The organism is Polaribacter sp. WD7, from assembly GCF_003335085.1.
Taxonomy (GTDB): domain Bacteria; phylum Bacteroidota; class Bacteroidia; order Flavobacteriales; family Flavobacteriaceae; genus Polaribacter.
In genome coordinates this window covers 461,369-692,054 of record NZ_QPEJ01000018.1, presented here as the reverse complement: position 1 = coordinate 692,054, position 230,686 = coordinate 461,369, and the positions used below count along the sequence as shown (strand labels likewise).

General features: G+C 30.4%; 220 protein-coding genes and 6 tRNA genes (2 of these 226 cut by a window edge). 94 read left to right on the top strand and 132 right to left on the bottom strand.

Going from position 1 to position 230,686, the window contains the following annotated elements; all coding sequences use genetic code 11:
• The 5 genes from DUT90_RS12400 to DUT90_RS12380 all read left to right on the top strand — a co-directional run.
• Positions 1-1,734, top strand: partial view of a hypothetical protein gene (locus DUT90_RS12400; RefSeq protein ID WP_114427496.1) — the 3' portion only. The gene continues 348 nt to the left of window position 1, outside the view; the window shows 1,734 of its 2,082 coding nt (coding positions 349-2,082); its start codon lies off the left edge, out of view; its stop codon occupies positions 1,732-1,734.
• A 208-nt stretch (positions 1,735-1,942) separates the two neighbouring features.
• Positions 1,943-4,345 (top strand): helix-turn-helix domain-containing protein, encoded by a 2,403-nt coding sequence (locus DUT90_RS12395; protein WP_114427679.1) that lies wholly within the window; start codon positions 1,943-1,945, stop codon positions 4,343-4,345.
• Positions 4,346-4,619: 274 nt separating this feature from the next.
• Complete coding sequence (locus tag DUT90_RS12390; protein ID WP_114427495.1) at positions 4,620-6,248, top strand: phosphatase; 1,629 nt, start codon at positions 4,620-4,622, stop codon at positions 6,246-6,248.
• A 71-nt stretch (positions 6,249-6,319) separates the two neighbouring features.
• Positions 6,320-8,149 carry a cytochrome-c peroxidase gene (locus DUT90_RS12385; protein WP_181858200.1) on the top strand — a complete coding sequence of 610 codons (1,830 nt, stop codon included), beginning with the start codon at positions 6,320-6,322 and terminating at the stop codon, positions 8,147-8,149.
• A 136-nt stretch (positions 8,150-8,285) separates the two neighbouring features.
• Positions 8,286-8,657, top strand: a complete 372-nt coding sequence (locus DUT90_RS12380) for a VOC family protein (RefSeq protein WP_114427493.1) — start codon at positions 8,286-8,288, stop codon at positions 8,655-8,657.
• 1 nt (position 8,658) lies between these two features.
• On the opposite strand, the gene recJ is transcribed toward DUT90_RS12380, so the two are convergent.
• On the bottom strand, positions 8,659-10,344 hold the full coding sequence (gene recJ / locus DUT90_RS12375) for a single-stranded-DNA-specific exonuclease RecJ (protein ID WP_114427492.1): 1,686 nt from the start codon (positions 10,342-10,344) through the stop codon (positions 8,659-8,661).
• Between the two features lie 18 nt (positions 10,345-10,362).
• Positions 10,363-10,788, bottom strand: a complete 426-nt coding sequence (locus DUT90_RS12370) for an OsmC family protein (protein ID WP_114427491.1) — start codon at positions 10,786-10,788, stop codon at positions 10,363-10,365.
• An 85-nt stretch (positions 10,789-10,873) separates the two neighbouring features.
• Here DUT90_RS12370 and DUT90_RS12365 point away from each other — a divergent pair, with 85 nt between their 5' ends.
• A complete protein-coding gene (locus tag DUT90_RS12365) occupies positions 10,874-11,476 on the top strand; it encodes a carboxymuconolactone decarboxylase family protein (RefSeq protein WP_114427490.1) in 603 nt (200 codons plus the stop codon).
• On the opposite strand, the gene DUT90_RS12360 is transcribed toward DUT90_RS12365, so the two are convergent.
• A complete protein-coding gene (locus DUT90_RS12360; protein ID WP_114427489.1) occupies positions 11,473-12,048 on the bottom strand; it encodes a uracil-DNA glycosylase family protein in 576 nt (191 codons plus the stop codon). The two genes, DUT90_RS12365 and DUT90_RS12360, sit on opposite strands and share 4 nt — an antisense overlap.
• Positions 12,049-12,199: 151 nt before the next feature.
• Positions 12,200-12,541, bottom strand: a complete 342-nt coding sequence (locus tag DUT90_RS12355; RefSeq protein WP_114427488.1) for a HopJ type III effector protein — start codon at positions 12,539-12,541, stop codon at positions 12,200-12,202.
• A gap of 115 nt (positions 12,542-12,656) precedes the next feature.
• On the opposite strand from DUT90_RS12355, the gene DUT90_RS12350 reads away from it, so the two are divergent.
• Genes DUT90_RS12350 through DUT90_RS12340 form a run of 3 tightly spaced genes read left to right on the top strand, consistent with a single transcriptional unit; the run spans position 12,657 to position 14,100 of the window.
• Positions 12,657-13,172 carry an RNA polymerase sigma factor gene (locus DUT90_RS12350; RefSeq protein WP_114427487.1) on the top strand — a complete coding sequence of 172 codons (516 nt, stop codon included), beginning with the start codon at positions 12,657-12,659 and terminating at the stop codon, positions 13,170-13,172.
• Positions 13,153-13,584: a hypothetical protein gene (locus DUT90_RS12345; RefSeq protein ID WP_114427486.1), complete on the top strand. Its 432-nt coding sequence runs from the start codon at positions 13,153-13,155 to the stop codon at positions 13,582-13,584. Before DUT90_RS12350 ends, DUT90_RS12345 begins: the two co-directional genes overlap by 20 nt.
• A 21-nt stretch (positions 13,585-13,605) precedes the next feature.
• Complete coding sequence (locus tag DUT90_RS12340; RefSeq protein ID WP_114427485.1) at positions 13,606-14,100, top strand: hypothetical protein; 495 nt, start codon at positions 13,606-13,608, stop codon at positions 14,098-14,100.
• Positions 14,101-14,208: 108 nt separating this feature from the next.
• Here the strand turns inward: DUT90_RS12340 and rsmI are convergent, their stop codons facing one another.
• Complete coding sequence (gene rsmI, locus DUT90_RS12335; RefSeq protein ID WP_114427484.1) at positions 14,209-14,880, bottom strand: 16S rRNA (cytidine(1402)-2'-O)-methyltransferase; 672 nt, start codon at positions 14,878-14,880, stop codon at positions 14,209-14,211.
• Between the two features lie 91 nt (positions 14,881-14,971).
• Complete coding sequence (locus tag DUT90_RS12330; RefSeq protein WP_114427483.1) at positions 14,972-15,331, bottom strand: cupin domain-containing protein; 360 nt, start codon at positions 15,329-15,331, stop codon at positions 14,972-14,974.
• A gap of 156 nt (positions 15,332-15,487) precedes the next feature.
• Here DUT90_RS12330 and aspS point away from each other — a divergent pair, with 156 nt between their 5' ends.
• From aspS to DUT90_RS12300, 6 genes are all read left to right on the top strand, one after another.
• On the top strand, positions 15,488-17,242 hold the full coding sequence (aspS, locus tag DUT90_RS12325) for an aspartate--tRNA ligase (RefSeq protein WP_114427482.1): 1,755 nt from the start codon (positions 15,488-15,490) through the stop codon (positions 17,240-17,242).
• Positions 17,243-17,412: 170 nt separating this feature from the next.
• Positions 17,413-20,496, top strand: a complete 3,084-nt coding sequence (locus DUT90_RS12320) for an N-6 DNA methylase (RefSeq protein ID WP_114427481.1) — start codon at positions 17,413-17,415, stop codon at positions 20,494-20,496.
• On the top strand, positions 20,496-21,107 hold the full coding sequence (locus tag DUT90_RS12315) for a hypothetical protein (protein WP_114427480.1): 612 nt from the start codon (positions 20,496-20,498) through the stop codon (positions 21,105-21,107). Before DUT90_RS12320 ends, DUT90_RS12315 begins: the two co-directional genes overlap by 1 nt.
• A gap of 5 nt (positions 21,108-21,112) precedes the next feature.
• Positions 21,113-21,307 carry a hypothetical protein gene (locus tag DUT90_RS12310; RefSeq protein ID WP_114427479.1) on the top strand — a complete coding sequence of 65 codons (195 nt, stop codon included), beginning with the start codon at positions 21,113-21,115 and terminating at the stop codon, positions 21,305-21,307.
• Between the two features lie 41 nt (positions 21,308-21,348).
• The gene (locus DUT90_RS12305) at positions 21,349-22,068 is read left to right on the top strand and encodes a DUF6503 family protein (RefSeq protein ID WP_114427478.1); all 720 of its coding nucleotides are present in this window, start codon (positions 21,349-21,351) and stop codon (positions 22,066-22,068) included.
• Positions 22,069-22,108: 40 nt separating this feature from the next.
• A complete protein-coding gene (locus tag DUT90_RS12300) occupies positions 22,109-23,884 on the top strand; it encodes a chloride channel protein (protein ID WP_114427477.1) in 1,776 nt (591 codons plus the stop codon).
• A 157-nt stretch (positions 23,885-24,041) separates the two neighbouring features.
• Here the strand turns inward: DUT90_RS12300 and DUT90_RS12295 are convergent, their stop codons facing one another.
• Together DUT90_RS12295 and glpQ are read right to left on the bottom strand one after the other, a co-directional pair.
• Positions 24,042-24,575, bottom strand: a complete 534-nt coding sequence (locus tag DUT90_RS12295) for a hypothetical protein (protein WP_114427476.1) — start codon at positions 24,573-24,575, stop codon at positions 24,042-24,044.
• On the bottom strand, positions 24,568-25,485 hold the full coding sequence (glpQ, locus tag DUT90_RS12290) for a glycerophosphodiester phosphodiesterase (protein WP_114427475.1): 918 nt from the start codon (positions 25,483-25,485) through the stop codon (positions 24,568-24,570). Before glpQ ends, DUT90_RS12295 begins: the two co-directional genes overlap by 8 nt.
• A 119-nt stretch (positions 25,486-25,604) precedes the next feature.
• Here glpQ and DUT90_RS12285 point away from each other — a divergent pair, with 119 nt between their 5' ends.
• Positions 25,605-25,844 carry a hypothetical protein gene (locus DUT90_RS12285; protein WP_114427474.1) on the top strand — a complete coding sequence of 80 codons (240 nt, stop codon included), beginning with the start codon at positions 25,605-25,607 and terminating at the stop codon, positions 25,842-25,844.
• Here DUT90_RS12285 and DUT90_RS12280 read toward each other — a convergent pair.
• Both DUT90_RS12280 and DUT90_RS12275 read right to left on the bottom strand, forming a co-directional pair.
• Positions 25,841-26,803, bottom strand: coding sequence for an endonuclease/exonuclease/phosphatase family protein (locus DUT90_RS12280; protein ID WP_114427473.1), 963 nt, complete (start codon positions 26,801-26,803; stop codon positions 25,841-25,843). The two genes, DUT90_RS12285 and DUT90_RS12280, sit on opposite strands and share 4 nt — an antisense overlap.
• Positions 26,804-26,942: 139 nt before the next feature.
• Positions 26,943-30,401, bottom strand: a complete 3,459-nt coding sequence (locus DUT90_RS12275; protein WP_114427472.1) for a glycosyl hydrolase — start codon at positions 30,399-30,401, stop codon at positions 26,943-26,945.
• A gap of 175 nt (positions 30,402-30,576) precedes the next feature.
• Here DUT90_RS12275 and DUT90_RS12270 point away from each other — a divergent pair, with 175 nt between their 5' ends.
• From DUT90_RS12270 to DUT90_RS12255, 4 genes are all read left to right on the top strand, one after another.
• The gene (locus DUT90_RS12270; protein WP_114427471.1) at positions 30,577-31,266 is read left to right on the top strand and encodes a DUF2490 domain-containing protein; all 690 of its coding nucleotides are present in this window, start codon (positions 30,577-30,579) and stop codon (positions 31,264-31,266) included.
• Positions 31,267-31,291: 25 nt separating this feature from the next.
• The gene (locus DUT90_RS12265) at positions 31,292-32,032 is read left to right on the top strand and encodes a carbonic anhydrase family protein (protein ID WP_114427470.1); all 741 of its coding nucleotides are present in this window, start codon (positions 31,292-31,294) and stop codon (positions 32,030-32,032) included.
• An 87-nt stretch (positions 32,033-32,119) separates the two neighbouring features.
• Positions 32,120-33,331: a GTPase HflX gene (hflX, locus tag DUT90_RS12260; RefSeq protein ID WP_114427469.1), complete on the top strand. Its 1,212-nt coding sequence runs from the start codon at positions 32,120-32,122 to the stop codon at positions 33,329-33,331.
• A 17-nt stretch (positions 33,332-33,348) separates the two neighbouring features.
• A complete protein-coding gene (locus tag DUT90_RS12255) occupies positions 33,349-33,726 on the top strand; it encodes a VOC family protein (RefSeq protein ID WP_114427468.1) in 378 nt (125 codons plus the stop codon).
• Positions 33,727-33,763: 37 nt separating this feature from the next.
• Here DUT90_RS12255 and DUT90_RS12250 read toward each other — a convergent pair whose 3' ends face one another.
• The 6 genes from DUT90_RS12250 to DUT90_RS12225 all read right to left on the bottom strand — a co-directional run bounded on the left by DUT90_RS12250 (position 33,764) and on the right by DUT90_RS12225 (position 38,177).
• On the bottom strand, positions 33,764-34,876 hold the full coding sequence (locus tag DUT90_RS12250; protein WP_114427467.1) for a CNNM domain-containing protein: 1,113 nt from the start codon (positions 34,874-34,876) through the stop codon (positions 33,764-33,766).
• 82 nt (positions 34,877-34,958) lie between these two features.
• A complete protein-coding gene (locus DUT90_RS12245) occupies positions 34,959-35,861 on the bottom strand; it encodes a DUF3078 domain-containing protein (RefSeq protein ID WP_114427466.1) in 903 nt (300 codons plus the stop codon).
• Positions 35,862-35,925: 64 nt separating this feature from the next.
• Positions 35,926-36,798, bottom strand: coding sequence for a DUF3078 domain-containing protein (locus DUT90_RS12240; RefSeq protein WP_114427465.1), 873 nt, complete (start codon positions 36,796-36,798; stop codon positions 35,926-35,928).
• A gap of 51 nt (positions 36,799-36,849) precedes the next feature.
• Positions 36,850-37,359 carry a DUF2480 family protein gene (locus DUT90_RS12235; RefSeq protein WP_114427464.1) on the bottom strand — a complete coding sequence of 170 codons (510 nt, stop codon included), beginning with the start codon at positions 37,357-37,359 and terminating at the stop codon, positions 36,850-36,852.
• 61 nt (positions 37,360-37,420) lie between these two features.
• Entirely contained in the window at positions 37,421-37,741 is a 321-nt protein-coding gene (locus DUT90_RS12230) for a DUF59 domain-containing protein (RefSeq protein ID WP_114427463.1), read from the bottom strand.
• A gap of 16 nt (positions 37,742-37,757) precedes the next feature.
• Positions 37,758-38,177 (bottom strand): SufE family protein, encoded by a 420-nt coding sequence (locus DUT90_RS12225; RefSeq protein ID WP_114427462.1) that lies wholly within the window; start codon positions 38,175-38,177, stop codon positions 37,758-37,760.
• Between the two features lie 132 nt (positions 38,178-38,309).
• On the opposite strand from DUT90_RS12225, the gene DUT90_RS12220 reads away from it, so the two are divergent.
• The 3 genes from DUT90_RS12220 (at position 38,310) to DUT90_RS12210 (ending at position 43,860) form a co-directional block, all read left to right on the top strand.
• A complete protein-coding gene (locus tag DUT90_RS12220) occupies positions 38,310-39,236 on the top strand; it encodes a PfkB family carbohydrate kinase (RefSeq protein WP_114427678.1) in 927 nt (308 codons plus the stop codon).
• A 66-nt stretch (positions 39,237-39,302) separates the two neighbouring features.
• Positions 39,303-41,201: an amidophosphoribosyltransferase gene (locus DUT90_RS12215; RefSeq protein WP_114427461.1), complete on the top strand. Its 1,899-nt coding sequence runs from the start codon at positions 39,303-39,305 to the stop codon at positions 41,199-41,201.
• Between the two features lie 172 nt (positions 41,202-41,373).
• A complete protein-coding gene (locus tag DUT90_RS12210; RefSeq protein ID WP_114427460.1) occupies positions 41,374-43,860 on the top strand; it encodes a zinc-dependent metalloprotease in 2,487 nt (828 codons plus the stop codon).
• Between the two features lie 64 nt (positions 43,861-43,924).
• Here DUT90_RS12210 and DUT90_RS12205 read toward each other — a convergent pair whose 3' ends face one another.
• Complete coding sequence (locus DUT90_RS12205; protein WP_114427459.1) at positions 43,925-45,562, bottom strand: mechanosensitive ion channel family protein; 1,638 nt, start codon at positions 45,560-45,562, stop codon at positions 43,925-43,927.
• 445 nt (positions 45,563-46,007) lie between these two features.
• On the opposite strand from DUT90_RS12205, the gene DUT90_RS12200 reads away from it, so the two are divergent.
• Positions 46,008-46,478 carry a hypothetical protein gene (locus DUT90_RS12200; protein ID WP_114427458.1) on the top strand — a complete coding sequence of 157 codons (471 nt, stop codon included), beginning with the start codon at positions 46,008-46,010 and terminating at the stop codon, positions 46,476-46,478.
• 59 nt (positions 46,479-46,537) lie between these two features.
• On the opposite strand, the gene DUT90_RS12195 is transcribed toward DUT90_RS12200, so the two are convergent.
• Genes DUT90_RS12195 through DUT90_RS12185 form a run of 3 tightly spaced genes read right to left on the bottom strand, consistent with a single transcriptional unit; the run spans position 46,538 to position 50,029 of the window.
• Positions 46,538-47,053, bottom strand: coding sequence for a gamma carbonic anhydrase family protein (locus tag DUT90_RS12195; protein ID WP_114427457.1), 516 nt, complete (start codon positions 47,051-47,053; stop codon positions 46,538-46,540).
• 23 nt (positions 47,054-47,076) lie between these two features.
• Positions 47,077-47,808 carry a LytTR family DNA-binding domain-containing protein gene (locus DUT90_RS12190; protein ID WP_114427456.1) on the bottom strand — a complete coding sequence of 244 codons (732 nt, stop codon included), beginning with the start codon at positions 47,806-47,808 and terminating at the stop codon, positions 47,077-47,079.
• Position 47,809: 1 nt separating this feature from the next.
• On the bottom strand, positions 47,810-50,029 hold the full coding sequence (locus DUT90_RS12185; protein ID WP_258848559.1) for a histidine kinase: 2,220 nt from the start codon (positions 50,027-50,029) through the stop codon (positions 47,810-47,812).
• Between the two features lie 209 nt (positions 50,030-50,238).
• Here DUT90_RS12185 and DUT90_RS12180 point away from each other — a divergent pair, with 209 nt between their 5' ends.
• The gene (locus tag DUT90_RS12180) at positions 50,239-51,354 is read left to right on the top strand and encodes a VWA domain-containing protein (RefSeq protein WP_114427454.1); all 1,116 of its coding nucleotides are present in this window, start codon (positions 50,239-50,241) and stop codon (positions 51,352-51,354) included.
• Between the two features lie 30 nt (positions 51,355-51,384).
• Here the strand turns inward: DUT90_RS12180 and DUT90_RS12175 are convergent, their stop codons facing one another.
• From DUT90_RS12175 to DUT90_RS12165, 3 genes are read right to left on the bottom strand one after another with little or no spacing between them, the layout of a single operon-like run.
• Positions 51,385-51,810 carry a secondary thiamine-phosphate synthase enzyme YjbQ gene (locus tag DUT90_RS12175; RefSeq protein WP_114427453.1) on the bottom strand — a complete coding sequence of 142 codons (426 nt, stop codon included), beginning with the start codon at positions 51,808-51,810 and terminating at the stop codon, positions 51,385-51,387.
• Between the two features lie 6 nt (positions 51,811-51,816).
• Positions 51,817-52,770, bottom strand: a complete 954-nt coding sequence (locus tag DUT90_RS12170; protein ID WP_114427452.1) for a carbon-nitrogen hydrolase family protein — start codon at positions 52,768-52,770, stop codon at positions 51,817-51,819.
• A 52-nt stretch (positions 52,771-52,822) separates the two neighbouring features.
• Complete coding sequence (locus DUT90_RS12165) at positions 52,823-53,614, bottom strand: DUF2797 domain-containing protein (RefSeq protein WP_114427451.1); 792 nt, start codon at positions 53,612-53,614, stop codon at positions 52,823-52,825.
• Between the two features lie 80 nt (positions 53,615-53,694).
• On the opposite strand from DUT90_RS12165, the gene DUT90_RS12160 reads away from it, so the two are divergent.
• From DUT90_RS12160 to DUT90_RS12140, 5 genes are all read left to right on the top strand, one after another.
• On the top strand, positions 53,695-55,203 hold the full coding sequence (locus DUT90_RS12160; protein WP_114427450.1) for a GH3 auxin-responsive promoter family protein: 1,509 nt from the start codon (positions 53,695-53,697) through the stop codon (positions 55,201-55,203).
• Positions 55,204-55,232: 29 nt separating this feature from the next.
• Positions 55,233-57,107, top strand: coding sequence for a mucoidy inhibitor MuiA family protein (locus DUT90_RS12155; protein WP_181858199.1), 1,875 nt, complete (start codon positions 55,233-55,235; stop codon positions 57,105-57,107).
• Positions 57,108-57,137: 30 nt separating this feature from the next.
• Complete coding sequence (locus tag DUT90_RS12150) at positions 57,138-57,695, top strand: Crp/Fnr family transcriptional regulator (RefSeq protein ID WP_114427448.1); 558 nt, start codon at positions 57,138-57,140, stop codon at positions 57,693-57,695.
• A gap of 63 nt (positions 57,696-57,758) precedes the next feature.
• Entirely contained in the window at positions 57,759-58,292 is a 534-nt protein-coding gene (locus DUT90_RS12145; protein WP_114427447.1) for a hypothetical protein, read from the top strand.
• Positions 58,289-58,867, top strand: a complete 579-nt coding sequence (locus DUT90_RS12140; protein WP_114427446.1) for an NAD(P)H-dependent oxidoreductase — start codon at positions 58,289-58,291, stop codon at positions 58,865-58,867. Before DUT90_RS12145 ends, DUT90_RS12140 begins: the two co-directional genes overlap by 4 nt.
• Here DUT90_RS12140 and DUT90_RS12135 read toward each other — a convergent pair whose 3' ends face one another.
• From DUT90_RS12135 to DUT90_RS12120, 4 genes are all read right to left on the bottom strand, one after another.
• Positions 58,868-59,845, bottom strand: coding sequence for a polyprenyl synthetase family protein (locus tag DUT90_RS12135; RefSeq protein WP_114427445.1), 978 nt, complete (start codon positions 59,843-59,845; stop codon positions 58,868-58,870).
• 69 nt (positions 59,846-59,914) lie between these two features.
• Positions 59,915-60,955: a 23S rRNA (adenine(2503)-C(2))-methyltransferase RlmN gene (gene rlmN / locus DUT90_RS12130; protein WP_114427444.1), complete on the bottom strand. Its 1,041-nt coding sequence runs from the start codon at positions 60,953-60,955 to the stop codon at positions 59,915-59,917.
• A 67-nt stretch (positions 60,956-61,022) separates the two neighbouring features.
• Complete coding sequence (gene queA / locus DUT90_RS12125) at positions 61,023-62,072, bottom strand: tRNA preQ1(34) S-adenosylmethionine ribosyltransferase-isomerase QueA (RefSeq protein ID WP_114427443.1); 1,050 nt, start codon at positions 62,070-62,072, stop codon at positions 61,023-61,025.
• 72 nt (positions 62,073-62,144) lie between these two features.
• Positions 62,145-63,374, bottom strand: coding sequence for a 3-phosphoshikimate 1-carboxyvinyltransferase (locus DUT90_RS12120; protein ID WP_114427442.1), 1,230 nt, complete (start codon positions 63,372-63,374; stop codon positions 62,145-62,147).
• A gap of 60 nt (positions 63,375-63,434) precedes the next feature.
• Between DUT90_RS12120 and DUT90_RS12115 the strand changes: the two genes are divergently transcribed.
• On the top strand, positions 63,435-66,542 hold the full coding sequence (locus DUT90_RS12115; protein WP_114427441.1) for a VPS10 domain-containing protein: 3,108 nt from the start codon (positions 63,435-63,437) through the stop codon (positions 66,540-66,542).
• Here the strand turns inward: DUT90_RS12115 and DUT90_RS12110 are convergent.
• From DUT90_RS12110 to DUT90_RS12095, 4 genes are all read right to left on the bottom strand, one after another.
• Positions 66,539-67,240, bottom strand: a complete 702-nt coding sequence (locus DUT90_RS12110; protein ID WP_114427440.1) for a crotonase/enoyl-CoA hydratase family protein — start codon at positions 67,238-67,240, stop codon at positions 66,539-66,541. The two genes, DUT90_RS12115 and DUT90_RS12110, sit on opposite strands and share 4 nt — an antisense overlap.
• A 77-nt stretch (positions 67,241-67,317) precedes the next feature.
• Positions 67,318-67,689, bottom strand: coding sequence for a fluoride efflux transporter CrcB (gene crcB, locus DUT90_RS12105; protein WP_114427439.1), 372 nt, complete (start codon positions 67,687-67,689; stop codon positions 67,318-67,320).
• Positions 67,689-68,651, bottom strand: a complete 963-nt coding sequence (locus DUT90_RS12100) for a BT_3928 family protein (RefSeq protein WP_114427438.1) — start codon at positions 68,649-68,651, stop codon at positions 67,689-67,691. The genes crcB and DUT90_RS12100 overlap by 1 nt, the downstream gene beginning before the upstream one ends.
• A gap of 35 nt (positions 68,652-68,686) precedes the next feature.
• Entirely contained in the window at positions 68,687-69,226 is a 540-nt protein-coding gene (locus DUT90_RS12095) for a DUF1599 domain-containing protein (RefSeq protein WP_114427677.1), read from the bottom strand.
• A 129-nt stretch (positions 69,227-69,355) separates the two neighbouring features.
• On the opposite strand from DUT90_RS12095, the gene DUT90_RS12090 reads away from it, so the two are divergent.
• The 3 genes from DUT90_RS12090 to cdaA all read left to right on the top strand — a co-directional run bounded on the left by DUT90_RS12090 (position 69,356) and on the right by cdaA (position 71,806).
• Positions 69,356-69,937, top strand: a complete 582-nt coding sequence (locus DUT90_RS12090; RefSeq protein ID WP_114427437.1) for a TIGR00730 family Rossman fold protein — start codon at positions 69,356-69,358, stop codon at positions 69,935-69,937.
• On the top strand, positions 69,937-70,761 hold the full coding sequence (gene folP / locus DUT90_RS12085) for a dihydropteroate synthase (protein WP_114427436.1): 825 nt from the start codon (positions 69,937-69,939) through the stop codon (positions 70,759-70,761). Before DUT90_RS12090 ends, folP begins: the two co-directional genes overlap by 1 nt.
• 268 nt (positions 70,762-71,029) lie before the next feature.
• A complete protein-coding gene (gene cdaA / locus DUT90_RS12080; RefSeq protein ID WP_114427435.1) occupies positions 71,030-71,806 on the top strand; it encodes a diadenylate cyclase CdaA in 777 nt (258 codons plus the stop codon).
• Here the strand turns inward: cdaA and DUT90_RS12075 are convergent.
• The gene (locus tag DUT90_RS12075; RefSeq protein WP_114427434.1) at positions 71,803-73,569 is read right to left on the bottom strand and encodes an ABC transporter ATP-binding protein; all 1,767 of its coding nucleotides are present in this window, start codon (positions 73,567-73,569) and stop codon (positions 71,803-71,805) included. The two genes, cdaA and DUT90_RS12075, sit on opposite strands and share 4 nt — an antisense overlap.
• A gap of 3 nt (positions 73,570-73,572) precedes the next feature.
• Positions 73,573-74,298, bottom strand: a complete 726-nt coding sequence (gene truA, locus DUT90_RS12070; RefSeq protein ID WP_114427433.1) for a tRNA pseudouridine(38-40) synthase TruA — start codon at positions 74,296-74,298, stop codon at positions 73,573-73,575.
• A 99-nt stretch (positions 74,299-74,397) separates the two neighbouring features.
• Between truA and DUT90_RS12065 the strand changes: the two genes are divergently transcribed.
• The gene (locus DUT90_RS12065) at positions 74,398-74,895 is read left to right on the top strand and encodes a metallophosphoesterase (protein WP_114427432.1); all 498 of its coding nucleotides are present in this window, start codon (positions 74,398-74,400) and stop codon (positions 74,893-74,895) included.
• Here DUT90_RS12065 and DUT90_RS12060 read toward each other — a convergent pair.
• The 4 genes from DUT90_RS12060 to DUT90_RS12045 all read right to left on the bottom strand — a co-directional run bounded on the left by DUT90_RS12060 (position 74,882) and on the right by DUT90_RS12045 (position 78,950).
• On the bottom strand, positions 74,882-76,696 hold the full coding sequence (locus DUT90_RS12060) for a tetratricopeptide repeat-containing sensor histidine kinase (protein ID WP_114427431.1): 1,815 nt from the start codon (positions 76,694-76,696) through the stop codon (positions 74,882-74,884). The two genes, DUT90_RS12065 and DUT90_RS12060, sit on opposite strands and share 14 nt — an antisense overlap.
• Before the next feature lie 12 nt (positions 76,697-76,708).
• On the bottom strand, positions 76,709-77,386 hold the full coding sequence (locus DUT90_RS12055; RefSeq protein WP_114427430.1) for a hypothetical protein: 678 nt from the start codon (positions 77,384-77,386) through the stop codon (positions 76,709-76,711).
• A 188-nt stretch (positions 77,387-77,574) separates the two neighbouring features.
• Complete coding sequence (locus DUT90_RS12050; protein WP_114427429.1) at positions 77,575-78,240, bottom strand: response regulator transcription factor; 666 nt, start codon at positions 78,238-78,240, stop codon at positions 77,575-77,577.
• A 278-nt stretch (positions 78,241-78,518) separates the two neighbouring features.
• Positions 78,519-78,950: a DUF4293 domain-containing protein gene (locus DUT90_RS12045; protein WP_114427428.1), complete on the bottom strand. Its 432-nt coding sequence runs from the start codon at positions 78,948-78,950 to the stop codon at positions 78,519-78,521.
• A gap of 198 nt (positions 78,951-79,148) precedes the next feature.
• Here DUT90_RS12045 and rho point away from each other — a divergent pair, with 198 nt between their 5' ends.
• Entirely contained in the window at positions 79,149-80,792 is a 1,644-nt protein-coding gene (gene rho, locus DUT90_RS12040; protein WP_114427427.1) for a transcription termination factor Rho, read from the top strand.
• A 74-nt stretch (positions 80,793-80,866) separates the two neighbouring features.
• Here the strand turns inward: rho and DUT90_RS12035 are convergent, their stop codons facing one another.
• The 6 genes from DUT90_RS12035 to DUT90_RS12005 all read right to left on the bottom strand — a co-directional run bounded on the left by DUT90_RS12035 (position 80,867) and on the right by DUT90_RS12005 (position 88,496).
• Positions 80,867-82,957, bottom strand: a complete 2,091-nt coding sequence (locus DUT90_RS12035) for a peptidylprolyl isomerase (protein ID WP_114427426.1) — start codon at positions 82,955-82,957, stop codon at positions 80,867-80,869.
• Positions 82,958-83,078: 121 nt separating this feature from the next.
• Positions 83,079-84,344, bottom strand: coding sequence for a hemolysin family protein (locus tag DUT90_RS12030; RefSeq protein WP_114427425.1), 1,266 nt, complete (start codon positions 84,342-84,344; stop codon positions 83,079-83,081).
• A 216-nt stretch (positions 84,345-84,560) separates the two neighbouring features.
• Positions 84,561-85,121: an LPS export ABC transporter periplasmic protein LptC gene (gene lptC / locus DUT90_RS12020; protein WP_258848558.1), complete on the bottom strand. Its 561-nt coding sequence runs from the start codon at positions 85,119-85,121 to the stop codon at positions 84,561-84,563.
• 4 nt (positions 85,122-85,125) lie between these two features.
• Positions 85,126-86,463 (bottom strand): lipopolysaccharide assembly protein LapB, encoded by a 1,338-nt coding sequence (locus tag DUT90_RS12015; protein WP_114427422.1) that lies wholly within the window; start codon positions 86,461-86,463, stop codon positions 85,126-85,128.
• 15 nt (positions 86,464-86,478) lie between these two features.
• A complete protein-coding gene (locus tag DUT90_RS12010) occupies positions 86,479-87,771 on the bottom strand; it encodes a hypothetical protein (protein ID WP_114427421.1) in 1,293 nt (430 codons plus the stop codon).
• The gene (locus DUT90_RS12005) at positions 87,768-88,496 is read right to left on the bottom strand and encodes a type III pantothenate kinase (RefSeq protein ID WP_114427420.1); all 729 of its coding nucleotides are present in this window, start codon (positions 88,494-88,496) and stop codon (positions 87,768-87,770) included. Before DUT90_RS12005 ends, DUT90_RS12010 begins: the two co-directional genes overlap by 4 nt.
• A 99-nt stretch (positions 88,497-88,595) precedes the next feature.
• Between DUT90_RS12005 and DUT90_RS12000 the strand changes: the two genes are divergently transcribed.
• A tRNA-Phe gene (locus DUT90_RS12000) sits at positions 88,596-88,668 on the top strand.
• Between the two features lie 124 nt (positions 88,669-88,792).
• Here DUT90_RS12000 and DUT90_RS11995 read toward each other — a convergent pair.
• The 16 genes from DUT90_RS11995 to DUT90_RS11925 all read right to left on the bottom strand — a co-directional run bounded on the left by DUT90_RS11995 (position 88,793) and on the right by DUT90_RS11925 (position 104,375).
• Positions 88,793-89,434, bottom strand: a complete 642-nt coding sequence (locus DUT90_RS11995) for a DUF6266 family protein (RefSeq protein WP_114427419.1) — start codon at positions 89,432-89,434, stop codon at positions 88,793-88,795.
• An 862-nt stretch (positions 89,435-90,296) separates the two neighbouring features.
• Positions 90,297-90,902, bottom strand: coding sequence for a hypothetical protein (locus DUT90_RS11990; RefSeq protein ID WP_114427418.1), 606 nt, complete (start codon positions 90,900-90,902; stop codon positions 90,297-90,299).
• Between the two features lie 3 nt (positions 90,903-90,905).
• Entirely contained in the window at positions 90,906-91,079 is a 174-nt protein-coding gene (locus DUT90_RS13410; protein WP_181858198.1) for a hypothetical protein, read from the bottom strand.
• A 175-nt stretch (positions 91,080-91,254) separates the two neighbouring features.
• Entirely contained in the window at positions 91,255-91,905 is a 651-nt protein-coding gene (locus DUT90_RS11985; protein ID WP_114427417.1) for a hypothetical protein, read from the bottom strand.
• Positions 91,902-92,984 (bottom strand): hypothetical protein, encoded by a 1,083-nt coding sequence (locus DUT90_RS11980; protein ID WP_114427416.1) that lies wholly within the window; start codon positions 92,982-92,984, stop codon positions 91,902-91,904. The genes DUT90_RS11985 and DUT90_RS11980 overlap by 4 nt, the downstream gene beginning before the upstream one ends.
• A gap of 2 nt (positions 92,985-92,986) precedes the next feature.
• On the bottom strand, positions 92,987-96,115 hold the full coding sequence (locus DUT90_RS11975) for an Eco57I restriction-modification methylase domain-containing protein (RefSeq protein WP_114427415.1): 3,129 nt from the start codon (positions 96,113-96,115) through the stop codon (positions 92,987-92,989).
• A 140-nt stretch (positions 96,116-96,255) separates the two neighbouring features.
• Positions 96,256-96,966 (bottom strand): hypothetical protein, encoded by a 711-nt coding sequence (locus tag DUT90_RS11970; protein ID WP_181858197.1) that lies wholly within the window; start codon positions 96,964-96,966, stop codon positions 96,256-96,258.
• A gap of 47 nt (positions 96,967-97,013) precedes the next feature.
• Positions 97,014-97,298, bottom strand: a complete 285-nt coding sequence (locus DUT90_RS11965; protein ID WP_114427413.1) for a helix-turn-helix domain-containing protein — start codon at positions 97,296-97,298, stop codon at positions 97,014-97,016.
• 1 nt (position 97,299) lies between these two features.
• Positions 97,300-97,596 (bottom strand): helix-turn-helix domain-containing protein, encoded by a 297-nt coding sequence (locus DUT90_RS11960; protein ID WP_114427412.1) that lies wholly within the window; start codon positions 97,594-97,596, stop codon positions 97,300-97,302.
• A gap of 88 nt (positions 97,597-97,684) precedes the next feature.
• Entirely contained in the window at positions 97,685-98,437 is a 753-nt protein-coding gene (locus DUT90_RS11955; RefSeq protein WP_114427411.1) for a hypothetical protein, read from the bottom strand.
• Between the two features lie 69 nt (positions 98,438-98,506).
• Complete coding sequence (locus DUT90_RS11950) at positions 98,507-99,811, bottom strand: site-specific integrase (RefSeq protein WP_114427410.1); 1,305 nt, start codon at positions 99,809-99,811, stop codon at positions 98,507-98,509.
• 287 nt (positions 99,812-100,098) lie between these two features.
• Positions 100,099-100,932 carry a pseudouridine synthase gene (locus DUT90_RS11945; RefSeq protein WP_114427409.1) on the bottom strand — a complete coding sequence of 278 codons (834 nt, stop codon included), beginning with the start codon at positions 100,930-100,932 and terminating at the stop codon, positions 100,099-100,101.
• 36 nt (positions 100,933-100,968) lie between these two features.
• Positions 100,969-101,886, bottom strand: a complete 918-nt coding sequence (locus tag DUT90_RS11940) for a geranylgeranylglycerol-phosphate geranylgeranyltransferase (RefSeq protein ID WP_114427408.1) — start codon at positions 101,884-101,886, stop codon at positions 100,969-100,971.
• Positions 101,887-101,890: 4 nt separating this feature from the next.
• Positions 101,891-102,817, bottom strand: coding sequence for a mevalonate kinase (locus DUT90_RS11935; protein WP_114427407.1), 927 nt, complete (start codon positions 102,815-102,817; stop codon positions 101,891-101,893).
• Between the two features lie 53 nt (positions 102,818-102,870).
• On the bottom strand, positions 102,871-103,275 hold the full coding sequence (locus DUT90_RS11930) for a toxin-antitoxin system YwqK family antitoxin (protein ID WP_147266218.1): 405 nt from the start codon (positions 103,273-103,275) through the stop codon (positions 102,871-102,873).
• A 20-nt stretch (positions 103,276-103,295) separates the two neighbouring features.
• The gene (locus DUT90_RS11925) at positions 103,296-104,375 is read right to left on the bottom strand and encodes a diphosphomevalonate/mevalonate 3,5-bisphosphate decarboxylase family protein (RefSeq protein WP_114427405.1); all 1,080 of its coding nucleotides are present in this window, start codon (positions 104,373-104,375) and stop codon (positions 103,296-103,298) included.
• A gap of 127 nt (positions 104,376-104,502) precedes the next feature.
• Here DUT90_RS11925 and DUT90_RS11920 point away from each other — a divergent pair, with 127 nt between their 5' ends.
• Complete coding sequence (locus DUT90_RS11920) at positions 104,503-104,736, top strand: hypothetical protein (protein WP_114427676.1); 234 nt, start codon at positions 104,503-104,505, stop codon at positions 104,734-104,736.
• 78 nt (positions 104,737-104,814) lie between these two features.
• Here the strand turns inward: DUT90_RS11920 and DUT90_RS11915 are convergent, their stop codons facing one another.
• The 4 genes from DUT90_RS11915 to DUT90_RS11900 all read right to left on the bottom strand — a co-directional run bounded on the left by DUT90_RS11915 (position 104,815) and on the right by DUT90_RS11900 (position 109,381).
• Positions 104,815-105,369: a thioredoxin family protein gene (locus tag DUT90_RS11915; RefSeq protein WP_114427404.1), complete on the bottom strand. Its 555-nt coding sequence runs from the start codon at positions 105,367-105,369 to the stop codon at positions 104,815-104,817.
• Between the two features lie 78 nt (positions 105,370-105,447).
• Entirely contained in the window at positions 105,448-106,659 is a 1,212-nt protein-coding gene (locus tag DUT90_RS11910) for an NAD(P)/FAD-dependent oxidoreductase (protein WP_114427403.1), read from the bottom strand.
• Between the two features lie 62 nt (positions 106,660-106,721).
• Positions 106,722-107,648 (bottom strand): GYDIA family GHMP kinase, encoded by a 927-nt coding sequence (locus DUT90_RS11905; RefSeq protein ID WP_114427402.1) that lies wholly within the window; start codon positions 107,646-107,648, stop codon positions 106,722-106,724.
• Positions 107,648-109,381: a hydroxymethylglutaryl-CoA reductase, degradative gene (locus tag DUT90_RS11900; RefSeq protein WP_114427401.1), complete on the bottom strand. Its 1,734-nt coding sequence runs from the start codon at positions 109,379-109,381 to the stop codon at positions 107,648-107,650. The genes DUT90_RS11905 and DUT90_RS11900 overlap by 1 nt, the downstream gene beginning before the upstream one ends.
• Positions 109,382-109,926: 545 nt before the next feature.
• On the opposite strand from DUT90_RS11900, the gene DUT90_RS11895 reads away from it, so the two are divergent.
• From DUT90_RS11895 to DUT90_RS11880, 4 genes are all read left to right on the top strand, one after another.
• Positions 109,927-112,110 carry a S9 family peptidase gene (locus DUT90_RS11895; RefSeq protein ID WP_114427400.1) on the top strand — a complete coding sequence of 728 codons (2,184 nt, stop codon included), beginning with the start codon at positions 109,927-109,929 and terminating at the stop codon, positions 112,108-112,110.
• A 30-nt stretch (positions 112,111-112,140) separates the two neighbouring features.
• Positions 112,141-113,652 carry a peptide MFS transporter gene (locus DUT90_RS11890; RefSeq protein WP_114427399.1) on the top strand — a complete coding sequence of 504 codons (1,512 nt, stop codon included), beginning with the start codon at positions 112,141-112,143 and terminating at the stop codon, positions 113,650-113,652.
• Between the two features lie 66 nt (positions 113,653-113,718).
• A complete protein-coding gene (locus DUT90_RS11885) occupies positions 113,719-115,263 on the top strand; it encodes a peptide MFS transporter (protein ID WP_114427398.1) in 1,545 nt (514 codons plus the stop codon).
• A gap of 58 nt (positions 115,264-115,321) precedes the next feature.
• Positions 115,322-115,840 (top strand): DUF255 domain-containing protein, encoded by a 519-nt coding sequence (locus DUT90_RS11880; protein WP_114427397.1) that lies wholly within the window; start codon positions 115,322-115,324, stop codon positions 115,838-115,840.
• Here the strand turns inward: DUT90_RS11880 and DUT90_RS11875 are convergent.
• The 5 genes from DUT90_RS11875 to surE are packed head-to-tail and all read right to left on the bottom strand — an operon-like array spanning position 115,835 to position 120,561.
• Complete coding sequence (locus DUT90_RS11875) at positions 115,835-117,856, bottom strand: ComEC/Rec2 family competence protein (RefSeq protein WP_114427396.1); 2,022 nt, start codon at positions 117,854-117,856, stop codon at positions 115,835-115,837. The genes DUT90_RS11880 and DUT90_RS11875 overlap by 6 nt on opposite strands.
• A 60-nt stretch (positions 117,857-117,916) precedes the next feature.
• Positions 117,917-118,357 (bottom strand): C40 family peptidase, encoded by a 441-nt coding sequence (locus tag DUT90_RS11870; RefSeq protein WP_258848557.1) that lies wholly within the window; start codon positions 118,355-118,357, stop codon positions 117,917-117,919.
• A gap of 47 nt (positions 118,358-118,404) precedes the next feature.
• Positions 118,405-119,514 (bottom strand): lipid-A-disaccharide synthase, encoded by a 1,110-nt coding sequence (lpxB, locus tag DUT90_RS11865; RefSeq protein ID WP_114427394.1) that lies wholly within the window; start codon positions 119,512-119,514, stop codon positions 118,405-118,407.
• Between the two features lies 1 nt (position 119,515).
• The gene (locus tag DUT90_RS11860; RefSeq protein ID WP_114427393.1) at positions 119,516-119,803 is read right to left on the bottom strand and encodes a hypothetical protein; all 288 of its coding nucleotides are present in this window, start codon (positions 119,801-119,803) and stop codon (positions 119,516-119,518) included.
• Positions 119,791-120,561: a 5'/3'-nucleotidase SurE gene (surE, locus tag DUT90_RS11855; protein ID WP_114427392.1), complete on the bottom strand. Its 771-nt coding sequence runs from the start codon at positions 120,559-120,561 to the stop codon at positions 119,791-119,793. Before surE ends, DUT90_RS11860 begins: the two co-directional genes overlap by 13 nt.
• 301 nt (positions 120,562-120,862) lie before the next feature.
• Between surE and DUT90_RS11850 the strand changes: the two genes are divergently transcribed.
• Positions 120,863-122,992: a carboxy terminal-processing peptidase gene (locus DUT90_RS11850; protein WP_114427391.1), complete on the top strand. Its 2,130-nt coding sequence runs from the start codon at positions 120,863-120,865 to the stop codon at positions 122,990-122,992.
• 75 nt (positions 122,993-123,067) lie between these two features.
• Entirely contained in the window at positions 123,068-123,505 is a 438-nt protein-coding gene (locus DUT90_RS11845) for a thioesterase family protein (RefSeq protein ID WP_114427390.1), read from the top strand.
• A gap of 36 nt (positions 123,506-123,541) precedes the next feature.
• Here DUT90_RS11845 and DUT90_RS11840 read toward each other — a convergent pair.
• A tRNA-Leu gene (locus DUT90_RS11840) sits at positions 123,542-123,623 on the bottom strand.
• Positions 123,624-123,727: 104 nt separating this feature from the next.
• On the opposite strand from DUT90_RS11840, the gene DUT90_RS11835 reads away from it, so the two are divergent.
• A complete protein-coding gene (locus tag DUT90_RS11835) occupies positions 123,728-125,119 on the top strand; it encodes a dipeptidase (protein WP_114427389.1) in 1,392 nt (463 codons plus the stop codon).
• Between the two features lie 102 nt (positions 125,120-125,221).
• On the opposite strand, the gene DUT90_RS11830 is transcribed toward DUT90_RS11835, so the two are convergent.
• From DUT90_RS11830 to DUT90_RS11820, 3 genes are read right to left on the bottom strand one after another with little or no spacing between them, the layout of a single operon-like run.
• On the bottom strand, positions 125,222-125,878 hold the full coding sequence (locus DUT90_RS11830) for a DUF2490 domain-containing protein (RefSeq protein WP_258848556.1): 657 nt from the start codon (positions 125,876-125,878) through the stop codon (positions 125,222-125,224).
• Complete coding sequence (locus DUT90_RS11825) at positions 125,875-126,450, bottom strand: hypothetical protein (RefSeq protein ID WP_114427388.1); 576 nt, start codon at positions 126,448-126,450, stop codon at positions 125,875-125,877. Before DUT90_RS11825 ends, DUT90_RS11830 begins: the two co-directional genes overlap by 4 nt.
• On the bottom strand, positions 126,447-127,082 hold the full coding sequence (locus DUT90_RS11820; protein ID WP_114427387.1) for a peptidylprolyl isomerase: 636 nt from the start codon (positions 127,080-127,082) through the stop codon (positions 126,447-126,449). The genes DUT90_RS11825 and DUT90_RS11820 overlap by 4 nt, the downstream gene beginning before the upstream one ends.
• Positions 127,083-127,228: 146 nt before the next feature.
• Between DUT90_RS11820 and DUT90_RS11815 the strand changes: the two genes are divergently transcribed.
• On the top strand, positions 127,229-128,329 hold the full coding sequence (locus DUT90_RS11815; RefSeq protein WP_114427386.1) for a DUF4407 domain-containing protein: 1,101 nt from the start codon (positions 127,229-127,231) through the stop codon (positions 128,327-128,329).
• Between the two features lie 145 nt (positions 128,330-128,474).
• Here the strand turns inward: DUT90_RS11815 and DUT90_RS11810 are convergent, their stop codons facing one another.
• Together DUT90_RS11810 and ade are read right to left on the bottom strand one after the other, a co-directional pair.
• The gene (locus tag DUT90_RS11810) at positions 128,475-129,065 is read right to left on the bottom strand and encodes an alkylphosphonate utilization protein (RefSeq protein ID WP_114427385.1); all 591 of its coding nucleotides are present in this window, start codon (positions 129,063-129,065) and stop codon (positions 128,475-128,477) included.
• A 145-nt stretch (positions 129,066-129,210) separates the two neighbouring features.
• The gene (ade, locus tag DUT90_RS11805) at positions 129,211-130,830 is read right to left on the bottom strand and encodes an adenine deaminase (RefSeq protein WP_114427384.1); all 1,620 of its coding nucleotides are present in this window, start codon (positions 130,828-130,830) and stop codon (positions 129,211-129,213) included.
• 79 nt (positions 130,831-130,909) lie between these two features.
• Between ade and DUT90_RS11800 the strand changes: the two genes are divergently transcribed.
• Positions 130,910-133,936: an aminotransferase class III-fold pyridoxal phosphate-dependent enzyme gene (locus DUT90_RS11800; protein WP_114427383.1), complete on the top strand. Its 3,027-nt coding sequence runs from the start codon at positions 130,910-130,912 to the stop codon at positions 133,934-133,936.
• Between the two features lie 47 nt (positions 133,937-133,983).
• On the top strand, positions 133,984-137,262 hold the full coding sequence (locus DUT90_RS11795) for an amidohydrolase family protein (protein WP_114427382.1): 3,279 nt from the start codon (positions 133,984-133,986) through the stop codon (positions 137,260-137,262).
• Between the two features lies 1 nt (position 137,263).
• Here the strand turns inward: DUT90_RS11795 and DUT90_RS11790 are convergent, their stop codons facing one another.
• Positions 137,264-137,815 (bottom strand): 5-formyltetrahydrofolate cyclo-ligase, encoded by a 552-nt coding sequence (locus tag DUT90_RS11790; protein ID WP_114427381.1) that lies wholly within the window; start codon positions 137,813-137,815, stop codon positions 137,264-137,266.
• 1 nt (position 137,816) lies between these two features.
• Positions 137,817-138,185: an MmcQ/YjbR family DNA-binding protein gene (locus DUT90_RS11785; RefSeq protein ID WP_114427380.1), complete on the bottom strand. Its 369-nt coding sequence runs from the start codon at positions 138,183-138,185 to the stop codon at positions 137,817-137,819.
• Between the two features lie 137 nt (positions 138,186-138,322).
• Between DUT90_RS11785 and DUT90_RS11780 the strand changes: the two genes are divergently transcribed.
• Complete coding sequence (locus DUT90_RS11780; protein WP_114427379.1) at positions 138,323-139,303, top strand: CorA family divalent cation transporter; 981 nt, start codon at positions 138,323-138,325, stop codon at positions 139,301-139,303.
• Between the two features lie 25 nt (positions 139,304-139,328).
• Here the strand turns inward: DUT90_RS11780 and DUT90_RS11775 are convergent, their stop codons facing one another.
• Genes DUT90_RS11775 through ruvC form a run of 3 tightly spaced genes read right to left on the bottom strand, consistent with a single transcriptional unit; the run spans position 139,329 to position 141,833 of the window.
• Complete coding sequence (locus DUT90_RS11775) at positions 139,329-140,078, bottom strand: cyclase family protein (protein WP_114427378.1); 750 nt, start codon at positions 140,076-140,078, stop codon at positions 139,329-139,331.
• A 10-nt stretch (positions 140,079-140,088) separates the two neighbouring features.
• The gene (gene hemW, locus DUT90_RS11770; RefSeq protein WP_258848555.1) at positions 140,089-141,279 is read right to left on the bottom strand and encodes a radical SAM family heme chaperone HemW; all 1,191 of its coding nucleotides are present in this window, start codon (positions 141,277-141,279) and stop codon (positions 140,089-140,091) included.
• A 2-nt stretch (positions 141,280-141,281) separates the two neighbouring features.
• The gene (ruvC, locus tag DUT90_RS11765) at positions 141,282-141,833 is read right to left on the bottom strand and encodes a crossover junction endodeoxyribonuclease RuvC (RefSeq protein WP_114427377.1); all 552 of its coding nucleotides are present in this window, start codon (positions 141,831-141,833) and stop codon (positions 141,282-141,284) included.
• A gap of 195 nt (positions 141,834-142,028) precedes the next feature.
• Here ruvC and DUT90_RS11760 point away from each other — a divergent pair, with 195 nt between their 5' ends.
• Positions 142,029-142,814, top strand: a complete 786-nt coding sequence (locus DUT90_RS11760) for a hypothetical protein (RefSeq protein ID WP_147266217.1) — start codon at positions 142,029-142,031, stop codon at positions 142,812-142,814.
• Positions 142,811-143,944: a glycosyltransferase gene (locus DUT90_RS11755; protein ID WP_114427375.1), complete on the top strand. Its 1,134-nt coding sequence runs from the start codon at positions 142,811-142,813 to the stop codon at positions 143,942-143,944. The genes DUT90_RS11760 and DUT90_RS11755 overlap by 4 nt, the downstream gene beginning before the upstream one ends.
• Before the next feature lies 1 nt (position 143,945).
• Here the strand turns inward: DUT90_RS11755 and DUT90_RS13530 are convergent, their stop codons facing one another.
• A complete protein-coding gene (locus DUT90_RS13530) occupies positions 143,946-144,077 on the bottom strand; it encodes a hypothetical protein (protein WP_258848554.1) in 132 nt (43 codons plus the stop codon).
• A gap of 100 nt (positions 144,078-144,177) precedes the next feature.
• On the opposite strand from DUT90_RS13530, the gene DUT90_RS11750 reads away from it, so the two are divergent.
• Positions 144,178-144,918, top strand: a complete 741-nt coding sequence (locus DUT90_RS11750; protein WP_114427374.1) for a thioredoxin family protein — start codon at positions 144,178-144,180, stop codon at positions 144,916-144,918.
• Between the two features lies 1 nt (position 144,919).
• On the opposite strand, the gene mnmD is transcribed toward DUT90_RS11750, so the two are convergent.
• Positions 144,920-145,573 (bottom strand): tRNA (5-methylaminomethyl-2-thiouridine)(34)-methyltransferase MnmD, encoded by a 654-nt coding sequence (gene mnmD, locus DUT90_RS11745; RefSeq protein WP_114427373.1) that lies wholly within the window; start codon positions 145,571-145,573, stop codon positions 144,920-144,922.
• Between the two features lie 79 nt (positions 145,574-145,652).
• On the bottom strand, positions 145,653-146,153 hold the full coding sequence (locus tag DUT90_RS11740) for a DUF4920 domain-containing protein (protein WP_114427372.1): 501 nt from the start codon (positions 146,151-146,153) through the stop codon (positions 145,653-145,655).
• Positions 146,154-146,273: 120 nt separating this feature from the next.
• On the opposite strand from DUT90_RS11740, the gene DUT90_RS11735 reads away from it, so the two are divergent.
• The 3 genes from DUT90_RS11735 to DUT90_RS11725 all read left to right on the top strand — a co-directional run bounded on the left by DUT90_RS11735 (position 146,274) and on the right by DUT90_RS11725 (position 149,097).
• Positions 146,274-147,326, top strand: coding sequence for a branched-chain amino acid aminotransferase (locus DUT90_RS11735; protein ID WP_114427371.1), 1,053 nt, complete (start codon positions 146,274-146,276; stop codon positions 147,324-147,326).
• Positions 147,327-147,442: 116 nt separating this feature from the next.
• Positions 147,443-148,150 (top strand): hypothetical protein, encoded by a 708-nt coding sequence (locus DUT90_RS11730; protein ID WP_147266216.1) that lies wholly within the window; start codon positions 147,443-147,445, stop codon positions 148,148-148,150.
• The gene (locus DUT90_RS11725; RefSeq protein WP_114427369.1) at positions 148,147-149,097 is read left to right on the top strand and encodes an MBL fold metallo-hydrolase; all 951 of its coding nucleotides are present in this window, start codon (positions 148,147-148,149) and stop codon (positions 149,095-149,097) included. Before DUT90_RS11730 ends, DUT90_RS11725 begins: the two co-directional genes overlap by 4 nt.
• Positions 149,098-149,155: 58 nt before the next feature.
• On the opposite strand, the gene DUT90_RS11720 is transcribed toward DUT90_RS11725, so the two are convergent.
• Together DUT90_RS11720 and DUT90_RS11715 are read right to left on the bottom strand one after the other, a co-directional pair.
• The gene (locus tag DUT90_RS11720; protein WP_114427368.1) at positions 149,156-149,542 is read right to left on the bottom strand and encodes a nucleoside triphosphate pyrophosphohydrolase family protein; all 387 of its coding nucleotides are present in this window, start codon (positions 149,540-149,542) and stop codon (positions 149,156-149,158) included.
• 45 nt (positions 149,543-149,587) lie between these two features.
• Positions 149,588-150,310: an SDR family NAD(P)-dependent oxidoreductase gene (locus DUT90_RS11715; protein WP_114427367.1), complete on the bottom strand. Its 723-nt coding sequence runs from the start codon at positions 150,308-150,310 to the stop codon at positions 149,588-149,590.
• A gap of 122 nt (positions 150,311-150,432) precedes the next feature.
• On the opposite strand from DUT90_RS11715, the gene DUT90_RS11710 reads away from it, so the two are divergent.
• Complete coding sequence (locus DUT90_RS11710) at positions 150,433-150,639, top strand: hypothetical protein (RefSeq protein ID WP_114427366.1); 207 nt, start codon at positions 150,433-150,435, stop codon at positions 150,637-150,639.
• A 1-nt stretch (position 150,640) separates the two neighbouring features.
• Here the strand turns inward: DUT90_RS11710 and DUT90_RS11705 are convergent, their stop codons facing one another.
• The 3 genes from DUT90_RS11705 to DUT90_RS11695 are packed head-to-tail and all read right to left on the bottom strand — an operon-like array spanning position 150,641 to position 152,917.
• A complete protein-coding gene (locus DUT90_RS11705) occupies positions 150,641-151,561 on the bottom strand; it encodes an ion channel (protein ID WP_114427365.1) in 921 nt (306 codons plus the stop codon).
• Between the two features lie 30 nt (positions 151,562-151,591).
• Positions 151,592-152,359: a hypothetical protein gene (locus DUT90_RS11700; RefSeq protein WP_114427364.1), complete on the bottom strand. Its 768-nt coding sequence runs from the start codon at positions 152,357-152,359 to the stop codon at positions 151,592-151,594.
• Positions 152,360-152,917: a DNA-3-methyladenine glycosylase I gene (locus tag DUT90_RS11695; RefSeq protein ID WP_114427363.1), complete on the bottom strand. Its 558-nt coding sequence runs from the start codon at positions 152,915-152,917 to the stop codon at positions 152,360-152,362. It lies immediately after the preceding gene.
• Positions 152,918-153,190: 273 nt separating this feature from the next.
• Here DUT90_RS11695 and DUT90_RS11690 point away from each other — a divergent pair, with 273 nt between their 5' ends.
• Complete coding sequence (locus DUT90_RS11690) at positions 153,191-153,625, top strand: DUF6146 family protein (RefSeq protein ID WP_114427362.1); 435 nt, start codon at positions 153,191-153,193, stop codon at positions 153,623-153,625.
• Here the strand turns inward: DUT90_RS11690 and DUT90_RS11685 are convergent.
• Positions 153,622-154,113 carry a dihydrofolate reductase gene (locus DUT90_RS11685; RefSeq protein WP_114427361.1) on the bottom strand — a complete coding sequence of 164 codons (492 nt, stop codon included), beginning with the start codon at positions 154,111-154,113 and terminating at the stop codon, positions 153,622-153,624. The two genes, DUT90_RS11690 and DUT90_RS11685, sit on opposite strands and share 4 nt — an antisense overlap.
• 298 nt (positions 154,114-154,411) lie before the next feature.
• Here DUT90_RS11685 and DUT90_RS11680 point away from each other — a divergent pair, with 298 nt between their 5' ends.
• A complete protein-coding gene (locus DUT90_RS11680) occupies positions 154,412-154,708 on the top strand; it encodes an isoamylase early set domain-containing protein (RefSeq protein WP_114427360.1) in 297 nt (98 codons plus the stop codon).
• 69 nt (positions 154,709-154,777) lie between these two features.
• Here the strand turns inward: DUT90_RS11680 and DUT90_RS11675 are convergent, their stop codons facing one another.
• The 5 genes from DUT90_RS11675 to DUT90_RS11655 all read right to left on the bottom strand — a co-directional run bounded on the left by DUT90_RS11675 (position 154,778) and on the right by DUT90_RS11655 (position 159,715).
• Positions 154,778-155,602 (bottom strand): thymidylate synthase, encoded by an 825-nt coding sequence (locus DUT90_RS11675; RefSeq protein WP_114427359.1) that lies wholly within the window; start codon positions 155,600-155,602, stop codon positions 154,778-154,780.
• Between the two features lie 115 nt (positions 155,603-155,717).
• Complete coding sequence (locus DUT90_RS11670; RefSeq protein WP_114427673.1) at positions 155,718-157,100, bottom strand: NupC/NupG family nucleoside CNT transporter; 1,383 nt, start codon at positions 157,098-157,100, stop codon at positions 155,718-155,720.
• A gap of 16 nt (positions 157,101-157,116) precedes the next feature.
• Complete coding sequence (locus DUT90_RS11665; protein WP_114427358.1) at positions 157,117-157,719, bottom strand: bifunctional nuclease family protein; 603 nt, start codon at positions 157,717-157,719, stop codon at positions 157,117-157,119.
• Between the two features lie 148 nt (positions 157,720-157,867).
• The gene (locus DUT90_RS11660) at positions 157,868-158,824 is read right to left on the bottom strand and encodes an electron transfer flavoprotein subunit alpha/FixB family protein (RefSeq protein ID WP_114427357.1); all 957 of its coding nucleotides are present in this window, start codon (positions 158,822-158,824) and stop codon (positions 157,868-157,870) included.
• Positions 158,825-158,968: 144 nt separating this feature from the next.
• Complete coding sequence (locus tag DUT90_RS11655) at positions 158,969-159,715, bottom strand: electron transfer flavoprotein subunit beta/FixA family protein (RefSeq protein WP_114427356.1); 747 nt, start codon at positions 159,713-159,715, stop codon at positions 158,969-158,971.
• Between the two features lie 834 nt (positions 159,716-160,549).
• Between DUT90_RS11655 and DUT90_RS11650 the strand changes: the two genes are divergently transcribed.
• The 4 genes from DUT90_RS11650 to DUT90_RS11635 all read left to right on the top strand — a co-directional run bounded on the left by DUT90_RS11650 (position 160,550) and on the right by DUT90_RS11635 (position 165,879).
• The gene (locus tag DUT90_RS11650; protein ID WP_114427355.1) at positions 160,550-161,530 is read left to right on the top strand and encodes a pyruvate dehydrogenase complex E1 component subunit beta; all 981 of its coding nucleotides are present in this window, start codon (positions 160,550-160,552) and stop codon (positions 161,528-161,530) included.
• 80 nt (positions 161,531-161,610) lie between these two features.
• Entirely contained in the window at positions 161,611-162,147 is a 537-nt protein-coding gene (locus tag DUT90_RS11645; RefSeq protein ID WP_114427354.1) for an inorganic diphosphatase, read from the top strand.
• Between the two features lie 265 nt (positions 162,148-162,412).
• The gene (locus DUT90_RS11640; protein ID WP_114427353.1) at positions 162,413-164,806 is read left to right on the top strand and encodes a sodium-translocating pyrophosphatase; all 2,394 of its coding nucleotides are present in this window, start codon (positions 162,413-162,415) and stop codon (positions 164,804-164,806) included.
• A 74-nt stretch (positions 164,807-164,880) separates the two neighbouring features.
• Positions 164,881-165,879: an App1 family protein gene (locus tag DUT90_RS11635; RefSeq protein ID WP_114427672.1), complete on the top strand. Its 999-nt coding sequence runs from the start codon at positions 164,881-164,883 to the stop codon at positions 165,877-165,879.
• 59 nt (positions 165,880-165,938) lie between these two features.
• Here the strand turns inward: DUT90_RS11635 and DUT90_RS11630 are convergent, their stop codons facing one another.
• From DUT90_RS11630 to DUT90_RS11620, 3 genes are all read right to left on the bottom strand, one after another.
• A complete protein-coding gene (locus tag DUT90_RS11630) occupies positions 165,939-166,100 on the bottom strand; it encodes a DUF1328 family protein (protein WP_114427352.1) in 162 nt (53 codons plus the stop codon).
• A gap of 170 nt (positions 166,101-166,270) precedes the next feature.
• Complete coding sequence (locus DUT90_RS11625; protein ID WP_114427351.1) at positions 166,271-166,720, bottom strand: PA2169 family four-helix-bundle protein; 450 nt, start codon at positions 166,718-166,720, stop codon at positions 166,271-166,273.
• Positions 166,721-166,863: 143 nt separating this feature from the next.
• The gene (locus DUT90_RS11620; protein ID WP_114427350.1) at positions 166,864-167,949 is read right to left on the bottom strand and encodes a DNA topoisomerase IB; all 1,086 of its coding nucleotides are present in this window, start codon (positions 167,947-167,949) and stop codon (positions 166,864-166,866) included.
• A 299-nt stretch (positions 167,950-168,248) separates the two neighbouring features.
• Between DUT90_RS11620 and DUT90_RS11615 the strand changes: the two genes are divergently transcribed.
• A complete protein-coding gene (locus tag DUT90_RS11615) occupies positions 168,249-169,301 on the top strand; it encodes a helix-turn-helix transcriptional regulator (protein WP_114427349.1) in 1,053 nt (350 codons plus the stop codon).
• 81 nt (positions 169,302-169,382) lie between these two features.
• Here DUT90_RS11615 and DUT90_RS11610 read toward each other — a convergent pair whose 3' ends face one another.
• The 11 genes from DUT90_RS11610 to DUT90_RS11560 all read right to left on the bottom strand — a co-directional run bounded on the left by DUT90_RS11610 (position 169,383) and on the right by DUT90_RS11560 (position 177,456).
• Complete coding sequence (locus DUT90_RS11610; protein ID WP_114427348.1) at positions 169,383-169,973, bottom strand: hypothetical protein; 591 nt, start codon at positions 169,971-169,973, stop codon at positions 169,383-169,385.
• 27 nt (positions 169,974-170,000) lie between these two features.
• Entirely contained in the window at positions 170,001-170,201 is a 201-nt protein-coding gene (locus tag DUT90_RS11605; protein WP_114427347.1) for a hypothetical protein, read from the bottom strand.
• A 12-nt stretch (positions 170,202-170,213) separates the two neighbouring features.
• Positions 170,214-170,561 carry a hypothetical protein gene (locus DUT90_RS11600; protein WP_114427346.1) on the bottom strand — a complete coding sequence of 116 codons (348 nt, stop codon included), beginning with the start codon at positions 170,559-170,561 and terminating at the stop codon, positions 170,214-170,216.
• A 3-nt stretch (positions 170,562-170,564) separates the two neighbouring features.
• Positions 170,565-170,918: a YtxH domain-containing protein gene (locus DUT90_RS11595; RefSeq protein WP_114427345.1), complete on the bottom strand. Its 354-nt coding sequence runs from the start codon at positions 170,916-170,918 to the stop codon at positions 170,565-170,567.
• 100 nt (positions 170,919-171,018) lie between these two features.
• Positions 171,019-171,876: a biotin-dependent carboxyltransferase family protein gene (locus tag DUT90_RS11590; protein ID WP_114427344.1), complete on the bottom strand. Its 858-nt coding sequence runs from the start codon at positions 171,874-171,876 to the stop codon at positions 171,019-171,021.
• Positions 171,873-172,601, bottom strand: a complete 729-nt coding sequence (gene pxpB, locus DUT90_RS11585) for a 5-oxoprolinase subunit PxpB (RefSeq protein ID WP_114427343.1) — start codon at positions 172,599-172,601, stop codon at positions 171,873-171,875. Before pxpB ends, DUT90_RS11590 begins: the two co-directional genes overlap by 4 nt.
• Positions 172,594-173,325, bottom strand: coding sequence for a 5-oxoprolinase subunit PxpA (pxpA, locus tag DUT90_RS11580; protein WP_114427342.1), 732 nt, complete (start codon positions 173,323-173,325; stop codon positions 172,594-172,596). Before pxpA ends, pxpB begins: the two co-directional genes overlap by 8 nt.
• Complete coding sequence (locus DUT90_RS11575) at positions 173,326-174,552, bottom strand: Nramp family divalent metal transporter (protein ID WP_114427341.1); 1,227 nt, start codon at positions 174,550-174,552, stop codon at positions 173,326-173,328.
• A gap of 89 nt (positions 174,553-174,641) precedes the next feature.
• Entirely contained in the window at positions 174,642-176,252 is a 1,611-nt protein-coding gene (pckA, locus tag DUT90_RS11570; protein ID WP_114427340.1) for a phosphoenolpyruvate carboxykinase (ATP), read from the bottom strand.
• An 85-nt stretch (positions 176,253-176,337) separates the two neighbouring features.
• A complete protein-coding gene (locus DUT90_RS11565) occupies positions 176,338-176,718 on the bottom strand; it encodes a DUF423 domain-containing protein (protein WP_114427339.1) in 381 nt (126 codons plus the stop codon).
• Positions 176,719-176,733: 15 nt separating this feature from the next.
• The gene (locus DUT90_RS11560) at positions 176,734-177,456 is read right to left on the bottom strand and encodes a tRNA1(Val) (adenine(37)-N6)-methyltransferase (RefSeq protein ID WP_114427338.1); all 723 of its coding nucleotides are present in this window, start codon (positions 177,454-177,456) and stop codon (positions 176,734-176,736) included.
• Between the two features lie 179 nt (positions 177,457-177,635).
• Between DUT90_RS11560 and DUT90_RS11555 the strand changes: the two genes are divergently transcribed.
• The gene (locus DUT90_RS11555) at positions 177,636-179,183 is read left to right on the top strand and encodes a family 16 glycosylhydrolase (protein ID WP_114427671.1); all 1,548 of its coding nucleotides are present in this window, start codon (positions 177,636-177,638) and stop codon (positions 179,181-179,183) included.
• 33 nt (positions 179,184-179,216) lie between these two features.
• Positions 179,217-180,176 carry an L-threonylcarbamoyladenylate synthase gene (locus tag DUT90_RS11550; RefSeq protein WP_114427337.1) on the top strand — a complete coding sequence of 320 codons (960 nt, stop codon included), beginning with the start codon at positions 179,217-179,219 and terminating at the stop codon, positions 180,174-180,176.
• Positions 180,177-180,243: 67 nt separating this feature from the next.
• Here the strand turns inward: DUT90_RS11550 and DUT90_RS11545 are convergent, their stop codons facing one another.
• On the bottom strand, positions 180,244-180,645 hold the full coding sequence (locus DUT90_RS11545; protein WP_114427336.1) for a DUF1842 domain-containing protein: 402 nt from the start codon (positions 180,643-180,645) through the stop codon (positions 180,244-180,246).
• Between the two features lie 246 nt (positions 180,646-180,891).
• On the opposite strand from DUT90_RS11545, the gene DUT90_RS11540 reads away from it, so the two are divergent.
• Complete coding sequence (locus DUT90_RS11540; RefSeq protein WP_258848553.1) at positions 180,892-182,568, top strand: RluA family pseudouridine synthase; 1,677 nt, start codon at positions 180,892-180,894, stop codon at positions 182,566-182,568.
• Here the strand turns inward: DUT90_RS11540 and DUT90_RS13405 are convergent.
• From DUT90_RS13405 to DUT90_RS11525, 4 genes are all read right to left on the bottom strand, one after another.
• Positions 182,546-182,707 (bottom strand): hypothetical protein, encoded by a 162-nt coding sequence (locus DUT90_RS13405; protein ID WP_181858196.1) that lies wholly within the window; start codon positions 182,705-182,707, stop codon positions 182,546-182,548. The two genes, DUT90_RS11540 and DUT90_RS13405, sit on opposite strands and share 23 nt — an antisense overlap.
• Before the next feature lie 180 nt (positions 182,708-182,887).
• The gene (locus DUT90_RS11535; RefSeq protein WP_114427334.1) at positions 182,888-184,702 is read right to left on the bottom strand and encodes a lysophospholipid acyltransferase family protein; all 1,815 of its coding nucleotides are present in this window, start codon (positions 184,700-184,702) and stop codon (positions 182,888-182,890) included.
• A gap of 56 nt (positions 184,703-184,758) precedes the next feature.
• Positions 184,759-186,012: an aspartate kinase gene (locus tag DUT90_RS11530; protein WP_114427670.1), complete on the bottom strand. Its 1,254-nt coding sequence runs from the start codon at positions 186,010-186,012 to the stop codon at positions 184,759-184,761.
• Between the two features lie 77 nt (positions 186,013-186,089).
• Positions 186,090-186,569: a GNAT family N-acetyltransferase gene (locus DUT90_RS11525; protein WP_114427333.1), complete on the bottom strand. Its 480-nt coding sequence runs from the start codon at positions 186,567-186,569 to the stop codon at positions 186,090-186,092.
• Positions 186,570-186,750: 181 nt separating this feature from the next.
• Here DUT90_RS11525 and fbp point away from each other — a divergent pair, with 181 nt between their 5' ends.
• The 4 genes from fbp to DUT90_RS11505 all read left to right on the top strand — a co-directional run bounded on the left by fbp (position 186,751) and on the right by DUT90_RS11505 (position 188,922).
• Complete coding sequence (gene fbp / locus DUT90_RS11520) at positions 186,751-187,761, top strand: class 1 fructose-bisphosphatase (RefSeq protein WP_114427332.1); 1,011 nt, start codon at positions 186,751-186,753, stop codon at positions 187,759-187,761.
• A 108-nt stretch (positions 187,762-187,869) separates the two neighbouring features.
• Positions 187,870-188,478 (top strand): superoxide dismutase, encoded by a 609-nt coding sequence (locus DUT90_RS11515; RefSeq protein ID WP_114427331.1) that lies wholly within the window; start codon positions 187,870-187,872, stop codon positions 188,476-188,478.
• A 265-nt stretch (positions 188,479-188,743) separates the two neighbouring features.
• Positions 188,744-188,815, top strand: a tRNA-Gly gene (locus DUT90_RS11510).
• Between the two features lie 21 nt (positions 188,816-188,836).
• Positions 188,837-188,922: transfer RNA gene (locus tag DUT90_RS11505), tRNA-Leu, on the top strand.
• A gap of 271 nt (positions 188,923-189,193) precedes the next feature.
• On the opposite strand, the gene DUT90_RS11500 is transcribed toward DUT90_RS11505, so the two are convergent.
• From DUT90_RS11500 to pdxA, 10 genes are all read right to left on the bottom strand, one after another.
• Positions 189,194-189,895 carry a LytTR family DNA-binding domain-containing protein gene (locus DUT90_RS11500; RefSeq protein ID WP_114427330.1) on the bottom strand — a complete coding sequence of 234 codons (702 nt, stop codon included), beginning with the start codon at positions 189,893-189,895 and terminating at the stop codon, positions 189,194-189,196.
• A gap of 20 nt (positions 189,896-189,915) precedes the next feature.
• On the bottom strand, positions 189,916-190,227 hold the full coding sequence (locus DUT90_RS11495; RefSeq protein ID WP_258848552.1) for an Hpt domain-containing protein: 312 nt from the start codon (positions 190,225-190,227) through the stop codon (positions 189,916-189,918).
• Between the two features lie 21 nt (positions 190,228-190,248).
• Positions 190,249-190,656, bottom strand: coding sequence for a response regulator (locus tag DUT90_RS11490; protein WP_114427328.1), 408 nt, complete (start codon positions 190,654-190,656; stop codon positions 190,249-190,251).
• A gap of 122 nt (positions 190,657-190,778) precedes the next feature.
• Positions 190,779-191,228 (bottom strand): Lrp/AsnC family transcriptional regulator, encoded by a 450-nt coding sequence (locus DUT90_RS11485; RefSeq protein WP_114427327.1) that lies wholly within the window; start codon positions 191,226-191,228, stop codon positions 190,779-190,781.
• A gap of 88 nt (positions 191,229-191,316) precedes the next feature.
• A complete protein-coding gene (gene accC, locus DUT90_RS11480; protein ID WP_114427326.1) occupies positions 191,317-192,657 on the bottom strand; it encodes an acetyl-CoA carboxylase biotin carboxylase subunit in 1,341 nt (446 codons plus the stop codon).
• 82 nt (positions 192,658-192,739) lie between these two features.
• On the bottom strand, positions 192,740-193,222 hold the full coding sequence (accB, locus tag DUT90_RS11475) for an acetyl-CoA carboxylase biotin carboxyl carrier protein (protein ID WP_114427325.1): 483 nt from the start codon (positions 193,220-193,222) through the stop codon (positions 192,740-192,742).
• 27 nt (positions 193,223-193,249) lie between these two features.
• Positions 193,250-194,245, bottom strand: coding sequence for a beta-ketoacyl-ACP synthase III (locus DUT90_RS11470; protein WP_114427324.1), 996 nt, complete (start codon positions 194,243-194,245; stop codon positions 193,250-193,252).
• A 152-nt stretch (positions 194,246-194,397) separates the two neighbouring features.
• Complete coding sequence (rpmF, locus tag DUT90_RS11465; protein WP_114427323.1) at positions 194,398-194,592, bottom strand: 50S ribosomal protein L32; 195 nt, start codon at positions 194,590-194,592, stop codon at positions 194,398-194,400.
• A gap of 1 nt (position 194,593) precedes the next feature.
• Positions 194,594-195,130, bottom strand: a complete 537-nt coding sequence (locus DUT90_RS11460) for a DUF177 domain-containing protein (RefSeq protein ID WP_114427322.1) — start codon at positions 195,128-195,130, stop codon at positions 194,594-194,596.
• A 72-nt stretch (positions 195,131-195,202) separates the two neighbouring features.
• The gene (gene pdxA / locus DUT90_RS11455; protein ID WP_114427321.1) at positions 195,203-196,237 is read right to left on the bottom strand and encodes a 4-hydroxythreonine-4-phosphate dehydrogenase PdxA; all 1,035 of its coding nucleotides are present in this window, start codon (positions 196,235-196,237) and stop codon (positions 195,203-195,205) included.
• A 58-nt stretch (positions 196,238-196,295) separates the two neighbouring features.
• Between pdxA and DUT90_RS11450 the strand changes: the two genes are divergently transcribed.
• On the top strand, positions 196,296-196,880 hold the full coding sequence (locus DUT90_RS11450; RefSeq protein WP_114427320.1) for a riboflavin synthase: 585 nt from the start codon (positions 196,296-196,298) through the stop codon (positions 196,878-196,880).
• Here DUT90_RS11450 and DUT90_RS11445 read toward each other — a convergent pair.
• The 3 genes from DUT90_RS11445 to DUT90_RS11435 form a co-directional block, all read right to left on the bottom strand.
• A complete protein-coding gene (locus tag DUT90_RS11445; protein WP_114427319.1) occupies positions 196,870-197,052 on the bottom strand; it encodes a PID-CTERM protein-sorting domain-containing protein in 183 nt (60 codons plus the stop codon). The two genes, DUT90_RS11450 and DUT90_RS11445, sit on opposite strands and share 11 nt — an antisense overlap.
• A gap of 301 nt (positions 197,053-197,353) precedes the next feature.
• Positions 197,354-197,427: transfer RNA gene (locus tag DUT90_RS11440), tRNA-Ile, on the bottom strand.
• Positions 197,428-197,525: 98 nt separating this feature from the next.
• Positions 197,526-198,497 carry a polyprenyl synthetase family protein gene (locus DUT90_RS11435; RefSeq protein WP_114427669.1) on the bottom strand — a complete coding sequence of 324 codons (972 nt, stop codon included), beginning with the start codon at positions 198,495-198,497 and terminating at the stop codon, positions 197,526-197,528.
• 127 nt (positions 198,498-198,624) lie between these two features.
• Between DUT90_RS11435 and DUT90_RS11430 the strand changes: the two genes are divergently transcribed.
• The 5 genes from DUT90_RS11430 to DUT90_RS11410 all read left to right on the top strand — a co-directional run bounded on the left by DUT90_RS11430 (position 198,625) and on the right by DUT90_RS11410 (position 205,883).
• On the top strand, positions 198,625-199,221 hold the full coding sequence (locus DUT90_RS11430; protein WP_114427318.1) for a TetR/AcrR family transcriptional regulator: 597 nt from the start codon (positions 198,625-198,627) through the stop codon (positions 199,219-199,221).
• Positions 199,222-200,544, top strand: coding sequence for a TolC family protein (locus tag DUT90_RS11425; RefSeq protein ID WP_114427317.1), 1,323 nt, complete (start codon positions 199,222-199,224; stop codon positions 200,542-200,544).
• Positions 200,545-200,554: 10 nt separating this feature from the next.
• A complete protein-coding gene (locus DUT90_RS11420) occupies positions 200,555-201,721 on the top strand; it encodes an efflux RND transporter periplasmic adaptor subunit (RefSeq protein WP_114427316.1) in 1,167 nt (388 codons plus the stop codon).
• 105 nt (positions 201,722-201,826) lie between these two features.
• A complete protein-coding gene (locus DUT90_RS11415; protein ID WP_114427315.1) occupies positions 201,827-205,333 on the top strand; it encodes an efflux RND transporter permease subunit in 3,507 nt (1,168 codons plus the stop codon).
• A 76-nt stretch (positions 205,334-205,409) separates the two neighbouring features.
• Complete coding sequence (locus DUT90_RS11410; RefSeq protein ID WP_258848551.1) at positions 205,410-205,883, top strand: regulatory protein RecX; 474 nt, start codon at positions 205,410-205,412, stop codon at positions 205,881-205,883.
• Between the two features lie 9 nt (positions 205,884-205,892).
• Here DUT90_RS11410 and DUT90_RS11405 read toward each other — a convergent pair whose 3' ends face one another.
• Together DUT90_RS11405 and DUT90_RS11400 are read right to left on the bottom strand one after the other, a co-directional pair.
• Entirely contained in the window at positions 205,893-206,414 is a 522-nt protein-coding gene (locus tag DUT90_RS11405; protein ID WP_114427313.1) for a nuclear transport factor 2 family protein, read from the bottom strand.
• 9 nt (positions 206,415-206,423) lie between these two features.
• Positions 206,424-207,023: a hypothetical protein gene (locus tag DUT90_RS11400; protein ID WP_147266215.1), complete on the bottom strand. Its 600-nt coding sequence runs from the start codon at positions 207,021-207,023 to the stop codon at positions 206,424-206,426.
• 183 nt (positions 207,024-207,206) lie between these two features.
• On the opposite strand from DUT90_RS11400, the gene DUT90_RS11395 reads away from it, so the two are divergent.
• The 3 genes from DUT90_RS11395 to DUT90_RS11385 all read left to right on the top strand — a co-directional run bounded on the left by DUT90_RS11395 (position 207,207) and on the right by DUT90_RS11385 (position 209,454).
• Positions 207,207-208,169, top strand: a complete 963-nt coding sequence (locus DUT90_RS11395; RefSeq protein ID WP_114427311.1) for an NAD-dependent epimerase/dehydratase family protein — start codon at positions 207,207-207,209, stop codon at positions 208,167-208,169.
• Between the two features lie 99 nt (positions 208,170-208,268).
• Positions 208,269-208,880: a thioredoxin family protein gene (locus DUT90_RS11390; RefSeq protein ID WP_114427310.1), complete on the top strand. Its 612-nt coding sequence runs from the start codon at positions 208,269-208,271 to the stop codon at positions 208,878-208,880.
• Positions 208,881-208,971: 91 nt separating this feature from the next.
• Positions 208,972-209,454 (top strand): ABC transporter ATPase, encoded by a 483-nt coding sequence (locus DUT90_RS11385; RefSeq protein ID WP_114427309.1) that lies wholly within the window; start codon positions 208,972-208,974, stop codon positions 209,452-209,454.
• A gap of 1 nt (position 209,455) precedes the next feature.
• Here the strand turns inward: DUT90_RS11385 and DUT90_RS11380 are convergent, their stop codons facing one another.
• Positions 209,456-211,483 carry a thioredoxin family protein gene (locus tag DUT90_RS11380; protein ID WP_114427308.1) on the bottom strand — a complete coding sequence of 676 codons (2,028 nt, stop codon included), beginning with the start codon at positions 211,481-211,483 and terminating at the stop codon, positions 209,456-209,458.
• A gap of 373 nt (positions 211,484-211,856) precedes the next feature.
• Between DUT90_RS11380 and DUT90_RS11375 the strand changes: the two genes are divergently transcribed.
• From DUT90_RS11375 to DUT90_RS11365, 3 genes are all read left to right on the top strand, one after another.
• On the top strand, positions 211,857-214,541 hold the full coding sequence (locus DUT90_RS11375) for a PAS domain S-box protein (protein ID WP_114427307.1): 2,685 nt from the start codon (positions 211,857-211,859) through the stop codon (positions 214,539-214,541).
• Positions 214,538-215,191: a response regulator transcription factor gene (locus DUT90_RS11370; protein ID WP_114427306.1), complete on the top strand. Its 654-nt coding sequence runs from the start codon at positions 214,538-214,540 to the stop codon at positions 215,189-215,191. Before DUT90_RS11375 ends, DUT90_RS11370 begins: the two co-directional genes overlap by 4 nt.
• Before the next feature lie 103 nt (positions 215,192-215,294).
• Complete coding sequence (locus tag DUT90_RS11365; RefSeq protein WP_181858195.1) at positions 215,295-215,657, top strand: response regulator; 363 nt, start codon at positions 215,295-215,297, stop codon at positions 215,655-215,657.
• A gap of 881 nt (positions 215,658-216,538) precedes the next feature.
• On the opposite strand, the gene DUT90_RS11360 is transcribed toward DUT90_RS11365, so the two are convergent.
• Positions 216,539-217,045, bottom strand: coding sequence for a hypothetical protein (locus DUT90_RS11360; protein WP_114427304.1), 507 nt, complete (start codon positions 217,043-217,045; stop codon positions 216,539-216,541).
• A gap of 107 nt (positions 217,046-217,152) precedes the next feature.
• Positions 217,153-217,578 carry a hypothetical protein gene (locus DUT90_RS11355; RefSeq protein ID WP_147266214.1) on the bottom strand — a complete coding sequence of 142 codons (426 nt, stop codon included), beginning with the start codon at positions 217,576-217,578 and terminating at the stop codon, positions 217,153-217,155.
• Between the two features lie 305 nt (positions 217,579-217,883).
• Here DUT90_RS11355 and DUT90_RS11350 point away from each other — a divergent pair, with 305 nt between their 5' ends.
• The 4 genes from DUT90_RS11350 (at position 217,884) to DUT90_RS11335 (ending at position 220,559) form a co-directional block, all read left to right on the top strand.
• Entirely contained in the window at positions 217,884-218,951 is a 1,068-nt protein-coding gene (locus DUT90_RS11350) for an AraC family transcriptional regulator (protein WP_258848550.1), read from the top strand.
• 159 nt (positions 218,952-219,110) lie between these two features.
• Positions 219,111-219,584: a nucleoside deaminase gene (locus DUT90_RS11345; protein WP_114427302.1), complete on the top strand. Its 474-nt coding sequence runs from the start codon at positions 219,111-219,113 to the stop codon at positions 219,582-219,584.
• Between the two features lie 107 nt (positions 219,585-219,691).
• Positions 219,692-220,165 carry a YHS domain-containing (seleno)protein gene (locus DUT90_RS11340; protein ID WP_114427301.1) on the top strand — a complete coding sequence of 158 codons (474 nt, stop codon included), beginning with the start codon at positions 219,692-219,694 and terminating at the stop codon, positions 220,163-220,165.
• 40 nt (positions 220,166-220,205) lie between these two features.
• Entirely contained in the window at positions 220,206-220,559 is a 354-nt protein-coding gene (locus tag DUT90_RS11335; RefSeq protein ID WP_114427300.1) for a hypothetical protein, read from the top strand.
• Between the two features lie 185 nt (positions 220,560-220,744).
• On the opposite strand, the gene DUT90_RS11330 is transcribed toward DUT90_RS11335, so the two are convergent.
• Positions 220,745-220,817: transfer RNA gene (locus tag DUT90_RS11330), tRNA-Met, on the bottom strand.
• A 111-nt stretch (positions 220,818-220,928) separates the two neighbouring features.
• Here DUT90_RS11330 and era point away from each other — a divergent pair.
• The 3 genes from era (at position 220,929) to DUT90_RS11315 (ending at position 226,119) form a co-directional block, all read left to right on the top strand.
• Positions 220,929-221,813, top strand: coding sequence for a GTPase Era (era, locus tag DUT90_RS11325; protein WP_114427299.1), 885 nt, complete (start codon positions 220,929-220,931; stop codon positions 221,811-221,813).
• A 528-nt stretch (positions 221,814-222,341) separates the two neighbouring features.
• Positions 222,342-223,652 carry a ribosome biogenesis GTPase Der gene (gene der / locus DUT90_RS11320; protein WP_114427298.1) on the top strand — a complete coding sequence of 437 codons (1,311 nt, stop codon included), beginning with the start codon at positions 222,342-222,344 and terminating at the stop codon, positions 223,650-223,652.
• A 76-nt stretch (positions 223,653-223,728) separates the two neighbouring features.
• Positions 223,729-226,119 carry a GAF domain-containing protein gene (locus DUT90_RS11315; RefSeq protein WP_114427297.1) on the top strand — a complete coding sequence of 797 codons (2,391 nt, stop codon included), beginning with the start codon at positions 223,729-223,731 and terminating at the stop codon, positions 226,117-226,119.
• A gap of 87 nt (positions 226,120-226,206) precedes the next feature.
• Here DUT90_RS11315 and DUT90_RS11310 read toward each other — a convergent pair whose 3' ends face one another.
• Positions 226,207-227,415, bottom strand: coding sequence for a Pycsar system effector family protein (locus DUT90_RS11310; RefSeq protein WP_114427296.1), 1,209 nt, complete (start codon positions 227,413-227,415; stop codon positions 226,207-226,209).
• Positions 227,416-227,602: 187 nt separating this feature from the next.
• Here DUT90_RS11310 and msrB point away from each other — a divergent pair, with 187 nt between their 5' ends.
• From msrB to DUT90_RS11285, 5 genes are all read left to right on the top strand, one after another.
• A complete protein-coding gene (msrB, locus tag DUT90_RS11305; RefSeq protein ID WP_114427295.1) occupies positions 227,603-228,049 on the top strand; it encodes a peptide-methionine (R)-S-oxide reductase MsrB in 447 nt (148 codons plus the stop codon).
• A 23-nt stretch (positions 228,050-228,072) separates the two neighbouring features.
• Positions 228,073-228,609, top strand: a complete 537-nt coding sequence (gene msrA, locus DUT90_RS11300) for a peptide-methionine (S)-S-oxide reductase MsrA (RefSeq protein WP_114427294.1) — start codon at positions 228,073-228,075, stop codon at positions 228,607-228,609.
• Between the two features lie 30 nt (positions 228,610-228,639).
• The gene (locus DUT90_RS11295) at positions 228,640-228,909 is read left to right on the top strand and encodes a GNAT family N-acetyltransferase (protein ID WP_114427293.1); all 270 of its coding nucleotides are present in this window, start codon (positions 228,640-228,642) and stop codon (positions 228,907-228,909) included.
• A 15-nt stretch (positions 228,910-228,924) separates the two neighbouring features.
• A complete protein-coding gene (locus DUT90_RS11290) occupies positions 228,925-230,481 on the top strand; it encodes a YdiU family protein (RefSeq protein WP_114427292.1) in 1,557 nt (518 codons plus the stop codon).
• Between the two features lie 148 nt (positions 230,482-230,629).
• Positions 230,630-230,686: the start of a hypothetical protein gene (locus DUT90_RS11285; protein ID WP_114427291.1), read on the top strand. Its footprint extends 552 nt past the window's final position; only the first 57 of its 609 coding nucleotides appear in the window; its start codon is at positions 230,630-230,632; its stop codon lies beyond the right edge, outside the window.

Genomic DNA, 230,686 nt, shown 5'->3' with positions numbered 1-230,686 from the left:
TCTAACGAAATTGAAACGGTAAATTATATTTGTAACGGCACAAATGGTAGTGACGGACTTAGTAGTTTAATAGATATATCAGAAGAACCTAAAGGTGAGAATTGTGAAAATGGAGGATATAAAATTGAAACAGGTGTAGATAATAATATTAACGGAATATTAGATTCTGACGAAATTGAAGCGGTAAATTATGTTTGCAACGGCACAAATGGTAATGACGGACTAAATAGTTTAATAAATATATCAGAAGAACCTAAAGGTGAGAATTGTGAAAATGGAGGATATAAAATTGAAATAGGTATAGATAATGATGTTAACGGAATATTAGATTCTAACGAAATCATAACAGTAAACTATATTTGTAAGACAACGAATGGTAATGATGGTCTAAATAGTTTAATAAATATATCAGAAGAACCTAAAGGTGAGAATTGTGAAAATGGAGGTTATAAAGTTGAAACAGGTATAGATAATAATATTAACGGAATATTAGATTCTGACGAAATTGAAGCGGTAAATTATATATGTAATCAAAAAATTATAATTCCAACTAACTTTAATTTAGAAACAAAATACAACATAGAAGGTATCTTAACTTATGGACAATCACTAGCTGTTGGTGGAGGTGCATCAAACAGTAACTCTGATTTTAAAAATACATTATCTTTTGTAGGAGGTAATTCTGTAATAAGAACAATAGATTTATCTTCTTTTGTTAAGGTAGAAGAATCTTCAAAAGTAAGTTATACTCCCGTAATGGCTTCGACTTTAGCTGCTTTAAATTTAATCGAAAAAGAGAATAACCTTGATATAGAAACGTATGGATATCAATTTTTATCGTTAACTGGGGGTAGAGCTGGTTTACCAGTTAGTAGCATGAATAAAGGAACTTGGGCATATCAAAATGTTATTGATGCGATTAATAGTGCAAAAACATTGGCAGACCAAGAAGGTAAAACATTGGCATGGAGAGTTATTAATTGGGTTCAAGGTGAAGCAAATAGATTTGATACCAAAGAAGATTATTATAATCAAGTTGAAAAACTATTCAATGACTTCAACTCAGATATAAAAGCAATAACAGGACAAATAGAAGATGTTATCTTTATTATTCATCAAACCAGTCCTTGGCTTGGTCGTGATTTAGGTGGCGCAGTGCCTCATCCTCATATTAATGTTCAGGAGGCTCAACTACAACTTGCTAATGACAAAGCAAATGTATATATGGATGGCGGTAGTTATCAATTTAAATATTCTGATTCTTTTCATCCATCTGACAGAGCTGTTGTTGGTTTGAAACAAGGAGTTGTTTTAAAAAGAATTCTTAATGATAATATAGAATGGAAAACATTTCAACCTATATCACACAACATAGTTTCTGATGGTGATAAATTTTTCATACACCTGAAGTTTGATGTACCTGTAAAACCAATCAGATTTGATATTAGCGGAGATATATGGCATAACCCAAATGGCAAGCAGCCAAATTTTGGATTTGAAGTTTTGGATAACGGAGTTGAACAACAAATAACAGAACCTTATATAACCCTTGGCAACACCGTAGTTTTGACAACTGATACAAATCCCGTAGGCATGACTATAAGATATGCAGTAAATGGTCATGAAGGTGGTGGTAATTTATGTGATTCACAAAACATAGTTGTTGAAAATAAAGGAATCAATTATGTTATAGATAATTTTGCAGTATCTTTTAGTGAATACGTAATTGATTAAAAAAAATTACATGCCTCCAATGTAGGTTATTGTTAAGCCTTAGTTTAGTTACCAAGTTCTTATAGACTGCCTATCTGCGAATCACCAACTAACCCTAACACTTTGATACGCAATCAATCATAACTAGAATAGGTCAACAAATCTTTAAAACAATTACTTTTTTTTAGTAAATAATTTTTAATTATTTACCTTGCATCAAAAAGCTGTAATGCCTAAAAATCCTGAACTAGAACTTGCTTTAAACTTTATCAATAAAACAGATAGAAATCTGTTTGTTACTGGTAAAGCAGGTACTGGTAAAACTACTTTTTTACATCAGCTTAAAAACGAATCTTTAAAAAGAATGGTTATTGTAGCACCTACAGGTGTAGCTGCCATTAACGCAAAGGGTGTCACCATCCATTCGTTTTTTCAAATGCCTTTTGGGCCTATTTTGCCCAATCAAATTGAAAATACCAACCAACAACGTAAATTTTCTAAAACCAAAATAGACATTATCAAATCTTTAGATTTGGTAATTATTGATGAAATTTCTATGGTACGTGCAGATTTATTAGACGGTATAGATCAGGTAATGCGACGTTATAAAAACAGAAACAAAGTTTTTGGTGGTGCACAAGTACTAATGATTGGAGATTTACAACAATTGGCTCCTGTTGTAAAACCAAGTGAATGGAGTTTACTGCGCAATCATTATGAAACCATGTATTTTTTTAGTAGCAAATCTTTTCAAGAAGCTGATGTCGTTTCCATAGAACTCAAACATATTTACCGTCAAAAAAATGAAGATTTTATTACGATTTTAAATGAAATTAGAAACGACAATCTATCAGAAAAATCTACAAAAATTTTAAATAAACGCTATAACCCAGATTTCTCACCTACTAAAGAAGAAGGGTATATTACATTAACAACACACAATAGAAGAGCTAATACCATAAATGAATCTGAACTAAACAAACTTAAAAATAGTAGTTATTTTTTTAACGCAGAAGTTTCTGGAAAGTTTAATGAAAACTCATTTCCGAATGACGAAAAATTAGAACTTAAAATAGGTGCTCAGGTAATGTTTATCAAAAATGATTCATCACCAGAAAAAAGATATTTTAATGGTAAAATTGGAATTATAACAGACATTACTTCAGAAAATGTAACCGTACAATGTGGTAATGAAGTAGATGAAATTGTTACAGAAAGAGAACAATGGGACAATGTAAATTACACTATAAACGATGAAACCAAAGAAATAAAAGAAGACGTTATTGGTTCTTTTTTACAAATTCCACTACGTTTGGCTTGGGCAATTACTATACATAAAAGCCAGGGATTAACCTTTGAAAAAGCAATTATAGACGCAGAGGCTTCTTTTGCACACGGGCAAACCTACGTAGCTTTAAGTAGATGTACATCTTTAAAAGGCTTAGTCTTAAAAACACCAATTTCTAGCAATGCCATTATTAATGATAGTACTGTAAGTGTATTTAATGAAAGTGTAGAAGAAAATCATCCAAATGAAAAAGAGTTGCAGGTTTCAGAAAAAAACTTTCAGCTCAATTTAATTCGAGAATTATTTGATTACCAACCATTCTTATACCCTACCACACGATTGATTGATATTTTTTATAAAAATCAAACATCTATTAAGGGTGATGTCATCAACCATTTGCAAACGATAAAAGATGATGGTGTGGTTGCATTAATGAAAGTAGCTAACGGATTTAAAAACCAGCTAGAAAAAATAGTTCAACACTATGTTTTACCAGAAAATAGTTCGCAAATACAAGAACGATTTACAAAAGGTGTAGCGTACTTTTTATCAGAAACAATTCATAAAATTGTACAACCTTTATCTAAAATTGAATTTTCATCAGACAATAAGGGGGTTAAAAAAGATTTTACCAATCAGTTGGACAACCTTCAAGAAAAGTTATCAGAAAAAGTTTTTGCTTTAAATAAAATGACTGATGGTTTTAAAGTAGAAAAATACTTACAAGTAAGAGCAGATGCTGTACTTCAAAAGACAGCACCCAAAAAGAAGCAGAAATTATCAACTAGAAAAGACCCATTATTGGCTTTAAAACTACGTGAATTACGTGATGAAATTAGAATAGCAGAAAATATTCCTGCATTTCAAATTTTTACTCAAGAAACGTTATATGCAATTTGCGATGCTTTACCGAGATCTGAAAAAGAATTACTTAAGGTAAAAGGGATGGGAAAAATCCGTTTTAAAAAATACGGAGAAGAGATTTTAGAAGTTATAGAAAATTACTGTAAAGAAAACGGTATTAATAAATTTAACGAGCAAAAAAAGGAGGATAAAAAATCTACAAAGCAAATTACTTTAGAGCTATTTAAATCGGGTTTATCTCAAAAAGAAATTGCAAAACAACGTAGTTTAACTATTAATACTATTCAAAGTCATTTAATGACATTTATCCCCTCTGGAGATGTTGATATTTTAGAGTTAATTCCTCTTAAAAAGTATAAAAAACTCATTACAGAAATAGAAGCTGTAGAGTTTAAAAGCCTTACTGAACTTAAAGAAAAAGTAGATGATTCTTTCTCTTTTATGGAGTTAAGAATGGCACTTTTGTCTATAGAAAACTAATGTTGGCATCTTAACTAATTGTAAAGTACTCTCTACTACCTCATCATCACACCTTTCCAATAATAATTAAACAACTAACTGTAAAACAGTTTTTTAAGTATTAAAAACCGTGTTTTCAAGCTATTTAGACTCATTATAAACATTAAAGTTCATGTAAAATAGCTAACATTTAATCAACAAAATTGTAACCTTATCATTTTAATTATTTAACAGGATCTCGTTTTTTCAAAGATACTTTTGAAGCACTAATTAAAAACCTTTCAAATAATTAAAAATGAAAAATTTATTCAAAATTACTTTTTTATCTCTTTCAATCTTAACAAGCCAATTGGCGTTTATAGGTTGTGCGGAAGATGGTATTGACGGTATCAATGGAGTTGATGGCGTAGACGGAACAAATGGAAAAGACGGTGTTAATGGAGAGGATGGTCAAGATTTGACTGTCGCAGAAATGAAGCCACTAACAAAGTCAGTTGTTCCAGATAATGTATTTGCGCTTAAAGGATCTTTTGCATCATCAGCAAATTTAAAAATGATTATGACTTCTCAAGACATTTTACCAACCGATTCTACTTTCGTTTATGGTGCTTTTATGGATGGTGCTGCTTTATATCCTTATGGAGACGGTACTTATGCTTTTATTAACAATTTAGAGTCAGATTACTCTATTGCAAGAATTCGTATGAATGCAGATTTACAACCTTTAGAAGGAGATTATATTGTAAATGCAACAGCTACTGCTTTTACTGCAATGTGTTCTGGTTCTTCTATAACTGTAGAAGAGCATGGTTTTGGTCCTTTATACCTTTCTGGTGGAGAATGGGGTGGTAATGCAAAAGGAGTTTATAAAGTAAATCCATTTCGTTCTACTGATGATAGAGTAGAAGCGGATAGATTACCTGCTTTAGGAGAGTGGTCTACAGAAAATGCAGTAGTTATTGGTAAAGACGCTTTTCCTAGTAAAACTGTAGTTTTTATGGGTGATGATGATAGTGATAATAGTTATCCAGAAGCACATTTTGCTATGTATGTAGGTGGTAGAGGAGATTTAAACTCTGGAGACTTATACGTATTAAGAGGTAAAAATGCTGTTGAGTCTGAACCAGGACAAGGAGGTTTACTTTTTGAAATGGGTATGGCCGAAGGAACTGAATACGAAGTTGAATGGGTTAAAGTTGAAGAACGAACTATTAACGAATTAAATCAAGAAGCTATTGATTCTTTAGCTATTGGCTTTCAAAGAATTGAAGATATCGATTGGCAAAAAGGATCTGCTGAAGCAAATAGAAATGTATTTTTCAATGCAACAGGAAGATATAGATCTGAAAATCCAGATTTAGCAAAAAGAGGAACTACTTTCGGTAGAGTGTACAAAGTGGTATTACCTTCAGATATGTTAGATGAAAATTCAGAAAACTATATGAAATCTAAACTAGTTTGTGTTATAGATGGTGATAAAGAAGGTGGAATTGGTGATGGAATGCACTCTCCAGATAACATTTTAGTTACAGAAAACTATGCATATATTCAAGAAGATCCAAATGGATATGCTGCTTTAAATACAGATATTCAAGGATATGCAAAATTGTGGCAATATGATATTAACACTAAGACCATGAAAGAGGTTATGGAGTGTAACCAAACTGTTGCCGCAGGTTTAGATATTGGAAATACTACAAGTATGTGGGAAATTACAGGTTTAATCGATGTTACAGATGTAATCGGTGCTACTGAGCCTACTTTTATGGGAGGTGCGCAAGTACATGGTTGGAGACCTAGTGATAATCCTAACAATACAAAGAGAGCTGATGGAAAAGAGTTTTTTGATCCTACAGCAATTAATGAATCATCTGCAAGAAAAGAAGGTTCTTTCTTATTTAAAATTACTGGTTTACCAAGATAGTTTTTCAAAATAACTTACAAAGAAAAGGTTCCTTTTAAGGAACCTTTTCCTAGTTAAATTTAATGATACAAATGAAGTTCTGTAAAATATTTCCCGTTTTAATTTTCGCCATTATTATATGTTTTTCTTGTAAAAAATCAAAGGAAACCTATACCAAAAAAGTTACACAAACAGAAACATCTGAATTTACAGATGATATAAAAACTTACTATTTTCAAGTGTTAGATAGTGCTGCCTTTTTTATTAAAAAGCTAGATACCTTAAATACTTTAAAAATTAATCAAAACTACTTTTTAGAAAGTAGAAAATGGTACAAAAAAGCAGAGCCATTGTTAATTGCTTATGATTATGAAAATTACTTATCTCTAAATGCTCCGAATTTACTAAAGGTAGAGATGGAAGATTATACAGAGATAAAAAAAATAAAACCAAAAAGCTATCAAGTTTTAGAAGAATACCTATTTGGAGAAGATACAATTGATGCAAAAGAATTACATCGAGTATACAGTTATTTGCAAGCCCGAATTCCATACATTAGAAAAAATCATATTTTAATCAGACAAAAAGATCGTCATCATTTAAAAATGATGAGAGATGCTATAGTTAATGTCGCTACTAAAGGTATCACAGGGTTTGATTCTCCAATGTTAGCCAATTCCCTAAATGAGGCTATCTATAATTATGAAACGCTTGAAAGAATAATTGAAATTTACGAAGAAGCCTTTACAGATGCATCTTTATATAGCAAGTGGAAAGAAGAATTTAAAAACATAATAGCATATTTAAAAGCAGGATATTTTGATACGTTTGATAGGTATCAATTCATTAAAAAGCATACCAACAAACAATTAGAATTAGTAAATAAAACCGCTTTAGACTGGAATATAGCTCTAAATAATTCTAGAGCTTTAAACCCAAAGGCAAATAATTTTTTTGCTACCGATTTTTTTAATAAAAAAATGTTTGCACCACCTCACGCTCCAGAAATTACAGCAGAAAATATTGCTTTAGGAAAAGAATTATTCAATGATAAATTACTTTCAAAAACAGGAACAGTTAGTTGTGCAACTTGCCATATTAAAGAAAAAGCCTTTACAGATGGATTTGCCAAGGCTATTGGCTCTAATGGAAAAAAACTAGAAAGAAATACACAGACACTAACATATGCTTTGTACCAAAAGACTTTTTTCTATGATGGACGATCAAGTGACTTAGAAGCTCAAATCGTAAATGTAACCAACAACAAAAATGAGTTTCATATCGATTTAGGTGAGATGGAAAAAAAAGTAAAAAACAATATTGCTTACAAAGGGAAATTTGACAAAATTTACGGAGGAAAATTAACAGATTTTACCATTAGAAATGCTATTGCGAATTACATTAGAAGTTTGGCACCATTTAACAGCAAGTTTGATAAAAATATGCAAGGGTTAGAAAATACGTTAACTATAGAAGAGAAAAACGGTTTTAATTTATTTATGGGAAAAGCTGCCTGCGCAACTTGTCATTTTCCACCAACATTTAGTGGAACTGTACCTCCAAAATTTAATGAAACAGAATTTGAAAATTTAGGAATTACAAAAACAGCAGATTTTAATCATCCTATTTTAGATGAAGATCCAGGTTTGTTTTATCCATTTAAAGTTGAAGAAAGGAGAGGTTTTTTTAAAACAGCTACTGTAAGAAACATCGAGTTAACAGCACCTTACATGCATAATGGGGCATTTACTACTTTAGAGGAGGTAGTAAGTTTTTACAATTTTGGAGGAGGAGCAGGTATGAGATTAGACGTGCCTTACCAAACATTACCAGCAGATTCTTTACATCTTACCAAGAAAGAAAGTAATGCAATCGTTGCTTTTATGAAAACGCTTACAGACGAAACATATCTTGAAAAATAGTTTGTTGATACTTTTAATAATTGTTTGAAATGAAAATCTCGATAGGAATGTCGAGATTTTCTTTTTTTAAGTTTTAATTGTTAAATCTTTTAATTTTTTATATAACTTTAAAACATCAATCTAAAAACTATAAATTATGAAGTTAGGTGCTTTCTCTGTGAGTTTGTCTGTAAAAGATTTACTTGTTTCTAAATCGTTTTATGAAAAATTAGGTTTTACTGTTTTTGCAGGACAACAAGATAAAGGGTATTTAATCATGAAAAATGGCAATGCTTTAATCGGTTTGTTTCAGGGGATGTTTGAAGGTAATATTTTAACTTTTAATCCAGGTTGGGATGAAAATGCCAACAAGTTGGATGAATTTGACGATGTAAGAGACATTCAAAAACACTTAAAAGCAAATCATATCCAATTACAAAAAGAGGTAGACGAAACTACTTCTGGACCAGGACGCGTTGTCTTTTTTGACCCAGATGGAAATACTATTTTATTAGATCAGCATATTTAGGTTACTTCAAATCCTTCAATACTAGTTGTATCGATTTATAACCATTCCAATCGTTTTCTTCCAAAGAATAGACAATATCAAAATCGTTTTGAACAATTTCTATTTTATCACCTAAATTAAAACCAATAGCCCCAAAGGTTTGTTTATTATCGCCCTGAAAAACGTTAAGTTTTACATGTGTTTTGTCTGCTCCTACTTGTTTGCCATAACCATTATCTCTTACGCATACACTTTTAAAAACAGGTTTCATATTTTGTGGACCAAAAGGAGCCATTTGTTTGATAATTCTAAAAAACTTTGGTGTAATTTCAGAAAGTTCTATCTCTATATCAATAGCAATTTCTGGGGTTAAGAGTTCTTTATCAATGGTTTTTGATACTATTTCTTCAAATTTATTTTTAAAATTTTCAAAATTCTCTGGCAATAAGGTTAAGCCTGCTGCATATTTATGTCCTCCAAATTGTTCTATAAATTCCTCACATGCTAACAAAGCGTTATATACATCAAACCCTTTTACAGAACGTGCAGAAGCTGCTAATTTATTTCCACTTTTGGTAAAAACCAAAGTAGGTCTGTAATACGTTTCTATCAATCTAGAGGCAACAATACCAATAACTCCTTTGTGCCAATTCTCATGATAAACCACCGTTGTATATTTGTCTTGCTCTTTATTATCAATAATCTGAATTAAAGCTTCGTTTGTTATTTGTTTGTCTAAATCTTTTCTATCTGCGTTAAAAATTTCAATAGCAGCAGCAAATTCAACGGCAGCATCAAAATCCATTTCTGTTAAAAGTTCAACGGCATAGTTTCCGTGCTTCATTCTACCAGCTGCATTTATTCTTGGAGCAATGATAAAAACCACATCAGTAATGGTGAGTTCCTTTTTTTTAATTTGATGAATAATGGCTTTAATTCCGTTTCTAGGATCTTTATTAATCACCTGTAAACCATAATAAGCAAAAGTTCTATTTTCTCCGTTCATAGGTACAATATCTGCAGCAATAGCAGTAGCTACCAAATCTAAATACGGTAAAAAATCTTTAATAGTTTGATTTCGTTTTGAGCCTAAAGCCTGAATCAATTTAAATCCTACTCCACAACCACACAATTCATCAAAAGGATAAGAACAATCTACTCTTTTCGGGTTTAAGACAGCTACAGCGTCTGGTATTTTATCTCCGGGTTTGTGATGGTCGCAAATGATAAAATCGATATTTTTCTCATTTGCATAAGTAACTTTTTCAATCGCTTTGATACCACAATCTAAGGCAATAATTAAAGAGAAATTATTGTCTTGGGCAAAATCAATTCCTGCATAAGAAACACCATATCCCTCCGCATATCTGTCAGGTATATATGTTGCAATGTTAGGGCTAATGGTTTTTAAATAAGAAGATACTAAAGATACAGCAGTTGTACCATCTACGTCATAATCGCCATATACTAAAATATTTTCTCCATTTTCAATTGCTTTTTCAACACGTTGTACTGCAACATCCATGTCTTTCATCAAAAAAGGATCATGAATATCTTTTAAACTTGGACGAAAGAATTTTTTTGCTTTTTTATATGTATCTATCTCTCGCTGACACAAAATAGAAGCTATGGTGTTGTCTACCTGTAAATCTCTTGCTAATTGGGTTACTTTTTCTTTTTCAGGTTGTAGTTTTAGCGTCCATCTCATCACAATTTTTTAATTTGATTATAGCTCATGTAAGTGAATTTCTGTTTGAACATCTGCAAACTGACGAAACATTTCCATCACACCGCAATATTTGGTTACAGATAAGTTTACAGCCTTTTGAATTTTCTTTGGCTGCAGTTCTGCGTCTGTAAAATGATAATCTACTTTTACTTTATTGTAAAATTTTGGATGTTCGTCTGTTAATTCTGCTGTTACTTCAATTTTAAACTCTGCTACTTCTGCATGCATTTTTTTTAATAAAGAAACTACATCTAAACCAGAACATCCTGCTAAAGAAGATAACATTAACGCTTTAGGCCTATACCCTTCTCCTTTTCCTCCGTTTTCTTCACCTGCGTCTATAAAAAGATTCAATCCGCTAGGATTATCAGATTCAAACTGCATATTTTCTTTCCAAACTGTTGTTACTAAATTTTTAACCATATTTTATATTTTTTTAAACTTCGAAATCTTAAATTGTCTTTTTTTACAAAAGTAAGCACAATATTAAACTTAAAGATATAAAAATATGCCACTAGTAACACCTTTAGCTGCCGAACACGATTTAGAAACTAAAAAACTTGCTGAATTTTTTAATGAAACTTTAGGGTTTTGCCCTAATTCTGTTTTAACTATGCAACGCAGACCTGCTATTTCTAAAGCTTTTATAAACTTAAATAAAGCAGTTATGGCTAATGAAGGACATGTAACCTCTGCCTTAAAAAGAATGATTGCTTGGGTATCTAGTAACGCTACAGGATGTAGATACTGTCAAGCACATGCTATTAGGGCTGCCGAACGTTATGGAGCAGAACAAGAACAATTAGATAATATTTGGGAATACAAAACCCACCCGGCTTTTTCTGATGCAGAAAGGGCTGCATTAGATTTTTCTTTAGCTGCTTCTATGATACCAAATGCAGTTAATGCAGAAATTAAAAAAGAGTTATATAAACATTGGAATGAAGGAGAAATTGTTGAAATGCTAGGAGTAATATCACTTTTTGGATATTTAAATAGATGGAACGACTCTATGGGAACTACTATGGAAGAAGATGCCATTGATTCTGGAAATCAATATTTAGGAAAACACGGTTTTGAAGTAGGCAAACACGACGGTTCTAAATATTAATTTATTAAAATATGAGCAACTCTTTGCTGCAATTCTGGAATAACGTTAACCTCAAACCAAGGATTTTTAGTCAACCAAAAACGATTTCTAGGTGATGGATGGGGAAGCGTAAAATAGGTAGGCAAATATTCTGGATAATTATCTACAGTTTCAGTAAGTGTTCTTTTAGCCTTGTCTTTTAGATAGTAATTCTGAGCATACATCCCTATTAAAATAACTAACTTTAAATTTGGCATCAGCTCAAATAATTGTTGATGCCATTTTGGAGCGCATTCTTTTCTTGGAGGTTTATCACCACTTTTTCCTTTTCCCGGATAACAAAAACCCATAGGTACAATGGCAAATTTTTCTACATTATAAAAATCTTCATCAGAAACATTGAGCCACTTACGTAGTTGTTTACCACTAGCATCATCCCAAGGAATACCAGATTTATGTACTTTGGCTCCTGGCGCTTGACCAATTATTGCAATTTTAGAGTTTTGATGACCTGTAACTACAGGGTTGGCCCCTAAGTCTAAATACGATTCACAGATCGTGCAATTTTTTATTTGAGATAATAGGTTTTGCATTTTTAAAAATACAGATTTGGTATTAACTTCTAAACATAATTTTTATTCATCTTCTAAAAATATAATAGAAATAACAAAATATAATATTCCTTTTAACAAAGACAAAGTAGTGTGCAAATTCTATTTTAAAGAATTATCTATTGAAATCTTTTTATTTTAGAACTAAGGCTTTATCGTCAACAAGTAAACCATCAAATCCTGTTTTCATAAAATTTCTAATATTTTGATGTGATGTCCCTTTTTTGTCTTCTAAAACAGCTATATAATGTTCTCCAAAACAAAGTAAAGCTTCTTGTTTTGTTAAATTTTGATCTTTGGCAAAGGCAAATAACTTGCACGAACCTGAGTTTTCTCCTGCTTTATTTTGTACTTCTCCATTTGTAAATGCAGTGGGTATAAAATTGTAATTGTATTCAATTACTTGCATAGTTTCTGCAAATGTAATTTCTGTTGGATTTTCTTTTAGTTTGGTTTTGAATTCTTGGATTGTCATTTTTATCTGTTTATGATTTACAAATTTAACTTAAAAGTAGTTGAATAGTATTTTATTTTAAAAAAAGTAACCCAATTTGTTATGACTATGTGAGTTTTAACGTTATAGTAGTAGAATGAACAAAGAGAATTTTAAACTTAACGTTTTTTCATTATCTGAAAGAATTTATCCTATGGTTGCAAGAATGCTAGGAACCATAGATGCAGAAGATGCCATTCAAGAAATAATGTTTAAACTATGGCAAAGAAGAAAGCAGGTTGCAAAACATCCAAATATAAAAGGTTTAGTATTTTTAACTGCTAGAAATTATTGTATTGATGTATTGAGGAAAAAAAATCCTATTGTAAATGATTCTTCTATTCATCTTACTGTTTTAGAATCACCTTCAATAGAAAATTCTGATTTACATTGGGGAGAACTTCATACAATTATCATTCAAATTTTAAAGAAGCTCCCAAAACAACAAAAAGAAGTGTTTGTTATGCGAGATATTGATGGGTATGAATTTTCAGAAATCGCATCGGCATTAAGAATAAAAATAGACCATACAAGAGTTTTAGTTTCTAGAGCTAGAAAATTTATTGGTACCGAACTAGAAAAAAAATACAATTATGAGCGAGGAAAGTATTAAAAAAATAATCAAAAAATATAAATCTGGCACTTCTACAATAGCTGACGAGAATTTTCTATTTGAAAACGTTACCAATACAGATAAAACTACACATTATATAGCTGCTTTTATTAAAGAATCTAAGTTACAAACACCTCGTAATTTAAACAACACTCTTTGGGATTCCTTTGAAAAGAAGACCAAAAAGAAAAAGGAATTTAAATTAGCGCTTTTAGCACTTGCAGCCTCCGTAGTCCTAATTATTAGTGTATATATCAATAATAAGCGTTCTGACACATTAGATATTCAAAGAAAAGAAGCACTGCTTAATGAAGCAAAGAGTATGTTTAAGAATTCTGAAGATCCCCAAATTATACACCACATTATCATAGAAAGTGATTTACTTGTAGTATACACAAAAACAGAAAAGTAATACAAACTAAATTTTTATAGCATGAAAAAAATAGTATTTGCAATTGTAATAGTTTTATCAGGCATTTTATCAATAAACGCTCAACAAAAAGAGGTAAAAAAAGAAAACATCCATGTCAAATTAAAAGATGGGGTTCATCCTGATATTTATGTAGATGGTAAGAAATTTGATTTTCCAATAGAGTTGATTGATCAAAGTAAAATAGCTTCAGTTTTTGTAGTTAAAGGAAATGAGGCTATAAAAAAATACAATGCTCCTAATGGTGTTGTTTTGATTAAAACCAAAGCTTCAAAAAAAATAGACATTCTTGAGCTTAAAGGAAATGCAAGTCAAAAATTAGACGCTAAAAAAGATCCCATGATTATTATTGACGGTAAAGTTTCTGACAAAAAAACTCTAGACAAATTAACACCAAATTCTATTGAGAAAATGGAAGTTTTTAAGGGCCAAAAAGCTCTAGAAAAATACAATTCGCCAAACGGAGTAATTGTGATTACTACCAAACAAAAGAATTAAGTATTTATTTATATTCTTAAAAAGAACTAAGTAGATTTGATAGAAATTTTATTTAGTTCTTTTTTTAGTTATAGAACAATTTAATTTTAAACCCTTATCAAAAAAGCGCTACTTCTTACCCTCTACTACAACAACAATTTCTCCTTTTGGTGGTTTGTTTGTGTAATAAGCCAATACTTCAGTAACTGTTCCTCTAACAGTTTCTTCAAAGATTTTTGTGAGTTCTCTAGAAACAGAAACTTTTCTTTCTTCCCCAAAATATTCAACAAAATGCCCTAAAGTTTTTACCAATTTATGTGGACTTTCATAAAAAATCATAGTTCTTGTTTCCTCTGCTAAAAGTAAAAAACGAGTTTGTCTTCCTTTTTTAATGGGTAAAAACCCTTCAAACACAAACTTATCATTGGGCAAGCCAGAATTTACCAAAGCAGGCACAAATGCAGTTGCACCTGGTAAACACGCTACTTCTATATTATTTTCTACGCATGCTCTTGTAAGTAAAAACCCTGGATCTGAAATTGCTGGAGTTCCAGCATCAGAAATTAACGCACAACTTTCTCCATTTTGTATTCTTTGTACCACACCTTTTACAGATTTATGCTCATTATGCATATGATGACTGTGCATTTGTGTGGAAATTTCAAAATGTTTTAATAACTTTCCGCTTGTACGTGTATCTTCTGCCAAAATAAAATCGACCTCTTTTAAAATACGAATAGCTCTAAAAGTAATGTCCTCTAAGTTGCCTATTGGGGTGGGTACTAAATATAGTTTACTCATTAATAATGGTTTTTGGTTTTTGATTGATGGTTTTTAGTTGATTTGGTTTAAGCTAGACCAACAACTATAAACCAAAAACTAACAACCATTTTTATATTTCTTCATAAGTTTCTACAGTAATATCAGCAACAACATCACCTGTGTGTTTGGTTGATAATGGCTCAAATAATAAAATGTGAACCTCTTCTTTGGCAACAGGTTTGTGCTCTACTCCTTTTGGTACAATGTAAAACTCGCCCTCATTAATGGTGATGATTTTATCTCTAAGATGCATTTCTAAAACCCCTTTTTTTACCATGAAAAGTTCATCTTCATCATCATGTTTATGAAAAACAAATTCACCTTTAATTTTTGCTAATAAAATTTGTTGACCATTTAACTCTCCTATTTTTTTGGGAGACCACTGATCTTGAAACAAATTGAATTTTTCTTGAATATTAATTACGCTCATAAGACAAATTTACAAAGATTTTACGGGAATAAATCAATCTTAAAAACAATCTATTTTTCTTTAAAATTGATTAATTTTGCAGGGTAAAAATCCCGAAATGAATTTGGGAAAACGGTTTTAAGATTTCCGCTTTGCGGAAGCAAATTTTCATAGAAAATGTATAGAAGTCATTCTTGTGGTGAGTTAAGAGCATCACACATAAACACAGAAGTAACACTGGCAGGTTGGGTTCAAAAATCTAGAGATAAAGGATTTATGATTTGGGTAGATTTACGCGATCGTTACGGTATTACGCAATTGATCTTTGATGAAGAGCGTACTCCTAAAGAAATGATGGAAAAAGCAAAATCTTTAGGAAGAGAGTTTGTGATTCAAATTACAGGAACTGTAATTGAACGTGAGTCTAAGAATGACAAAATGCCAACTGGAGCAATTGAGGTTTTGGTTTCTAATCTAGAAATTTTAAACGATGCAAAATTGCCGCCTTTTACCATAGAAGATCAAACTGATGGTGGCGAGGATATCAGAATGAAATACAGATATTTAGATATTCGTAGAAACCCAGTAAAAGACAGTTTAATTTTTAGGCATAAGGTAACAATGGAAGTTAGAAAGTATCTTTCTGACCAAGAATTTATTGAAGTAGAAACACCTTATTTGATAAAATCTACCCCAGAGGGGGCTCGAGATTTTGTGGTGCCTTCCCGTATGAATGAAGGGCAATTCTACGCGCTTCCTCAAAGTCCGCAAACCTTTAAACAACTCTTAATGGTTGGTGGAATGGATAAATATTTTCAGATTGTAAAATGTTTTAGAGATGAAGATTTACGTGCAGACAGACAACCCGAATTTACTCAAATAGACTGTGAAATGGCGTTTGTTGAGCAAGAAGATATTTTAAACATTTTTGAAGGATTGACGCGTCATTTACTAAAGGAAATTAATGGTGTAGAAGTAGATAAATTTCCAAGAATGTTGTTTGATGATGCAATGCGTCTGTATGGTAATGACAAACCAGATATTCGTTTTGGAATGGAATTTGGCGAGTTAAACGATGTAACGCAACACAAAGATTTTGGTGTTTTTAACAACTCAGAATTGGTTGTAGGTATTGCGGTTCCTGGTGGAAATGCATACACCAGAAAACAAATTGACAACTTAATTAAGTGGGTAAAACGCCCTCAAGTAGGTGCTTTAGGTATGGTATATTGTCGCGTAAACGAAGATGGTACTTTTAAAAGCTCTGTAGATAAGTTTTACGACCAAACAGATTTAGCAAAATGGGCTGAAATTACTAGAGCAAAAGCAGGCGATTTAATTTGTATTTTGTCTGGTGAAACCAATAAAGTTAGAGCACAATTATCTGCTTTACGCATGCACTTAGCTGAAGAATTAGGTTTGCGTAAACCTGATGAATTTGCGCCACTTTGGGTTGTAGATTTTCCATTGTTAGAATTAGACGAAGAAACTGGGCATTATCATGCAATGCACCACCCATTTACATCTCCAAAACCAGGACAGTTAGCCTTGTTAGATTCTAAACCAGGAGAAGTAAAAGCTAACGCTTATGATTTGGTGTTGAATGGAAATGAAATTGGAGGAGGCTCTATCAGAATTCATGATAAGGCAACGCAAGCCACAATGTTAAAACATTTAGGTTTTTCTGACGAAGAAGCCAAGGCGCAATTTGGTTTTTTAATGGATGCTTTTGAGTATGGTGCACCACCTCATGGTGGTTTAGCTTTTGGCTTGGATAGATTGGTGGCTATTTTAGGCGGACAAGAAACCATACGTGATTTTATTGCTTTTCCTAAAAACAATTCTGGTAGAGATGTTATGATTGATGCTCCTGCATTTATAGATGATGAGCAATTAAAAGAGTTAAGTTTAAAGTTAGATATTCAAAAATAAATATCAAACATCTTAGACATTAATAATTTATAAGCCTCAAAGATTTTTAAAATTTTTGAGGTTCGTAGCAAAAAAAGAATAAAAACATATAAAGTTTCATTCTTTTTTGTACTTTTATAAATACTTGAAGTTAAATTAAAAACCTGTTAATCAGTTATTTGTGTTTTTAAATGAAAGAATCAATTGTTGAAAGTTTAGATATTATTCAATTTGCTAAAAAAAGCAATGAGTTTGATATTGATATTTTCGATGGTAAACAATATGGCTTGGTTGAAGTTTATGGAAATGATAACCAGCCTGCTTTATTTTTAAAAGAGGTTGAGAATTTTGATAAAGAAACCTTAAAGACGATTTCAGAAATTCACCACACTTCTTGGAACTTTCAAAAAGTATTGTTTTTATATGTTTATTCTAAAACAGAAATTAGAATTTACAATTGTTCTGAAAAGCCAGTTATTTATAATGAAAGTCGCAAAAGTTTTTATTCAGATTTTAAAAAGTTAGAGCTTTTATCCTGTAAAGAAACTGATACATCAAAATTAGAAACACTTAATACACTATTCTCAAGGATTTCTGTTGATACAGGTTTTATATGGTCTGCTTCTGAAGCAAAGGAGATAAGAGATAAAATAAAGCTACAAAACAGAGTTGATAAATATCTTATTTCAAGTTTAAAAAATGTATCAAGAAAACTAGAAGAAGAAGGTTTAAAGGATAAAGATATCATTCATAAATTAGTGATGCGTTCTTTATTTTTACTGTATTTAGAAGATAAAGAAGCTACAACTAAAGAGTTTTACAAGCAATTTTCTGAAAATGCAGCAACGTATTTTGATATTCTTGATGATACCAAAGCTACTTATAGTTTATATAAAAGATTGGCAGATGATTTTAACGGAAGTTTATTTACAATCGACGAGAAAGAAAAAAACGTAGTAAAATCAAACCATTTAGAATTAATAAAAAAATGTTTTATAGCTGGATATGAAGATAATAGTCAAATAGAATTATATCCAAACTGGAGTTTGTTCGATTTTAAAATTATTAGAATTGAATTATTAAGCGAAATTTATGAGAATTTCTTATCAGAATTAGACAAAAAGGATTCAGGGACTTATTATACCCCACCATCTTTGGTAGAGCTGATTTTAAATGAAAAATTACCAATAAATAATAAAGATTTAAACTATAATATAAAAACATTGGATCCAAGTTGTGGTTCAGGAATTTTTTTAGTGCAAACTTTTAAAAGATTGGTAAAGCGTTATGAAAAGCAACATCATATAAAACTTACAGATTTTAATATTTTAACTGATATTTTAAAGAAGAATATTTTTGGAATTGAGATTGATAAAAAATCGATAAAAGTTGCAGCATTTAGTTTGTACTTGGCGTTATTAGATAATTTAGACCCAAAAACAAGTTGGTGGAATGGAAATGTAAGGTTTCCTAATTTGATAAATGATTCAGAAGATGGAACCATCGAAAAACAAGGGAATAATCTTTTTAGATTAGATACTATTTCTAATTTTAAAATAGAAGTATTACAAGATTTTCAATTGATTGTTGGCAATCCTCCATTTGGAACAAAAAAGCTTTCTAAAACAATAAAAACATATTGTGAAGACAACAATTTTGCAAAAGAAATGGTTTTACCATTCCTGCACAAATCAACTTTTTTGGCACCAAAAGGTGAGATTGCATTGATATTTAACACTAAGGTATTAACCAATACAGGAGGCACTTACCAAAACTTTAGACAATGGCTTTTTAATGATAACTATGTAGAGAAAGTTTACAATTTTTCAATTTTAAGAAAAGCTCCAAAAAATTCTGGTGGGCAACTTTTTGGTTCTGCTGTTGGCCCAATTAGTATTGTTTTTTATCGAAAAGAAGTTCCTTTATATTCAAAAGAAACAATTATTTACTATGCACCTAAAACATATATTAAAAATTCTATTTTAGAGGGTATTGTTATTGATGCTTCAGATGTAAAATATTTACCAAGAACAGAATGTGAAAAGAAAGATTCTAAAATTTGGAAAATTGCAATGTGGGGAAGTTACTTTGATTTTGAATTAATAGAAAAGCTATTTAAGAAAAACTCTTTAAAAAATGATTTAACGAAAAATAACATAAAAAATGGTGTTGGATTTCAATTATTAACAAATACAATAGATAAACCTAAAAAAAGCAAATTTATTTCTGAAAATAAATATTTAGATGCTGATTTTATTGAAAGGTTTACTTCTTATACTTCTAATTTAAAAGGGATTAATTCTTCAATAAAAACAAAAAAAGCTAGATCATTCTATGAGTTAGATTATTCTTTGCCTAAAAATATTGAAGTTTTTAGAAGACTAGGAGATTTAAACGCATATTATGAACCCCATTTACTATTAAAAAAGGGATTAATTAATAATAAAATTTGTGCATCGTATTTAAATGAAGATTGTACATTTAGAGACGGTGTTTATGGTTTTTATTCTACTGACAAAAAAAGTGATTACCTAAAAGCATTAACAACATTATTTAACTCAAAAATAAGTTCTTATCTACTTTTTTTAACGATATCCTCTTATGGTATTGAGAGAGAGCAAATAATGAAAAATGAGTTTTTAACCTTACCCTACACTTTAAGTGAAAGAGTAAAGAAAGACTTAAATTCAATATTTGATAATATATATAAGTCTATAAAAAAAGATGAGGAAAATGGAACAAAGACAGATACTTTTAATTTAGAAAATGAAATAGACCAAATAATTTATAATGACATTTTAGAACTGTCAAAAGAAGACCAAATCATCATAAATGACACTTTAAATTATAGTTTAGATTTATTTGAGAACAAAGAAAACTCCAAAGCTTTAAAACCAGTTCTTAAGAGTAATCATTATTTTAATAGAATAACAAAAGAATTAAATGATTGGCTAGATGATGTTTCTTTAAGAGCATCAGTGACCCTCTATAAAATTCTACCTAATTGTCCTTTGTATTTAATAAAACTTTCATTTGGTTCAGAACATAAAAAACCTACACTTTCAAAAGAAAATATTTATGACAAATTAAAATATTTAGATAAAAAATTATGGAAAGAAGAAGCACAAAACTTATACTTTAGAAAGAATTTAAATTATTATGATGGTAATGATGTGTATATCATAAAACCAAACCAAAGACGTTTTTGGAGCGAGACTGCAGCAATAGAAGATAGTCAAACGTTGTTAACAGAAATTCTTAATATGAGAGAATAATGGCAGGAACTTTATCTTCTTCTATTTTTCTATATGTTCAAAATAAATTTGAGAATAGGTGTATTACTTTATTTACGGAAGCGTATCATACATCAATTAACAATCAATCTATTGCATTAGATTTTGATGAAAATGATATAACTGCCATTCTTCATAATTATGTTGATGAAAATAAGAAAAGAAAACATTGGCGAATTTCGACAAATGTTGAAAATTTCAATTTTGATAAAACTATTACTCCTCATAAAGGGTTTGCAGCAAAGCTTTCAAGAATAGATTTACGTTTCACAAATATATCTTGGCGTAAAATTGAATATATCTATTACGTTGAAGCCAAAAATTTAAAAACAAATGACTCGGCTCTAAAAAGAAGGTATATAGATACTGGAATTGATAATTTTTTGAGAGGTGGAAAATATGAGCAATGTAATGGAATTTTAGTTGGTTATATTCTAGAGGGTAAAACAGAAGATTGTAAAGATGGTATTAATAAACTTTTAAAAAAAGATTATAGAGAAGCTGAATTTATATTTCAAGATTTCAGTATCAATTATCAATCAAACCATTCAGAAAGAACTTTAAAACATCTGTTTTTCGAGTTCACAAATTAATTGTTATGAATATAATAGAAGCTAAAGTTTTAAAAGCCATTGAAAACAATAAACTAAACCCTGAAATTTTAGGAGAAAGAAATTGGTGTAAATATTTTATTAGAACTACAGAGTTAGTTTGGAGTAGAAATTTTTTTGATGGATATTTAATAGAGGTTTACACTCAGGATAAACAACATTTATGTACACTTAAAGTATAATCCAAAAATCTCGTAACTACGAGATTTTTCAATTCAAAATAATGAAAATACTAATCAAACTTTTATTTCCTCTCTCTTCAATAATTTCATTTTCTCAAGAAATTACTGGTAATGAATTGTTAGCAAAAACAATCCAATTTCATGATCCAGAAAATAATTGGTCAACTTTTGCAGGAACTTTTTTGGTAACCATGAAAACTCCAAATCAATCTCCGCGTATAAGCAAAATCACCGTCAACCTACCCAACGAATATTTTAGAGTTAGAGCTACAAGAGATTCTATTTCAAATATCTATGAATTAGATAAAAAAAAATGTTCCACTTCAACGATAGGATTACAATTTAAGAAGGAATTGACTGAAGAAGAATGGAAAAAGAAAATAGAAGAAGACTGTAAAAAAGCCAACGTATATAAAAATTACTATACCTACTTATATGGCTTACCTATGAAATTAAAAGATGACGGAACCATTATTCATCAAAAAGTAGAAAAAAGAAAATTTAAAGAAAAAGAATACTTGGTTTTAAAAGCCACGTATAACAAAGAAGTTGGTAAAGATATTTGGTACTTTTATTTTAACCCTAAAACCTACGCTATGGAAGTATATCAGTTTTTTAAAAAAACCAAAGATAGCGGAGAATATATTGTATTGTCTGGTTTAGAAACCATAAACAACATAAAAATGCCCAAAGTAAGAACTTGGTACTATAACAAAGACAACAAATATTTAGGAACAGATACGTTATCAATAACAAAATAACACGATTTCTCAAAAAGGTCTAAATGACAAAAGAGCAATAATGTCAACAACAAAAAACATATTCAAAAAAATACTTATTTGGAGGTATAAACACATCTCTGAACGTCAATTTGTATATATTTTGAGTATTTTGGTTGGTTTTTTAGCTGGTTTAGGCACCGTAATTCTAAAAAACTTAACGCACTACATTCAGCTTTTACTTACCATAGATTTGCTCAAAGGCTATCAAAATTCGATGTATTTTATTTTTCCTATTATAGGGTTGTGCATCGTTGCAATAATTAAAAAAACATGGTTAAAAAAACACATTGGCCATGGCATTTCTACCACTTTGCATGCCATTTCAAAACGTAAGGGAATCATACCAAAATATAACATTTATGCATCATTAATTACAGCTCCGTTAACCGTTGGTTTTGGAGGTTCTGTGGGTTTACAAGGGCCTGCTGTTAGTGCTGGTACAGCCTTGGCGTCTTATACCTCAAAGTTGTTTCATATGAACACCAAAACAAGAATGTTGTTAATTGGTTGTGCAACAGCTGGTGCTATGTCTTCTATGTTTAAAGCTCCTATTGCTGGTATTGTTTTTGCTTTAGAGGTGTTTAGCTTAGATATTGCTTTTGTGTCTCTTGTACCTTTGTTGTTAGCTTCTGTTGCTGCTATTGTAACATCCTATCTTTTTTTAGGGGCAGATGTATTGTTAGGTTTTGAATTGAACGATACATTTCAAATCAGAGATATTGGGTTTTATGCTATTTTTGGTATCATAACGGGTATTGTTTCTGTATATTTTTCTGTGGTGTATTTTGCCATCAGAAAATTTTTCTATCAGTTTGAAAAACGATTTGTACGTTTGTCTATTGGCAGTGTTATTATTGGCTTTATTTTATATGCAATGCCGGCATTATATGGTGAGGGTTATGGTTTAATTAACAACCTTTTAAAAGGCAATCATATAGCTGCAATAGGAAACACTCCTTTTTCTTTTGACCATAATAATGTTTGGATTGTTATTGTGTTACTGTTATTAATTACCGCTTTTAAAGCTATAGCCATGAGTACTACATTTGCCGCTGGTGGTGTTGGCGGTATTTTTATTCCTACTCTAGTTATGGGTAGCGCCTTAGGCAATGCTTCTGCAAAAATCATCAATACTTTAGGTTTTCATGTTTCAGAAGCAAACTTTACTTTAATTGGTATGACAGGTTTAATGGCAGGTGTATTACATGCCCCCTTAACTGCTATATTTTTAATTGCAGAAATTACTGGCGGTTATGATTTATTTGTACCCCTAATGTTAGTAGCAGCAATATCATTTTCTATAACAAAATACTTTGTATCTAACTCTATATACACCTATAAATTAGCTCAAAGAGGAGAACTCATTACACATAATAAAGACAAAAATGTGATGATGATGATGCAAATTAATGATCTTATTGAAACCAATTTTAAACCCGTACAACCTCAAATGCTACTGGGTGAAATGTTAAAAAAAGCCGTGGCAACTTCTGCCAGAAATATTTTTCCTGTCGTAAATAATGACAAACAATTTTTGGGTATTGTTTTATTAGATGACATACGTCCCATTATGTTTGATACAGAAATGTACAATAGTATTACTGTAGAAGCCATTATGAAATCTGCTCCAGAAATTATTCAAGAATCAGAATCTGTAGCCGCTGTTATGAATAAATTTAAAAGCAGTGGTGCCTGGAATTTACCTGTACTAAGAGAAGGGAAATATATAGGCTTTATTTCTAAATCTAAATTACTAACAGCGTACAGAAACAAATTGGTAGAAGTTACGGTTTAGTTTTATCAGAAGCTGTTTCCTGCTTTCCACTGTATCTTTTTCAAATTTTTATTAAATTTTAAAAAAGGATGCCGTTTCAATCAGGGCTAAACTGGTTTGCCAACTTAAGTCCTAAAAAGCATCAGAAATTATTTATCGTTTTATAGCAAAACAGCAGTTAACTCCATGGTTCTTGGTTTGTTTCCAATTGTTTTTGGCTAGTTAACATTGCTTTTTTATGCTCGTTAGTTTCTCCAATTTTTAAACAACTGTAAAGTAAAAACACAATTTCTAAATCGTTTTTATCTAAAAGAAATAATTTTATATTTTCAGTATCTTTTTTGTCAGAAAAAGATTCGTCAAATTCAGCAATTTTTAAATTATTTTTAAAAATAGAAATTCTTTTTTTAAAATGTATATGCAACTCGTATGCTATTTCATCCATCAAAATACTATAAATTGTTTTTCTATTATTTTTAGAGGTAAACGTATATGTTTTTCCAAAATTATTTGTAATGGTATGTACCATTTTCCATTTCCAAAACTGAAATTTCTTCACAATACCATATAATTTTTGGTCTTCTGCACCTACAACATCAGCACCAAATTTTCCAAAATCCATAAACCATTCAGAACTATATAGATTTTTTGCCTCAAAAAACAACGTTATTTTGTTATTGCTATGTGTTAAAGAATATACTAGTTTACTCATGTTTGTTTTTATGTTTTAAAAAATTAACTACCAGATCAGGAAAATCTGTAAAAGCCCCATCTGCATTAGCATCGATTAATATGACTTCCATCATTTCTTCAAAGGTAGAAAATTCATCTAGAGCATCGGCTCTAAATGTGTAGGGATGTACTTTTAAACCGAGCTGATGTGCAGTTGTAACCAAATCTGTAATTTTAAATTTACCAGAAGCTGTTTTTGTTACAATTTGTTTATACCATGGCCCAATGCCATCTGCAAATTTTGCATAAGCTGCTAACTTTTTGGTTTCTTCAAAAAACTCAATCAATTGTACTAAAAATAATTCTGATTGCAGTTCTACACGTATTCTTTTTAACTCTTCAGCATCAAAACACTGTAAAATACAATTGTCTTTTTTGGTGACATATCCATAATCAGAAAGTGTTTTTAAAACAATCTCTGTCAGTTGTTTTCCTTCTTTTTTATGAAATTTAGGTTCTTTAATTTCTGGATAAATTCCTATGTTTTTTCCTGTAGCACTATTTAATCCTTGAATCATTTCTATCTCTTCTTGTAAAGAGTGTAATGTAAAATTACCTTTCCCTTTTGGGTACCGATTTTTATACACCTGTTCTTCTGTTTCAGGGTTAAATCGTTCAGAAACCTGCAACGTTTTTAACTCATCAAACGTAAAATCTATAACGTAAAATCTACCATCACTTCTTTTTCTATCAGGAAAAATTTTTGCAGCATTAGTTACATCATCCAAATAAATATCATGAATTACAATAGGAACATCATCTTTACTCAAAACAAGATCTTGTTCAATAAAATCAACATCCATGGCATAAGCCATTGCTTTAGCTTCTATAGTATGCTCTGGCAAATACCCAGAAGCACCTCTATGGGCAATAACTATTTTTTTATTCATTTTTAACGGGTTCAAGTTATTTGATACCAAAATAACAACTCAGATAATCAAAAATACTGAAATTGACTTCAACTGATGATTTTTTCTTTTTAAAGATATAACTTTTGTAATTTTGCAATATGAAGTTAGCCTTAAAAATAATGTTTGTTGTTTTTGTAGTTTGGATGGTTCTTGGAGCTTATCTTATACAAACAGAACATGAAAAAGCAGAAGTAGTAATGGGTCTTGGTGTTTTGTATTTGTCTTTTCTATTTATGCCTATTTTTATTTACTATAGGTATAAAGATGGCAAATATAAAAAGTACATTATTAATGATGAAAAGTTAAGAAAGGCTTTTAAAAACGTTGGTAAAGATTAGTTTTTCTTTTTCAAAAAGGCATATACCGGAAAATGATCTGAAAAACCACCTTGATACCATTTGCCAATATAGGTTCTAAACGGGCTATCTTTAAATTTTCCTTTAAACACCCGCATCCACTTTTTTTGAAAGACTTCTGCATACACAAAATACAATTGATTGTCTTTTTTATCTAAAAAATTGTTGCTAAATATAATTTGATCAAAGAGATTCCATTTGCCATTATAAGTCAACGTTCCTTTACCCTTCTCTAATAAACCTTTCATTGGATTAAAAAAATCATCTTGTACCAAGTATTCTTTAATGCTTTTACTTGTAGGGTCATCATTAAAATCTCCCATAATAATAATTTTCGGATCCATTTCTTTGTCTCTAATATGAGTCACAATACTTCTTGCTGTTTGTGCAGCTGTAATTCTTTTAGGCTCGGTTTCATCTGCTCCTTCTCTTCTAGAAGACCAGTGGTTTACTAAAATATGAACCAACTCTCCATTTAAATTACCGCTAACTTTTAAAATGTCTCTTGTGTAATCTCTTTCTCCTTCATCATCCTCTAAAAAAACAGGAAAAGTTTCTGAAGCAACGAATTCAAAAACTTGTTTGTTGTATAGTAAGGCAACATCAATACCACGTTCGTCAGGAGAATCATAATGTACAAAACCATAATGGTGTTTTTTTAAGTAAGACGAATTTACCAAATCTGCAACCACTTTGGCATTTTCTACTTCTACCAAACCAACTATTGCAGGCGGAATTTTAGAACGATAAACCCCTAGTTGAGAAATTACAGAACTTATTTTTTTCAGCTTCTGTGTATATCGTTTGTTATCCCATCTTTTTTTTCCATCTTCTGTAAAATCATCATCTAATGTTTTAGGATTGTCTTTGGTATCAAACAAATTTTCAACATTATAAAATGCAACAGTACATACACTTTCTTCTTTTTTTGATAAAAACATAAGTTATCTTTTCTTATAAAACGAACACAAAAATATAGGATTCTTAACTCGTAAATGTAGTAAAATTTAATATTTGTCTTTGTTACTGGAGTTGTATGTTTTACCTACTAATTAAAGCGAATTCAATAAAATTTAAAACCTATTTCATTGTCATTTTTAATGCTACAGGTCCTAATAAACCAGAAGTTTCAAGTTCGGTTTCATTTTTTCTAGGTGCTGCTGTGGTCCAAGTTTTTTTTGCATTTTTTGGTCTTTGATTATCAAAAATCAACTGGTTTCTCCACGTGTTGGTTATTTTAACTTCCAATTCATTTTTTCCAAGTTGGATTTCTTTTGTAATATCAAACTGAAAAGGTGGCGCCCATTTTGTACCTACTTTTTTTCCATTACACCACAATTCTGCAATATTGGCAACTTCCCCTAAATTTATAATTGTAGATTTTCCTGTTTCTTTTACATCAAAAGTTTTGGTGTAAGTTGTTGTACCTGAATAATGTTTTACAGCATTGTTTTCTAACTCCGTTAACGATTTTAATTCATCAATCTCAATAGTTTCTGGAGTACCCCATCCTTTCTCAAAAGCTAACTTCCAGTCTTTTTGTAATGATAGTTCTTTTAGAAGCACTGTTTTTTTAATTTTTTTTCCATTTTGATGAAAGATATAATCTCCAGAAATAGACGCTATACATTCATCTTTAGTCCAAGATAATGTTGGATAATTATTGGTCTCATGAATTTGATACCAGCCTGTTTTAGCATCTAAAATTGTGTTATCATTTAAGGTAACTTTTTCTGCAAATGGTTTTGCATCACTTTTAGAAAACACAATTATTTTACTTCCATTTTTAGGTAAAGAAATTGCAATATTCGTTCTATTATTTTCGTTTTTCCAGATTTTCGCTTCCTGTTGATTTCCAGTAAAAGCGTCCCAAATTTGTGGAGATGTATTCTCAATTCTAAAACTTAAAGCTACATCTACTGGGTCATCATCTTTAGAAGCCACAAAATAAATGTGAGCGTCTTTGGTTTCTCTATGAATCCAATTGATATTTAAATTTTCGGGTACAATTACATCTTTTGTAATTTTTTCTTCTATTAAAACCTCATCAAGAGTTTTACCCCAATATACTTTTCCTTTTCCAACTTGTTTTATGCCTTTTTTAGTGTTTCCCCATAATTCATTAGAAATGTATTTTAATTCTTCTAAATCAGTTGTATCATCCATTAAACTTGGAGAATCTTTAGGTTTATCGCCTAAAACAACAGCACCATTTACTACTAATTCTTTTACCTTTTTTAATGTTGATAATAGTATATTTTCTGAATCTCTTAAGGTAATGATTCTATAATCGCCACTATTTTCAACGTGAATTTCACCATCTTTAACACTTAGTTTTTCTTGGAGAATTTCTTCGTTTAAATAATCAAATTTGTATCCTTTTGGAAACGCATCTAAATCAAAAGGTGGTCTATCAAAATCGTCTCCATAATAGCGCAACACATCAGCAACGTATTCTCCCTGTTGCAAAACGTATTGGTTCCTAGCTAAATATTCAATCCATTCAGGCATATATTTCCACCAAGTTTGCTCGCGAACTAAAGGAAAACCAATATTACCTCCAAAACTAGATCCTGGAAAAACATCTGTTTGTGGTGTGTGCGAAAACGTATGAAACACCAAATGATTTACTCCTTTCGCAAAATTGTAATCGATTAAATATTTCACAGAAAAAGGATGTTCATTCCATTTTACACCCACTTGTGTACAAGCTTCTGCAGCCAGTTTTGGTTTATTATATAAATGCACTGCAGACGCAGCATTGTAAATTGGTTTGGCATATTCGTTTTGTGCAGATGGCGCTTTTGGATACCAAAACTCTGTCATTGGAATATCGCTAACACCATAATAACGCATTGGATCTATAGGCAACACTTCTCCTCCTGCACCTTCTGTATATACATCAGCACCCATTTCGTGTGCAACTGTAGCAAAATGTTTGAAAAAGTTATCGATAAAAACATCGTCCATAGTTTGACGCAGATCTCTTAAAAACTTAGTCGTAGTTTGTTTATTTTCTACAATATACCCCATTGTAGCTGGCAAATAGGATTTCATAGAATAACCTCTTCTCGTTTCAAATTCTTTAAACAAATCATCTGAATTCATCGTCCAAGTAGGTACGTGGCTTTCCCAACTATCAATTAACAAACCGTGTAATTTTCCATCTCCAATAGGGCCACCATCTTTAATCAAATTACCAATCATTCCATTTTTTAAATGATTTTCTATGGCTATTTTATCCAATTTACTAGATTCCCAACCTGTAGCTTCAGGAACAGCAGGCTTGTTTGTCAATCGCATATTAATATGTCCAAAACGAACGATTGTCCAATTTCCTTTAGGTGCATTCCACATCAATTTTCCATCAGAATTCATTTTATCTGTTAGATTTAAAATTGTGTTGGATTTAATCATCGTGTTTTCAGCATACTCATAATCTACCTCTTTTTCTAAACGGCGTAACACTTTTGCTGCTTTTGCTTCATGATTATGCAATTTTGGTTTAGCACTTAATCTGATAAATTCTGGTGCGATAGAATGTGCTCCTTGAAACGTAAATTTGAATGTTTTTGCACTCGTTTCTGGAATGGCAAGTGTTAAGTGTTTTCTTCTGTCATTCCAATTGGCATCAGGGAAATTTACAGTAGTAATTTCTGTGAATTTTCCATTTACCAACGCTTCTACTTTTATAGCAACATCTATTTTTGGATATTGCGTGTTTAATATCATATGACGTACTTGTGGAAAAACAATTGTACGTATGGTTGTCTCTTTATCAAACGAAGTTTTTACCCAAGTTTCTTTTTTTTCTTGAGAAATTCCTTGTTTTCTATATTCTTTTAAATCTTTGTCTAAACGTGTGGTTTTTCGAGTGACAATTAGTTTTGATTCGGGATTAAAAATGGCTACCCAAGGAACTAAAGGATTATTTGTTTCAATTTTTGAAGGATTGTGAGGTTCTGAATCATCACCTTCTACAGTTGGAAAAGCTAAAACCTGGACATTTTTATAATTGTAATCTTTGGTAAAGTACAAAGAATCAATTTCTAGTACTTTTTCAACATTTTTTCCTCCAGAAATATGATACACAGTTTCTACCAATTCTCTTTGCGCTTCTTCTGCAGGCACCCAAGGGCCACCAGTCATAGACCAACCAGGGCAATTTTGCATCGTAAATTTTAATCCTAATCGTTTGCATTCATCCGCAGCAAAACGAATCAATTCTTCCCATTCTGGAGATAAAATTTTAATAGGTTTTACATTTGGAAAAGCACGACCAGATTTATTAAATAAATGAATACCTTGTAAACCTGCATCTTTTATAGCTTGTAAATCTAGTTTTAAACCTTCTTTACTAATATTATTTCCATTTAAATGAAACCAAGTTTCTGGATGATATTCTTTTGAAGGTGACTTGAAGTTTTGAGATAATTCTTGTAGTGATACTGAAGTCTCTTCAATTATAATATTTTTTTCGTTTGTGTTGCAAGCAAGTATTAGAAGCGTTACAAAAAACAAACTTAACTTATATTTCATCTGGTTGATTTTAAGGGGATAAGAAACCGCTATTTTTAGCGATTTGCATCCTGTTGCATCATGACATAACACATAAAATTTAAAGCACATACGATAGTTAAAAAATAGTTAATACAATAGTTTTACTACCATAAATAATAGTAAAGCTATTATATTTGCAATAAATGATTATAATATGAAAAAAATTATACTTTTAAACATTTGCTTTTTTGTAAGTGTAAAAGCCTTTTCTCAAGTTAACGAAAATCAAACAGGAGCTTGGTATATGTACTTTTTTAATCATCAATTTAAAAATTCTCAATTTGGTATTCAAGGAGATATACAATACAGAGATTGGGAAATTCTGGGAGATAAAGAACAACTTTTGTTACGTTCTGGCGTTACCTATAAACCTAAAAGCAACGATATTATGTTCACCTTTGGATTAGCTAATATTACAAATGGAGAATTTGGAGATTCTGATGTTACATCTAACGAAAATAGAATATATCAAGAAGCATTAATACCACAAAAAATAGCTCATAAATTTTTGGTCACTCATCGTTTTCGATACGAACAACGCTTTGTAGAAAACCAAGACTTTAGAACAAGATATCGTTATAATTTATTTATAAATATCCCTTTTAAGGGTAATGAACTTACTGTTAAAACGTTTTACGCAGCGTTTTATAATGAGTTATTTATAAACGGAGAAAGAACGATTGGAAATAACGAAACGGTTGAGTTATTTGATCGAAATAGAACCTATATTGGTTTAGGTTATGTACTTAAACCTACCATTCGATTTCAGTTTGGTTACATGCAACAAACCACAAATACATTTAGTAAAGGTCAATTACAATTTAGTATGCACCACAATTTTTAATATAAGCACTTAAAATATTTTATTTATGAAAAACATCATCAAACATCTTGGAATTATAATAGTATCACTATCAGTTTTATCTTGTGCTAAAGATAAATCTACCGAAGTAGAACTTATTAAACAAACACCAGTAAAAAGTATATTAACCGCTAAGGAACAAGAAAAAATGACTCCTGAAGAAATTATAGGTAGACTCAAAAAAGGGAATGAAAATTTTGTGAGTAACAACTTAACCCAAAGAGATAATTCTTCTCAAAGAAGATTAGCAATGATAGGGCAATACCCAAAGGCTATTGTGCTCTCTTGTGTAGATAGTAGAGTTCCTGTAGAGGATGTTTTTGATTTGGGTATTGGAGATATTTTTGTTGCTAGAGTTGCAGGTAATATAGAAAACAAAGACATTGTAGGCTCTATGGAGTTTGCTACGGCTGTAGCGGGTTCTAAAGTGGTTATTGTTATGGGGCATACTTCATGTGGTGCAGTAAAGCACGCCATAGATAATACAGATGCCGCTTCTATGCAAATGAATGCCTTACAAAGCTTATTAAATGAAATTAAGCCTTCTATGAAAGAGGTAAAAGTGACTGGAGAAATTTCTTCTAAAAATATTGAATTTACAAATAATGTAATTCATAACAATGCCTTAAAAACCGTAGAAGATATTAGAATAGCATCTCCTAAAATGGCAAGTTTAGAAAAAGATGGTAAAATAAAAATAGTTGCAGCAGTTTACAATATGGAAACTGGTAAAGTAGCATTTTTATAAAATTGTTTTAATTTAGTTTTGATTTGAGAAAAGTTGGTGTCAAAAAAATAGTTTTGATGCCAACTTTCTTTTTTACCTTTGTGTTATATGATAGATCAAAAAGAAGCAAAATCTGAAAAAGTTGTTTTAATAGGAATAATAACTCAACAACAAGATGAAGCAAAGTCTGAAGAATATTTAGACGAGTTAGATTTTTTAACACAAACTGCAGGAGGTGTTCCTGTAAAACGTTTTGTACAAAAATTAGACAGACCCAACCCTAAAACCTTTTTAGGAACAGGAAAACTAGATGAAGTAAGCGGATACATCAAAACACATGATATTGGTACTGCTATTTTTGATGACGAGTTATCTCCCGCTCAATTAAGAAATATTGAAAAAATTCTTGACTGCAAAATCTTAGACAGAACCAATTTAATCTTAGATATTTTTGCACAAAGAGCACAAACAAGTTCTGCCAAAACTCAGGTAGAGTTGGCTCAAAGCGAATATTTATTACCACGTTTAACTAGATTATGGACACACCTAGATAAACAAAAAGGAGGTATTGGTATGCGTGGACCCGGAGAAACAGAGATAGAAACAGACAGACGTATTATTAGAGATAAAATTGCGCTATTAAAAAATCGATTAAAAACAATTGATAAACAAATGGCGGTCCAACGCAAAAACCGTGGTAAAATGGTACGCGTTGCTTTGGTAGGTTATACCAACGTTGGTAAGTCTACGTTGATGAATGTAATCAGTAAAAGTGATGTATTTGCAGAAAATAAGCTATTTGCTACGCTCGATACCACCGTGCGTAAAGTAGTGATTAAAAATATTCCGTTTCTAATGACAGATACCGTTGGTTTTATTAGAAAACTACCAACACAATTGGTAGAATCTTTTAAATCTACCTTAGACGAGGTTCGAGAAGCTGATTTATTATTACATGTTGTAGATATTTCTCATCCTAATTTTGAAGATCATATTGCCTCTGTAAATACGATTTTAACTGATATTAAATGTGATGACAAACCTACCTTAATGGTTTTTAATAAAATTGATGCTTATCAGCATGAAACAATAGACGATGATGATTTGACTACCGAAAAAGGAAAAGAACATTACACTTTACAAGACTGGAAAAAAACTTGGATGAATGACTACGATGTAGCTTCTATTTTTATTTCTGCACTTAACAAAGAAAACTTAGAGGATTTTAAAGAAAAAACTTACGAAGAAGTCAAAAAAATACATATTCAGCGTTTTCCGTATAATGACTTTCTGTATTATGAATATAAAGAAGAAGAATAAATAACTTGTAAAAATTAATGAACCTAAACCAGATAACAGTTCCTGTATTAGATATATCAAAATCAATTCTTTTTTATGAAAATTTAGGTCTTAGGTTAATTGTTAAAGCACTACCTCATTATGCTAGATTTGAGTGTCCTGACGGAAACTCCACGTTTTCCATTCATCTCACAAAAGAATTACCAGCAGGAGAAGGAATTTACGTATACTTTGAATGCGAGAATCTTGATGAACAAGTTGAAAAAATCAAAAGTAAAGGAATCGTTTTTGATCAAGAACCTACAGATAAAAGTTGGCTATGGAGAGAGGCAAGACTCAAAGATCTTGATGGAAATCAACTGATATTGTTTTACGCAGGAAAAAATAGACTAAATCCGCCTTGGCGGATCACATAAGTTGTAAAAATATTTGATTTAAAATAATCAAAAACACCTACTCTTTACCATCTTCAATAATTCCCATTTTTTTTGCCCGAGATTCCCATGATTTTCTGGCATACAATTGCAAATCAGCTATAGTATCAGATTCGTCCATAATTTCTAAACCTAATAAAGTTTCTATAACATCTTCTTGAGAAACAAGACCACTAACAGAGCCATACTCGTCTACTACTAATGCAATATGTTCTCTTTCTTTTATCAATTTATCAAACAAATCTGGTATAGAAAGATCTTTATTGGTAACTAAAATTGTTCTTTTAATGGTTTCTAATTTACTTTCACCTTTACCATCTATAATCGCCTTATACAAATCGTCTTTTAAAAAGTAGCCTGTTATAGCATCTGGATTTTCAGAAAAAACAGGTATCCTAGAAAAACGCAAGGTTTTGTGTGCATTATAAAAATCTTGAATAGTTTCGCTTTCATCTGCTAACTTTAATACAGACCTTGGCGTCATTACGTCATTAACTTGAATTTCTTTAAAACCAATTAAATTGCGAATAACTTTACTTTCATTTTCTTTAAAAACACCTTCTTTTTCTGCCATATCTGCCATCACTAAAAAACTCTCTCTACTCAACACACTACCATGCCCTTTACCTCCTATTAACTTAGTGGTTAATTGTAAAAGCCATAAAATACCTGTAAATTTTAGCGGAAAAATCATTACCTGTAACGCTTTTGAAGTAAAATTTGCTAAGCTTTTCCAGTACGTAGCACCTATTGTTTTAGGAATAATTTCTGAAGCTACTAAAATTAAAATGGTCATAATTGTAGAGACTACACCAACCATAACATCTTCCGTAAATTTTATTCCAAAAATAGTTCTTGATGCACTTCCGTACATTTCTGCATAGGCAACTTTGGCTTGTACACCAACTAGAATTGCACCAACAGTATGTGCTACCGTATTAATTGTTAATATGGCTATTAAAGGCTTATCTACATCTTTTTTTAACGTTTCTAATTGAGTTGCATATTCCAATCCTTCGCTCTTTTTTAAATTGATAAAAGTTGGGGTTATGCTTAATAAAACAGCTTCTAAAATAGAGCACAAAAAAGAGAAGAAAATAGAAATTGTTGCGTAAACGATTAACAGCGTCATTTATATGGTTTTAAAACAAAAATACGCAAAATAAAAAACCCTAAGAATTTCTTCTTAGGGTTTATTCTATAAAATATCTTTATTAGAAACCGTAGCTTAAACCAAGTAACCAAAAAGATTGTAATTTATTATCAGCATCAATCAAAGCAACTCCTTGAGAATTTGCTGCTTCTTGTTGATTATCTCTTAATCCAACTTCTAAACCTAACCCAATACCTTTCCACAATTTATATCCAAAGGAGTTTGTCCAAGTCCAGTTAGATAAATTACTATCTCTATAACTTGCAAACAAAGAAAAATTAGATTTTACAGTAATTTTATAATGTGTTGCTGTATAATCTGCAACTAGCTTTCCTCCTGGAGAAGAAGTAAATACAGTATCTCCTTTACTAAAAATAGTATTGTAGTTTGCAGGATGCATTACCACAACTAATCTACTTGTTGGCGTCCATGTAAAACCAACACCAAAATCTAAAAATCCAGGATTGTTAAAGTTATCTATAATTGTTGTTCTGTATTCTGCTAAAGCAGAAAGTGCCCATTTTTTATTTAAACGTTTACCATACAAAGATGTAAGTGTAAAAACATCTGTAGCTGTTTCAAAACCTTCATCTCCAGAAATTGATTTATCATCTAACTTAACCCAACCTAAATTAATATTTCCTGAATTTCTCCAAAAGAATTTATCTTCTATCAAATTAGCGTATGCATTTACCGTAATTCCTATATTACCTGCATTTGCATCTGGTGCATTTCTAGAAAACCAGTTGTTAAAACCAGAAAAGCTAGCACCAATAGTACCAAAAGCTCCTTTTTTCCAACCTGGAAGAGCGTCAATTTTATTTTGTAAAGCCTTAACTTCTCCTTGTAATTTTGCAATTTCAGCTTTTTTAGGAGCAATTTCTTTTTTCAATTCTTCAGCTGTTTGAGCATTTGCTGAATAGCTGACACATACCAATAGTATTAAGATTGATAGTTTTTTCATTTTGTAATAATTTTTAATTTTTAGCGTGCAAATGTACACTTTTCTTCTTTAGACCTAAAAATTACTAATAAGTCACTTTTTCATGAAAACTATAATTTACGCCAAGACCAAATAGTTGTCTAAATTGAATTTTACTAGAGGCATCATCATCAATAATAGCATGAAAAGTCATGTGCATTTTAATACTTTTATTGACTTTAAAACGGATGTTTGTTTGATAATCTACATCTACATTACCTATTTTGGCAAGATAATCTGTATACATTAATAAAATATTTTCCATTTCTATGTTTTCCATCAAAAGAAACTTGTAATAACCAGATAAATTAAAACCTAAGCCAAAAGCAAGTCGCTCTCCTTCTTCCACTCCAAATTGCCCTGAAAAAAAATCGTTTACAAAAGTGTATCTTGCTGTAGCCGGTGCTATGTTGAGGCTTAAATTATCTGACTTTTTCCATAACATTCCTGGTCCAAAAGTTAAATAAGCTGGCGAGAAAAAGTCTGAAACTAAAACTTTAGGTTCTTTTTTGTAATTAAAACCTTCTGTATATTGAGTTCTAAAATTGGCAATAAAAGAAAAGAACCAGTATTTACCTGTTTTTATTCCTAATAGCGAATTAAATTCGAAACGATCATCAGTTTTTCGGTAACCTTTATCACTTATATGACTCAAACCGTAACCTGTATTAATTCTACTATCCCAGTTTAAATTATTTTTTTTGTAATTAAAGTCGTAATTAACATTTAAGTTACCTGCAACGGTATCTTCTCCTCCAGAAGCCCAGTTAGAAAATGAAGATTGATTGAATATAAAAGCAAATCTTCCATGAATTTTCCATTTTGGTGCTGGTTTTTTGGGTTCCTTTTCTTTTTTTTCTTGTGAAAAAAGAAATGCAGTACTAAGAAAAAGGAAAAAGAGAACTAAAAACCGTCTCATGAAATCTGATTTAATATGCCAAAGTTATCTATATTTATGATACCCTTAAAGTTATTTTTTTGCTTTGTATAAAGGTACTGTAGAGCATGCCTCTCCAAACATAATCGATTTTGCAATCGGTTGTAATTTGGCTATCAGAAAAGCGTAAGCAGAATTTGGTATGGGTTTCTCTGCACATCCTTTTATAATAACAGGCGCATTTGCAAACTGTTTGTAATCTAAAAAACCTAGAAGTTCTTGATAGATGGCTGTTTCTAAAGTTTCTAAATTCCCTATAACCACTTTATTTGCATAAGGAGTTAATTCTGCCGCAACTAACATAAACGCCCAAGAAGGAATAATTGCATCTGCAGAACACGTAACCGCTACAAAAGTATTTTTGTATTGGCTCCAATCATGATTTTTAACAAAAGCCCTAAAATCTCTCTCTTTTAAGATAAGCTCTTGAAACAACCAATCTTTCAAATCAAAAAGAACTCTTTTTCCTTCAGGATAAATCTCTTCTAAATCAAAAGTTTTTAGTGCGCTGTTTGCTACTCTATTTATAATTTCTTCTGCCATTTTTTTAGTTTTCAGAATATTAAAATCATAAAATATTTATGCTTTAACCTAAAATATTAATCTATAACATTCCTAACTCTAACTTTGCTTCTTCACTCATCATTTCTTGCGTCCAGGTAGGATCAAACGTAATTTCTACTTCACATTCGTTAATTTCTTTCAACGTTTTTACCTTATCTTCTACCTCTACAGGCAAGGTTTCTGCTACAGGGCAATTAGGTGACGTTAAAGTCATTAATATTTTTGCATTATTTTCTTCGGATACAAAAACGTCATAAATTAAACCCAACTCATAAATATCTACAGGTATTTCTGGGTCGTAAATGGTTTTTAAAACACGAACTATTTTATCTCCTATCTCTTCTAATTCTTTATCTGTCATTGCTAAAATCTTAGTTTTACAATTTGGTTTGTTGTGCTATTGCATACATTTTAATATGCTTTATCATAGAAACTAATCCGTTTGCTCTTGTAGGAGACAAATGTTCTTTCAATCCAATTTCATCTATAAAATTAGTATTAGCTGCTAAAATATCTGCAGGTTTTTGATTTGAATATACGCGCAACAATAATGCCACAATTCCTTTGGTTAAAATAGCATCACTATCTGCAGAAAACGTAACAACATCATCCTTTAATTCTGAATACAACCATACTTTAGATTGACATCCTTTGATTAAGTTCTCATCAAGCTTATATTGAGTATCTATAATAGGTAAAGATTTACCTAATTCTATGATATATTCGTAACGCTCCATCCAATCATCAAACATAGAAAACTCATCAATAATTTCTTCTTGTATTTCTTTGATAGTCATTTTTTAAACTTATTTTTGCAAAATTACTGATAAAAATTAAGATAAACGTCATTAAGAACAACTTGAAGCAACCTAATTTTATGAAAAAGTAGCTTCTATTTTCTTTTTAAAATGACAAATAGAACACAACATATGAGTAAATTATTAGCAGTAGGTACTGTAGCTTTTGATGCAATTGAAACTCCTTTTGGTAAAACCGATAAAATTCTTGGGGGTTCTGGTACGTTTGTAGGTCTTGCAGCTTCTCAGTTTGGAATAGAAACAGGAGTCGTTTCTGTAGTTGGTGGAGATTTTCCGCAGTCTTATTTAGAGATGATGAATGCTAAAGGGATTAATACCGATGGTATTGAAATCGTAAAAGAAGGAAAAACGTTTTTTTGGAGTGGTAAATATCATAACGATATGAACTCTAGAGACACCTTAATAACTGAATTAAATGTATTAGAAACTTTTGAACCTATAGTTCCTGAAAGTTTTAAAGACGCTGGTATTGTAATGTTAGGTAATTTACACCCGTTAACACAAGCTTCTGTTTTAGATCAAATGAAAGAAGCACCTAAATTAGTAGTTTTAGATACTATGAATTTTTGGATGGATATAGCGCTAAATGATTTACATACCGTTTTGAAAAGAGTTGATGTCATTACAATTAATGATGAGGAGGCTAGACAACTTTCTGGGGAATATTCTTTGGTAAATGCAGCTAAGAAAATTCATGAAATGGGTCCAAAATATGTAGTCATTAAAAAAGGAGAACATGGCGCTTTATTGTTTAATGAAGGTAACATGTTTTTTGCACCAGCTTTACCTTTAGCGGAAGTTTTTGACCCAACAGGTGCAGGAGATACTTTTGCAGGTGGTTTTTGTGGATATTTGGCAAAAACAGAAGATATTTCTTTTGAAAATATGAAAAACGCCATTATTTATGGCTCTAATTTAGCATCTTTCTGTGTAGAAAAATTTGGAACAGAACGCATGCAAGAATTGACAAAACAAGAAGTAAAAAGCAGATTACAAGCTTTTAAAGAATTAACACAATTTGACATAAAAATGTCTTAATTTTAATCCGCAGTTTTTTGCTGCGGATTTTTTATTATAACAACATAACAAAAACTACAAATACCAATGAGTGACGCTATTAAACACGAATGTGGAATTGCACTTGTTCGATTAAAAAAACCGCTACAATTTTATAAAGATAAATACGGTACTGCATTTTATGGTATCAATAAAATGTATTTATTGATGGAAAAACAGCACAATCGTGGTCAAGATGGTGCAGGTTTTGCAAGTGTAAAATTTAATGTAGAACCTGGCACAAGATATGTAAGTAGAGTACGATCTAACAAACCTCAGCCCATACAAGATATTTTTGGGCAAATTAATGAGCGTTTAAATGGTGTTTTAGAACAAAACCCAGATAAAAAAGATGATGTAAAATGGCAAGAAGAAAATATGCCTTACATTGGCAACCTGTTTTTAGGACATGTTAGATACGGTACTTTTGGTAAAAATAGTATAGAGAGTGTACATCCTTTTTTACGTCAAAGTAACTGGAAACATAAAAATTTAATTGTTGCTGGTAATTTTAACATGACCAATTCTAATGAAATTTTACAAGAATTAATTGAGTTAGGGCAGCATCCAAAAGAGTTTACAGATACTGTAACTGTGATGGAAAAAATAGGTCATTTTTTAGAAGACGAGGTTTCTAAATTGTATCAACAGGCAAAGAAAAAAGGGTTTAATAAAAAAGACGCATCACCCTTTATAGAAGAAAATTTAAAACTAAAAAAAGTTTTAAAACGCTCTTCTAAAAGTTGGGACGGTGGGTACGCAATGGCCGGTTTGGTTGGTCATGGAGATGCTTTTGTACTAAGAGATCCTAACGGAATAAGACCTACTTATTTTTATGAAAATGATGAAGTTGTCGTGGTTGCCTCAGAAAGACCTGTGATTCAAACCGTTTTTAATGTTCCTATTAATGAAGTACAAGAACTAGAAAGAGGACATGCGCTTATTATTAAGAAAAGCGGAAAAACATCTATAAAATTAGTAAACGAACCTAGAGAGAAATTATCGTGTTCTTTTGAGCGTATTTACTTTTCTAGAGGAAGTGATGCCGCTATTTATGAAGAACGTAAAAATTTAGGGAAATATGTATTTCCTCAAATTTTGAAGTCAATCGATTCCGATATTTCTAATACTGTTTTTTCCTACATCCCTAATACGGCAGAAACTTCTTTCTATGGAATGACAGAAGCCGCAGAAGATTTGTTAAATGAACAAAAAACCTCTAAAATTCTTGATGGTGGCAAGCAACTTTCTGCTCAAAAAGTAACAGAAATTCTATCAGAAAGACCTCGTTTTGAAAAAATTGCCATTAAAGATGCTAAACTAAGAACATTTATTGCTGATGATAATAGTAGAGACGACCTTGTAGAGCATGTTTATGATGTAACTTACGGTGTTGTAAAACCTACAGACAACCTTGTTATTATTGATGATAGTATTGTACGCGGAACAACATTAAAGAAAAGTATTATTAAAATTTTAGACAGACTAAACCCTAAGAAAATTGTAGTTGTTTCTTCTGCTCCTCAAATTCGTTATCCAGATTGTTACGGAATTGATATGGCAAGAATAGACGCTTTTATTGCTTTTAAAGCGGCTTTAGAATTATTGAAAGAAACCAATCAATATCATATCATTGATGATGTATACAAAAAATGTAAGGCACAAGAATCTAAATCTGATACAGAAATTGTAAACTACGTAAAAGAAGTTTATAGCCCATTTACAGCTGAGGCAATTTCTGATAAAATAGCACAAATGCTAAAGACTGAAGATATCAAAGCAGATGTTGAAGTTATTTATCAATCTATAGAAGGCCTACACAAAGCTTGTCCTGATAACTTAGGAGACTGGTATTTTACAGGTAATTATCCAACACCTGGTGGTATGCGAGTAGTTAACAAAGCCTTTATTAACTTTTATGAAGGAAATGATAAAAGAGCTTATTAAAGTTATACTATTCTAACACTTTTATCTTATAAATTTTATATTTAATTCATTAGTTTTCTCTTAATATGTTAACATTAAGAGAAAACTAAAAGTGCTCTTTAACATATAATTAGGAGCGTCATTTTTTTGGTTTCTGTATTTTCGATGTCTTATATTCAAATTAATTTTAATCATGACAAGAAAATTACTCCCGCAACTTTTAGCAGTTGCTCTAATTGTAGGGTTTTCTTCTGAAGGAAATGCTCAATTCTGGAAGAAAAAAAAGAAAGCTCCTGTACAAACCGCACCTAAACCTAAGCCTAAAAAAGGCGCAATGCAACCTTACAGTAAAGTAGTTACTAAAGACCACACAACTGACAAAGGTTTGTTTAAAGTTCACAAGAAAGACAATAGTTATCTTTTTGAAATTCCAGACTCTCTGTTAAAAAGAGAAATGCTAATGGTTACTAGAATTGCCAAAACTGCAAGTGGTATTGGCTTTGGGGGAGGTAAAACCAATACTCAAGTTTTACGCTGGGAAAAGAAAAATAAACAAATTTTATTAAGAGTAGTATCTCATGATGTTGTTGCAGATACTGTTTTACCAGTTCATGAAGCTGTAGTAAACTCTAATTTAGAACCTATTTTATTTGCGTTTCCTATTAAAGCAATTAGTAAAGATTCTACAGCAACTGTTATAGATGCTACTACTTTATTTACAACAGATGTAAAACCTTTAGGTTTTCCTGGGAGATTGAGAAAGTCTTATCAAGTAACTAGGATGGATAATAGTCGCTCTTATATTGATAGAGTAAGTAGTTATCCTCAAAATATTGAAATTAGGCATGTAAAAACCTATTTCTCTAACAAACCACCATCTAATGCGTCTGTAGGTTCTATTACAGTAGAGATGAGTAATTCAATGGTTTTATTACCAAAAGAACCTATGAAACGTCGTTATTTTGACGAGCGTGTGGGTTGGTTTGCAAGAAGTCAGACAGATTATGGTTTAAAAGCTCAAAAAAGCAAATCTGTTACTTTTTTAGATAGATGGAGATTAGAGGTTAAAGATGAAGATGTTGAAAAATTTAAAAGAGGAGAGTTGGTAGAACCAAAAAAACAAATTGTATACTATATAGATAGAGCTACACCAAAAGAATGGATACCATTTATAAAACAAGGTATTAATGACTGGCAAGTTGCTTTTGAAGCTGCAGGATTTAAAAATGCAATTATCGCTAAAGATCCTCCTTCTAAAGAAGAAGACCCAGATTGGAGTCCAGAAGACGTTCGTTATTCTGTGGTTCGTTATTTAGCTTCTCCAATACCAAATGCAAATGGACCGCATGTTAGCGATCCTAGGTCTGGTGAGATTTTAGAATCAGACATCAACTGGTATCACAACGTAATGACCTTGTTAAAGAACTGGTTTTTTATTCAAACATCAGCTATAAATCCTGATGCCAGAGGTAATGAATTTAAAACTGAAGTTATGGGACGCTTAATTCGTTTTGTATCTTCTCATGAAGTTGGTCATACTTTAGGCTTACCTCACAATATGGGAAGTTCTGTTGCCTATGCTGTAGACTCTTTACGTTCTGCATCATTTACTCAAAAATACGGAACCGCACCTTCTATAATGGATTATGCGCGCTTTAATTATATTGCACAACCAGAAGACAAAGGTGTAGCCTTGATGCCAAACATTGGACCTTATGACAAGTATGCTATCGCTTGGGGGTACAAACCTATTTTAGACAAAAGTGCTAAAGAAGAGAAACCTATTTTAGACCAATGGATTTTAGAAAAAGCAGGCGATCCTATGTATCGTTTTGGACATCAACAAGCAGGTGGTGTTGTAGACCCAAGTTCTCAAACAGAAGATTTAGGTGATGATGCCATGAAAGCTTCTATGTATGGAATTAAAAACTTAAAAAGAATCTTACCAAATTTAGAGAGTTGGACATCTGAGAAAGGCGAGAATTATGATGAGTTAGGGACAATGTACGGACAATTGTTAAGTCAATTTAACAGGTACATGGGACATGTAACTGCTAATATTGGTGGAGTTTATGAATATTACAAAACTTCTGACCAAGAAGGTGCAGTCTATATTCATGTTAATAAAGCAAAACAAAAAGAAGCACTTCAATTTTTGATAGACGAGTTGTTTGAAACTCCAAGCTGGATGCTAGATAAAAACATTTTTAGTAAAATAGAGTTTTCTGGTTCTGTAGAAAGAGTTCGTGGCTTACAAGCGAGAACACTTAATAACATCTTAAATCCAGGAAGAATGGCTCGTATGATAGAAAATCAAACTTTAAACGGTTCTGCTTCTTATTCTTTGGTTAATATGATGAGTGACTTGCGTAAAGGGGTTTGGACTGAAGTTTATAACGGACGTTCTGTAGACACATATAGAAGAAATTTACAAAGAGCGTATTTAGATAGAATGCACTTTTTACTAAATGAAGCATCTGATCAAAGAGGGTTTAATAATGGATACTTTAAAAGAAGTGGAATAACCATAAACCAATCTGATGTTAAATCTGTAGTAAGAGGCGAATTAAAGCGTTTGCAACGAGATGCTAGAAATGCATCAATATCAGGAAACACTTTAAGAAGGTATCACTTACAAGATGTTGTAGATAGAATAGATATGATTTTGGATCCTAAATAATTAGAAATCATTCAATTTAATACTTAAAAAAACCTCATCAATCCTGATGAGGTTTTTTTTATTTTTATTCTTTTAAATTTTCACTTTTAAACTCTTCTACAACGTTGGTTATTGCTTTTGTTATTGCATCTGAATCTGTATTGTATTTTGGTAAGAACCCCTTCTTTTCAGGAAATTGCTCTATAGTAACTGTTGTAGACGGAAAAGCAAAATCTACACCTAAAGCTGCGGCTAACTTTACAATGGCCAAATGCAATCTATGTTTAGAGGCTTGTTCTACATCCCAAGCTAAACTCATAAAAAATACATTTACCATAATTAATAAGGAAGAATCTCCAAATCCTGTAAATTGCACAACAAAAGCATCTTGTCGTATTCCTGGATGCGATTTTATAATTTCTCGAATACCTTTTACAAAGGCTTCTATTAATTCTGGTGGTGTATCATAGCGTAATCCTAAATTAGTATTGTATCGTCTAAACAAACGAACACCACTATTGTTAATTACCATCTCCGAAAGTTTACTATTTGGTATTTGAAATACAGTAGTATCTGCTGCTCTAATTCTTGTTGATCTAAAACCTACCTCTTCTACTGTGCCAACCACTTCTCCTGCAGTAATCCAATCTCCAATATGAAAAGGTTTGTCTAAAAAAATTGCAACTGTACCTATAAAGTTCTTTACCGTGTCTTGAGATGCCAATGCAAAAGCTAATCCTCCTATTGTGGCACCTGCTAAAATAGTTGTAGTGTCTACACCAAATAGATGAAGCATTTTAAAAAATCCTAAAACAACAACAATTCCGGTAAGGAGATTGTTTAAAATAGGTACTAACTGATCATCTAACTTATTGTGGGTTTTAGCTGTAATTTCTGCATAAATTTGCATAACAACCTTTACTAACTTTAAGAAAACATAAATCCAAAAAATAGTTTCAGTAATATTTATACCTAAAAAAACCCATTTATTTATTGCTAAAGAGAATTGTAGTGAAGGAAAAATAACATCTACAAACTTTAAAGAAACCAATAAACTTATAGGATGTGCTAACTTTTTTAAAACTTTATCTACTTCTATATTTGAGTTACTTTTAGTAATGTAATGTTGAATTTTCTGTAAAATTTTAAATGCTATTTTCTTAAAAAGAAAGAAAATAATAACTGATAGCATTAACAAAAGAACAACTGCTAAAAGTTGCCAAATCTCTATTCCAAAAATTTGATTATGACCGTAATCTGGAATGATATTTTGTATTCTTTGCACATACCAAGGAAAAACATCTTTATATATAGCATCTATACTAGCAAGAGTTTCTGAAGAGTAATACCACTTGTTTGCTATTTTTTCTACGTAAATCTGCGGCATTCTTTGCGGAAACAAAACATACCTGTGGTAAGATGAATATCCTATAGTGTCTTTATAATTTGCATTACTAGGTATTTTATTAAAATCTACAAAAAGTCCTTTTCCGTCTAAAACCCGCTTTATTTTTATCACTTTTTCAACGGCTTTATCTTCAGAAAGACCTAACACCGTTTTTGATGCTTTTTTAGGTTGATACGAGTCTTTCTGTAAAAAAAACAAATGTGTATAAACAGTAGCATGTGGGTTAGACAAATCTACTCGAATACTATCTTTTTCATTTACCTGAGCAAAGGTTAACAATGGTAAACAAAGGAAAAGCCACAAATTTTTTTTCATATCAAAAAAGTTATACTGTATTAACAAGTCTTACAAAGTTAAACTATTTCTTTTTTTGAGTGTCTAAGAAATGTAGTTGATAACTACTAAAATTAATTTGGGTTGATTAGTTTGCAAAAAACCCGATTTCTTCAATTGATATCGGGTTTTTATTTACCTAAAAATAAACGTTCATTATAATCTAATTTAATGTGAGTTAGTACTAAGAAAATTTATATCAGTCAGATTGATTTTTGATAGAGAATAGTATAGAAGGCAGCTAAATTTTTAGACAAAGGGTAATTTAGATACAATTTTTTACAAGTTTCATTTCTAAAACCACTCAATTAGACAGCTTTTATAGCATTGCATTTTAAATTGAACTCAGATTATTTTAAAACTCATTAAACCTTTTTATTTTTTGAAGGTCTTAGTATTGAAAATAAATAAAAACAAATTTATACATATGAAAAATTTAGTAAGCATTTTAGTTTTAGTATTTGCTGTAACATTTACCGCAAAAGCACAAAAAAAAGGAAAATACAAAAAACCAGAATTTTCTATTGAACAAAAAGCTGATTTGGCTGTAAAGAAAATGACATTGTCTTTAGACCTATCAGAAAAACAGCAAAACCAAATTAAGCCTCTTATAATGGCTCAAATTACTGGAAGAAAAGCTGCAATGGAAAAAAGAAAAGAGGCTAGAAAAAACGCACAAAAGCCAACTGCTGATGAAATTTATGCAATGAAAAATAAGCATTTAGATAAACAAATTATGATGAAGAATAAGATGAGAGATATCTTAAACAAAGATCAGTTTATAAAGTTTGAAAAAATGCAAGCAAGAAGAAAAATGGCAGGTATGAAAAAGAAGAAAGAAATGATGGCAAAAAAGAAAAAAATGAAAAAGCGTAAAAAAATTGAGGAAGGTAAATAATTATTTAATTTAGTTTTGATAGTAAGCCCAATTTTGAAGTTAGAAATTGGGCTTTATTTTTATTCTTTAAACCAACTAGCATAATTTACATAGTTATTTGCTATTCTATCAATTTCTCCAGAAATGAGTTCTTTAGAAATATCTTTTACTTTTTTTGCTGGTATACCCGCATAAATACTTCCGCTTTCTACCCGTGTATTTTTTGTAACTACTGCGCCTGCTGCAATAATTGTGTTAGATTCTACAATACAATCATCCATAATAATACTGCCCATTCCTACTAAAACGTTATCATGAATTGTACAACCATGAACAATAGCGTTATGCCCAATAGAAACGTTATTACCTATTGTTGTAGGTGATTTTTGATAGGTAGCATGTATTATAGCTCCGTCTTGAATATTTACCTTATTGCCAATTTTAATGTAATGTACGTCTCCACGAATTACAGCATTAAACCAAACACTACATTCTTTACCTAAAGAAACATTACCAACTATGGTTGCGTTTTCTGCAATATAACAATCTTGAGGTATTTCTGGATGTTTACCTTTAACGGCTTTAATTATTTTCATTTCAATATTTTTTAACGTTAGTTTTATTTAAAATAAGACAGTAAATTACTTTTTTGAGATGCAGAAACCAAAATTTCTTTTCCGTTAGAAACTACTACACTTCCTCCTTTACCTTTTTTGTATTTCACAATTGCATTTACATTTACCAAGTACGATTTATGAATTCTAGCAAATGTATATTCACTCAATACTTTTTCAAAGTACTTTAATGTTTTACTCACCAACTTTTTTGAATTGGCTAAATGAATTTCTGTATAATTATCATCTGCTTTACAAAAAACAATATCACTTATAGCTATTACTTCAAAACCGTTTTGTTTTGGTATGGTTATTTTACCTTCTGCAGATTTTACTTTTGGAGTTATAATTTGGTCTTGTAATTTAAATTCTTTTTCTTTTACTTGCGTAACAAAATGTACTGCCTTTATCAATTGGTCAATAGAAATAGGTTTTAGCAAATAATAACTTGCATGATTGTTTAAGGCTTCTATCGCATAATGATCATAAGCGGTAACAAACACAGTTTCAAAGGTTCTATTTTCTACTTTTTCTAGCAAATCAAAAGCATTTCCAAAAGGCATTTCTACATCTAAAAACACCAAATCTAACGTATGTTTTTGAATTAACTTATAAGCATCCTCTATATTGTCTGCTTCGGCAACCAAGTTAACATTTAGGCAATATTTACCAATATAATTGCGTAAAATATCTCTACTAATTTTTTCGTCTTCTACTATAATTGCATTTAATTTCATACTAGTTCTTTTTCAGTAATAATGCTACTTTTGTACCTTCTTCGTTTTCAAAAAGATTAGAAACATTTACAGTAATGCGCTCTTTGTACATGTTGTTTAAAATGGCTATTCTGTTTTGTATGGTACTCATTCCTTTTGACTTTTGTTTTAACTGATTTTTGGTTTTTATTTCTTGAGACTTTTTTCTTCCGATACCGTCATCTTCAATCAGAATTGACAAGGTTTCTTTATCTTTTTGAAAAATAGAAATATTTAATCGTCCTTTTTCTTTCTTGTATCTTAATCCATGCCAAATTGCATTTTCTATATAAGGCTGCAATAACATTGGAGGAATGGAAAATTCTTCTAGTTGTATGGTTCTATCTACTATAATTGAGTATTCAAACTTATCTTTAAAACGATTGTGCTCTAGCTTTACGTACAATTCAATCAACTCAACTTCTTTTGTAAGCGGTATAAAATCTTCATCAGAGTTCTCTAAAACAGAACGCATTAACAGAGAAAATTCAGAGAGGTATCTGTTTGCACTCCGTTCATCATTTTCTGCTATAAAACTATTTACAGAATTTAACGCGTTGAAAATAAAATGAGGATTCATCTGAGATCGCATAGACTTTAGTGCTAATAAGTTATTTGCAATTTTTTGTTGTTTTATGTTTTTAAACATAAAATAAACCAGTAAAGACATCAATACAAAACCACCGAATAAAGAATAAATGATAGTTAATTGCTTTTGGCTACTTTGTTCTGATAGTTTTTGGTTTGTATAGGCTAAGTTAATTCTACTTTCTGCCAACTCTTTATCTTTTTCTAAACTTGCTATCCTATTTTGATTGTTTGCAATAGTTTTAGATAACCTTGTAGCTTGATAAATTTCTTGTTCTTTTTTTATGTAAGATTTGTCTACTAATTTTACGTAATCTTGATAACTTTTTAAAGCACTATCATAATCTCCTACTGCTGCATATACCTCAGATAATTTTCTAGTGGCTACTTTTTCTACAATAATATCTTCTTTTTCATCTGCATCTTTAATACTTTGTTTTAAGTAAGGGATAGCCTCTTTATAGGCTTCTTTAGAAATATAAGCGTTTCCTATTTTATAGTTTATTTTTTGAGAGGTGATAGAATCTTTATGAACCGATACATTTTTGCTACTTTTTTGAGTTGCTGCTTTTTTTAAACTTTCTTTTCTAAGTTTTATCTCATCATCATAACGTTGGTTTTGATTCAAAAAATCTGCTACTTTTTCTTCTTCTTTTAAAACACGATTTACACTTTCTTTGGCAGCAAAGTTTAATGCACTTTTAAAGGTAGCTTTGGCTTTAGCTACATTACCTTCTGCAACAAAAACATCTGCAGTTTTAGAATTTAAGTCTGTAATTTTAGAAGTTATTCCATTTTTTTTTGCAATCTTTAGAGCTTCTCTATAATAGTTTTTTGATTTTACATATTTTTTTGTTTTTAAATTTACATCACCTAAACCTTCTAAAACATCTATTTTTTCAAAATCGGTAAGCTTATCGTTTACTATGTTTTCTAAAATTTGTTGGCTATATTCTAAATTATTTGCTAAAAATGCTGCTTGAGCTAACAAAATTTTAGTTGTAGCACTAGGTTGTATTTGGTTAGATAATTTGTAATTGTAAATTGCCAGATCATATTGTTTCCAAAACAAATAAATATCTGCTAAGGTTTTGTAGGTCTTGGCATTTTTAGAAGTTGATGGTTTTGTTCTTAAAATTTTTTCTATAAAAGTTAGACTTTTATCAATATCTTTCTTCTTATAAAATTTTGCAGAATCTAAAAATTGATGGTACAAATCTGAGGTTTCAACTCTTTTTCTTTTTGAAGAATAAAGTTCTTCATTTTCATCATTTAAGGGCGTATAATCTTCAACTAAGATTTTGATCTCTTCATCAGATTGTATTCTATAATAAACGGTTTCGAAATCTGAATGAGAGATACGTAACTCATCTCCAACCTTAGCCTTTACCAAATAATGGTTATCAATTAACCTGTACCTATAATATCTCCCTTCTACAAATACTTCTGCATCTTTTATACGTTTTCCTGTATTTTTTGCCTCTACAACTACCTTAACATCAAAATATTGTAATGATGCATTTGTCGTGTTTTCTTGTGCTGAAACAAGTAATACACAGAAAAAACAAAAATATATTATGCTTTTTTTTAGATTCATAATAGTGTAAACATACATACTTAAATGCTTTTAAAAAAACATGTTTTTACAGAAAGCTAAGGTTATACTCATAAAAAAGACCTATTAACTAACTCAAAAACCTTTTTACGCACCGTAAAGTGCGTTTTACTCATTGCTCTTTTTTTATTAAGAATATTGGCATTACTATTGAATCTCTTTTTAACAAACAAATTACTTATTATTTGTATACTCTAAAAAACATCATTATGAAAACATTAGCATTAAAAGTAATTACCATTTTCTTTATAAGTATAACTTCACAAAATATTGCTGCAGAAAATTTTAAAAAACAGACCATTAAGGTTGCTTTGTTACTAGATACCAGCAATAGTATGGATGGTTTAATTAACCAAGCTAAAGCCCAACTTTGGGAAATAGTAAACGAACTTTCTTATGCCAAATATGGTATTCAAAAACCAAATTTAGAAATTGCTTTATATGAGTACGGAAATTCAACTTTACCTAGTCAAGAAGGATTTATAAGACAAGTTTTGCAATTTAGTAGTAATTTAGATGAAATTTCAGAAAAATTATTCTCCCTAAAAACTAATGGAGGAAACGAATTTTGTGGACAAGTAATACAAACTTCTTTACAAGAATTGTCTTGGGGGAATCATAAAAATGATTTACGCCTCATTTTTATTGCTGGAAATGAACCTTTTACACAAGGAAAAATCAACTATAAAGAAGCAGTTAGTGAGGCAAACGAAAAAGGTATTTTAATCAATACTATTTTCTGTGGAAATTACAACAACGGAATTTCTGGGATGTGGAAAGATGGTGCAGATTTAGGTGGTGGAGATTATATGACTATTAATAAAGATAAAAAAATAATACATATTATTACACCTTATGACGATGAAATTATCATTTTAAATAAAAAACTAAACGCTACATATATTCATTACGGGGTTAGAGGATATACGAGTTACTATAACCAACAAGCTCAAGACAACAACGCACTATCTTTAAGTAAAGAAGTTGAAGTTAAACGAGCGATCACCAAAAGCTCTAGATTGTATGAAAATTCATCTTGGGATTTGGTAGATGCAGATAAAAAACAAAAAATAGATTATTCTAAAATTGAAAAATCTAAACTACCTGCTGAATTGAAAAACAAATCAGAATCGGAAATTAAAGCATACGTTAAGGTAAAAGCAAAAGAGCGTACGAAAATTCAAGAAAAAATTAAAGCTTTAGATAAAAAAAGGAGACTATATATTGCAGGTAAACAAAAAGAAGGCAATCAAAAAGACCAGCTAGACAATGTTATGATTAAAGCAATAAAACGTCAAGCTAAATTAAAAAATTATATTTGGTAAATAATTTATTTTTAGATGTAGTAGAAAGTTTTAGGCAACTCCGTAAGCAGTTACTACCAACTTTCTACTTCCTCCGTAATTTCTATGTTCACACAAATAAATCCCTTGCCAAATCCCTAGGTTTAGACTTCCATTTGTAATAGGTATTTCTACTGAGCTACCCAATAGTGAAGCCTTTATATGCGCAGGCATATCATCACTACCTTCGTAAGTATGTATGTAATATGGAGCGTTTTCTGGAATCATTACATTTAGATGTTTTTCAAAATCTAAGCGTACAGTTGGGTCTGCATTTTCATTAATGGTTAAACTTGCAGAAGTATGTTTTACAAACACTTTTAAAAATCCTTTTGCAATGGTTTTTACTTCTGGAAATTGATTTACTATATCTTCAGTAACCAAATGCATCCCTCTAGAAAAGGGACGTAACTGTATTTCTTTTTGCTCAAAAATCATAGCAACTTATTCGTCAAAAGAAACAGTGCTTTGTCGTTCTCTATTTACGTGTAATTTGGTAACATCTGGTCTAGAATAATGTCCTACACAGTCAAAATTTTGACGTTCTTCTAAAACGCTATTAAAATCTAATGTTTCTATAATTAGCCCTTCTTTGTGCAGCACAGGTGGTACCAACCATTCGCCATCTGGTGATGCAATACAAGAACCTCCGTTAGCTAAAACATCTGGAGCATCTTTTACAATCTTATCATAATGAGGTACATCTTTTGGAAAATCTGATTTTTGCATTAAACTAGATACAGAAATTACGTAAGAACGAGATTCTCTAGCTATAAAGCGGGTAATATCTTTAGTATTATGATCGCTCCCTGGCCAAACAGCAATATGTAAATTTTCACCTAAACCATATAATGCCGTTCTTGGCAAGGGCATCCAATTTTCCCAACAATTTAGTCCACCAACTGTAAATTCTTTAAGAGGATGAACTTGCAAACCATTACCATCTCCAGGAGCCCAAGTTAGACGTTCATCATACGTAGGTTGTAGTTTACGATGTACAGATTTTATTTCTCCTTTAGGATTAACATATACCAAAGACGCATATATACTATGCCCGCCTCTATTTTGAGCACGTTCCATTATCCCTAAATAAATAGCTATTTTGTGTTCTTTTGCCAATTTGCAAACAGCATCTAACTCACCTTTTTCTATGGTTATTGAATTCAGAACATAATGTGCGTGAATTTCTTTATTGGTTTTTGTATTCCATTCTGCACCACCTGTTAACGCTAACCAAAAAGGATAACCAGGTAATAAAGCTTCACCAAAAACAATAAGTTCACAATTTTCTTTTGCTGCTTCTAAAATTGAGTTTTCAATTTTTTCTAATGTTTTTGTTTTGTTTAACCAAACTGGTGATATTTGTGCTAGTGCAACTTTAAGTAAATTATTATTCATCTTTTAAAAATTTAAAATTAAAGAGTCGTAGCGATCTCTTTTTCTTTACAAATTATACTTCTATAGAAACTACAAGACCTTCATTACTCCTTATATTAAAAACAGTTTCGTTTTCAAATATAAAATATTGCCCTTTTACCCCAACCAATTTGCCAGTATATGTGGGTGTTTTTTCTAAGTTTAAACTTTTGGGTTTTTCTGGATATTTATGAACAGGAAAATTTAAATTTGTTTCAGTATTATTTTCAATAAAATATTCCTTTGCTTCATCAGGAATATATTGTTTTAACTTTTCTCTCCAAACTACCAAATCTTCATCTTCTATATCATTTTTTAGCATTTTTCGCCAATTGGTTTTATCTGCCACGTGTTCTTTTAAAGCTATTTCTGTAATACCCGCTAAATACCTATTGGGTACTTCTACTATTTCTATGGCTTCATGAGCTCCTTGATCTATCCAACGTGTGGGTACTTGTTGTTTTCTAGTTACCCCAACTTTTACGTTACTAGAATTAGCTAAATACACAATATGTGGTTGTAATTGCACTCTTTTTTCGTAGTCTAAGTCTCGGTCTTCTTCATCTAAATGCGCTTTACTTAATTCTGGTCTCATAATCCAATCTGCAGCCTGAGGAACATCAAAAAAACAAGATTTACAAAAACCTTGTCTATAGATTTTTTTATCTAGATGACAATTTAAACATTCATATTTTACAAATGAAATCGTAAATTCTTTATTGAGTAACTGATTCACATTCAAAAAATCAACCCCCATATCTAAATAATATTGAATGGTGTCTCCATTTTCTGTAATCATTTTTTTTAAAACTCCTTGGTAGGTCATCTCACAAATTTTAGTATTTTTAGCAGGTAACTTTTAGAATACAATTCTAAAGTCTAACTAAACAAACTTACGAATTTTCTATGGCGTTTCAGATCATCAACTCTATAATTTCTTGGTTTTTAAAGAAACGTAAGCATCAAATGGAATTGTTTTTAAAATATCCTAATGATGTTCAAGAAGAATTACTTTTTAAACTTTTGCATACGGCAAAAAACACAGAATATGGAAAAGAAAATGGTTTTGCTTTTATAAAAACGTATGCAGAATTTGCAGAAAAAGTACCCATTCAAAAATATGAATCTTTTGAGCCTTTAATAGAACGTTGTAGAAAAGGTGAACAAAACCTATTTTGGCCTACAAAAATTAAATGGTTTGCAAAATCTAGTGGCACTACTAATGCAAAAAGCAAATTTATTCCTGTTTCTGATGAAGCTTTGGAATACTGCCACATGAAAGCCGGAAAAGACATGTTGTGCTTGTACATTAACAACAACCCTAAAACCCAGCTTTTTGTGGGTAAAGGACTGCGTTTGGGAGGAAGCTCTGAAGTGTATAAAGACAATAATTCTTATTTTGGAGATTTATCTGCTATTATTACAGAAAACTTACCCTTTTGGGCAGATTTTAGCTCTACACCTAGTCAAGAAGTGGCTTTAATGAGCGAATGGGAAACCAAAATGGAAGCCATAATTGAAGAGACAATTCACGAAGATATTACAAGTTTGGTTGGTGTACCTAGTTGGATGCTTGTGTTATTACAACGTGTATTACATAGAACAGGTAAAAATAATATTTTAGAGGTATGGCCAAATCTAGAAGTTTACTTTCATGGAGGTGTAAACTTTAACCCATATAGAGAACAGTATAAAAAAATTATTCCTAAAGCAGATTTTAAATATTACGAAACCTATAATGCTTCTGAAGGTTTTTTTGCGATTCAAGACAGAAATGGTTCTAAAGAATTATTATTAATGCTTGATTACGGAATTTTTTATGAATTTATTCCAATGTCACAATACAAAGGAGAAAATTCTGTGGCAATACCAATTTCTAAGGTAGAAAAAGGAATAGATTATGCTCTTGTTATTACTACAAACGGAGGCTTATGGCGTTATATGATTGGAGACACAATACGTTTTACTTCTCTTGAACCTTATCGAATTAAAATTACAGGTAGAACCAGACATTATATTAATGTTTTTGGTGAAGAATTAAATATTGAAAATGTTGAGGATGCTTTAAAGTTAACTTGCGAAAAAACAAATTCTCTAATTAAAGAATATACTGTAGGACCAATTTTTATGGACGGAAAAGAGAAAGGTGGTCATGAGTGGATTATTGAATTTGCTCAAAAACCAGAAAGCATAAATTATTTTACTGAAATTTTAGACAATTCATTAAAATCTATCAACTCAGATTACGAAGCAAAACGTTATAAAAATATGACATTAACTTTACCAAAGGTTCATATGGCAAGAGAAAACCTTTTTTATGATTGGTTAAAGAAAAAAGATAAATTAGGAGGGCAACATAAAGTACCAAGATTATCAAATACTAGAAATTTTTTAGAAGAATTATTAACCCTATAAACACAATTACTATGCAAAAAGTACTGTTCTTGCTTTTATTTATATTATCATTTACTATTTGTAATGCACAAGATATTATAGAAAAAAAAGTAACCTCTACCGTTTCTAAAGCTACAGTATTTTTAAATAGCGCACAAGTTACTCGAACCAAAAATATTGCAATTACAAAAGGAGTGCAAATTTTAAAGTTTATAGATTTATCTCCCTTTGTTGATAAAAAAAGTATTCAAGTTAAGATAAATAATGTAGAAATTCAATCTGTTAATTTTCAAAAAAACTACCAAAAATTTTCTACAAAAAGTGAACAACAAAAGACTTTTGAAAACCAATTAGAGGCTTTAATTTTACAGATAAAAAAAGAAAATATTAACTTAAATATTGTAAATGAAGAAATTTCTTTTTTAAAAAGCAATAAAAATATAAAAGGAAATCAGACCTTAACAGGTGTTGTTTTTAGAGATGTAAAACAATATTACAGCTCTCAAATTAAAACCTTGTACAACAAGCAATTTACTTTAAAAGCAAAAATTAAAACATTGGAAAAAGAGAAAACTGCTATTAAAAAGCAGATAAACGATATGTTTGTTGAGAAGGAATTTCCTACGGGTGAAATTTTTATTAAAATAACCTCTTCTTCTTCAATAAAAGTACCTGTAACACTTACTTACAACGTAGCCAATGTAAGTTGGTACCCAACATACGATATAAAATCAAAAGATATCGATTCTCCTCTAACCATTGTATACAAGGCCAATGTAAAGCAAAATTCTAAAGTAAATTGGACTAACGTAAAACTCAGTTTTTCTTCTGCAAATCCTTCTAAATCTACCAAAGTAGGCGTATTAAAACCTTATTTTTTAGATTACGGTACAAGACCTCCAGTTTATAACAACAAAACAGGAGAAGTAACAGGAACTGTATATTCTAGAGAAGATAATGCTCCTTTACCAGGAGCAAATGTTTTGGTTAAAGGAACTTCTATAGGAAGTACAACAGATTTTGATGGAAAATTTACCATTAAAGTACCAGATAACGCAACAGAACTAGTATTTTCTTACTTAGGCTACCTACCAATAACTAGACGTATTACTAGCAATATGGGTAGTATTTTTTTAACTGAAGATAATAATACTTTAGAAGAGATTGTTGTTACAGGTTACGCAACAAAAAAACAGAAAAAAGGTAATCTTGGTAAAGTATTACAAGATAAAACAGCTGCCGTAGCCATAAGAGGAATAAACAGTATAAATGATCCAGAAACAGACTATGCTATACCTACAGCAAAAACTGAAAACCAAACTTCTGTAAGCTTTGAAATTGTAAAACCCTATACACTACCATCTAGCAATAAAGATTATGTTATTGCAATGAAAACATATACCAATACTGCAGAATACACCTATTATAGTATTCCAAAAATTGAGAAAAACACATTCTTAATTGCTACTCTAAAAGATTGGGAAAAGATGAATTTATTAGAAGGAGAAGCCAATATTTATTTTGAAGATACATTTATTGGAACATCCTTAATTGATACAAGATCTGCGGAGAAAGTATTAGAAATTTCTTTAGGAATTGATAAAAATGTAACTATTTCTAGAAAAAAATTAAAAGATTTTACTACAAAACAATTTATTGGGAATAAAAAAGAAGAAGACAGAACTTATCAAATTATTGTAAAAAACAATAAGCAGCAAGAAATAAATATTACTATTTTAGACCAAATACCAATTGCTAAACGAGAGGAAATTACTGTTACTTTAGATGAAAATTCTTCTGGAAAATTAAACAAAAAAACTGGTGAAATTAAATGGAATTTTACTTTAAAACCTAAAAACTCTAAAACAATGAATTTGAAATATAGAGTTCGTTATCCGAAAGGATTTAAAGTTTTTTTAGATTAATAAACATCTTAAATTATCTCTAAAACAATTATGAATTTTTTTGAAGAAAATATCCATCTAATGGAAGGGATTTCAGGTTTTGAGGAAGCTTTTCAAAGTATTATGAAATATAAAAAATTTCCTAAAAACACCATATTACATGAAGCAGGAACTATTTGTGACGATTTTTATATCATTATCTCAGGAATTGGACGCGTTTTCTTTTACAAAGAAGATAAAGACATTACCTGTCATTTTGCAGCTGAAAATGAAACCATGACTGCCATTGATAGTTTTATCCAAAGAAAAAAAAGCAAATATTGTGTAGAAGCTTTAGAGGAATTAGAAGTATTTAAAATTTCTTATTTCGATTTAGAAAATTTACTGCTAATCAACCCAGAATTCGAACGTTTTGTTCGTTTATTTATGCAACATGCTTATGTTGAATTAGCAGATAGAATTGGTGATTTACAATTGAATACGGCTCATGAACGCTATGAAATTCTACTAAAAAAAAGTCCTTATTTGTTTCAAAGAGTTGCAGCAAAGCACATTGCTTCTTTCTTAGGTATTTCTCCAGAAACATTAAGCAGAATTCGCTCAAAGTGATTTCTTGACAATTATCAACAAGATTTTATTTTACATAAAATACATTTGTAAAAAATCTTATAAATGACAATTGAAAAATCGCTTCAAGCGTTTTACAAAAAGAATAATTTTAAACCAGATGGTGGAGAAAATGATGCTTACTTTTCTTTAAAATTTAGATACTTTAGTATAAAGTTACCTAATTTATCTTTCCGGAAAAATGTTATTTACATCCATGATATTCAGCATATATTATTTCAAAAAGATACCAGTTGGAAAGGAGAAGCTTTTATTGCTGGTTGGGAAATTAGCACCAAAATATGGAAACACTTACCTATTGGCATTATGAGCTTATGGGTCATGGGTTTTTCTGTATTAAATCATCCTAAAGATCTATTAAAAGGATATAAAACAGGCATAAATTCTATTGGTATTATCAATTTAAATTTACAGAAAAAGCAGCTACTTAACATGCCTGTTGACAATCTTAAATCTTTGATAAAAAAAGAAGAAACCATATCTTTTAATTGGGTGCTTTTTGTTTTCTGGGTTTTATTAAGTCTTATTATTTTTTTATCCCCTCTACTTTTACTAGCAATATTTATATCTGTACTATGAAAAAAACACTTATAATTAACGGACATCCTGATAAAAATAGTTTTTGTTATGCTTTACACAACGCCTATAAAAAAGGAGCACTAAAAGCAAATGTAGAAATACAAGAAATACATGTTCGTGATTTAAAATTTAATGTAAACTTAGAATTTGGGTATAATAAACGAACTGAGTTAGAACCTGATTTACTTACTGCTCAAGAAAAAATTAAATGGGCAACTCATATTGTATGGATTTATCCTGTTTGGTGGGGTTCTTACCCTGCAATTTTAAAAGGATTTATTGATAGAGTTTTCTTGCCTGGTTTTGCTTTTCAAAAAAGAGAAAATTCAGTTTGGTGGGATAAGTATTTTACAGGTAAAACCGCAAGAGTCATTTCTACTTTAGATCAACCCAACTGGTATTATAAGTGGATTAATAAACAACCTAGTAATGCTGCGATAAAAAAATTAACTTTAAATTTTATTGGCATCAAAAAAGTAAAATTTACAACAGTAGGTTCTTTACGCTTATCTACAGATACTTATAGGAAAAAGTGGTTAGATAAAGTACAAAAATTAGGATCTATGCATAAATGATTAAATTTTACGCTCAACAACGTAATCAATCATTTGTACTAGAGATTTTTTGTAATCAGACTCTGGGTAAGTGTCTAAAATAGCCAATGCTTTATTTCTATAATCGTTCATTTTAGAAATGGTGTATTCTATTCCTCCGTTTTCTTTTACAAAGGCAATTACTTCTTTTACTCTTTTCTTATCTTTATTATGTTTTTTGATAGAGTTTATAATCCAAGTTTTGTTTTTTTTAGAACATGTATTTAGGGTATAAATTAGAGGCAATGTCATTTTTTGCTCCTTAATATCTATACCTGTTGGTTTTCCTATTTTTTCATCAGAATAATCAAACAAATCATCTTTTATTTGAAAAGCAATTCCAATATATTCTCCAAATTTTCGCATTTGTTGTATTACGTCATTTTTAGCACCTACAGAGGCAGCTCCTATTCCGCAACACGCAGCAATTAAAGTAGCCGTTTTTTGACGAATGATATCAAAATATACATCTTCTGTAATATCTAATTTTCTTGCTTTTTCTATTTGTAGTAACTCACCTTCGCTCATTTCACGAACAGCAATAGAAATCAATTTTAACAGGTCAAAATCTTCATTATCAATAGACAACAATAATCCTTTAGAAAGCATAAAATCACCAACTAAAACAGCTATTTTATTTTTCCAAAGAGCATTTACAGAAAAAAAACCTCTTCGTCTGTTAGAATCGTCTACAACATCATCATGAACTAAAGTAGCGGTATGAATCAACTCTACCACAGAAGCTCCCCTATACGTTCTTTCATCAAAACCTCCTTTAGAAACCATTTTAGCTACTAGAAAAACAAACATTGGGCGCATTTGCTTTCCTTTTCTACGAACAATATAATACGTAATTCTGTTTAATAACGGAACTTTAGACAGCATTGAATCTTTGAATTTATTTTCAAAGAGTTCCATCTCATGTTTTATAGGAAGTTTTATCTGTTCTACAGGCTTCATGCTACTACAAAAATACAAATTATAAACAAGACTCCTTAATTAAAGGATTCATATAGACCTAAGGAAACGTTAAGATTTATTTGCCAATTGTCCGCAAGCAGCATCTATATCTTTACCCCTACTTCTTCTAACATTTACAGTAATATCATGCATTTCTAAGTTAGAAATATAATTATTAATGGCTGCATTACTAGCTTGTTGAAATTCGCCATCATCTATTGGGTTATATTCTATTAGGTTTACTTTACAAGGCACATATTTACAAAAGTCTACCAATGCTTTTATGTCTTCTTTACGGTCGTTAATTCCGTTCCAAACTACATATTCATACGTTATTGCTCTTTTTGTTTTTGCGTACCAATACTCTAAAGATTCTTTTAAATCTTGTAAAGGAAAGGTAGTATTAAAAGGCATGATAGAGGTTCTTACTTCATCTATTGCTGAATGTAAAGAAACTGCCAAATTAAATTTAACTTCTTCATCTGCCATCCTTTTTATCATCTTTGGCACACCAGATGTAGAAACAGTGATTCTTTTAGAAGACATACCCAAACCTTCTGGAGAAGTTATCATTTCTATAGATTTAAGGACATTTTTATAGTTCATCAAAGGCTCTCCCATTCCCATAAAAACAATATTAGTCAATTTATGATTGTAGTACAATCTACTTTGTTTATCTATGATAACAACTTGATCATAAATTTCATCAGGGTTTAAATTACGCATCCTTTTTAAACGTGCAGTTGCACAAAATTTACAATCTAAACTACAACCTACTTGACTAGAAACACAAGCTGTAGTTCTTTTTTCTGTGGGAATTAACACAGATTCTACCACTAAACCATCGTGTAACTTTATACCATTTTTAATAGTACCATCTGCACTTTTTTGCATAGAATCTACCTTAATATGGTTAATTACAAAATGCTCTTCTAACATTTCTCTAGTTTTTTTAGAAATGTTGGTCATTTCCTCAAAATTATGCAAAGCCTTACTCCACAACCATTCGTAAACTTGATTTCCGCGAAATGCTTTATCGCCATTCTCTACAAAAAAATTTCGTAGTTGTTCTTTAGTTAATGCTCTTATGTCTTTCTTTTGAGTTTTCATTGATGTGCAAAAATACAAAACCTCACAAGAAACTTGTGAGGTTTGTGAGTTATCTGATGAATATGTTTTATATGATTAACATTGCATCTCCATAGGTAGAGAATTTATAGCCTTCTTTAATGGCTTCTTTGTAAGCTTCCATAAGAAGATCGTATCCTGCAAATGCTGCAGTCATCATCATTAATGTAGATTTTGGTGGATGAAAGTTAGACACCATTGAGTTGGCAATACTAAAATCATAAGGAGGAAAAATAAATTTATTAGTCCAACCTTCATAGGAATTTAACTGATGATTAGCTGAAACTGAAGATTCTACAGTTCTCATTACAGTAGTTCCTACAGCACAAATTCTTCTTTTTTCAGCTTTGGCTTTATTTATTCTTTCTGAAGCAGCATTAGGTATAATAATTTGTTCAGAATCCATTTTATGTTTCGATAAATCTTCTACTTCTACAGGGCTAAAAGTACCTAAGCCTATGTGTAATGTAGTTTCTGCAAAATCTACTCCCTTTATTTCTAAACGCTTTAATAAATGTTTAGAAAAGTGCAACCCAGCTGTAGGTGCTGCAACTGCACCTTCGTGTTTTGCATAAATTGTTTGGTAACGTTCTTCGTCTTCTGGTTCTACTTCTCTGTTTATAGATCTTGGTAATGGTGTTTCTCCTAGTTCTAGTAATTTTGCTCTAAATTCTTCATAAGAACCATCAAACAAGAAACGTAATGTTCTACCTCTAGAGGTAGTATTGTCTATTACTTCTGCTACTAAACTATCGTCTTCCCCAAAAAATAATTTGTTTCCAATTCTAATTTTTCTTGCAGGGTCTACCAAAACATCCCACAATCTATTTTCTGCATTTAGTTCTCTTAGTAAAAAAACCTCAATTCTAGCACCAGTTTTTTCTTTATTACCGTACATTCTAGCAGGAAAAACTTTTGTATTGTTTAACACTAAAACATCACCTTCATCAAAATAATTAATTAAATCTTTGAACATTTTATGCTCAATAGTACCTTCTTTTTTGTTGAGAACCATTAAACGAGATTCATCTCTATGTTCTGCAGGGTATTTAGCAATTAATTCTTCTGGTAAGTCAAATTCAAAATTGGATAGTTTCATACGTACATTTCTTATAAAGGCTGCAAATATACGATATCAAAATAGGCGTTGTCAAGTGTTTGCCTATATAATTTAGAGTTTATCTATTTTAATGCCAATTTGTTGCATATCTTCCCAAAAATTTTGGTAAGATTTGGTAACTACTTCTGCATCTAAAATTTGAATAGGAACTTTTAACGCTAACGGAGCAAATGCCATTGCCATTCTATGATCGTTATAAGTTTTTATAGCAATATTTTCATGAATTACAGATGATGCTTTTAAATGTAAACTTTTGTCTGTTACCATTATTGATGCCCCTAATTTTGTCAATTCATCATGCAGCGCAACCAACCTATCTGTTTCCTTAATCTTTAAAGTATGTAAACCTGTTAAATTACAAGCAATACCTTCTGAAAAACAAGTAACTGCAATAGTTTGCGCAATATCTGGTGCATTTTTTAAATCTATTTCTAAAACAGATTTTTTTGTTTGCTTTACTTTCTTTAGCGTTATCGAATGTTCTTTATAAACCGTTTCTACTCCAAAATGCTCATAAATAGTGGCTAAACAAGAGTCTCCTTGTAAACTTTCTTTTTTATAAGCAGATAATGTAATTTCTGAACCGATTTCTAAAGAAGCAATAATCGAATAAAAATAACTCGCAGAAGACCAATCTGACTCTACAACAACTGTTTTTTTAGCTACTGATTTTTTAGAAAAGACAGTTATTTTATTATCATCAAAACTTGTTTTTATATCAAGCTGGTTTAACAAAGCTAACGTCATTTTTATATAAGGAACAGAGGTAATTTTTCCTAACAATTCAATTTCTAAACCGTTTTCTAATTTTGAAGCAATTAATAATAAAGACGAGATGTACTGACTACTTACATTTCCATTGATTTGTACTTTTTGCTTGATAATTCTAGATCCTTTTATCCTAATTGGAGGATATCCTTCTTTTGCTTCATAAGTAATATTTGCTCCTAACGCTTTTAAGGCATCAACTAAAAGAGCTATGGGTCTATTTTGCATTCTTTCAGAACCTGTCAATACGACTTCTCTACCTTCTTTTACAGCAAAATAAGAAGTTAAAAAACGCATTGCTGTACCTGCATGACCAATATTTACAACTTCTTCTGTAGTAGAAAGTGCATGTTGCATGTGTACAGAATCATCTGAATCTGATAAATTTTTAATAGAAATCTCTGGAAATAAGTTTTGAAGAATCAACAATCTGTTTGATTCACTTTTAGAACCAGAAATGGTAATTTCTTGGTTAACCTTTTTATTTTCAACAACATTTAACAGTATATCCATTTGTTAAGTTCTATAAAATAATATTAAATCCTTATTTTTAATGCTCATAAACCAATCGTCATGAAAAAAATTATTTTCCTAGCAATTAGCCTCTTTTTTATTACTGGTGCCAAAGTTAACGCACAAAAGAAATCTACCAAAGTTTCTGACAAATATTTTAGCGCTGTAAAATGGAGAAATATTGGCCCTTTTAGAGGTGGAAGAAGTGCTACTGTTACTGGAGTAACTAAAAAAGCAAACCTTTTTTATATGGGAACCACGGGCGGTGGTGTGTGGAAAACAATAGATGCAGGTAACACTTGGCAAAATATTTCTGATGGATTTTTTGGAGGTTCTGTTGGTGCAGTTGCAGTTTCTGAGTCTGATAACAATGTTATTTATGTTGGAATGGGAGAAAAAACTGTTCGTGGAAATGTTTCTTCTGGTGATGGAATTTGGAAGTCAAACAACGCAGGAAAAACTTGGCAACATATCGGTTTAAAAAACTCGCGTCATATTCCAAGAGTACGTATTCATCCTAAAAACGCTGATATTGTTTTTGCAGGTGTATTAGGTGATTTATACAAACCAACACAAGAAAGAGGTGTTTATAAATCTATTGACGGTGGAAAAAACTGGAAAAGAGTATTGTTTTCTAACGAGAATGCAGGAGTTGTAGATTTAATTATAGACCCAAATAACCCAAGAATTTTGTATGCTACTACTTGGAATGTGAGAAGAACTCCGTACAGTTTATCTTCTGGAGGTACAGGTTCTGCACTTTGGAAAAGTACTGATGAAGGTGAAACTTGGACAAATATTTCTAAAAACAAAGGTTTGCCTGATGGTATTTGGGGAATTAGTGGTGTAACCGTTTCTCCTTTAAATTCTGATATTGTTTGGGCATTAATTGAAAATAAAAAAGGAGGAATCTACAAATCTTTAGATGCAGGCAAAACATGGAAACTTATAAATTCTGAACGTAAATTAAGACAAAGAGCTTGGTATTATACGCGTTTGTACGCAGACACGCAAGATGAAAATATTTTATATGTTTTAAACGTACGCTACCATAAATCTACAGATGGCGGAAAAACTTACAAAACCTATAACGCACCGCATGGAGATCATCATGATTTATGGATTGCGCCTAATGATAACCAAAGAATGATTATTGGTGATGATGGTGGAGCACAAATTTCTTTTGATGCAGGTGAAAACTGGAGTACTTTTCTTAATCAACCAACTTCTCAATTCTACAGAGTTACTACAGATAATCATTTTCCGTATAGAATTTTAGCCGCACAACAAGACAATTCTACTATTAGAATTGCACATAGAAATTCTGGAAGTTTTATTACAGAATCTGACTGGGAAAGTACTGCTGGTGGTGAAAGTGCTCATATTGCTGTAGATCCTTTAAATAACGACATTGTTTACGGAGGAAGTTACGGCGGTTTGTTAACAAGAAAAAATCATAAAACCAACGAAACAAGAGCTGTAAATGTTTGGCCAGATGATCCTATGGGACATGGTGCAGAAGATTTTAAATATCGTTTTCAATGGAATTTTCCTGTTTTCTTTTCACCAAATAATAAAAAACGGCTGTATGCTGCTTCTAACCATTTGCATGTAACAGAAAACGAGGGACAGTCTTGGAAAGTTATTAGTCCAGATTTAACAAGAAACGATCCAAAAACATTAGGCCCTTCTGGAGGTCCAATAACAAAAGACAATACTGGTGTAGAATATTATGGAACCATATTTGCCGCAACAGAATCTTCTTATGAACCCGGAGTAATTTGGACAGGTTCTGATGATGGCTTGGTACACATTAGTAAAAATAATGGTGAAAGTTGGGCAAACGTAACCCCAAAAAAAATGCCAGATTGGATGATGATTAATTGTATAGAAGTTGATCCTTTTATCAAAGGTGGCGCATATATAGTAGGTACAAAATACAAAACAGGAGATTATCAACCTTACCTCTACAAAACAGAAAATTACGGAAAATCTTGGAAACGTATTACCAACGGAATTGGTAATGAAGATTTTACAAGGGCTTTACGAGCAGATCCAAAACGTAAAGGTTTGTTATATGCTGGTACAGAAAAAGGAATGTATATTTCTTTTGATGATGGTAAAAACTGGCAAAAGTTTCAACAAAACTTACCTATTGTACCCATTACCGATTTGGCTATTAAAAATGACAACTTAATTGCTGCCACTCAGGGTCGTTCTCTTTGGATTATTGATGATTTAACTCCTCTACATCAAATAAATTCCTCAATCGTAAACCAAGATATTGTATTATATAAACCCAAAGATGCTTACAATATAAATGGTGGAAATGGAAGAACTTCTAAAACCATGGGAACCAATCATCCTGGAGGAGTTGCTATTAATTATTATGTTAAGGAGAAAACCGAAAAAGACACAATTGCTTTGTCTATTTATGATGCCAATACTAATCTTATACAAGTCTATAGCTCTTCACCTAATAAAGAGAAAAAAGAAGAAAAACTTACTGTAAAAGATGGGAATAATATTTTTTATTGGAATATGGTTTACCCTGGAGCAGAAAAAATAAAAGGTATGATTTTATGGTGGGCCTCTTTAAATGGTCCTGTTGCTTTACCTGGAAAGTATACGGTAGAACTATCCGTAAATGGTAAAAAACTACGCGAAGAATTTTCAATTCTAAAAAATCCAATGTCAGAAACTACTTTGGCAGACACGAAAGCTCAATTTGATTTTATTACAAGCATTAACACAAAAATGAGTGAGATTCATAAAGCTTTAAAAAATGTAACCAAGGTTCGTGACCAGGTAAATTTGTTAAAAAAATCTATAAAAGACACCGAAAAACATAAAGGTGTATTGGACTATGCAGAAAGTTTGGTAAAAGATATTACTAGTATTGAAGAAACATTGTATCAAACAAAATCAAAAAGTAACCAAGACCCGTTAAACTTTCCTATTCGTTTGAATAATAAATTAGCACATTTAAACTCATTAACACGAATTGGAAATTATGCCCCAACACAACAAGCAATTGATTTTAAAAATGAAATTACTGCAATAATTGATGTTGAATTGGCTAAACTATATAGCATTTTTAACAACGCCGTAAAAGAACTGAATCAAAAAGTAAAAGAAAGCGATATTGATTTGATTCAGTTAGATTAAGCGCGTATAGAAATATCGCTTTCTAAATCTAGCTGAATAGCCGATTCTAAATCTAATAAATGTTGCTTTCTTACCTTAAGTTTGGTTTCAGAATGTGCCTTAGTGTTCAATTTTGCAAAAAGCGATGCAACTTTTATGGCTGTTGGCAGTAAGTGATTTTCAGGAACAACAACATCTAAAAAACCTGCATTTACGGCCTGCTTTGGGTTGTATAATTCTGCATTAACAACGCTTCTATTCATATAAACTTCAGATAAGCGTGTTTTTGCAATAGCAATTCCTGCATGGTGCATTGTCATTCCTATTTGCACTTCATTCAATCCAATTTTAAAATCTCCTTCTACACCAATTCTATAATCAGCTGATAACAATAAAAAAGCACCTTTAGCAATAGCATGACCAGAACAAGCAATAACAATGGGTTTTGAAAAAGACAACATTCTTAATGATAATTGAGAACCTTTTGTAACCAGTTCTTTTGCAGATTCAGGAGATTTTGTCATCACTTTTAAATCAAAACCCGCAGAAAAAAAACCAGATTTCCCTGTAATAACAAGTACTTTGTCATCTTGTTGAGCTTTATCTAAAGCATCATGTAACCCTTGTATAACATCAAAAGATATGGCATTTACTTTACCATTATTTATAGTTGCTATTGCGTAATTATCTTCTGATTGATAGGTAACTAGTTTGTTCATCTTAAAAGTATTTTTATTAGTTCTGGATACAAATTTTCTTATTCTTCAAAAATTCACTCAAATTGAGAGTTACAATTTTAAATGAATTTTACCAAATACATTCCGGCAAAAACGGCTAAAAACCCCACTGTAAAGCTTGCTATAGTGTAAAAAGCGAACGAGGTAAAATCTCCTGACTTTAAGAACATATGATTTTCGTAAGCAAAGGTTGAAAAAGTTGTAAAACCTCCGCAAAATCCTGTTGCTAAGAGTAAAGTATGATTTTGAGTTAAGGCATCATTTTTGGCTGCATACCCTAAAATAATACCGATACATAAACTTCCTAAAATATTTACAGCAAAGGTTGCTAAAGGAAATCCGTTTTCGGTAGTGTTTAACCATTTTCCTATTAAAAATCGTAAAACGCTTCCAAATCCGCCACCTATAAAAACCAATACTAATTGTTTCATTATAACTTTATTTTATCTACATCTACCCAATTTTTCTTTTGCGTAACTGTTCCTTTATTTAAAATCATAACTCCAGGATTTGCACGAATCATTGTTTTTAAAGTAGTTTCGTCACAAAACAAAAACTCAAAAGGAAAATTATGTTTTTCTTTAACTGCTAATAAATCATCAGTAAACGAGGCAGAAACTCCATACACAGTATATCCTTTTTCTAAAGCTTTTGTGGCTGTTTCTCTAATTGCAGAAAATCCATTTACATCAGATTTGTCTAAATTATAGATAACAATAAGCATCAATTTTTCTTTTTGCAATAGCTCTGGAGCCAAATCTGCTTGGGCATCTTCTAGCATAAAATCATGAACAGGAGGAATGCTTCCATCTTCAGGAAAAACCATTCCTTCATGAATATTCTTTCCAACAGCATAAGCTCTAAAATCTATAATTGGTAAATGCGTTAGTACATGTTGTATGATAAACAAAAAGGAGGCTAAAGAAATTAACGTGATAATTTTAGGAATTTTACCACCAAAAATAGGTTTTACCATAGACACTTTAAGTACCAATAAAATAATAAGCGCAATTAAAATAACATTTTTATAAAATGTCTCCCAAGGTGTTAATTTAATGGCATCTCCAAAACAACCACAATCTGTAACTTTATTGTAATACGCAGAATACCACGTTAAAAACAAAAAAATGAGTGTTAAAATCAACAAACTCCATACTGTAATTTTGGGTTTGTACCCAATTAAAATGGTAACACCTAGCAGAATTTCTGCTACAATTAACAATATTGCAAAGGGCAACGCATACGGAATTAAAAACTCCATATTTAACACCGATTCAGAAAAGTATTCTTGAAATTTGTATTGAGAACCAATTGGATCTACCAATTTTACAAAACCTGAAAAAATAAATAAGGCGCCTACTATAATTCTTGAAAGTTGTACTACTATATTCATATGTTAAATTTAACTAAAGTAATCTGTTGTATTCTTTACAAATCTGCTAAATGAATCATTGCAAAAACAGCATAATTTATCATGTCTTGATAGTTCGCATCTATTCCTTCAGAAACCAAAGTTTTGCCTTTATTATCTTCTATTTGTTTTACACGTAGTAATTTTTGTAAAATCAAATCTGTTAAAGAAGATACGCGCATATCTCTCCAAGCCTCACCATAATCATGGTTCTTATTTAGCATTAGCTCTTTGGTTACTTTAGCATGTTTATCATACAATGCAGTCGCTTCATCAGTATTTAAATCGGGTTGTTCTACCACACCTTTTTCTAATTGAATCAATGCCATAATGGAATAATTAATGATTCCAATAAATTCAGATTTTTCTCCTTCATCTACTTTTCTTACCTCATTTTCTTGCAACTGTCTAATTCGTTGCGCTTTAATAAAAATCTGATCTGTTAAAGATGGTAAACGTAAAATTCTCCATGCAGCTCCATAATCAGACATTTTTTTTATAAATAAACTTCTACATTCTGTAATAACTGCATTGTATTGTTTGGAAGTATCTTGCATTTTTTGATAAGTATATTGAACTCTTTGTAAAAGTAACAAATACAAAATACTTTAAGTTTATTTTTTTAGTTTTTTACACAATCTTCAGTCCAATTCTTTTATTTTTACATAGCATTTATCTCTTATTTTATGAAAAAAATTGTTGTTTTTTGCGGTTCAAGTTTGGGTTTTAATCCAGCGTATAAAAAAGCTGCAATAGAACTTGGCAACTACTTTGCAAACCACAATATTGGGTTGGTTTATGGTGGTGGAAAAGTTGGAATGATGGGCGTTATTGCAGACACCATGTTAGCCCAAAATGGACAAGTTATTGGTGTAATACCCAAACTATTAGAAAAAGAAGAAGTTGTACATGCTGGAGTGGCAGAAATGATTGTTTGCAAAACAATGAGCGAACGAAAGGTAATTATGAGTAAATTAATTGACGGCTACATTACGTTACCAGGAGGATTCGGAACGTTAGATGAACTATTTGAAGCCCTTACCCTAAGCCAATTACATATAGAACAAAAACCCGTTGGTTTGTTAAACATCAATGGTTTTTTTGATGCAATGCTAGTACAAATAGATAAAATGATTGAAGAAGGCTATGTAAAAGCAGCCAATAAAGAGTTGCTCATTGTGGGCACTTCTGTGCATGAACTCCTTCAAAAAATGAACAAGTACACACCACCTAAAATAAGTCACGTAATAAACAAAGTAGTACGCTAATGACAATAAATTGCAACGGCAAATTAATAGACCTTGCCACTCCTAAAGTAATGGGTATTTTAAACATTACGCCAGATTCTTTTTTTGATGGTGGCAAGTACAAAAACGAGGCTGACATTCTTTTTCAAACTGAAAAAATGCTAACAGAAGGCGCTACTTTTATAGATGTTGGTGCGTACTCTTCTAGACCAGGAGCAAAACACATTACAGAACAAGAAGAGCTTAAAAGAATACTACCAGTTGTAAACTTATTGGTCAAAAATTTTCCTCAAATCATCATTTCTGTAGATACATTTAGAAGTAAAGTAGCCTTAGAAACCATTACCTCAGGAGCAGCTATTGTTAATGATATTTCTGGGGGAAATATGGACGCTAACATGTTTAAAACTGTTGCCAATTTACAAGTTCCTTACATTGTAATGCACATGTTAGGCACACCCCAAAACATGCAAAAAAATCCTATTTACAATAATGTTACCAAAGAAATCATTTCCTTTTTTGCTGCTCAAATTTCTAAGTTACATCAATTAAAATTAAACGACGTCATTATAGATGTAGGTTTCGGATTTGGAAAAACCATAAATCATAATTTTGAAATTCTTAAAAACCTATCTTTATTCAAAAACTTAGACGCTCCAATTCTAGCAGGTATTTCAAGAAAATCAATGCTATATAAAACTTTAGACATTTCTGCAAAAGAAGCCCTAAATGCAACCACAAGTGCAAACACCATAGCATTGTTAAATGGCGCCAATATACTAAGAGTACATGACGTTAAAGAAGCTTTACAAGCTGTAAAAATTGTAAACCAAATTTCTTTTTAGAAGCTATTTCCAGCTTTCGCTACTCGCTTTTTTTCGTTCCTCAAAAAGAGCTCAAACACACCGCTCAATCTGGGCTAGACTTGTTTGCTTATTCTTTGCAAATTAGAGTTTGTATGTTATACCTTATAAAAGGATATAAAATATACCGCAAAACTACCAAACAAAAGTTGTAACAATATTTTAGAGAAACAATATAGTCAAAGAAAAATGTCTAACATTGCTTTCAATAAATTTATTAGTATTTTAGCCTAAAATCAAGGTTACCTTTATGTTCGATTTTATTGAATTTTCTTTGTTAGATGTACTAGACATTCTCTTAGTAGCTACCCTACTCTATTACATTTACAAATTGTTAAAAGGTACAGTTGCCATAAATATTGTTATTGGTATTGCTTTTATCTTTCTAATTTGGAAAATTACACAAGCCTTAAAAATGGAAATGCTAAGTGGTATTTTAGGGTATCTACTATCTGGAGGTGTTATTGCTCTAATTATCGTTTTTCAACAAGAAATTAGAAAGTTTTTATTAATGATTGGTACTACCAATTTTACCAATAAACGCAGTTTTTTAAAGCAACTTAAATTTTTACAAACAGAAATTGCTTCAGAAATTGATACAGATACCATTTTAGATGCATGTAAAAAAATGTCTAAATCTAAAACAGGTGCCTTAATTGTTATAGAACGCACAAATTCTTTAGATTTTTTAATTAACACCGGAGATTCTATGAATGCTGCAGTTAATGAGGTACTATTAGAAAGTATTTTTTACAAAAATAGTCCTTTACATGATGGTGCTTTAATTATTCGCGATAATTTTATAGTAGCTACAAGAGTTGTTTTACCAATATCTGATAGCGCTAAGATTCCTGCCAGATTTGGGCTACGACATAGAGCAGCTATTGGAGTATCAGAAAAAACAGATGCCGTTTGCGTATTAGTCTCAGAAGAAACTGGTGAAATTTCGTATATTAAAGATGGTGGATTTGAGTTGTATGCTAATTACGAAGAACTCAATGAAAAAATGAAAAAAGATTTAATTTAAGAAGCCAATTCCATCGCAAATTGTTTTTCATACAAGTTTTTATAATACCCTTCTTTTTTCTTCAGCAGCTCATTATGAGTACCTTCTTCTACAATCAACCCTTTGTCCATTACAATAATCTTATCAGCATTAATAATAGTGGCTAACCTATGCGCAATAACTATAGAGGTTCTGCCCTTAGTAATTGTTTCTGTGGCGTACTGAATCATTTTTTCTGCCTGTGCATCTACAGAAGAGGTTGCTTCATCCAAAATTAAAATACTAGGTTTGCTAACGTAAGCACGTAAAAAAGCAATCAACTGTCTTTGTCCAGAAGACAACATTGCACCGCGTTCTTTTACATTGTATTGATAGCCTCCAGGAAGCGTCATAATAAAATCATGAATTCCAATCTGTTTAGCTGCTTTTTCTACATCGTTTAGAGTAATGTCCTTATTTTTTAACGTTATGTTGTTTAAAATAGAGTCTGAAAATAAAAAAACATCTTGCAACACCACAGCAACCTGTTCTCGTAGACTCTCTAAGGTATATTGATTAATAGGAGTACCATCTACTGCAATAATGCCAGCATCAATTTCATAAAAACGATTGATCAAATTAATGATGGTAGATTTTCCTGCTCCCGTTGCTCCAACAATAGCAACTGTTTGTCCAGATTTTACATCTAAAGATATGCCTTTTAGTACTTCTTCTCCTTTTACATAACTAAATCTAACACTATCAAAATTAATATTTCCTGTTAATTTTTTAGCTGTAATGGTTCCGTTTTTTACAATACTGCTTTCTGTATCCATCACTTTAAAAACACGTTCTCCAGAAACAATACCCATTTGCAATTGGTTAAATTTATCTGCTATTTGACGTAAAGGTCTAAATAACATTTGCGCCATTTGCACAAATGCCATTACTGTTCCCGGGCCTGGGACTTGACCTGATATAATTTGCTTACTCCCAAACCAAACTATCAATCCTATTCCAATAGATGATAAAATTTCTGCAATAGGAAAAAAGATAGAAAAATACCAAATGGTTTTAACATAAGCTTGTTTATGCTTGTTGTTAATGTCCATAAAATTTTTGTACTCTATTTTTTCTCTGTTAAAGAGTTGCACAATTTTCATACCTGTAACTCTCTCTTGTACAAACCCATTTAAATTGGCTACCTGGTTTCTAACTTCTTGAAAAGTTGCTTTAATTGCCTTTTGAAAAACCCTTGTAGCATAAATCAAAATTGGGAGTACAGATATAGCTATAAGTGCTAATTTCCAATTAAAATAAAACATCAAGAAAATTACAGCAAACATTTGCAATACATCACTAACAATCGTAAAAACACCGCTACTAAAAAAAGCAGCAATAGTTTCTATATCAGAAACCACTCTAGTTACCAATTTTCCTACAGAATTCTTGTCAAAATAAGACATTTTAAATTGTAGAATATGTCTAAATATTTTGGCTCTAATATCTCTAATAATATGTTGCCCTACCCAATTAGCAAAATAAATGAAAGAAAAACGCAATAAAACTTCTAAAAACACAACTCCTAACATGAGTAAAATGTTGTTTATGAGTCCTTGTGAATCTTTTTCAGTAATATATTTATCAACAGTTTCTTTTATCAAATACGGATTTAAAAGAGAAACACAAGCCAATAAAACTGTGGAAGCAGAAGCTAAAAAAAAGTTAAGTTTATAGCGTTTTGCAAAAGACATTAGTCTTAAAAAAATCTGTAAATCAAAAGCTTTTCCTGTTTTATTTGCCAAAATCTAATATTTAATCTTTGTTAAAAATAAGCCTTTTGCAGGTACTGATAATCCTGCATTACTTCTATTTTTACTTTCTATTATTTTTCTAAAATCGTTTTTGTTTATTTTACCCAAACCAACATCTACCAAGGTTCCTACAATTGCTCTTACCATATTTCGTAAAAAACGATTTGCAGTAATATAAAATGTGAGTTCGCTATTTTGTTGTTTCCAGACTGCTTCTGTAATATCACAATTATACGTATAAACGTCTGTTTTTACCTTAGAAAAGGTCTGGAAATCTGTATAGTCTAACAATAACTTAGCAGCATCATTCATTAACGTTACATCTAATTGTTGTGAATGAATTTGCCAAGTGAAATCTAATAAAAACGGATTTCTACCCAACCATATTTTATACTCATAACTTCTGCTAACAGCATCAAAACGCGCGTGTTTTTTTTCTTCTACCTTAAAAACTCTGTACACAACAATATCTTTTGGTAAAAGAGAATTCATTTTATGTGCTACATCTCCTTTTATATCACTATTCACATCAAAATGAGCAAACATTTGTGATGCATGAACCCCTGTATCTGTTCTTCCTGCTCCAACAACTTCTATTTTTTGTTGGGTTATTGTACTTATAGCATTATTTAGCTTTTCTTGTACAGAAATTACATCAGGTTGAATTTGCCACCCGTGATAGTTTTTTCCGTTGTAAGAAAGCTCTATAAAATATCTCAAAAAGGTTTGTTTTGTTGCTTTCAAAATTACGGAATTTATTTTGTTATCGTTACTTTTGATTCTTCTTGAGGCGTTAAACTTTTCTTACTATTTTTCTGAATGAAAAAGATTCTACTACTATCCGATACACACAGTTTTATAAACCCACAAATTATAAAGTTTGTAAAACAAGCCGATGAAGTTTGGCATGCTGGAGATATCGGTAAACTTGAGGTAACAGATACTATAAAATTGTTAAAGCCTTTAAAGGCTGTTTATGGGAATATAGATAATAAAGAGGCACGAGCAGAATTTCCTCTAGATGCAAAATTTACTGTTGAAGGAGTTTCTGTTTGGATGACACATATTGGTGGATATCCAAATAGATATAATTTGAGAATTAGAGATGAGATTCAGAAAAATCCGCCTAAGATTTTTATATCAGGGCATTCACATATCTTAAAAGTTCAGTATGACAAGAAACTAGATTTACTGCATTTAAATCCAGGAGCTGCGGGTAATCATGGGTTTCATAAAATTAGGACCATGCTACGTTTTGAACTTGATAAAGGAGAAATAAAAAATTTAGAAATTATAGAATTAGCTAAACGTGGTTAGGCGCTTCCTTTTCAACTATTGGCAACTCCACTTCTATTTTAGTTCCTTTATCATTAGTAGAATCTATGTGAAAGAAACCATTCATTATTCTAATTCTAGCATCTATCTGGTTTATCCCTAAACCATCTTTTTGTGTTATTTTTGTTTTATCAAAACCCACTCCATTATCTACAATTTTTAGATGTAGTTTACCTTCTTTTTCTTCTAGGCTAACTACTGCTTCACTAGCTTTACTATGTTTTAAAATATTATTAATAAATTCTTGAATAATATTATACATTTTAATTTCAAAACTCTGGTGATACCTACCTACTCTTCCGATATTTGTTTCTATTGCTATTTGAGAGTTTGAATACTTATCTGCTATATCCAAAATAGCAAATTTTAAACCAAATTTTAATAATACAGAAGATACTAATGTATGTGATAAATCTCTAATCTTTTGAGAGGCTTCTGTAATAATGTTACTAGTTTTATCTATTTCAATGGGGGCATTACCATTAAACTGACTTTTTGTAGCTTGTAAATGTAAATTTGCAGAAGATAATAAGGCACTAACACTGTCATGCAGCGTTTCTGCAATTTGTTTTCTTTCAGATTCTTTACCATCTATGGTTGCATTTAATATTCTAGTTTGTGAGTCGGATTTAATTTTTTCTATCTTTTGGCTTTGTAACAAATGAGTTTGAGATAATTTTAATCTTAAGTTTTTTTGTTTTAATTTATAAAAATTTAGACCATACAATAAAGAAACAATAACTATAAAAGCTACAATACCAATAAATAAAAAGGTTTTTTGAGCTTTAAGCCTCTTGTTTTCTTCTTCTTTTAATAGTAACTGCTTTTTTACATCAAAATCCCATTTTTCTGTAATTTCTGCAATTAAAGCTCTAACTTCCTTTTCTCTTAAACTATCTTTAAGTATATAAGATAGCTCCTGATAATCATAAGCCTTATAGTCTTTAAGTTTATATAAATTATAAGCTAAATTATAATATAAATCTTCTCTAACCTTTAAAGCTTCATTAGTGTTGACATTCCGTATTATATCTAAAGCTTGAAAATATATCCTTTTAGCTTCGGTAAAATTATCTTCCGATAAATAAATACTAGACAGATTACCTAAGGCACCAGCAGTACTTACTTTATTATTTAATTTTTTTTGTATGTTTATAGATTTAAGAACAAAATATTTAGATTTTTCATATAAACTATCACGCAAATAAATAACTGAAAGATTATTGTAGGCTTTTGACTTAATTTCCAAAACCTTGTCACTATTACTATTTATACTATCTATGACCTTATAGTAATATATAGCGCTATCTCTGTACGAATTGTTGTTATTGATAATATTTAATCTACTAAATGTATTTCCATACTTCAATAAAGATTCAGATTTAATATAGTTTATATCTGAATGTATAGGAGCTTTAACATTATCTATAAATTTTTTAATCTCGTTTAAAGATTGAAGCGTTTGATTATAATACAATAATGCATTTTCATTATTTCTAGTAGCATAATAAATATTAGCTATCAAATGCTTTAGAAGTAATATTTCTTCCGTATTATTAACATGTTCAGTGTTGTAATTTTTCAGTAAATTAAGAGACAGTTGTAAGGATTTTGCAAAATTGTTAGTATCGTATAATTTTTTTGCTTCCAAGTAACCTTTAGACAACTCACCACTTTGAAATATAAAAGATGAAGTTGTCTTTAACTCAACTTCATCTTTTATGTTTTTGTTTGGAAGATTTACTAATAAAAGTGAAATTATTAGTAAAATTTTAATGTTCAAAATTTGTTAATTTTAAAGAATGATACCTCTAGGTTTTCTTGGTTTACTGTATTCTAAGTCTACTCCTTTTGCTAAATTATTATTTTTTAAGTGATTAACAAAATCAAACTTTAAGGGTTTTCCTTCTTCTTTTTCTAATATTCTAGTAAAACTCACCTCAGAAGATTTACCGTCTTCTAAATGAATTTCATAAGTTTCTATTTCTTCATTATAAACAAAATCTACTTTAACTTTATTTTTTACTGTAAAATCTAAAGTAAACGTTCCGTCATCATTACTTTCAATGCTATAGTCTTTTAGTTTAAGATAATCATCATTTTTAGCAAGTGTAATATTATCATCAATAATTGTAATGTTAGATAAGCTAGTGCCTGCATCCTTAAAACCAACCTTAAGTTGCTCACCGTCTATTACCAAATCTTGAGTTACTTTTCTGCTTAATTTGTCTTGAGAAGGATATAAATAAATATTGTTAGTATTGGTACTTTCATCTATAACATTATCAGCCGCAACGTTTTCATTTAAGCTATAGTCTAATGTATACGCACCATTTGAGTCTCTTTTAATTTTAAAAGATTTAAGTAGTTCTAATGATTGATCTTCTGGCGCAACTGTTGTTTCGTTTGTAGAACAAGAAGTAAAAACAAGTGTTAACGATGCCACTAAAGCAAATAGACTAATTTTTTTCATAATCGGGAATGGTTTAAGGTTATTTATGTTTAGTTAACTTTAGGGGTGGGGCTATTTTAATTTTTATGATAGCAGGTCTTGCAATGTATGTATATCAATATATTAGTTATTACGGGGGTACTATGATTAGCTTTTTAGGGGATGACTGAAACAATCAAAGCTATGGAATAGTTATTTAGGGATAGGGACTATACTATATTGTTTTTTACTGCATACATTGCCAAACCTACTGCATTTTTTACATTTAATTTTTTTAATAAACTTTTTCTATATGTTTCTACTGTATTGACACTGAGGTTTAAAAAATCAGCCATTTCAGCAGTACTATATTGTTTTGTTATTAGTTTTAATACATCAAGTTCTCTTTCAGTTAAACTGTCTAATAAAAACTTGTCTGGCATTTCGCCTTGTGGAACCATCTCTCCTGATAAAGATTGCAACAATATACCTTGTATATCATCACTAAAATATTGCTGACCTTTTGCAACTGCCTTAATAGCTTTTACAATATGAACTCCTGCATTATTTTTAGAAATATACCCTTTGCAACCGAGGTTTAACACTTCTTGAACAATTTTCACATCATCGTAACTAGACAGTATAATAACTTTTTGGTTTATTTTGTTTTTTTTGAAATACTTTAAAACTTCAAAACCATCTAAAACAGGCATTGTAATGTCTAATATTAAAACATCTGCTTTGTTTTCATTATTATCAAACCAATCGATTACTTCTTGTCCAGTTAAAGAATAATCTCTAACCTCTATTTCTTCATCGGTATTTATTACAGCCATGATACCCTCTATAAGGATTTTATGATCATCAGCTACGTGAACGTAAATCTTTTCTCTCATTTCTACACTTACAAATTTATATTAGATATTAGTATTGCACAATCCCCATTTTCAGTGAAATTTTCATCTCACTGTTTTCAGTGAACCTTCTCACTGTTTTCAGTGAGTACTATGTATTAAGAATTTGATTATCAAACGATTAAATTACACATTTTTTTCAATATACAGGCTATGAACTTATTTTCCAGTAAGTTAATTAAACTAAATGTTTTCTAAAAAACAAAAACCGAGAATAAATTCTCGGTTTTTTTCGCACTAAATATACTAAGATGTTAGGTTTATCGCAATCTATCTACAGATTTTACAAGATCTTCATCCTTTTTAATAGCTTTATTTGCCAAAACAACAAGCAAAATCACTAAAATTGGTAAGAACATCCCAATACCTTTCTCAGAAATCGAAATTTCTCCAGGTAATGTTAGAGATACATATATCAATAAGCCTAATAAAAAAAGGTTTATCAAAATAACTATTCTGCCTATCACAAATTGAAACTTTCTATCTTTATACAAAAAGATCGTAATCAATGAAATAATTGCAGACACTATAAATAATACAGGAATTACCTTTAAAGTAAAATCTTCTTTAAAAAATAATTCTATTGCGTATATTTCTTTCTTAAAATTTTCCCATAAATCGAAAACAAAAATCAGCCCTCCAGATACTATAGAAGCTAATAATAAATATATACTTTGTATTCTTTGAATCATTTTAAAAAATAGGATTACAAAAGTAGTTTTTTCTTTTTTAAAAAGAAAATGTATAACTCAAAAAAAATATTTATATTTGTGAAAATAAACCGCACAAAACACATTGTATAGTACTATATACAATTTTTAATTTCAAAAAAAAACATATCAAATCTTAAAAATATTATTAAGGTTTTTATTTAATTTAACACACATATAATGTTCGAAATCTCTGAACTTAAAGCAAAAAAACTTGCTGACTTACAGGAAATTGCAAAATCTATTGGGCTTACTAAAATTAGCCAGCTTAAAAAATTAGACTTAGTATATCAAATCTTAGATGTTCAAGCTGCAACCCCCACAAAGTCTGATAACAATACCGATGCTGTTGTTGAAAAAGAAAAAGTAGAAAAACCCAAAAGAAAAAGGGTAACAAAAAGTACTCAAAGTAAAAATTTAGAACATACTGAGAAGAAACTTGTTGAAAAAACACCTACTCAAAAACCTGTTGAAAAAAAGACAGAAACTAAAGTAGAAGTTAAAAAAGACACTTCTACTGTTAAAAAAGAAGATAATCCTCAACAAAAATCTTCTCCTGCTCAAAATCAAAATAGATCTCAGCAGAAAAACCAGTCAACTAATAATCAACAAAATAATAAGAATAAGCAAAATCATCAAAATAGAGATAAAAACAACTCTAATAGAAATCATAAATCAGGAAATAGATACAGAGACCCTGATTTTGAATTTGATGGAATCATAGAAAGCGAAGGCGTTTTAGAAATGATGCCTGATGGTTACGGTTTTTTACGTTCTTCTGATTATAATTATTTATCATCTCCTGATGATATTTATGTTTCTCAATCTCAAATTAAATTATTTGGATTAAAAACCGGCGATACTGTTAGAGGAAATGTTAGACCTCCTAAAGAAGGTGAAAAATATTTTCCTTTAATTCGTGTTTCAAAAATAAACGGATTAAATCCTAATGTAGTTAGAGATCGTGTTTCTTTTGAACACTTAACTCCTCTTTTCCCTCAAGAAAAATTTAATTTAGCAGAAAGAGGTAGCTCTTTATCTACAAGAATAATAGACTTATTTTCACCTATAGGGAAAGGGCAAAGAGGTATGATTGTAGCACAACCAAAAACAGGTAAAACAATGTTGTTAAAGGATGTAGCCAACGCAATTGCAGCGAATCATCCAGAGGTATATCAAATTGTTTTATTGATTGATGAAAGACCCGAAGAAGTTACAGACATGCAACGTAGTGTTCGTGGAGAAGTAGTTGCTTCTACTTTTGATGAGCCTGCAGATAAACATGTGAGAGTGGCTAATATTGTTTTAGAAAAAGCAAAACGTTTGGTAGAATGTGGTCATGACGTAGTTATTTTGTTAGACTCTATTACTCGTCTAGCGAGAGCATATAATACTGTAGCACCTGCTTCTGGAAAAATACTTTCTGGTGGTATAGATGCTAATGCTTTGCACAAGCCTAAACGTTTCTTTGGTGCCGCTAGAAATATAGAAGGTGGTGGTTCTTTAACTATTATTGCAACAGCACTTACAGAAACTGGTTCTAAGATGGATGAAGTAATTTTTGAAGAATTTAAAGGTACGGGTAATATGGAGCTACAATTAGAGAGAAATATTGCAAACAGACGTATTTATCCAGCTATAGATTTGATTAAATCTTCTACAAGACGTGACGATTTATTATTAGATGAAAAGACGGTACAAAGAATGTGGGTGTTACGTAAATACTTGGCAGATATGAACCCTATTGAGGCAATGGAATTTATTAATGAAAGAATTAAGTTTTCTAAAAATAATGATGAGTTTTTAATTTCTATGAATGGTTAGAAAACTCTTTTAAAATAAAAAAATCCGTTCAATTGACGTTGAACGGATTTTTTTATGTCTATAGTTTATAATTACTAGTTTCCAGAATACATAAAAGATCTATTATCTTCTACATCTGCTGCTTTTTTTATAGCTTCATACATTGCATATGTCTTTCTTTTTCTTTCTTGAGCTATATTCTTCCTATTTGTTTCATAGTTGGGTAGTGCTGTTGGAAGCTCTCTTTTAACTACAGAAAAAGCATAAACACCTCTATCTCCTTCAATATTTTTATAAACTTTATTTAATTCTGCGTTGTACATTGCGCCAACAACTTTAGGTTCTGAACCTGCTCCTGACAAAGTTGGACTTTTTAAGTTGACACCATTTGCATTTCTAACAGTTACATTATTCTCTTTAGCAATATCTGCCAAAGTTGATGCGTTGAATTTTTCTGATAACAACGCTGCTTTTTTCTCTATTACCAAAATTGGTTTTACTCTAGAAGTTGCTTTTTCTACAGACATTAAACCTTTTGGTGTTATTGCATTAACAAAAGTAACAACGTGGCTACCTTCTAAATCAAACCTTTTAAATGCACCAACTTTTGCATCTTTTTCAAATGCCCAAGAAACTATTTGCCTTTGGTTTCCTAAACCTGGAACATTTTCATCTAAAGCTTTTAAACCAACAGCTGGTTTTATAGAATAATTATTCTCTTTTGCTGCTTCAGAAAAATCATTATCTTTAGATAAAGCTAATGCAAATTGCTCTGCCTTTTGAAAAACAGCATTTTCTGTTGCTTCTGATGGAACAATTTTTTTTCCAAATGTAGCTAGTTTTACAACGGTTTGTTTGTTTTTTTGGTCATCTATTTTAATAACATGATATCCAAAAGGTGTCTTTACAACATCTATATCTCTTTTACTGCCTTCAAAAACAAAATCTCTAAACTCTGGCGTCATTCTATTATAAGTAAACCATCCTAAATCTCCTTCTTTTGCTGCAGAACCTTTATCTGAAGATAAATCTTGAGCTATTTTTCCAAATTTGCTTCTATTTCTTTTAACTACTTTTAAAATACTATCTGCCATTTTTTTAGCTTCTTCCTCTGTTCTTGTTACATCTGGAGTTGCTCTTTGAGAACCCAGGAAAGGAATTAAGATATGACTTGCCTTTACAGAATCTGGCAATTGAGCAACCTCTGTTATTTTTGTGATTTTTATAAAATTATCATCTTTATAAGGTCCAAAAACTTCTCCTTGTGAACCTTTAATAATAGCAGGAGCTATATTTGTATTAATCTGATTTTCATATTTGAAATTTTCATCTAAATTAATATCTGAATCATTTTGATTTAAAAACTCAGCATTATTAGATGCTGTTTTAAAATCTTCAGTCAATAAAGCAACATCATCTTGAATAGCTTTTTCGTCTTCTGGTGTAGCAGTAATATCAAACTTTACGTAAGAAATATCTCTAGATGCTTCTACTTTAAATTCAGATTCATGATTCTTAATATATGATGCAATTTCTGATTTATTAATTTTTATAAGACTATCTGCAACAGAAGTATACGGTACATATACAAACTGTGTGTTCATTTTAGTATTATCTATCATGTACTGAAACTCACCTTCTTTTAAAGACGCTCCAAGACCAGCAGTAACTAGATTATTGTAAGTATTTCTTTCTGAATTGTCTCTAATTTGATTCATGTAGTTAGACCAAGCTCTCCACATTTGATCATTATTTTCTTTTGTATCTGCTAAAAACTGTTTAAATTTTGCTTCATCAAACAAACCTCCTTCATTTTGAAATTGGGGATTATTTTTTACTGATGGTGCATTTATAATTTCATTCCAAACATCTGCTTCACCAACAGAAATTCCTGCTTCTGACAATTGGTTTTGATAAATCTTTTTTCTTACAATATTATCCCAAACAGATTTAGAAGCTTGCATTTCTGAAACTCTGCTTCCTACTCTTTGCTTGTACTCTTCTAATTCTTGCACATACTCTTGTCTAGATATAGACTCTCCATTGATAACACCAACTTCGTTTACTTTATTTGAGTTGAAAAAATCTCCTAATGTAGATGGATCTAACACAAAAGCAAAAAGTGCTAAACCTATTATTATGATTAAGAACATTGAGCGTTCTCTAATTTTCGATAAAATTGCCATACGTCATTAATTTAAATTCGGTTGGCGAATATACGATTTGGCTTTTAATATTGCAACCGATTTTTAACATATTAACATGCCATTTGTATGGTATAGAAAGAGTTGTAAAACCTAGACAAAGTTAATCTTCATTGCTCGTAATTTTTATACGAACCTCTTCTATTCTAGCACTACTCATTTTTAAAATAGTGATTTGAAAACTCTCTATATGAACTACCTCGTCCTTTTCTGGGATATTTTCTGTATGTTCTATGATAAAACCTCCTAAGGTCTCATATGCTTCAGATTTTGGCAGGTTTAAGCCATATTCTTCATTCAAATAATCTACCTCTAATCTAGCAGAAAAATCAAAAGTATCTTCTCCAATCTTTTTCTCGAGAAATTCTTGAGTATCATGTTCGTCTTCAATTTCTCCAAAAAGTTCTTCCACAATATCTTCTACAGTAATCATGCCTGATGTACCTCCATATTCATCAACAACAACAGCTACACTTTTTCGTTTTTTCATTAAACTGTTTAAAACATCATTAATCATCATAGATTCTGGCACCAATTCTATAGGAAGTAAAATAGATTTAATTGTCTTAGGTTTTTTAAACAGTTCAAACGCATTAACATACCCAATAACATCATCTAATGATGTTTTATAAACAAGTACTTTAGACAATCCTGTATCTATAAAAATGTTTCTTAAATTACTTACTTTTTCATGAATCTCTACGGCAACAATTTCTGTTCTTGGTACCATAACCTCTCTTGCTTTTACATTATGGAATTCGAGTGCATTTTGAAAAATTTGAATTTCAGAATCCAATTCGTCACCCTCATTTCCTGTTTCTAATTGTTCTGTAATATAATTCCCTAATTCTTCTTTACTAAATTCCGTTTGATGTTCATCTGCATCTGTCTTAAAAAAAACACGCAATAAAAAATCTGAAATAATGGTAATTAATTCAGAAAAAAAGTGAAAGATTACATAAAAAAAATACGCTGGTAAGGCAAAAATTTTAAGTACTTCATTGGCATAGATCCTAAAAATTGCTTTTGGTAAAAACTCTGCAGTTACAAGAATTAGAATTGTAGAGATAATGGTTTGAATGAGGAGAACAGAAAAATCATTATACTCTTTTAGAGGAAGAATACCCACTAAAAAATCTCCCATATAATAACTGTAAATTACCAAAGAAATATTATTACCCACCAACATTGTGGTGATAAATTTTGATGATTTTTGTGTAATTTTATTTAATATTTCTGGAATAAAACCGTCTCTTTTCTTTTCTAGCTCTATGTGCAGTTTATTAGCAGAAACAAATGCTATTTCCATACCTGAAAAAAAGGCAGACAGGATAATTGAACTCAATATGATAATAACTTCAATCTCCATAAAACAGATGACGTTTATTGTTGGTTATTTCTTTTTTCTACTTTTTTTCTAAAATGTCTTTTAAAGAAAAAAACTAAGATAATAAAAACAAAAAATAGTAATGATAAAATAGCTCTACTATTGTTTGATCCAAAGTTAGAAATTGCATCAACTAAGAAGAAAATTGCTATTACTACGTAACCATACTGAAAAAATTTCCAAATTTTGTTCATCTTTTTAATTCTCTATTGTTTCTAATTTTCCTGTTGTTTTTTTAGCCAAATGTTCTGTTAAATCTTCTTTACATTCAAACCCAATACCATAAATAGAATCTGTTTGTGTTAATAATGCAAATGGTTTTTCAGAAAAGAAGTAATTTGTATTCTGATCCCAGAATAATTGCTCTGTTTTTAATGTTGATTGTTCTGTATGATTATAAACAACTACTTCTCCTTTAATTTCTGATACTAAAGTTTTAGAATAAGTAAGTGCATAATTGCCTGTTATGGTAACAGAATCTTTACCTTCAAAATTGATGATTTTTACTCCTTTAGGAAATTCATTATAAGGATGTTCTTTTCTATTACTAAAATCGTGCAATAGCGGAGTAATTAACTTTGACGTTATTCTTCCTGAATCTTTATAAACATGAAATGCATCTTTTGCAATGCCAATTGGTAAATTTTTGCTAGCCAAAAAATCTTTAACCTCTTGTGTATTGTTAGAGCAAGAAAAAAGCATTACTGCAACTATAATTACAGTAATGCTTTTGATTGATATTATTTTAAAAAATTTCAAAAACCTATTTTGATGGCACTTTTACAGTTTCTCCTATCCAACATTTAATTGTATAAGAACTTCCTGGTGCAACACCAGCTGTAAAAATAACTTTTTTACTTGGTACATTAGCTCTGTAGCTTGCAATATATTTTCTTGCAACACCTGAAATACTAGGATCTACAGATGCAGCTTTTTGTGCTTTATTTAAAGCAGCTACATAAACCATTCTTTTTTCAAATTCGCTAGTACCACAATTGTTTACACTAGATTGATATAATCTTGCAATAAACAAATACGCTTTACCGAAACTTGGGTTATAGTTTATTGCTTCTCTAGCTAAACTTCTTGCCTTACTTAACTGACCTCTATCTTTTGCTGCTTGTGCAAATTTTAGTTTGTATTTTGCTTTCTTTAAAGGATCTGTTTCCAAATCAAAAGATTTTTGTCTCATTTCATTTGCTCCAGAAGTATCTCCGTTGTCTTCTAAAACGTTTGCTAAAAATGCATATGCTTCTGGCGATGGAGAAGCTTCTGCAAAAGCTCTAGCTAATTTCTCAAACAAAGGATCTGTTTGACAACCTTTATTAAACATTCTAGAAACCGCTCTTTTTAGCCATTGCGCATTTTCTTTATTAGATTCGAAGTCTCTTTGATATAAAGGCACTAATCTTTCACAAGTTGCTATTTCAGATATGATAGCATCTAATCCGCCTTCTACAGTTCCTAAAGCCTTTGAGTTTATAGAATAAGCTCTAACCAAACTTTTTTCTCTTTTAGACAATACTTTTGTAGAGTCTGCGGTAAGATTCTTTAAATTTGCAGCATAACCTTCTAATTTTTTATTTACGTTTTCTAATACGTCATCGTATGTATCAAAAACTCTTTGAGGGTTGGTATCTTTATTTCTATCAGTTACTCCTTGAAAATAGATATATAAGTTTTTAACACCCATTTTTGTAGGATCTATCTTGTATCCTTTTTCTAAAATACTAAAAATCTCATCATCTGTAGCTAACTTATTAGCCAACAAATATGACGCATAATCACTATGTACTTTTGCTGGATTATCTTTAGGGTAAAACTTTAATCTTTGTTCATATACTCTTTTAGCTAATTCAGGATTTTTCTTTACATCTTCTGCTAATGTTGCTCCATATTTATAGATATTTACAGATAAATCTTGGCAATTATCCATTAAATATATCCAATTGGTGTAGGCATCATCGTACTTTTTTGATTTAAAATCTCCCTTAAAAAGATTGTACTTTATAGTACATTCTCTTTCTGAATTTTCCTGAGCATTTGTTTTTACTGAAATAATCATTAAAGACACAGCTAATAAAAACGTAATTTTCTTCATTTCTTTGTTATTTTGTTAATCTATTTTTCTTTTTTTGAACCAATTGACATCTGTAAGAGATAATCCTAATCTAAAATTAAAATAATTTTCTTGTATTAAATTATTGTCGGTTGTTCCTCTTACTCCGTATTCTAAGCCCATATTTAAGGTAGACAATTGTTTCAATGGTATACCTAAACCAAAAGATATGCCAAAGTCATCTATAGGGGTAAAGTTTGTATTAGTGCCAGAACCATCTACAAGTAAACCAGTTTTTTCTAAACGAATACCCGCTCTGTATGTAACTCTTTCCCAGTAACTTGAAATTGAATTCATTTTAGGCAAATAAAAACCTCCTAAAGATAATCTATTTGAGTTTCCGTATCTAAAAGCTGCACTAGAATTGTTTAAAAAACCTAACGTTTGTATGGCATCTTGACTTTCATACTCTACGCCAACGTACCATTTATCATATTTCCCTACTCCAGCACCCAAAGTGATTTTTAAGGGCAATGTATATTTTCCTGTTACTGGATTATCTAAAATTGTATCTCTAGATACACGTACTCCATTACCATTGAAACCTACAGAATATAAATACTCGTTACCAGTAACATCTAGTTCATTGCCTAATTTTGCAGAAGCTCCTGCCGATATTCTAAGTTTATTTTTTAATTCTTTGTTATACTGTGCTCCAACCTTAACTGCTCCACCTCTTATTTGTGTTTCTTCATTAAATTCTGTAAACAATGTTACGTTTGCTCTTTGTTCTGTAATTGTATTTTCCGTATTTCCAAAACTAAACTCTGCCTCTACACCTATAGATAATTCTTTAAACAATTTTAAACCAAAAGTTCCGTATACCCTACTAACTCCACCATTTCCAGAAAAAGAACTAAATTCTGCAAAGTTGCCATCTGCATCTAAAACAGTATTATTTAAACCATAACCTACAGAAGAAACAGGCTGAATACCTAGTGATGCACCTGCTTTTTTCCCTATTGGAAAAGCCAATGCAAAATAACTTAAATTAGTTGCGTTTCCTGACTGAGAGGTATTAACATCTTTTATTGTCAAATTTGTATTTAAAACTCCAAAGGTATATGTGGTATACCTTATTTCTGCAATTGCAGCTGGATTGGTAAAATTTAAGTATTTGTAATGATTAAATGCTACTCCTATACCACCCATAGCACTTTGCTCTATTGTTCTAGGACTAAATTGTTCTCCTAAACCAAAAAAAGAATATGGTGATGATGTACTATTTCTTTGAGCTGATAGGGTTACAAAAGTTAACAGAAAAAATACTGAAACTAGTTTCTTAATCATTTGTCTTTGTTAAATATCAATATTTCATTTAATCCTTCAAGGAGAAAATTTTGATTGGCAAATATGCTACTTTTTAATTGTTTTGACAAGAAATTTGTATCCCCCCCTGTTAAAACTACTGTTAAATCCAAATATTTATTTTGATATTGATTAATTACTCCTTCAATTTCTTGGATTATACCATTAACAACGCCAGAATTTATACTTTCTTGTGTACTTGCTCCTGTAATATTATGTAACACTTCTGCATTTAATTTGGGTAGTTTTGATGTAAATGCATGCAACGATTTAAACCTCATCTCAACTCCAGGAGATATTGCACCTCCTAAATATTCTTTATTACTGTTTACAAAATCATAAGTAATACAAGTTCCTGCATCAATAATTAAAACGTTTTTGTTAGAAAATTTTACAACAGCATTAGCTACCAAAGCTATTCTATCAACTCCAAGCGTATTTGGTGTTTTATAAAGATTAAAAAAAGGAACTTTTGTAAGCGCTGTTAATGAAACAACATTTAGAAATTCCTCCATTTTTTTCTTCTTTATTTCTGATATTTTAGAAACACTTGATAATATTGCATGAGAAATTGAATATTTTTCTTTAATTTTTTTTAATTCAGAGATACTACTTCTTTTCTTAAAAATAAAAACCTCTACAACCTTAGTCCCTTCAAAAACAGCAGTCTTAACTCTTGTATTACCTATATCTATAATTAAATTCATTTCTTATTTTCAGGTGAATTTCAAAAATACAACACATTTTTTTAAAATTTATTTAGCAGATGTAAAAAAACATATTATATTTGCATCCGCTAAGGCAATGGTACCTTAGCTCAGTTGGTAGAGCAAAGGACTGAAAATCCTTGTGTCCCTGGTTCGATTCCTGGAGGTACCACTTAAAAACCCTTTAAACGTAATGTTTATAGGGTTTTTTCTTTTTAGGGTGCTAAATAGGGTGCTAATAAAAAACCGCTACAAATTAATGCAACGGTTTAAAATATTTATTTTGTTCTTAATTACTAAGCCACCGCACCAGAACCTAAATAAACACTATTTGATACTTTTTTCCCATCTTCAGAAACAAATGCCATAAATAGCTGTATTGTATCCCCTGTGTATGATGTTGGTAATATTAATACCTGAGAAGTAACACTTCTTTGTGCTCCATCTAAAATGTAAATTGATTCTTTTTTTGATTGATTGTAAGCCAACACCATAGATTTATCTGTTGTACTTGCATTACCATCTGATGAATTATCATCCCAATCAAAAGTTACTTGATTAGCTGTTGATAAATCTACACTACCATTTAAAGGAGCAGTTAAGTTCCCTTTACTCAATAAAGCTAATGAATAATCTACATTAAAGTTTGGTGCAGTACCTGTGATTGCATTACCTAAGATATATGACATTGCAGCATTAAAAGAAGTTTTCTTTATCGCAAAAGCTTTAAAACCTACATTTAAAAAATCTTTGTTTGGTTGCAAAAACTCAATTGTCGCACTAAACTTGTTTCTTTGATTTACTTGCCCTGGTGTTCTAGGGTTTGCAACACTAGAAGGCTTGATTCTAATATAATCAATTCCTTTCCAATTTCCACCAATAATTGAGCCTACTTTACCACTTAAACCCCCTAAAATTCCTTGAGATATCTTTCCCATTACTATATAAAATTAAAATTAATACTTCTTTGGACTTGGTACGGTTTTATTATGGCTTTAATACTACTTACTACCTAATATACTGATAAAAAACGTAATTGTTACCACTCTTTATTCTCATTACCTCTAATAGTCTTATTTTACCATTTTTTACTTAGTGAAATGAAACAAACAAAGAATTTTGATAAAGAAATTAAATGAATTTAGCAGGATTTTTGTGCAGTTGAATGAGATAAGGAAAAAGAGGTGTTTTATCGTTTTTAAAGATTGATAAACAGAGGCTGGTTTGAGCTTGGAGTTTATCAATCTTTTAAAATGTTAGCCTAATGGCGATTGAATGAAATATTAAAACAAAATGCGTTTTTATAATTTTTAGTATATTTACAATAGTGAGTTAAATCTCACTTTCTTTTTCATAGCAATTTCCCACCTCTCCACGATGTGGGTTTTTCTTTTTAAATTCTATTTAAAATAATTAACATACCTAGTGCGTGGGCAGAAGTGGCTGCAAAAAGCGTGGGCAGAAGCGGCTATTTTACATAATGGCGTTATAGACCAGAAATCAAATGAATGTGTATATAACTGCGCATTATGTAAATATAGCTTTGGGGAGTTTTGTGTTTTATGAAAAAAATAGTAAAGATTGCTTTTTACAGTTGTGTTTGAGTGTGCGAAAAGACAAGCTTTAAAATGCAAGTACCACTAGAAAGTAAAACGCTAAACTTAGGTGCTGGAAAGCGGAACAACACAAAAGACAGAGGCTTGTTTTAAAAATACCATTTAAATTATAAACGCATTTTTAAAATAAACTGGGTTTTGGGTTGTGGGGATATTTGACCTATACGTAGTTTAAGAATTTAAGTTATTTTCTAGGTAAAAAGAAACCTTTGATACAGTCCATATTTCTAATACAAATTTGTATGTGACTTTTTTTCTGAACACCAGCACCAGGAAATGCAGGGCCACCTTCTGTAAAAACACCTCTTGCTGAGTCGAACTCTTTTAATGGTGTGTTTTTGTCATTTTCTTTTGCTTCTTTTATTTTTTGATGTAAGTATTGTATTACAGCGCAATCTAATTCTCTAATCAGTAGATCTTTATGTTCATCTTCTTTTACATCTTTATTTTTAGGCAAGTCTTTACCAATAGAAGAAAAATCCTTTTCCATTAATTTGTAATAAATGGAAAGCATCTTTATGAATTCGCTATCAATTAAATCTAAGCAATAGTCTAACGTAAAAACAACTCCTATAACTGAAGCTTTTTTTATTTTTCCTCTTTTTTGTTTGTCTTTAGCCCATTCTAAGGCTCTTTCATAATTGTTCTCCCAAACATAAAATCCGTGACCTAACCAATCAAATGGTTTTTCACTTATTTTTACTTTTTTAGGTTTTGTAAGAAGCTCATTTCTAGCAGATTCGTCGCAGCCGTGAAATCCAATTAAGATATTAGACCTTGAACTATACATTTATTATTCAGCAATAGAAAGTACTCTTTCTAAATTTGGAAAAGATTTAGTTATTTCTCCATTTTTAGTTACAATACCAGCTGAATTAAGAGAAGCCATTGCTGACTCCTTAGAAGAATGTTCATTTTTTAATTTTTTTGCCAAAGCAACAAGAAGAGATGTTTGTTCTTTTTTCATTTAAATGAATTATTATTCTGATGTAAAGTAATACTTTTATTTCTTATACAAAAATATATAATTAAATTACTTAAAGCAACTATTATATCATTTATTATATTGTAAACGTTATACTTAACTATATAATTACTTTTATGAATTAGACGTATATATTTTTGATTAGTTACAAAACATGTTACTCAATACGCAAAAAGACTCTATTTAAAACACCATTCTTTTCTAGGTGTTGAACAGAGATTTTAAATTCTTTATTGCTTCTATGAAAAATACGATTATGTATTATTTTAATATACCCTAAACAGAGTTCATCTTTAAAAACTTTAACAGCGTATTTATCAAATGAATTGTTAGACTCTTTTTTATAGGACAGTATATCTCCTTTTTTTAAAACCTCTGAACTAATTTTAAATTTTGATAAACCAGAAATTTCTGTAATAAATTTTAAATCTTTTGAGGAATTAAATTCTGCTAAAAACTCATAATTATCCGTGGGTAATATTCCTTGAGTATGGGCAAGCATATAGTAAACATCGTTAAGGTGTGTTTTGTCAATCAACCAAAAATCGTAAAAGTCTTTAATGTCGTTTCTTTCACTCCTCATTATTCTTTGCCCAAATATTTCAATAACATTTTTTGAATATGTCATTGAGGTATCTGGAAAACCCTCATAAATTGAAAACCCAAACTTTTTAGCATCTTCTATACCTTTTTTAAGATAATGAAAACGTGTGCCTAAAGTTTTGTTGCGTTTAATTACGCCAATAGGAATTCTCCTTTCGCCCTTGCCTTTACGCCAAGTAAGATATATATTTCCTATTGATTTCATTTTAATTCTAATAACTTGTTAAAACGCAAATTTATTAACTTTATCATTAATTCTTTCCTTAGCGGATGTAATTTATGTTTTTTTAATTGGATTGGTAGATTTTGATCTATATTTTGAATAATCTCATTTATATTTTTCTCATTAAAATTTACCTCTATCTTATAAATTAGTTTTTTTATCTGCTCTGGATACTCTTCTTTTAAACGACTAATTAAATCAAAATGGTTTAATTTTTTACCTAGCCAATGAATTTCAGAAGTTCCATTTTTTAGATATTTGGCAATCATTTGATTATCAGTTATCATTTTTCCTACTTTTTCAAGATTATATTCACGACCTAAACAACAACCACTATCATATATTGGTGAAAAATAATTTTTTACAATATCAGATTCAATTAACAAATCTGTTTTTTTAAATTTTTTAGTATTTCTTTTAAACTTTTCTGACTGAATAATTGTTAACAATCTCCCTAATTTTAAACCCCAATTTTTATACCACCTATCATTAGTATTTCTTATTTTTTCGTTAAAATCTTCAATAGTTTGCTCAAAGTTAGTTATAATACCCCAGTTTTCTTGATGTCTATCAGAATTACCAATTAAAGCATCAAAAACTATAATTTCTAATAAGTTCTTAATGTAATTACTGTAGTTAAAGAAAGATAAAGTATCTCTAATAAACTGAAAAGTATATTCTTTCTTATCTTTTTCTGGATTGTAAGAAGATTTATACCCTGTTAAATAAACTTTTCCTTCAGTAAGTTTATTTTTAGAATTTAAGACCATAGATTTAGAAAGACAACCAATTTTTTGGGTACCATCTTTATTATAACCAATATTATAATCTAGGATATTAAATTTTAAATATTGCCCTATTTTAGATGACACAATTTCTGACCAAAACTCACTTGGATATCTAATTTCTCCATCAGCTAATTCTTTAGAACCTTTAAAAAAATATTCATCTTCTGTTTCTGGTTCTCTAATTATTTTTTTACTCCTGCTACCAGTAGTATTTTGATACACAATAACATCCCAATCTGTAACATCTGTATAAGTAGCTTTAAATTTATCCATAACTAACTATTCTCAACAATTGCAATTTCTTCATCTGTTAACCCATACAACTCATAGACCATAGCGTCTATTGCTGCATCTGTTTGGTTTATTTGGGTTTGTAGTTCTTGTGCTTTTTGTTTGTTTTCTTCAAAGAGGTCTAACCACTCAAACTCGTCTTTTTTTGTTAGCGTTGGTACTTCTTGTAAGTTGTCTTTTAAACGTTGCTTATTGCTTAGTTTAATGGCTTTATTTAGCTCTTTTATAAAGTCTCCAAATTCTAATTCGTGCCAATTTTGTAGTTTTTTGGATAGTTTTTCAAGTTGGAATTTTTGTTTAATATATTTAATGAATTTATCTCTAAATTTTATTTTTTCAGAAACTTTTAAAGACATTATATCTGCATTAGAAATAATTCTATTTTTTGGGTTGTCATCACAAATTGGGATTGGTATCTCTTTTAATAAACGAGAATTAAAACTAGGATAACTTTTATTATTACTTTTCGGTGATTGTTCATTGACATAATAAGTTAATAATTTTGAATTAAGTAAACCTAATAGAAATTTTAATGGATATTTTTTATCCTTCTCAATTAAAACAGCTGCAATATTTTTAACAACTGCGTTTTCTTCGATATATGTTGCAAAAATTCTTGGATTAATTATTTCTCTAACTACAATTTTAGGATTAGTAAAATATTGTTTTTTCCTTGGTTCTGCCAACCATTCACCATATGAAATAAATTCATTTTGACTTTGATAAAAATACCTATTAATACCTTGAGAGATATAAGGATATTTAAATTCTTCACTTTTTATTTTTGAAACAAAAACATCATTATCTTTTTCGAATAAAGTTTGTTTTGGTTTACCCTTTCCTTTTTGATAAACTTTAACACCCATAACTTGCTCGTAAACTTCAATTAAAGCTATAGTGTTATCTTTTTTTATAATACTTTTAATAACTACAAAAGTCTTCTCAACTTGGGGTGCTTGTGTAATATATTTATTTTGATTAAAAAGTAAATCTGATTTTTCACTCTTACTAGAGTGTGATAAATCTAAATATTTATATGTAGAAGCGATTTCTCCTTTACAATCTAACACAATGATTGCTGTTGGCAAATTAACCTCTTCAAAAACATCATCACCTAATTTAATGTTAGTTATAGATTTAAAAAATTTAGAAGTAAAAACTCTTATGTCTTTGAAGTATTCTTTTTCTAAATAAGAGTCAGGCATTATATAACTCAATACTCCTTTACCCTTTAGTAATTCAGAACCTAATTGAATAAAATATTTATAAGAGTCTATATTGCCAAAACTTGATTCTTTAAATCTATTTTTCAACCATTTTTTACCACTTAATTCAGCTCCATAAGGCGGATTCCCAATAACTACATCAAAACCACCTTTTTCAAATACTTGTGGAAATTGAGTTTCCCAATGAAAGGCTTTTTCACCAGCAACAGTTTTGCTATCAATTAAAGAATTACCACATTTTATATTGCTGCTTAAATCGTTTAATTTTCTACGTGGTTGTGCAGTTCTTAACCATAAAGATAGTTTGGCAATTTCTACAGATTCTTCGTTTAAATCTACCCCAAAAATATTGTTTTCTAATATGGTGTTTTCAATATCTGAGAATTGTAATCCACCACCTAAAACTTTTGTTTTTAGTTCGTCTATATAGGTGTGTTCTGCAATTAAAAAGTTTAACGCTTGGTTTAAAAATGCACCAGAACCACAAGCAGGGTCGCAAATGGTTAATTGTAAGAGCCAATCTCTATATTCATCTAACAAACCAACTAACTTGGTTATGGTGGATTTATTTCGGTTTTTACGTCCTTTAAAATATTCTTCTTCTTTAATACCTAATGCTACTTTCTTTTCTTCACATAATTTACCAATAGTATTTTCTACAATGTATTTGGTAATGTATTTTGGGGTGTAGAATACTCCGTCTTTTTTGCGTTTGCTTTTTTGTTTGTCAAAATTAGCACCTTCAATTTCTGCATTTACGCTTTCAATTTCATTTAAAGAGTTTTCGAAAATGTGTCCTAGAATATTAACATCTACCTGACTTTCAAAATCATATGCTGCTAATTTGTGCGTGTGTTTGTACAGTAATTCGTTATCAATTTCTAAACCATCTAATAAAGTATCTTCTTTAAACAAACCACCATTATACGCATATATTTCGCCTCTGCTTTTTGTTCCTTGTCTACCTTGGTCTAAAAAATGAAAGTATTGTTTAAAAAGGTTGTACAATGGTCTTTCATCACCAAAATCGTTGTCTGCTTTCCACTTTTCTAAAATAAGCTCTGTACTATTTGCAGGTAATAAAGCTCTATCTTCAGCAAAGAATATAAATAAGAAACGATCTATTAATTTTTGTGATTTTTTAAATAAAGTGAGTTTTACGTTTTTTTCGAGTTGAAGTTGTTCTTGAGATTTCTCGACTGCGCTCGAAATGACATTAGAACTTTTTAATCTCTTAGCATTCTGTTTTACTAAATCTCTATACAATTCTCTTTTAAAGAGTGAGTAGTCTTTATAAAACTCTTTGGTTATTTTTTCTTCTTGTACTATAGATGCTTCTTTAATTTTTAAAGGAACATTGTTTATAATATTGTCTTTCTGTAAACATAAATAGAAGAGTTGAAAACGTGCTGCAGTGAGTTCGAATAAATTGAATTCTTCAAACTCTGTAGCATCATTTATATAGAAGCGTAACTTCTCGAAATTAGACGTAATTACATAGACACATCCTTTTTGGTTGGCTTTATAATCGAATGCTTGTTTACGTATACTTTCTAAATCTTTGGTATTTGTTCCTTTTAATTCTATAACTCCAATAGCAATATCGTTATGTAATATTGCTCCATCTGCTTTTCTAGAATTGGTTTGATTTTTATATTCTGCAACTAAATTAAAATCTGCTTTTGGTTTTAATGTATAGCCTAAAATATTTACAAATAGTTCTGTTAAAAATATACCTTGATATTCTTCTTCTTTAGAACTACGTATATTTTCTTGAATGGTAGGATTTAAAAAATACTTGACATACTTTTTATAGGCTTTTTCAATAACAGCATCTTCTTGTAAATTGATATAATTTTTTAATACTGAAGTTTGATATAATGACATATTCTAATAAGCAATTTATAGAATTATAAAAGTATAAATATTAATTGATTTTCTATTCTTCTTTTTCTTTTAATCAGCTCTTTGTGTATTGTTTATTTATTAATAATAAAAGAAGTAGTAATTGTATACTATATACTCACTTATAATGTTTCTAATTTTTTCCTTTTTTTAAAGTATAAATCAGAGTAAATTTTATCAATATGTTGTAAATAGTAGTTTCCGTTCTTAAATATGATGTTTTGATTTTCATCTCTATATTTTGCACCTTTTTTAGCAACATCTAACTCATTAGGCTTTAGTTTTTCATAATTTTTTTTAACTTCTATCAACTTGTGTTTTACTGCCAAATTTTTAATTCTTGATGCTTTGCATTTCGAGAGTTTAAAAATAGCTACTATACCATTTACAGATATTTCAGCATATTTTTTAACATCATAGGAAACCACAAAAGACTTATTGGCGCTCTCACTTTTTAGCACGTTGCTTTTGTGTTTTTTAAAATGTTTCCCACAATAAGATTTGTATAGTTGCGTGTATAATACTGCTCCTAACGTTGCTCTTATATTATTGATGTCTTTATAACCAAATGGATAGGCTCTTCTTTTTACCCAATCTCTTTCATCTCTTAATGTATCTATGGCTTCTAACCTGTAATATTTAAATTGTTCATCATAATACAACCATTCTAATTCAATTAATTTCTTAAAATTATTTGTTATTGTTTTAGTGGTTTTACATAAGAAAAAACTTGCATATTCTTTATCTAAACCATTCCATTGAATTTTACCTGATGGATATGTTAATTTTAGATAGACAAATAATTGAAAAGGGTTTTCTTGATTGTTTTGCAATACCCAATTGCACATTTCTAATGGAATATTAACCCTATTAATTCCGACTATTTTTTTTTATTTGAATTGTAATGTTTGTCAATTACTTTGTGCATATCAGATAGCTTATAATAGATTTTACCTTTTATTTGAGAATAAGGAAGTATCTGTTCTTCTCTCCAATTACTTGCTGTTTTAGGTGAAATTTTAAAGAGTTGTAAAATGTCTGCATTGTCTAACAAAACATATTCTGGACTTAGCTTATTTTTGAATTCATTTTGTTTAATTAAATATTCTAATCTAATAGATATTTTTTTTAATGAATCGTTAAATGGGTGTTGAAAATTGCTCATCTTATCTTTTTTTAGAGTTAATACTAATTAATGCCTGGTCTAATTCTGCTCTTTTGTATCTGATAAGATTTCCTAATCTGTAAGGTTTTAGCACTCCTTTTTTATTCCAATCTGAAAGGGTAACTAATGATACTTTTAAGATTTTAGCAACTTCTTTTCTTGTCAAATATTCGGGTAGCTTTTTGGGTTGAAAGTTTAGAACTATTTCTTTTAGTTCTGTTCTAACATCTTTTAAAATGTTTTCTCTTAATTGTTTTGGTGTTGTACCGTGTACTTGTGTAATGTTGTTCTCTGTCATCGCTTATTTGTTTAATAATTACGAGGACAAAGGTATAGTAGAACATTACATTTTTTAGTGCTGGAGTAACTCCAGAGGTTACTCCACGCTATGTTAAATCGTCTAAAAGTTTATCGATTTTATTGATATCTTTTTGATAGTTTTCAGTTGGTTTTGAGGCTTCTAGCTTATCAATGTATTTTTCAAAATTCTTTTTGTTTAGACCTGTTATTAAACTTATCAATTCTGCTTGTTTAGACCTACTTAGGTCTTCTAAATCTGGATGAGCTAAAAAGCCTAGTCTGTCTAGTAGTATCACTATCTGATTTGCTGAAAGTTGATTTTGTTTTGATTTAGACTTGTTATTTGTATCTATATTTAAATGTTCTGATTCCATTTCCTTTACTCTTTCAATAAAAAATAAGATTTCATATTTAGCTACATATCTATAAAGAATATTTTTGGCTTTAACTGACTCTTGATATAATTCAGCTCCTTCACTTGTAAATAAATCTGTGCGAGTTGCTATATGATTTAATAGTGAAATATATTCTTTGTCATTAATATTAAGCACATTATCCTTGTCAAGATTATATTTATTAAAATAGTGATTCATTTTTGAGTCCTCAAATTTTAAAAATTGAGAACTTTGAAGAATACTAATAATATGTTTAAAATAAATTTTTAATCTTCTTTCATCTAAAATTAATAAATTATGATTTATTTCTTTATCGAGGTTTTTTAACGAACTAAAAAGATTACGTTCTACATAATTTTTAAAATAATTATTATTCATTTCATGAGCATCTAAAGCTGATTTATGATGAAATTTATCTAGTTGCTCTGTTTGTAGTTCTCCCATTATTTTTGCAATTTTTTTATGATTGCTTAAATATAGTAGAATTGACTCTCTTACTAAAAACTATTTTAACTAAACATTAAAAAAGCCTGACTTCACAATATGAGCTGCTCTTTCTTTGTCTTTGATACGAATGTATTTATAGAATTCTTTCTCTGTAGTGTGCCCAGAAAACAACATAATATCAAAAACACTCATACCAGCTTTGTATTTATTAGTGCAAAAACTTCTGCGAGCTGTATGACTCTTTATTAAGTCGTATTTTGGAATCATTTCTGAATATTCTATTCCGCCTTTTGTGTACTCACATTTAACTAATGTATTCCATTCAAGCATTTGCCCTACTTGTTTTATATAGTCGTTTAAAATGGCTTCTGCTATCCTTTTTGGAGGGTTGCTATTATGTCTTAACTCCATAATTTCTTGCATCTCTTTTGTAATAGGACAATGTACAGTTCTATGAAACTTTTTATTTTTCTTTTGCTTAATTTCAAAGTATTTATAGCCATCTATTTCAATGACGTCATTTTCAGACAAACCATTATAATCACTGATTCTTTGCCCTGTGTAACAACCCATTAAAAAAACATCTCTTGCTAATTCTACTTCTGGAAATTTAGATAAATCTTTATCAAACATTTCTTGTATTTCTGCATCTGATAAATAGATTTCTGTTGTAATTTCTTTTAATACTTTAAAATCATTGCTTTTAAATTTCTGATTCTTAGTGTAGCCTTCTGAAAGCGCATAATTTAGAAAGGTTTTAAAGTTCTTTATATGCTTTCCTATTGTATTTAAAGCATATTTTTTACTTTCCATGAACGTATTGAATTCATTATAGAAACGCATATCTATATAATCGAACATCAATTTTTTATTGAAGTGCTTTTCATATTCTTGCAACCTCTTTTTAGTTTGCTTGTAAGACCTTATGGTTATGATAGAAATATTGCCTTCTTTGTTTTCAATATATTTATCAATGACATCGAAAAAAGAAAGGTTTGTATCAATTTCTTGATTGGGTATAATTTTACTTAAAAAGACATCTAATTTGTATTTTAATAGCTCATTAGAAACGTTTTTAGACTCTTTTAAAAGATTAGAGTATTCTTTGTTTAAATAACTCTCTAACTCGCTTAAATCTTCATTAATCTTGTCTTTATCTTCAATACCTACTTTGTTTCTAATGCGTTGTTTTTTGAAATCCCAATTGTTGAAACTAGCTTTGTAGCCTGTAGAGTATTTAAATCGATTTTTACCGTAACTGAAGAATAGAAATATAATACTTTGTAGATTTTTATTTTCTTCTAACTTTGTTTTTGAGACCTTAAAAGCAAATCTAATCGTGCCTTTTGTTCTCTCAACTCCTTTATTCATAGCGCTTTATTTTTCATAAAGATACAAAAAAAGGGTGCTAATTAGGGTGCTAATAAGAGTTTTTTCATATAAAATTGTAGATAATTTACTTACCAATAAAAAACAACAAAACCCTTATAAATAAAGGGTTTCAATAAGTTTTATTATAATTTATAATATATTGACAAAGTGAACAAAAGTACTGGAGGTACCACTTAAAAACCCGAACTTTTGTTCGGGTTTTTTGTTAAAAATATTCAATAAATAAAAAAATCTAGCTAAAGCTAAAAGCTAGATTTTTTTATTTATTATTTTAAATTTTGAAGATTTGCTATTTCCAAGTTTGTTAATGCTCTCCATCTTCCTCTTGGTAAATTTTTTTTAGTTAATTCAGCAAAAATAACTCTATCTAGTTTTACAACCTTATACCCAACATGTTCAAATATTTTACGAACGATTCTATTTCTACCAGAGTGAATTTCTATACCTATTTCTGATTTTGACTCTCCATCAATATATGAAACTGCGTCTATAAACACTTTTTTTCCTTCAATAATAACTTCTCCTCTTAATTTTTCTAAATCTTTTAGATCTAATTTTCTATCCAAAGAGGCATGATAGAGTTTACGAACGTTATGTTTTGGATGCGTCAATTTTTTAGCTAAATCTCCATCGTTAGTAAACAACAGTAAGCCTGTTGTATTTCTATCTAACCTACCTACAGGATAAATTCTTTCTTTAGAAGCATTAGAGACCAACTCCATTACTGTTTTTCTACCTCTATCATCATCCATGGTAGTAATATAGTTTTTAGGCTTATTTAAAAGAATATATCTTTTTTGTTCTGGAGAAATTGAAGTTCCGTCAAACTTGACAACATCATTTGGTTGCACTTTGTACCCCATTTCTGTTACCAATTTACCGTTTACTTGAACACTACCATGCTCTATATAAGTATCTGCTTCTCTACGCGAGCAAATTCCTGAATTGGCGATGTATTTGTTTAATCGTATCCCTAACGATTCATCAGATTTTGGAGTTGACTTTATTTTTTTAAAGTCTTTCTTGAAGTTTTTTCTACTAAGAGGTGTACTTTTTTTTCCTTCTTGTCGTCCTCTCGACGAGTTTTTATTTGATTTCATTACTTAAAATTTCTGCAAAAGTAGGTATAAAAAAGCTTAATTTAAACGATCCATCACTTTTTCTATAATCAAGCTAGTATCTATAAAAACCAAAGAAAAAACACCGACTAACAATAACAACTTTAATACATTATGAAGTCTAAGGTATTGTTTTGTTTCTTTAGATTTCCACAACAAGACACCCACTAAAACTAAGGTTAACATTGCCAAATAAAAATAATATTTCATATAGCTTAACTCTGGATAAGTAAATAATATTATAATAGGAAAAAAAGTAGAAATTAATAAAAAAACTGACAATTGTTTTGCTTTTTTCTCTCCATATTTTACTGGAAAAGTCTCGTAATTATTAACTATAGCTCCTTTCATACCTTGTAAGTCCTTGATTAATTCTCTAATCATCAACACTAAAAACAAGAATATGGCGTGCACAAAAATTATTTTAGAGAAGTTTTTAAAGTAAATAAAAGTGGCAAAAAAAGGCAAAATAGTAAGTATTGTTGCTGATATTAAACCTGTTAAAGGAAATTTTTTGAGTTTATGAGAATAAAACCATATAGCAAAAATATATACTGCAAAAAAAAGTGCTGCCCGCCAAGAAACCAACCAACCAAAAACAAAACCTAGAAAGTTTAAAGCAAAATAAAGATTTAGTTTGGTAGACTGTTTTACGTAATTCTCTAAACCAACTTTTAAAGGTCTATTTATCTTGTCTAACTTAACATCATAAAAACTGTTGATGATGTAACCCGCTGCCACAACACATACGGTAGCTATTACTACATATAATAAATGTAAATCTAAAACAGTATCTCTTAAGGTTTTTTTGGGAGAGAAAATAAAAATAGAAGCCAAATACTGTGCAAAAACAAGTACAAAGATATTGTACCCCCTAATGGTAGAAATTAAGCTTAAAAAAGTAACAATGTTTTTCTTAGATTTAAAACTAGGCATAAGACTAAAATCTGTATACCAACTCTAATTTGTAGTTTTTTAAACTTTCTTGTGCTTTTTCATAGTCTTCTGTGAATCCTAAAATGTAACCACCGCCTCCAGAACCACACAATTTTAAATAATAGTCATTTGTTTTAATTCCGTTTTCCCAAACTTTATGAAATGCATCAGGAATCATTGGTTTAAAGTTTTTTAAGACCAATTTAGAAAGCGACTTTACGTTGCCAAATAAAGATTTTACATTGCCGTGTAAAAAATCTTCTATGCAAGCATCTGTAGTTTTGGCAAAGTCTTCACTAATCATTTTTCTAAAACCTTCATTTTTCATCTTGTTCATAAAGATGTTTACCATAGGTTCTGTTTCACCAATTTGTTGAGAATCTAGCAGAAAAACAGCTCCTTTTCCTTCCTTTTGAGAAGGGATTCCTGTAGGCTCTATATTTTCTTTAGAATTGATTAGTATTGGTAAACTCAAGTAACTATTTAAAGGATCTAGACCTGAACTTTTGCCATGAAAAAAAGATTCCATAGCGGCAAAGACATTTTTTAATTTTAGTAGTTTTTCTCTAGTTAAGTTTTCTAATACCGTAATTTTATTATAAGCATATTTATCATAAATAGAGGCTACCAATGCCCCAGAACTACCTACTCCATATCCTTGAGGAATAGAAGAGTCAAAATACATTCCGTTTTTGACATCTTCTTCTAACTCATTTACATTAAAAGAAACTAAGTCCTTATCTAAACCTTTAAGGTAGTTGTAATATTTTTTTAAATTTTGATTAGATTCTTTAGCTTTTCCAACTAATTTTTGTGAGGTTTTAAGTGCACCTCTGTAGGCGTTAAAAGGGATAGCCAATCCTTTAGAATCTTTTATAATTCCGTACTCTCCGAAAAGAAGAATTTTAGCGTAAAAAAGTGGACCTTTCATAGTTGATACAATATAAATACAAAAATACGAATTTTATTGTTAAGAAAATCTTATCATATATTTTTATAAAAAGTCTTCCAAATCCCAACCTTTTCTCCGTTTTGATATTTACCTTTTTCTTTTATTTTACCATGTTTAGAAAAGGTTTTCCAAATACCTTCTTTTTTTCCATTAACGTATTTTCCGGTAGTTTTAAGTTCTCCTGTTTTGTAAAAAAGCGAGTACATACCGTCTTTTTTTCCGTTTACATAATAAACTTCTTGTGCTTTTTCACCAGAAATAAAGTAATCTACTACCCACTTGCCTTTTGTTTTTTGCTTAGGCAATGGCCTGTAATACAGTGCATTTACTTTGGACGTTTTTTTCCAATCAGCATTAAAATATATGGTTTCTTGAGCTATGGTTTTCATTGAAAAGAAAACCAAGGTAAGTAAAGTTGTAATTATTGCTTTCTGCATTGCTATTATAAACTAAGAATTTAGATTTCTTTTGCTCCTAAACCTACGTTATCACAAATATACTGGTTTTTCTGACAGTATACAGCCAATTCATTTTTAACAAACTCATTTACAGCTTCTTTTTCGTGTTCAGGAAACAAAACATGAACGTTAGCCCCGGCATCCAAAGTAAAACAAATATTACTGTTGTTTTCTTCTCTATAATTCCAAATTTTTTGTATCACTTTAAGTGTATTGGGTTTCATCAAAATAAAATAAGGATTGCTAGTTAGCATCATTGCATGCAAGGTTAACGCTTCACTTTCTACTAAATTGATAAATTCTTTAATATCTCCTCCTTGTAAAATAGTAGCCATTTTAGTTAAATTCTCATTTGCTTGAAAAAATCGATTTTCTGCATAGGGATGATTGTGCATTAAATTATGCCCTACTGTACTAGAAACTTGCTTTTCACCTTTATCTACCAATAAAATGATGTCTTGATAATTTTTAAAAATTGAATGTACTTTTAACGGAAACTTTACCCCAAACAAATCTGAACTACCTTCTATTTCTGGGTGTGTACCCCAAACCACCAAAGGCCCTTCTACACTTCTACTTGCAGATCCAGAACCTAATCTTGCCAAAAAAGATGCTTTTTTATTGATAAATTCTTCCGCTAAATTTGGGTTTATTTCTTTTTCTAAACTCATCAAACACATTGCTATAGCACTTAAACCACTTGCAGACGAAGCAATTCCGCTTGAATGCGGAAAAGAATTTTGAGAATGTATTGTCATTGTATAGTCTAAAATATAGGGGCAATATTCTTGTATTCTCTTAAAAAAATCTGCAATTTTGGGTTTAAACTCAGCTTTTTGTTTCCCTTCAAAAAACAAATCAAAATCTACACTTTCTGATTTTTCTTTTTTGGAAAAATCAATTGTAGTTATGGTATGACAGTTATTTAAGGTAAAACTAATTGAAGCGTTTTTTGGGATTTGAGGATTGCTCTTTCCCCAATATTTTACCAATGCAATATTACTTGGTGTTTGCCAAGTATAACTTGCTTTTTCTACGACATTTTCGATTGATTTAGCAATAAATTCTGATGTATTCAAATTGTAAAAATTTGCATCAAAGATAAAACTATTTACCCTAAAATTGACTTGCCTTTTTTTAGGTATTTTTGCATTCTCTGTTCTTATAAATAAAACACGACTTTTCAGTGTTAAAAAATACCTTAAAATGTGTAGAAAAATAAAATTAATATGGGATTTTAGAGGTCCAGACGCTAAAGAAACAGCTAAACATCATACCGTTCATCTTAAAGAGTTTGCTATTCTAGAAAATTTGAATTTTTATGATATTGATATTCATGAAAAAAACCCGATGTTGTGTTCTGCTTTTATTACGGTTGATGAAAACGATATGAAAACGTATAGAAACGCTCTGAAACCCCAAAGAGGGGAGGTTATTTAATCTGTTTTCTTAAAAATATTAATCAAATGTTAGTAATATTGGGTAACTTATACAACAATTTTAAACGAATACAAAAACTTACTTCCATTTGATACCGCAACCCATACTTGGTTTTTGATTGGGTAATACTGAATTATTCTGCAATAAATTATCTAAGGCTCCTCTCATATCTTTTCCTGTTACTGGCTTACCATTTCCTGGTCTAGAGTCATCCAATTGCCCATGGTAGACGGAGTGTAACTCAGCATCAAAAATATAAAAATCTGGTGTACAAGCAGCATCATAAGCCTTGGCTACTTGCTGAGTTTCATCATACAAGTATGGAAAAGGGCACCCCACTTCTTCAGCTAATTTTTTCATTAAATGTGGTGCATCTTGCGGGTAGTTTTCAATATCATTACTACTTATAGCTATAAATTTAATTCCTTTTAATTGGTATTTATTAGCCATTTTTACAAGTTCTTCATTAACATGAATTACAAACGGACAGTGATTACAAATAAATAGAATAACTGTACCTTTTTGCCCTTTCAAATCCATTAATGAATATTCTTTACCATCTATAGTATTTGTAAGTGAAAAACTCGGTGCTTTGGTACCTAATTTAAATTCATTAGACTCTGTTAATGCCATAATATTATTTTTTAATAGCTATCTTTTATTCTTTTAACGTGTATAAAAATACAAAATTTCTCTATTTTTTACAGTACATCAAACTTCAGATAAAGCTTTTGCACAAATATAACCTCCTGTCCAAGCATTTTGAAAATTAAACCCTCCTGTTACTGCATCAATATTTAAAATTTCACCCACAAAATATAAATTTGAGTGTAGTTTACTCTCAAAAGTCTTAAAATTAATTTCTTTTAAATCAATACCTCCTGCAGTTACAAATTCGTCTTTAAAAGTGGTTCGTCCGTTAGCATTAAAAATACCTTTGGTCAATTGATTTGCTAATTTTTCCAATTGATTGTTTTTTACATCTGCCCAGTTTTGAGTAGCTTTAATCTCAGAAAACAATACAAAACGCTCCCATAATCTTTTTGAAATTTCCACAAATGGCGATTTTAGAATAACTGTTTTTCTAGGTTCTTTTTTCTTTAAATTTAACAACACATTTAATACCTTGTCTGTTGGTCTTGACAACCAATTTACCTCTACATTATATTGATATTTTTTGTCCGCTAAAATTCTTGCTCCAAAAGCAGATAGCTTTAAGACGGCAGGACCACTCATTCCCCAATGTGTAATTAGCAAAGGACCAGATGCTTCTAGTTTTGTAGAGATAATTTTTACGGTTGCATTTGGTACAGAAATACCCAACAAATCTACCAATCTCTTGTCTTTAATATTAAAGGTAAATAGTGACGGAACAGGTTCTAGAATAAAATGTTTTAAAGTTTTACAAAGTTCCCATACTTTTTTAGAACTTCCTGCTGCAAAAACAACTTTATCTGCTAAAAACTGTTGATTTTTAGTATTAATAACCCACTTATTTTCTTGTTGATAAACCTCATTAACACCACAGTTTATGAACACCTTAATCCCTAAGTTATCAACTGCATTTTGAAAACAATCTATAATGGCTTGACTGGTATTTGCTTCTGGAAAAACCCTGTTATCATCTTCAATCTTTAAAGGCACTCCTTTGTGTTCAAACCACTCAAAAGTATCACCTGTCATAAATTGATGAAATGGTCCTAACAACTCTTTTTTTCCTCTTGGATAAAACTCACACAATTCTTTTGGCACAAAACAAGCATGCGTAACATTACAACGCCCTCCTCCAGAAATTTTTACTTTTTGCAATACATTTTTTCCTTTTTCTAGAATCGTAATATCTAAATTAGGGTTATTTTCTTTGGCGTTGATTGCTGTAAAAAATCCTGCTGCTCCACCTCCAATAATTATTATTTTTTCCATATTAATTTTCTACCAAAAAGAAGACTGTACATTATTGTATTCTTTATTTGATATTTAAAGTATTATAAAATCATTTCTGAATACGGTATAATCGTTTTATATTCTTTTGCATTAAAATATTCTGATGTTTCATCGTTTCCTGTTACCAACACAAAATCTCCTCCCCAAGCACCAAGGCTCTTAATTTCTCCAAAATAATCTGGAAATAGTTTTTCTTTTACTGGTTTTAATTTGATGATTGAACTAATAATATGCTCATGCTCAGCAATTAAATCGTTAAAAACAGCTAAAGATGTGGCTTTCAAAAAAGATTCAGACAACTCAGAAATTCTTTGTATTTCTTTTGAAAAATCTAAATTACTTTCTCTAAATTTTGCTATACCTTCTTTAGAATCTTGTTTTTGATTCAAGTAAACAAAAAATAAATTTTCTTTAAAATTTGGTTGAAATTTAACTTGAGTTACGTGTGGTTTTTTGTTTTTAATTTGATAAAAAATAGGTTGATTATTTTGCGCACAAGCCACATCATAACCACTGCCTTTAAAAGAATTCCAAAGTAACGTAAACGCATCTATCTTTGCCCAATTTGCGATCGAATTTATGAGCGTAGAGGAACTCCCTAACCCCCAATTTCTTGGAAAACTTAGTTTGGTTTTTACTACAAATCCTTTACTATCATTTAAAAATTCAGGATTCAATCTTTGTGCCTCTTTTAGAATTCCTAACAATGTTTCTGCTATAAACTCTGCACTACCTTCTTTGTCTGAATTAAATGTAGCCGAGACCAAACGTAGTTTTGGCAAATCAAAAACCGCTTCAAACCAACACTCTCCTGTATTTGTAAAACTGCCCCAAATTAATTGGTGCGTTGCAATTTTTTCTACAATTAAGTTTTGTCCAAATTTAGTAGGCACAGCCAACGCCTTGGCGCCATCTAAAACCAAATACTCTCCGGTTAATAATAATTTTCCGTTTGAATAAAATTCCATTATAACAAGTTGAATTGTTTAAAATGATGTGTAAAGTGTTTTACTTGAAATTTTTTCCAGTACTCAACATCTAGTTCACCAAAAAACGGATGTACTACTTTTCTAGTAACATCTTTAGCAAAAACTGTTTTAAACAGTTGAATTTGCAATATCAAATCATCTATAGCTGCATCTATGCTTTCAAACTGCAATAGATTAGGGTTTTCTGCCAAAAGAGAATTCCTAAACCCTAGTTGTAACTCATTTTCTGTATCTAAAAAAGGTTTTCTTCTTGCTGACTTTTCATCAGAAACAAAAATATCTGTTTTTAAATTTCCGTTTGCTATTTGAGTAACTGTACTTAAATGTTCAATCATTTGTTGTGCATTCATTTTTCCAAATACAGGTTTATTTTGATTACGTAAGCCATAGAGTTTTTTACGAACTAAAGTTTCATCTAAAAAATTGATCCAATTTATTTTTTCTTTTCTAAGCGAGTTTATTTTATCTACAACGGCAGCATGTGAAACCGTTTTACTTTCAAAATATTGTTCTACAGCTAACTTTTCATCTTCAGTAGCATGAAACTGATTTAAAATATTCTGCAAATGCATTTTCATATGTCCATGCTGTATCCCCTTTGTTGTCAAAGCTCTAAGTGCAGCAAAGTTTTGAGCTAAACCAGCTGCAGCTATAATTTGCATTAATTCTTTTGCCGATGGTTTTTGCAGCAACTCTAAAGACAATTTAGACATGGGATGTAATGCTGTTAAACCTCCAACTGTACCCAATGCTAACGGTATTTCTATCCAAAAGGTAAATGTATCTTCTGTTACCTTGCAGTGAGATAAACTAGAATATGTACCGTTTCTAGAAGCATATGCATGAGCACCAGCTTCTATTGCTCTAAAATCGTTTCCTGTAGCAAGTACTACAGCATCAATTCCGTTCATAATTCCCTTGTTGTGAGTAACTGCTCTGTAAGGTTCAATCTCTGCAATTTTTACAGCTTGTTCAAACTTTTGAGCAAATTTCTTGGGATTCTCTCCTCCTAAATCATCAATTTTACAACTAACTTCTGCTCTAACTAAACATTCTGGAACATAATTGGATAAAATACTCATTACAATCTCAATATCATCATTTTGAAATTGTTTCGCTATCGCTTCTAAACAAGAGTTAATAAAGTTTGCTCCCATAGAATCTTTAGTTTCAAAAGTAACATGTAGCTGATAGTAGTTGGCCAACTCATCTGTCTTATCTATCAAGATAATATCTAAAATTCCTCCACCACGTTTCTCCATATTTTTAGTAATGGAGGCAGTAGCTGCAAATAATTCTGTCTTGTTTTTTAAAAAATAAGCTTCTATAGCTTCTTTATTTCCAGCAAACATAAAATGCACCTGACCAATTTTAGTCGTAGAAAGTACTGATGTTTTAAAACCTCCTCTACTACTCCAAAATTTACCTACTAAAGAAGCTGCTGCCACTACAGAACTTTCTTCAATAACCATCGGAATTGCATACGTTTTATTATTAATTACAAAATTAGGAGCAACCCCAAAAGGCATGTAAAAATTGGTAAGTGTATTTTCTATAAAATCGTCATGAAGTTGTTGCAACTCTTTATTAGAATTCCAGTATTGTTGAATAATACTTTTGGTTTCTTTAGGATTTTGAAAGTAGTTTTCTGCCAACCAATTGAGTTTTTCTTCTTTGTTTAGCTTAGAAAAACCTGAAATAAGTTTTGTCATGTATCATTTATAAAGTTATAACAAAGATACGGTAAAGACAGAAACTACAGAAAAACATTTAGAAAGGCTTGAGCATAACCAAACCTTAATCCTTCCTTTTTTGATACATAACAGTAACATTATTAAAATTAAAACTTACCCGTTGTGCATTTTGAAAAATTCTGTCAATTCGAGTGGGTTTTATGATTGAAATGAGTAAAATTTGTATCGAGAATAAGAATTTTTAGCATATAAATAGTTCTCGATACAATTTTTCGTTCCTCAAAATCACTCGAACTGACATTTATCTAGTTTCTACCCCAAAATGCACAACGGTTTAAAACTTATAATCTTTTATTCAAAAAAAATATCCAAACTGAACAAACTATTAGCTTCATAATAAAACCTCATTAAATTAAGAAGGTAAAATGAGAATAAAGTAATTATATAAAAAATCTAATATTTATGTTAATGTTTACGTTTTTGTAATCGACAGGAGTTTTTAAATGGTTTTTTTGCCAATAATTTCGTAAACTTGACAAAGTTTTACGAAAAACGAAATGTAAATGAAATACTTATCCTATTTAGCTGCTGTTTTGCTTTTAATTAGCTGTTCAAAACCCTCAACATCTACGACAACTTACACTACTGGATCAAAAGAAATTACCTTAGAAGAAATTTGGGACGGAACTTTTGCACCTGAAAGAATGAATGCGCTCAACTCTATGAATGGAGATTTTTATTCTTTACTAAATAAAAAAGGGGGTAACACTACTGTAGACAAGTATAGTTATGCCACTTTAGAAAAAGTAGCGACTATTGCTAATAGTGTTGATTTTAATAACATCAACTCTTTTTCTTCATACAGTTTTAATGACGATGAAACAAAACTCATTTTAGGCACAGACTTACAAAAAATATACAGGCGTTCTCAAAAAGGTACTTATTATGCCTATGATATTGCCTCTAAAAAAACAATTCTTATTGGTAAAGGCATACAAGAACCTAAATTTTCTCCTGATAATAAAAATGTCGCTTTTGTTAAAAATAATAACATCTTCATCAAAAATCTTGAAAACAATATTATTATACAGGTTACTAAAGATGGTAAAACCAATAAAATTATTAATGGTATTACAGATTGGGTATATGAAGAAGAATTTGCTTTTGTAAGGGCTTTTGAATGGAATAAAACAGGAAATTTTTTAGCCTTCTTACGTTTTGATGAAACCAATGTACCCAGTTTTTCTATGGATATTGTTGGTAAAGATTTGTATCCTAACCAACAGGTTTTTAAATACCCTAAAGCTGGCGAAGAAAATGCAACTGTTTCACTTCATCTTTATAACTTATCTTCTAAAAAAATAAAAAATATAAGTTTGGGTGAATATGAATACATTCCAAGAATTAAGTGGTCTAATAACAATACTACATTAGTAGCTACTACCTTAAATCGCCATCAAAATCATTTAAAACTGCACAAGATTAGCACACTAAATGGTAACGCTTCTATTTTATTACAAGAGAAAGATAAGGCTTACGTAGACATTAACGACAACTTAACTTTTTTAAGTGACAATAGCTTTATTTGGACTAGTGAAAAGGATGGATTTAATCATATTTATCATTACGATTTTAATGGCAAACTCATCAATCAAATTACAAAAGGAAATTGGGAAGTTACACGTTACTACGGATTTAATACAGCCAAAAACACAATTTATTACCAATCTGTAGAAAATGGCTCTATCAATAGAGGTATCTATTCTATTGATTTAGATGGAAAGAATAAAAAATTATTGAGTAATAAAGACGGCCAAAACACAGCTGCTTTTAGTAAAAACTTAAACTATTTTATCAACACCTATTCTTCTGCTACAACACCTCCAGTATATAGTTTGTATACTGCGGAAGGAAAAATATTGAGAATAATACAAGACAATGAAGAGCTTAAAGAAACTTTATCTGAATACAAAATGACTCCGAAAGAGTTCTCTACAATTAACATTAATGGAAACGATTTAAATATGTGGACGGTAAAACCCGCAGATTTTGACGAAAATAAAAAATATCCAATGTTAATGTTTCAATATTCTGGACCAGGATCTCAGCAAGTAGGAAATAAATGGAACAACAGTAACGACTATTGGCACAATATGTTAGCACAAAAAGGAATTATTGTAGTTTGTATTGATGCTAGAGGTACAGGTTTTAAAGGTGCAGCCTTTAAAAAATCTACCTACCTTAATTTGGTAAAACACGAAACTGAAGACCAAATTGCTGCTGCTAAAAAACTAGCAAAACAACCTTATATAGATGAAGATAACATAGCTATTTGGGGATGGTCTTTTGGTGGACATATGAGTACAAATTGTATTTTAAAAGGAAACGATGTTTTTTCTACTGCTATTGCTGTAGCCCCTGTTACTTCTTGGCGCTTTTACGATACTGTTTATACAGAACGTTTTTTAAGAACTCCGCAAGAAAACGCCGCTGGTTATGATGACAATTCGCCAGTAAATTATGCAGACAAATTAAAAGGCAATTACCTATTGGTTCACGGTACAGGAGATGACAATGTTCATGTTCAAAATTCATATAGAATGATAAATGCGCTCATAGAGGCAAACAAACAGTTTGACATGTTTATAGTGCCTGATAGAGCTCATGGAATTCGAAAAGGAAAAAACGTTCGTCTAAATTTATATACTAAAATGACGAACTTTATTGAAGAACATTTAGTAAAATAAGATAAATCAATTGAAATAAAAGGATAGATTATGGCAGAAGCAAAATTTTCTGAATTCGAAAAAGAAGAACCTCAAATTTTTGGGCACCCTAAAGGATTATTCTACTTGTTCTTTGCAGAACTATGGGAGCGTTTTAGTTTTTACGGAATGAGAGCATTACTCACGCTTTACATGGTACAAGAAATCTTTAAAGCTATTGTAGAACGTGATACGGCAACAGCCGTAGTATATGCTTCTTATGGTTCTTTAGTATATGCTTCCACTGTAATCGGAGGTCAAATATCAGACAAAATTCTTGGTATGAGAGCTTCTATTTTCTTGGGAGGTATTCTCATGGCCTTGGGTCATTTTGTTTTAGCTATAGAAAATGATATTGCATTCTTTTTAGCGTTGGCTTTTATAGTGGTTGGTAATGGTTTTTTTAAACCTAATATTTCAACTTTTGTAGGCGCCCTATACAAAGATGGTGACGTTAGAAAAGATTCTGGTTTTACAATTTTTTATATGGGAATTAATATTGGTGGTTTTGTTGCTCCTCTTTTATGTGGATGGCTTGCTGCTGAATATGGTTGGCATTATGGATTTGGTTTGGCAGGTATAGGTATGTTAGCTGGTTTAATTTTCTTTTGGAGTGGGATAAAAAAGAACGTTTTTGGTGATAAAGGAATGCCTCCAAGTAACGCTATTTATGAGAAAAAAATTATTGGAGTGCCTCAAAAAACACTAATACCGATCATAGCATTCTTATGTGCTCCAGCAATTGCTTATCTATTATCTTCTTGGCAACAAAATTATGTAAGTGGTATTTTTAAATTTATTGGTGTGGCAGTTTTGATATATTTAGGATACATTATGTTTAATCTAGAAAGTGATGCGCGTAAAAAACTGTTTATGGCCGTTTTAATTACCTTTTTTATGACACTTTTCTGGGGTTTTCATGAATTATCAGGAAGTGTAATTACTTTATTTGCATCTAGAAATGTAGCACTAGATGGTATTATGACTGCAAGTCAGACAAATGCTTTGAACTCTATGTTTATTATTATTTTGGCCATTCCTATTTCACTATTGTGGGGCTATCTTTCCAAGAGAAATTTAAATCCTAGAACTCCTTATAAATTCGGTTTAGGTTTATTATTAGCGGGCGCAAGTTTTTATATTCTTTCAATAAGTGATGCTAGTGCTGATGCTAACGGAATGGTACCTTTCACATATTTATTTGTGATGTATTTTATTATTTCTGTTGGAGAATTATTTATGTCTCCTGTTGGACTATCAAAAATAACAGATTTATCTCCTAAAAATATTGTTGCTTTTATGATGGGAGTTTGGTTTTTATCATCAGCCTTTGCTTTTCAAATTGTAGGTTTTATATCAGAACAGTTAGCGGTAGAAAGTACAGATGCTAATGTTGGTGGTTTAGAAACTTTAGGTATTTATACCGACGGTTTTCATTTAATAGCAATGTATGCTCTAGGAGCTGGTGCAATAGTAATTCTATTTTCTCCTTTAATGAAGAAATTATTAGGCAACATTCATTAAATTATTAACTATATCAATACCTCATACATAATTTTATGAGGTTTTTTATGTTTAAACTCTAAATATATGAATGCATCTTCTTCTAAAGAATTTAGTTTACTAAATCATAAACCCGCTTTATTTGTGTTGTTTTTTACAGAAATGTGGGAACGTTTTTCTTATTATGGCATGCGTGCTATTTTTGTACTATTCTTAACCGCTTCTTTTTCTGATGGTGGTTGGGAATGGACTAGAGAAAGAGCTATTGGTCTCTTAACCATTTATACCAGCTCTGTGTACTTAACACCGCTATTAGGTGGTATTGTTGCAGATAAATATTTGGGCTATCAAAAAGCCGTTGCGCTTGGTGCACTTGCCATGACTTTAGGGCATGCATCAATGGCATTAGAAACAGAAATAACACTTTATTTAGGTATCGGGTTTCTTATTATTGGCAATGGCTTATTCAAACCAAACGTTACCTCTATAGTAAGTGGTTTGTATGACCAATATCCTGAACGTAAAGATGGGGCTTTTACCATATTTTATATGGGTGTTAATGCTGGTGGCTTTCTTGGTGTTTTACTTTGTGGTTTTTTAGCTAGTAATCTAAGTTACTCTTGGGGATTTGGTTTAGCAGGAATTTTTATGTTTTTAGGTACTTTACAATTTTGGTTTGGTAAAGCTATTTTTGAAAAGGTAGGCGCATCACCTACAAAAAAAATAAATAATTCTAAAGAGATACATATTACTTCTACAACCAAAGAAACTATTTCTTCAAATATTCAAAGAGACAGATATATTGTTGTTGGTTTATTAGCTTTTTTTACCGTCTTTTTTTGGGCTGCTTTTGAACAAGCTAGTGGTTCTATGAATATTTTTGCTAGAGATTATACGCATAGATCATTAACAGGTAATGCTGCTTTAATTTTTAAAATTGTAGATATTTTAGTTTCTACAGTTCCTTTATTTATCATTACCAGGGTTTTATTTAAATTGTTTGCACAAACATTTACCAAAATATCTCTGTCAAATATTGTTTTAGGTACTAGTTTTCTTAGTATTTGGGGGTTAGTACTTTGGAAGCTCTCTGTAATTATACCTAAAGATTCTGCAGAAATAGAAGCTTCTTGGTTTTTAATTTTAAATTCTCTTTTTATCATCTTTTTAGCACCCTTATTTTCTAAGTGGTGGGAGAGTAAGTTTAATCCGTCTGCAGCAGTTAAATTTGGCATAGGTATGATTTTGCTAGGTATTGGTTTTGGTGCGCTAGCCTATGGTTCTAGTGGAATACCACAAGGTGCTAAAACAGCTTCTGTAAGTTTAATTTGGCTGGTTTTAGCCTACTTACTTCACACTATGGGTGAGTTATGTGTATCTCCTGTTGGGTTATCTTATGTTTCTAAATTGGTTCCTCCAAAAAAGATAGGAATGATGTTTGGCATTTGGTACTTGGTTAACTTTTTAGGAAATCTAATTGCTGGCTTGGTAGGAAGTGCTATTGACGAGATTGTTTCTAATTATTCTATGTCTTATTTCTTCTTAATTTTTACAATTATTCCTGGAGCTGTAGGTCTTATTTTTTTGATCTTAAACCCTTTAATGAAAAGGTTAATGCATGGAATTAGATAAACACACGTAATTAAAATCTAAATTGTAAATTTGGTATGCAATTTGCGACAGTATCGATATGAAAAAATTACTATTTCTTTTTGCTATATTTTTATTTAGCAATACTATAACTGCTCAAGATAAAGTGCAATGGATTTCTTTTGAAGAAGCAATAGCTCTTAATCAAAAAACACCAAAACCTATTTTAGTAGATATTTACACTGATTGGTGTGGCTATTGTAAAAAAATGGATTTAAATACCTATGCCAATAAAATCATTTCTAACTATATCAATACTAATTTTTACGCTGTAAAGTTAAATGGTGAAGAGAAAAAAGATATTGTTTTTAGAGACCACACATTTAAATTTGAAAAACAAGGAAGACGAGGCTACCATCAACTTTCTGCCTCTTTAATGAACGGAAAATTATCTTACCCAACTACCGTTTTTTTATCTGAAGATGAAGAATTGTTAGATAGAATTCCAGGATATTTAGATGCACAAATCATGGAAAAAGTTCTCGTGTTTTTTTCTGAAGAGTTGTATAAAACCCAAAAATGGGAAGATTTTGATAAAAATTTCAAATCTAATCTATAGCGTATTTTCTAAGACAAAAGCACCTTGCTCTCCTGTATAATGAAAAGGAACTTGATGTTGTACAGCAATATTTTTCCATCGTACAATATCTGTTTTGTAATTAGAACCATCAACAATAATTTGATTTGGTTTTATGCTCTGTATCAATCTTTCTAAACTTATTTTGGGCGAGTGTTGTAAGATTACTAAAGGATTGTTAAGACCTCTTACCTTATAAATACCGAGGCTATCAACTATTAAAATTTGTTGATTTGAAAATGTCTGAATATTTTTAAAATCGGAAACCTCAATAGATTTAAGGTGTTCAGAAATTTGATATCTTTTTAATATTTTTTCATCTAAAACTAATGGATTACCTACTTGATTATGAACATACATTTTTTTTCCAACTCGTTTTCCCAATAAAGAATGTTTACTTTTATGAAAGACTAAAAATTCGTTTTTATGCTGAACTTTGTTTCTTTCGTAAAGAAAAAGAGTTTGCACTAAAACAATAGAAAACAAAAAATAAAGTAGTTGTTTTTGCGTCTTTTTCAACAAGAAAAAAATGCCCAGAAATATCGTTACATAGCAACATATCATCATCCAAAATGAAATGGCTAACTCCTTGAATAAAAAGGCTTCTTGATGAGAAACCCAACTTACAAAACGATTCATTTCCGAAATTGTTAGTCCGTATAAATCAGCAACAAACTGTGGTAAAATTTCAAAAAGGGACGTTATAATCACTAAAATTCCTCCTACTAAAATAACTCCTAAAAAAGGGATAATAACTAAATTAGATATTAGAAATAAAGCTGGAAACTGCTGAAAATAAAAAATACTTAGCGGTAAAATACCCACTTGAGCAGCAACAGAAACGGTACATAACTTCCAAAAAAAATCTACTATTTTGTTTTTAGGTTGCCAAATAGAATACAATTTAGGCTGTATCCATAAAATACCAAAAACAGCTAAATAACTGAGCTGAAAACCTACATTAAACAGAAACATAGGTTTTACAAGTAATAGCAAAAATAAAGAGGTTATAAAAGAGAACTCTACTATGCCTTTTCTTTTTATAGACATAGCCACAGCAACAAAAGAAAACATTGTTACCGCTCTTACCACAGAAGCAGATAAACCTGCAATAAAAGCAAAGGCCCAAAGCAATAATAAAATCACTAAGATTTTTATAAGTTTGCCGTTTTTAAGAGTTTCTAAGGGTTTAAAAATAAAGTTTAAAATTAATAAGATAATACCAACATGTAACCCTGAAACTGCTAAAATATGAATAGCTCCCGCGTTTTGGTAGTCTGTAATTAAGGCTTTAGAAATATCTTGTCTTTGCCCCAATAACAGTGCATTTATAACAGCCAATTCATTTTTTTCAAAATTATATTTCTGTAAAGTTTCTGTAATATTGGTTCTTACTTTGGCGGATAAACCTAGTAAGGTAGTCTGTGTATTGTCTATTTTTAAAAATTCATTATTTGTTGTAAAAATCTGTTCATGAATACCTTGTTTTGCTAAATAACTTTGATAATCAAATTGATGCGGATTTAAAGGCGGAATTAACTTTTTTAATTGGGGTTTCAACAGAATACGATCATCCACTTTTAATACTTTTGAAACGCTGTCATGTAAAACATTTAAGAGAATTTTCCCTTTGGTAACTTCACCATCAACTTGAATAACTTTAGCTTTGTATTTTTTATAAAAATTACCTGGTTTTAAGACCTCATCAATCTGTAAAAATAGTGTTGTATCTTCTGTAATATAATATTGATAATAGTTGTCATAATAACAATCTTCATTAACGTAAACTGAAGAAACTCCTATTAAAAAAAACAATAAGAATACAAATAAGGTGCCTAAAACCTTACGTTTTACCAATAAAAAAAATGATATTAAAATGATGAGAAAAAATAATTTTAGAAAGCCAAATTTCCAAATACCGCTAAAAAACTGGAAAGAAATTCCAAGAATTAAAAATACAACAAAGTAAAGTGGTAAATAGCTTAATAACCTTTTCATAGCACCATAAAGTTACTAAAAAAACGTGAAGCTTGTATTTTTTAGTTTACGTTGGTGTATTTATAAGATACGTGTTGCTTTTACGAAAGAGTTTTTCCAATATTTTTCTAAAAGTGAAGATACAATAACACCTCTAGAAGTAGTAGAGTGTATAAAACGTATAACTCCTTTTTGATGAGATACTACCAAACCAACGTGATTGATACTTCTTCTTCCTTTATTTGTTTTAAAAAAAAGCAAATCGCCTTTTTTAACCTTATTCAAAGAGACTTTTTTGCCTCTCTTTGCCATATCTCTTGATATTCTTGGCAACAACACGTTTTGACTACCGTAGGCAACATATACAATACCAGAACAATCCATACCACGTTTGGTTGTTCCTCCAAATTTATAACCAACCCCTCTATATTGCATAGCATTAGCAACAATTTTATCAACTTTAGAAACTGGTTTTTTTGCAGGCTTTTTTGATATGGTTTTAGAAGATGAGCAGGCACTCATTATCAAAGAAATTAAAAGTATCAAAAAAATAATTTTCTTCAAAATTTTTATTTTAATTGGGCTACGACTTGTTTGGCTACTTTTTGTGAAGCACCTTTTCCTCCTAATTTTTTCTCTAATTCAAAATAATCTAAAAATAATTTTTGACGATGTGTTTCATCCAAAATTTTTGTCAACTCTTTCTTTAAATTTCTGCTATTAAAATCGTGTTGAATAAGCTCTTTTACCACTTCTTTATCCGTAATTAAATTCACTAAAGAAATGTATTTTAAGGTAATAATTCTTTTTGCAATTTGATACGAAACATTACCCCCTTTATAACAAACTACTTGAGGTACTTTAAATAAGGCTGTTTCTAGAGTTGCTGTTCCAGATGCCACCAAAGCAGCATAAGAAACGCTTAATAAATCGTATGTTTTATTATTAATAAAACTAACTTTTCTATGACCTATAATATTTTTATAAAAACTAAAATCTTGACTTGGCGCACCAGCAATGACAAACTGATAATCTGCAAAATCTTCTATCAAAGACAACATGACCAACAGCATTTTGGTTATTTCTTGCTTTCTACTACCAGGTAATAAGGCAATTATAGGTTTATCTGTAAGTTGATATTCTTTTTTAAATTGATGAATGTCAGTTTGTTTTCTATCTGCAATACCATCAATTAAAGGATGACCAACAAAAACTACATCGTAATCAAATTTTTTGTAAAATGCTTTTTCAAAAGGAAGTATTACAAACATTTTATCAATATCTCTTTTAATAGCTTTAACCCTACTTGCTCTACTTGCCCAAACTTGCGGAGATATATAATAATTGGTTCTAAAATTGTTTTCTTTCGCCCATTTTGCGATACGTAAATTAAAGCCAGAATTGTCTATAAAAATAATTACATCTGGATTAAAGACCTCAATATCCTTTTTACAAAACTTAATAAAAACCATAACCTTTCTAAGGTTAAGTAACACCTCTAAAAAGCCCATAAATGCACGTTCTTTATAATGGCTTACTAGTGTTCCTCCAACACTTTTCATCAAATCTCCACCCCAAAATCTAATCTCTGCATTTGCATCTTCTTTATAAAGAGATTTCATTAGATTAGAACCATGTAAATCTCCAGAAGCTTCTCCTGCTATAATGTAATATTTCATTTTAGACTAACTTTAGAATTAGTGTGGTAAATGCAATTAAAATAGTGGCTAACAAAACACCTTTAGCTCTCTGGTCTTGTTTCTTTTTTATAAAAATAAAAAACACGAACAAATTAGGTATTGCAGCAATAGACAAAACTTTACCGTATAAATCTCCTTCCTGAATCATTACAAGCGTCTCATTAAAGCCAAATTTAGAGAAATATTCTAAATAAAGATACAAGCCTCCAAAAGTGGCAAAAAGTGCAACAAAAACACCTATAAAAATTTCTTTTTTTAGAGCTCCCAAGAATTTATTTTTTGAATCATATGGTGTGCTGTCATATCAAACTGAACAGGTACAACAGATACATAACCACTCTCTAAAGCATGTACATCTGTATCTTGGCCTTTATCTTTATTAACAAACTCACCAGAAAGCCAATAATATTCTTTACCAAAAGGACTCTTTCTTTTGTCAAAATCTTCTCTCCAATATCCGTTTGCTTGTCTACAAATTTTTACTCCTTTAATTTCTTCTTTTTTTAAATTTGGAATATTTACATTTAATACAACCCCTTCAGGAATACCATTTAATAAAGCATTTAACGTAATATTTTTCACATAATCTTCAGAAGGTTTAAAATCTGCATGCCATTTAAAATCTAACAAAGAAAATCCTATTGCCGGAATTCCTTCTATACCCGCTTCAATAGCAGCACTCATAGTTCCAGAATAAATTACATTGATAGAAGAATTTGACCCATGATTAATGCCAGAAACGCACAAATCTGGTTTTCTATTTAGAATTTCGTTTACTGCTAATTTAACACAATCTGCTGGTGTTCCAGAACATGTATATTCTAATTGCGGACCTTCATCTATAGTTATAGGGTTACAAGTCAACACATTATCTACTGTTATAGCATGCCCCATTCCGCTTTGTGGACTATCAGGAGCAACTACTACAACTTCGCCAATTTTATTCATAATTCGTATCAGAGCTCTTAATCCAGGAGCTGTAATTCCATCATCATTAGTTACTAAAATTAAGGGTTTGTCTTGCATATCTAGAATTTTAGTTACAAATGTAATTGATTTTACCCGATTTTCTTTTTAACATTTCCTAAAGAATAAAAACCACCTTTTCATGTAATATTATGAGTAATTAAACAACTAAGTTTATAAACCTTGATAATTCTATAACATCTGTAAAATATCTATAAGAAACAAAAAAATTATACCTGATATCTTTTAAGTAATTTATAAGAAAAAGTTAAACTAAAAGACCTTGCTATTTTTTGGCATTATTTTAGTAGATTAGCAAGTAACTAAATACAATTGTTAAATTTATATCGAAAGAAGATTTATGAAGTCGAAACAAAGAATTACCCTATTATTAGCTGCTTTACTTATTATAACCAGTTTTCAATTTCAAGCAAATACGTTAAGTAACAATAATTCTGACCCAGAAAAAGACAAAGTACTTATATATATTTTAAGAAATATTTTAACTAGAAGTCATTTTGTAGTAAAAGACATGAATGACGATTTTTCTGAACATGTTTACGAAGAATTTATTAACGGTTTAGACCCTAACAAAAGATATTTTACTCAAAAAGACATAAAAGAATTCTCTAAATACAAATATCTAATAGACAATCAATTACTTAGTGAGGATGTTAGTTTTTATAATTTGGTTTACACCAGATTCTCAGAAAAAATTAAAAATGCAAAATCATATTATGGAGATCTTTTAGCACAACCTTTTGACTACAAAAAGAAAGAAATAATAGATGTAGATTATGAAAAGGTACCTTTTGCAAAAAACGAAAATGAACTTATTGATTATTGGAGAAAACAAATGAAGTTGAGCACCTTAATCAGGATTCAAGATAAAACAGAAAAACAAAAATTAAACGCACAAAAAGACAAAAAATATAAGAAAAAAAGTTTTTCAGAATTAGAAAAAGAGGCTAGAACTGAAGTTCTGAAAAATATGGATGAGCTTTACTTAAGAATAGAAGAATTAGAACATGAAGATTGGTTTTCTACCTTTTTAAATAGTGTTGTTAGCGCTTTTGACCCTCATACAACGTATATGGCACCTAGAACTAAGGAAAGGTTTGACCAAGATATGTCTGGTAAATTGGAAGGTATAGGAGCACGTTTGCAGAAAAAAGGAATCTATACTCATGTTTTTGAACTGGTTTCTGGAGGACCTGCTTGGAAACAGGGAGATTTAGAATCTGGAGATATTATTTTAGAAGTGGCTCAAGGAGATGAAGAACCTTTAGATATAGTAGGTATGCGTTTAGATGATGCTATTAAATTTATCAAAGGTAAAAAAGGAACAGAAGTACGTTTGACTGTTAAGAAAAAAATGGACGGTTCTAACAAAATAATTTCTATTATTAGAGATGTTGTAGAGCTTGAAGAAACTTTTGTAAAATCTAGTATTGTAGAAAAAGAAGGAAAAAAATATGCAATTATAGATCTACCCAAATTTTACATCAATTTTGACGATCAAAACTATAGAGATTCTGCCAAAGACATGGAAAAGGAAATTGAAAGATTAAAAGAAGAAGGTGTTACTGGTTTAATTGTTGATTTGAGAAATAATGGTGGGGGCTCTTTAAAAACAGCTATAGAAATTAGTGGTTTATTTATAGAAAAAGGTCCTGTAGTACAAATAAAATACAGAGGAGAAGACCCTATTGTAAAGAAAGATATTGATCCTAAAATGCAATGGGATGGTGCTGTAGTAGTGCTGGTAAATGAATTTTCTGCCTCTGCTTCAGAAATTTTTGCGGCGGCAATGCAAGACTATAAAAGAGCTATAATTATTGGTGGTAATCAAACTTACGGAAAAGGAACTGTACAAAGCGTATTGCCAATAAATCAATTTACAAAATACAATAAAGATTTAGGCGCATTAAAAATGACTATCCAGAAATTTTATAGAATTAATGGTGGTTCTACTCAAATTGAAGGTGTATATTCTGATATTGCCATCCCGAGTAGATATAGCTATATGAAATTTGGTGAACGTGATTTAGACGGAGCTTTGGCTTGGAATAAAGTAAAACAAGTAAACTATGTGCAAACCAATTCTTATTCTAATTTTACTGATGTTATATATAATAGTAAGCAAAGAATTAGTGCAGACCCTAAGTTTAAATTGATAAACAAATACGCTAAATGGTTAAAAGAAAATCAAGATGACACAACATATTCATTAAATATAGATGAGTTTTTTAAAGAAAATGATGAGCAAGAGAAGGCATCTAAAAAATTTAAATCTGTTTTTGATTATAAATCTAACTTAGAATTTGTTTCTCCAAAATATGAATTAGATTTATATAAAACAGATCCTTCATTAAAAGATAAAAGAATTGCGTGGCACAAAAATTTATCTAAAGATGTATATGTATCTGAAGCTCTAAATGTTTTGAGTGAATTAAAACTAAGCAACAAAAATGAAATTGTAAAAAATTAAGTATAAACAATAACTTTTTATAACCTGATGAATTTCTCTTTTAGAAACTTATCAGGTTTTTTTAATCTATAAAATATGAACTTTAAAGTATCATTTAATACCAAGTGGTCTGATTTTGATCCTAATAGACACATGCGTCATACAGCTTATAATGATTACGCAGCAGAAGTACGAGTACGTTTTTTTAAGGAACAAAATTTCTCTATAGAAGAATTTACAAAGCACAACATTGGTCCTATTTTATTTACAGAAGAAACTTCTTTTAGAAAAGAAATTCATTTAGGAGAAACCATTACAGTAGATTTTAAAGTACTAGGTTTATCAACAAATAATGAGCGTTGGAAAATTGAACACAGAGTGTTTAATGAAACTGGCAAACTATCTGCCACAATTAAAGTTTATGGAGCTTGGATAGATTTGACAAAACGAAAATTAACAACACCTCCTAAAAAAGCACAACACTTGTTTGACAACGCAGAAAAATCTGAAAACTTTGAAGAGATATTTTTGTAAAAAAAAACTTCTCGATTTCTCAAGAAGTTTATTTTGTACAGGCGGAGAGACTCGAACTCTCACACCTCGCGGCACTAGATCCTAAGTCTAGCGTGTCTACCAATTCCACCACGCCTGCGACTTTACCAATAAATTGGGATGCAAATATAAGCAATAGTTAGAAACTGCAAAGTAGTTCATTATTATTTTTCTATTTTTGATAAAAACACCAAAATCATTAAAATGAAAACCATTAACTCGTACATAAAAAAACACAAACCACGTTTTTTGAGTGAATTGATAGCCTTACTTAAAATGCCTTCTATTAGCGCAGATTCTGCCTACAAAAAAGATGTTTTAAATACTGCTGATTTTATCTTAGAAAGTTTAAAAAAAGCTGGTTGTGATAAGGTTGAATTGTGTGAAACTCCTGGTTATCCTATTATTTACGGAGAAAAAATAATAGATAAAAACTTACCTACTGTTTTAGTTTATGGTCATTATGATGTGCAACCTGCAGACCCTATAGAACTGTGGGATTCTCCTCCTTTTGAGCCTGTTCTTAAAACAACAGACATTCATCCAGAAGGAGCAATTTTTGCTCGTGGTTCATGTGATGATAAAGGACAAATGTATATGCATGTTAAGGCTTTAGAGTATATGACAGTTACAGGTAATTTGCCTTGTAATGTAAAGTTTATGATAGAGGGTGAAGAAGAAATAGGCTCTGAAAGTTTGTCTTGGTTTGTGCCTAGAAATACAGAAAAATTGGCCAACGATGTCATTCTAATTTCAGATACAGGAATGATTGCCAATGATATACCTTCTATAACAACAGGTTTGCGTGGTTTGAGCTACGTAGAGGTTGAAGTTACTGGCCCTAATAGAGATTTACATTCTGGTTTATATGGAGGTGCTGTTGCAAACCCAATTAATATTTTAACCAAAATGATTGCTTCTTTGCATGACAAAAATAATCATATTACAATTCCTAGTTTTTATGATAAGGTAGAAAATTTATCTACCAAAGAAAGGTCAGAAATGGCAAAAGCTCCTTTTTCTTTAGAAAAATACAAAGCTGCATTAGAGATTGATGCAGTATATGGTGAAAAGGGCTATTCTACTAACGAACGTAACTCTATTAGACCTACATTAGACGTTAATGGTATTTGGGGAGGATATACAGGAGAAGGAGCAAAAACGGTTATTGCAAGTAAAGCCTATGCAAAAATTTCTATGCGTTTGGTACCTAACCAAAACTGGAAAGAAATTACTGAACTTTTTAAAAATCATTTTGAAAGTATTGCACCAGATACTGTAACCGTTAAAGTTACACCCCATCATGGTGGTCAAGGTTACGTTACGCCAATAGATACTATAGCATATCAAGCCGCTAGTAGAGCCTACCAAACAACTTTTGGCAAAACCCCAATACCACAAAGAAGTGGCGGAAGCATACCTATTGTTGCCTTGTTTGAACAAGAACTTAAAAGCAAAACTATTTTAATGGGGTTTGGTTTAAATTCTGATGCAATTCATTCTCCTAACGAACATTTTGGGGTCTGGAACTATTTAAAAGGTATAGAAACCATACCATATTTTTACAAGTATTTTACAGAACTTTCTACAAAGTAATAGGCTTGTAAAAAATTGTGTTAAAGATTGTGCGGTATATTTGATAACTTTGTCTTTACAAAAAAGAAAGTAGTAAAAACCTGTTAAAACTCCCTTTTTATTTTATAAAGAAATATACCAAGTAGTTCTAAACCACAAAGTTTTATCGGTTTCTTTTTGAAACAAATTACCAGCTCTATAATCAAACCCAAATTCTATTTTATCTTTTTTTGAAACTTGATATCCCAAATATGGGGTACACCTAATTTCTAAATCAGTAAAATCATAGAGGTATTCATTACCTAATTTCAGGTAAAATTCTTTAACATCAACACGTTCTCCTTGTAAGGGTTTTTCTACACTTAAACGGTAGCGTGTTCTGTACGTAGTTTGTTTTTTAGATTGATAAAATTGTTCTAACGCAAGACGATGCCCAAGTTTGTATGTTGAAAATTGATTGACAAAATTGTAGTGTTGAAAGGTTCTATGAATTGTTTCTTCACGTCTAAATCTTAAAATATAACCAAAATTAAAAGATTGATTAGAAGAGGTTTTTACAGAATAAATAGACGAAAAATCTATCAAATTATGGGTAAACTGAAAATTTTTATCATAAATAATTTGACGTGTTTCTAAACTATTAATCCATTTTGTTTTACTATTTAATTTATGAGCAAAAACTACTTTTGGTAAAAACCCTATTTCTAAATTAGCTTGCGAGAATATTTTTGGTTGGCAACACAATACAAAAAGTAATAGAAAAAGTATATTTTTTATCAAAATTCAAGATTTAAAGAAGTACTGGGTGTAAATTTTAGTTCTTTTAAAACTTGACCGTTTTCATTTATTAAAATCTCAAACAGATTTGAATTACCTTCTAATTTTGCTTTTATGACCAACTCATAATTAATGTAAAAATCTTTAGATAAACTATTTGTGAACAGTGTTTTATACTCTTTAGTATTGCTGCGGAAAAATTGAACTTGAGTTTTTTTAATCTTAAACTTTTGAAATCTAATTGATAGACTCTTCGTAATTTTTTCTTTTATTTTTTTTGAAAGTTCATTAAATTTTATAGTTTTTTCTATATCTATAATATTTCCTTTCTCCGTAAACTCTATACTATACTTGTAATTATTATGTCTTACCTTCGCTTCAAATGTTTTGCCATCTTGACTTTCTTCTGCGTACCATTTTACTTTTTTATGAAATTGTAAACTTTTGATAAAAGTTGATGACGGTATAGGAACTTGAAATTCCGTAACACGATATTCCCTTTCAAACTTTTCTTGCGAAAAAAATGAAAATGTAGAAAGAAGGGTAAATAAGGTAACCTTTACAAAAAAATTCATTTTTTAGATTTTAAAATATAAGCTTTTTCAATAAAATCTATTTCAGGATATTTTCTTTTAATAAAGTCATTACCATATTGCGTTATTGAATCTTGACGACGACCTAATTTATCGCCATATTTATCATAAAATTGTAAAATATTCTCAAAACCCATGATAACTTTAGCCACAACAGGAAAACCTCTTACGCCCGAATAAGTTAAGGTATCTAAACGATGATTTTCTTTTAAATTGATAAAAATCTGTGTTGTTCTTGTTTGCTTTCCTCCTCTTGCAAAAGCAATAGTCATCGCATCATTTTTAGCAACTACGGGTTCATCATCTATTGTAAAAGTGTTCCATGCTTTGTTAACAATAGAATCATTATGTATACCAAATTGAGCCACAAAATTTGGCACTACTCTAAAAATAGGCATATCTGTATAATAGTTATGTTTTATTAAAGTGTATAACCTATCTACACCTTTAGGAGACCAACTTCTTTTAGCATAGATATCAAAATTGCCTTTAGTAGTTTCAAACCTTGCTTTAAAGCTTTCTGGTGCAGTCTCTCTAACCCATTTATCACTAAATAATTTCTTTGCGCAAGATGTTAACAAACAAATAGCTAGAAGATAAATAATGTTTTTCATAAATTCTTGTATTTCTTACGAAGATAAGAAACAAGATATTTTTTATGTAACAAATTCATTTCAAATGCGTTGTATTTGTAACTAACTTTTCGAGTGATTTTTGAACTTTTGAAAAAATTATGTCGAGAAATCTCAAAACAACCATTATGCGCAACACTTTCTTTCTAAACTGTTCTGGCGTTGATAAAAATATCATTGCAAATTGCTCTGATGGAGAACAAAACAAATACGTAGGTATTGGCGCTACTGTATTTTTTACAGCTATTATGGCAAATATTGCTGGTAGCTATGCTTTATTTACTGTTTTTGACAATTTGTACGCGTCAATTTTATTCGGAACTATTTGGGGTTTACTCATTTTTAATTTAGACAGGTTTATAGTATCCACCATTAAAAAATCTGATTCTAAATGGAAAGAGTTTTTACAAGCTTCTCCAAGAATTTTATTAGCTATTATAATTGCCATTGTGATTTCTAAACCTTTGGAATTAAAGTTATTTGAGAAGGAAATCAATCGGGTTTTATTGACAGAAAAGAACCAAATGACTTTGGATAATAAGACTCAAATTGCCCAACAATTTGGTCCAAAAATTGTTAAAATTAATGCAGAAATTAGTGCTTTAAAAAACGAAATAACCCAAAAAGAAACAGAAGTTAATGCATTATATGAAACGTATATTGCAGAAGCTGAAGGCAGAAAAGGAACAAATTTGAGAGGTAAAGGCCCTGTTTATAAAGAAAAAAGAGAAAAACATGACACTGCCTTAGCTGAATTGAATCAGTTAAAAAAAGAGAGTTCAGAAAAAATAAAAGCTAAAGAATTAGCCATTGAAGATTTGCTAAACGATCAAAAATTATCAGAAACAAATACACAACCCATTATTGCTAATTTTGATGGTTTAATGGCAAGAATAAATGCACTTGATAAATTACCTTGGCTGCCATCTTTCTTTATATTCTTGTTGTTTTTAGCCATAGAAACATCGCCTATATTTGCAAAATTACTTGCTCAAAAAGGAGAATATGATTTTAAATTAGAAGATCAAGAAACTGCCATAAAAACTTGGGTTAAACAACAAGTACAACAACGAGAAAAAATGCTGCAAACCGATATTTTGGTTTCTAAAAAAGTGTATGATACTATTGCTGACGAAGAAGAATTGTTTACCTACAAACAAACAATAGCTAGAGATTTAATGAAATTACAGACAGATTCGTTTTACAAAAAACAACAACAAATGCTATAGTCTAATAGTTTACAAATAAGTGCGTTAGCGATTGAAACGGCATCCCCTGAACTTGTTTCAGGGATATAGTGTAAAGCGCGACCTGAAAGGTAACGCCCAACTTCTCGATACAATTTTCTTTCAGAAAATCATCAGAAATGACAGTCTACTCTTTCTCAGCCACTTTTTTAACGTAGTCTGTTATAATTACAATTTGTGTAGCTCCTACTTTGCCCTCTATGTACTTGGCATTTTCATGATCTAAAGAAATTCTGCGAACTGCCGTACCTTGTTTTGCTACCATGCTAGAACCTTTTACTTTGAGGTCTTTGATTAACACCACAGTATCTCCTGCTTGTAAAACAGCACCGTTTGCATCTCTATGGATAATTTTTTCGCTTTCCTCTAAATGATCTCCAGATTCTTTTGCAAAACGCAAATCTTGCTCTTCTAAATATAGCATATCTAGCAGATCTTGAGGCCAGCCTTCTTTTCTTAAACGTGCCAACATTCTCCAAGCAATAATTTTTACTCCTCTATGCTCACTCCACATGGCGTCATTTAAGCAGCGCCAGTGGTTTGCATCTGTAGTTTCTGGGTTTTCAATTTGAGTTACACAGGTTTCGCATGCCAAAATACTGCCATCTACACCGCCTACAGTAACGGGTTTCATTTCGTAAATAGATAAATTATGGCTTGCTGAACAAAGTTCGCACTGTTTTCCGCTTCTAGCTTCTAAATCCTGTAATAAACTCATTGTTTTTATTTAATAGTGGGCAAATGTAATGTTTATTTTAAAAGCCCTATATTGTTTGTACTGCCCGTTTGTTTTAGGCTTCTGTTGATGATGATAAAGTCTCTTTCTAAGATTGATTTTTACTTTATTGACAATCAGACGATTATTAAATCTCTAAAGAGGTAAATTCAAATTTACTACCATCAAACAATCCTTTATCAGATAGTTTTAAAGCAGGAATTACCAACAACGCCATAAAAGATAAACTCATGTAAGGTGCATTTAGTTTGCTTCCCATTTCTTTTGCCATGGCGTCTAAAATAGCATAAGCTTCTCCTACTTCTTTTGCAGATTTGTTAGACATAATACCGGCTACGGGCAAAGAAACTATTTTTTCTGCGGTCTCTGTAACTGCGCATATGCCTCCTTTGTTTTTTATAATTAAGTTTATGGCATCACAAATTGCCTTGTCAGACGCACCAACTACAATAATGTTGTGAGAGTCGTGCCCAACAGAACTTGCAATGGCACCCTCTTTTAATCCAAAATTTTTAACAAATGCTATTGCTGGTGTATCATTTTGATAACGATTTACCACTGCCATTTTTAAGATGTCAGTTGCTGTGTTAGATACCAAATTAGTATCAACAACTAAAGCATCTGCTATAATTTGGTTGGTTACCAATTCGCCATCTAAAGCTTCTATTACTCTTATTTTTTTTGAAGTTGATTTGTATTGAAAATCGGTAACTTTTTTTGGAGTCGTATTAAAATTATTTGGTACATCAAATGCTACTGTTTTTATAAAACTTGTTCCGTTTTTGGCAACCAATTCTCCGTTTATGTAGGTTTCTAAAACATTAAAATGCGTTAAATTGTCTACTACTATAAAATCTGCAAAATCATTTTCTCTTAGCAACCCAACCTCTAAATTGTAATGTTCTACAGGATTTATACAAGCCGCTTGTAAAACCTTAAAAACGTCAATTTCTTTAGCCACTGCTCTTTCACATAATTGATTGATATGCCCTAGTAATAAATCATCTGGATGCTTGTCATCTGAACAAAACATCATATTAGGGTAATGTTCTGGCAATAAATCTATTAACGCTTCAAAGTTTTTTGCTGCAGAACCTTCTCTAATAATAACTTTCATTCCCTTTTTCAATTTCTCTAGGGCTTCTTCATAGGAAAAACATTCGTGGTCTGTAGAAATTCCTGCTGCTATATATTTGCTAATCTCTTCTCCACGCAACCCTGGTGCATGACCATCTATCGGTTTATTTTTATTTTTTGCGTGTTGTATTTTTGCCAAAACCTCTGCATCATCAAACAAAACACCTGGGTAATTCATCATTTCTGCTAGGTATTTAATATCTGGGTTTTCTAGCATTTTTTTAATATCATTAGCATCAATTGTAGCCCCTGCACTCTCAAAAGAAGTGGCTGGCACACAACTTGGTGCCCCAAAATTAAATTTTAACGGAACTTTTTTTCCGTTTTCAATCATAAAATCTACACCTTTTACTCCTAAAACATTAGCTATTTCATGAGGATCTGAAACTGTAGCTACGGTTCCGTGAGTTACAGCAATTTTAGCAAACTCAGAAGGCACTAACATAGAGCTTTCAATGTGAATATGAGCATCTATAAAACCAGGTAAAATATAATTTTCTTGATTATGGTTTGCCGTTGTAATTGATGCTATTTTTCCGTCTTTCACAGAGATTTCTCCTTTAAAAATAGTACGGTTTTTAATGTCTACAATATTGCCTTGTATAGTCATTTTTTTTGGGTTTACACAAAGCTACAAATAATAAAATTTTGAGTTACGCTGTTTCTAAACTTTATCTTATTTTTAGTTCATGGATTTTACTTTTAAAGAACTTTCTACAAACGATGCAAAAGACATCGTACTAGAGTTGTATAATATTACAGGAACTGCAGCAAAATTACCAGGTGAAATAGATTCAAATTTTAAAATAAGTGTAAACGGATTTCCTAGTTATATTTTAAAAATTTCGCCTTCTGATAGTGATGCTAAGGAATTGGATTTTCAAAAAGCAATTCTTCAACACCTAGAAACTAAAAATAACGCAATTCTTGCTCCAAAAATTAAAACTGATGTAAAAGGGAATACTATTTCTAGCATAACCTTAAATAAAAAAGTGCATCATGTGCGCTTATTGACCTATGTAGAAGGAAGACTTTGGAATACCGTGCATCCTAAATTGAACGATTTGTGTTTTAGTTTGGGCGAAAAAGCAGGGAATCTTACCTATTTGTTACAAGATTTTACGCATGAAAACGCTACAAAAAAGTTTGATTGGGATATTGCACAAAGCTTGTGGACCAAGCAATATATTTATCTTTTTTCTGATGATAAGCAAAATTTAGTCTCTTATTTTATAACAGAATTTGAATCGTTTTTTGCAGATTACAAAGACTTAAGAAAAAGTGTAGTTCATAATGATGTGAATGATAATAATTGTATCGTTAATAACAACATTTTGCAACCAAAAGTAACTGCAATTATAGATTTTGGTGATGCTGTACAAACACAAATTATTAATGATGTTGCCATAACTTGCGCATATGCAATAATGGATACAGAAGATCCTTTAGAAACAAGTTTAGCCATTATAAAGGGCTATCATTCTTCTTTTTCGCTCACAGAAAAAGAATTGTCTTTTTTGTATATCTTAATAGGTATGCGATTGGTTATTTCTGTTACAAAAGCAGCTTTAAATAAAACTCAACACCCTGATAACTCATACTTATTGGTTTCTGAACAACCAGCTTGGACATTGCTAGAAAAATGGCACAAAATTGCTGTAGATTTTGCTTATTTTAGTTTTAGAAATGCTTGCGGATTTATAGCTCACCCTAACCAAACAAAATTTGAACAGTGGGCAAAAGACAAATCCTTTTCTTTAAAAGAATTGTTTCCTACAATCAATAAAAACAAAATTCATCATATAGATTTAAGTGTATCTAGTGCTTTTTCGGGTCATCAAGAAGAATTTAATAACCTAGATGCATTGCAGTTTAAAATTGAACAACTTCAAAAAGAAGTTCCTGATACTATTATCTCTGGTGGCTATTTAGAACCCCGAGCTTTGTATACTTCACCAGAGTACGATACTAGAGGAAATTATGGTAAACGAAGTAGAGTTATTCATTTAGGTATCGATTTTTGGTTGCCTGCTTATACACCTGTACATGCATTATTTGATGGCGAAGTTGTTATTGCTGTAAACGACGCAGGTAATAAGGAGTACGGAGGTTTGGTTGTTTTAAAACACCAGCAAAAAGATTTTATATTTTATACGCTATACGGTCATAATACCATAGAAAGTGCGTTACAGCACAACGTTGGTGATGTTGTAAAAAAAGGAAAACAAGTTAGTGTTTTAGCCAACTATCCTGAAAATGGAGAGTGGGCACCACATCTGCATTTTGAAATAATGCTTTCTTTATTAGAGTATACAAACGATTTTCCTGGTGTTGGGTATTATCATCAAATTGAAGTTTGGAAAAGCATTTGTCCAGACCCCAACTTATTATTTAAAGTAGCAGGTTTACCTCAAAATTTAACAGATACTTCTAAAGATATTTTATCCTTTAGAAAACAGCATTTAGGAAAAAGTTTAAGTCTTCAGTATCAACAGCCATTGCATATTGTTAAAGGTGCAAATCAATATTTAATAGATAATTTTGGTCAAAAATATTTAGATACCGTAAACAACGTTGCTCATGTAGGTCATGAAAATTTTAATGTTGTAAAAACAGGACAACGTCAAATGGCATTGTTAAATACCAACACACGCTATTTACACGAAAACATAAACACAGCAGCAGCAGCATTATTAACCACTTTACCCAAAGAACTCTCTGTAATCCATTTTGTAAATTCTGGAAGTGAGGCAAATGAGCTTGCTTTACGAATGGTAAAAGCCTGCACAGGGTCTATTGAAATTATTGCCTCAGAACACGGTTATCATGGTAACACAAATGCAACTATCAATATTTCTTCTTATAAGTTTGATGGTAAAGGCGGAACTGGAAAACCTAAAAACACTCATATTTTCCCCATTCCCAACGCTTTTAGGGGAAAATACACAGGAAAACATACTGTAGAAAAATATGCAGAAGAAGTACAATTTCTAATTGATGATATTGAGCGTCAAAATAAAAAGGTAGGTGGCTTTATCATAGAACCTATTATTTCTTGTGGCGGACAAGTAGAGTTACCTATAGGTTTCTTAAAAAAAACCTATCAAAAAATTAAAAAAGCTGGTGGTTTGTGTATTTCTGATGAAGTACAAACAGGATTAGGAAGAGTAGGCAAAACCTTTTGGGGTTTTCAATTACATGACGTAATTCCTGATATTGTTACGATAGGAAAGCCTTTAGGAAATGGACATCCTGTAGCTGCTGTGGCTTGCACAAAAGAAGTAGCAACACAATTTGCAAACGGAATGGAGTTTTTTAATACTTTTGGAGGCAACCCAGTTTCTTGTGCCATTGCCACTGCTGTACTGCAAGAAGTACAAGAAAAAAAACTACAAGAAAATGCCTTAAAAATTGGCAATTTTTTAAAAACCGAACTAACTAAATTAGCCAAAGAACACCTAATTATTGGTGATGTAAGAGGTCAAGGCTTATTTTTAGGCTTCGAATTGGTTGATGCTAAACTGAATCCGCTTCCAGATAAAACTGCTTACTTAGCAGATAGAATGAAGTTTTTTGGTATTTTAATGAGTGTTGATGGTCCTGACCACAACGTTATCAAAATAAAACCGCCAATTACGTTTACACAACAGCAGGCAGAAGAAGTCATATTTTATTTAAAGTTGGTTTTCAAAGAAAATTTTATGACTCTTGTCTAAATATAAATCATACATTTATAACCCATAATTATTCTAAACACCTCATCATGTATAAAAAAATAGTATTTCTTTTTCTTCTATGTGTTTCTACACAACTGTTCTCACAAAAAGAAGATGAAAAATCAAAAAAATGGAATGTTAACAATCCTCATGAAACCTGGCTGTATGAATCTTTTCAACTCAATACAGACGAAGGAACTTGGATGAATCTAGACGTATCTCCAGACGGAAAGACAATTGTTTTTGATTTGTTAGGTAACATTTACAAAATGCCTATTTCTGGAGGAACAACAACTGTTTTACGTTCTGGTTTGGCTTACGAAGTTCAGCCTAGGTTTAGCCCTAACGGAAAGTATATTTCTTTTACTAGTGATGCAGAAGGTGGTAACAATATTTGGGTGATGACAAACGATGGTAAAAATGCAAAATCAATCACCAAAGAAAAATATAGATTGCTTAACAATGCAGTTTGGACACCAGATGGTAAATCTTTGGTGGCTCGCAAACACTACACTTCTACTCGTTCTGTTGGTGCAGGAGAGATGTGGCAATATCCACTTTCTGGAACAGCAGGCTTACGTTTAACCAAAAGAAAAAATGATCAGCAAGACGTTAATGATCCTTCAATTTCACCTGACGGCAAGTATTTATATTATGCAGAAGACATGTATCCTGGAGGTTATTTTCAATACAACAAAGATCCTAACAAACAAATTTATGTAATTAAGCGTTACAATTTTGAAACTGGAGAAATAGAACAGGTTACAGGAGGTCCTGGAGGAGCGGCAAGACCTATAGTTTCTAAAGATGGTAAATTGTTGGCTTTTGTAAAACGTGTTCGAACAAAATCAGTTTTATACATTCATGAATTGGAAACTGGAAAAGAATATCCTATTTATGACAACTTAAGTAAAGATCAAAGTGAGGCTTGGGCTGTTTTTGGGGTATACCCTCATTTTGCTTGGTTGCCTAACAATAAAGATCTTGTGTTTTGGAGTGGAGGAAAAATCAATCGCATTAATATCGATTCTAAAGAAGTGAAAAATATACCTTTTCAGGTGAGTCAAAGTATCAAATTGGCAAAAACACATCGTGTAAAACGAAAAGTATTTGAACCTCAATTTGCATCTAAAATGATAAAAGATGTGCAAACATCACCAGATGGTAAAACTATTGTATTTACAGCTTTAGGACATGTTTTCAAGAAAGAATTGCCTAGTGGCACACCGCAAAGAATTACCACTCTAAGTGATTTTGAGGCAGAACCAAGTTTTTCTTCAGACGGAAAATCTGTACTTTTTGTAACATGGAATGATGAAACTTTAGGAGCTATATACAAGATAAACCTAGACGGAACAAACTTGGTGAAAATTACACAAGAAAAAGGAATTTATAGAACTCCCGTATTTAATAGCAATGATACTAAAATTGTTTACAGAAAAGAATCTGGTAATGGCGACCAAGGATATGATTACACCAAAAAAACTGGTATCTATCTTTCTAATGCTGATGGATCTGAAGCTAAAAGAATTTCTAAAACTGGAGCATTTCCTATTTTTTCTTCTGATGACAAACGTATTTTCTTTCAAACAGGAGGTGCTTTTTTTGGCGGATTGACCAAAAACTTAAAAAGTATTGCTTTAAATGGTAAAGATGAAAAAAGTCATTTTTCATCAAAATTAGCCAACAGACTAGTTCCTAGTCCAGATAACAATTGGATTGCTTTTATTCACTTACATAAACTTTACGTTGCGCCTTTTGTCATAAACGGTAGCGAAATTAATTTAGACAATACCACAAAATCATTTCGTGTTGAAAGTTTGTCTGATAATGCAGGTATTAATTTGCATTGGGCTGCTAACAATAAAGAAGTGTATTGGACTCTTGGCGGTCAGTATTTTTCAAAATCTGTAGTAAATAATACTACAAACCCCTTTGCCGAAACAAATTTAGAAACAACAAACAAGCCGGCTATAAATATTAATCTGGTAACAAAATCAGATATTCCAGAAGGTAGAATTGCGTTTAAAAATGTAAGAATTATTACTATGGAAGATGATGAAGTTATTGAAGATGGTGCCATTGTAATTCATAAAAACAGAATAGAACAAATTGGAAAAAGAAAAAAAATAAGCATTCCTTCAGATGCCAAGGTATATGATCTAAAAGGCAAAACCATAATGCCCGGAATTGTAGATGTTCACGCTCATGTAGGTGCCTTTAGAAACGGATTAAGCACCCAAAAACATTGGCAATTTTATGCAAATTTAGCATTTGGTGTTACAACTTCTCATGATCCTTCTGTGCACACGGCAGCTGCTTTTACCTTAGAAGAACTGCAAAAGAGTGGGCATTTAGTTGGCCCTAGAATGTTTTCTACAGGTTTTATTTTATATGGAGCAGAGGGCGATTTTAAAGCTGTAGTAAATAATTTGGAAGATGCCCGTTTTGCCATTGCAAGAACCAAAGCTTTTGGGGCTAAATCTATTAAAAGTTATAACCAACCTAGAAGAGAACAGCGTCAGCAAATTATGCAAGCTGCCAGAGAACAAAAGGTAAATGTTGTACCAGAAGGAGGCTCTAATTTCTTTGCTAATATGAGTATGATTTTTGATGGTCATACAGGCATTGAGCACAACATTCCTGTAAATCCTGTATACAAAGATGTTTTGTCTCTTTGGAAAAATAGTAAAACAGGATACACACCTACGTTAATTGTAAATTATGGAGGAATGAATGGAGAGTTTGAATGGTATCAAAAAATGAATGTTTGGGAAAACGAAACCTTACTAAAATATACCCCAAGATATGTTGTAGATACGCGATCTAGACACAGGACAATGGTACCTGAAGAAGAGTATAAAAATGGACATATTTTGTCTTCAGAAACCGTAACAGCGTTAGCTAAAGAAGGTGTAAAAGTAAATTTAGGAGCACATGGTCAGCTGCAAGGTTTAGGGGCGCATTGGGAATTATGGATGTTACATCAAGGAGGGCTATCTAATCTCGAAGCCTTAAAAGTTGCTACAATAAATGGCGCTGATTATTTAGGTACAGCAGAAGAAATTGGGTCATTAAAAAAAGGAAAACTTGCAGATTTGATTGTTTTAGATAAAAACCCGTTAGAAGATATAAAAAACTCTAATTCTGTCATCTACACGATGGTAAATGGTCGTTTGTATGATGTAAGTACAATGAACGAAATAGGAAATTATGACAACAAAAGAAGCAAGTTTTATTTTGAGATGGAAGGCTACAATCAAGGTGCACCTATAAATTTGAACACCAATAGTTTTCTAACCCCAAAATGTAGTTGTCATGAGTAAACTATTCCTTTGGATAAATTACAGCATCTAAAGGAAAATCAAATTTATTAATATCTGAAATTTTAGCAATCGGTTTAAAGAAATTTAAACCGATTTTTTTACAATCATTGTTACAGTTTGATAAAAAACGATCGTAAAAACCTTTACCATAACCAACTCTATAGTTTTGTTCATCAGAAATTAAAAGTGGTACAAACACTAAATCAATTTCTTTTTCATCAAAAGGTGTAGCAACCAATGGTTCTGGAATACCGTATGTACTTATTTCAAGAATAGTTTCTTCTTCTAAAACAAAATGAGTTAATGAACTGTTTTTAAAATTACTTTTAGAAACAATAATCTGTTTGCCATTATTTCTAAAATAGGCAATTATGGGTTGTGTATTGATCTCTTTGAATTTCTCTAAAGTTAAGAATATATGTACATTTCTTATTTTTGAAATATCTAAGTTATAGATTTGTTGATAGATATTTTTTTGTAAAATAACAATTTCTTGAAAAGATAATTTTGATCGTTTTTCTTTGTATATTTTTCGAAGTACTGCTTTGTGCATCTTAATAATTATCCAATTCTTTTTGTTCTTTTCTGGTAAGCCCCTTTACTACTAAATCATAAGAATGATTAATGAGCTCCTTAACCAAATCATCAGAAACATCACTCGTATTCAGCGTTACCGTATTCCAGTGCTTTTTACTCATATGAAAACCAGGATTAATTCCCTCGTGTTCATCACGCAAATCTTTGGCTTTTTCAGGATTGCATTTTAAATTGATCCTTTGTTCTCCTTTTTCCCACCTATCTAAACTAGTTAACGCAAACATTTTTTGCATTACTTTAAAAACAAGTGTCACATCATCAAAAGGAAAATGTTCTGTTACACCTTTTTTAGCCATACAAAAATCTCTTAACTCTTCTATATACATTTGTGGTTTGTGGTTTGTGGTTATGAAAATAAAAAATTAGTTTAAAAAAGATTGATCAAATTTTAATTTCTGTAATATTATCTCTTTTTTATGTTAAAAAAGTATCTTTATACATCAAAACTACAATTATTTTAGATATGGAAACTGAATTTTTGAAGAATACCTCTGTAATTAGTTACGCTAAAAGAAGTTACGTAAAAAATAGTTTTTCTGATATTTCTGAGGTTATACTTACCAACAAAACAAACACTACTGAATGGATTAACACCTACGGAAATCAGTTTGGTGAAATATTTAAAACCGTTGTAGTTAATAATAACTTAGATGATTTTTTACTGAAATTGTTTACAGATAAAGAGCACCCTAATAAAGTAATTTTATTGAATGATTTGGTTTTTATTTCTACACGTATTTTAAAAACGGATGATGTTATTTTAGATTCTGAACAAATGTTGTTTATTGTTTCTTCTGGATTTCTTTGGAGTATTCAAGAAAAAGAAGGTGATTATTTCAATTGGATTAGAGAACGCCTAGAAGCTAACAAAGGTATTGTAAGACGTAAAAAAACAGATTATTTATTGTTCTTAATTTTAGAATCTATTGTAGATAATTATCAAGACACGTACCATAAAAATGCTGAATTAAGTTCAGATCAATTGAATTCGTCCAACATTAAACCAACTCCAGAATTTACATCTCTAGTTGAAAAAAGAAAACAAGAATTGTTTAATTTTAAAAAGGCCACACTAGGTTTACGAGATACCATTATTAAATTAGAAAAAATTGAACTTTCGAATTTTGAAGTCAAATATTTTAGTGAATTAAAAGAACAAGCTAATAATTTAATTTCTAATATTGATTTTGAACTGCAAGAACTAGAAAGTAAAATAAACTTAATTTTTAGCATTCAAGGTCATCGTTTAAATGAAGTCATGAAAACGTTAACCATTCTCTCTGTAATATTTATTCCGCTAACGTTTTTAGCAGGTATATACGGAATGAATTTTGAAAATATTCCTGAACTAAAATTTAAGTATGGTTACTTCATTTTAATAGGAATAATGCTATTGGTTACTTTAGTTTCTGTTTGGTATTTTAAACGTAAAAAATGGTTTTAATTTTTCTTTTAAAAGATATGGCTCTTTACTTTTCAATTTGATACAATACAGGTTTACTAGGTGTTGCATCATTCTCAAAAGGTGCAATCATTAAGTTTAGTAAATACTCACCATCTTCTACAGAATTGGGCACATAAATAAACTCAGTAATAGTTGCATTAAATCTTATATCTCCTGATGTATTCCAAAACGCATTGTGTGCTAAAAGTTTTCCGTCGTCTTTTTCTTTATCTACAGAAGGTAAATCTATTAACAAATGTTTTATACCTTTATCTCTAAGGTAAATAGCCGCTTCTTCTAATAAATAAGGCGGATTAGTGTTAGAGTAATTCATAGATTTTTTGTCTGGCAAATTGGGTAAGGTTCTAATAACAACAGCATCTCTTTTTTTATTTTTTAATGCTATTTTTAATTGTTTTTCTGAGATAAAAAAATCTTCTCCCTTACTTTCTGGAACTATAGTAACTACCTCTGCTAAGAAGATAAAATACTTCAAATTTTTATTTACAGAGTGTACTTTTTCTGTAATATGCCCCACGCATTCTGTATGCGTAACATGCGAATGTGGATTAAATTGAATACTATTAAAATTTACAACAGCTCCATTAGCAACACTAATTTCAAAGTCACCAGAAGTTTCTGCCTTAATTTCAGGATCATCTATATACCAGGCATTTACATTATTCTTACTCATATCTATAGGTATAGAAATATCTATAGGCTCTGAGATGTTTACTGTTATTTTTCTAGAATTGTATTCTACTACTGCTTTCAAATTAGTTTAATTAAATCAGGTTTAACATAAAAAGATCAGCGGCTATTCCGTCTGATAAAAACTTTCCTTTTTTAGTTGTTTTTAATATTTGGTTTTCAATATACAATAAATCTTGTTGAATAAATTTTTTAGATTGCTTCTCTAAATATTTTGCATAATTATTTCCAAAATCATTTTCTATTTTTTCAATAGAAACTCCCCAAATTGTTCGTAACCCCGTCATTACATACTCATTGTACCTATCTACTACAGTTAGTGTTTCTCTTTGAATTGGTAATTTATTTTGCTGAATAGCTTTTATATATTTCGGGTTGTTTTGCACGTTCCAACTTCGTTGTGTTCCATTAAAAGAATGTGCTGCAGGACCAATACCTAAATAGGTTTTACCCAACCAATAAGACGAATTGTTTTTACTAAAAAAACCTTGTTTGCCAAAATTAGACAATTCGTAATGAATAAAATTGGCTTTCTCTAATTCATCAACCAAAATTAGAAATTGTTCTTCTGCTTTATCATCATCTACATTTTCTATAACTTCTTTTTCTATAAATTTCTCCAAAGCTGTATTTGGCTCTACTGTTAAGGCATAACTAGAAATATGAGGTACTCCAAAATCTAATGCCATTTGTATATTTTCTCTCCATTCCTCATTGGTACAATCAGGAATACCATAAATTAAATCTAGAGAGATATTCTTAAAATAACGAGTTGCTATAGCCAAACATTCTTTAGCCTCCTGTGCATTATGCGCCCGATTCATCAATTTTAAATCTCTTTCAAAAAAAGATTGTATACCAATACTTAACCGATTTATAGGTGATTGTGCTAGTGCTTTAATTTTATCTTCAGATAAATCATCTGGATTGGCTTCTAGCGTAATTTCTGGAGTTTCTACTACTGTAAAATGATGGTAAATAGCGCTAATAATAGTTTCAATTTCACTTACCGATAAAACAGATGGTGTACCTCCTCCAAAATAGATCGTTTCAATTGTAGCGTTATTTAACTCATTTTTTCTTAGTGCTACTTCCTTAATCAAACAAGCAATCATGTCTTCTTTTTTTTGTAAAGAAGTAGAAAAATGAAAATTGCAGTAATAACACGCTTGTTTGCAAAAAGGGATGTGAATGTAAATTCCTGATACTTCCTTTTGAGGTTCTGATGATGTATTGTTATGATTAAAAACAATTTTATTTTTCAAAATTATTTCACTTTTGAAGGGTTTTGCTTTACAAAACTTGCCCAACCTGTGTAATTTTTACCACCAACAACTTTTCCTGAATTGTAAAAATGACAAACTGCCGCTGCCAAACCATCTGTGGCATCTAAATTTTTAGGTAAGGATTTTAAATTAAGTAAAGATTTTAACATTAAAGCCACTTGCTCTTTGCTTGCACTACCATTACCTGTAATAGCCATTTTGATTTTTTTGGGTAAATATTCTGTAATTGGTATTTCTCTAGACAAACCTGCAGCCATGGCTACTCCTTGAGCTCTTCCTAATTTTAACATAGATTGCACGTTTTTACCAAAAAAAGGAGCTTCTATAGCAATTTCATCTGGATGATAAGTATCTATCAATTCTATGGTTCTCTCAAAAATGAGTTTAAGTTTTAAATAATGATCATCATATTTTTGAAGTAATAATTCATTCATTTGAATAAACTCCATTTTTTTACCCACAATTTTTATCAGTCCAAACCCCATAATTGTAGTTCCTGGGTCAATTCCTAATATGATTTTTTCACTATTCAAATTTTATCGTTCTTTGTATTGATGCAAATATTGCTTACATACAAATCTAAACAATTCTTTTGGTTACTTATAAAACTAACCATTGTATTTGGATGTGCCTTTTTTATCTATCAAAAACTATTTTTAAATACAGCAATTAGTTTTGCTAGCTTGCAAACACAATTGTTTAAATATCAATTTTTTACTTTTAAAAACATGATAATTCTTTTTGTTTTTAGTACTTTAAATTGGTTTTTTGAAATTTATAAATGGAAAAAATTAGTAGCCATAACTCAAAAAATTTCTTTGAAAGAGTCAAGTATTCAATGTTTAGCTTCTTTGGCAACTTCTTTGATAACTCCAAATAGAATTGGTGAATATGGTGCAAAAGCAATGTTTTTTAAAAAATCATTACGCAAAAAAATTGTAGGATTTAATATTATAGGTAATTTTTATCAACTTATAACTACCTTACTTTTTGGGATTACTGGTTTTACTTATTTTGTATTCACACATAAGGTTAATCTTAATTTTAAATCAATTTTTACAATAATTATTCTATCCTTTATATTCTTTGGGTGTGTCTATTTAGCACTTTATCGTTTTAAAAAAGGTAAAGAATACGTAACAAAAATCACAACCTTTATCAATACTATTTCATTTTCAGTCAACTTAAAAACATTTTGTTTTGCTATTTTTAGGTATCTTTTTTTTTCGCATCAATTTTACTTTTTACTTACGCTTTTTTCTGTTGAAATTAATTATCTAGACGCGGTTTCTGCTATTGCATCTGTGTATTTAATTACCTCTATTGTACCTATGTTATCTCTTTTAGATATTGTACTTAAAAGTACGGTTGCGGTTTGGGTATTTTCTTTTTTTAGCGTACCTGCAATTATCATTTTAACTGTAGTAAGTTTACTTTGGTTTTTTAATTTTGCAATTCCTTCTCTTATAGGTAGCTATTTTGTAATAACCTTTAAACCCAAACTGTCAACATGATTTTAGGTGTTACTTTTATAGGTTTTTTATATTTTTTTTTTATTATTTCTCTACGTTTTGGATTTGATAAAATTGATTCATTTGACGAATTTAATCAACAACCTACAACATCTTTTTCTGTTATTATTCCGTTTAGAAATGAAGCGGATAATTTGGGTGAATTACTAAATTCTATTTTAGAACTGAATTATCCAAAAAATTTAGTTGAGTTTCTTTTTGTAAATGATGATTCTACCGATAATTCTGTAGAAATTATAGAACACTTTATACATGCATTTTCTAAAAAAAGCACAATCAAATTAGCAACTATTACAATCTTAAACAACCATAGAATTTCTAATTCTCCTAAAAAAGATGCTATTACCACAGCTATTGATAAAGCAAATTTTGATTGGATTGTTACTACTGATGCAGATTGTACGTTACCCAAAAATTGGTTAAATGCTTTTGATACTTTTATTCAAAAAAACAAACCGAATATGGTTGTTGCTCCTGTAAATTATGTGGTTGACAGTAGTTTTATACAGCAATTTCAATTGTTAGATTTTATGAGTATGCAAGCAACTACAATAGGTAGTTTTGGGCTCAATTTTCCTTTTTTATGTAATGGTGCAAACTTAGCTTACAAAAAAAGTATCTTTTTTAATGTAAATGGTTTTGAAGGAAATGCTACTATTGCTAGTGGTGATGATGTTTTTTTACTAGAAAAGTACACTAAATACAATCAAAGTAAAGTACATTATTTAAAATCTTCAAAAGCAATTGTTAGTACTTCTCCTGTAAGAAATTGGTCCGAATTAATTGAACAAAGAAAAAGATGGGCAGCAAAAGCAGCTAATTTTAGTTCTTTAAAAGTAAAATGTATAGGGCTTTTAATTGTTTTTACCAATCTAATTATGGTATACCTTTTATGTAGTGGTAATTTTAAATTATTGCTCTTTGCCTTTAGTCTAAAATTAATAATTGATTGGGTATTATTTAAACCTACTTTGGCTTTTTTTAATCATCAAAAAAACGATCTTGTCCACTATATTTTTTCAAGCTTCTTCTATCCTTTTTTTAGCTTGTATATATTTTTGTTGTCTATGACTACAAAATACAATTGGAAAGGAAGAAATTTTAAAAAATAAATTAAAAAAAATAGTCTAAAATAGCATCGGTTTTAAACCAAAGAAAAATGACTATAACTAAAAGAATTACCAAAAAAAGTCCTTTTTGAGGTTTACTTTCTTTTCTTCTTCCAAATTTACGTTTAAACTCCATTTACCATACTTTTAAACGAAGATAAAAAATCAATTTATAAAAACATCATGAGTAAGCAACTTTAAAAGTTTACGACTCATCAAACATCAAAACATTTTTTATGAAGTATTTTTTTATCTCAGTATTTAGCGTGTTTCTTTTTACAACTCACTTAACAAAAGACTCTGAAACAGTAGAAAACAAACCTACGGTTGTATTGCAATTATTTACCTCTCAAGGGTGTAGTAGTTGCCCAAGGGCAGATGAGTTTTTAGACATGGTAAAAGAAGAATATGCTTCTAAAAACGTTATTGTCATGTCATATCATGTAGATTACTGGGATTATATTGGATGGAAAGATCCTTTTAGTAAAAAAGAATATAGCAATTTACAAGCTGCTTACGGCAGACAATTAAAAGCAAGAAATATATATACGCCTCAACTGGTAGTTAATGGAAAAGTACATTATGTAGGTTCTGATAAACCAAAAATAAGATACAGTATTTCTAAAAACTTAAGATTAAATTCTGAAAATTCAATTGCGATTTCAAATATTTCTAAAAACAACAACACACTTTCTCTTAACTATACTATTGATGGAGATGTGACTCAGAAAAAACTTCAGGTTGCATTGGTTTTAGAAAATAAAATCACCAAAGTAAAGGGTGGAGAAAATTCTAACAGAACACTATCTAACAGCAATATTGTTATAGAAACTGTAACCCAAGAAATCAGTAAAAAACAAGGAAAAATTTCTATAACCATTCCAGAAAAATATAAAACCGAAAAACAGTTAAGAGTAATTGGTTTTGTTCAAAATGAGCAACTTCATATTACAGGAGGTACACAGCTAAAAGTATAAATTACTTTTTAATGGCTCTTAACATTTCTCTTTTTCCTGGTGGTCCAGGCAAACGTTCTACTGTAAAGCCAACTTCTTGCATAGCCCTTCTAACACTGCCTTTGGCAGAATAGGTAACTAAAATTCCGTCTTTTTTTAAAGCTGCATACATTTTTTTAAAAATAGAAACGGTCCATAGTTGAGGTTGTACACGGGCTCCAAATGCATCAAAAAAGATAAGATTAAATGTATTTATATCTGTAATATCTTCAAAAAACTGTTTTCTTTTGGTAAGCCAAAAATTAGTTGAAATTTGATGATTTTCTTCCCAAGAAACACTATGTATTTTTTGAAATGTCTCCGATTCTTTTTCTGCTTTTAAAACTGAAATAAAATTCATTTTTTCTATCTCTTCTAAAGTAACAGGGTAAGCTTCTACACCAACGTAATTTATATTTTTTTGATGTTCTAAATAGGTTATAAAACAATTTAAACCTGTACCAAAGCCAATTTCTAAAATAGATACATCATTAGAAGTTACCTGTTGTAAGCCATTTTTAATAAAAACATGATACGTTTCGTTAATAGATCCGTTTTTAGAATGATATTGCTCATTCCAATCTGGCAAATGAATGGTTGTAGAACCATCTGACGTAATTAAAATTTCTCGTTTCACAATTGTTATTATATAGTTGTTGTTTGTAATTCTTCAATTGTAAAAGAGTTTCTATTAAAGAGTATACAATTTTATGTTTCTATTCCATTAAAACACCATCTGCTTCAAAAGCATAGGTTATTTTAGGTTGGGTAATTTTAGCAATTTCTTCTTTAGATTTTCCTGCATCTTCTGCATAGTGCTGCAATGCTACTACAGAGGTTTGCTTTACAAAAGCTTTACCGTTTACTATAACGTTTTTTCCTTTGGCGTCTAAAGGCATAAAAAAACCATAATCTTTAAAACGTACCATCGTTTCTTTTTTGTTGTCTAAAGACAACTTCATCCAACACCCTTTTTTAGAACAAACTTCATTAATTGTGGCTTTAAATTTTACATGCAAGGTATCCCCTAAATTCAGTTCTTCAAACTTAGCTAACATTTGATTGTTATTTAAAAAACCTTCCGAAGATATTTTTTCACCAAAACTATGGTAACTAATTTCTGCGTTTTCTATATTTTTTTGTTCAGCCTTTTTTCCTTCTTTACATTCTATAAAAAAAAGAAATAATACTAAAATTAAATAGCTATTATATTTCATGAATTACTAAAATTTAGAGCTCTAAACAAAGTTACGCATTTCATTATGAAAAGCAATATTTAACGCATTGTCAGATGAATATTTTTGTACATTTGTCTTCATAATTCAATTCATTTAAAGATGTCTCACATAGAAATTCAACGTGTAGAAAAATCGAACATAGAAAATGTAGATTTTAACAATTTACCTTTTGGTAGTGTATATTCTGATCATATGTTAGCGTGTGATTTTGTTAATGGTGAATGGCAAACTCCTGTTATTAAACCTTACTCACCTATTTCTTTAGATCCTTCTGCTAAGATTTTTCATTACGGACAATCTATTTTTGAAGGTATGAAAGCGTATAAAGATGCAGATGGCAACACTATGTTATTTAGACCTTTAGACAATTGCAAACGCTTAAACAAATCTGCAGAACGTTTGGTAATTCCTCAAATTCCTGAAGAAATTTTTATGAGTGGATTAAAGAAATTACTAGAAGTAGATAATAACTGGATTCCTACAAACGAAGGAAGTTCTTTGTACATAAGACCTTTTATGTTTGCTTCTGGACTTGGGTTTCATGCTTCTCCTGCAAATGCTTATAAATTTATTATTTGCACAGCCCCTTCTGGTGCTTATTTTGCGGATAAAGTTAAGGTTTTGATAGAAGAAAAATATGCAAGAGCTGCCAACGGTGGTGTAGGATTTGCAAAAGCTGGTGGTAATTATGCAGCTCAATTTTACCCTACACAATTGGCAATAGAAAAAGGCTATAACCAAGTAATTTGGACAGATGATAATTCTCATGAATATATTGAAGAAGCTGGGGCGATGAATATTTTTGTTAGAATTGGAGATGCGCTAATTACAAGCCCTACAAATGATAGAATTCTAGATGGAATTACACGTAAAAGTATCATACAAATTGCAGAAGATATGAATATTGATGTTGAAGTAAGAAAAATAACGGTTTCTGAAGTTATTTCTGCTGCCCAAAGCGGTAATTTAAAAGAAATGTTTGGAGCAGGAACTGCTGCAGTAATTTCTCCAATTTCAGGATTTGGATACCAAGGTACTGATTATGAATTACCTGAATTAGACTTACCTTTTGCTACAAAACTTAAAAAAGCAATTACAGATATTCAAACAAATAAGGCAGAAGACCCTTATGGATGGAGAGTGATACTTTAAAAAGAATTTACTTTTATATAACACAACAAAAAGCATCAAATTGAATTGATGCTTTTTTTATACTTTTATTTCTTATCTTTAGAACAAGAAGTTTCTTAAAACTATAACTGCGTTAAATGAGATTGGTAATTTATCTTGTATTTATATGTCTACTTTCGTCTTGTTCTAAAACAGAAGAAGCTATTTTTACAAATATGGTTCCAGAAAATATTCCTATTTTTCTTTTATCAAACTCTTTTACCATACATAAAAACAATACCGAAAACATATCTTTAAACATGGGACTATGGATGTTTAAAGAAAAAAAGTATGAAAAAAAATCAATAGCTAATTGGATTGACGTACAGCACGAAGGTAAATTTATCTTAGAACCCATTAATGTAATTTGGGTAGATTTTAAAGCTACAAGTAAAAACGAAGCAAAACAAAAAATATTAACCTATTTAGAAACCAATAAATTTATACACAGGTCTGGTTCTAGTATTGGGTATTTTGGATATTTTGGCTCCTCCAATTGGGTAAGTCAGTTTAGAGAAACCTGGTCTGATAAACAAAATCCAAATACCATAAATAATCATGGTAGAATTTTTTTAAATTTTGAAACTACCGCTAGTAACGGACAAAAAGTATTTATAACATCAGGAGCCTTCAGTATAGAAAATGAAAAACATTTGTTTGTTTCTTTTGATAAAGCTTTAGATGCATTTAACAATACCCAAACTTGGCAATTATATTCTGAAAACTTGAATGTACACCAAATTTTAAATGACTATACTTATACTACTTTTGATCATAAACGAGTAAAAATTTTTACAACTAGATGAAGTGCTCAACTCAATTATACCTAATATACTCAATAGTATTGCTTTTTTTAATTCAATCTTGCTCTAGTAAACAAAGTAAAGTTTCAACAGAACAGTATATCACTATTTTAGGTATTGTTCAAGATGGAGGTTACCCACATATTGGCTGTCAAAAAATATGTTGTACCAATGTTTATAATGGCAAATCTAAAAGAAAAAATGTAATTGCTTTGGGGCTTGTAGATTTAAAAAATCAACAAAAATGGTTGTTTGAGGCAACACCAGATATGCATACACAATTGGCTATTTTAGAACAAAATCATCTACAAAAAGAATCGCTTATAGATGGTGTTTTTTTAACACACGCTCACATTGGACATTACACTGGCTTAATGTATTTTGGACGAGAAGCTTTGGGGAAAAAAAATATTCCTGTATATACCATGCCTAAAATGAAAAATTATTTAGAAAATAACGGCCCATGGAATCAACTAATTTCATTACAAAACATAGTTTTAAAAGAATTGCAACACAATATTCCTATCGTTTTAAATCCTACTATAAAAGTTACTCCTTTTGTAGTACCCCATAGAGATGAATTTTCTGAAACTGTAGGTTATAAAATAGAAGGTTCTAAAAAAACAGCACTTTTTATTCCTGATATTGACAAATGGGAAAAATGGAAAAAAAACATTATTGATGAAGTAAAAAAAGTAGATTATGCCTTTTTAGATGCAACATTTTTTAATCAAAAAGAAGTAAAAAGAGCCATGACAGAAGTACCTCATCCTTTTATAGAGGAAACAATTACACTATTTCAAAATGAATCTTTAACCACAAAAAACAAAGTAATTTTCATTCATTTTAACCATACAAATCCTGCTTTACAAGAAGATAGTAACGAAAGAAAAGCAATAGAAAAACTTGGTTTTCGTTTTGCTAGTGAGGGCAACAATTACCAACTTTAATCTAAAAAACTATCTTACAACTCTCTAGTAATGGTAGAAAATAGTATGATAGCACAAATTATTTCTCTAAAATCTCAGCAATATTAGGTTTAAAATAATTTGGTCCTTTTAAAACTTTACCATCTTCTCTGTAAATAGGTTTTCCGTCTTCACCTAACTTGCTCATGTTAGAACGTTGAATTTCATTAAAAACTGCTTCTATTTTATCTTGCATTCCATGTTCTATAATTGTACCACATAAAATATACAACATATCACCTAAAGCATCTGCAACCTCTACCAAATCGTTATTTTTTGCAGCTTCTAAGTACTCCTCATTTTCTTCTTTCATCAATTCATAACGCAATTGTTTTCTCTCTTCAGAAATATGTACAGTAGGTTTGTCTTGAATATTCAATTTAAACGCAGTATGAAACGCATGAACTGCAGCTATTTTATCCTTCATTATATTATGGTTTTTTGTATTCTTTTTTATATACTTCTTAAATGTCTATGTTGCTCTTTTTAAAACCCAAGCAGGTACAACTTTTAAAACCCAAGCAATCAATTGCCAACGCTTAGATATGTAAGCAACCCTTTTTTTGTTTTGTATTGCTTGATAAATTTGTTTTACTGCTTTTTCTAAAGGTACAACCCAAAATAATCCTTCTCCTAGAGCCATTGCAGTATTTACAAAACCTGGTCTAATATCTGTAATAAAAACTTTTTTAGAAGGTATTGTTTTTGTTTTAATGTATAAACTTTCTAAGTAGGCTTTTTGATAGGCTTTTGCAGCAAAATATACGGGTGCAGAACGATTTCCTCGAATAGAAGCAATAGAAGAAATTCCTACTAAATGCCCAAACTGTTGCCTTTTAAATAAATTATACGTTAGCGTGTACAATTTGGTTACCCCTAAAACATTGGTATTTATACTTTGTTGCTCTTTATCCCATTCAAACTTTGGATTTATAAATGCTACTCCAGAAGATTGTATTACCAAATCTATAGTTTTAAATTCGGTTACTATTTCATTAAAAACAGTTTCTAGCTCCTTTACATTTTGAATATCATTTTGCTTGATAATTATTTGATTAGGATACGCTTTTTGTAATGCCTCTAGCAAAGTCAATCTTCTACCCGTTATTGCTACAGTATAGCCATCTTTTACCAGAAGTTCGGTTAACGATTTTCCTATTCCAGAAGTTGCTCCAAAGACGATGGCATTCTTCATTTAATTTGTAATTTTGCTTTAATTATTTTTGTCTTTCTTAGAAAAAGACAAGATATGTAAAACTTTAGGAATTATTACTTGATTTAACCAAGAGTAATTTACAATTTATAAAAAATAAAATTATGTTTTTAAGTGCTTTTTTTACCACAGGACGAATTATTTTTATAATTTTCTTTGTTACTGCTTTTATTAGTTTGATGATTTATAGTTACCGAAAAGACATTAAAAACCACAATCGTTATTACAAAGGTGCTGGTAAAAAAGTAGTAATCTATGGTGGATTAATTGTACTTATTTTTATGGCGATTCGCTTTTTGTGGGGACATTAAACTACGTTATTTTTTCTACTTCACTTAGATGATCATGATCTAAAACAGTGTAACCTTCTTTATCAAAAGAGGCTGCAGAAACGTATTTAACATTTGTTTCTAGTTTATCAAAATCATATGAATAAATTTGATACACTTTTTGAGCAAAAGATTCTTCGTGGTAATTTATCAAAATATACAAAAAGGCATCTAACTTTTCAATTTCGTCATCAGAATAATTGTACAACGGACTTTTTTCATCAATTACATGTACTACCGTCCACACAGTTGGTAAATACATAATTTTATCACGCTCTAGTTGTAAATTAAAAAAGTTACGTACATACGCTCCCTTTTTATTTTTTTCTGATATAGATAAGGTTACTTTTATTTCTGGCTCTATCATTACAGTTTTACGCATATTCATTAGTCGAAACATAAGAGCTCTTTCTTTTTTAAATTTACGTAGTATTAAGTTATCGCTAAATTTAATTTTTGCTTTAGGTTTTGAAAATCGTCCGTATAACAATCCTGTAATAAAAGAAAAACTAAGCAACCCAATCATTGCTTCAAATGCAGCCACAAAGTTTGCAGTTATCCCTTTAGGTGCTATACCACCATAACCTACTGTAGTTAGTGTTTGTGCGCTAAAAAAAAATCCGTTTAAAAAATCTTGTAAAAAAGTACCTTTGGGTTTGGTTATTTGCTCTATACCAATGGTTACGTATACGAGTCCGAAAATTATATTAATCACCGTATAAGAAATGATAATAAGAAGAAAAAAGTGCCACCATGAAATATCTACAAAATAAGTATACAGGTCATTAATACTTTTTTTTCTGTTGATATGAATAACGTTGCTACTTCCATCATCATTAATGATATCCTTTGCATCATGTATTGATTTGTAACCAAAACCAGGGTCTTTTGTTTTTCTTACCATAATGTAAAGAAACAAAATTGATACCTAAAGCTAAGAATTTAGTTTTAACTTTTGTATTCTTTTTAACCTTTTCCAAGCTTTTTTACTTAAAAGAACATAAAAAACAAAACAACCGATATCTAATAAAAAATAAAATAAACTTATGCCACTTGGTGGATTATTACTGGGCAGAAACTCAACAACTCCGAAGGCTATTGGTGGCCATTGCCAACAACCAAAAGCAGTACCTCCAATTTCTAATAGAGCCACAACAATGTACATTGTATAAAAATATAATTTGTCTTTAGGGCGTTTGTGTAGTATTATAAAGACTACAACGGTCATTAAAAACCCAAAAACATCTGTAAAAAACAACAAGTACACCAAGGCAAATACTAAAATTACATATGCAAAAAGTTGTTCTATTTCTTTGTGATATTTTCTTGCAAGCGCATCTTTGCTAAACATAAACACTCTACCATACAATGCTGCATGACCAAGAGGAACATACCATGGTACATTTTCTAGTCTATACGTGTACATGCCCAAGTAAACAGAAAAAAAATACTCACCCAACACACCTAAAGCTACAGCAATAAACATAGATTTTCTTACTCTTGGATACGCTCTTTTGTACATCCAAAAAAAACTAAATAGTGCTAAAAGATTTATAGGTATTTGAGAATTTACAAAATGTTCTGTAAAATAGGTTCCGTCAAAAAAAAGAATAAAAATAAAACCAACAAAAATGCCTATTTTTCTTAGAAAAATATAGCCTAATTTAAACAAGTCTTTTTTAGGAATAGCTGTTATGAGCATCTAAGAAGGATATTTAAAACAGTTTTTTGTATGATCATTTACCATACCTACAGCTTGCATAAAAGCATAAATTACAGTAGAACCTACAAATTTAAATCCTCTTTTTTTTAAGTCTTTAGAAATTTTATCTGATAAAGATGTAGTTGCGGGTACATCTTCTCTTTTTTGAAAATGATTTAATATGGGTTTACCATCTACATAAGCCCAAATAAAATTAGAAAAAGAACCAAACTCTTGCTGTATTTGTATAAATAATTGCGCATTAGTAATAGCGCTTCTTATTTTAAGTTTATTTCTAATAATACCCGTGTCTAATAATAAAGATTTGTATTTAGACTCAGGGTAAACTGCAATTTTCTTATAATCGAAATTATCAAATGCTTTTCTAAAGTTTTCTCTTTTATTCAAAATAGTAATCCAACTTAAACCAGCTTGAAATGTTTCTAACACTAAGAACTCAAACAATATTGCATCATCAAAAACAGGTTCTCCCCATTCATTATCATGATAACTTTGGTATAATTTACTATCTGTTACCCAAAAACATCTGTTTATCATTATTTTACATTCTTTTGATGATTATACTCCTCTTGCTTATACTATACTACTAAAATACTTTTCTAAGCAATTCTATTTTGGGATTTAAAATTAATGTTAAAAGGGATAACTTCCTATACGATTTTATAATAATTTTGATAAGTTTATGCGAGTTAACTCTTTAAAAGCTCAGGTTAACTCATTATTGATTTAATAGTATACATTTATTTTTTAACTTTGAGTAATAAATAATGTAGTAAACACGACAGCTATCTTAAATCAGGATTACTTTTTATGAAAATATTAAAAATCAGTATATTAATTAGTATAGCTACACTTGTCTTTTGGGCTTGTGCATCATCTCCAAAAAAAAATAAAATTACTAAACAAGAAGAACCTGTTGTTATTGCCAATGATAGTTTAGAATATGAAATTATAATTATTGACCCTGGGTTTAATTACTTTTTAAATGCTATAGCGCAACCAGAGGGTTTTTACTCTCAACAATATTTAGAAAACAGAAATAGAGTTTGGGTTATTTCTTGGAATTTCAGAGCTCAAAGTATCAATCAATTTGATGCTAATATTTATCAAAATGTAATTGATTATGAACCTTCTATAAATTATGGTTATGAAGTTAATTACAAACTTTTTAATTATTTTTTGTTTGCGCAAAGAAAATATAATATGACTTTAGGAGGTGGTTTTAGAACCAATAGAATTAATTAATTTTTCTTTACATAGCTTACAAAGCTATAGTCAAAATTGTTTTTTTCATCTGCTACAAAATCTTCTCTTTCTACTTCTCTCCATATATTTAAATCTATCTCTGGAAAAAAAGCATCTGCATCAAAAGCATGATGTACCAAAGTAATATCTAACCTATCTGCTAAACCTTTTGCTAGTGTTTCTTTGTAAATTTGAGCGCCACCAATAATAAATACTTGTTCTTCTGAAGCAGAAAGTTCTATAGCTTCTTCTAAACTATGTGCTATGAAACATCCGTCTTTAAAATAATTTTTATTTCTAGTAATAATAATCGTAGTTCTGTTTGGCAAGGGTTTTCCTATAGATTCAAAAGTATTTCTACCCATTAAAATATAGTGCCCAGAAGTAACTTTTTTAAATCGCTGTAAATCAGCTGGCAGATGCCATATTAAATCATTATTTTTTCCTAAAGCATTATTTTTAGCAAGTGCAGCAATAATTGTAATCATAAAGGTTTTTGTTTGTTACAAAATTAATCTAATTCTTTAACCATTTGACGTTTTAATGCATTTTTAAGATAGATTTTAGTAAATAACAACTCTGTTTTTGGCTAAAATACCTGAAAATCAATCAGAAAAGAATTAAATTATTTTGTGTAAACCATAATTAACCATTCTATTTATTTGCAAATCTAAATATTTTGTAGAAGCATTTTATCAAACTGATAATTCTGAAAAATTCTTTAAAAACATTGTTTGTCATATAAGTAAACTTGTATAGTTTTACTAAAATTAAAATAACGTAATTATGGCTATTAAAAAACAATTTTTGAAAAGCAAACCAGTTTGTAAAGTGACTTTTACTGTTCCTGCTGAGGATGCTAAAAAAGTAGCAGTAGTAGGAAGTTTTAATGAGTGGAGCGAAAAGGCTACTCCATTAAAGAAATTGAAAAACGGTTCTTTTAAGGGTACTGTAGATTTAGATGCAGGCAACTCTTACGAATTTAGATATGTTGTAGATGGAAACTACATTAACGAAGAAGAAGCTGACGCTTTTGCTTGGAGCGATTTTGCAGGAGCTGATAATAGCGTTTTAAACTTATAATATTTAATTATATAAAAGAAAAAGAGCTTTTAAATTTGATTTTAAAAGCTCTTTTTCTTTTATTGATAGTTACACCGCAACTGCACCTTTTATGTGCGGATGTGGATTATAGTTAATAAGCTCAAAATCTTCAAAAGTAAAATCAAAAATACTTTTTACCTTTGGATTGATTTTCATTGTGGGCAAAGGTCTTATATCTCTAGACAATTGTAAATCTAATTGTGCTTTGTGATTGTTATAAATATGAGCATCTCCAAAAGTATGGATAAACTCTCCTGCCTCGTAACCGCAAACTTGAGCAATCATCATTGTAAATAAGGCATAAGAAGCAATATTAAAAGGTACGCCTAAAAAAATATCTGCACTTCTTTGATACAATTGACAAGACAATTTACCATCCGCTACATAAAACTGAAAAAATGCATGACAAGGTGGTAATGCCGCTTTTCCGTTGGCTACGTTTTCTGAAAAAGAAATTGATGTATCTGGTAATACTGAAGGATTCCAAGCAGACACTAACATTCTTCTTGAATTAGGATTATTTTTAAGTGTATGAATAACGTCTTGTAACTGATCTATTTCATCACTATTCCAATTTCTCCATTGATGACCATATACAGGTCCTAAATCTCCGTTTTCATCTGCCCATTCATTCCAAATTCTTACACCATTCTCTTGTAGATATTTAATGTTAGTATCTCCATTTATAAACCAAAGCAATTCGTAAATAATAGATTTTAAGTGTAATTTCTTTGTGGTTACCATAGGAAAACCTTCGCTCAAGTCAAAACGCATTTGATATCCAAAAACACTTTTGGTTCCTGTTCCTGTTCTATCTCCTTTTTCATTTCCATGTGCTAAAACATGCTTTACTAAGTCGTGATACTGCTTCATATTCTTTCAAAATTTAGTGTCAACTAAAATAAAAAAAGCTTCAATCTAAAAAAGACAGAAGCTAAAATTAATATTACAAAGTTATCAACTATTTTTTTTGATAACGTATTCTAAATTATCCTATAATCATTCCTGCTATAGTAGCAGACATTAAAGACGCTATTGTACCTCCTATTAATGCTTTTATACCAAATTCTGACAATGTTTTACGTTGTTTTGGAGCTAAAGAACCTATACCTCCTATTTGGATTCCTATAGAGGCAAAATTTGCAAAACCGCATAACATGTAAGTAGCCATAATTACAGATTTGTTAAACGATAAATGCGTAGCATTTGCCACATTTTTTAATTCTGCTAATTGAATATAACCTATAAACTCACTAGCCGCTAATTTTATACCCAATAATTGTCCCATCATAGAAATATCTGCTGTTGGCACCCCTATTAACCACATTAAAGGAGCAAATATAGAGCCTAAAATAAATTCTAAAGAGAGCGTTTTGTATGACGTATTTGTGGCTATAATATCATTTAAGGTTGTTATATCTCCTACCCAACCTAATATTCCGTTTAACATTGCAATAACCGCTACAAACACCAGTAACATTGCTCCAACATTAACTGCCAAACGCAGCCCTTCTGTTGTTCCGTTTGCTATAGCATCTAAGATATTAGAACCTATTTTTTCTTGAGACACGGTAACATCTGTATTCACTTTTTCTGTCTGAGGGTATAATATTTTAGAAATTACGATAGCTCCTGGTGCTGCCATTACAGAGGCTGCCAATAAGTGTTTTGCAAAAACTAATTCTAATACTTTATCTCCACCACCTAAAAATCCAATATAGGCTGCTAATACCGCTCCTGCAACCGTAGCCATACCTCCTATCATTACCAACAACATTTCAGACTTATTCATTTTTTCTAAATATGCTTTGATAAGCAAAGGCGCTTCAGTCTGACCAAGAAAAATATTACCTGCAACAGAGAGACTTTCCATACCCGAAATTCCTAAGAATTTAGATAAACCGATAGCTAAAATTTTAACAATCCATTGTATGACTCCTAAATAAAATAATAAAGAGGTTAAGGCAGAGAAAAATATGATAGTGGGTAGAACTTGAAAAGCAAATATGTATCCAAAAGTGTCCATATCTGCTACAAAACCTGCAAATAAAAACTCGCTTCCTGCTTTAGTGTATTCTAAAATTTGGATAAATAATTTACCTACTATTTCAAATCCTTTTTGAATAAAGCCTACTTTTAAAACTCCAATAGCAATTAGCAATTGTAGCAATAAACCAATAGCTACTTTTTTCCAATCTATAGCTTTTTTATTGGCACTACATAAAAATGCAATTGCAATTAGCGTAAACATTCCTAAAACACCTCTCCAAAAACTGCCCAAAGTAAAACCTTGACTTGGTAGTATTTCTAAATTTTGAGAAAACATTGAAATAGAGCATAAACAGAAAATGACAATTAGTATTTTTTTCATTTCTAGGTGTTTTTGTTTATGATCTTTTGCTGATTTCGTCTCTAATTTTAGCAGCCAACTCATAATCTTCATTAGCAACTGCATCATTTAGTTCCTCATTTAGAGCACTTAAAGATAATGTAGAAAAATTACTTTTAATATCTTCTTCAATTTCTACAGATAAAGATTCTGAATCACCTGTTTCTTGTATAGATAACTCTTCTTCAATTTTTAGATAAATGCCTGCTTTTTCTAAAATATTTTCGTAAGTATAAATAGGCGCTTGAAAACGAACTGCTATTGCTATTGCATCAGAAGTTCTAGTATCTATAGTTTCCTCTACTCCATCTTTTTCGCAAATTAAACTAGAAAAGAATACACCATCTACCAATTTATGTATAATTACTTCTTTAATATTTATAGTATACCTATCTGCAAAAGTTTTAAATAAATCGTGTGTTAATGGTCTAGGAGGTCTAATTTCTGTTTCTAAAGCTATAGCTATAGATTGTGCTTCAAAAGCTCCTATAATAATGGGTAGTGTTCTTGTACCTGATGCTTCACTTAAAACTAGCGCGTATGCTCCACTTTGCGTCTGACTATAGGAAATTCCTTTAATGTTTAATTGTATTAAACTCATATATCGTTCATCATAATCTAAAAAGCAGTTTATTTTGTATTTTCTTGCAAACTTTTTAGAGGGACAATTTAATAAAAATAAAAAACCTATCAACTTACATTAATAGGTTTTTATCATATAATTTATTTACGTTAAAACTGTAGTAGTATTATGCAGCTTTAAAGGCTTTTAATTTTTCTATTAGCTTTGGTACAACTTCAAAAGCATCACCTACAATACCATAATCTGCAGCCTTAAAAAAAGGTGCTTCTGGGTCTGTGTTAATCACTACTTTTACTTTAGATGCGTTAATACCTGCTAGATGCTGTATAGCTCCAGAAATACCAATAGCTATATACAAATTAGAAGCTACAGGCTTTCCTGTTTGCCCAACATGCTCTCCATGAGGACGCCACCCCAAATCAGATACAGGTTTAGAGCATGCTGTTGCTGCTCCTAAAACATCAGCTAATTCTTCTACCATACCCCAATTTTCAGGTCCTTTTAAACCTCTTCCTGCAGAAACTACAATATCTGCATCTGCAATAGTTACTTTACCAGTAACTCTTTCTATTTTTTCTGATTTTACTTTTGACTCTTCTACTGAAGCATTAAAATCTTCTGTAACTCCATCCACTTGCTGCTCATGTACCCCAAAAGAATTTTTTGCCAAACCTATCACCTTGATTTCTGTAGAGATGGTAGTATTTGAAAACGCTTTGTTAGAAAACGCTTTCCTTTTTACGGTAAAAGGACTTGTACTTGAGGGTGCATCAACAACATTAGATGCATAACCTGCTTCTAGGTTTACAGCTACAATTGGCGCCAAATATAAACCGTTTATACTAGAATCTATAACCACTACATTTGCATTTTCTGCTGTAGCTACATCGGTTACTACCGCTGCATACTGTTTAGCATTGAATGACTCTAAAGCATTGTTTGAAACTGAAACTACTTTTTCTGCTCCGTAGTTATATAATTCTGATAAGTCACTAGCATTAACTGTTAGCGCTACCAGATTGGTACCCAGTTGTGCTGCAACTTTTTTTCCGTAAGAAACTACTTCTAAAGCAGTTTTTTTAAATTTTCCTTCCGAAGAATCGGCAAAAACTAAAACAGACATATTTTTTTATTTAGAATGTTAGATTTTTAGATTTTTTAGTTTAGATTGTTCTTTATCCTTTAATTTTAATCTAAAAATTCATTTATTTTCATTAAAACCTTAGTTGTAAACCATTATAAATGATATACTTAAACGTTTATCTTTTTATATCACTTTTGCTTCGTTATGTAATAAGTTAATCAACTCATCTACATTCTCAGCATTTACTAATTTAACAGCTCCTTTAGGTGCTGGTTTTTCAAAAGATTGAATATTGGTAGATACGTTTGCTCCCAATGGCTCAACTACTTGTAAAGGTTTTTTTCGAGCCATCATAATACCACGCATATTTGGAATTCTAAGATCTTTTTCTTCTACAATTCCTTTCTGTCCACCAACAACAACAGGTAAGCTTGAAGATAGCGTTTCATTACCACCATCTATTTCTCTTTCTGCAGTTATTGATGTTCCTTCTACGTCAATACCAACACAACCATTTATAAAATTAAAACCGGTTAACGTAGCTAACATACCAGGAACCATTTGTCCGTTATAATCTGCAGATTCTTTTCCTGCTAAAACCATATCAAAACCTCCATCTTTAACAACCACAGCCAATTCTTTAGCTACTTGCATTCCATCTGTAGGTTCTGCATTTATACGAATCGCATCATCTGCACCAATAGCCAAGGCTTTTCTTAAGGTTGGTTCTGTCTCTGCACCTCCAACATTTACTACCGTTACAGAAGCTCCTTGTTTTTCTTTAAACCACATAGCTCTTGTAAGACAAAACTCATCGTACGGATTGATTACAAACTGAACTCCATTTGTATCAAATTTTGTATCATTTTCTGTAAAATTAATCTTAGAAGTAGTGTCTGGAACGTGGCTAATACACACCAATATTTTCATAAAATTCTTATTTTGTACTTTATTGTTATTGCGAAATTACATCTTTTTTTTAAAAAATACTATGCGTGCATAATAAATTTTAAATACTTTAACATTTTATCGAAAACGACTTGGTTTTTTTATATTTCACATTTTTATTATAAAATTGTAATAAATTATTTAAATACACAGTGAATATTTGCTTCAAATTGATGATTTAACAACAATCTATATTCCCAACAAAAGCTTGTGTAAGTGAAGTAAATTCGGTTAACTTGAAAAAGTTTCATTTTTAAAATATGCAATTACCTCTTCATCAAATTTGACCTTTGTACTTTTTTATTTGATTCGGTTTATAGCAAAAAATTTTTCTAGAAACTTTTTCTAATACTTCTTAAAGTAAACCTTTGTTGTTGATTAAATTGAGTATGTTTTTTGTAATACTTCTGATTTAGAATATGGAAAAGCTTATTGAAATCCGTAAATTTTTTATTTTACAAAATATCAGTAGTGTAGTTTTCTTCATGAATTAACTTTATCAAGCTATCGTCTTGATTAGCTTGAACCGTAGGTACATCTTCTTGATTGTTAGTTCTGATGAAAAAACTATCATAAATACAGGTTTCTTGAACTGTTAAAATATCTAAGATTAAATTATAAAGTAACGCAAAGACACTATTATTTTTATCTTTTTATTAGTATTGAGACACGACTTTTTTAGCATTTAAAATGCTTTTCGAAAACGATTGAGTATTTATTACAGAAAATTCAATTACTTTCTATAATTGAACATAAAAATTGACAATTAATTCCTTATTTTTGCTTTTCAAAATTAACGACAAGAATTTATAATCAATGAAAACAGTTCAATTCAGAGAAGCCATTTGTGAAGCTATGAGCGAAGAAATGCGTAGAGATGAAAGCATTTATTTGATGGGTGAAGAAGTTGCTGAGTATAATGGTGCATACAAAGCATCTAAGGGTATGTTAGACGAATTTGGTGAAAAACGTGTAATTGATACACCTATTGCTGAACTTGGTTTTGCAGGAGTAGCAGTAGGTTCTGCTATGAATGGAAATAGACCTATCGTAGAATACATGACATTTAACTTTTCTTTGGTTGGGATTGATCAAATCATTAATAACGCCGCTAAAATCAGACAAATGTCTGGTGGTCAATTCAATTGTCCTATCGTTTTTAGAGGACCAACTGCCTCTGCAGGTCAATTAGGTGCAACACACTCTCAAGCTTTTGAAAACTGGTTTGCTAATACTCCTGGTTTAAAAGTTATAGTACCTTCTAACCCGTATGATGCTAAAGGTTTGTTAAAAGCTGCCATTAGAGATGATGATCCTGTAATTTTTATGGAGTCTGAGCAAATGTATGGTGATAAGATGGAGATACCTGAAGGAGAATATCTTATACCAATTGGAGTTGCTGATATAAAGAGAGAAGGAACTGATGTTACCATTGTGTCTTTTGGAAAAATCATAAAAGAGGCTTACAAAGCTGCTGATGAATTGGCAAAAGAAAATATTTCTGTAGAAATTATAGATTTAAGAACAGTACGCCCTATGGACCATGCTGCGATTATAGAATCTGTTAAGAAAACAAATAGACTGGTTGTTTTGGAAGAAGCATGGCCATTTGCAAGTGTTGCTTCAGAAATTACATACAGAATTCAAGATGAAGCTTTTGACTATTTAGATGCACCAATTAAAAGAATTACAACAGCAGACACGCCTGCTCCTTATTCTCCAGTACTTCTAGAAAAATGGATACCTAATCATAATGATGTTATTAAAGCAGTAAAAGAAGTTTTATACATTAAATAATAAAATACGAATCATAAGAAAAACCTTTTTGTAAATTTTATAAAAAGGTTTTCTTTTTTTAAACAAATGAAGAACCAAATATGAGCAAAGAACAAAAAAAACAATCTGTTACGTTTGACGTGCTAATAGAAATACCTAAAGGAAGTAGAAACAAATACGAATACGATTTTGCATTAAATAAAATTCGTTTTGACAGAATGTTGTTTTCTTCTATGATGTATCCTGGAGATTATGGTTTTATTCCTGAAACATTGGCGTTAGATTCAGATCCTTTAGATGTATTGGTTTTAGGACATCAACCCACTTATCCTATGGTAGTTATGGAAGTAAGACCCATAGGTGTTTTTTATATGACAGATGAAAAAGGTCCTGATGAAAAAGTAATTTGCGTACCTGTGTCTGACCCTATTTGGAGTAAAAAAATGGATATTTCAGACTTAAATCCACATAGATTAAAAGAAATAGAACACTTTTTTCAAGTCTATAAAGATTTAGAAAAGAAAAAAGTAGATACTGGTGGTTGGGGAAATGCTGAAGCCGCTATAAAAATTTATAATGAATGTGTAGATCGTTATGATAATAGCGAACACAAAAAGAAAAGAACTTTTACTATTTAGAGTAATAAAAAGTTTAAAAACAAAAACACCTTTTTTAGGTGTTTTTTTTTGTTTATACCAGTCTTATAAGCTTCATATTAATAAGTTTTTGATAACCAAAATCTCATCAATTTTTATCTGAATTGAATATATCAAAAACATATATTTATACATATAATAATTTAACACCTACTTAAATGTATTATTCTTAATTTGTATTGCTTTTTTTTATCAATTTAATTTTATTACATTTAACTCCTTAAATTATTAAATTAAACTAACAGATATGGAATACATAGTGGATTACTTATGGGCTTTTGGTGTTTTGGCCTTAGCTTTCGTTTTTATTAAAAGTGCCTGGGTCTCTAAACAAGACGAAGGTGATGATAAAATGAAAAAAATTGCAAAAAATATTGCAGATGGTGCAATGTCATTCTTAAAAGCAGAGTATAAGATCTTATCAATTTTTGTAGTTGCTGTTGCCATACTACTGTATTTTAAAGGTAATGCAGAAGAAGGTTCTAACGGTATGGTAGCTTTATCTTTTATAGTAGGTGCAATTTGTTCTGCTTTAGCCGGCTTTATAGGAATGAAAGTAGCAACAAAAGCAAATGTAAGAACAACCAGTGCTGCAAGAAATTCTTTAGGTAAAGCGTTAGAAGTTGCTTTTGCTGGTGGTGCTGTTATGGGGTTAGGTGTTGTTGGTTTGGGTGTTTTAGGATTAAGCTCATTATTTATGATTTATAGCGGACAAGGTTGGGAAATAGGTGAAGTATTAAACGTACTTTCTGGTTTTTCACTTGGAGCGTCGTCTATAGCTTTATTTGCAAGAGTTGGTGGTGGTATATATACTAAAGCTGCTGATGTTGGCGCAGATTTAGTTGGTAAAGTAGAAGCTGGTATTCCAGAAGATCATCCGCTAAACCCTGCAACTATAGCAGATAATGTGGGTGATAATGTGGGTGATGTTGCTGGTATGGGTGCAGATTTATTTGAATCTTATGTAGGTTCTATCATTGGTACCATGGTTTTAGGAGCCGCATTTACACAGATTCCTGCATTTGCTACTTCTTTTGATGGATTGGGGGCTGTGTATTTACCATTGGTTTTAGCTGCCATTGGTATTATTATGTCTATTATAGGTACGTTTTTTGTGCGTGTTAAAGATGGTGGTAATCCACAAACGGCATTAAATATAGGCGAATTTGGTTCTGCTGGTTTAATGTTAGTCGCTTCTTTTTTTATCATTAATCAAATGTTACCAGAAACATGGACTTTTGGAGGAACAACATTTACATCTATGGGCGTTTTCTATGCTGTTTTAGCCGGTTTAGTTGCTGGTTTAGCTGTGGGTAAAGTAACAGAATATTATACAGGGACAGGAACTCCCCCTGTTAATTCAATTGTAAAACAATCTGAAACTGGTGCTGCAACCACTATTATTGCTGGTTTGGGGGTAGGTATGATGTCTACTATGATTCCAATTATATTAATAGCTGCTGCAATTTTGGTTTCGCATCATTTTGCTGGATTGTATGGTATTGCTATTGCCGCTGTTGGTATGTTAGCTAATACAGGCATTCAATTGGCTGTAGATGCATACGGACCAATTTCTGATAATGCTGGTGGTATTGCTGAAATGGCAGAATTACCAAGCGAAGTTAGAGAAAGAACAGATAAATTAGATGCTGTGGGTAATACAACCGCAGCTATTGGTAAAGGTTTTGCTATCGCTTCTGCGGCATTAACTGCCTTGGCTTTGTTTGCAGCATTTATGCAAACTGCAAAAGTAACAGCAATTGATGTTTCTAAACCAACCGTTATGGCTGGTTTATTAGTGGGTGGTATGTTACCTTTTGTGTTTTCTGCATTGTCTATGAATGCTGTTGGTAGAGCTGCCATGGCAATGATAGAAGAAGTTCGTCGTCAATTTAGAGATATTCCAAAATTAAAAGCTGCATTAGAAGTAATGAGAGCTGTAGATTCTGATATGAGTAAAGCTACTAAAGAACAACGTGCTATTTTTGATGCTGCTGATGGTGTTGCAGAATATGATAAATGTGTAGATATTTCTACCAAAGCATCTATTAAAGAAATGGTTTTGCCAGGGTTACTGGCTATTGCGGTTCCTGTTGCTGTTGGATTTTTGGGTGGTGCTGAAATGTTAGGAGGTTTATTAGCAGGTGTTACTACATGTGGAGTTCTAATGGCTATCTTTCAATCAAATGCTGGTGGTGCTTGGGACAATGCAAAAAAAATGATTGAAGAACAGGGTAGAAAAGGAACTGATGCTCATAAAGCTGCAGTTGTTGGAGATACTGTTGGAGATCCTTTTAAAGACACTTCTGGACCTTCTTTAAATATTTTATTAAAATTAATGTCTGTAGTTGCTTTGGTAATTGCACCTAGTATTGCCATAAATAGTGCTACTGTTTCAGACTACAACACTATACAAGAGATTAAGATAGAAAATAAACACACCTCTAGAACCCTTGCAATGAAAACTATTACAACTACAAACAGTGTAGTGACTAATGATGTACAAAAAATGGAAGAAACTGTTGACAAAATTGAACAAAGAGCAAAAGAAGAAGCAAGTGAAATTGTTTCTGCTAACACCTCTATAGATGAAAAAGCAATAACTGATAAAGCAAAGCTTATTGTAAAACAAAAACAATAAATACGCTTTAAGACTTTTTTAATATTTTAAAACCACACCTTGTGTGGTTTTTTTTTACTTTAACAATTAAAAATATGGGGCTTTTCTCAAAAGATTCTTTACAAATTATAGTTTTTCAAAGTTATGGTACCGAAAACAAATTTTTTATTAGAGGTAGAGCTTTAGAAGATGAGAAAATTAACCTACAAAGTAGAAATATTTTAAAATTACTAATAAATTCTTGGAAAAGGTTTGAGAGTGATGAAATTAAAAATACAGAACTAACCGTAACATTACCTAATAATCTAAAAATTAAAACCATTACAGACAATCATGGTTATTTTAAGATAGCAAAAAATATTGAAAATCTTCATAAACTTGTAAATTCAGAGGGTTGGTTATATTTTGAAATATCTTTTTCTAACAGCAATTTTAGAAGAAGGATAAATAATAGTAACAAGTTTAAAGGAGAACTTTTAATACCTCCAAAAACATCAGATTTTGGAATAATATCTGATATTGATGATACTATTTTACACACAGGTGTCATCTCTAAATTAAAATGGAAAGTGTTGTTTAACACTTTTTTTAAATCGCCTTATAAAAGAAAAGCATTAGAAGGAACTTCTATATTTTATCACAAACTACACAGAGGTACTACAGGTAAAAAATCAAATCCTTTATTTTACGTAAGTCATAGTCCGTGGAATTTATACAGGTATTTAGAAATTTTTCTGAACGAAAATAAATTTCCTAAAGGAGCTATACTACTTAGAAGTTTTGCGGATATTTTTAATATGCAAAAAGAAAAACCAGAAAAACAAAGAGAGATTTTAGAGATATTTTCTACTTATCCTGACATGTCTTTCATATTAATTGGTGATGCAGGAGAACATGATATTGATATTTATATGGAAATAACTAAAATGTACCCCGAAAAGGTAAAGGCTATTTACCTTAGAAGTGTTAAAAACGCTAAGAAAACATCTAGAATAAAAGAGCTAACTAAGAATTACAAAGACACTTCATTTCTATTAGTAGACAATACACAAGAAGCTATAGCACATGCAAAAAAATTTAACTTTATACAATAAAAAAACTGTTTAAAAATATTTAAACAGTTTATGTTTTGATAGTTTCATAAATTTATCTTTTAACTTCTTACTCCACCTCTTATTAATGATACTAAAAATAGTATAATAAAGATAAAAAACGCAATTTTTGCAAGTCCTGCTGCAGCCCCTGCTATTCCTCCAAATCCTAATATTCCTGCAATTAATGCAATGACTATAAATGTAATTGTCCAACGTAACATAATTTTATTTTTTTGAGTTTATATTGTAAAATAGATTTTCTATTTCTTACTGCTTCAAAGATACGAGGCATTTATAGCAACATTTAACGTTTATGATATTATGATTAACTCAAATAAAAAAGGATGTCTACTACGTAAACATCCTTCTTTATACAGCATAAAACCTTTTTTTAGTGAATACTCTCTAAAGATTTGATATTGTATAAACCGTTTTCGATTTTGTTTTTTTGAGATTCTAACAAAGCTTTGGTGCTAGTAGGTAAACTGGTGTCGTTCAAAATATTTTCATATTCCTCTACAGCCGCTTTTTCTCCTCTAATGGCTTCCTCTAACATAGATTCTTCATCATCAAATGAAAGCAGCGATTTTAAATCCATCCAAGCTCTGTGAATACTACCTGTTACACTTCCTCCTTTATCAACATCTTGATAAAAAGATCGGATTTCTTTCTTAAGCTCATGCCCAAAGGCATATCTTTCTTCTGATTTAGATCTGAAATATTGTTTCAACGCATAGTTCTCAATATTTTCAGCAGCTTTTTTGAATCCTTTTTCAGCATCGTAGGTTTTTTCTAAAAGAGCATTAAGCTTCTTTCCTATTTCTTCTGTATAAGTACTCATAACTTTAACGTATTAAATTAACATTTGTTTGTTTTAAAGATGTCAAATGCTTTACATCTACATATTTGTTTACGAAATTAACATACGCTATTTCAAAAAGTTAATTCAAAAGAATTACGTTTTAGCTCATATGATTCTAACTCTTAAGTTATTACTGGTGTGTATTTTTTAAGAAGAGATAACATTGCTTTTTCTGAAGATGTCAACCCTGTTTTAGAATTTTTATATTTATTTATTTTTAAAAAAAATGGTTGAATACTACCGTCTTCATATTTCTTTATTATTTCTGGATGTATGTAATAATTTTTAGAAACACTTCTAGTATTACCGAGTTCTTTTGCAGCTCTATCTATTGATTTTATGATATTTTTCTTGATTTCTTTAGAACTACTTACCAGTCCAAAATCACATAAAGTGTTAAAACAAATTAGAGATGCCGACCAAGTTCTAAAATCTTTAGCCGTAAAATTATGTCCACTAATATTATGAATGTATTCATTTACCAGAGAACTATCAATACTCCTTTTTTCTCCGTATTCGTCATAATATTGAAACACTTCCCAACCAGGAATATCTTGACATTGATTGATTAGTTGTACTAGTCTTTTATTTCTAATAGTAATGTTATGTTTCTTACCCCTCTTACCAATAAAATGAATTTTCAAATTGCTATGTTTAGTAGATATATGCTTTGTTCTTAGTGTTGTAAGACCATAAGTTTTGTTTCTTTTTGCATATTGTTGGTTACCAATTCTTATGTGGGTTTCTTCTAAAAGTTTTACAATAAGAGCCAAAACTTTGGTTAATGTCCAAGTTTTTTGCTGAAGATCTCTTTCTACTTTTTTTCTAATTAATGGTAAATATTTTCCAAAAGCCTCCAGTTTTAAAAACTTCGTTTTACTTCTTAATTCTGTCCATTTTGGATGATATATATATTGCTTTCTGCCTTTTGCATCTCTACCTACAACTTGTAAATGCCCGTTTTCTAGACTAGATATCTTCACATTTTTCCACATAGGCGGTATAACAAGTTGCTGTATTCTGGTCAAGAAATTATCTTCTTTAATTATTTTATTCTTTTTAACATAGATAAAATTATCACCCTTTTTTTCTCGTCTTATGTCAAACTGATGATCATATACATAAATTAAATCAAAATCATTTATGCATTCTTCTGGATGTAATAACAAATTTGTAATATCTGATTTATGTAATACTGATGTAGACATTGACTTTAGTTTTATTATTGATGGCGATATTATTAAAACATCTTAAAAGCGCCTTAACCTTAAAGATTATAGCTTATTTAACAATTATTTAGATTAGATATAAATTGTCAAAAAAAGAATTTGTGAATTTTTTAAGACCAACTAATCCTATTTTACATAGTTTTGTTTAACAAAAATAAAGTTACATATAACAAAATTGTAACGATATTGGGTATAATATTGATTCAAATAATAATTAACTAACCTTACAATTATATAAGTGTGAATAGCTTTATAGTTGATTTAAAAACAAATGCACTATGATTGAAATAGAAATTATTGCAGATAGTCCCAAAGACTTTATAGAACAAATACACGATGTAACAGGTGGTTTAATAACCAACAGCTGGAACGAAACATTACTAACAGTTAACAATGACGTAGCTATAGGAACAATACGATTTATTGCTTTTGACTGGGGTGTAAATGTTCTTGATTTTGAGTTGAAAGTACACAAAGAAATTACATTTAGATTAAAAGCGCATGAAGAATTTAACCCAATTCGTTTTGTGTATCCCTCTGAAGGATTCTTAACTCATAGATTTGGTACGCAAAATCAAGAGCATAAAATAGATCAGTTTCAATCTTTAATTTTTACAAATAAAACAGATGGTTACAATTGTATTTCTTTTCCTGAAGGAGAAAAAATAAACGTTAACGTTATTCAAATTGTAAGAAAACAGTTTTTAAAGAAAAGAACTACTAATGTATCTACTTTAAGTAAAAAGTTATATGAAGTATTTGTAGACACAGACCACGAACATAAATTTGCCAATTATGGCACCTTAAATTTAAGAATGGCAGATGTTATTGCTGCTATGAAAAAAGCTAAAGGAAAAGGCATGCTTAGAATTTTAAAAATTGAGGCAAAAGTTTATGAAATACTTTCTATGCACATACAGCAGCATGATATGCTGTTAAAAGGAGTGCCTTTACCAACGTCATTAATTAAGTCTGAACTTAAAATTGTTAGAAAACTAGCCAAAGGTATTGTAAAAAAACCTTCTAAAGATTATACTTTAGAACAACTTTCTAACGATTCTGGTCTTACACAAGCCAAATTACAAGATGGTTTTAAATTCTTGTATAACAGAACAGTTACAGAATACATAAGGCATATAAGACTAGAATATGCAAGAGATTTATTAAAAAACAGTGATTTGAACATCTCTCAGGTTGTCTATAGTATCGGGTTTAGTAGTAGAAGTTATTTTTCTAAAATATTTAAAGAAAAATATGATATTACACCTAACGAGTTCAAAAAGAAACTTACAATTGTTACTACAGAAATAGAACAAAAAGAAATAGCTTAAACTTCTACAAATTATCACATAAAAAACCTCAGACGTATAATTACGTTCTGAGGTTTTCAAAATCAACCAACCATCATGATATTATTTAGAATAAATAACCTTATAATCTTTTTGTAAAGCTTCATCAACTTCTTCCATCGTTTCAAAGTATTTGTGTTGACTATTAAATACTCTGTCTGGTTTTTCTCCTACTATGTAATGTTTTACGTTTAAATCTGGAGCATTTAGTGTGATTTGATCTGAAATCCTAATTTTTTTATCACCTAAAGTCTGATTTTTTGCTTCTAACTCTGATATTACTACTAGATTGTTTTGAGAAGCCCTTATTTCTTTAATATCAATTTCATGCATATTTTCATCTACCTCAACCTCAACTAACACCGTTTTTTCTTCTTTTTCTATTTTATTATTGTTATCATTTGGCATATCAACATCTACATATGGTACTTCTACTTCTACTTCTTCCGTAATCACTACAATTTTAGGTACTGTTACCTTTTTTGTTGTTGTACCAACATTTATATCTGCCCATTCTACATTATAAGAGGGTAATTGTCCTGCCTCGGTTTCTACATCTACCTCAACTTCTGGGAGTTTTGTTTTTTTTGTTTGGTTTACATCACAGCTAACAATAAATGCTGCTGCCATAATAGTCATAATTACTTTCTTCATAATCTTTTACATTTTATATTAATTGTTCTACTTAAATATTTTCTTTAACACAAGCAAAGACCCGTATTTTGCTCCAAATTTTGCAAAACTTGACAGTAAACTTAACGGTTTTAAGCTTTCCTCAAAGTTATGTTTAATAACTTTTACTTCTTCTAAAGCTATCTGCCTTTCAAGATTCAATTTTTCTAGATCTTGCTGTATTTGAGTAAAATTTTCGTACGTCTTCATTTTTAAAGAATTTTAGGTAAAGAATTTTTTTGATAAATTCTTGATTATTTTTTGATCTACTTTTTTACTAAGAAAGAACATGATTGTACTTAAAATGACGTAAAAAAGTCCAACATAAAGAAATCCTAATGGAATACTTTCTACATGATTTCCTATTGCTACTGCTGTAGATATAGATAAAAACACTACCCCTATCATTAACAACCCACCTACAGCTATAAGCTTAACAACAGTACTTAAAGATTTTGTTAGTGTTTGAAAAAGCTTTAGTTTATAATACTCAAAAGAAGTTTTCACAAACTTTTTACCTGTATCTACAGCGCTATCTGAGGAATCATTTATATTATCTATAATACTCATATATTAGGCCGTTATTGGATCGTTTTTTGGCGTTCCGTTTCTTTTTGTTTGAAACTCCTTATTTTTTGCTTTTAATTCACTTAATTTTTTTTCTAAAGTAGAAATTACATCTTCCGCTTTATAACTTACATTTGTAATCACACTTTCTAACTGAGAATCAAAATTTTCTTTTTTTGAACTTACTGTAGCATTTACCTGATCTTTTAAATCTACAGCAACTTCCGCTAACTTATCTTTAGTTGATAAAGCTTCTTTTTTTATTTTTTTTCTAGTGTTTTCACCCTTGTCTGGTGCAAATAAAACTCCTAACGCTGCCCCAACTACTGTTCCTAATATTACTCCTGATAAATTACTCATGTTTATTTTTTTAATGGTTAAACTAATTTTAGATGTGTTTTAAACACAATACAAATGTAGGTAAGGTATCGAGTTTCTTTTAACTCAAACAGTGTTAAGGTTAACTCAAACCCTTTAAAGTCCTAAATCTAATTTTTTGATTTGTAGTCTTTTGTGCAATTCTGTCTAAACTACTTTCGGTAAGTTGTAAAATTCTAGGATACCCACCTGTAACTTGGCAATCTCTCATTAAGACAATTAAATTACCAAATGGCGTTAATTGAACTGTACCTGGTAAAACACCAGCGGTTAAAATAGTAGGTAAATTATTTTTCAAATTTTCTTTTAAACGATACCCCATTCTATTATTGTCTGAGGATATTGTAAAAGTAGTTTTGAATAGTTTTTCTTTTTCTAGTGAAGTCAACATATAAAACTCAGGACCTTCATAGCATGTTATTTCTTTTAAAGTAAAATGAGTTTTCGGTATCTTAATTGATGAGTTACTAGATTTAAGTTTTGTTTCATCGGTATTTAGCTCCAAAATATCGCCTGGTTCTATTTTGAAATTATCAGTAATATTGATAAACTGACTTCTACTACCTAAAATTTTTAAGGTTTGAAAACCTCCTTTAACTGCTAAATAACTCCGCACTCCATAATTTGGTTTTCCGAAAAATAATATGTCTCCTTTTTCCACTTCAATTCGACTATTTTGTCTAATCGGTTTTTTATTTATTGTAGGATTAAAATTTGCTCCAGAAATAGCAATTGCTGTGGCTGTTAAAAATTTAAGTTCTGTTGCTCCGAAAGTAATTTCTAGTACTGCGGCATCTAAAGAATTGTTTATAACCGCATTAGCTATATCTGCAGAATACCCATCCATAGCACCAGAAATTGGCACCCCTTCTGTAGAAAAACCCACTCTACCCTTATCTTGTATACTTGCATAGAAACCAGCTTTTAAAACTTTAATCATTCTAGTAAAGTTTTAGAAATTTGATACAGATTTTCTTCCACTTCAATTTCAAGTAAGGCAAATTCGTCTATAGAAATTGGTTTAAATTTTATTTGATCTCCTGCAGACACAAAACAAGGTTTATCTGCTTTTGCATTGAAAAAAGAAATAGGTGTTTTGCCAATAATATTCCATCCTCCAGGAGAATTTATGGGATAAATTCCTGTTTGTTTCCCTCCAATAGCTACGGCTCCCTTATCAACATTTAATCTAGGAGTTGGTTTTCGATTTACAAAAAGACATTCATCTAAGCCACCTAAATATAAAAACCCAGGCAAAAAACCAATAAAAAAAACTGTGTATGTCTTTTTGATATGAAGTGTTATAATATTATCAATAGTAGTTTTCTTTCTCAAAGCAATATCTTCTAGATCTATACCAAATGTAGGGTCGTAACAAACAGGAATTTCCCATAAAAAGTTATCTTTTTTAACAATATTTACGGTTGATGTGTTGATAAATTCTAGATATTTTACAATTACTTTAAAATCGTTAAAAGGCCTTTTTAGCTTAATGGTTAAAGAGTTATACCCTACTACTAAATCGTAAAATTCTATTTCTTTCTGATGTTCAATCTTAAGTTTAAAGTCTAAAATGTCATATAAAATAGCTGTATTTATCACCGCACTCCATTCTATCAATATTGCTTTATTACCAAATGGTTTATATGTAATACGTTTATCCAATCTTAAATCCTTTCTTAGAAAATTCTGTTGATAAAAATGCTAAAATTTCTTGTGCTTTTTGATTATCTCCATGAATGCAAAACGTATCTGCTTTTATTTCTTTTTCATTCCCTTGCAGTGTTTTAACGCTCCCTTCTACTACCATTTTATAAATATGATTGTAAACCTCTTTAGGGTTGGTAAGTATTGCATTTTTGTGCTTTCTAGAAACCAACTTTAAGTCTTCTGTGTAATTTCTATCACCAAAAGCTTCATACTGAATATTAATATCATTTTGTATAGCAATTCCCTCTATTTGAGAGTTATAAGGTACATATAAAAAAACACCTTGCATGTATTTCTGAATAGCTGCTACAAAATTTTTGGCAGCTACTTCATCTATTGCTATCAAATTATATAAAGCTCCATGTGGTTTGATATGGTGTAATTTCTGATTAAATTGATCTAATCTTTCTAAAAATAAATCCAATTGATTTTGAATACTTTTATACAATTCTCTTTTAGATATATTCATCACCTTTCTTCCAAAATTTTCTTTATCAGGAAAAGAAGGGTGCGCACCAATTAAAACATCGTTTTCTATAGCTAATTGTATTGTTTTGTCAATAGTTTTTCTGGTTCCGAAATGGCCTCCAGAGGCAATATTGCATGAAGAAATATAAGACATTAACAAAGTTTCATTAACCATTCCTTCACCTACATCACAATTGATATCTATTCTCATTTAAAGCAAATTAAAAACTTTTAAAATTCCTTTTAATCCTAAAAAAACAGTGATTGCTATAATTACAAATCCTAAGATATTTTGAGTATTAGAATTGGTAAACGTACCTAAAACCGATTTTTTATTCATAATCCATAATAAAATTACAGCAATAAGGGGCAATAACATTCCGTTTGCAACTTGTGCAAACTTTATAATTTCTATGGGTTTTATCCCTATTGATGAAAACAAAACACCTAGCAATAAAATACTTATCCAGATTGCTCTAAATTTTTTAGACTGTAGGCCATCTTTCCAGCCCAAACATCCTTTTACCACATAAGCTGCGGCTAAAGGAGCTGTAATTGCAGAGGTTATTCCTGCTGCAAATAAACCCAAAGCTAAAAAGTATTTTGCAAATGCTCCGTACAAAGGTGCTAATCCTTTTGCCAAATCTGCTGCATTATTTATATCTGTTGTTTTAATGGCTGCTGCAGAAATTAGTATTGCCATAGAAACCAATCCTCCTAAAACAATTGAAATAATTGTATCTTTTTTAGCCAAAGACACATCTGTTTTTTTATGCCATTTCTCCTTTACTAAAGAGGCATGTAAAAATAAATTATAGGGCACTACTGTAGTGCCAATAAGACCAATAATTGTTAGTATACTTTTCTCAGGAAATTTAGGAATAAATAGTCCTTTTAAAACATCAGTAATCTCAGGTTTTGTAGCTATTGCTGTAATTATAAATGAAAAACTCATGACTAAAACCAAAGTAATTAACGATTTTTCCAAAAATTTATAATTCCCAATATAAAGCAATACAAAAGCAATGACTCCAATTACTAGAGATAGTAGATTTATGCTAATTGATCCAAAATGAATAGTGTGCGTTCCTAAAATGGTTTCTAAACCCAAGATTCCGCCACTAATATTACCAGCTTCATAAGAAGCATTTCCTACAACAACTGCAGCTAAAATTAAAAGTATAATGAATTGCTTTAAAATTGGATGTTTAACTTCTTCTCTAATTACTTGAGATAATCCTTTTTGAGAAACAATGCCCAATCTTGCTGCCATTTCTTGCAATACAATGGTTGCTATGATAGAAAGTAACATTGCCCAAAGCAAGTTAAAGCCAAAGTTAACGCCTGCCAATGTGCATAAAGTTACTGTACCAGGGCCTATAAATGCTGCTGCTACTAAGGTACCAGGACCTATATTTTGAAACCACTTTTTAACCATCAAACAAAAAAAATTATTTACCGACTAAAGATACTTTTTTAAAATAAAAAACACCTCTTTTATGAGGTGTTTCCTAAAAACAAAAACTACTAAAATGCGTAGCGTTGAGGACCTCCTCTTCTGATTTCCTCACTAGCAAACTCTTCGTATTTTTTAAAATTATGCCTAAATGCATTCGACAATTTAAACGCCTCTTTATAATAAGCATCATCATTATTCCACGTGGCTCTAGGACTTAACAATTCTGTTGGAACACCAGGACAGGTTCTTGGTTGTGCTACACCAAATACAGAATGAATGTGATAATGTTCATACGTATAATCTCCTAATTTACCTTCTAAAACTGCTGTTATCATTGCTCTTGTATATTGTAAAGGCATTCTTTTTCCTACGCCATATTTACCTCCAGACCAACCTGTATTTATCAACCAAACATTTACACCTGCTGTTGTCATTTTTTGACTTAGCATTTCTGCATATTTTGTGGGATGTAAAGGCATAAATGGCGCTCCAAAACAAGCAGAAAAACTTGGTACAGGTTCTGTTACGCCCGCTTCTGTACCCGCTACTTTTGCGGTGTAACCTGAAATAAAATGATAGGCTGCTTGACTTGGTGTGAGTTTAGATATAGGAGGCAAAACCCCAAATGCATCTGCGGTTAAAAAGAAAATATTTTTCGGATTTTCTCCCCTAGAAGGTATTTTAATGTTTTCGATATGATAAATAGGATAACTTACTCTTGTATTTTGAGTGATGCTAGTATCTTCAAAATCTACAACTCCGTTTTTATCTAAAACAACGTTTTCTAGTATAGCACCTTTTTTTATAGCTCCGTAAATTTCTGGTTCATTTTCTTTAGACAAATTAATCACCTTTGCATAACAACCACCTTCAAAATTAAAAATAACGTTATCCTTTGTCCAACCATGTTCATCATCCCCAATTAAACTTCTGTTTGGGTCTGTAGATAATGTAGTTTTTCCTGTTCCAGATAATCCAAAGAAAATTGCTGTATCTCCTGTTTTGCCAACATTTGCAGAGCAATGCATTGGCAATGTATTTTTGTATACGGGCAAGATAAAATTTAATGCAGAAAAAATCCCTTTTTTAATTTCTCCTGTATATCCTGTACCACCAATTAAAGCTATTTTTCTGGTGAAATTTAAGATTGCAAAATTATGCTGACGAGTGCCATCTGTTTCTGAATTAGCCATAAAACCAGGGGCATTAATAATTGTCCATTCTGGAGAAAAATTAACCAATTCTTCTTTTGTTGGGCGCAAAAACATATTATAAGCAAACATATTACTCCAAGGATATTCGTTTACAACTCTTATGTTTAGTTTGTAATTCTCGTCTGCACAAGCATAACTATCTCTAACAAACAATTCTTTTTCAGATAAATAGGCAATTATTTTATTATACAGCGCATTAAATTTATCTGACTCAAAAGGAATGTTGATATCACTCCACCAAACTTTATCTTTGGTAACCTCATCTTTTACAATAAAACGATCTTTTGGCGATCTTCCTGTAAACTCTCCTGTATTTACAGCAATAGCTCCTAAATTAGACGCTTTTCCTTGCTCTTTTCTTAAAATTTCTTGATGCAAGTCATTAGAGGATAACTGATAACGAATTTTGGCGTTTTTGATTCCTAGATAAGTTAACGAAATCGATTTCGTATTTGTATCTACCATATCAATATTTTTTAAGTTTATAGTGCTTCAAAATTAAGTAATATTTTAAAACGGAGTATCATTTGATATAAGAATTATCATTTTTTTAATTCTTTACAGCTTTCTTTAAAAATATGACAATCATTAATATCCATCCTAATAGTAAAGTAACACCACCCAATGGTGTAACAAACCATATTTGTTTTGCAGTTACAGAAGTAAGATGAATTGCATAAATAGACCCAGAAAACAAGAAAATACCTAACAAGAAAACAAGACTAATTTTATTTTTTTGAGCTATAGTAAAGCCCTCAAAAATAGTAACAAACAAAAGCACAATAACATGATACATTTGATAACGTACTCCTGTTTCAAAACTTGCCAACTCTTGTGGTGTTAATACTTCTTTTAGTGCATGCGCGCCAAAAGCACCAAGTGCTATAGCTAAAACTCCTAGCAAGCTTATAATTGTTAAATTTTTATACATCCTAATTCTCTTTTATTACATTTTTAGATAAAAATCTTTGGTCAGATCTATATATTGCTGTGTATATTGATGACGCACTGTTTCTATAATTAAACACTCTTCTTTACATTCTTGTTCTTGAAAAGAAAAACGTAACAAACTGCGTTTTGCTGCTGATGATGGGTTGCCTTGAACTCTGCAAATATGATTGATATATAACTCATACTTTTTTGCTGTTTGTATAAATTCTTGCTCTTCTTTAAAAGGGATAATTAAAGAAAAAACTCCATTCTTAGATAAAATTTTAGCCACTCCAGAAAGTAATGTATCAAAAGATAACGAAGAGGTAAATCTTGCTCTGTTTCTAGAAACACTATCCGTTTCAAAGTCATCTGTGTAAAACGGAGGGTTGGAAACAATGACATCATAAAATTCTTCTTCCGCTGCAATTTCATCGGCAAATTCTTGAAAGCTAGAATGGTAACAATACAATCGATCTCCCCATTCAGAATTTTCAAAATTTTCTACAGTTTGTTCGTAGGCCTTTTCATCAATCTCAACAGCGTCTATAGTCATAGCATCGCAACGTTGTGCTATCATCAAAGAGATTACTCCTGTGCCAGAACCAATATCTAAAATAGAGTCGGGGTAGTTTTCTAAGTTACACCAAGCACCCAATAATACGCCGTCAGTACCTATTTTCATAGCTGTTTTGTCTTGATAGACCTTAAATTCTTTAAATTGAAACGGTTGTAACATTTGTCAAAAATACAACTAAAAACAACATTTTTTTAACAGAGTGTATGGTTTTTGTATTGGTAACAATCTCTTGTCTAAAAAGCTTTAGTCTTACTTTTGAACAAAGTTACATTATGATAAAAAAACATTTTCTCGTTTTAGTTTTTAACGCGTTTTACGTTGTCATTTTTTCTCAACAAATGCCACTTGATTTTAATAATAGGAGCCATTCTTTTATTGTTTTTGGAGAAGTTGCTTCTGCGAATCCGCCAGAGAAATTTGATATTTTTACAAATCCAGAAAATGGTGCTGATAAAGTAGGTCGTTTTTTTATGACAGGTAACAACCCAGAACCTTGGCAAGGTTTTTTTATAGACTTGTCTAACCCAATTAATTTAGACGAGAATAAAATTATAACACTAGATTTTTTTAAATATGATGGAGATGGACACTCTATTATTTTAAAATTTGAACAAGGAAACAACCCAGATGTAGAAGTATCTGTAAGTATACCTGGGGGTGCAAATACTGCTCAACAATGGACAAATGGTATTGAGTTTGATTTCAAAAATGCAAAAAGAACTTCTGACAACAGTACCATAAATGCTACAGGAAGTTACAACAGACTAACTATTTTTATTGATGGCGGAATTGCAAACAAACCTCCAGGAACTTTCCTTTTTGATGATATTAATGATGGTACAGTTGTATCTAATACTGATGGTGTAGATATTGTATATACAGATTTGGTTTGGTCTGATGAATTTGACAATAACGGAACCGTAGACAACTCTAAATGGTTTCATCAAACATTTGCGCCAAATGGAGGAAGATGGTTTAATGATGAGTTGCAACATTACACCAACAATATTAAAAACTCTAGCGTTAGTGACGGAAAATTAAGTATAACAGCCATTAGAGAAAAAATTATACAAAACAATGTTGCATTAGATTTTTCTTCTGCACGTTTAAATTCAAAATTTGCCTTCACCTATGGTCGTGTAGATGTTAAAGCAAAATTACCAGAAGGCAATGGTACTTGGCCAGCAATTTGGACTTTAGGTAAAAATATTAATGAACCTGGAGCCTATTGGCAAACCCAAGGTTTTGGTACTACTCCTTGGCCTGCATGTGGCGAACTTGATGTTATGGAGCATGGTTTGCATGCCGTAAATGAAGTCTCTAGCGCTATACATACACCTTCTAGTTCTGGAAACACAGTAAATACCGCTAGAAAATTGTTGTCTGACGTTACAAACAATTATCATGTTTATTCTATGAATTGGTCTCCAACTCAGATTACATTTTTAATAGATGGTGTTGCTTATTACACGTATAAACCTAATGAACTAAATGCTGCTACGTGGCCATTTAACTTAGAGCAATATCTTATTCTTAATGTGGCTATGGGAGGTTTTTCTGGAGTGCCAGATGCAAGTTTTACCCAAAGCAGTATGGAAATAGACTATGTAAGAATATATCAAAACACCAATACAGCTAGTATTGACCAAAGTTTTAGTGCTAAATTTAAAATCTATCCTAATCCTAGTAAAGGTTTTTTTAAAATTGATACATCAGAAAAAATAGACAACTTAGAATTATTAAATACAATTGGTCAAAGGGTACTTTTAAAAAGAAGTAATATGGATAAAATTATAAATACAGAAAACTTACCTGACGGATTGTATTTACTAAAAATAAACTCTGGTAATAAAACGGTATCTAAAAAAATTATCTTGCGTAAATAATTGTAAAATATACTTAGATTTGTACTTGAATTTATGAGTATCATTTCTAAAGACATCCAAAAAGCAGTTCATCTTTTAACAAATGATGATGTTGTAGCTATACCAACAGAAACGGTTTATGGTTTAGCAGGTAATATTTTTAGTGAAACCGCAATTACCCGAATCTTTTCAACAAAAAAACGCCCTTTTTTTAATCCTTTAATTGTACATATTTCATCTATTGATGCATTACAAAATATTGTAACCCATGTACCTGAAAAAGCAAAATTATTAGCTACTGCCTTTTGGCCAGGGTCTATGACATTGGTTTTAAAAAAACATGCAACTATTCCTGATTTAATTACAGCAGGCAAAGATACAGTTGCTGTTCGTATTCCTAACCATCCGTTAACTTTACAGTTGTTAGAGCAACTTACTTTTCCTTTGGCTGCACCTAGCGCAAATCCTTTTGGTAGTATTAGTCCTACAACTGCAATACACGTAGAGCAATATTTTAAAAATGATATTAAGATGGTTTTAGATGGTGGTTCTTGTAGCAAAGGAATAGAATCTACCATAATTGGATTTGAAAACGATGAACCTATAATTTATAGATTAGGTGCACTTGCTTTAGAAGAAATTGAAGCCGTTATTGGCAAAGTTGTCATTAAAAACAAAAAAGAACAAAATCTTGATGCTCCTGGAATGTTAGCTAGACATTATGCTCCGAAAACGCAAACTTTTTTAGTAGATGATGTAGTGCATGAAACTAAAAAACATCTTGGAAAAAAAATTGGAGTATTGGTTTTTCATCAATCTAAATGTGATGATTTTTGTATAGAAGTTGTATTGTCTGATAAAGCTTCTTTGCAAGAAGCTGCTGCTAATTTGTATAGTGCTATGCATCATCTAGACCACCAAAATTTAGATGTGATTATTGCAGAACGTTTTCCTGAAAAAGGTTTAGGAATATCTATTAACGATCGTTTGCAACGGGCTACAGTAGCTTTATAAGAAAATAGGAAAACCATGGTTTTCCTATTTTTATCTTTCAGTTTACCTACTTACAAGATAAGTTGACCTAGTTGTTTGATGTTACAGGAACATCTTCTACATCATTATTCCCATAAGAAAATCCACCTTTACCATTCCATTGGTTATCAATAGCCAAATGTGCAGAAAATTTAGACAAATAAGTGCCTATTGCTGGTGGTGGCACAGATACTATATATTCGCCCTCAAGGCTAACTACTTTAGTTACCTTACCAAAGCCTGTAGCTCTAATTTGCCCTACTACATTTTTTACTACAATATTACTTTCTGGGCCTTCTATAGCCTGGGTAATTTGCACTACACCAGACACACTTTTAGATGCTGGCACCACTACTAATGAAAAATGTGCTATTGGAGCTCCTGGCGTACCTACATTTCCTATTGTTCCTTTAGTTAAATATGCTCCTGCTATTACTTCTGATTTTGACATTTTTATTTTTTTATTGTTATCCTACTCTATTAAGGTTTTTCGGTTTCACCTAAAATTGTATTCGTATATCGGCCGTTTAATTAAAATACATGTCAAACTTATAAAACCAAAGAGTTTATTTTTAGAGTGTATGTACTCTTTTTGATAAGCAAGTACTAAACTTTAAGTAAAAACTATTGTTTTTAAAACTTGTAAATGGCTGCAATTCATTTATATATTTGTAGTCTCTAAACCCTTACTATCATTTTGAATTCTGAAAAATTTATTTCTTTTAAAACTAATGTTGATGCAATTGAAATTCCTAAAAAATTTACTTTTCCATTTTATTACCAGCCTCATCTTTTAGCTAAAATTGCGGCAAATGAGTTGCAAGACTACTTAAAGATTCAAACTGATTTTAAACACAATTTTGGACTATTTAATGCTAATGACCAAGTAGCTATTGGAAAAATGTTTGGTGTTTTAGTGGTACAAAATAAAAGCAATGAAATTGGTTATTTAGCTGCTTTTTCTGGAAAACTAGAAGATGATAGCTACCCTAAAATGTTTGTACCTCCTGTTTTTAACATACGTCAAAAAGGAAGTTTTTTTTTAAAAGAGGAAACAGAAATTAGTACTATTACCAAACAAATTAACCACTTACTAAACAGCACTAAGTACCTCACTTTAAAAAGTTCTTTTGAAAAGCTTCAGTCTGAAATTGAATACGATTTATCGTTAGAAAGAAAAAAACTAAAGCGTTATAAAAAAGAACGAAAACAAAAAAAGGAACAACTAAAACCAATTTTATCTGACAAAGAGTTTAAAAAACTTTGTCTAAAATTAGAACAAGAAAGTTTTAATAACAGATTTTATATTAAAGAATTACAAGAATACTACGCTTCAAAAATCAAAAAACAGGGGGAAGATTTTAGAGTCCTAGAAGCAAAAATTCATCACTTAAAAAAATTACGAAAAGAAAAATCTAATACTTTACAACATTATCTTTTTACCAATTATCAATTTTTAAATCAACAACAAAACGCAAAGAATCTATTGGATATTTTTAATGAGGATAACGAAATTCCTCCTGCTGGTTCTGGAGAATGCGCAGCTCCTAAATTATTACAATATGCCTTTTTAAATGCGCTAAAGCCTATTTGTATGGCAGAGTTTTGGTGGGGTATTTCTCCAAATTCTGAAGTGAGAAAACATCAACATTTTTATCCTGCTTGCCAAAGCAGATGCAAACCTATTTTAGGACATATGTTAGAAGGAATGGTAGTTGATGACAATGGTTTGTTAGAAAATACATCTACAAAAAAAGACCTAAAAATTGTTTTTGAAGATGACGATTTGTTAGTTGTTAACAAACCAGCAGAATTATTGACGGTGCCAGGTAAAAATATAAAAGACTCTGTTTTTACCCGAATTAAAAAACAATATCCAAATGCAACTGGACCTTTAATTGTACATCGTTTAGACATGTCTACTTCAGGAATTTTACTTATTGCAAAAACTACTGAAGTGTATCACTTTCTACAAAATCAATTTATCAAAAGAACTATTAAAAAACGATATGTAGCTGTTTTAGATGGTATATTATCAAAAAAAAGTGGCAAAATAAACTTGCCTTTACGTGTAGATTTGGATGATAGACCAAGACAGTTAGTTTGTTACGAGCATGGTAAAAAAGCAGAAACTTTGTGGGAAGTTATAACGCAAAGCGAAACCACTACTACAGTTTACTTTTATCCAATTACAGGCAGAACACACCAACTTAGAGTACATGCTGCTCATAAAAACGGACTGAATACCCCTATAATTGGAGACGATTTATATGGTATAAAAAGTAATCGTTTACAGTTGCATGCAGAATTTATTGAGTTCGTACATCCATCAACAAAAAAAAGAATTCATTTTACGGTACCTGCTGAGTTTTAAAAAAAAGAAAACCAATTATGGCTTTTCTATGAAAGTCTAATCTAAAAATGATGTTCCACCTTTTTGCTCCTGCAATTTGAGTTTCTATATCTAGATGATAGTATTTTCCATCAGGATTTTTTGCTAAAGGGCTCCACATTTTTCCGTAGCTTATTTCGGTAAAAAATGCATCATCTTCATTTTCTGTAATATTATCTTTTATATTAAATAAGCAGAAAAAGTATTACTGTATGGTGTCAATAATGATCAAAGTCAACATTGACATTCAAAAGATCACTTTCTTCAAAATTTATAAATGAAAGCCATCACTACTTCTTTTTTAAAGATTGTTATTCTTATTTATATCTGTAGTTTTACATTCTAATTCTGCCTGAAACTCTTCCATTACAGGTTTTACAGTACTATCAGGTAAGTCTGATACTTTAATATACATTAGACCATCTACTGCATTGTTAAATTTTGGATCTACATTAAAGGCAACTAAACGCGCATTTTGTTTCACATATTTTTTTATCAAAACAGGAATACGTAGTGCTCCTGGTTCAATTTCATCAATGATTTTATCAAATTTTTGAAGATCTGCTTTGGTTTCATCAAAAACAAAATCTTTGTCTGCATCTTTTAATTTTACCTTGTATTCTTTCTTCGGATAAATGTATTGTGCTATGTAAGGATCGTAATAGTGAGATTTCATAAACTCAATCATTAACGATTTTGAAAACTCAGAAAATTGATTGCTAATAGAAACACCACCCATTAAAAACTTATGCTCTGGATAGCGAAACGTTACATGAACAATTCCTTTCCAAAGCAAAAAAAGTGGCATTGGTTTTTGTTGGTATTCACCAATAATAAAAGCCCTTCCCATTTCTATGGTATTGGCCATCATTTGGTGTAATTCTGGCTCTATTTTAAATAAGGTGTGTACATAAAAACCATCTATACCAAATTCTTTGTATATTTTACTACCTAACCCCATTCTATAGGCGCCAACTAAACAATTAGCATTGCTATCCCACAAAAATAAATGATTGTAGTAATTATCATATTTATCTAAATCTATGGCATTATTGGTTCCTTCTCCAACATCTCTAAAGGTAATTTCTCGCAGTCGTCCAATTTCATGCAATAAATTTGGAATTTCTTTTGCCGCGGCAAAAAATACTTCGTAATTCTTGCTTTCTAACAATCTGCCATTTGTATTTCTTAATGCTGTTACTTCTTTAGTAAATAACTCTGAATCTCTTTGGGGCGTAATTTTCTTTACTGGTTTTTTAATTTTTATTTTCTCTGCAGATATGAGTTTGTTGGCTTTTTCAAAAGGATTTGCCAACATGTATGTCTTTTTTCTGATGTATTTGTAAAATTCAGAAATTTCTTTATGCTCATCTTGATCTTTGATAGATATAGGCTTTCCTATTCTTACTTTAATAACTCGTCCGCCTTGAGAAATAACTTCTGAAGGCAACTTTGCTGTTCTTAAGGTATCTGAAATTTTTGATAGAAAGTAAAATAAGCGACTATTTTTTGCATGAAAATAGATAGGTATTACAGGTACTTGCGCTCTTTTAATTAAACGTACTGCCCCATCTTCCCATGGTTTATCTACATTTAACTTGCCGTCTTTATAAGTTGACACTTCTCCTGCTGGAAAAATACCCAAAGGTTTTCCTTCTTTTAAATGCGATAACGCATTTTTTATACCTGCAACGCTAGATTTAGCATCCTTTCTATTTTCAAACGGGTTTACAGGCATAACATAAGGCTTTAAAGGCTCTATTCTATGCAGTAAAAAATTAGCTATTATTTTATAATCTGCCCTCTTCTCTAAAAGTAATTTTAGCAATAAAATACCATCTACCCCCCCTAAAGGGTGATTGGAAACCGTAATAAAAGGACCTTCTTTAGGAATTCTTTTTAAATCTTCCTCTGGAATTTCAAAACGAATATCACAATCTTTAAGTACCCCATTAAGAAACTCTAAATCAGACTTATGCTTATTTTTAGTGTATATTCTATTTAAGGCTGAAATTCGTAAAACTCGAATTAACAACCAACCAATAAAAGTTCCTAAAAAACCAAGTTTCTGTAAACCAATTACTTGAGATATTTCTTTAGATGTTACTAATGCCATTAATTCTAATTAGAAAGAACAGCAAACATACAAAAAAATTGAAATTTTAGTTTTATCTATTTTGGATTAACCACAATTTGCGAGGTTTCTTTATTAACCTGTGTAAGTAAAAAAGTACCTTTAGACTCAATGTCTTTAATTGCTCTATCATCAAAATGACGTACTGTATATAAATCTACATCTTTTTGAACATCAATTTTAAATTGTGTTTTTAACTCATTATAAAACGCATCAAATTTTTTAAATTTATTATCAATACAAACCGAAAAACTAATAGCTGAATTCTGAATCAAATTTACTTTTAATTGATAATCGTGTAATTTTTGAAAAATATAACTAATGTTGTTTTCTACCATAAACGAAAAATCTAATGCAGAGATAGAAACTAATATCTGCTTTTTCTTTACAATAAAACATGGTATGTACGGTACTAATCTTGTGCCTTTAGAAACTTGAGTTCCTTTTTCTTTTGGATTTATAAAAGAACGTACTAATAAAGGAATTTCTTTACGCTCTAAGGGTTGTAATGTTTTTGGATGAATTACAGACGCTCCGTAAAATGCCATTTCTATAGCTTCTTCATAAGAAATTTGTTCTAACAACGTAGTTTTAGAGAATACTCTAGGGTCTGCATTTAAAACTCCAGGTACATCTTTCCAAATAGTTACATTCTCTGCATTTAAACAGTAAGCAAAAATTCCTGCTGTATAATCAGACCCTTCTCTACCCAATGTAGTGGTATTTTCTGTATCATTTGCAGCTATAAAACCTTGCGTAATATTTAAAGTAGATGTATCTAATTTTTCTGAAATGATAGACTGTGTTAATTCCCAATCTACTTTTGCATCTCTGTAATTACTATCTGTTTTTATGAAATTTCTTACATCAAACCAGTTATTTTTTACTCCAATTTTAGTCAAATATGCGCTAACTATTTTTGTAGACAATAACTCTCCAAAACAAATAATTTGATCATATACGTAATTGTATCTACTAGAAGTATTCCTTTCTAAAAACCAATCTAATTCTCCTAAAAGAGTATCTATTTCTTTAAAAACAGCATTGTCTTCTTCAAATAATTCATTCATTATATTTTTATGGAAACCTTTAACTACTGCTAGTTTTTCTGAAAGTGTGCTCAATTTATTATAGTAAGCATCTATAACGTCTTCAAATGCATTGGTAGTTTTACCCATTGCAGAAATTACAACTACTGTATTTTTTGCTCCTTCACTTTGTAAAATGTTTGTAACGTTTTTTACACTTGCTGCATCTTTAACAGACGCTCCTCCAAACTTAAAAATCTTCATTTTATAATTATTATTTTTTATGAAACTCTTTAACATAACTCAATAGTTTTTTGAGTATGCAAAAAAGTAATTTTGTATTAATTATTTTGTATAAATTTTGCCAAATTCTCTTTATTCATTTGCACTACAGACCAATCACTTAAATATGTAGCGCCTGTACTTTTATAAAAATTAACAGCATTTGTATTCCAATCTATAACTTCCCAAGCAACTCTATTATAGTCATTGTCATAAGCGTATTTTAAAACGGCTGTATATAATGCTTTTCCTGCTCCTATTTTTTGTTTCTTTTTGGTAACAATTAAATCTTCTAGATGAATTGTTTTTCCTTTCCATGTAGAATAACGCTCGTAAAATAATGCAATCCCAATAATTACATTGTTTTGTTCTGCTACAAAAACTTTAAATTTTGGTTCTTTAGAAAAGCCATCTTTAAGTAAGTCTTCAACAGTAATTTCTACCGCATTGGTTTCTTTTTCAAATTCTGCTAGCTCTCTAATTAAATCTAACACAGATTGCATGTCTTTAGGCTCTCCTAAACGTACTAAAAAGCTCATATTTAAAATTTTGAGCAAAGATAGTTCATTTGTAATCGACCAAAAATATTTAAATATTTTACACACTTATTTTTGATTTGTTTAAAAAAAATACAAGAATATTTTGTAAAACAGATAGAAAAGGATAGTAGATTCTTAAAAAAAATAGATATTTGTTGAAACCAACAACTCATTAAGTAATATGACAGGAAAAAAACAAACTTTAGGAGAATTTATTATTGAAAACCAACATGCATTTAAATATAGCTCTGGAGAGTTGTCTAGCTTGCTAAACTCTATTAGACTAGCTGCAAAAGTTGTAAATCATGAAGTTAATAAAGCAGGTCTTGTAGATATTATTGGTGCAGTTGGAGACACAAACATTCAGGGTGAAGATCAACAAAAATTAGATGTTTACGCAAATGACAAATTCATTCAAACTTTAACAAGAAGAAATATTGTTTGTGGAATAGCAAGTGAAGAAGAAGATAGTTTTATTACTATTAACAGTATAGATGAACAACACCAAAATAAATATGTTGTATTAATAGATCCTTTAGATGGTTCTTCTAATATAGATGTAAATGTTTCTGTAGGAACCATTTTCTCTATATATAGACGTGTAACTCCTGTAGGAACTCCTGTACAACTTGAAGATTTTTTACAAAAAGGAAGTGAACAAGTTGCTGCTGGTTATGTAGTTTATGGAACTTCTACCATGCTCGTATATACCACTGGTGATGGCGTTAATGGGTTTACACTAAACCCTGCAATTGGTTCTTTTTACCTATCGCATCCAAATATGGAATTTCCTGAAGACGGATCTATTTATTCTGTTAATGAAGGAAACTATCAAGATTTTCCTGTAGGTGTAAAAAAATACATTAAATATTGCCAAGAAGAAGAAGGAAACAGACCTTATACTAGTAGATATATAGGTTCTTTAGTTTCTGATTTTCATAGAAACATGATTAAAGGAGGAATTTATATGTATCCTAAAGGATCTAGAAACCCTAATGGTAAACTACGTTTATTGTATGAATGCAACCCTATGGCGTTTTTAGCAGAACAAGCTAACGGAAAATCTTCTGATGGTTATACTAGAACAATGGATGTTACACCTACGGAATTACATCAGAGAGTTCCATTTATTTGCGGAAGTAAAAAAATGGTAGACAAACTAGAGGAGTTTATGCAAAAATACGGAGAATAAATCCTCCTTATAACTGTATAAGTTAACAAAAGCTTAATATTTTGTATAACTGTCTCATATTTTCTAATTTTACATAAACAATATATTACTAACATAAAAAAATAAAAAATGGCTTTTCAATTACCAGAATTAGGATACGCTTACGATTCTTTAGAACCACATATAGATGCAAAAACTATGGAAATTCACCATACAAAACATCACAATGGTTATACTACTAAATTAAACGGTGCTATAGAAGGTACTGACTTAGAAGGTAAATCTATAGAAGATATTCTTACAAATTTAGATATGAGCAATGGTGCTGTGAGAAATAATGGAGGTGGATTTTTTAACCACTCTTTATTTTGGGCCATTTTAAACCCTGAAGACAAAGGATATTTATCAGGCGAATTAAAAGATGCTATTGAAGCTGCATTTGGTTCTAAAGAAGCTTTTGTTGAAGCTTTTTCTAAAGCCGCTGCAACACAATTTGGATCAGGGTGGGCATGGTTATGTGTTTTACCAGGTGGTAAAATAGAAGTTTGCTCTACACCAAATCAAGACAACCCATTAATGCCTGGTGTAGGTTGCGGAGGAACTCCAATATTAGGATTAGATGTTTGGGAACACGCTTATTACTTAAATTACCAAAACAGAAGACCAGATTATATAGATGCTTTCTTTAAAGTTATTAACTGGAACGAGGTAGAAAAAAGATACGCTGCAGCTAAATAAGCAACGCAAAAGACATTTAATTGTCTTTTTCAAAAGTAAAAAAGCATCCTTTCTAGGATGCTTTTTTATATTAAGAATTTATAGAAAATTAAAAATCAACTGCTTAGCAACTTGTGTTTCTTTGAATGCTAAAAAGCTTTTATTTATTGCACTTTTCTAGTAAAAAAAATGATAAAAGTATTTGCTGAACTAACAAAACTTATTATATTTGCACCGCTCTTAATTTTAACAAACATAGAGCAACAAGTTCATTTAAAAAACGACTGCGAAAGTAGCTCAGGGGTAGAGCATCACCTTGCCAAGGTGAGGGTCGCGGGTTCAAATCCCGTCTTTCGCTCTATTACTATATAATACCAATGCTGAAGTGGTGGAATTGGTAGACACGCTGGACTTAAAATCCAGTGAGCAGTAATGCTCGTATGGGTTCAAGTCCCATCTTCAGTACAAAAACCGTAACATATAAATGTTACGGTTTTTTTGTTTTATAAACTTGCTTTTTTTAAAACACAAAAAAGAGTTGATAAAATCAACTCTTTTTGTTTCAATCTATAAATCCCCCAACTTATGATTGTTACTTAATTAACCTAAACTATTATAATTAATTATTCCCCTTAATTATACCTCAAATATACAACTGTATAAGAGCTTAAAACTAGAAGATTCGATGAGTTAACCATTAAAATCGGTAAAGTGTAAAATTACATCGACAAAGACTCTACAAAAGATTAAGTCTTCTCATCAATTCACCTTTATTAGACCTGCTAATAGGAATAACACTTTTCTGAATTAAGACACTGTTGTCTTCTATATCGACAATTTCAGAGATATTAATAATAAATGAGCGATGTATTCTTAAGAATAAAGAAGATGGTAGTTTATCTTCAATTTTCTTTAAAGTAGAATGTACTATATAATTTTTTTGTTCTGTTTTTATGCTAATGTAATCTCCTTTAGCTTCTACAAAATAAATATCTGGTATGTTAATTTTAACCAACCTTCTATCTACACTTACATAGATAAAATCTGATTCCTTTTTAGAGGTATTTGTTTCAGTAACTTTTAAATCTTTTAAGTTTGCAATTTTTTGTAATGATTTTTCAAATCGTTCTTTAGTAATTGGCTTTACTAAATAATCTACTACGCTTTCATATTCAAAAGCCTCTAATGCAAAATTTTTATCTGAAGTTGTTAAAACTATTTTTGGAGAATTTTTTATGGTTTTAATAAAGTCAAATCCAGAAAATGAAGGCATATGAATGTCTAAAAAAATTAAATCAACCTCTTTAGAATTCAAATATTTTATAGCATCTATAGCAGCATCAAATTCTTCTACAATAGAAACTTGATTTGTGTTAGCGCATAATTTATTGATGATTAATCTGGCTGTAGCATCATCATCTATTATAATACAATTCATAGTAATTAGAGGTAATTTTATTACCCTAAATATACATGAATTTTGTTAAGAATGTTAAAAAATTCTGAAGATAGTTGTATTTCTCCTTTTCGCAAATCATTTTCAAATTCAGATGCGTATTCCAAACTTTTTTTCATCCCTAGAATACTTATCTTATGTTTTATTTTATGAACATTATTTGCAGCTGCTTCATAGTTTTTCAATTCAAAATTCTTTTTGAATAGCTCTAACTCTTCAGGAAATTCTTTTTTTAAAACAGTAATAATACTTTCTTCAAATGCTTCATCACCATCAGAAAGTTTTTTTATATAATTTAAGTTAGGCATTTCCATATTCATTTTTATAAAATTATCTTAAGATATAAGTTCGTTTTTTTTCCAATATTCCAGTAAAGCTTTTACTTTTTTTTCATATTTGGTAAAACTAGATGGTTTTGTAAAATAACCAGATACTCCATATTTGTAGCATTCTTTTAAAAGACTATCGTCTTGGGCATTAGACATAATAATTATTGGTATATTTTTATAGTTACCATTTAACCTAACCGTTTTTAGTAGTTCTAAGCCATCCATTTTTGGCATTTGTAGGTCAGAAATAATGATATCAAAAAAATTTATTCTACTATTCAAACACTGTAGTGCTACTTTTCCATTTTCAGCCTCTATGATATGGCATTTAAAATTATTGTTTTTGCATACCTGCTTAAACTTCATTCTTTCGATAGCATCGTCATCAATAAGTAAAATAGAGAGGGATTTCATTTAAGCTATTTATTATGATTTTACAATGTAAAAATGAGATAAAAAAAGAGCTTAGCATAAAAACTTAGTTTAGCTGTTTAAAAAACTCGGTAAATGACATATTAATTTGGTTTAATTTTACGTTAAATATGTATTTGTCTATCAATTTGTTGCTGTAAAGAGATAAAAGTTTCTATTTTAGAAATTCCATTTATCTGTTGAATTTTAGTTTCTAAAACACGCATTAAATCTTGATTATCTTTACATAATACTTTTACAAAAATTGGGTAATTCCCTGTGGTATAATGGCTTTCTAACACTTCAGGAACTTCTTTTAATCTTTTTATGATAGATGATAAAATTGCTGATGGTTCTAAATGAATACCAACAAAAGAAAGTGTACGATAACCTATTATTACAGGGTTAAGTTTCATTGAGTACCCCTCTATAAGTTTAGATTTTTCTAACTTTCTTAACCGTTGATGAATAGCAGCACCAGAAATACCAACCTCTCTTGCAATAGTTAGTATTGGTACTCTAGCATCTTTTACTAAGCTTCTGATTATTTTCTTATCAATTCCGTCTATTTTCATATTAATTTCTTATACCCTAAAGATAAAAAAAATAGAGAATACATAGTGTATTCTCTATTTTAATATGAATTTAAAACTAAATTGTATTTTATGATTTCATTTTAAAATCTTCCATAAATTTAGTTGTATAATTTCCTGCTACATAATCTGGATGATCCATCAATTGTCTATGGAAAGGAATTGTAGTTTTTACTCCTTCTATAACAAATTCATCTAATGCTCTTTTCATTTTGTTAATTGCCTCTTCTCTAGTTTGCGCAGTTGTAATTAATTTGGCAATCATAGAATCATAATTTGGCGGAATCATATAACCTGCATACACATGGGTATCAATTCTAACTCCATGACCTCCTGGTGCGTGAAAAGTAGTAATTTTTCCAGGAGCTGGTCTAAAGTTGTTATGTGGATCTTCTGCATTTATTCTACATTCTATAGAGTGCATTTGCGGGTAATAGTGTTTTCCAGAAATAGGTACACCTGCAGCTACAAGAATTTGCTCTCTAATTAAATCATAGTTTACAACTTCTTCTGTGATTGGGTGCTCAACTTGAATACGAGTATTCATTTCCATAAAGTAGAAATTTCTGTGTTTATCTACCAAAAATTCTACTGTTCCTGCGCCTTCATACTTAATATATTCAGCAGCTTTTACTGCAGCTTTACCCATTCTTTCTCTCAAATCATCTGTCATAAAAGGAGAAGGTGTTTCTTCTGTTAATTTTTGATGACGTCTTTGAACTGAACAGTCTCTTTCTGATAAGTGACAAGCTTTACCAAAAGAATCTCCAACAATTTGAATTTCAATATGTCTTGGCTCTTCAATAAGTTTTTCCATGTACATATCATCATTTCCAAAAGCTGCTTTAGATTCTTGTCTTGCAGAGTCCCAGGCTTCTTTTAAATCTTCAGATTTCCAAACAGCACGCATTCCTTTACCTCCACCACCTGCAGAAGCTTTTAACATTACAGGGTAACCTGTTTCAATAGCCAATTTTTCGCACTCTTCAAAATCACAAATAACACCTTCTGAACCAGGAACACATGGTACACCTGCAGCAATCATAGTAGATTTTGCATTGGCTTTATCGCCCATTTGGTCTATCATTTCTCCAGTTGCGCCAATAAATTTAATATTGTGCTCTTCACATAATTTAGAAAATTTAGCGTTTTCTGATAAAAATCCGTATCCTGGATGAATCGCATCTGCATTAGTTATTTCTGCAGCTGCTATAATATTTGACATTTTTAAATAAGATTCAGAACTTGGTGCAGGTCCTATACAAACGGCTTCATCTGCAAACCTTACGTGTAAACTTTCTGCATCTGCAGTAGAATATACTGCTACAGTTTTAACACCCATTTCTTTACAAGTTCTAATAACACGAAGTGCTATTTCTCCTCTATTGGCAATTAATATCTTTTTAAACATAATTTAAGAGTTTAATATGATGAGTTTTGAGTTATATGAGTTAGAAAATCTAAAATCTGAACTCTAAAATCTAAACTCTTTATTATGAAGGATCAACTAAAAATAATGGTTGGTCAAATTCTACTGGAGAAGAATCATCTACCAAAACTTTAACAATTTTACCAGAAACTTCAGATTCTATCTCATTAAACAATTTCATTGCTTCTATAACACAAACAGTATCTCCTGTATTAATCTCAGAACCAACTTCTACAAAATTTGGTTTATCTGGTGCTGGTTTTCTATAAAAAGTTCCAATAATTGGTGATTTTACAGTTACATACTTAGCATCATCATTTTCTGCTTTTATTGGTGCAGTAGTTTCTGCAACTGGAGCCTGTGGTGCTGCTATTGGTGCAACCTGCTGAGGGATATTAGCCATTGGTGCTGCTTGCACAATAGTTGTTTCTGTTTTACCAGAACCTGTTCTAATAGTAAGTTTTACATCTTCCATTTCTAACTTTACCTCGCTAGCGCCAGATTTTGCTACAAATTTTATCAGATTTTGAATTTCTTTAATATCCATACTTATTATATAGTTTAGTTATTGAATTTATGAATTGTATGCCCATTTTAAATATGCAGCTCCCCATGTGAAACCACCACCAAATGCAGCAAAAATTAAATTATCTCCTTTCTTTAATTGATTTTCGTAATCTGCTAATAAAAGTGGTAAGGTTGCTGATGTAGTGTTTCCATATTTATGGATATTCATCATTACTTTTTCTGGTGAAACGCCTACTCTATTTGCAGTTGCTTCAATAATTCTCTTATTAGCTTGATGCGCTACCAACCACTGTATGTCTTCTTCTTTTAAATTATTTCTTGTCAACATTTTTTCTGCTACGTCTGCCATATTAGAAACTGCATATTTAAAAACAGTTCTACCTTCTTGATATACAAAATGCTTTTTTTGCTTAACAGTTTCTGCTGTTGTTGGCATCATAGAACCTCCTGCTTCAATTCTTAGAAAATCTCTTCCTACACCATCGCTTCTTAAATATTCATCTTGCAAGCCTAAACCTTCAAGGTTTGGTTCAAAAAGAGCAGCTCCTGCCCCATCACCAAAAATAATACAAGTAGCTCTGTCTGAATAATCTATGATAGACGACATTTTATCTGCGCCTATTAATAATACTTTTTTATATCTACCAGATTCTATGTAACTAACTGCTGTAGACATGCCGTATAAAAAACTAGAACATGCAGCTTGTAGGTCATATCCAAAAGCATTTACTGCGCCAATTTCTGAAGCTACATATGCTGCTGTTGATGCTACAAATAAGTCTGGAGTTGCAGTAGCTACTATTACTAAGTCTACTTCTGATGGATTTGTGTTTGATTTTTGTAATAATTCTTCTGCAGCTTTTATAGCCATATAAGAAGTACCTAAACCTTCACCTTTTAAAATTCTTCTTTCTTTAATTCCTGTTCTTGTAGTAATCCATTCATCATTTGTATCTACAAAAGTTTCTAATTCTTTATTTGTTAATACGTAATCAGGAACGTATTTGCCAACTGCTGTAATTGCTGCAGTGATTTTAGTCATAATCGTTATTTAATTTCTAAAACTTAGAATAATCAAAAGTAGTGAAAATTATTTCACTATAAAGTGGAAAATTTGCCCAAAAAAGGCAATTTTAACTAAAAAACGCAAAAAAACCCTCAAAAGTGAGGGTTTTTTAAGAGTTTTTTACTGTTTTATGCTTCTGCTATAGCAGACTCTAACACAACTTGACCTCTATAATATAGTTTACCTTCGTGCCAATGTGCTCTATGATATAAATGTGCTTCACCAGTTGTTGGGTCTGTTGCAATTTGTTGAGCAGATGCTTTATAATGTGTTCTCCTTTTATCTCTTCTAGTTTTCGAAATTTTTCTTTTAGGATGTGCCATTTTATGTCTTTTTTTCTGTTATTAAATTCTTTAATTTATCCCACCTAGGATCTATTTCTCCTGCTGTGTTTTCTTCTTTTATTTCTAATTCTTTCAACTTTTTTAGCGCTTCAGATTCCATAGTACCATCTAATACTTTTGGATGTACTCTCTTATTAGGAATCGCTAATACAATCATTTCGTAAATAAATTGTGCTACATTAAGTTCATAAGCTTCATGGGGTAAAATTAAAATTTCCTCATTATCGTCATTAAATTCTGGACCAAACTTTACCACTAAAGGCAAATCAGATTGAATTTCTTGATGAAATAATTCGCTAGTTACATCACAAGGAACTTCTACATAACCTTCTGCTGAAAATTTCAACTCAAATAATGTACTCTTTTTTACAAAATCTAATGTTACTTTAATAGATGAACTTTCAAATTCATCAAAATTAAAAGCTTCAAAGAACGTATTGTCAATTTTATATTCAAAAAAATGATTTCCTTCTTTTAATCCTACAAACTGTATGTTGAATTGTTTTAAGTCTTTCATTACCAAACATCAATTGAGCGTGCAAAGATATAAAAAAATATTATTTTACAATCTTTTCTAACAAAAGAATTATTACTTAACACCTAAAGGAGATTTGGACAATTCTTTATACTCTTTTCTTGTTTTAAAAATCTGTATTGCAGCAAATAAAGCTTCTGTAAAAGAAGATGGGTTGGCCTTGTTTTTTCCTGCAATATCAAAACCTGTTCCGTGGTCTGGAGATGTTCTGATTTCGCTTAAACCTGCGGTATAATTAACTCCGTTACCAAAAGATAATGCCTTAAATGGGGCTAAACCTTGGTCATGATAGGTAGCCAAGACACCATCAAATTGTTGGTAGGTTTCTGAACCAAAAAAGCCGTCAGCTGCATAAGGGCCAAAAACCAATTTTCCTGATTTTTGAATTTCATCAACCGTAGGTTGAATAATCTCATCATCTTCTTTTCCGATAACTCCTTTATCACCGCAATGCGGATTTAAAGAAAGAACTGCTATCTTAGGTTTAACAATACCAAAGTCTTCAACCAAAGAGGTATGCATAATTGCTACTTTAGATTTTATCAACTCTGGGGTAATTGTTTCTGCTACTTTGGCTATTGGAATGTGTCCTGTTATCAAACCTATTCTTAATTTATCTGTCATCAAAATCATTAGACTATCTCCTTCTAAATTCGCATTCAAATATTCTGTATGCCCAGGAAAGTTAAAATCTTCTGATTGAATGGTTTCTTTATTTATAGGTGCAGTTAATAGTACATCTACGTTTTTTTCTTTAAGACTTAATAAAGAAGTTTCTAAAGATTTGGCAGCATATAAGCCAGATTCTTTTGTTGCTTTACCTAATTCTACAGCAACATCTTCTTTCCAAATATTTAAAATATTTATTTTATTATGATTTAGTTGCTGTAGAGATGTAATACCATGAACAGGAACTTCTAAATTTAAAGCTTTTTTGTGCTGGGTTACAACCTTAGTACTCCCAAAAATAACAGGCGTACAAAACTCTAGCATTCTCTTATCTTGAAAAGTTTTTAGAATAACTTCAACACCGATTCCATTCAAATCTCCTATGGAAATACCAACTATAATTTTATCAGATTTATTCATAGTAACTCTTCTATTATTGCTATTTTTACGTGTACAAAAGTAACTAAAATTTACTGATATGTTTACCGGAATTATAGAAACACTTGGAACAATTATTAACATTGAAAAGGAGCAAGATAATGTTCATTTAACTTTAAAAAGTGATTTTACAAATGAGTTAAAAATTGATCAAAGTGTAGCTCATAATGGGGTTTGCCTAACTGTTGTTGATATCAAAAATGATGAATACACCGTTACTGCCATAAAAGAAACTTTAGATAAAACCAATATCGGTAATTTATCTATCTCTAATATTGTTAATCTTGAAAGAGGTATGAAACTTGGTGACAGACTTGATGGTCATATAGTGCAAGGTCATGTAGATCAAACTGCAAAATGTACTCATATATTAGAACAAAACGGGAGCACTGTTTTTACCTTTAACTACGATACTTCATTACAAAATATAACTATAGAAAAAGGGTCTATAACCGTTAATGGCGTAAGCTTAACTGTAGTTAATTCTAAAGTTGATGAGTTTAGTGTTGCTATTATACCATATACACTAGAAAACACCACTTTTAAAAGCATTAAAGTTGGTGATACTGTTAATTTAGAATTTGATGTAATCGGAAAGTACGTTAGTAGAATAACTAAGCTTTAAAATTCTTACGAAAACCGTAAATAACTCCAGACAATGCTAAAAACACTAAACCTCCATCTACAGGTAATCCTGGTGGTGGTGGTGGTGGTACAGGCGGTGGCACTACTTGTGCATTAAAAGCCGCTACTAATAAAAACGTTAGTATTAACGTTGTGTAATATTTTTTCTTCATTTTATATCCCCCCAGATTAAAATCTTGAAATTTATTTTTGCAAATATATGATTATTATATCAAAAACAATCAAAATATACAAAAGACTAATTTTCAAAAAAAAAATTGTCTGTAACAAATATAGAAGAAATGAGTTAACATCAAAATAATTTTAAAAAAATTACTGTATATACATTTTTAAGACTCAATAAAAACCAAATCTCTAAAAATCATAATGTATAATTATAAAATTTAATTTTCTTATTTGAGATAGTAGCTAAAACTAAAAAAGCCTTGATAATTTAAAATTATCAAGGCTTTGTGGTCCCACATGGACTCGAACCATGGACCACCTGATTATGAGTCAGGTGCTCTAACCAACTGAGCTATAGGACCTTTATTGATTTATTGTTTTAATAAACTTCTAAATTCAATATTGTGGCTGCAAATGTACTATTTATTTTAAATTATTTGCAAATAAAAAGTAACAATAATTACACAGATCTATTCATTAACCAAAGACCAAACTTTTTTAACCCTTCTTTATTTTTATTCGAAATCTCCATTGAAGCTAAAGTATCAAAAGCTTTTTCTGTATAAAATTGAATTTTATTTTTAACTAAAAGCGGAATATCATTTTGCTCAAGAATTCTTGTGACCTCCGGAATTTTTACTGAATTGTCTTCTAATTTTTGATTGTAGTAATACCTTAACTTTTGCCTGTCATCTTCATTTGCAACCTCTAAGGCTTTTAGATATAAAAAGGTCTTTTTATTTTCTATAATATCTCCTCCCACTTGTTTTCCAAAAGTTTCAGGATTACCAAATGTGTCTAAAAAATCATCTTGTAATTGAAACGCTAAACCTAAATTTAAACCAAAATCATAAATTAAATTTGCATTTTCATCAGATGTTTCTGCTACAATGGCTCCCATTTTTAGAGCAGCTCCTACTAAAACAGATGTTTTTAAACGAATCATGTTGATATATTCATCAATAGTTACATCGTTTCTTGTTTCAAAATCGACATCTAACTGTTGGCCATCACATACTTCTAATGCTGTTTTACTAAATAATTTTGCCAATTTTTGAAAAACATTTGGCTCATAATTTTCAAAATATTGATATGCCAGAATAAGCATTGCATCCCCAGAAAGAATACCCGTATTTATATCCCATTTTTCATGTACAGTTTGCTTACCTCTTCTTAAAGGCGCATCATCCATAATATCATCATGAATTAATGTAAAATTATGAAAAACTTCTATAGCCAATGCTGCAGGCATTGCTTTATGATACTCATTAGAAAAGATATCTGCACCAATTAGTGTTAAAATAGGCCGTATTCTTTTTCCTCCCAATTTAATAATATACTCAATTGGCTCGTATAAGTTTTTAGGTTCAAAAACCCATTTTTTCGATTCTAAGTAGTCTATAAAGTCCTTATGATAGTGTGTAATATCCAAATCTGTAATTTTTTGTAAAAATAATGTAAACAATTTTTTCTTTTTTATAGAAATGTTAAAAAATCTTTAAAACTTAGGAAACTTTTTTTGTTTCTATAGTTTCCATTTGTACTTTTGTAGTATCATTATGGAAGATAAAATTATAGCAAAAGCAAGCGAAATGTTCTTAAACTTAGGATTTAAGAGTGTTACTATGGATGATATTGCTAAAGAATTAAGTATATCTAAAAAAACCTTATATAAATATTTTGGCAATAAACATGATTTGGTAGCAACCACAACTACATTATTACATCAATCATGTTTTTTAGAAATTCAAAACATTACAAAACAAGGATTTAATCCTATTGAAGAAAATTTTGAAATTAAAAAAATGTTTAAAGAAATGTTTCAAAATGCTTCTTCTTCACCCGTTTATCAACTTAAAAAATATTACCCGAAAGTTCATGAAAAAATAATGCAAAAAGAAAGATTATTATTTTCTGAGTGTTTGCAAAAGAATATGAAAAAAGGGATAGAGGAAGGCTATTACAGAAAAGATGTAAATATAGAATTGGTTACTAAATTTTATTTTTCACTGGTTTTTAGCATACATGAAAATACCGTTGAAAATTATAAAATACCAAAATTAGAGCAAGAAGTTTTAGCGTACCATACAAGAGCCATAGCTACAGAAAAAGGCGTTTTAGAATTAGAAAAACAACTAAAAAATAACCAAATATAAATGAACAAATATCTTTACCCTTTTTGTTTTTTCCTTGTATCTGTGTCTGTAACAGCACAAGAAAAAACATTAAAATTATCTCTAAAAGAAGCCATAAATTATGCTTTAGAAAATAGTTACAATGCAAAAGCAGCAAAAAACGACATTTCTTCTGCTAAAGAAAAAGTTTGGGAAACTACTACTATTGGTCTACCTCAAATAGACGGAAAGATAGATTATCAAAATGCTTTAAAAAGACAATTCCCAGGAGTAGATTTCGACCAAGATGGAATTATTGATTTTAATGCTAGACATTCAGCTAATGCTGGTTTAACTTTAAGACAACTCATTTTTGATGGATCATATTTGGTAGGTTTACAAGCTTCAAAAACATTTTTAAAGATATCAGAACAAGCCAAAGAAAAAACAGAACTACTAACAAGAGAAGCTGTAATTAATGCTTACGGCAATGTTTTAGTGACAGAAAATAGCATCAAAATATTAGAAGGAAACATTAAAATTCTTCAAAAAAACTATAACGATGCCAAAAAAATATATGAAAATGGTTTAAATGAAGAGGAAGATGTAGAGCAATTAGAAATTACGTTAGGCAACTTAAAAAGTCAGTTAAATAGTGTTATTAGAATGAAAGCAATTGGTTATCAAATGTTAAATTTAGCATTGGGTAATCCAATAAATACTAAATTGATTTTAACGGATTCTTTAGATTCACTTGCTGTAAATAATATAAATTTAAATTTAGTTTCAACTGATTTTAACCACTCAAACCATATCGATTTTAAAATTGCTGAAAATGATAGAGAATCCAAACGTTTGCTTATGAGGTTGGAACAAAGTAAAGCATTACCAACTTTATCTGCTTTTGTGAATTATAATTATATAGCCAATTCGGAAACATTTACTTTTTTTGATAACAGTCAACAATGGATAAACACATCAGTTCTTGGTGTAAGTCTAAATGTACCGATATTCTCAAGCTTAGGAAGAATCGCTAAAACCACACAAGCAAAAATTGCGCTAGAAACCGCAGATTTACGATTAGAAGAAACCAAACAACGTTTAGCATTACAAGCCGAAAAATCGAAGAGCGATTACCAATCTAGTATAGACAATTACAATACAGCCAAACGAAATGTTGCTTTAGCAGAACGTATAGAAAAGAAACAAAGAATTAAATTTTTTGAAGGAATTTCTACAAGTTTCGATTTGTTACAAGCACAAAATCAATTATACACACAGCAGCAAAACTACATTCAATCTATGCTAAGTGTCATTGCAAAAAAAGCGGCTTTGGAAAATGCATTAAACCTACCAATTAAATAATCAAACAAAAATGAGAACAATATATTCAATAGTATTCATCACCTTATTTTTTATCGGTTGTGGAGATAAAAAGGAAAAATCTTTAGAGGATATTATAGCTAGTAAAGATTTAAAAGAAATTAGACAAAAAAAGTCTGAATTAGATGCTAAAATTTCTGAGATTTCTGAAAAAGTTAAACAGCTTAATACAGAAATTGAAAAGTTAGATACACTTAAAAGAGTTCCATTAATAACCACTTTAAAAGTAAAAAATGAGGTCTTTACCCATTATTTAGAATTACAAGGAAATGTAAAAACAAAACAAAATGTTTTGATTTACCCAGAAATGCCAGGAACATTAGAACGCGTTTTTGTAACTGAAGGGCAAAAAGTAAAAAAAGGACAGATTTTAGCTAAAATTGATGATGGCGGAATGGCACAACAAGTTGCTCAACTTGAAGCTACAACTGCGTTGGCAAAAACAACGTACGAGCGTCAAAAAAGATTATGGGAACAAAAAATTGGATCAGAAATTCAGTTTCTGCAAACCAAAACAAATTATGAAGCTCAAAAAAGCACTTTAGCACAGTTAAAAAAACAATTGGCAAAAGCTACTATAAGAGCTCCTTTTTCTGGTATTATAGATGAAATTATTAAAAACCAAGGAAACATTGTTGCTCCTGGTCCTGGTTCTGAAATTTTCAGAATTGTAAATCTTGGCAATATGTACATAGAAGCAGATGTTCCTGAAACCTATATTAATGCCATTTCAAAAGGTAAAGCTGTGGCTATTCAGTTTCCTGTTTTAGGAAAAACCATTAATACTCAAGTACGTCAAACAGGTAATTTTATCAATCCTGCTAACAGAACATTTAAAGTAGAAATTGGCATACCTAACCAAGATAGAAGCATAAAACCCAACTTAACTGCTAAGTTAAAAATTAACGATTATACAAGTTCTGACGCCATTTTGATTCCGCAAAGTATTATCTCAGAAAATGCAAAAGGAGAACAATATGTTTACGTCGTAGAAAACATTAAAAATTCTATTGGCGTAGCAAAACAAACAGTTGTTAAAACTGGTAAAACACAAGGAGACATTATAGAAGTTTTAGCAGGTGTTTCTGTTGGCGATCAATTGATTGAAGCTGGTGCAAGAACCGTTAAAGATGGTCAAGAAGTTAAAATTAGTGAGTAGTTTATTATTCTTAATACAAAATCACATGGTCTATTTGTGTGATTTTGAAGGATGAAAAATTGTTTCAAAAACTCATTAACATAACAATCAAAAAAATACAGACTAATGATTAAAAATAAAAAAACTGATAAAGAATTTAAACTATCCTCGTGGGCAATTTCCAACAAAACCACGATGTATGTTTCTATTTTCTTGATTCTAATTTTGGGTATTTCTGCATATTTTAACATGCCACGTGAAGATTTTCCTGAAATTAAGGAAACCAAAATATACATTAGCACTTTATATCCAGGAAATACTGCAGAAGATATAGAAAAACTAATAACAGACCCGCTTGAAGACCAATTGAAAGGATTAAGTGGTGTGGTAGAAATTACCTCTACATCTCAGCAAGATTATTCTATGATTATTGTAGAATTTGATGATGATATGGATGTAGAAGTTGCCAAACAACGGGTTAAAGACAAATTAGACACCGAAAAAGCTTCAGAAGATTGGCCAACGTTTAACGGAGCTAAAGTAGACCCAAATGCATTTGATTTGAGTATGTCTGAAGAAATTCCGTTTTTAAACATTAACATATCTGGTGATTATCCTTTGCAAAAGCTAAAAGAGTTTGCTGAATATTTACAAGATAAAATAGAAGATTTAAAAGAAGTAAAAAAAGCAGATTTAAGAGGTGTTCAAGACAAAGAAGTAGAAATTGCGGTAGACATCTATAAGATGATGGCAATGCAAGTAAGTTTTAACGATATTGTGGGCGCTATCCAAAATGGAAACGTTACCTCTTCTGCTGGTAATTTGATTGCAAGCGGACAAAGAAGAACCATTAGAATTTTAGGCGAAATTGAAAAACCATCAGATTTAGAAGATTTTGTAATAAAAACTGATAAAGGAAATTCTATTTATCTTAAAGACGTTGCTACTGTTAGCTTTAGAGAAAAAGACAAAACTACCTTTGCTAGAAAAGAAGGAAAACAAGTAGTAATGCTAGACGTTAAAAAACGTGCAGGTAAAAATATGGTGGCTGCTGCAGATGAAATTAAGGTCATTGTAAAAAAAGCCAAAGAAGAATATTTTCCGAAAAACTTAGCGGTTACCATAACTAACGATTTATCTGATAAAACCATTGGTCAAGTAGATGATTTGGTAAACAACATCATCTTCGGAATCATCTTAGTTGTAACTGTTTTAATGTTCTTTTTAGGGTTTAAAAATGCATTGTTTGTAGGGTTTGCTATACCCATGTCTATGTTCATGTCGTTAATGATTCTAGGCGCAATGGGGTATACCTTAAACACCATGATTCTCTTTGGATTGATTATGGGATTAGGGATGTTAGTTGATAACGGAATTGTGGTAGTAGAAAACGTGTATCGTTTGATGGATGAAGAAGGCTTGTCTAGAGTAGAAGCTGCTAAAAAAGGAATTGGAGAAATTGCGTTTCCTATTATCATCTCTACTGTAACAACTGTGGCTGCCTTTGTTCCTTTAGGCTTGTGGCCTGGGCTTTTTGGTCAGTTTATGATTTATTTCCCTATTACTTTATCTGTAGTTTTAGGTTCATCATTAGTCGTAGCTATTTTCTTTAACTCTGTTTTAGTATCACAATTTATGACGACAGAAGATAAAGATATGCCGCTAAAAAGAATCATAACCATTTCTGCAATTGTAGCTTTATTTGGTATCGTAATTTTAGTGGTTGGTGGTCAATACAGAGGCTTAGGTTCTGTAATGGTATTTACTGCAATTATGTTGTGGGTTTACAGGCTAGTTTTAAGAAAAGCCGCTAATTACTTTCAAAAGAATACATTGGTTTGGTTAGAAAACGCGTATGAAAAAGTACTAAAAGGTGCCTTAAAGGGATGGAAACCAATTGCAATAACCATTGGTACATTTGTTCTTTTATTTGCTGCTTTTGGAGGCTTTGGAGCATCTGTGGCCTCTCAAAGAACAAAAATTGAATTCTTTCCAGACAACAAACCCAATCAGGTTATTGTTTATATAGAATATCCGCAAGGAACAGATATTAACGTAACCAATACAATTACTAAAGAAATAGAGCAAAGGGTATACGGCATCTTGAATGACAACATGTATATTGATGAAAAAGGAGAGAACTTTATGGTAGAAAGTGCTGTTTCTCAAGTCGGTGAAGGTGCAGGAAACCCACAAACAGATGGAGGTTCTGCTGCAGAAATGCCGCATAAAGGTAAAATTACAGCATCTATGCGCCAGTATAAATACAGAAATGGTTTAGATAGTGAAAAGTTGCGCCAAAAAGTACAAGAAGCCTTAACAGGAATCTATCCTGGTGTGTTAATTTCTGTTGAAAAAGATGCAAACGGTCCCCCAACAGGCGCTCCTATTAATATTGAGTTAGAAGGTAATGATTATGAAGAATTAATTGCAACCGCAGAAAAAATGCGGGCTTATGTAAACTCTAGAAACGTACCTGGTGTTGATGAATTGAAGATTGATGTAAATAAAGACAAACCATCTATGAAAGTAGTGGTAGATCGTAAAAAAGCAGGAGAATTAGGAGTGGCTACAGGTCAAGTAGGTCAGCAATTAAGAAATGCTATTTTTGGTGCAAAAGCTGGTATTTATAAAGAAGATGGTGATGATTATGACATCAACATCCGTTTTAACGAGGCTATAAGATATAATAAAAGTGCCTTATTTAATCAGAAAATTACCTTTAGAGACAATACGGGTCAAGTCAAAGCAATTCCTATTTCTGCAATAGCAACACAGTCTAACAGTTCTGGTTTTAGCGCCATAAAACATAGAGACACTAAACGTGTTGTAACAGTATATTCTCAATTGGCTCCTGGTTACGTGGATGCTGCTGCTGTGGTAAATCAGATTAAAGAAGAAATGAAAAATTTTGCTGATAAACCAGAAAACATCAATATAGATTATACAGGTCAAATAGAAGAGCAAAACAAACAACAAAGCTTCTTGGTGGGTGCTTTCTTTAAAGGTTTGGCATTAATTTTCTTTATTTTAATCTTCCAGTTCAACTCAATTTCTAAACCAGGAATTATCATGATTGCAATTTTCTTGAGTTTTATAGGGGTATTTGGTGGAATTGTGATTACTGGAAGTTCTTTTGTAATTATGATGACCATGATGGGTATTATTTCCTTAGCAGGAATAGTAGTAAATAACGGAGTTGTATTACTGGATTATACCCAGTTATTAATCGATAGAAAAAAAGAAGATTTAAACTTAGATAATGGTGCGTATTTACCAAAAGAATATCTTTTTGAAAATGTAGTTAAAGCAGGTAAAGCACGTTTACGTCCTGTATTGTTAACAGCAATTACTACCATTTTAGGACTAATTCCGCTAGCAATTGGCTTAAATATCAACTTCTTTACTTTATTTAGTGAGTTTGATGCTAAGATTTATTTTGGAGGAGATAATGTAATTTTTTGGGGACCCTTAGCTTGGACAGTAATTTATGGACTTTTAGTGGCCACATTTTTAACTTTAATTGTGGTCCCTATTTTATTCTTTTTAATTACTCAATTTAAGATGTGGATTAATGGCGATGATAGCTCAAAATCATCAGAAATAGACAAACAAATTCAAAAAATAGGATAACGTTGCCCAAACAAATATTGATTTAAAAAAGGATTGAAAGCCAGCAAATTTCAATCCTTTTTGTATTTTCGAAGTGATGATAAAAAAACCTTCTTTTACTGTTGATGAGATCAAGCGAAAGCTAGAACAATATTGCGTTTACCAAGATAGATGCCATAAAGAAGTAGCACAAAAAATGCGAGATTTTAATCTGATTCCTGAGGCTAAAGAAATGATTTTGCTAAGTTTAATACAAGACAACTTTTTAAATGAAGAACGTTTTGCTAAAAGTTTTGCTAGAGGAAAGTTTAGAATAAAAAACTGGGGAAAACAACGTATTATTATAGAATTAAAATTTAGAGATATTTCTGCTTACAATATAAAAACTGCTTTGAAAGAAATTGATGAGCAGGAATATATCGCCTCTATTTACAGAATTACAGAAAATAGAAATGAGGTACTTTCTGAATCTGATGGTTACAAAAGAAAGAAAAAACTTATCGATTTTTTAATGCGTAAGGGTTTTGAAACAGAATTAATTTACAAAGTAGTTAATGAGGTTACATCTTAACCATTTAAATTATTTCTTATACTGACTTAGAAAAACAGAATCTTTTTCACGTTTAATATTTATGACTGGCGTTATATCATCATTAGGTATCGTTACCGAAAGTACGTAATGTTTAATTTTCCAGTTTTTGTCAATTTTTACTAAGACCCCAGAACCTCTACACGTTCCCATCCAAGTGTCTAATAATTCGTCAAACCAAACAAAATCTTTAGAGTCATTTACATAAACATTACGTTCTAAAACTTTAAAATCCCATGCTTTTCCTTTATCAAAATGAGGTTTACTAAAATTCTCAAATTGTTCTTTAGTCCAATTTTCTGAAGCATCAGTCCCTATAAACACAGAAACACTATCCATTGCATCAAAATAAATTTTATAATTGGCTTCAGAAGCTGCTTTATGCCAATTGTTTAAAACACTATTTACGTTTTCTTTTATTTCAAGATGAGTTTTAACAGGTAATACTTCTACGTTTTTCTTACAACTTGCAAACACAATAAAAGTGAATAAAAAGAATATTATATTTTTCATAATTAGTATTTAAGACGCCCCTTCTTTATCTCTTTCTAATTCTTTTTGAATAGAATTTTTTGTAATATCATTTATTTTTATACTATCTATCCCAATTCTATCCAAATCTACTTCTACTTCTTCTTCAAAACGTTTTTGTTTTAAAACTGTTGTAATTTTAGAATTAACAGCATTAGTTGCTGCTATTGTTTTATTAATTTGTAAACTAATATCATCTGCTGTTATTGCTGGTATGCGTGTTAAGTCTGACAATCGTAAGGTTTCATTATGCAATACATTAACTCTTGCATAAAAAGACGGATGATCTAGAATTTTTGGCATTAGGCTATCTTTTAAACTTTTAACCAAATCTCTCAACTCTAATGCATTTGTAAGTGCTTCTCTTGGAGATACATTTTCAAATTTCTTAACAAAAGAGTTTACAGCTTTTAACTCTTCCCAACTTTCAACCACTTCTGTAACGTCTGGATTTACTTGCACTAAAGATGTATGTTTTTTAGGAGTACTAAATGTTGGTTTCTCTACAATTTTAGTGGTATCAGTTACTTTCTGTTTATCTGAACAAGAAAACAAAATCAATCCGAAAAATAGGAAAATAGAATATTTCAAAATATCAAAAAATTAATTTCTGTAAAAATAAACATTTTAACTACAGCACTACTAAAATTAATAAAACGCTAACAAAAGAGCTATTATTTACATTTTTTTAACAAATATTTATTTTAATAGCATTTTTTTATGAATATAAAAATCATTTACCTTTGTTGATGATTAATCTATAATCTGTTTTTTATGAAAGATGTATTATTAATTCTAGGTGCTAGCGGACAAATTGGTAATGAACTTACCCAAAGCCTAAGAAAAATATATGGTAATGAGAGGGTTATTGCTTCTGACATTAGAGAAGGGAATGCAGACATGATGAATTCTGGACCTTTTGAATTGATAAATGCTACCGATAAAAATCAAATTTTACAAATTGTACAAAAATATAAAGTTACACAAGTATATTTATTAGCTGCTATGTTATCTGCCACAGCAGAACAGCACCCTCAAAAAGCATGGAATTTAAATATAAATTCTCTTTTAGCAGTGTTAGATTTAGCTAAAGAAAAACACATTAAACAAATTTATTGGCCTAGTTCTATTGCCGTTTTTGGACCAACAACACCTAAACAAAATACGCCTCAAAAATCTGTTATGGAACCTTCTACAGTTTATGGAATAAGTAAACTTGCTGGAGAGTTTTGGTGTAATTATTACCATGACAAATACGGTGTAGATGTAAGAAGTTTGCGATATCCTGGTATTATATCATGGAAATCTAAACCAGGAGGTGGCACAACAGATTATGCAGTAGACATCTATTTTAGCGCTTTAGAAGAAAGTAAGTATACCTGTTTTTTATCTGAAAACACACGTTTACCTATGATGTATATGGATGACGCGGTGAATGCAACCATACAATTAATGCAAACAGCATCTCATAAAATTAAAGAAAGAACAGCCTATAATTTATCTGCAATAAGTTTTACACCTAAAGAGATTGCTCTAGAAATAAAAAAACATATTCCTGAGTTTGAAATTTTGTACAAACCAGACTTCAGGCAAAAAATTGCTGATAGTTGGCCACAATCTATAAGTGATAGTAAAGCCAGAGAAGACTGGAACTGGCAGCATCAATTTGATCTTTCTTCTATGACAAAAGATATTCTTACAAACTTAAAAGAACAACGTTCTACATTAAAATTGTAAGGTTTTTAATTTTGTTCGTCTTATACTGTACCATTAACATACACTATTGGTTGCTAATTATTAAGTTAAAAGGTAACTTTACAATCAAACTATAAAAAGATGAAAGAAATCATAGCAAAAAGTCTAGAAAACACATACAGTTATCAAGAATATAGAGAGTTAGTTAAAAATCTATTAGCTGAAGGAAAATCTACAGGTCATCATCAATCTGAAGCATTAACAAACTACAGTATGCTAAATGACCGAAGAATGAAAAGGTTAGACAAAACCATTACAATTTCAGAAGATACTATAGAAACTATTAAATCTGTAAACCAAGAACAAACTTGGTTGGTTTTAACAGAAGGTTGGTGTGGTGATGCTGCCCAAAACATACCTGTAATTAGTAAAATTGCAGATCTTAATGATAACATTAGTTTACAATTAGTACTAAGAGATGATAATGAAGAATTGATGGAGTTGTTTTTAACTAATGGAGGAAAATCCATCCCTAAATTAATAGCGCTAGATAAAGATCTTAACGTAATTGATACTTGGGGACCAAGACCAACTACAGCAACGCAAATGGTACAAGACTACAAAGAAAAGCATGGAAGTTTAGACCCAGAATTTAAGCAAGATTTACAAGTTTGGTATAACAAAGACAAAGGCTTAGATGTACAAAACGATTTTAAAAGAATTGCTACTAAATTAGCTCCAAAAGAAGTTTAAATTAAGTTTATAATAAATACTATAAACCGTAATCTTATCTTTAAGATTACGGTTTTTGTTTTTATATCTTTGCGTCATATTTTTAGTAAAAATGTTTGTAGAATATACTTTATTACCTGATGATGCCAAAGTATGGATTTATCCTTCTAGTCGTAAATTTTACGCTTCTGAAATTGAAGAGCTTGAAAGCAAAATAAAGTCTTTCATGAATTCTTGGAAAATTGAAGATGAAAATTTTAAGGCATCATACCAATTGCTATACAACAGATTTATTGTTTTTGCTGCTGATGATAGCCAATCTACTTTATCTAATGCTGACGTAGATAAATCTGTATCTTTTATTATAGCATTACAAGAATTTTATGGTATAACGCTTTTAGATAAGATGAATGTTTGTTTTAAACAAGGGCAATTTGTACAATACAAAGAATTAAAAGATTTTAAAAAACTTTTAAAAAATAAAGCTGTTACTGCCAAAACCATAATTTTTGACAATTTACTAACCATAAAACATGATTTTGACAACTTTTGGGAAATTTCTATTGAAGATAGTTGGTACCAGCGCTTTTTATAATCTACTTGTTAGTGCTATTTTTAAATACTTCTAAACCACATTCTAAAAATGTTGCATAATCATTTTCATTAGGAGTATAGCCAACAGCTTTATTTAATATTTTAGTACCGTCAGAATTTAAAAGTACATAATAAGGCTGAGAATTTGTTTGAAAAAACTGCGTTTGAAAATTTGCCCATTTATGTCCGTAATTCTCTAACTTTCGTGTACCCCCGTTAACACGATTTACCATAAGTTGTTCTTCCTTTGGTAGTGTTTTTTTGTCATCTACGTACAAAGAAATTAAAACATAATCGTTTCTTAAATACTTGTCTATTTTTTGACTAGGCCAAACATGCTCTTCCATCTTTCTACAGTTTACACAAGCATATCCTGTAAAGTCTAATAAAATGGGTTTTTTTACCTTTTTAGCATAATCTATTCCTGTTTTTAAATCTTTAAAACAATCTAAATTATTAGGGCAATCATTAGGATATAAAAAGCTATATCCAACAGGAGGCGCTAAACCACTTAATAATGTTAACGGAGTAAAAGTGTTTGTTTCTTTGTTAACTCTAAAACCAGAAGCCAAATACACTACAAAAGAAGCCACCAAAATTGCACCTGAAATTCTTAAAAAAGAAAGTTTTTGTATAGGAGCATCATGTGGAAATTTAATTTTTCCAAAAAGGTACAAAGCTAAACCTGCAAAAATTAAGATCCACAGACCTAAAAAAGGCTCTATTTTTAAGAGATTCCAATGTGCTACTAAATCTGCATTAGATAAAAACTTAAACGCTAATGCCAGCTCTAAAAAGCCCAAAATTACTTTGGTTGTATTTAACCAACCACCAGATTTTGGTAGTGCATTAAGCATATTAGGAAACATTGCAAAAAGAGCAAAAGGCAAACCAAGAGAAACCCCAAAACCAACCATACCTGCTGTAAGTTGCCACGCACCGCCATCTGCAGTTAAAGACCCTGCCAATAAAGAGCCTAAAATGGGACCCGTACAAGAAAAAGAAACTATAGCTAAAGTTAATGCCATAAAAAATATTCCTACAAAACCACCAACGTTTTCTGCTTGCGTGGTTTTAGACATCCAACTAGAAGGAAGTGTAAGTTCATAAAAGCCAAAGAAAGAAAATGCAAAAAATACAAAAATGGCAAAGAAGACAATGTTGAGCCAAATATTTGTGGAAATCTCATTTAAAATATCTGGATTTACAGAATCTAAAAGATGAAATGGTACACTTAATAAAATATAAACTAAAACTATAAAAAAGCCATATAAAAGCGCTTTAGAAACTCCGCCTTTAGCATTTTGACCATTTTTTTTGGTAAAAAAACTAACTGTGAGCGGAATCATAGGAAAAACACAAGGAGTTAACAAAGCCAACAAACCACCCAAAAAACCGAGAGCAAAAATATTCCAAAGAGATTTTCCTTCTTCCTTAATTTCTGAAGTTAAATTGTCCAAACCATCAGTACATATTTCTTGTGAAAATGAAATATCTTTGGTACTTAAACCATACAACTGATTATTTACAAGTTCATCATCAATACTAATTTTAACCTTAGTTTTGTCTTTTTGTATTGCAGATGCATTTAGCTTAAAAACCAAAGTTACCTCGGTTGGAGCTAAGCATTTTTCATCATCACAAACCATATATTCAACAGTGCCATTAATGGTATTAATTGCTTGATTTATTTTTACTCTTTGTTTAAATATAGCTTGATTTTCAAAATACGTAATCTTCATTCCAAAAACAGGGTCATCTACTGTTTTTCCTTTACTTTCTATCGTTTTTCCTTTTAAAACAATTTTATTTTCAAGATTATCATAACTAAAAGAAGTTGGTATTGGTCCAAATTCGGGTACATTTTGAGAGTATAAATGCCATTTTTCTTCTAGATCTGCAACTGATATCAATACATATTCACTATCAGACACTTTTTCTACAGAAGTAGACCAACGTATGGGATCTTCAATTTGAGAGAATGCAACAATACTAAACAAGAAAAGTAGTGTAGTTATAAAATTTTTCATAAAATAAATCTAGTTAAAAAGTGCTAAGCTCTTTATTCAGTCGAACAAATATTTGACTACTTAAAGGTAATTATTTTTTTCAGAAAAAGTTTAACATATACTTTCTTTGTTTTTAAAAATAGTAGATTTTTTTCTATAAACTGTAGATTTGATTTTTTTTATTTGAACAAAACACTAAAAAATGTATAAGAAATTAAAAAAAACATTATTTTTGGTATAAAATATTGCGAATTGCTATTAAATCTTTGCTATTTAACAAAATATTAGTTTTACTTTAAATAATAAAATATAACTTACTGTATTATTTTTTTAAAAAATTAAGTATTTATGTATTAGTAAATTAAGATTGCAAGTATCAATCCCCCCAATTGAAATGTCAAAAATTACTAGCCCTACCCCAAACACAATAGAAGACAAAAATTCTAAATTTAAGTCTCTATTCGAAAAAATGTATCTTGGTGTGATTTATCAAGATTACAAAGGAGAAATAATAGATGTAAATCCAGCAGCTTTAGAAATTTTAGGTCTTTCTTTAGACCAAATTAAAGGAAAAAGTTCTTATGATCCTGATTGGAAATCGATTCATGAAAATGGTTCTGATTATCCTGCAGAAAAACACCCAAGTATACTTGCTTTAAAAACTGGTAAACCTATATTGAACAAAATAATGGGTGTTATCAATTCTAGGGAAAAAGACTACAGATGGATAAAAATTAATGCGATCCCTGAATTCAAAGAAGGAGCCAAAAAACCCTACCAGGTTTTTACCACTTTTGATGATATTTCTTCTCTTAAAAGAAGTGAGTTTTTACGTAAAGAAAGTGAAAATAATTTTTTGAAAACGCTTCAAAATAGTGCTAACCCTATTCTACTTTCAAAATTAAGTGATGGTAAAGTTGTAAACTTTAATGATGTTACTTGTAAAGTTATTGGACATTTATCTAATGAACTTAAAAATCTTAAGCTATCAGAATTAAATATTTGGACTTCTTCTAAGACTTATCAATCGTTCTTCACTATCCTAAAAAATGATAAAAATATAAAAGATTTTGAGACTGAATTTGTATCAGAATCTGGTGATTTAAAAATCTTATTAGTTTCTGGAGAAATTATAACTATTGATAACGATAAGTTTATTTTAATCCATATTGAAGACATTACCATTACTAGAAAAACAGAAGAAGAATTACAAAAGCAAAGTAACTTTGCATTTGCAATGGCAGAAAATCATCCTGTAGGTATGGTAGCCTGCGACGCAAATGGTAAATTGGTTTTATTTAATAAAACTGCTAAAAAATGGCATGGTATTGATGTAATGAAGGTGCCACAAGAAGAATGGGCAGAACATTATGGATTATACAAACCTGATAAAAAAACACTATTAACTTTTGAAGAAATACCTCTTGTACAAGCATTTAACAATAAAAAAGTTATCAATTACGAGATGGTTATTAAAGCTAAAAATCAAAAACCAAGAATTGTAATTTGTAGTGGGTCTGTTTTTTTTGATGAAAAAGGGAATAAAATAGGCGCTTTAGCTATTATGAATGATATCACCCATTTAAGAAAACGAGAAAGAAAATTATTAAAAAACGAACAAAAAATTAAAAAAACACTCGAAAAAGTAGAACAAAGTGAGTTTCTTTTAAAAGAGTCTAGCAAAATGGCAAAAGTTGGTGCTTGGGACGTTGATTTGATAACAGAAAAAGTAAGATGGTCTGATCAAGTTTTTAAAATTCATGGGTTACCTGTAGGAAAAATTCCTTCTTTAGATGAAGCTTTGAATTTTTTTGTAAAAGGTGATAGAGAAGTTTTAATAAATGCTATTCAAGATAGTATTCAACACAATAAAAAATACGACTTAGAACTAAGGTTAAAGAATACAGAAAATAAAATTTTATGGATTAACACCATTGGATACCCTATTACAGATGAACAAGATACTGTTATAGGGTTAAGAGGTGTAATACAGGATATAACAGAGCAAAAAAATATCAGATCTAAAATTGAAGAAAATAGAGAAATGCATTTACTATTAGCTAACAATACTAGTGATATTATTTGTCTACAAGATGCTGATAGTACGTTTAGATATGTTACACCTTCTGTTAAAGATATATTAGGTTATAGACAAGGTGAGTTTATTGGTAAAAAAATATTTCCTATTGTGCATCCTGAAGACTTAACAGAATTGCAGCGATATATGAAACAAAAGGCTTTAGATGCTGAAGCTAAAAAAGCATATCAATTTAGATTAAGACATAAAAAAGGAAATTACGTTTGGGTAGAATTTTTATCTTCACCTGTTTATAAAGGAAAAAAATTAAATTACTTTGTTACCTCTGCTAGAGATATTACAGAATGGGTTTTGGCAAATCAAAGAATAAAAGAATATCAATCTTCTTTACAAAAACTCACTCACGAAATTACGATGATTGAAGAAAAACAAAAAAAAGACATTGCCTCTAACATTCATGATCATTTAAGTCAATCACTAGTGATTTCTAAAATGAAGATAAAACAGCTAAAAAATAATGCTAAAGTTAATGGTATAGATGATGACTTACAATTTATAGAGAATCATATTACTGATGCTCTTGAAAAAAGCCGTAAAATTACTAACGAACTTTCACCTCCAATCTTATATCAACTTGGAGTCATTGAGGCTTTGTATTGGTTGTTAGAAAATTTAGAAATTACGCATAAAATTAAATTTTCGTTAGATACAGAAATAGATTATTTAGACTTTAGCGAGTTAAAATCCATCATTCTTTATAGAAGTATTCAAGAAATACTTACCAATGCTATAAAACACTCTAAAGCATCTCATATTAAAATAAAAATATTAGATAATGATTGCCAAGTTAAAATTTTAGTGGAAGATAATGGTGTTGGGTTTGACACTTCTGTATTAAACAACTATAAAAGTCATTCAGGTTCTGGATTCGGCTTATTTGCTATCCAAGAGAAGATAGCCAACGTTAAAGGTGAATTTTACATTACATCTAAAATACAATCAGGAACTACAGTTACTATTTTAATACCAACAACTAAATGAGTCTTACAGAAAAAATAAAAATAGTTTTGGCAGATGATCATCAATTGTTACGAACTGGTTTAAAAAACATCATTGAACAAAAATCTAATTTAGCTGTTATTGGTGAAGCTTCTAACGGTAGAGAGGCTATAAAAGTTTGCGGAAAACTACTTCCTGATGTAGTTATTATTGACGTTTCTATGCCAGATTTAAATGGTATAGAAGCTGCAAAACAAATTTCAAAAATACATCCAAATATAAAAATAATTGCACTTTCTATGCATTCTAGTAAACAATTTATACAAGGTATGTTTAATGCTGGTGCTTATGCTTATTTATTAAAAGATGGCGATTCTGAAGATTTAGTAACCGCAATAAATACAGTTACTAGAAATATGAAATATCTGGCCAAAGAATTGGATCAAGAAATTTTGACTTCTCTTAAAAAAGGAGATAGTATAGAAAATGCTGCTTTAAGTACCAGAGAAAAAGAGGTATTGCAACTGATAGCAGAAGGCAATTCCTCTAAAGATATAGGTGAGGTTTTATTTCTGAGTTCAAAAACTGTTGATGTTCACAGAAATAACATCATGAAAAAATTAGATTTATTTTCTATTTCAGAATTAACAAAATACGCTATTAGAAAAGGATTAACATCATTGGATACCTAAACATTATATTTATTTGTAAGTTATTAAGCATATTGCCTACTAAATAAACATAATAAAATTACTAAATTTACATTATTAATTTAATGATATTAAACGTAACAATTTGAAAACCAGTTCTAACAATTTATTAGTCATAGAAGACAACCTATATATTAGAGAGAAAATAGCTAAAGAAGCAAAAAAAATTGTTAGTATAAATGATATTTTTGTTACAGAAACATTAGAACAAGCTTTTACTCACCTAAATCAAAATAATTTTGAAATTATAACACTAGATTTAAGTTTACCTGATGGTAGTGGTTTAGAAGTTTTAAGATGGCTTAAAAAGAATAAGACAGAGAAAAAAGTATTTGTTTTTTCTACAAGTACAGAGCTCAAAAGAATTTGTTTAAGATATGGAGCAACGGCATTTTTTGACAAATCTGAAGGTTTTGACGATTTGATTGATACAATCAAATATGCCTAAGCCTATTTCTTTTTTTCTTTAAAAGAGAACAGTAAATTATTTTAATTGTTATAACACTCTTCAAAAAATATTGAGATCTTTACACAAACTCACAATCTAAAAATCTCATCAATCAATGTTTTAAGAATGCCTTTCTAAAACATGAAACTTAATGTATAGACTATTGTCATAAAAATGTACATTTACTTTGCTCATTTAATAAAAACACATTATTACCCATCTATTTTAAGATAAAACAACATAATCTGATTAAACCAAAAAATACAGAAGATGTTACAATACACAATAAATAGACATCTTCAAATTCATTTATAAAACACTACTTACACTAGTGAAATGATAAAATTAATTTTCTACTGTAAAACACCTATAAAATATCAAAACGATACAAGAAGACACAACCTACGTAACTTGTTTTAATTTATATAGTTGATGTATTACCTATGTTAGTGAATAAACTTTAAATTATAGTTTCTTTAGGCATTCTATTTTAAAGTAAATAGTTATTTGTTATTTACTAAATAAAAAAGTATCTAAAAACACTGCTATAAATTACAAAATTAGTTTTAGCTAATAAAAGCAAGATTTACTTATTATAAGATAGAATTGGTCTTATTAGATAGATGAACTAAATAGAGAACGGTTTGATTTATAACGTAGAATCTACAGGGAGTTAACTATATGATTTAATAAAAAAATGATACTACTAAAATCAATTTTATATAGCTTTTCATCATGTATTATTAACTCTATAAAAACAGATTTTTGTTACATTAGATGTAACAAAAACTCATAAGTAGAATACTTCGCTCAACAAAAAAGAGCTAAATGTCGGGGGGTTTTGACAATTTAGCTCTTAAAATAATTAGTAGAGGGTTTTCTTACAAACCAAACTTAACCCCTACAAAACCACTAATCACAAATTCTTGAGAATTATAAAGTGTTTTTAGGTCGTTTCTTTGTGTAAGTTGATGAGAGCAAATTAGCTTGACACGTTCGCTAATTTTATAAGTCAATTCACCACTTAAACTAAAACTGTAAAAACCTTCACTTTCTCTATATATTTTTCCAAAGTCTAAATAAGCACCTCCACCAAATTTTCCACAAAGTTTATTTACCACATAACCCGTACCTAAGGCATAGCGTTGAAAATTTCTACCCTTTAAATCTGCATATTCTACAGACAAATAAGCTGGTATATGGTTCTTTTTTAAATTAAATACAGGAACTTCTAATCTGGAAAGAACGTTAAAAGTAATAGGATCATTTCCTTTTTCATCTCCTACTGTTAGAAGTCTTAGGTCTTGTTGTATAGATATTTCAACTTTGTTTTGAGCATTAAAAGTAAGGGCGCTCAATATGGTTATTATAAATAATAGTTTTTTCATGATGGAGGAATATTTTGTTATGATTTTTAAAAACTAAAGTCATTCCAAACAACCCTACTTTTAAAAAACTTATGCTATGTAATAAATTTTATGTTGGAGGTTAATCACTATTGAAGTATACTCATTTTACCAGTCCATGTTCTTCCTCCTAAAGTAGATTGATAAAAAACCTTACCTCTTCTTATTTTTAAGATTTTCATTTTTAATTCAGTTCCCTTTCTAAAAGGAAAATTAGGTAAGTTAGAAAATTGGATTGTCATGATACACTCTTCATTAGAAATCCATCTTACTTTAGATTTAATAAAGTATTTTTTATTTTCAAAATATTCTGTGTGTTCACCATCTTTGAAACTTACCAAAACATCATTTCCGTTATATTTGTATGTATAGTGAGTTTCATCTATTAATGGTATAATCTCTTCATTAACTTTTTCATAATTACTAATGTTATTCATATTTGACATTGCTAGGTCTTGAGCGTTAATTGAAAAGTTTAAAATTAAGACTAACGAAATTTGGAGGAAATTTTTCATAATAAATGTTTTTTAATTAATTAATAATTTTTACACTACAAACATATACCAGATATCCTTTCTGCTCAATAGGCATTTTTCTTATTCTTTATAAAATGCTAGATATTTTTAATATAGAAACGGCAAAAAAACATAGAAAAATAAATTTAATACGCTCACGTACAATGTTTTATTGTTAAAATCATAATTTAAATGAACATTTATAAAAATTTTTAAATAGTAAAAGACTTTAAGGGGTTATTGGTATTAAAATAAAATTTATAACTTAGATTTCTCATAAAATGCTTACGGCGATATAATTACAAATGCAGCCAATTCAAAAAGTAGAAAAATTTTTACCAGAAATTAATAAAGTGTACTTTATAAAAAGTCATACGCTTATTCATATTCTTTCTGGAAAAGGAAGCATACAAGTAGATTTTAAGAACTATTTTGATTGGCAAGAAAAAGCAATATTTCTAGAAAAAGGACAGTATATCAAATTTTTGTCAGATAATTTTATCGTTAGAAGAATTGAATTCTCTAATGAAGATAAGTTTTACGATAATAATGTAAGAGTGCTATTTAAACATCTAATTTCTTTAGGTTACATAGATTTATTAGAATGTGAAGAGTGTAATACTTTTCTTTCTGAAACAACATTAACTAATAATTCTGCTGACATCATAGACATTTCTTCTAAACAATGGTTTTGGCAAAATCCTTTTAAAGCTAACAAAGAAGAGTATCAGGTTATTTTTGACACAAAAGATATTATTGATAAAGAGTACTCTAACAATTTAACAAGCGATGATTTAGTAAACTTAATTAACGATAGAGGCTACAATGCTCAGGCATTAATTAAAGATAAAATTGGTTTATCTGTTAAGAATTTAATGACTTCTAAAAAACTGCAAGAAAGCCAAAAACAAATTGCATTTACAGACAAAAGTATTCAAGAGATAGCTTACGATCTTGGATACAAAGATGATGCGTATTTTAACAGAGTTTTTAAAAACACTAACGGACAAACCCCAAAGCAGTTTAGAAATAATTTTGATTATAAAAACAGAGATTTATTTTCACAAGACATTCTAAACCTGCTTCAAAAACACCATACTCAAGAAAGATCTCTTGATTTTTATGCTAACAAAATGAACCTTTCTATTAAAGCATTGTCTAACAAAGTTAGAGCTAAAATGAATACTTCTATAGGGCAACTTATACGCCTAGAGCTAATCAACTCTGCTAAATTAATGATTTTAGAAGGGCAATCGATTGTCTCAATTTCAAGACAATTAGGGTTTGAAGAACCAAATCACTTTTCAAGATTCTTTAAACATTATTCAAAATTGACCCCAACAGAATTTAAACAAAAAAAGTACAATTCTTAGTACTTTTCTTGTAGCCTTTACAACTCTGTTCTTCCCCATCTTTGTGATGTCAAAACTACAAAAGGTATACGTATTCAGTTAACTAATTAAACTTTGCATTCAAATTTCTATTAGTAACTACTGTGCTTTTTACATAAAATAACTCTAAAATATATACAAATGAATAAATCATATTACATAAGTGAAGCAATAACACTTGCACATCAATGCTTAGAAGATAAATTAAGAACTCCTTTTGGTTGTGTTATTGTTTATAATGATAAAATAGTAGGTAAAGGTAAAGCCTCTACTAGAATAAAAAATGATCCAACAGCACACGCGGAAATAGAAGCAATACGAGATGCCTCTCAAAATTTAAAAAGTACTAATTTGAGTGGTTGTACTCTTTTTACAAGTAGCGAACCCTGTTCTATGTGCTTATCTGCAATACATTGGTCTCAAATAAAAATGGTCTACTATTCGTGTTCAAGAAAAGATGTATTTGATTTTGGATTACCTGATGCATTTGAGTTGGTTGAAAAAAGAAAAAATGTTAATAAAAGTGATTTTAAAAAGTTTGAAATGGTTCAGATTAAAAACGATAAAGCAACTCAAGTATTTAAAGACTGGTTATTAAAACAAAAAATACAATAAATAAAAAGTACAATTCTTAGTCCTTTTTTGGTAGCATCTTAACTTTAATTCTGTCTCATCTTTGCAGTATAATAATCAAAAAAAAACATCAATTAAAAACAACAAGAATGAAAATTTTAGTAAAAACATCAATTTTAGGATTAGCATTAATAGTAAGTTCAATAGTATTTGCTCAAGACAATAAAGCAAATAACATAGACAATAGTAACATTGCGTTACAGGGTTATAGTCCAGTATCGTATTTAGATTTAGGGTTAGCACAAATTGGAAACAAGAACTTTAAATCAGAATACAATAAAGTATACTATTACTTTACTTCTGCAGCACAAAAAACAACTTTTGATAAAAACCCCGCTAAGTATATGCCAGAATTTGGTGGTTTTTGTGCCTTTGGAATATATGCTGGTGCAAAATTTAGAGTAGACCCAAATAAATTTATCGTGGAAGACGGCAAGTATTATTTGTATTTAAACAATGTAGAACTTGATGCTAAACAATTGTGGTTGGCTGAAAACAACCATAACAAATTGAAAAAAGTAGCCGATAAAAACTGGGAGAAATTAAGTAAAACACACAATTAATAAATAAACAGATAATAACAATCAAATAAAACTAGTAATTATGAAATTTATAACAAAAAGAATTCACGCATTTTTAGATTACCCTGTAGCAATAGCACTAATAACATTACCTTTTTTACTAGGGCTAGGAGACTCAAACCCGTTAGCACTGCAACTATCTGTTGCAACAGGAATAGCAGCATTTATTTTAACAATACTAACAGATCATCATTTAGGGATTATTAAAGTGTTATCCTATAAATTACATTTAACGATAGACTTTTTAGTAGCAATAGTATTCATTATTGCCCCTTTTGTCTTTTCTTTTCAAGGTGTAGATGCTTATTATTATTGGATTAATGGAATTGCAGTTTTAGCTGTAGTTAGTTTACATAAATCTGAGTTATCAGTATAAACATCACTCAAAAGAACCTTTACAAATAGATTTTAAATTATAGAGCAGTTGATTTTTTGTATAAAATTAATTGCTCTTTTATGATAATACTATTCATTTTTATCGCCATTTGTAAAGTGAGTTTGCATTTAAAAAGCAAAAAACCAGATTGTTAATTAACAATCTGGTTTTTGTCTTGAGTTTTGTAGCGGGAACTGGACTCGAACCAGTGACCTTCGGGTTATGAGCCCGACGAGCTACCTACTGCTCTATCCCGCGATTTGGACTGCAAATATACAACACAAAGAAAGTATATTCCAAATTTTATTTCATTTATTTTTTTATCATCTTAAATTATAGTCGCGTCCCAAAACAAACTATATTTGTATTATGATTCATAAAGCTGGTTTTGTTAACATTATTGGTAACCCTAACGTGGGTAAATCTACATTGATGAATGCTTTGGTGGGCGAAAAATTATCTATTATTACTCCTAAAGCACAAACAACAAGACACCGTATTTTAGGTATCGTTAATCATGAAGAATACCAAATTGTATTTTCAGACACACCTGGAATTATAAAACCTGCTTATGAATTACAAGCTTCTATGATGGATTTTGTAAAATCTGCTTTAGATGATGCAGACGTTCTTATTTATATGGTAGAAGTTGGAGAAACCGCTTTAAAAAATGAAGCTTTCTTTACTAAAATAATCAATAGTAAAATTCCTGTAATTTTATTATTAAATAAGATTGATAAGTCTACTAAAGAAGAAGTTGATAAAAAAATTGTCTATTGGCGAGAAAAAGTACCCAACTCTTTTGTTTATGTCATTTCTGCCCTAGAACGTTTTAATGTAGAATCTGTTTTTTATAAAATTATCGAACTTCTTCCAGAAGCTCCTCCTTTTTATCCTAAAGATCAATTAACAGATAAACCAGAACGTTTTTTTGTTAATGAAAAAATTCGTGAAAAAATTTTAACGCACTATAAAAAAGAAATTCCATACTCTGTAGAAGTAGAAACAGAAAGTTTTATAGAAGAAGAAAATATTGTGAGAATTCGATCTATTATCATGGTAGAAAGAGACACTCAAAAAGGGATTATTATCGGGCATAAAGGCTCTGCTATAAAGCGAGTTGGAGCAGAAGCTAGAAAAGATTTAGAACGTTTTTTTCAGAAAAAAGTTTTTATTGAGTTGTATGTTAAAGTAAATAAAAACTGGAGAAGCGATAAAAATCAACTAAAACGATTTGGGTATAATCAAAAATAGTTTCAGATAAATTTTACTTTTTAAGTATATTTCTTAAAAATTCATGTAGTTTTTCCATTTTTTTCTTGCTTACACTCTTACTTAGTTTTACTGCAAAGAATAGCAATAGAAAAAACACACTTTCTTCTATACTAAATTCCACAAATACCATTGTATTTTAATAAGCTTTAATTATTTACATCTATTTTTCTAAGTTTTCTTAAAACCTTAATTAAAAATTAATGATAACCTGTTATAGGTTTTAATGAAACTTTGTCAATTCTAGTCAATTCTAGGAGTGAAATTTGTATCTAGAATAAAAATTTTAGCTTCCCTAGTAGTCCTTTATACAATTTTTTTATCAATAAATTACGCTAACTAATATTTTTAAACTATTGTTAAATCGTAATGCACAAGGGGTAATCACACCATCTTTTTTTTGATACATAAGTTGCTATTGTTACTCATATTATACTTTCTTAAACTGTTAGAATTAACAATTATTTATCATGTAGTAAATTGTATCTTTGCAAAAAATTTCAATTCAAAATGAATAGCATTGTTGCCATAGTAGGAAGACCTAATGTTGGAAAATCGACACTTTTTAACAGGTTGGTTCAACGTAGAGAAGCCATTGTAGATTCTGTTAGCGGAGTAACCAGAGATAGACATTATGGTAAATCTGACTGGAATGGTAAAGAATTTTCTGTAATAGATACTGGTGGTTATGCTGTAGGGTCTGATGATATTTTTGAAGAAGAAATTAGAAAACAAGTTGCACTAGCTATAGATGAAGCAGATATTATTGTTTTTGTAGTAGATGTTCAAGAAGGTATAACACCTATGGATGATGAAGTTGCTAAAATGCTTAGAAAAGTTAAAAAACCTATTTTTTTAACGGTTAACAAAGTAGACAACGCAATGAGAGCTGCAGATGCTGTAGAATTCTACAATTTAGGTTTAGGAGACTATCACACTATCTCTTCTATTAATGGTAGCGGAACAGGTGATTTGCTTGATGCAATTTCAGAAAAAATGCCAGAACCAGAAGAAGTAGATTTAGAAAAAGAAGAATTGCCAAGATTTGCCGTAGTAGGAAGACCTAATGCTGGTAAATCTTCATTTATAAATGCATTAATTGGAGAAGATAGAAATATCGTAACCAATATTGCAGGTACAACTAGAGATTCTATAGATACCAAATACAATAGATTTGGTTTTGATTTTAATCTGGTAGATACCGCAGGTATCAGAAAAAAATCAAGAGTAAAAGAAGATTTAGAATTTTATTCTGTAATGCGTGCTGTGCGCTCTATAGAATACTCTGATGTTATTATTTTGGTTGTAGATGCTACTCGTGGTTTTGAAGGGCAAGATCAAAATATTTTTTGGTTGGCAGAAAAAAACAGAAAAGGAGTTGTTATTTTAATTAATAAGTGGGACTTGGTTGAAAAAGAAACCAATACGATGCGAGATTTTGAAGCCGCAGTTCGTAAACAAATAGAACCCTTTACAGATGTGCCCATCGTATTTATTTCTGCGCTAACAAAGCAGCGTTTATTTAAAGCCATAGAGACTGCTGTTGAGGTTTTTGAAAATAGAAAAAACAGAATTCCTACCAGTAAATTTAATGACACCATGTTAGAAGTGGTAAAAAGCTATCCGCCTCCTGCAACTAAAGGTAAGTTTGTCAAAATAAAATATTGTATGCAATTGCCTACGCCAACACCACAATTTGCATTTTTCTGTAATCTACCTCAGTATGTAAAAGATCCTTACAAGCGTTTTGTAGAAAATAAACTAAGAGAAATTTACAACTTTACAGGTATACCTATTACCATTTATTTTAGACAAAAATAAGTAGTAAAAAAAAAAATTGTAACTTTAGTTTGTATAAAGCGTCTAAAATAGTAAGCCATTTTTAACTTTTTGAGCAATGAAAATAATTCAATCTAACAAAATTAAAGAAGTAGAATTACCTCTTCAACTCAATATCTCTTTTAAAAAGGTGTTTGTGTTATTTGAAAAATATGCACACCAAGATTATGCTAATCATCCTTTTCATGGTTCAGCTAAAAAAATGTTAGATTTATTTAATGAAAATCCAGAATTAAATGAAGGATTTTCAGATTATAGCTTACTAGAAACTTACAAAGAACAAATAGATTTACTGTTAGACCCATTGTTTCCAGAACCATTAAGGTCAAATGAAATTAAAGCTGTATGTCTTCCTTTTTCTTTCACCTCTTTTAAATTTTCAGATAGGTTTGAAAATATCATAAACAATGCTGGTGATAATTATGAATTCAGTGTCCGTAATTTTGAAGATGACAGTATGTACGTTATGGCATGTACATTTATTTTAGGTTTTGTTTACGGGTTTAATATAGATATAAAAAGACCTTTTTATTTTGATATTCCTGATCAAACATCAGGAACAATGAAATACTACAGAGCAGCTTTTAACGGTGATTTCTCTGAAATAACACCTACAAAAAACGCTCCTAAATTAACACAAGAAGACTTTAAAGAGTTGTTAAACAACTTTGAAAATATAGATTTATGGAAAGAAAAATTTCCTCCAAAAAGCTATATTTTCAAAGGTTTTGGCTTGGTTAATTTATTTGATGTTACGTCTGAAGAAATGCTGTCTGCTATAAAAGCAAATCTTTTGTCTGGAGATGATGATTTAATTTTTAGACTTCAAAACAACTTAAGAGACTTTTATGCCATAAAAGATTTAAAATTAGGTTATTCTATATTTGATAATGTAAACAATAAGGTTTGCGAAACTTCTATAAAAAAATCAAATAGTATCATACTAAATAAACATGTAGAGATTAAGTGTAATGAAGATTATTTTTGTGACGGAATTATGCAAAAGGTTTTTAAAAATCATGAAACCTTTGTTATTTCTGATTTAGAAGAATACGGCAAACACACAGAAAAAAATCCTTTTTATCAAAATTTACATGATTCTGGTATACAAAGTATTATACTAGTACCTATAAAAGCAACTCAAAACGGAGATTTAGCTTTACTTGAACTTGCTTCACCAAGGGCTTACGATTTAAACTCTGTTAATATTAATAAGTTAAAAGATATTATTCCTGTTTTTGAAGCTGCTGTAAAAAGAACATCAGAAGAACGTCAAAATGTTTTAGAAGCTACCATTCAAGAAAACTATACTTCTATTCATAATTCTGTGAAATGGCGTTTTTATGAGGCTGCAGAAAAATATCATTTTGAAAGTCAAGTAAATGATAATGCCAAACTTGATCAAATTATCTTTAAAGATGTGTATCCCTTGTATGGTCAAAGTGATATTAAAGGATCTTCTACAGCTAGAAACATTGCTATTAAAGAAGACTTAACAACACAACTAACACTTGCTATTTCGGTATTAGAAGATGCTTGTAAAACAGAAAAATTACCCATTTACAACGAACTCATGTTTAGAGTTTCTTCTTATTTAAATGATGTTAAAAGTGGTTTAAATGCTGGTGATGAAATAAGTATTTTAGATTTTTTAAATAAAGATATTTATCCTGTTTTTAATCATATTAAAGAAATTAGTAAAAAACATGCTGATAAAGTAGAAGTTTACATGAATCGTTTAGATGACAATTTAAATGTTGTTTACGAACGTAGAAAAGAATATGAAGATAGTGTAACCTTATTAAATGATAAATTAGCACGATTTATAGATAAGAAACAGAAAGTAGCTCAAGAGATGTTTCCTCATTATTTTGAGCGTTACAAAACTGATGGAGTAGAATACAACATGTACATTGGGCAGTCTATAACCAAATCTAAACCTTTTGACAAACTGTATTTATACAACCTACGCTTATGGCAACTTCAAGTAACTTATGAAATGGAAAACGTTGCTTATTTTGAGCGTAAAAATATGAAAAATGAGTTGCGAGTTGCATCACTAATTTTAGTACATAGCAATGCCATGGCTATAAAATTTAGAATGGATGAAAAGCAATTTGATGTAGATGGTGCTTACAACATACGTTATGAAATTATCAAAAAACGAATTGACAAAGCTCATATAAAAGGTACAGAAGAAAGACTTACAGTTCCTGGAAAAATAGCTATTGTTTATTCTCAAGACAAAGATGCTTTAGAATACACCAAGTATATTAATTATTTACAGTCTAAAAAACAATTAGGAAAACTAGAATACTTAGAACTTGAAGAGTTACAAGGAGTTTCTGGTCTTAAGGCTTTACGCGTAGAAGTATTGTATAAAAAAGACTTTAAAGAAAATAACAATACATTTTCTTTTGCTGATCTTATTAAAGAAATAGAATCTTAGTAAAGGTTGATAAAAATAGTTTCAATACTTATTAGAAAGAGAAAACCAATACAAACTCTTATTACTAAATAAACGTATTTAATGTTATTAAACTCCTGTTGGTGGAGTTTGATAATAAAAGGAAAGTGCAAAAGAAATTACACTTATTATAATACCAAACATAAAAACGGTATATGTTAACCTTAATAGACTGTATTTTCTATTTAAAACCAATCCTAAAAAATACAAATCTTTTGTAAGAGAACCGTACAAATAATCTCTATCTTTCATCATTTCTTGAATACCCCACTCAAAATCTTCTAATTTCATTTTATGAAAATTACCAAAAAATAAAAGGTTTACTTTTTTATTTGCCACATCCTCTTTGGTAAACTGTCCACTTGTAACATTAGGTCTGGTTGCTAAAACCGACAAAATAATTGATGCCACTGTAAACATTACAAAAACAATAGTAGGTACAAATAAATGTGCATTAGACGGATTATCTAATTTTGGTAATAAGTTGGATAATGCTAAAGAAATAATAATTGCATTTACAGAAAGTAAAATGTTTGCCTTGGTGTCTGCAATATCACTTAATGTAATATGGTTTCTTAACGCTACTCTAAACATTGTTTCTATACCACGTTCAGGAGCTTCTATTTTCTCTTTTTTTAAAACTAAGGCTTCTTGTTTTTGATTAAATTTCTTTAAATCTCCTTTTAAACTTTTAAGGTTTTTAATTAATTTAGATAGGTTCTTTTCTTTTCTTTTTGTCCAATTTTTAAGTGCAAAATCACTTTTAAATCTATGTTGTTGAGATAAGAATTCAATATTACTTTTTACCCAATCTACATCAGAAAATTTTTTAAAACCTGTAAGTTCCCATTCTTTTCTGAGTAAAGATGTAAAATCAAAAAAACTTTTTGAAGCTAAATGTGCGCAATCTGCATCAACAATAATTTTTTCTAAATCATTAGTTACCTCATGCCCCATCTTAGTGGCTAAAATTAACTTAGATATTATATCTATTCTGCTAGCAGGTACTTTTTTCTCTTCTAAAAACTCACTAACAATTTTTACGCTTTCTTGTTCATGATTTTTTGCTCCTTTTATATAACCCGTATCATGAAACCAAGCCGCTATTTCTAAGTTTTCAGTATCCGTTTTTGAAAGTTCTAAACTTTCAGAAATCTCTTTAGTTTTTTCTACTACACGTTGCGTATGTGCTAGATTATGATACACATAATTGGTATTTAACTCGGTGCTTAATAGATTAAAAACAAATTTTTCTGCGTCTACAATTAAAGTACTCATGTAAGATTATTTTATTAACAAATAAGAAGAAACTATAATTAGCTCAAAGTCTTCGAGAATATTCGTCGTAAATTTATGTATTGCTTTCAAGACTTACAAATTAAGCATTATTTGCAAGTTTACAAACGTTTTTACGTCTAAAATAAAAGCATATCAATACAAATTAAAAAAGAAAGGAAATTAACATATGCTTACTTGGAAAGAAGTGATTCACTTCGCAACTAAAGGAAACCCAATTCCTGAAAAGAGAATTGAAAAAACCAATACAGAATGGAAAGCTCTACTAACTCCAGAGCAATTTAGAATTACCAGGCAAAAAGGAACAGAAAGACCACATAGTGGAGCTTTGTGTAGTAGTTATGATGAAGGACAATACAACTGTGTATGTTGTAATACTCCTTTATTTGATTCTACTATAAAATTTAGCTCTGGTACTGGATGGCCAAGTTTTACACAACCCATACAAGAAAACGCAATCAAATACTACAAAGACACTTCTTTTGGTATGGTTAGAGTTGAAGTTTTATGCAACACGTGCGATGCGCATTTGGGTCATGTTTTTCCTGATGGCCCAGAACCAAGTGGTTTACGATATTGCATAAATTCTGAATCTATGGTGTTAGAACAAAAATAACATAATAGCATTTTAAACAAAAAATGAATAAAAATATACAAACTGCTACTCTAGGTGGCGGATGTTTTTGGTGTACAGAAGCTGTATTTCAAGAAGTAAAAGGAATTGAAAAAGTTGTGTCTGGTTATTCTGGTGGTAACGCCCCAGGAAAACCAACATATAGAGAAATTTGCTCTGGATTAACAGGTCATGCAGAAGTAATTCAACTTACTTTTGATGCTGATATGATTTCTTTTGAAGAAATTTTAGTCATTTTTATGACAACACATGACCCTACAACGTTAAACAGACAAGGTGCAGATAGAGGAACCCAGTACCGTTCAGTAATTTTTTATCATAATAAAAATCAAAAAACAATTGCCACAGAGGTTATAAAGCAACTTCAGCAGTATTTTGAAGATAAAATTGTGACCGAAATTAGTCCTTTAGCTATTTTCTATGAAGCTGAACAAGAACATCAAAATTATTATAGAGAAAACGCTCAACAAGGATATTGTAGTTTTGTCATTGCTCCTAAATTGGCGAAATTAAGAAAACTGCATGCAGATAAATTGGTTTAAAAGAGTTCAATTTAGAAAGAATTAAAAATTATGGAATTTACACACGATGCTAAGAACAATAGATTTACATTAGATGTAAACGGAGCAATAGCTAAAGTAGACTACACCTTAAAAAATGATAAAATGTATTTGGTGTATTCAGAAGTTCCGCACAATTTAAGAGGTCAAGGAATAGGTAAAATACTAGTAGAAAAAACATTTGAGCACTTGACAAAAGAAGGCTACAAGGCTGTAGCTATATGCGGCTATATAAAATTGGTAGCTTCACGAAGTGAAAAATGGAAACATATAATAGAATAGTTTAGCAATACTAAAATGCAATTAAGCCTTAACAACACATTTACATCAGAATTACCAGCAGATAAAATTCTTGAAAACTCCAGAAGACAAGTACATAATGCCGTTTTTTCTTATGTTAATCCTAAAAAAACCAGTGCTCCAAAAGTTATTCATACCTCTAAAGAAATGGCTAATCAATTAGGAATTTCATTAAAGGAAACGAAATCAGATTTTTTTAAAAATGTATTTACAGGTAATAAAATTTATCCTAATACAACACCTTTTGCCATGTGCTATGGTGGACACCAATTTGGCAATTGGGCTGGACAATTAGGAGACGGAAGAGCCATTAATCTGTTTGAAATTGAACATCAAAACAAGAACTGGAAAGTACAATTAAAAGGAGCTGGAGAAACACCATATTCTAGAACTGCGGATGGTTTAGCTGTGTTACGTTCTTCTATAAGAGAGTATTTGTGTGCAGAAGCCATGTACCATTTGGGAGTTCCTACAACAAGGTCTTTATCATTAAGTTTGTCTGGAGACAATGTTTTACGAGACATATTATACAATGGAAATCCTGCGTATGAAAAAGGAGCAATTGTTTCTAGAATTTCTCCATCTTTTTTACGCTTTGGTAATTTTGAAATTTTTGCTGCTAGAAACGATGTAAAAAATTTAAAAATCTTAACAGACTATACCATAAAACATCATTTTGCCCATTTAGGAAAACCATCAAAAGAAGTTTATCTTAAATTTTTTCAAGAAGTTTCTAAACAAACTTTAGAAATGATTATTCATTGGCAACGCGTAGGTTTTGTTCATGGAGTGATGAATACAGATAACATGTCTATTTTAGGGCTAACCATAGATTATGGTCCTTATGGTTGGTTAGAAGGTTTTGATTTTGGATGGACACCCAATACAACAGACAGACAAAACAAACGCTACAGATATGGCAATCAACCCAATATGGGATTATGGAATTTGTTTCAACTTGCTAATGCTTTATATCCGTTAATTGAAGAAATTCCTCCTTTAGAAAACGTATTGGCAGACTATAAAACAGATTTTGAAAAGCAGTCTTTAGCAATGATGAAATCTAAGTTAGGTTTTTTTACAGAGAATAAAAATGACTTGGGTATCATTCAAAATCTAGAGGATACGTTGCAATTAGTAGAAACAGATATGACTATCTTTTTTCGAAATTTAAGTAATTTTTCTGATCAAAATACTGGATTAAAAGTGATTGAGGATGCATTTTATAATTTTGAAAACATCTCTGATGAAGTAAAAAAATTATGGAATTCTTGGTTAAAAATATACGCGAAAAGATTGCAAGAAGAAAAACTTTCTCATCAACAAAGAAAAGAGAAAATGAATGCTGTAAACCCTAAATACGTTTTACGCAATTACATGGCGCAATTGGCTATTGATGCTGCAGATAAAGGTAATTACGATTTAATTGATGAGTTTTACATTCTTCTTAAAAAACCATATGAAGAACAACCTGAAAATGAAAAATGGTTTGCAAAAAGACCAGAATGGGCAAGACACAAAGTAGGTTGCTCTATGTTATCTTGCAGCTCTTAAAAGGTAAATAATAGATACTACTTTCTTTATTTATAAATGTGTCTTTAGCTTAAAATTTTCTGGCATCTAACAAACAAAACTCAATAAAAAACAGTAACTTTAAGGTATCTTTTTTATATAAATGCTTACTTTCTATTAAAAAACCTTAATGAAATTATCAATTCAAAAGCTTTTAATTCCGTTATTTCTTGTAGCAGGAATTTTA

Coding starts and splice junctions, on each gene's coding strand:
- DUT90_RS12395 (WP_114427679.1), top strand. CDS start 1,943: ATGCCTAAAAATCCTGAACTAGAACTTGCTTTAAACTTTATCAATAAA.
- DUT90_RS12390 (WP_114427495.1), top strand. CDS start 4,620: ATGAAAAATTTATTCAAAATTACTTTTTTATCTCTTTCAATCTTAACA.
- DUT90_RS12385 (WP_181858200.1), top strand. CDS start 6,320: ATGAAGTTCTGTAAAATATTTCCCGTTTTAATTTTCGCCATTATTATA.
- DUT90_RS12380 (WP_114427493.1), top strand. CDS start 8,286: ATGAAGTTAGGTGCTTTCTCTGTGAGTTTGTCTGTAAAAGATTTACTT.
- recJ (WP_114427492.1), bottom strand. CDS start 10,344: ATGAGATGGACGCTAAAACTACAACCTGAAAAAGAAAAAGTAACCCAA.
- DUT90_RS12370 (WP_114427491.1), bottom strand. CDS start 10,788: ATGGTTAAAAATTTAGTAACAACAGTTTGGAAAGAAAATATGCAGTTT.
- DUT90_RS12365 (WP_114427490.1), top strand. CDS start 10,874: ATGCCACTAGTAACACCTTTAGCTGCCGAACACGATTTAGAAACTAAA.
- DUT90_RS12360 (WP_114427489.1), bottom strand. CDS start 12,048: ATGCAAAACCTATTATCTCAAATAAAAAATTGCACGATCTGTGAATCG.
- DUT90_RS12355 (WP_114427488.1), bottom strand. CDS start 12,541: ATGACAATCCAAGAATTCAAAACCAAACTAAAAGAAAATCCAACAGAA.
- DUT90_RS12350 (WP_114427487.1), top strand. CDS start 12,657: ATGAACAAAGAGAATTTTAAACTTAACGTTTTTTCATTATCTGAAAGA.
- DUT90_RS12345 (WP_114427486.1), top strand. CDS start 13,153: ATGAGCGAGGAAAGTATTAAAAAAATAATCAAAAAATATAAATCTGGC.
- DUT90_RS12340 (WP_114427485.1), top strand. CDS start 13,606: ATGAAAAAAATAGTATTTGCAATTGTAATAGTTTTATCAGGCATTTTA.
- rsmI (WP_114427484.1), bottom strand. CDS start 14,880: ATGAGTAAACTATATTTAGTACCCACCCCAATAGGCAACTTAGAGGAC.
- DUT90_RS12330 (WP_114427483.1), bottom strand. CDS start 15,331: ATGAGCGTAATTAATATTCAAGAAAAATTCAATTTGTTTCAAGATCAG.
- aspS (WP_114427482.1), top strand. CDS start 15,488: ATGTATAGAAGTCATTCTTGTGGTGAGTTAAGAGCATCACACATAAAC.
- DUT90_RS12320 (WP_114427481.1), top strand. CDS start 17,413: ATGAAAGAATCAATTGTTGAAAGTTTAGATATTATTCAATTTGCTAAA.
- DUT90_RS12315 (WP_114427480.1), top strand. CDS start 20,496: ATGGCAGGAACTTTATCTTCTTCTATTTTTCTATATGTTCAAAATAAA.
- DUT90_RS12310 (WP_114427479.1), top strand. CDS start 21,113: ATGAATATAATAGAAGCTAAAGTTTTAAAAGCCATTGAAAACAATAAA.
- DUT90_RS12305 (WP_114427478.1), top strand. CDS start 21,349: ATGAAAATACTAATCAAACTTTTATTTCCTCTCTCTTCAATAATTTCA.
- DUT90_RS12300 (WP_114427477.1), top strand. CDS start 22,109: ATGTCAACAACAAAAAACATATTCAAAAAAATACTTATTTGGAGGTAT.
- DUT90_RS12295 (WP_114427476.1), bottom strand. CDS start 24,575: ATGAGTAAACTAGTATATTCTTTAACACATAGCAATAACAAAATAACG.
- glpQ (WP_114427475.1), bottom strand. CDS start 25,485: ATGAATAAAAAAATAGTTATTGCCCATAGAGGTGCTTCTGGGTATTTG.
- DUT90_RS12285 (WP_114427474.1), top strand. CDS start 25,605: ATGAAGTTAGCCTTAAAAATAATGTTTGTTGTTTTTGTAGTTTGGATG.
- DUT90_RS12280 (WP_114427473.1), bottom strand. CDS start 26,803: ATGTTTTTATCAAAAAAAGAAGAAAGTGTATGTACTGTTGCATTTTAT.
- DUT90_RS12275 (WP_114427472.1), bottom strand. CDS start 30,401: ATGAAATATAAGTTAAGTTTGTTTTTTGTAACGCTTCTAATACTTGCT.
- DUT90_RS12270 (WP_114427471.1), top strand. CDS start 30,577: ATGAAAAAAATTATACTTTTAAACATTTGCTTTTTTGTAAGTGTAAAA.
- DUT90_RS12265 (WP_114427470.1), top strand. CDS start 31,292: ATGAAAAACATCATCAAACATCTTGGAATTATAATAGTATCACTATCA.
- hflX (WP_114427469.1), top strand. CDS start 32,120: ATGATAGATCAAAAAGAAGCAAAATCTGAAAAAGTTGTTTTAATAGGA.
- DUT90_RS12255 (WP_114427468.1), top strand. CDS start 33,349: ATGAACCTAAACCAGATAACAGTTCCTGTATTAGATATATCAAAATCA.
- DUT90_RS12250 (WP_114427467.1), bottom strand. CDS start 34,876: ATGACGCTGTTAATCGTTTACGCAACAATTTCTATTTTCTTCTCTTTT.
- DUT90_RS12245 (WP_114427466.1), bottom strand. CDS start 35,861: ATGAAAAAACTATCAATCTTAATACTATTGGTATGTGTCAGCTATTCA.
- DUT90_RS12240 (WP_114427465.1), bottom strand. CDS start 36,798: ATGAGACGGTTTTTAGTTCTCTTTTTCCTTTTTCTTAGTACTGCATTT.
- DUT90_RS12235 (WP_114427464.1), bottom strand. CDS start 37,359: ATGGCAGAAGAAATTATAAATAGAGTAGCAAACAGCGCACTAAAAACT.
- DUT90_RS12230 (WP_114427463.1), bottom strand. CDS start 37,741: ATGACAGATAAAGAATTAGAAGAGATAGGAGATAAAATAGTTCGTGTT.
- DUT90_RS12225 (WP_114427462.1), bottom strand. CDS start 38,177: ATGACTATCAAAGAAATACAAGAAGAAATTATTGATGAGTTTTCTATG.
- DUT90_RS12220 (WP_114427678.1), top strand. CDS start 38,310: ATGAGTAAATTATTAGCAGTAGGTACTGTAGCTTTTGATGCAATTGAA.
- DUT90_RS12215 (WP_114427461.1), top strand. CDS start 39,303: ATGAGTGACGCTATTAAACACGAATGTGGAATTGCACTTGTTCGATTA.
- DUT90_RS12210 (WP_114427460.1), top strand. CDS start 41,374: ATGACAAGAAAATTACTCCCGCAACTTTTAGCAGTTGCTCTAATTGTA.
- DUT90_RS12205 (WP_114427459.1), bottom strand. CDS start 45,562: ATGAAAAAAAATTTGTGGCTTTTCCTTTGTTTACCATTGTTAACCTTT.
- DUT90_RS12200 (WP_114427458.1), top strand. CDS start 46,008: ATGAAAAATTTAGTAAGCATTTTAGTTTTAGTATTTGCTGTAACATTT.
- DUT90_RS12195 (WP_114427457.1), bottom strand. CDS start 47,053: ATGAAAATAATTAAAGCCGTTAAAGGTAAACATCCAGAAATACCTCAA.
- DUT90_RS12190 (WP_114427456.1), bottom strand. CDS start 47,808: ATGAAATTAAATGCAATTATAGTAGAAGACGAAAAAATTAGTAGAGAT.
- DUT90_RS12185 (WP_258848559.1), bottom strand. CDS start 50,029: ATGTATGTTTACACTATTATGAATCTAAAAAAAAGCATAATATATTTT.
- DUT90_RS12180 (WP_114427454.1), top strand. CDS start 50,239: ATGAAAACATTAGCATTAAAAGTAATTACCATTTTCTTTATAAGTATA.
- DUT90_RS12175 (WP_114427453.1), bottom strand. CDS start 51,810: ATGATTTTTGAGCAAAAAGAAATACAGTTACGTCCCTTTTCTAGAGGG.
- DUT90_RS12170 (WP_114427452.1), bottom strand. CDS start 52,770: ATGAATAATAATTTACTTAAAGTTGCACTAGCACAAATATCACCAGTT.
- DUT90_RS12165 (WP_114427451.1), bottom strand. CDS start 53,614: ATGACCTACCAAGGAGTTTTAAAAAAAATGATTACAGAAAATGGAGAC.
- DUT90_RS12160 (WP_114427450.1), top strand. CDS start 53,695: ATGGCGTTTCAGATCATCAACTCTATAATTTCTTGGTTTTTAAAGAAA.
- DUT90_RS12150 (WP_114427448.1), top strand. CDS start 57,138: ATGAATTTTTTTGAAGAAAATATCCATCTAATGGAAGGGATTTCAGGT.
- DUT90_RS12145 (WP_114427447.1), top strand. CDS start 57,759: ATGACAATTGAAAAATCGCTTCAAGCGTTTTACAAAAAGAATAATTTT.
- DUT90_RS12140 (WP_114427446.1), top strand. CDS start 58,289: ATGAAAAAAACACTTATAATTAACGGACATCCTGATAAAAATAGTTTT.
- DUT90_RS12135 (WP_114427445.1), bottom strand. CDS start 59,845: ATGAAGCCTGTAGAACAGATAAAACTTCCTATAAAACATGAGATGGAA.
- rlmN (WP_114427444.1), bottom strand. CDS start 60,955: ATGAAAACTCAAAAGAAAGACATAAGAGCATTAACTAAAGAACAACTA.
- queA (WP_114427443.1), bottom strand. CDS start 62,072: ATGAAACTATCCAATTTTGAATTTGACTTACCAGAAGAATTAATTGCT.
- DUT90_RS12120 (WP_114427442.1), bottom strand. CDS start 63,374: ATGGATATACTGTTAAATGTTGTTGAAAATAAAAAGGTTAACCAAGAA.
- DUT90_RS12115 (WP_114427441.1), top strand. CDS start 63,435: ATGAAAAAAATTATTTTCCTAGCAATTAGCCTCTTTTTTATTACTGGT.
- DUT90_RS12110 (WP_114427440.1), bottom strand. CDS start 67,240: ATGAACAAACTAGTTACCTATCAATCAGAAGATAATTACGCAATAGCA.
- crcB (WP_114427439.1), bottom strand. CDS start 67,689: ATGAAACAATTAGTATTGGTTTTTATAGGTGGCGGATTTGGAAGCGTT.
- DUT90_RS12100 (WP_114427438.1), bottom strand. CDS start 68,651: ATGAATATAGTAGTACAACTTTCAAGAATTATAGTAGGCGCCTTATTT.
- DUT90_RS12095 (WP_114427677.1), bottom strand. CDS start 69,226: ATGCAAGATACTTCCAAACAATACAATGCAGTTATTACAGAATGTAGA.
- DUT90_RS12090 (WP_114427437.1), top strand. CDS start 69,356: ATGAAAAAAATTGTTGTTTTTTGCGGTTCAAGTTTGGGTTTTAATCCA.
- folP (WP_114427436.1), top strand. CDS start 69,937: ATGACAATAAATTGCAACGGCAAATTAATAGACCTTGCCACTCCTAAA.
- cdaA (WP_114427435.1), top strand. CDS start 71,030: ATGTTCGATTTTATTGAATTTTCTTTGTTAGATGTACTAGACATTCTC.
- DUT90_RS12065 (WP_114427432.1), top strand. CDS start 74,398: ATGAAAAAGATTCTACTACTATCCGATACACACAGTTTTATAAACCCA.
- DUT90_RS12055 (WP_114427430.1), bottom strand. CDS start 77,386: ATGAAAAAAATTAGTCTATTTGCTTTAGTGGCATCGTTAACACTTGTT.
- DUT90_RS12050 (WP_114427429.1), bottom strand. CDS start 78,240: ATGAGAGAAAAGATTTACGTTCACGTAGCTGATGATCATAAAATCCTT.
- DUT90_RS12045 (WP_114427428.1), bottom strand. CDS start 78,950: ATGATTCAAAGAATACAAAGTATATATTTATTATTAGCTTCTATAGTA.
- rho (WP_114427427.1), top strand. CDS start 79,149: ATGTTCGAAATCTCTGAACTTAAAGCAAAAAAACTTGCTGACTTACAG.
- DUT90_RS12035 (WP_114427426.1), bottom strand. CDS start 82,957: ATGGCAATTTTATCGAAAATTAGAGAACGCTCAATGTTCTTAATCATA.
- DUT90_RS12030 (WP_114427425.1), bottom strand. CDS start 84,344: ATGGAGATTGAAGTTATTATCATATTGAGTTCAATTATCCTGTCTGCC.
- DUT90_RS12015 (WP_114427422.1), bottom strand. CDS start 86,463: ATGAAGAAAATTACGTTTTTATTAGCTGTGTCTTTAATGATTATTTCA.
- DUT90_RS12010 (WP_114427421.1), bottom strand. CDS start 87,771: ATGATTAAGAAACTAGTTTCAGTATTTTTTCTGTTAACTTTTGTAACC.
- DUT90_RS12005 (WP_114427420.1), bottom strand. CDS start 88,496: ATGAATTTAATTATAGATATAGGTAATACAAGAGTTAAGACTGCTGTT.
- DUT90_RS11995 (WP_114427419.1), bottom strand. CDS start 89,434: ATGGGAAAGATATCTCAAGGAATTTTAGGGGGTTTAAGTGGTAAAGTA.
- DUT90_RS11990 (WP_114427418.1), bottom strand. CDS start 90,902: ATGTATAGTTCAAGGTCTAATATCTTAATTGGATTTCACGGCTGCGAC.
- DUT90_RS13410 (WP_181858198.1), bottom strand. CDS start 91,079: ATGAAAAAAGAACAAACATCTCTTCTTGTTGCTTTGGCAAAAAAATTA.
- DUT90_RS11985 (WP_114427417.1), bottom strand. CDS start 91,905: ATGAAATCAATAGGAAATATATATCTTACTTGGCGTAAAGGCAAGGGC.
- DUT90_RS11980 (WP_114427416.1), bottom strand. CDS start 92,984: ATGGATAAATTTAAAGCTACTTATACAGATGTTACAGATTGGGATGTT.
- DUT90_RS11975 (WP_114427415.1), bottom strand. CDS start 96,115: ATGTCATTATATCAAACTTCAGTATTAAAAAATTATATCAATTTACAA.
- DUT90_RS11965 (WP_114427413.1), bottom strand. CDS start 97,298: ATGAGCAATTTTCAACACCCATTTAACGATTCATTAAAAAAAATATCT.
- DUT90_RS11960 (WP_114427412.1), bottom strand. CDS start 97,596: ATGACAGAGAACAACATTACACAAGTACACGGTACAACACCAAAACAA.
- DUT90_RS11955 (WP_114427411.1), bottom strand. CDS start 98,437: ATGGGAGAACTACAAACAGAGCAACTAGATAAATTTCATCATAAATCA.
- DUT90_RS11950 (WP_114427410.1), bottom strand. CDS start 99,811: ATGAATAAAGGAGTTGAGAGAACAAAAGGCACGATTAGATTTGCTTTT.
- DUT90_RS11945 (WP_114427409.1), bottom strand. CDS start 100,932: ATGAAATCAAATAAAAACTCGTCGAGAGGACGACAAGAAGGAAAAAAA.
- DUT90_RS11940 (WP_114427408.1), bottom strand. CDS start 101,886: ATGCCTAGTTTTAAATCTAAGAAAAACATTGTTACTTTTTTAAGCTTA.
- DUT90_RS11935 (WP_114427407.1), bottom strand. CDS start 102,817: ATGAAAGGTCCACTTTTTTACGCTAAAATTCTTCTTTTCGGAGAGTAC.
- DUT90_RS11930 (WP_147266218.1), bottom strand. CDS start 103,275: ATGCAGAAAGCAATAATTACAACTTTACTTACCTTGGTTTTCTTTTCA.
- DUT90_RS11920 (WP_114427676.1), top strand. CDS start 104,503: ATGTGTAGAAAAATAAAATTAATATGGGATTTTAGAGGTCCAGACGCT.
- DUT90_RS11915 (WP_114427404.1), bottom strand. CDS start 105,369: ATGGCATTAACAGAGTCTAATGAATTTAAATTAGGTACCAAAGCACCG.
- DUT90_RS11910 (WP_114427403.1), bottom strand. CDS start 106,659: ATGGAAAAAATAATAATTATTGGAGGTGGAGCAGCAGGATTTTTTACA.
- DUT90_RS11905 (WP_114427402.1), bottom strand. CDS start 107,648: ATGGAATTTTATTCAAACGGAAAATTATTATTAACCGGAGAGTATTTG.
- DUT90_RS11900 (WP_114427401.1), bottom strand. CDS start 109,381: ATGACAAAACTTATTTCAGGTTTTTCTAAGCTAAACAAAGAAGAAAAA.
- DUT90_RS11895 (WP_114427400.1), top strand. CDS start 109,927: ATGAAATACTTATCCTATTTAGCTGCTGTTTTGCTTTTAATTAGCTGT.
- DUT90_RS11890 (WP_114427399.1), top strand. CDS start 112,141: ATGGCAGAAGCAAAATTTTCTGAATTCGAAAAAGAAGAACCTCAAATT.
- DUT90_RS11885 (WP_114427398.1), top strand. CDS start 113,719: ATGAATGCATCTTCTTCTAAAGAATTTAGTTTACTAAATCATAAACCC.
- DUT90_RS11880 (WP_114427397.1), top strand. CDS start 115,322: ATGAAAAAATTACTATTTCTTTTTGCTATATTTTTATTTAGCAATACT.
- DUT90_RS11875 (WP_114427396.1), bottom strand. CDS start 117,856: ATGAAAAGGTTATTAAGCTATTTACCACTTTACTTTGTTGTATTTTTA.
- DUT90_RS11870 (WP_258848557.1), bottom strand. CDS start 118,357: ATGAGTGCCTGCTCATCTTCTAAAACCATATCAAAAAAGCCTGCAAAA.
- lpxB (WP_114427394.1), bottom strand. CDS start 119,514: ATGAAATATTACATTATAGCAGGAGAAGCTTCTGGAGATTTACATGGT.
- surE (WP_114427392.1), bottom strand. CDS start 120,561: ATGCAAGACAAACCCTTAATTTTAGTAACTAATGATGATGGAATTACA.
- DUT90_RS11850 (WP_114427391.1), top strand. CDS start 120,863: ATGAAGTCGAAACAAAGAATTACCCTATTATTAGCTGCTTTACTTATT.
- DUT90_RS11845 (WP_114427390.1), top strand. CDS start 123,068: ATGAACTTTAAAGTATCATTTAATACCAAGTGGTCTGATTTTGATCCT.
- DUT90_RS11835 (WP_114427389.1), top strand. CDS start 123,728: ATGAAAACCATTAACTCGTACATAAAAAAACACAAACCACGTTTTTTG.
- DUT90_RS11825 (WP_114427388.1), bottom strand. CDS start 126,450: ATGAATTTTTTTGTAAAGGTTACCTTATTTACCCTTCTTTCTACATTT.
- DUT90_RS11820 (WP_114427387.1), bottom strand. CDS start 127,082: ATGAAAAACATTATTTATCTTCTAGCTATTTGTTTGTTAACATCTTGC.
- DUT90_RS11815 (WP_114427386.1), top strand. CDS start 127,229: ATGCGCAACACTTTCTTTCTAAACTGTTCTGGCGTTGATAAAAATATC.
- DUT90_RS11810 (WP_114427385.1), bottom strand. CDS start 129,065: ATGAGTTTATTACAGGATTTAGAAGCTAGAAGCGGAAAACAGTGCGAA.
- ade (WP_114427384.1), bottom strand. CDS start 130,830: ATGACTATACAAGGCAATATTGTAGACATTAAAAACCGTACTATTTTT.
- DUT90_RS11800 (WP_114427383.1), top strand. CDS start 130,910: ATGGATTTTACTTTTAAAGAACTTTCTACAAACGATGCAAAAGACATC.
- DUT90_RS11795 (WP_114427382.1), top strand. CDS start 133,984: ATGTATAAAAAAATAGTATTTCTTTTTCTTCTATGTGTTTCTACACAA.
- DUT90_RS11790 (WP_114427381.1), bottom strand. CDS start 137,815: ATGCACAAAGCAGTACTTCGAAAAATATACAAAGAAAAACGATCAAAA.
- DUT90_RS11785 (WP_114427380.1), bottom strand. CDS start 138,185: ATGTATATAGAAGAGTTAAGAGATTTTTGTATGGCTAAAAAAGGTGTA.
- DUT90_RS11780 (WP_114427379.1), top strand. CDS start 138,323: ATGGAAACTGAATTTTTGAAGAATACCTCTGTAATTAGTTACGCTAAA.
- DUT90_RS11760 (WP_147266217.1), top strand. CDS start 142,029: ATGATAATTCTTTTTGTTTTTAGTACTTTAAATTGGTTTTTTGAAATT.
- DUT90_RS11755 (WP_114427375.1), top strand. CDS start 142,811: ATGATTTTAGGTGTTACTTTTATAGGTTTTTTATATTTTTTTTTTATT.
- DUT90_RS13530 (WP_258848554.1), bottom strand. CDS start 144,077: ATGGAGTTTAAACGTAAATTTGGAAGAAGAAAAGAAAGTAAACCTCAA.
- DUT90_RS11750 (WP_114427374.1), top strand. CDS start 144,178: ATGAAGTATTTTTTTATCTCAGTATTTAGCGTGTTTCTTTTTACAACT.
- DUT90_RS11740 (WP_114427372.1), bottom strand. CDS start 146,153: ATGAAATATAATAGCTATTTAATTTTAGTATTATTTCTTTTTTTTATA.
- DUT90_RS11735 (WP_114427371.1), top strand. CDS start 146,274: ATGTCTCACATAGAAATTCAACGTGTAGAAAAATCGAACATAGAAAAT.
- DUT90_RS11730 (WP_147266216.1), top strand. CDS start 147,443: ATGAGATTGGTAATTTATCTTGTATTTATATGTCTACTTTCGTCTTGT.
- DUT90_RS11725 (WP_114427369.1), top strand. CDS start 148,147: ATGAAGTGCTCAACTCAATTATACCTAATATACTCAATAGTATTGCTT.
- DUT90_RS11720 (WP_114427368.1), bottom strand. CDS start 149,542: ATGAAGGATAAAATAGCTGCAGTTCATGCGTTTCATACTGCGTTTAAA.
- DUT90_RS11715 (WP_114427367.1), bottom strand. CDS start 150,310: ATGAAGAATGCCATCGTCTTTGGAGCAACTTCTGGAATAGGAAAATCG.
- DUT90_RS11710 (WP_114427366.1), top strand. CDS start 150,433: ATGTTTTTAAGTGCTTTTTTTACCACAGGACGAATTATTTTTATAATT.
- DUT90_RS11705 (WP_114427365.1), bottom strand. CDS start 151,561: ATGGTAAGAAAAACAAAAGACCCTGGTTTTGGTTACAAATCAATACAT.
- DUT90_RS11700 (WP_114427364.1), bottom strand. CDS start 152,359: ATGCTCATAACAGCTATTCCTAAAAAAGACTTGTTTAAATTAGGCTAT.
- DUT90_RS11695 (WP_114427363.1), bottom strand. CDS start 152,917: ATGATAAACAGATGTTTTTGGGTAACAGATAGTAAATTATACCAAAGT.
- DUT90_RS11690 (WP_114427362.1), top strand. CDS start 153,191: ATGAAAATATTAAAAATCAGTATATTAATTAGTATAGCTACACTTGTC.
- DUT90_RS11685 (WP_114427361.1), bottom strand. CDS start 154,113: ATGATTACAATTATTGCTGCACTTGCTAAAAATAATGCTTTAGGAAAA.
- DUT90_RS11680 (WP_114427360.1), top strand. CDS start 154,412: ATGGCTATTAAAAAACAATTTTTGAAAAGCAAACCAGTTTGTAAAGTG.
- DUT90_RS11675 (WP_114427359.1), bottom strand. CDS start 155,602: ATGAAGCAGTATCACGACTTAGTAAAGCATGTTTTAGCACATGGAAAT.
- DUT90_RS11670 (WP_114427673.1), bottom strand. CDS start 157,100: ATGAAAAAAATACTAATTGTCATTTTCTGTTTATGCTCTATTTCAATG.
- DUT90_RS11665 (WP_114427358.1), bottom strand. CDS start 157,719: ATGAGTTTAATACAATTAAACATTAAAGGAATTTCCTATAGTCAGACG.
- DUT90_RS11660 (WP_114427357.1), bottom strand. CDS start 158,824: ATGTCTGTTTTAGTTTTTGCCGATTCTTCGGAAGGAAAATTTAAAAAA.
- DUT90_RS11655 (WP_114427356.1), bottom strand. CDS start 159,715: ATGAAAATATTGGTGTGTATTAGCCACGTTCCAGACACTACTTCTAAG.
- DUT90_RS11650 (WP_114427355.1), top strand. CDS start 160,550: ATGAAAACAGTTCAATTCAGAGAAGCCATTTGTGAAGCTATGAGCGAA.
- DUT90_RS11645 (WP_114427354.1), top strand. CDS start 161,611: ATGAGCAAAGAACAAAAAAAACAATCTGTTACGTTTGACGTGCTAATA.
- DUT90_RS11640 (WP_114427353.1), top strand. CDS start 162,413: ATGGAATACATAGTGGATTACTTATGGGCTTTTGGTGTTTTGGCCTTA.
- DUT90_RS11635 (WP_114427672.1), top strand. CDS start 164,881: ATGGGGCTTTTCTCAAAAGATTCTTTACAAATTATAGTTTTTCAAAGT.
- DUT90_RS11630 (WP_114427352.1), bottom strand. CDS start 166,100: ATGTTACGTTGGACAATTACATTTATAGTCATTGCATTAATTGCAGGA.
- DUT90_RS11625 (WP_114427351.1), bottom strand. CDS start 166,720: ATGAGTACTTATACAGAAGAAATAGGAAAGAAGCTTAATGCTCTTTTA.
- DUT90_RS11620 (WP_114427350.1), bottom strand. CDS start 167,949: ATGTCTACATCAGTATTACATAAATCAGATATTACAAATTTGTTATTA.
- DUT90_RS11615 (WP_114427349.1), top strand. CDS start 168,249: ATGATTGAAATAGAAATTATTGCAGATAGTCCCAAAGACTTTATAGAA.
- DUT90_RS11610 (WP_114427348.1), bottom strand. CDS start 169,973: ATGAAGAAAGTAATTATGACTATTATGGCAGCAGCATTTATTGTTAGC.
- DUT90_RS11605 (WP_114427347.1), bottom strand. CDS start 170,201: ATGAAGACGTACGAAAATTTTACTCAAATACAGCAAGATCTAGAAAAA.
- DUT90_RS11600 (WP_114427346.1), bottom strand. CDS start 170,561: ATGAGTATTATAGATAATATAAATGATTCCTCAGATAGCGCTGTAGAT.
- DUT90_RS11595 (WP_114427345.1), bottom strand. CDS start 170,918: ATGAGTAATTTATCAGGAGTAATATTAGGAACAGTAGTTGGGGCAGCG.
- DUT90_RS11590 (WP_114427344.1), bottom strand. CDS start 171,876: ATGATTAAAGTTTTAAAAGCTGGTTTCTATGCAAGTATACAAGATAAG.
- pxpA (WP_114427342.1), bottom strand. CDS start 173,325: ATGAGAATAGATATCAATTGTGATGTAGGTGAAGGAATGGTTAATGAA.
- DUT90_RS11575 (WP_114427341.1), bottom strand. CDS start 174,552: ATGGTTAAAAAGTGGTTTCAAAATATAGGTCCTGGTACCTTAGTAGCA.
- pckA (WP_114427340.1), bottom strand. CDS start 176,252: ATGGTAGATACAAATACGAAATCGATTTCGTTAACTTATCTAGGAATC.
- DUT90_RS11565 (WP_114427339.1), bottom strand. CDS start 176,718: ATGTATAAAAATTTAACAATTATAAGCTTGCTAGGAGTTTTAGCTATA.
- DUT90_RS11560 (WP_114427338.1), bottom strand. CDS start 177,456: ATGTTACAACCGTTTCAATTTAAAGAATTTAAGGTCTATCAAGACAAA.
- DUT90_RS11555 (WP_114427671.1), top strand. CDS start 177,636: ATGCCACTTGATTTTAATAATAGGAGCCATTCTTTTATTGTTTTTGGA.
- DUT90_RS11550 (WP_114427337.1), top strand. CDS start 179,217: ATGAGTATCATTTCTAAAGACATCCAAAAAGCAGTTCATCTTTTAACA.
- DUT90_RS11545 (WP_114427336.1), bottom strand. CDS start 180,645: ATGTCAAAATCAGAAGTAATAGCAGGAGCATATTTAACTAAAGGAACA.
- DUT90_RS13405 (WP_181858196.1), bottom strand. CDS start 182,707: ATGTGGAGCCCTTTAGCAAAAAATCCTGATGGAAAATACTATCATCTA.
- DUT90_RS11535 (WP_114427334.1), bottom strand. CDS start 184,702: ATGGCATTAGTAACATCTAAAGAAATATCTCAAGTAATTGGTTTACAG.
- DUT90_RS11530 (WP_114427670.1), bottom strand. CDS start 186,012: ATGAAGATTTTTAAGTTTGGAGGAGCGTCTGTTAAAGATGCAGCAAGT.
- DUT90_RS11525 (WP_114427333.1), bottom strand. CDS start 186,569: ATGAGCTTTTTAGTACGTTTAGGAGAGCCTAAAGACATGCAATCTGTG.
- fbp (WP_114427332.1), top strand. CDS start 186,751: ATGACAGGAAAAAAACAAACTTTAGGAGAATTTATTATTGAAAACCAA.
- DUT90_RS11515 (WP_114427331.1), top strand. CDS start 187,870: ATGGCTTTTCAATTACCAGAATTAGGATACGCTTACGATTCTTTAGAA.
- DUT90_RS11500 (WP_114427330.1), bottom strand. CDS start 189,895: ATGAATTGTATTATAATAGATGATGATGCTACAGCCAGATTAATCATC.
- DUT90_RS11495 (WP_258848552.1), bottom strand. CDS start 190,227: ATGGAAATGCCTAACTTAAATTATATAAAAAAACTTTCTGATGGTGAT.
- DUT90_RS11490 (WP_114427328.1), bottom strand. CDS start 190,656: ATGAAATCCCTCTCTATTTTACTTATTGATGACGATGCTATCGAAAGA.
- DUT90_RS11485 (WP_114427327.1), bottom strand. CDS start 191,228: ATGAAAATAGACGGAATTGATAAGAAAATAATCAGAAGCTTAGTAAAA.
- accC (WP_114427326.1), bottom strand. CDS start 192,657: ATGTTTAAAAAGATATTAATTGCCAATAGAGGAGAAATAGCACTTCGT.
- accB (WP_114427325.1), bottom strand. CDS start 193,222: ATGGATATTAAAGAAATTCAAAATCTGATAAAATTTGTAGCAAAATCT.
- DUT90_RS11470 (WP_114427324.1), bottom strand. CDS start 194,245: ATGACTAAAATCACTGCAGCAATTACAGCAGTTGGCAAATACGTTCCT.
- rpmF (WP_114427323.1), bottom strand. CDS start 194,592: ATGGCACATCCTAAAAGAAAAATTTCGAAAACTAGAAGAGATAAAAGG.
- DUT90_RS11460 (WP_114427322.1), bottom strand. CDS start 195,130: ATGAAAGACTTAAAACAATTCAACATACAGTTTGTAGGATTAAAAGAA.
- pdxA (WP_114427321.1), bottom strand. CDS start 196,237: ATGAATAAATCTGATAAAATTATAGTTGGTATTTCCATAGGAGATTTG.
- DUT90_RS11450 (WP_114427320.1), top strand. CDS start 196,296: ATGTTTACCGGAATTATAGAAACACTTGGAACAATTATTAACATTGAA.
- DUT90_RS11445 (WP_114427319.1), bottom strand. CDS start 197,052: ATGAAGAAAAAATATTACACAACGTTAATACTAACGTTTTTATTAGTA.
- DUT90_RS11430 (WP_114427318.1), top strand. CDS start 198,625: ATGGAAGATAAAATTATAGCAAAAGCAAGCGAAATGTTCTTAAACTTA.
- DUT90_RS11425 (WP_114427317.1), top strand. CDS start 199,222: ATGAACAAATATCTTTACCCTTTTTGTTTTTTCCTTGTATCTGTGTCT.
- DUT90_RS11420 (WP_114427316.1), top strand. CDS start 200,555: ATGAGAACAATATATTCAATAGTATTCATCACCTTATTTTTTATCGGT.
- DUT90_RS11415 (WP_114427315.1), top strand. CDS start 201,827: ATGATTAAAAATAAAAAAACTGATAAAGAATTTAAACTATCCTCGTGG.
- DUT90_RS11410 (WP_258848551.1), top strand. CDS start 205,410: ATGATAAAAAAACCTTCTTTTACTGTTGATGAGATCAAGCGAAAGCTA.
- DUT90_RS11405 (WP_114427313.1), bottom strand. CDS start 206,414: ATGAAAAATATAATATTCTTTTTATTCACTTTTATTGTGTTTGCAAGT.
- DUT90_RS11395 (WP_114427311.1), top strand. CDS start 207,207: ATGAAAGATGTATTATTAATTCTAGGTGCTAGCGGACAAATTGGTAAT.
- DUT90_RS11390 (WP_114427310.1), top strand. CDS start 208,269: ATGAAAGAAATCATAGCAAAAAGTCTAGAAAACACATACAGTTATCAA.
- DUT90_RS11385 (WP_114427309.1), top strand. CDS start 208,972: ATGTTTGTAGAATATACTTTATTACCTGATGATGCCAAAGTATGGATT.
- DUT90_RS11380 (WP_114427308.1), bottom strand. CDS start 211,483: ATGAAAAATTTTATAACTACACTACTTTTCTTGTTTAGTATTGTTGCA.
- DUT90_RS11375 (WP_114427307.1), top strand. CDS start 211,857: ATGTCAAAAATTACTAGCCCTACCCCAAACACAATAGAAGACAAAAAT.
- DUT90_RS11370 (WP_114427306.1), top strand. CDS start 214,538: ATGAGTCTTACAGAAAAAATAAAAATAGTTTTGGCAGATGATCATCAA.
- DUT90_RS11360 (WP_114427304.1), bottom strand. CDS start 217,045: ATGAAAAAACTATTATTTATAATAACCATATTGAGCGCCCTTACTTTT.
- DUT90_RS11355 (WP_147266214.1), bottom strand. CDS start 217,578: ATGAAAAATTTCCTCCAAATTTCGTTAGTCTTAATTTTAAACTTTTCA.
- DUT90_RS11350 (WP_258848550.1), top strand. CDS start 217,884: ATGCAGCCAATTCAAAAAGTAGAAAAATTTTTACCAGAAATTAATAAA.
- DUT90_RS11345 (WP_114427302.1), top strand. CDS start 219,111: ATGAATAAATCATATTACATAAGTGAAGCAATAACACTTGCACATCAA.
- DUT90_RS11340 (WP_114427301.1), top strand. CDS start 219,692: ATGAAAATTTTAGTAAAAACATCAATTTTAGGATTAGCATTAATAGTA.
- DUT90_RS11335 (WP_114427300.1), top strand. CDS start 220,206: ATGAAATTTATAACAAAAAGAATTCACGCATTTTTAGATTACCCTGTA.
- era (WP_114427299.1), top strand. CDS start 220,929: ATGATTCATAAAGCTGGTTTTGTTAACATTATTGGTAACCCTAACGTG.
- der (WP_114427298.1), top strand. CDS start 222,342: ATGAATAGCATTGTTGCCATAGTAGGAAGACCTAATGTTGGAAAATCG.
- DUT90_RS11315 (WP_114427297.1), top strand. CDS start 223,729: ATGAAAATAATTCAATCTAACAAAATTAAAGAAGTAGAATTACCTCTT.
- DUT90_RS11310 (WP_114427296.1), bottom strand. CDS start 227,415: ATGAGTACTTTAATTGTAGACGCAGAAAAATTTGTTTTTAATCTATTA.
- msrB (WP_114427295.1), top strand. CDS start 227,603: ATGCTTACTTGGAAAGAAGTGATTCACTTCGCAACTAAAGGAAACCCA.
- msrA (WP_114427294.1), top strand. CDS start 228,073: ATGAATAAAAATATACAAACTGCTACTCTAGGTGGCGGATGTTTTTGG.
- DUT90_RS11295 (WP_114427293.1), top strand. CDS start 228,640: ATGGAATTTACACACGATGCTAAGAACAATAGATTTACATTAGATGTA.
- DUT90_RS11290 (WP_114427292.1), top strand. CDS start 228,925: ATGCAATTAAGCCTTAACAACACATTTACATCAGAATTACCAGCAGAT.